Origin of the sequence: Enterobacter cloacae complex sp. ESBL7 (assembly GCF_041679625.1) — a bacterium.
GTDB classification, from domain to species: domain Bacteria; phylum Pseudomonadota; class Gammaproteobacteria; order Enterobacterales; family Enterobacteriaceae; genus Enterobacter; species Enterobacter asburiae_B.
This window is the reverse complement of sequence record NZ_JBGORN010000001.1, coordinates 806,092-1,029,635: the sequence shown is the minus strand read 5'-3', so window position 1 is coordinate 1,029,635 and position 223,544 is coordinate 806,092. Positions and strand designations below refer to the sequence as shown.

The 223,544-nt window shown below is 55.2% G+C and carries 226 protein-coding genes, 3 tRNA genes, 1 other RNA gene, 6 pseudogenes and 1 riboswitch (1 of these 237 running past the window's edge); of the genes and pseudogenes, 124 read left to right on the top strand and 112 right to left on the bottom strand.

The genetic code is table 11. The features are described 5' to 3' along the window. Positions 1 to 183 precede the first annotated feature (183 nt). From ACERY3_RS05010 to ACERY3_RS04980, 7 genes are all read left to right on the top strand, one after another. Positions 184 to 387 carry a hypothetical protein gene (locus tag ACERY3_RS05010; RefSeq protein ID WP_373225181.1) on the top strand — a complete coding sequence of 68 codons (204 nt, stop codon included), beginning with the start codon at positions 184 to 186 and terminating at the stop codon, positions 385 to 387. After that, positions 384 to 1,211 carry an SPFH domain-containing protein gene (locus tag ACERY3_RS05005; protein ID WP_373225180.1) on the top strand — a complete coding sequence of 276 codons (828 nt, stop codon included), beginning with the start codon at positions 384 to 386 and terminating at the stop codon, positions 1,209 to 1,211. The genes ACERY3_RS05010 and ACERY3_RS05005 overlap by 4 nt, the downstream gene beginning before the upstream one ends. A gap of 202 nt (positions 1,212 to 1,413) precedes the next feature. Further along, complete coding sequence (xisR, locus tag ACERY3_RS05000) at positions 1,414 to 1,629, top strand: excisionase family protein (protein ID WP_373225179.1); 216 nt, start codon at positions 1,414 to 1,416, stop codon at positions 1,627 to 1,629. After that, complete coding sequence (locus ACERY3_RS04995) at positions 1,629 to 2,915, top strand: Arm DNA-binding domain-containing protein (protein ID WP_373225548.1); 1,287 nt, start codon at positions 1,629 to 1,631, stop codon at positions 2,913 to 2,915. The genes xisR and ACERY3_RS04995 overlap by 1 nt, the downstream gene beginning before the upstream one ends. A gap of 73 nt (positions 2,916 to 2,988) precedes the next feature. After that, positions 2,989 to 3,660, top strand: coding sequence for a two-component system response regulator PhoP (gene phoP, locus ACERY3_RS04990; protein WP_028019015.1), 672 nt, complete (start codon positions 2,989 to 2,991; stop codon positions 3,658 to 3,660). After that, entirely contained in the window at positions 3,661 to 5,124 is a 1,464-nt protein-coding gene (gene phoQ, locus ACERY3_RS04985; RefSeq protein WP_033145232.1) for a two-component system sensor histidine kinase PhoQ, read from the top strand. 91 nt (positions 5,125 to 5,215) lie between these two features. Next, positions 5,216 to 6,337, top strand: coding sequence for a cupin domain-containing protein (locus ACERY3_RS04980; protein WP_045889193.1), 1,122 nt, complete (start codon positions 5,216 to 5,218; stop codon positions 6,335 to 6,337). A 41-nt stretch (positions 6,338 to 6,378) separates the two neighbouring features. Here ACERY3_RS04980 and pepT read toward each other — a convergent pair whose 3' ends face one another. After that, a complete protein-coding gene (pepT, locus tag ACERY3_RS04975; protein WP_032665021.1) occupies positions 6,379 to 7,602 on the bottom strand; it encodes a peptidase T in 1,224 nt (407 codons plus the stop codon). A gap of 237 nt (positions 7,603 to 7,839) precedes the next feature. Here pepT and potA point away from each other — a divergent pair, with 237 nt between their 5' ends. The 4 genes from potA to potD are packed head-to-tail and all read left to right on the top strand — an operon-like array spanning position 7,840 to position 11,648. Continuing rightward, on the top strand, positions 7,840 to 8,988 hold the full coding sequence (gene potA / locus ACERY3_RS04970; RefSeq protein WP_172620299.1) for a spermidine/putrescine ABC transporter ATP-binding protein PotA: 1,149 nt from the start codon (positions 7,840 to 7,842) through the stop codon (positions 8,986 to 8,988). Continuing rightward, positions 8,972 to 9,829, top strand: a complete 858-nt coding sequence (gene potB / locus ACERY3_RS04965; RefSeq protein ID WP_058840816.1) for a spermidine/putrescine ABC transporter permease PotB — start codon at positions 8,972 to 8,974, stop codon at positions 9,827 to 9,829. Before potA ends, potB begins: the two co-directional genes overlap by 17 nt. Next, on the top strand, positions 9,826 to 10,617 hold the full coding sequence (gene potC / locus ACERY3_RS04960; RefSeq protein ID WP_058840817.1) for a spermidine/putrescine ABC transporter permease PotC: 792 nt from the start codon (positions 9,826 to 9,828) through the stop codon (positions 10,615 to 10,617). Before potB ends, potC begins: the two co-directional genes overlap by 4 nt. Beyond that, positions 10,614 to 11,648, top strand: a complete 1,035-nt coding sequence (gene potD, locus ACERY3_RS04955; RefSeq protein ID WP_058840818.1) for a spermidine/putrescine ABC transporter substrate-binding protein PotD — start codon at positions 10,614 to 10,616, stop codon at positions 11,646 to 11,648. The genes potC and potD overlap by 4 nt, the downstream gene beginning before the upstream one ends. A gap of 45 nt (positions 11,649 to 11,693) precedes the next feature. Here potD and ACERY3_RS04950 read toward each other — a convergent pair whose 3' ends face one another. Further along, on the bottom strand, positions 11,694 to 12,923 hold the full coding sequence (locus ACERY3_RS04950; protein ID WP_058840819.1) for an EAL and HDOD domain-containing protein: 1,230 nt from the start codon (positions 12,921 to 12,923) through the stop codon (positions 11,694 to 11,696). Positions 12,924 to 13,159: 236 nt separating this feature from the next. Here ACERY3_RS04950 and ACERY3_RS04945 point away from each other — a divergent pair, with 236 nt between their 5' ends. Then, positions 13,160 to 15,091 (top strand): methyl-accepting chemotaxis protein, encoded by a 1,932-nt coding sequence (locus tag ACERY3_RS04945; protein WP_373225178.1) that lies wholly within the window; start codon positions 13,160 to 13,162, stop codon positions 15,089 to 15,091. 44 nt (positions 15,092 to 15,135) lie between these two features. Here the strand turns inward: ACERY3_RS04945 and cobB are convergent, their stop codons facing one another. Genes cobB through lolC form a run of 5 tightly spaced genes read right to left on the bottom strand, consistent with a single transcriptional unit; the run spans position 15,136 to position 20,074 of the window. Beyond that, positions 15,136 to 15,957, bottom strand: coding sequence for a Sir2 family NAD+-dependent deacetylase (gene cobB, locus ACERY3_RS04940; protein WP_045888802.1), 822 nt, complete (start codon positions 15,955 to 15,957; stop codon positions 15,136 to 15,138). A 14-nt stretch (positions 15,958 to 15,971) separates the two neighbouring features. After that, complete coding sequence (nagK, locus tag ACERY3_RS04935; RefSeq protein WP_058840821.1) at positions 15,972 to 16,883, bottom strand: N-acetylglucosamine kinase; 912 nt, start codon at positions 16,881 to 16,883, stop codon at positions 15,972 to 15,974. 53 nt (positions 16,884 to 16,936) lie between these two features. Then, the gene (gene lolE, locus ACERY3_RS04930) at positions 16,937 to 18,181 is read right to left on the bottom strand and encodes a lipoprotein-releasing ABC transporter permease subunit LolE (RefSeq protein WP_058840822.1); all 1,245 of its coding nucleotides are present in this window, start codon (positions 18,179 to 18,181) and stop codon (positions 16,937 to 16,939) included. Continuing rightward, entirely contained in the window at positions 18,181 to 18,882 is a 702-nt protein-coding gene (gene lolD / locus ACERY3_RS04925; RefSeq protein ID WP_058840823.1) for a lipoprotein-releasing ABC transporter ATP-binding protein LolD, read from the bottom strand. The genes lolE and lolD overlap by 1 nt, the downstream gene beginning before the upstream one ends. Further along, on the bottom strand, positions 18,875 to 20,074 hold the full coding sequence (lolC, locus tag ACERY3_RS04920) for a lipoprotein-releasing ABC transporter permease subunit LolC (protein ID WP_373225175.1): 1,200 nt from the start codon (positions 20,072 to 20,074) through the stop codon (positions 18,875 to 18,877). The genes lolD and lolC overlap by 8 nt, the downstream gene beginning before the upstream one ends. A 256-nt stretch (positions 20,075 to 20,330) precedes the next feature. Here lolC and ACERY3_RS04915 point away from each other — a divergent pair, with 256 nt between their 5' ends. From ACERY3_RS04915 to ACERY3_RS04905, 3 genes are all read left to right on the top strand, one after another. Further along, positions 20,331 to 21,404: an acyltransferase family protein gene (locus ACERY3_RS04915; RefSeq protein WP_373225174.1), complete on the top strand. Its 1,074-nt coding sequence runs from the start codon at positions 20,331 to 20,333 to the stop codon at positions 21,402 to 21,404. 149 nt (positions 21,405 to 21,553) lie between these two features. Beyond that, positions 21,554 to 25,000 carry a transcription-repair coupling factor gene (gene mfd / locus ACERY3_RS04910; protein WP_058840825.1) on the top strand — a complete coding sequence of 1,149 codons (3,447 nt, stop codon included), beginning with the start codon at positions 21,554 to 21,556 and terminating at the stop codon, positions 24,998 to 25,000. Between the two features lie 584 nt (positions 25,001 to 25,584). After that, on the top strand, positions 25,585 to 26,550 hold the full coding sequence (locus ACERY3_RS04905; RefSeq protein WP_373225173.1) for a L,D-transpeptidase family protein: 966 nt from the start codon (positions 25,585 to 25,587) through the stop codon (positions 26,548 to 26,550). Positions 26,551 to 26,625: 75 nt separating this feature from the next. Here the strand turns inward: ACERY3_RS04905 and bhsA are convergent, their stop codons facing one another. Beyond that, positions 26,626 to 26,883 carry a multiple stress resistance protein BhsA gene (gene bhsA / locus ACERY3_RS04900; RefSeq protein WP_023616599.1) on the bottom strand — a complete coding sequence of 86 codons (258 nt, stop codon included), beginning with the start codon at positions 26,881 to 26,883 and terminating at the stop codon, positions 26,626 to 26,628. Positions 26,884 to 27,127: 244 nt separating this feature from the next. On the opposite strand from bhsA, the gene ACERY3_RS04895 reads away from it, so the two are divergent. After that, positions 27,128 to 27,763, top strand: a complete 636-nt coding sequence (locus ACERY3_RS04895; RefSeq protein WP_029739866.1) for a TetR/AcrR family transcriptional regulator — start codon at positions 27,128 to 27,130, stop codon at positions 27,761 to 27,763. A 60-nt stretch (positions 27,764 to 27,823) separates the two neighbouring features. Here ACERY3_RS04895 and ACERY3_RS04890 read toward each other — a convergent pair whose 3' ends face one another. From ACERY3_RS04890 to yceD, 22 genes are all read right to left on the bottom strand, one after another. Then, positions 27,824 to 28,363 (bottom strand): glycine zipper 2TM domain-containing protein, encoded by a 540-nt coding sequence (locus ACERY3_RS04890; RefSeq protein ID WP_008500779.1) that lies wholly within the window; start codon positions 28,361 to 28,363, stop codon positions 27,824 to 27,826. 193 nt (positions 28,364 to 28,556) lie between these two features. After that, positions 28,557 to 29,861, bottom strand: a complete 1,305-nt coding sequence (locus ACERY3_RS04885; RefSeq protein WP_023335290.1) for an NAD(P)/FAD-dependent oxidoreductase — start codon at positions 29,859 to 29,861, stop codon at positions 28,557 to 28,559. Positions 29,862 to 30,099: 238 nt separating this feature from the next. Further along, a complete protein-coding gene (ycfP, locus tag ACERY3_RS04880) occupies positions 30,100 to 30,642 on the bottom strand; it encodes an alpha/beta hydrolase YcfP (RefSeq protein ID WP_008500781.1) in 543 nt (180 codons plus the stop codon). Between the two features lie 34 nt (positions 30,643 to 30,676). Next, positions 30,677 to 31,702: a beta-N-acetylhexosaminidase gene (nagZ, locus tag ACERY3_RS04875; protein WP_058840906.1), complete on the bottom strand. Its 1,026-nt coding sequence runs from the start codon at positions 31,700 to 31,702 to the stop codon at positions 30,677 to 30,679. An 11-nt stretch (positions 31,703 to 31,713) separates the two neighbouring features. Next, positions 31,714 to 32,538, bottom strand: coding sequence for a thiamine kinase (gene thiK, locus ACERY3_RS04870; protein ID WP_058840826.1), 825 nt, complete (start codon positions 32,536 to 32,538; stop codon positions 31,714 to 31,716). Then, positions 32,519 to 33,166 carry a penicillin-binding protein activator LpoB gene (gene lpoB / locus ACERY3_RS04865; protein WP_023311160.1) on the bottom strand — a complete coding sequence of 216 codons (648 nt, stop codon included), beginning with the start codon at positions 33,164 to 33,166 and terminating at the stop codon, positions 32,519 to 32,521. The genes thiK and lpoB overlap by 20 nt, the downstream gene beginning before the upstream one ends. Positions 33,167 to 33,176: 10 nt before the next feature. Continuing rightward, on the bottom strand, positions 33,177 to 33,551 hold the full coding sequence (locus tag ACERY3_RS04860; RefSeq protein WP_023311159.1) for a YcfL family protein: 375 nt from the start codon (positions 33,549 to 33,551) through the stop codon (positions 33,177 to 33,179). Position 33,552: 1 nt separating this feature from the next. Continuing rightward, positions 33,553 to 33,912 (bottom strand): purine nucleoside phosphoramidase, encoded by a 360-nt coding sequence (gene hinT, locus ACERY3_RS04855; protein WP_033145218.1) that lies wholly within the window; start codon positions 33,910 to 33,912, stop codon positions 33,553 to 33,555. A 247-nt stretch (positions 33,913 to 34,159) separates the two neighbouring features. Next, positions 34,160 to 35,593 carry a PTS glucose transporter subunit IIBC gene (gene ptsG / locus ACERY3_RS04850; RefSeq protein ID WP_029739869.1) on the bottom strand — a complete coding sequence of 478 codons (1,434 nt, stop codon included), beginning with the start codon at positions 35,591 to 35,593 and terminating at the stop codon, positions 34,160 to 34,162. A gap of 297 nt (positions 35,594 to 35,890) precedes the next feature. Further along, positions 35,891 to 36,685, bottom strand: coding sequence for a metal-dependent hydrolase (locus tag ACERY3_RS04845; protein ID WP_058840827.1), 795 nt, complete (start codon positions 36,683 to 36,685; stop codon positions 35,891 to 35,893). Positions 36,686 to 36,695: 10 nt separating this feature from the next. Continuing rightward, positions 36,696 to 37,700 (bottom strand): DNA polymerase III subunit delta', encoded by a 1,005-nt coding sequence (holB, locus tag ACERY3_RS04840; protein ID WP_058840828.1) that lies wholly within the window; start codon positions 37,698 to 37,700, stop codon positions 36,696 to 36,698. Beyond that, positions 37,697 to 38,338, bottom strand: coding sequence for a dTMP kinase (gene tmk / locus ACERY3_RS04835; protein ID WP_023311155.1), 642 nt, complete (start codon positions 38,336 to 38,338; stop codon positions 37,697 to 37,699). Before tmk ends, holB begins: the two co-directional genes overlap by 4 nt. Further along, positions 38,328 to 39,350: a cell division protein YceG gene (yceG, locus tag ACERY3_RS04830; protein ID WP_058840829.1), complete on the bottom strand. Its 1,023-nt coding sequence runs from the start codon at positions 39,348 to 39,350 to the stop codon at positions 38,328 to 38,330. The genes tmk and yceG overlap by 11 nt, the downstream gene beginning before the upstream one ends. A 2-nt stretch (positions 39,351 to 39,352) precedes the next feature. Next, positions 39,353 to 40,162 (bottom strand): aminodeoxychorismate lyase, encoded by an 810-nt coding sequence (gene pabC, locus ACERY3_RS04825; protein ID WP_058840830.1) that lies wholly within the window; start codon positions 40,160 to 40,162, stop codon positions 39,353 to 39,355. A 120-nt stretch (positions 40,163 to 40,282) separates the two neighbouring features. Then, positions 40,283 to 41,524: a beta-ketoacyl-ACP synthase II gene (gene fabF, locus ACERY3_RS04820; protein ID WP_024909028.1), complete on the bottom strand. Its 1,242-nt coding sequence runs from the start codon at positions 41,522 to 41,524 to the stop codon at positions 40,283 to 40,285. 91 nt (positions 41,525 to 41,615) lie between these two features. Then, positions 41,616 to 41,852: an acyl carrier protein gene (gene acpP / locus ACERY3_RS04815; RefSeq protein ID WP_003857954.1), complete on the bottom strand. Its 237-nt coding sequence runs from the start codon at positions 41,850 to 41,852 to the stop codon at positions 41,616 to 41,618. Positions 41,853 to 42,129: 277 nt separating this feature from the next. Further along, entirely contained in the window at positions 42,130 to 42,864 is a 735-nt protein-coding gene (gene fabG / locus ACERY3_RS04810; protein WP_008500795.1) for a 3-oxoacyl-ACP reductase FabG, read from the bottom strand. 12 nt (positions 42,865 to 42,876) lie between these two features. Further along, positions 42,877 to 43,806, bottom strand: coding sequence for an ACP S-malonyltransferase (fabD, locus tag ACERY3_RS04805; protein ID WP_033145214.1), 930 nt, complete (start codon positions 43,804 to 43,806; stop codon positions 42,877 to 42,879). A gap of 15 nt (positions 43,807 to 43,821) precedes the next feature. Beyond that, positions 43,822 to 44,775 carry a beta-ketoacyl-ACP synthase III gene (locus ACERY3_RS04800; protein ID WP_023311150.1) on the bottom strand — a complete coding sequence of 318 codons (954 nt, stop codon included), beginning with the start codon at positions 44,773 to 44,775 and terminating at the stop codon, positions 43,822 to 43,824. Between the two features lie 6 nt (positions 44,776 to 44,781). After that, complete coding sequence (gene plsX / locus ACERY3_RS04795; RefSeq protein WP_060568787.1) at positions 44,782 to 45,816, bottom strand: phosphate acyltransferase PlsX; 1,035 nt, start codon at positions 45,814 to 45,816, stop codon at positions 44,782 to 44,784. An 80-nt stretch (positions 45,817 to 45,896) separates the two neighbouring features. Beyond that, positions 45,897 to 46,070: a 50S ribosomal protein L32 gene (gene rpmF, locus ACERY3_RS04790; RefSeq protein ID WP_003857964.1), complete on the bottom strand. Its 174-nt coding sequence runs from the start codon at positions 46,068 to 46,070 to the stop codon at positions 45,897 to 45,899. A 16-nt stretch (positions 46,071 to 46,086) separates the two neighbouring features. Then, entirely contained in the window at positions 46,087 to 46,608 is a 522-nt protein-coding gene (gene yceD, locus ACERY3_RS04785) for a 23S rRNA accumulation protein YceD (protein ID WP_014883375.1), read from the bottom strand. Positions 46,609 to 46,748: 140 nt separating this feature from the next. On the opposite strand from yceD, the gene ACERY3_RS04780 reads away from it, so the two are divergent. Then, positions 46,749 to 47,333, top strand: a complete 585-nt coding sequence (locus ACERY3_RS04780; RefSeq protein ID WP_039261893.1) for a nucleoside triphosphate pyrophosphatase — start codon at positions 46,749 to 46,751, stop codon at positions 47,331 to 47,333. 132 nt (positions 47,334 to 47,465) lie between these two features. Here ACERY3_RS04780 and rluC read toward each other — a convergent pair whose 3' ends face one another. Further along, positions 47,466 to 48,413, bottom strand: a complete 948-nt coding sequence (rluC, locus tag ACERY3_RS04775) for a 23S rRNA pseudouridine(955/2504/2580) synthase RluC (protein WP_024909023.1) — start codon at positions 48,411 to 48,413, stop codon at positions 47,466 to 47,468. Positions 48,414 to 48,985: 572 nt separating this feature from the next. Between rluC and rne the strand changes: the two genes are divergently transcribed. Further along, positions 48,986 to 52,105, top strand: a complete 3,120-nt coding sequence (rne, locus tag ACERY3_RS04770) for a ribonuclease E (RefSeq protein WP_373225172.1) — start codon at positions 48,986 to 48,988, stop codon at positions 52,103 to 52,105. 41 nt (positions 52,106 to 52,146) lie between these two features. Here the strand turns inward: rne and ACERY3_RS04765 are convergent, their stop codons facing one another. After that, complete coding sequence (locus tag ACERY3_RS04765; protein ID WP_373225171.1) at positions 52,147 to 53,049, bottom strand: LysR family transcriptional regulator; 903 nt, start codon at positions 53,047 to 53,049, stop codon at positions 52,147 to 52,149. Positions 53,050 to 53,194: 145 nt separating this feature from the next. Between ACERY3_RS04765 and ACERY3_RS04760 the strand changes: the two genes are divergently transcribed. Beyond that, entirely contained in the window at positions 53,195 to 54,409 is a 1,215-nt protein-coding gene (locus ACERY3_RS04760) for an MFS transporter (protein WP_096151212.1), read from the top strand. Between the two features lie 75 nt (positions 54,410 to 54,484). On the opposite strand, the gene flgL is transcribed toward ACERY3_RS04760, so the two are convergent. The 11 genes from flgL to flgB form a co-directional block, all read right to left on the bottom strand. Further along, a complete protein-coding gene (gene flgL / locus ACERY3_RS04755; RefSeq protein ID WP_023311143.1) occupies positions 54,485 to 55,438 on the bottom strand; it encodes a flagellar hook-associated protein FlgL in 954 nt (317 codons plus the stop codon). A gap of 14 nt (positions 55,439 to 55,452) precedes the next feature. Beyond that, on the bottom strand, positions 55,453 to 57,093 hold the full coding sequence (gene flgK, locus ACERY3_RS04750; RefSeq protein WP_039261885.1) for a flagellar hook-associated protein FlgK: 1,641 nt from the start codon (positions 57,091 to 57,093) through the stop codon (positions 55,453 to 55,455). 75 nt (positions 57,094 to 57,168) lie between these two features. Next, a complete protein-coding gene (flgJ, locus tag ACERY3_RS04745) occupies positions 57,169 to 58,122 on the bottom strand; it encodes a flagellar assembly peptidoglycan hydrolase FlgJ (protein ID WP_033145206.1) in 954 nt (317 codons plus the stop codon). Next, positions 58,122 to 59,219, bottom strand: coding sequence for a flagellar basal body P-ring protein FlgI (locus tag ACERY3_RS04740; protein WP_029740346.1), 1,098 nt, complete (start codon positions 59,217 to 59,219; stop codon positions 58,122 to 58,124). Before ACERY3_RS04740 ends, flgJ begins: the two co-directional genes overlap by 1 nt. A 12-nt stretch (positions 59,220 to 59,231) precedes the next feature. After that, positions 59,232 to 59,930: a flagellar basal body L-ring protein FlgH gene (gene flgH, locus ACERY3_RS04735; protein ID WP_148243242.1), complete on the bottom strand. Its 699-nt coding sequence runs from the start codon at positions 59,928 to 59,930 to the stop codon at positions 59,232 to 59,234. Between the two features lie 57 nt (positions 59,931 to 59,987). Then, positions 59,988 to 60,770 carry a flagellar basal-body rod protein FlgG gene (gene flgG / locus ACERY3_RS04730; protein ID WP_008500810.1) on the bottom strand — a complete coding sequence of 261 codons (783 nt, stop codon included), beginning with the start codon at positions 60,768 to 60,770 and terminating at the stop codon, positions 59,988 to 59,990. An 11-nt stretch (positions 60,771 to 60,781) separates the two neighbouring features. Beyond that, on the bottom strand, positions 60,782 to 61,537 hold the full coding sequence (locus ACERY3_RS04725) for a flagellar basal body rod protein FlgF (protein ID WP_033145205.1): 756 nt from the start codon (positions 61,535 to 61,537) through the stop codon (positions 60,782 to 60,784). 20 nt (positions 61,538 to 61,557) lie between these two features. Beyond that, a complete protein-coding gene (flgE, locus tag ACERY3_RS04720) occupies positions 61,558 to 62,808 on the bottom strand; it encodes a flagellar hook protein FlgE (RefSeq protein ID WP_039261882.1) in 1,251 nt (416 codons plus the stop codon). A gap of 26 nt (positions 62,809 to 62,834) precedes the next feature. After that, positions 62,835 to 63,545: a flagellar hook assembly protein FlgD gene (gene flgD, locus ACERY3_RS04715; protein ID WP_029740349.1), complete on the bottom strand. Its 711-nt coding sequence runs from the start codon at positions 63,543 to 63,545 to the stop codon at positions 62,835 to 62,837. Positions 63,546 to 63,556: 11 nt separating this feature from the next. Beyond that, positions 63,557 to 63,961, bottom strand: a complete 405-nt coding sequence (flgC, locus tag ACERY3_RS04710) for a flagellar basal body rod protein FlgC (protein WP_008500814.1) — start codon at positions 63,959 to 63,961, stop codon at positions 63,557 to 63,559. 3 nt (positions 63,962 to 63,964) lie between these two features. Continuing rightward, entirely contained in the window at positions 63,965 to 64,381 is a 417-nt protein-coding gene (gene flgB, locus ACERY3_RS04705) for a flagellar basal body rod protein FlgB (RefSeq protein ID WP_023311135.1), read from the bottom strand. Between the two features lie 157 nt (positions 64,382 to 64,538). Between flgB and flgA the strand changes: the two genes are divergently transcribed. From flgA to flgN, 3 genes are all read left to right on the top strand, one after another. Further along, positions 64,539 to 65,198, top strand: coding sequence for a flagellar basal body P-ring formation chaperone FlgA (gene flgA / locus ACERY3_RS04700; protein ID WP_023311134.1), 660 nt, complete (start codon positions 64,539 to 64,541; stop codon positions 65,196 to 65,198). 93 nt (positions 65,199 to 65,291) lie between these two features. Beyond that, positions 65,292 to 65,585 (top strand): flagellar biosynthesis anti-sigma factor FlgM, encoded by a 294-nt coding sequence (flgM, locus tag ACERY3_RS04695; protein ID WP_023311133.1) that lies wholly within the window; start codon positions 65,292 to 65,294, stop codon positions 65,583 to 65,585. Between the two features lie 4 nt (positions 65,586 to 65,589). Beyond that, positions 65,590 to 66,015, top strand: coding sequence for a flagella biosynthesis chaperone FlgN (gene flgN, locus ACERY3_RS04690; RefSeq protein WP_008500818.1), 426 nt, complete (start codon positions 65,590 to 65,592; stop codon positions 66,013 to 66,015). Between the two features lie 59 nt (positions 66,016 to 66,074). On the opposite strand, the gene murJ is transcribed toward flgN, so the two are convergent. The 4 genes from murJ to rimJ all read right to left on the bottom strand — a co-directional run bounded on the left by murJ (position 66,075) and on the right by rimJ (position 69,910). Further along, positions 66,075 to 67,610 (bottom strand): murein biosynthesis integral membrane protein MurJ, encoded by a 1,536-nt coding sequence (gene murJ / locus ACERY3_RS04685; protein ID WP_023311131.1) that lies wholly within the window; start codon positions 67,608 to 67,610, stop codon positions 66,075 to 66,077. A 129-nt stretch (positions 67,611 to 67,739) separates the two neighbouring features. Continuing rightward, complete coding sequence (locus tag ACERY3_RS04680; protein ID WP_373225170.1) at positions 67,740 to 68,663, bottom strand: Gfo/Idh/MocA family protein; 924 nt, start codon at positions 68,661 to 68,663, stop codon at positions 67,740 to 67,742. Between the two features lie 2 nt (positions 68,664 to 68,665). After that, on the bottom strand, positions 68,666 to 69,316 hold the full coding sequence (locus ACERY3_RS04675; protein ID WP_373225169.1) for a YceH family protein: 651 nt from the start codon (positions 69,314 to 69,316) through the stop codon (positions 68,666 to 68,668). 9 nt (positions 69,317 to 69,325) lie between these two features. After that, the gene (gene rimJ, locus ACERY3_RS04670) at positions 69,326 to 69,910 is read right to left on the bottom strand and encodes a ribosomal protein S5-alanine N-acetyltransferase (RefSeq protein ID WP_306699269.1); all 585 of its coding nucleotides are present in this window, start codon (positions 69,908 to 69,910) and stop codon (positions 69,326 to 69,328) included. 236 nt (positions 69,911 to 70,146) lie between these two features. Here rimJ and mdtH point away from each other — a divergent pair, with 236 nt between their 5' ends. The 9 genes from mdtH (at position 70,147) to ACERY3_RS04625 (ending at position 76,824) form a co-directional block, all read left to right on the top strand. Next, the gene (gene mdtH / locus ACERY3_RS04665) at positions 70,147 to 71,355 is read left to right on the top strand and encodes a multidrug efflux MFS transporter MdtH (RefSeq protein WP_039261870.1); all 1,209 of its coding nucleotides are present in this window, start codon (positions 70,147 to 70,149) and stop codon (positions 71,353 to 71,355) included. Positions 71,356 to 71,478: 123 nt separating this feature from the next. Then, positions 71,479 to 72,039: a lipoprotein gene (locus ACERY3_RS04660; protein ID WP_023311126.1), complete on the top strand. Its 561-nt coding sequence runs from the start codon at positions 71,479 to 71,481 to the stop codon at positions 72,037 to 72,039. A gap of 126 nt (positions 72,040 to 72,165) precedes the next feature. Beyond that, positions 72,166 to 73,212, top strand: coding sequence for a dihydroorotase (pyrC, locus tag ACERY3_RS04655; RefSeq protein WP_033145198.1), 1,047 nt, complete (start codon positions 72,166 to 72,168; stop codon positions 73,210 to 73,212). 74 nt (positions 73,213 to 73,286) lie between these two features. Beyond that, complete coding sequence (dinI, locus tag ACERY3_RS04650; protein ID WP_008500826.1) at positions 73,287 to 73,532, top strand: DNA damage-inducible protein I; 246 nt, start codon at positions 73,287 to 73,289, stop codon at positions 73,530 to 73,532. Positions 73,533 to 73,806: 274 nt separating this feature from the next. Next, entirely contained in the window at positions 73,807 to 74,061 is a 255-nt protein-coding gene (gene bssS, locus ACERY3_RS04645; protein WP_008500827.1) for a biofilm formation regulator BssS, read from the top strand. 116 nt (positions 74,062 to 74,177) lie between these two features. Next, positions 74,178 to 75,296 carry an N-methyl-L-tryptophan oxidase gene (gene solA / locus ACERY3_RS04640; RefSeq protein WP_319875702.1) on the top strand — a complete coding sequence of 373 codons (1,119 nt, stop codon included), beginning with the start codon at positions 74,178 to 74,180 and terminating at the stop codon, positions 75,294 to 75,296. Positions 75,297 to 75,356: 60 nt separating this feature from the next. Next, positions 75,357 to 75,470, top strand: a complete 114-nt coding sequence (locus tag ACERY3_RS04635; protein ID WP_032638658.1) for a YceO family protein — start codon at positions 75,357 to 75,359, stop codon at positions 75,468 to 75,470. Positions 75,471 to 75,677: 207 nt separating this feature from the next. Then, a complete protein-coding gene (locus ACERY3_RS04630; RefSeq protein ID WP_319875701.1) occupies positions 75,678 to 76,244 on the top strand; it encodes a cytochrome b in 567 nt (188 codons plus the stop codon). Position 76,245: 1 nt separating this feature from the next. After that, complete coding sequence (locus ACERY3_RS04625) at positions 76,246 to 76,824, top strand: YceI family protein (RefSeq protein ID WP_047061563.1); 579 nt, start codon at positions 76,246 to 76,248, stop codon at positions 76,822 to 76,824. A 41-nt stretch (positions 76,825 to 76,865) separates the two neighbouring features. Here the strand turns inward: ACERY3_RS04625 and ACERY3_RS04620 are convergent, their stop codons facing one another. Next, the gene (locus tag ACERY3_RS04620) at positions 76,866 to 77,915 is read right to left on the bottom strand and encodes a rhodanese-related sulfurtransferase (RefSeq protein ID WP_319875700.1); all 1,050 of its coding nucleotides are present in this window, start codon (positions 77,913 to 77,915) and stop codon (positions 76,866 to 76,868) included. A gap of 221 nt (positions 77,916 to 78,136) precedes the next feature. On the opposite strand from ACERY3_RS04620, the gene ACERY3_RS04615 reads away from it, so the two are divergent. From ACERY3_RS04615 to ACERY3_RS04605, 3 genes are all read left to right on the top strand, one after another. Beyond that, positions 78,137 to 79,063 (top strand): Kdo(2)-lipid IV(A) acyltransferase, encoded by a 927-nt coding sequence (locus tag ACERY3_RS04615; RefSeq protein WP_032658045.1) that lies wholly within the window; start codon positions 78,137 to 78,139, stop codon positions 79,061 to 79,063. Between the two features lie 140 nt (positions 79,064 to 79,203). Next, the gene (gene mdtG, locus ACERY3_RS04610) at positions 79,204 to 80,421 is read left to right on the top strand and encodes a multidrug efflux MFS transporter MdtG (protein ID WP_373225167.1); all 1,218 of its coding nucleotides are present in this window, start codon (positions 79,204 to 79,206) and stop codon (positions 80,419 to 80,421) included. A gap of 97 nt (positions 80,422 to 80,518) precedes the next feature. After that, a complete protein-coding gene (locus ACERY3_RS04605) occupies positions 80,519 to 80,893 on the top strand; it encodes a MysB family protein (RefSeq protein WP_023311118.1) in 375 nt (124 codons plus the stop codon). A gap of 6 nt (positions 80,894 to 80,899) precedes the next feature. On the opposite strand, the gene ACERY3_RS04600 is transcribed toward ACERY3_RS04605, so the two are convergent. The 3 genes from ACERY3_RS04600 to mdoG all read right to left on the bottom strand — a co-directional run bounded on the left by ACERY3_RS04600 (position 80,900) and on the right by mdoG (position 85,286). Next, positions 80,900 to 81,127 (bottom strand): YceK/YidQ family lipoprotein, encoded by a 228-nt coding sequence (locus tag ACERY3_RS04600; protein WP_033145189.1) that lies wholly within the window; start codon positions 81,125 to 81,127, stop codon positions 80,900 to 80,902. Positions 81,128 to 81,211: 84 nt separating this feature from the next. After that, positions 81,212 to 83,740 carry a glucans biosynthesis glucosyltransferase MdoH gene (mdoH, locus tag ACERY3_RS04595; protein ID WP_373225166.1) on the bottom strand — a complete coding sequence of 843 codons (2,529 nt, stop codon included), beginning with the start codon at positions 83,738 to 83,740 and terminating at the stop codon, positions 81,212 to 81,214. Further along, a complete protein-coding gene (gene mdoG, locus ACERY3_RS04590) occupies positions 83,733 to 85,286 on the bottom strand; it encodes a glucans biosynthesis protein MdoG (protein WP_021240787.1) in 1,554 nt (517 codons plus the stop codon). The genes mdoH and mdoG overlap by 8 nt, the downstream gene beginning before the upstream one ends. 254 nt (positions 85,287 to 85,540) lie before the next feature. Here mdoG and mdoC point away from each other — a divergent pair, with 254 nt between their 5' ends. After that, positions 85,541 to 86,680, top strand: coding sequence for a glucans biosynthesis protein MdoC (gene mdoC, locus ACERY3_RS04585; RefSeq protein WP_033145187.1), 1,140 nt, complete (start codon positions 85,541 to 85,543; stop codon positions 86,678 to 86,680). A 33-nt stretch (positions 86,681 to 86,713) separates the two neighbouring features. Here the strand turns inward: mdoC and ymdB are convergent, their stop codons facing one another. The 5 genes from ymdB to csgB all read right to left on the bottom strand — a co-directional run bounded on the left by ymdB (position 86,714) and on the right by csgB (position 89,191). Next, positions 86,714 to 87,256, bottom strand: a complete 543-nt coding sequence (ymdB, locus tag ACERY3_RS04580) for an O-acetyl-ADP-ribose deacetylase (RefSeq protein ID WP_023311113.1) — start codon at positions 87,254 to 87,256, stop codon at positions 86,714 to 86,716. A 106-nt stretch (positions 87,257 to 87,362) separates the two neighbouring features. Further along, on the bottom strand, positions 87,363 to 87,683 hold the full coding sequence (locus tag ACERY3_RS04575) for a hypothetical protein (RefSeq protein WP_058840837.1): 321 nt from the start codon (positions 87,681 to 87,683) through the stop codon (positions 87,363 to 87,365). A 164-nt stretch (positions 87,684 to 87,847) separates the two neighbouring features. Further along, the gene (gene csgC, locus ACERY3_RS04570; protein ID WP_033145185.1) at positions 87,848 to 88,180 is read right to left on the bottom strand and encodes a curli assembly chaperone CsgC; all 333 of its coding nucleotides are present in this window, start codon (positions 88,178 to 88,180) and stop codon (positions 87,848 to 87,850) included. Positions 88,181 to 88,241: 61 nt separating this feature from the next. Then, positions 88,242 to 88,694, bottom strand: a complete 453-nt coding sequence (gene csgA, locus ACERY3_RS04565; protein WP_033145184.1) for a curli major subunit CsgA — start codon at positions 88,692 to 88,694, stop codon at positions 88,242 to 88,244. A 41-nt stretch (positions 88,695 to 88,735) separates the two neighbouring features. Continuing rightward, positions 88,736 to 89,191, bottom strand: a complete 456-nt coding sequence (gene csgB / locus ACERY3_RS04560; protein ID WP_033145183.1) for a curli minor subunit CsgB — start codon at positions 89,189 to 89,191, stop codon at positions 88,736 to 88,738. 764 nt (positions 89,192 to 89,955) lie between these two features. Here csgB and csgD point away from each other — a divergent pair. Genes csgD through csgG form a run of 4 tightly spaced genes read left to right on the top strand, consistent with a single transcriptional unit; the run spans position 89,956 to position 92,297 of the window. Then, positions 89,956 to 90,606: a biofilm master transcriptional regulator CsgD gene (gene csgD / locus ACERY3_RS04555; RefSeq protein ID WP_021240790.1), complete on the top strand. Its 651-nt coding sequence runs from the start codon at positions 89,956 to 89,958 to the stop codon at positions 90,604 to 90,606. Positions 90,607 to 90,610: 4 nt separating this feature from the next. Next, positions 90,611 to 91,000 (top strand): curli production assembly/transport protein CsgE, encoded by a 390-nt coding sequence (csgE, locus tag ACERY3_RS04550; protein ID WP_033145182.1) that lies wholly within the window; start codon positions 90,611 to 90,613, stop codon positions 90,998 to 91,000. A 23-nt stretch (positions 91,001 to 91,023) separates the two neighbouring features. After that, positions 91,024 to 91,437: a curli production assembly/transport protein CsgF gene (csgF, locus tag ACERY3_RS04545; RefSeq protein WP_373225165.1), complete on the top strand. Its 414-nt coding sequence runs from the start codon at positions 91,024 to 91,026 to the stop codon at positions 91,435 to 91,437. Between the two features lie 26 nt (positions 91,438 to 91,463). Beyond that, the gene (gene csgG / locus ACERY3_RS04540) at positions 91,464 to 92,297 is read left to right on the top strand and encodes a curli production assembly/transport protein CsgG (RefSeq protein WP_025755858.1); all 834 of its coding nucleotides are present in this window, start codon (positions 91,464 to 91,466) and stop codon (positions 92,295 to 92,297) included. A gap of 43 nt (positions 92,298 to 92,340) precedes the next feature. Here csgG and ACERY3_RS04535 read toward each other — a convergent pair whose 3' ends face one another. The 4 genes from ACERY3_RS04535 to ghrA form a co-directional block, all read right to left on the bottom strand. Next, positions 92,341 to 92,823: a DUF1097 domain-containing protein gene (locus ACERY3_RS04535; RefSeq protein ID WP_072196684.1), complete on the bottom strand. Its 483-nt coding sequence runs from the start codon at positions 92,821 to 92,823 to the stop codon at positions 92,341 to 92,343. 96 nt (positions 92,824 to 92,919) lie between these two features. Continuing rightward, positions 92,920 to 93,474, bottom strand: a complete 555-nt coding sequence (locus ACERY3_RS04530; protein ID WP_029740002.1) for a molecular chaperone — start codon at positions 93,472 to 93,474, stop codon at positions 92,920 to 92,922. 21 nt (positions 93,475 to 93,495) lie between these two features. Beyond that, complete coding sequence (locus ACERY3_RS04525; protein WP_039261721.1) at positions 93,496 to 94,233, bottom strand: phosphatase; 738 nt, start codon at positions 94,231 to 94,233, stop codon at positions 93,496 to 93,498. Positions 94,234 to 94,317: 84 nt separating this feature from the next. Further along, a complete protein-coding gene (ghrA, locus tag ACERY3_RS04520) occupies positions 94,318 to 95,256 on the bottom strand; it encodes a glyoxylate/hydroxypyruvate reductase GhrA (protein WP_058840838.1) in 939 nt (312 codons plus the stop codon). A 232-nt stretch (positions 95,257 to 95,488) separates the two neighbouring features. Here ghrA and ACERY3_RS04515 point away from each other — a divergent pair. Then, positions 95,489 to 95,576, top strand: a tRNA-Ser gene (locus ACERY3_RS04515). 45 nt (positions 95,577 to 95,621) lie between these two features. Continuing rightward, positions 95,622 to 95,759, top strand: a non-coding RNA gene (locus ACERY3_RS04510) — RtT sRNA. Between the two features lie 133 nt (positions 95,760 to 95,892). Here the strand turns inward: ACERY3_RS04510 and ACERY3_RS04505 are convergent. Beyond that, positions 95,893 to 96,798, bottom strand: coding sequence for a LysR family transcriptional regulator (locus ACERY3_RS04505; RefSeq protein ID WP_048975951.1), 906 nt, complete (start codon positions 96,796 to 96,798; stop codon positions 95,893 to 95,895). Positions 96,799 to 96,907: 109 nt separating this feature from the next. On the opposite strand from ACERY3_RS04505, the gene ACERY3_RS04500 reads away from it, so the two are divergent. The 3 genes from ACERY3_RS04500 (at position 96,908) to ACERY3_RS04490 (ending at position 98,691) form a co-directional block, all read left to right on the top strand. Further along, positions 96,908 to 97,768, top strand: a complete 861-nt coding sequence (locus tag ACERY3_RS04500; protein WP_058840839.1) for a pirin family protein — start codon at positions 96,908 to 96,910, stop codon at positions 97,766 to 97,768. A gap of 21 nt (positions 97,769 to 97,789) precedes the next feature. Beyond that, positions 97,790 to 98,467, top strand: a complete 678-nt coding sequence (locus tag ACERY3_RS04495; protein WP_058840840.1) for an isochorismatase family protein — start codon at positions 97,790 to 97,792, stop codon at positions 98,465 to 98,467. Positions 98,468 to 98,603: 136 nt separating this feature from the next. Continuing rightward, positions 98,604 to 98,691: transfer RNA gene (locus ACERY3_RS04490), tRNA-Ser, on the top strand. A gap of 133 nt (positions 98,692 to 98,824) precedes the next feature. On the opposite strand, the pseudogene ACERY3_RS04485 reads toward ACERY3_RS04490, so the two are convergent. The 15 genes and pseudogenes from ACERY3_RS04485 to ACERY3_RS04415 all read right to left on the bottom strand — a co-directional run bounded on the left by ACERY3_RS04485 (position 98,825) and on the right by ACERY3_RS04415 (position 106,455). Next, positions 98,825 to 99,663, bottom strand: a pseudogene (locus ACERY3_RS04485) (DUF4942 domain-containing protein). 81 nt (positions 99,664 to 99,744) lie between these two features. Next, positions 99,745 to 99,948, bottom strand: coding sequence for a hypothetical protein (locus ACERY3_RS04480; protein WP_373225164.1), 204 nt, complete (start codon positions 99,946 to 99,948; stop codon positions 99,745 to 99,747). 29 nt (positions 99,949 to 99,977) lie between these two features. Further along, positions 99,978 to 100,469, bottom strand: a complete 492-nt coding sequence (locus ACERY3_RS04475) for a DUF5983 family protein (protein ID WP_373225163.1) — start codon at positions 100,467 to 100,469, stop codon at positions 99,978 to 99,980. After that, positions 100,466 to 100,843, bottom strand: a complete 378-nt coding sequence (locus tag ACERY3_RS04470) for a TA system toxin CbtA family protein (protein WP_373225162.1) — start codon at positions 100,841 to 100,843, stop codon at positions 100,466 to 100,468. Before ACERY3_RS04470 ends, ACERY3_RS04475 begins: the two co-directional genes overlap by 4 nt. 98 nt (positions 100,844 to 100,941) lie before the next feature. Further along, positions 100,942 to 101,316 (bottom strand): TA system toxin CbtA family protein, encoded by a 375-nt coding sequence (locus ACERY3_RS04465; protein WP_373225161.1) that lies wholly within the window; start codon positions 101,314 to 101,316, stop codon positions 100,942 to 100,944. 51 nt (positions 101,317 to 101,367) lie between these two features. Beyond that, the gene (locus tag ACERY3_RS04460; protein ID WP_373225160.1) at positions 101,368 to 101,727 is read right to left on the bottom strand and encodes a type IV toxin-antitoxin system YeeU family antitoxin; all 360 of its coding nucleotides are present in this window, start codon (positions 101,725 to 101,727) and stop codon (positions 101,368 to 101,370) included. A 22-nt stretch (positions 101,728 to 101,749) separates the two neighbouring features. Then, a pseudogene (locus tag ACERY3_RS04455) lies at positions 101,750 to 101,971 on the bottom strand (DUF987 family protein). Positions 101,972 to 101,982: 11 nt separating this feature from the next. Beyond that, positions 101,983 to 102,462 carry a DNA repair protein RadC gene (gene radC / locus ACERY3_RS04450; protein WP_373225159.1) on the bottom strand — a complete coding sequence of 160 codons (480 nt, stop codon included), beginning with the start codon at positions 102,460 to 102,462 and terminating at the stop codon, positions 101,983 to 101,985. A gap of 11 nt (positions 102,463 to 102,473) precedes the next feature. Then, on the bottom strand, positions 102,474 to 102,950 hold the full coding sequence (locus ACERY3_RS04445) for an antirestriction protein (protein WP_373225158.1): 477 nt from the start codon (positions 102,948 to 102,950) through the stop codon (positions 102,474 to 102,476). Positions 102,951 to 103,017: 67 nt separating this feature from the next. After that, positions 103,018 to 103,206, bottom strand: a complete 189-nt coding sequence (locus ACERY3_RS04440; protein ID WP_373225157.1) for a hypothetical protein — start codon at positions 103,204 to 103,206, stop codon at positions 103,018 to 103,020. Next, positions 103,206 to 104,024 carry a DUF932 domain-containing protein gene (locus ACERY3_RS04435; protein WP_373225156.1) on the bottom strand — a complete coding sequence of 273 codons (819 nt, stop codon included), beginning with the start codon at positions 104,022 to 104,024 and terminating at the stop codon, positions 103,206 to 103,208. Before ACERY3_RS04435 ends, ACERY3_RS04440 begins: the two co-directional genes overlap by 1 nt. Positions 104,025 to 104,080: 56 nt before the next feature. After that, positions 104,081 to 104,314, bottom strand: coding sequence for a DUF905 domain-containing protein (locus ACERY3_RS04430; RefSeq protein ID WP_373225155.1), 234 nt, complete (start codon positions 104,312 to 104,314; stop codon positions 104,081 to 104,083). Between the two features lie 121 nt (positions 104,315 to 104,435). Then, positions 104,436 to 104,900, bottom strand: coding sequence for a hypothetical protein (locus ACERY3_RS04425; protein WP_373225154.1), 465 nt, complete (start codon positions 104,898 to 104,900; stop codon positions 104,436 to 104,438). A gap of 64 nt (positions 104,901 to 104,964) precedes the next feature. Beyond that, a complete protein-coding gene (locus ACERY3_RS04420) occupies positions 104,965 to 105,369 on the bottom strand; it encodes a hypothetical protein (protein WP_373225153.1) in 405 nt (134 codons plus the stop codon). A gap of 198 nt (positions 105,370 to 105,567) precedes the next feature. Then, complete coding sequence (locus tag ACERY3_RS04415; RefSeq protein ID WP_373225152.1) at positions 105,568 to 106,455, bottom strand: GTPase family protein; 888 nt, start codon at positions 106,453 to 106,455, stop codon at positions 105,568 to 105,570. A 329-nt stretch (positions 106,456 to 106,784) separates the two neighbouring features. On the opposite strand from ACERY3_RS04415, the gene ACERY3_RS04410 reads away from it, so the two are divergent. The 3 genes from ACERY3_RS04410 to ACERY3_RS04400 all read left to right on the top strand — a co-directional run bounded on the left by ACERY3_RS04410 (position 106,785) and on the right by ACERY3_RS04400 (position 110,161). Beyond that, positions 106,785 to 108,221 carry a YfjI family protein gene (locus tag ACERY3_RS04410; protein ID WP_373225150.1) on the top strand — a complete coding sequence of 479 codons (1,437 nt, stop codon included), beginning with the start codon at positions 106,785 to 106,787 and terminating at the stop codon, positions 108,219 to 108,221. A gap of 502 nt (positions 108,222 to 108,723) precedes the next feature. Next, on the top strand, positions 108,724 to 109,308 hold the full coding sequence (locus ACERY3_RS04405; RefSeq protein ID WP_373225149.1) for an inovirus Gp2 family protein: 585 nt from the start codon (positions 108,724 to 108,726) through the stop codon (positions 109,306 to 109,308). A 415-nt stretch (positions 109,309 to 109,723) separates the two neighbouring features. Further along, positions 109,724 to 110,161, top strand: a complete 438-nt coding sequence (locus ACERY3_RS04400; RefSeq protein WP_373225148.1) for a DUF3296 domain-containing protein — start codon at positions 109,724 to 109,726, stop codon at positions 110,159 to 110,161. A 51-nt stretch (positions 110,162 to 110,212) separates the two neighbouring features. On the opposite strand, the gene ACERY3_RS04395 is transcribed toward ACERY3_RS04400, so the two are convergent. Beyond that, positions 110,213 to 110,416, bottom strand: a complete 204-nt coding sequence (locus ACERY3_RS04395; RefSeq protein ID WP_373225147.1) for a hypothetical protein — start codon at positions 110,414 to 110,416, stop codon at positions 110,213 to 110,215. A gap of 475 nt (positions 110,417 to 110,891) precedes the next feature. Here ACERY3_RS04395 and ACERY3_RS04390 point away from each other — a divergent pair, with 475 nt between their 5' ends. The 5 genes from ACERY3_RS04390 (at position 110,892) to ACERY3_RS04370 (ending at position 114,042) form a co-directional block, all read left to right on the top strand. Next, entirely contained in the window at positions 110,892 to 111,131 is a 240-nt protein-coding gene (locus ACERY3_RS04390; protein WP_373225146.1) for an ANR family transcriptional regulator, read from the top strand. Positions 111,132 to 111,153: 22 nt separating this feature from the next. Then, positions 111,154 to 111,663, top strand: a complete 510-nt coding sequence (locus ACERY3_RS04385) for a DUF4232 domain-containing protein (RefSeq protein WP_373225145.1) — start codon at positions 111,154 to 111,156, stop codon at positions 111,661 to 111,663. Between the two features lie 145 nt (positions 111,664 to 111,808). Next, the gene (locus ACERY3_RS04380) at positions 111,809 to 112,003 is read left to right on the top strand and encodes a hypothetical protein (RefSeq protein WP_373225144.1); all 195 of its coding nucleotides are present in this window, start codon (positions 111,809 to 111,811) and stop codon (positions 112,001 to 112,003) included. A gap of 165 nt (positions 112,004 to 112,168) precedes the next feature. After that, entirely contained in the window at positions 112,169 to 112,954 is a 786-nt protein-coding gene (locus tag ACERY3_RS04375) for a 3-hydroxybutyrate dehydrogenase (RefSeq protein ID WP_373225143.1), read from the top strand. Next, complete coding sequence (locus ACERY3_RS04370) at positions 112,954 to 114,042, top strand: alpha/beta hydrolase (RefSeq protein WP_373225142.1); 1,089 nt, start codon at positions 112,954 to 112,956, stop codon at positions 114,040 to 114,042. The genes ACERY3_RS04375 and ACERY3_RS04370 overlap by 1 nt, the downstream gene beginning before the upstream one ends. Positions 114,043 to 114,142: 100 nt before the next feature. Here ACERY3_RS04370 and ACERY3_RS04365 read toward each other — a convergent pair whose 3' ends face one another. After that, complete coding sequence (locus ACERY3_RS04365; protein WP_373225141.1) at positions 114,143 to 114,934, bottom strand: SDR family oxidoreductase; 792 nt, start codon at positions 114,932 to 114,934, stop codon at positions 114,143 to 114,145. Positions 114,935 to 114,986: 52 nt separating this feature from the next. Between ACERY3_RS04365 and ACERY3_RS04360 the strand changes: the two genes are divergently transcribed. Next, positions 114,987 to 115,814: a LysR family transcriptional regulator gene (locus ACERY3_RS04360; protein WP_373225139.1), complete on the top strand. Its 828-nt coding sequence runs from the start codon at positions 114,987 to 114,989 to the stop codon at positions 115,812 to 115,814. A gap of 517 nt (positions 115,815 to 116,331) precedes the next feature. On the opposite strand, the gene ACERY3_RS04355 is transcribed toward ACERY3_RS04360, so the two are convergent. Next, complete coding sequence (locus ACERY3_RS04355; RefSeq protein WP_373225138.1) at positions 116,332 to 117,117, bottom strand: DUF3658 domain-containing protein; 786 nt, start codon at positions 117,115 to 117,117, stop codon at positions 116,332 to 116,334. A 582-nt stretch (positions 117,118 to 117,699) separates the two neighbouring features. Between ACERY3_RS04355 and ACERY3_RS04350 the strand changes: the two are divergent. Further along, a pseudogene (locus ACERY3_RS04350) lies at positions 117,700 to 118,278 on the top strand (tyrosine-type DNA invertase); the annotation flags it as partial. Positions 118,279 to 118,512: 234 nt separating this feature from the next. On the opposite strand, the gene ACERY3_RS04345 reads toward ACERY3_RS04350, so the two are convergent. Continuing rightward, the gene (locus ACERY3_RS04345) at positions 118,513 to 119,016 is read right to left on the bottom strand and encodes a DUF2165 family protein (RefSeq protein ID WP_373225137.1); all 504 of its coding nucleotides are present in this window, start codon (positions 119,014 to 119,016) and stop codon (positions 118,513 to 118,515) included. Between the two features lie 266 nt (positions 119,017 to 119,282). Between ACERY3_RS04345 and ACERY3_RS04340 the strand changes: the two genes are divergently transcribed. The 4 genes from ACERY3_RS04340 to ACERY3_RS04325 all read left to right on the top strand — a co-directional run bounded on the left by ACERY3_RS04340 (position 119,283) and on the right by ACERY3_RS04325 (position 122,337). After that, complete coding sequence (locus ACERY3_RS04340) at positions 119,283 to 119,939, top strand: DUF2913 family protein (protein ID WP_373225136.1); 657 nt, start codon at positions 119,283 to 119,285, stop codon at positions 119,937 to 119,939. Between the two features lie 10 nt (positions 119,940 to 119,949). Further along, positions 119,950 to 120,588, top strand: a complete 639-nt coding sequence (locus ACERY3_RS04335) for a helix-turn-helix domain-containing protein (RefSeq protein WP_373225135.1) — start codon at positions 119,950 to 119,952, stop codon at positions 120,586 to 120,588. 652 nt (positions 120,589 to 121,240) lie between these two features. Next, complete coding sequence (locus ACERY3_RS04330) at positions 121,241 to 121,999, top strand: SDR family NAD(P)-dependent oxidoreductase (RefSeq protein ID WP_373225134.1); 759 nt, start codon at positions 121,241 to 121,243, stop codon at positions 121,997 to 121,999. Positions 122,000 to 122,025: 26 nt separating this feature from the next. Further along, positions 122,026 to 122,337 carry a putative quinol monooxygenase gene (locus ACERY3_RS04325; protein WP_373225132.1) on the top strand — a complete coding sequence of 104 codons (312 nt, stop codon included), beginning with the start codon at positions 122,026 to 122,028 and terminating at the stop codon, positions 122,335 to 122,337. On the opposite strand, the gene ACERY3_RS04320 is transcribed toward ACERY3_RS04325, so the two are convergent. Further along, positions 122,329 to 122,526: a hypothetical protein gene (locus tag ACERY3_RS04320; protein WP_373225131.1), complete on the bottom strand. Its 198-nt coding sequence runs from the start codon at positions 122,524 to 122,526 to the stop codon at positions 122,329 to 122,331. The genes ACERY3_RS04325 and ACERY3_RS04320 overlap by 9 nt on opposite strands. On the opposite strand from ACERY3_RS04320, the gene ACERY3_RS04315 reads away from it, so the two are divergent. The 36 genes and pseudogenes from ACERY3_RS04315 (at position 122,525) to ACERY3_RS04140 (ending at position 165,854) form a co-directional block, all read left to right on the top strand. After that, on the top strand, positions 122,525 to 123,157 hold the full coding sequence (locus tag ACERY3_RS04315; RefSeq protein WP_373225130.1) for a LuxR C-terminal-related transcriptional regulator: 633 nt from the start codon (positions 122,525 to 122,527) through the stop codon (positions 123,155 to 123,157). The genes ACERY3_RS04320 and ACERY3_RS04315 overlap by 2 nt on opposite strands. Before the next feature lie 321 nt (positions 123,158 to 123,478). Then, positions 123,479 to 123,970 (top strand): type VI secretion system contractile sheath small subunit, encoded by a 492-nt coding sequence (gene tssB / locus ACERY3_RS04310; protein WP_373225129.1) that lies wholly within the window; start codon positions 123,479 to 123,481, stop codon positions 123,968 to 123,970. 27 nt (positions 123,971 to 123,997) lie between these two features. Next, positions 123,998 to 125,539 (top strand): type VI secretion system contractile sheath large subunit, encoded by a 1,542-nt coding sequence (tssC, locus tag ACERY3_RS04305; RefSeq protein ID WP_373225128.1) that lies wholly within the window; start codon positions 123,998 to 124,000, stop codon positions 125,537 to 125,539. 14 nt (positions 125,540 to 125,553) lie between these two features. After that, entirely contained in the window at positions 125,554 to 126,894 is a 1,341-nt protein-coding gene (gene tssK / locus ACERY3_RS04300) for a type VI secretion system baseplate subunit TssK (RefSeq protein WP_373225127.1), read from the top strand. Then, positions 126,891 to 127,580 carry a type VI secretion system protein TssL, short form gene (gene tssL, locus ACERY3_RS04295; protein ID WP_373225126.1) on the top strand — a complete coding sequence of 230 codons (690 nt, stop codon included), beginning with the start codon at positions 126,891 to 126,893 and terminating at the stop codon, positions 127,578 to 127,580. Before tssK ends, tssL begins: the two co-directional genes overlap by 4 nt. Beyond that, complete coding sequence (locus ACERY3_RS04290) at positions 127,577 to 129,289, top strand: OmpA family protein (RefSeq protein WP_373225125.1); 1,713 nt, start codon at positions 127,577 to 127,579, stop codon at positions 129,287 to 129,289. The genes tssL and ACERY3_RS04290 overlap by 4 nt, the downstream gene beginning before the upstream one ends. 12 nt (positions 129,290 to 129,301) lie before the next feature. After that, the gene (locus ACERY3_RS04285) at positions 129,302 to 129,793 is read left to right on the top strand and encodes an Hcp family type VI secretion system effector (protein ID WP_149330283.1); all 492 of its coding nucleotides are present in this window, start codon (positions 129,302 to 129,304) and stop codon (positions 129,791 to 129,793) included. Positions 129,794 to 129,975: 182 nt separating this feature from the next. Beyond that, positions 129,976 to 132,654, top strand: a complete 2,679-nt coding sequence (gene tssH / locus ACERY3_RS04280) for a type VI secretion system ATPase TssH (protein WP_373225124.1) — start codon at positions 129,976 to 129,978, stop codon at positions 132,652 to 132,654. Next, positions 132,651 to 135,011: a type VI secretion system Vgr family protein gene (locus tag ACERY3_RS04275; RefSeq protein WP_373225123.1), complete on the top strand. Its 2,361-nt coding sequence runs from the start codon at positions 132,651 to 132,653 to the stop codon at positions 135,009 to 135,011. Before tssH ends, ACERY3_RS04275 begins: the two co-directional genes overlap by 4 nt. Before the next feature lie 14 nt (positions 135,012 to 135,025). After that, positions 135,026 to 137,242, top strand: a complete 2,217-nt coding sequence (locus ACERY3_RS04270) for a M23 family peptidase (RefSeq protein WP_373225121.1) — start codon at positions 135,026 to 135,028, stop codon at positions 137,240 to 137,242. A gap of 8 nt (positions 137,243 to 137,250) precedes the next feature. After that, entirely contained in the window at positions 137,251 to 137,871 is a 621-nt protein-coding gene (locus ACERY3_RS04265) for a hypothetical protein (protein WP_373225120.1), read from the top strand. Positions 137,872 to 138,102: 231 nt separating this feature from the next. After that, entirely contained in the window at positions 138,103 to 139,206 is a 1,104-nt protein-coding gene (locus ACERY3_RS04260) for a hypothetical protein (RefSeq protein WP_373225118.1), read from the top strand. Beyond that, positions 139,203 to 142,637, top strand: coding sequence for an ImcF-related family protein (locus ACERY3_RS04255; RefSeq protein WP_373225117.1), 3,435 nt, complete (start codon positions 139,203 to 139,205; stop codon positions 142,635 to 142,637). Before ACERY3_RS04260 ends, ACERY3_RS04255 begins: the two co-directional genes overlap by 4 nt. After that, positions 142,634 to 144,235, top strand: a complete 1,602-nt coding sequence (gene tssA, locus ACERY3_RS04250; protein ID WP_373225115.1) for a type VI secretion system protein TssA — start codon at positions 142,634 to 142,636, stop codon at positions 144,233 to 144,235. The genes ACERY3_RS04255 and tssA overlap by 4 nt, the downstream gene beginning before the upstream one ends. A 25-nt stretch (positions 144,236 to 144,260) precedes the next feature. Then, a pseudogene (locus tag ACERY3_RS04245) lies at positions 144,261 to 144,533 on the top strand (PAAR domain-containing protein); the annotation flags it as partial. Positions 144,534 to 144,624: 91 nt separating this feature from the next. Then, positions 144,625 to 146,376: a type VI secretion system baseplate subunit TssF gene (gene tssF / locus ACERY3_RS04240; protein WP_373225114.1), complete on the top strand. Its 1,752-nt coding sequence runs from the start codon at positions 144,625 to 144,627 to the stop codon at positions 146,374 to 146,376. Next, positions 146,340 to 147,437: a type VI secretion system baseplate subunit TssG gene (gene tssG, locus ACERY3_RS04235; RefSeq protein WP_373225113.1), complete on the top strand. Its 1,098-nt coding sequence runs from the start codon at positions 146,340 to 146,342 to the stop codon at positions 147,435 to 147,437. Before tssF ends, tssG begins: the two co-directional genes overlap by 37 nt. Continuing rightward, complete coding sequence (tssJ, locus tag ACERY3_RS04230) at positions 147,415 to 147,963, top strand: type VI secretion system lipoprotein TssJ (protein WP_373225112.1); 549 nt, start codon at positions 147,415 to 147,417, stop codon at positions 147,961 to 147,963. Before tssG ends, tssJ begins: the two co-directional genes overlap by 23 nt. Then, complete coding sequence (tssE, locus tag ACERY3_RS04225; RefSeq protein ID WP_373225111.1) at positions 147,960 to 148,391, top strand: type VI secretion system baseplate subunit TssE; 432 nt, start codon at positions 147,960 to 147,962, stop codon at positions 148,389 to 148,391. Before tssJ ends, tssE begins: the two co-directional genes overlap by 4 nt. 17 nt (positions 148,392 to 148,408) lie before the next feature. Further along, positions 148,409 to 149,770: a VasL domain-containing protein gene (locus tag ACERY3_RS04220; RefSeq protein WP_373225110.1), complete on the top strand. Its 1,362-nt coding sequence runs from the start codon at positions 148,409 to 148,411 to the stop codon at positions 149,768 to 149,770. A gap of 8 nt (positions 149,771 to 149,778) precedes the next feature. Beyond that, positions 149,779 to 150,609 (top strand): hypothetical protein, encoded by an 831-nt coding sequence (locus ACERY3_RS04215; RefSeq protein ID WP_373225109.1) that lies wholly within the window; start codon positions 149,779 to 149,781, stop codon positions 150,607 to 150,609. 314 nt (positions 150,610 to 150,923) lie between these two features. After that, a complete protein-coding gene (locus tag ACERY3_RS04210) occupies positions 150,924 to 151,658 on the top strand; it encodes a hypothetical protein (RefSeq protein ID WP_373225108.1) in 735 nt (244 codons plus the stop codon). After that, complete coding sequence (locus tag ACERY3_RS04205; RefSeq protein ID WP_373225107.1) at positions 151,624 to 151,944, top strand: Dabb family protein; 321 nt, start codon at positions 151,624 to 151,626, stop codon at positions 151,942 to 151,944. Before ACERY3_RS04210 ends, ACERY3_RS04205 begins: the two co-directional genes overlap by 35 nt. 18 nt (positions 151,945 to 151,962) lie before the next feature. After that, positions 151,963 to 152,658: a Crp/Fnr family transcriptional regulator gene (locus ACERY3_RS04200; RefSeq protein WP_373225106.1), complete on the top strand. Its 696-nt coding sequence runs from the start codon at positions 151,963 to 151,965 to the stop codon at positions 152,656 to 152,658. Then, positions 152,648 to 152,941 (top strand): PerC family transcriptional regulator, encoded by a 294-nt coding sequence (locus ACERY3_RS04195; protein ID WP_373225105.1) that lies wholly within the window; start codon positions 152,648 to 152,650, stop codon positions 152,939 to 152,941. Before ACERY3_RS04200 ends, ACERY3_RS04195 begins: the two co-directional genes overlap by 11 nt. A gap of 88 nt (positions 152,942 to 153,029) precedes the next feature. After that, positions 153,030 to 153,245 carry a hypothetical protein gene (locus ACERY3_RS04190; RefSeq protein ID WP_373225104.1) on the top strand — a complete coding sequence of 72 codons (216 nt, stop codon included), beginning with the start codon at positions 153,030 to 153,032 and terminating at the stop codon, positions 153,243 to 153,245. 182 nt (positions 153,246 to 153,427) lie between these two features. Then, a complete protein-coding gene (locus ACERY3_RS04185; RefSeq protein WP_373225103.1) occupies positions 153,428 to 154,369 on the top strand; it encodes a cation diffusion facilitator family transporter in 942 nt (313 codons plus the stop codon). Positions 154,370 to 154,409: 40 nt separating this feature from the next. Then, entirely contained in the window at positions 154,410 to 154,730 is a 321-nt protein-coding gene (locus tag ACERY3_RS04180; protein WP_373225102.1) for a DUF2913 family protein, read from the top strand. Beyond that, on the top strand, positions 154,727 to 154,996 hold the full coding sequence (locus ACERY3_RS04175) for a hypothetical protein (RefSeq protein WP_373225101.1): 270 nt from the start codon (positions 154,727 to 154,729) through the stop codon (positions 154,994 to 154,996). The genes ACERY3_RS04180 and ACERY3_RS04175 overlap by 4 nt, the downstream gene beginning before the upstream one ends. Before the next feature lie 164 nt (positions 154,997 to 155,160). Then, positions 155,161 to 156,897, top strand: coding sequence for an LA2681 family HEPN domain-containing protein (locus tag ACERY3_RS04170; protein ID WP_373225100.1), 1,737 nt, complete (start codon positions 155,161 to 155,163; stop codon positions 156,895 to 156,897). A gap of 267 nt (positions 156,898 to 157,164) precedes the next feature. Continuing rightward, on the top strand, positions 157,165 to 158,325 hold the full coding sequence (avs1a, locus tag ACERY3_RS04165) for an AVAST type 1 anti-phage system MBL fold metallo-hydrolase Avs1a (protein ID WP_373225099.1): 1,161 nt from the start codon (positions 157,165 to 157,167) through the stop codon (positions 158,323 to 158,325). Next, positions 158,310 to 164,126: an AVAST type 1 anti-phage system protease Avs1b gene (avs1b, locus tag ACERY3_RS04160; RefSeq protein ID WP_373225098.1), complete on the top strand. Its 5,817-nt coding sequence runs from the start codon at positions 158,310 to 158,312 to the stop codon at positions 164,124 to 164,126. Before avs1a ends, avs1b begins: the two co-directional genes overlap by 16 nt. Next, positions 164,123 to 164,440: an AVAST type 1 anti-phage system protein Avs1c gene (gene avs1c / locus ACERY3_RS04155; RefSeq protein WP_332628317.1), complete on the top strand. Its 318-nt coding sequence runs from the start codon at positions 164,123 to 164,125 to the stop codon at positions 164,438 to 164,440. The genes avs1b and avs1c overlap by 4 nt, the downstream gene beginning before the upstream one ends. 136 nt (positions 164,441 to 164,576) lie before the next feature. Then, positions 164,577 to 164,939, top strand: a complete 363-nt coding sequence (locus ACERY3_RS04150; protein WP_373225097.1) for a YcgJ family protein — start codon at positions 164,577 to 164,579, stop codon at positions 164,937 to 164,939. An 89-nt stretch (positions 164,940 to 165,028) separates the two neighbouring features. After that, entirely contained in the window at positions 165,029 to 165,472 is a 444-nt protein-coding gene (locus ACERY3_RS04145; RefSeq protein ID WP_373225096.1) for a DUF3761 domain-containing protein, read from the top strand. Between the two features lie 13 nt (positions 165,473 to 165,485). After that, the gene (locus tag ACERY3_RS04140; protein WP_373225095.1) at positions 165,486 to 165,854 is read left to right on the top strand and encodes a YidB family protein; all 369 of its coding nucleotides are present in this window, start codon (positions 165,486 to 165,488) and stop codon (positions 165,852 to 165,854) included. Between the two features lie 137 nt (positions 165,855 to 165,991). On the opposite strand, the gene ACERY3_RS04135 is transcribed toward ACERY3_RS04140, so the two are convergent. The 3 genes from ACERY3_RS04135 to ACERY3_RS04125 all read right to left on the bottom strand — a co-directional run bounded on the left by ACERY3_RS04135 (position 165,992) and on the right by ACERY3_RS04125 (position 168,033). After that, a complete protein-coding gene (locus ACERY3_RS04135; RefSeq protein ID WP_373225093.1) occupies positions 165,992 to 166,357 on the bottom strand; it encodes a plasmid partitioning/stability family protein in 366 nt (121 codons plus the stop codon). Between the two features lie 5 nt (positions 166,358 to 166,362). After that, entirely contained in the window at positions 166,363 to 167,319 is a 957-nt protein-coding gene (parM, locus tag ACERY3_RS04130) for a plasmid segregation protein ParM domain-containing protein (RefSeq protein ID WP_373225092.1), read from the bottom strand. Between the two features lie 495 nt (positions 167,320 to 167,814). Continuing rightward, entirely contained in the window at positions 167,815 to 168,033 is a 219-nt protein-coding gene (locus ACERY3_RS04125; protein WP_373225091.1) for an AlpA family phage regulatory protein, read from the bottom strand. 161 nt (positions 168,034 to 168,194) lie between these two features. Here ACERY3_RS04125 and ACERY3_RS04120 point away from each other — a divergent pair, with 161 nt between their 5' ends. Continuing rightward, positions 168,195 to 169,442, top strand: a complete 1,248-nt coding sequence (locus ACERY3_RS04120) for a hypothetical protein (protein ID WP_373225090.1) — start codon at positions 168,195 to 168,197, stop codon at positions 169,440 to 169,442. A gap of 146 nt (positions 169,443 to 169,588) precedes the next feature. Here ACERY3_RS04120 and ACERY3_RS04115 read toward each other — a convergent pair whose 3' ends face one another. Further along, entirely contained in the window at positions 169,589 to 170,791 is a 1,203-nt protein-coding gene (locus ACERY3_RS04115; protein WP_373225089.1) for a tyrosine-type recombinase/integrase, read from the bottom strand. A 768-nt stretch (positions 170,792 to 171,559) separates the two neighbouring features. On the opposite strand from ACERY3_RS04115, the gene ACERY3_RS04110 reads away from it, so the two are divergent. Continuing rightward, positions 171,560 to 172,468, top strand: a complete 909-nt coding sequence (locus ACERY3_RS04110) for a hypothetical protein (protein ID WP_058840841.1) — start codon at positions 171,560 to 171,562, stop codon at positions 172,466 to 172,468. Positions 172,469 to 172,564: 96 nt separating this feature from the next. Here ACERY3_RS04110 and phoH read toward each other — a convergent pair whose 3' ends face one another. The 4 genes from phoH to efeU form a co-directional block, all read right to left on the bottom strand. Then, positions 172,565 to 173,353, bottom strand: coding sequence for a phosphate starvation-inducible protein PhoH (gene phoH, locus ACERY3_RS04105; RefSeq protein ID WP_024908976.1), 789 nt, complete (start codon positions 173,351 to 173,353; stop codon positions 172,565 to 172,567). 500 nt (positions 173,354 to 173,853) lie between these two features. Beyond that, on the bottom strand, positions 173,854 to 175,137 hold the full coding sequence (efeB, locus tag ACERY3_RS04100) for an iron uptake transporter deferrochelatase/peroxidase subunit (RefSeq protein WP_373225088.1): 1,284 nt from the start codon (positions 175,135 to 175,137) through the stop codon (positions 173,854 to 173,856). 5 nt (positions 175,138 to 175,142) lie between these two features. After that, the gene (gene efeO / locus ACERY3_RS04095) at positions 175,143 to 176,270 is read right to left on the bottom strand and encodes an iron uptake system protein EfeO (protein ID WP_045354579.1); all 1,128 of its coding nucleotides are present in this window, start codon (positions 176,268 to 176,270) and stop codon (positions 175,143 to 175,145) included. 40 nt (positions 176,271 to 176,310) lie between these two features. Beyond that, positions 176,311 to 177,144, bottom strand: coding sequence for an iron uptake transporter permease EfeU (gene efeU, locus ACERY3_RS04090; RefSeq protein ID WP_373225087.1), 834 nt, complete (start codon positions 177,142 to 177,144; stop codon positions 176,311 to 176,313). A gap of 251 nt (positions 177,145 to 177,395) precedes the next feature. Here efeU and ACERY3_RS04085 point away from each other — a divergent pair, with 251 nt between their 5' ends. After that, positions 177,396 to 178,580: a NupC/NupG family nucleoside CNT transporter gene (locus ACERY3_RS04085; RefSeq protein ID WP_029740188.1), complete on the top strand. Its 1,185-nt coding sequence runs from the start codon at positions 177,396 to 177,398 to the stop codon at positions 178,578 to 178,580. 70 nt (positions 178,581 to 178,650) lie between these two features. Here ACERY3_RS04085 and ACERY3_RS04080 read toward each other — a convergent pair whose 3' ends face one another. Continuing rightward, positions 178,651 to 179,070 carry a DUF3574 domain-containing protein gene (locus ACERY3_RS04080; RefSeq protein WP_028019107.1) on the bottom strand — a complete coding sequence of 140 codons (420 nt, stop codon included), beginning with the start codon at positions 179,068 to 179,070 and terminating at the stop codon, positions 178,651 to 178,653. A 116-nt stretch (positions 179,071 to 179,186) separates the two neighbouring features. Then, a complete protein-coding gene (gene putP, locus ACERY3_RS04075) occupies positions 179,187 to 180,695 on the bottom strand; it encodes a sodium/proline symporter PutP (protein WP_262768716.1) in 1,509 nt (502 codons plus the stop codon). Positions 180,696 to 181,117: 422 nt separating this feature from the next. On the opposite strand from putP, the gene putA reads away from it, so the two are divergent. Together putA and ACERY3_RS04065 are read left to right on the top strand one after the other, a co-directional pair. After that, positions 181,118 to 185,080: a trifunctional transcriptional regulator/proline dehydrogenase/L-glutamate gamma-semialdehyde dehydrogenase gene (gene putA / locus ACERY3_RS04070; protein WP_039261696.1), complete on the top strand. Its 3,963-nt coding sequence runs from the start codon at positions 181,118 to 181,120 to the stop codon at positions 185,078 to 185,080. 51 nt (positions 185,081 to 185,131) lie between these two features. After that, the gene (locus tag ACERY3_RS04065) at positions 185,132 to 185,524 is read left to right on the top strand and encodes a lysozyme inhibitor LprI family protein (protein ID WP_087822317.1); all 393 of its coding nucleotides are present in this window, start codon (positions 185,132 to 185,134) and stop codon (positions 185,522 to 185,524) included. A 73-nt stretch (positions 185,525 to 185,597) separates the two neighbouring features. Here the strand turns inward: ACERY3_RS04065 and rutR are convergent, their stop codons facing one another. Next, on the bottom strand, positions 185,598 to 186,236 hold the full coding sequence (rutR, locus tag ACERY3_RS04060) for an HTH-type transcriptional regulator RutR (RefSeq protein WP_032658081.1): 639 nt from the start codon (positions 186,234 to 186,236) through the stop codon (positions 185,598 to 185,600). Between the two features lie 245 nt (positions 186,237 to 186,481). On the opposite strand from rutR, the gene rutA reads away from it, so the two are divergent. From rutA to rutG, 7 genes are read left to right on the top strand one after another with little or no spacing between them, the layout of a single operon-like run. Then, positions 186,482 to 187,573, top strand: a complete 1,092-nt coding sequence (rutA, locus tag ACERY3_RS04055; RefSeq protein ID WP_373225086.1) for a pyrimidine utilization protein A — start codon at positions 186,482 to 186,484, stop codon at positions 187,571 to 187,573. Continuing rightward, the gene (gene rutB / locus ACERY3_RS04050; protein WP_373225085.1) at positions 187,573 to 188,262 is read left to right on the top strand and encodes a pyrimidine utilization protein B; all 690 of its coding nucleotides are present in this window, start codon (positions 187,573 to 187,575) and stop codon (positions 188,260 to 188,262) included. Before rutA ends, rutB begins: the two co-directional genes overlap by 1 nt. Positions 188,263 to 188,273: 11 nt before the next feature. Continuing rightward, a complete protein-coding gene (rutC, locus tag ACERY3_RS04045) occupies positions 188,274 to 188,660 on the top strand; it encodes a pyrimidine utilization protein C (protein ID WP_010429508.1) in 387 nt (128 codons plus the stop codon). A 7-nt stretch (positions 188,661 to 188,667) separates the two neighbouring features. Then, the gene (gene rutD / locus ACERY3_RS04040) at positions 188,668 to 189,468 is read left to right on the top strand and encodes a pyrimidine utilization protein D (protein ID WP_373225084.1); all 801 of its coding nucleotides are present in this window, start codon (positions 188,668 to 188,670) and stop codon (positions 189,466 to 189,468) included. A gap of 9 nt (positions 189,469 to 189,477) precedes the next feature. After that, positions 189,478 to 190,068 (top strand): malonic semialdehyde reductase, encoded by a 591-nt coding sequence (locus ACERY3_RS04035; protein ID WP_373225083.1) that lies wholly within the window; start codon positions 189,478 to 189,480, stop codon positions 190,066 to 190,068. 9 nt (positions 190,069 to 190,077) lie between these two features. Further along, positions 190,078 to 190,572 (top strand): NADH-dependent FMN reductase RutF, encoded by a 495-nt coding sequence (gene rutF, locus ACERY3_RS04030; RefSeq protein ID WP_143347778.1) that lies wholly within the window; start codon positions 190,078 to 190,080, stop codon positions 190,570 to 190,572. A 21-nt stretch (positions 190,573 to 190,593) separates the two neighbouring features. Then, positions 190,594 to 191,916 carry a pyrimidine utilization transport protein G gene (rutG, locus tag ACERY3_RS04025; protein WP_023311081.1) on the top strand — a complete coding sequence of 441 codons (1,323 nt, stop codon included), beginning with the start codon at positions 190,594 to 190,596 and terminating at the stop codon, positions 191,914 to 191,916. Positions 191,917 to 191,989: 73 nt separating this feature from the next. Here the strand turns inward: rutG and ACERY3_RS04020 are convergent, their stop codons facing one another. The 4 genes from ACERY3_RS04020 to ACERY3_RS04005 form a co-directional block, all read right to left on the bottom strand. Beyond that, on the bottom strand, positions 191,990 to 192,490 hold the full coding sequence (locus tag ACERY3_RS04020; protein ID WP_172421424.1) for a GNAT family N-acetyltransferase: 501 nt from the start codon (positions 192,488 to 192,490) through the stop codon (positions 191,990 to 191,992). Between the two features lie 27 nt (positions 192,491 to 192,517). Continuing rightward, complete coding sequence (locus tag ACERY3_RS04015; RefSeq protein ID WP_008499829.1) at positions 192,518 to 192,787, bottom strand: DUF1778 domain-containing protein; 270 nt, start codon at positions 192,785 to 192,787, stop codon at positions 192,518 to 192,520. Positions 192,788 to 192,848: 61 nt separating this feature from the next. Then, a complete protein-coding gene (locus ACERY3_RS04010) occupies positions 192,849 to 193,766 on the bottom strand; it encodes a DMT family transporter (RefSeq protein ID WP_033145161.1) in 918 nt (305 codons plus the stop codon). A gap of 117 nt (positions 193,767 to 193,883) precedes the next feature. Beyond that, a complete protein-coding gene (locus ACERY3_RS04005; protein ID WP_023311077.1) occupies positions 193,884 to 194,054 on the bottom strand; it encodes a general stress protein in 171 nt (56 codons plus the stop codon). 390 nt (positions 194,055 to 194,444) lie between these two features. Between ACERY3_RS04005 and wrbA the strand changes: the two genes are divergently transcribed. After that, on the top strand, positions 194,445 to 195,041 hold the full coding sequence (wrbA, locus tag ACERY3_RS04000) for an NAD(P)H:quinone oxidoreductase (protein ID WP_373225081.1): 597 nt from the start codon (positions 194,445 to 194,447) through the stop codon (positions 195,039 to 195,041). Between the two features lie 20 nt (positions 195,042 to 195,061). Then, positions 195,062 to 195,289, top strand: a complete 228-nt coding sequence (locus ACERY3_RS03995; RefSeq protein ID WP_008499832.1) for a YccJ family protein — start codon at positions 195,062 to 195,064, stop codon at positions 195,287 to 195,289. A 33-nt stretch (positions 195,290 to 195,322) separates the two neighbouring features. Here ACERY3_RS03995 and agp read toward each other — a convergent pair whose 3' ends face one another. Then, positions 195,323 to 196,564: a bifunctional glucose-1-phosphatase/inositol phosphatase gene (agp, locus tag ACERY3_RS03990; RefSeq protein ID WP_373225080.1), complete on the bottom strand. Its 1,242-nt coding sequence runs from the start codon at positions 196,562 to 196,564 to the stop codon at positions 195,323 to 195,325. Positions 196,565 to 196,716: 152 nt separating this feature from the next. Here agp and ACERY3_RS03985 point away from each other — a divergent pair, with 152 nt between their 5' ends. Together ACERY3_RS03985 and ACERY3_RS03980 are read left to right on the top strand one after the other, a co-directional pair. Next, the gene (locus ACERY3_RS03985; RefSeq protein WP_039261676.1) at positions 196,717 to 197,160 is read left to right on the top strand and encodes a helix-turn-helix domain-containing protein; all 444 of its coding nucleotides are present in this window, start codon (positions 196,717 to 196,719) and stop codon (positions 197,158 to 197,160) included. 125 nt (positions 197,161 to 197,285) lie between these two features. Beyond that, entirely contained in the window at positions 197,286 to 198,080 is a 795-nt protein-coding gene (locus ACERY3_RS03980; protein WP_058840854.1) for an SDR family oxidoreductase, read from the top strand. 1 nt (position 198,081) lies between these two features. On the opposite strand, the gene ACERY3_RS03975 is transcribed toward ACERY3_RS03980, so the two are convergent. Continuing rightward, positions 198,082 to 198,441 carry a helix-turn-helix domain-containing protein gene (locus tag ACERY3_RS03975; protein ID WP_047061537.1) on the bottom strand — a complete coding sequence of 120 codons (360 nt, stop codon included), beginning with the start codon at positions 198,439 to 198,441 and terminating at the stop codon, positions 198,082 to 198,084. A gap of 100 nt (positions 198,442 to 198,541) precedes the next feature. On the opposite strand from ACERY3_RS03975, the gene ACERY3_RS03970 reads away from it, so the two are divergent. Then, complete coding sequence (locus tag ACERY3_RS03970) at positions 198,542 to 199,291, top strand: SDR family oxidoreductase (protein WP_033145156.1); 750 nt, start codon at positions 198,542 to 198,544, stop codon at positions 199,289 to 199,291. Position 199,292: 1 nt separating this feature from the next. Here the strand turns inward: ACERY3_RS03970 and ACERY3_RS03965 are convergent, their stop codons facing one another. Beyond that, complete coding sequence (locus ACERY3_RS03965; protein ID WP_058840855.1) at positions 199,293 to 199,796, bottom strand: DedA family protein; 504 nt, start codon at positions 199,794 to 199,796, stop codon at positions 199,293 to 199,295. Between the two features lie 159 nt (positions 199,797 to 199,955). Beyond that, positions 199,956 to 200,125, top strand: a riboswitch (M-box (ykoK) riboswitch). Between the two features lie 60 nt (positions 200,126 to 200,185). On the opposite strand from ACERY3_RS03965, the gene ACERY3_RS03960 reads away from it, so the two are divergent. Next, positions 200,186 to 201,187 (top strand): magnesium transporter, encoded by a 1,002-nt coding sequence (locus ACERY3_RS03960; RefSeq protein WP_029741838.1) that lies wholly within the window; start codon positions 200,186 to 200,188, stop codon positions 201,185 to 201,187. Here ACERY3_RS03960 and hpxK read toward each other — a convergent pair. The 7 genes from hpxK to hpxU form a co-directional block, all read right to left on the bottom strand. Further along, positions 201,153 to 202,415 carry an allantoate amidohydrolase gene (gene hpxK, locus ACERY3_RS03955; RefSeq protein ID WP_373225079.1) on the bottom strand — a complete coding sequence of 421 codons (1,263 nt, stop codon included), beginning with the start codon at positions 202,413 to 202,415 and terminating at the stop codon, positions 201,153 to 201,155. The two genes, ACERY3_RS03960 and hpxK, sit on opposite strands and share 35 nt — an antisense overlap. Next, entirely contained in the window at positions 202,412 to 203,653 is a 1,242-nt protein-coding gene (locus tag ACERY3_RS03950) for an alanine--glyoxylate aminotransferase family protein (protein ID WP_232938300.1), read from the bottom strand. The genes hpxK and ACERY3_RS03950 overlap by 4 nt, the downstream gene beginning before the upstream one ends. A gap of 13 nt (positions 203,654 to 203,666) precedes the next feature. After that, entirely contained in the window at positions 203,667 to 204,404 is a 738-nt protein-coding gene (locus ACERY3_RS03945) for an amino acid ABC transporter ATP-binding protein (protein WP_032638731.1), read from the bottom strand. Further along, a complete protein-coding gene (locus tag ACERY3_RS03940; RefSeq protein ID WP_064791110.1) occupies positions 204,385 to 205,041 on the bottom strand; it encodes an amino acid ABC transporter permease in 657 nt (218 codons plus the stop codon). The genes ACERY3_RS03945 and ACERY3_RS03940 overlap by 20 nt, the downstream gene beginning before the upstream one ends. Continuing rightward, positions 205,041 to 205,706, bottom strand: a complete 666-nt coding sequence (locus tag ACERY3_RS03935) for an amino acid ABC transporter permease (protein WP_373225077.1) — start codon at positions 205,704 to 205,706, stop codon at positions 205,041 to 205,043. Before ACERY3_RS03935 ends, ACERY3_RS03940 begins: the two co-directional genes overlap by 1 nt. 4 nt (positions 205,707 to 205,710) lie before the next feature. Then, positions 205,711 to 206,493: a transporter substrate-binding domain-containing protein gene (locus tag ACERY3_RS03930; RefSeq protein WP_023311064.1), complete on the bottom strand. Its 783-nt coding sequence runs from the start codon at positions 206,491 to 206,493 to the stop codon at positions 205,711 to 205,713. Positions 206,494 to 206,684: 191 nt separating this feature from the next. Then, on the bottom strand, positions 206,685 to 207,524 hold the full coding sequence (hpxU, locus tag ACERY3_RS03925) for a MurR/RpiR family transcriptional regulator HpxU (protein ID WP_373225076.1): 840 nt from the start codon (positions 207,522 to 207,524) through the stop codon (positions 206,685 to 206,687). Positions 207,525 to 207,667: 143 nt separating this feature from the next. Here hpxU and hpxW point away from each other — a divergent pair, with 143 nt between their 5' ends. From hpxW to hpxZ, 4 genes are read left to right on the top strand one after another with little or no spacing between them, the layout of a single operon-like run. Next, entirely contained in the window at positions 207,668 to 209,251 is a 1,584-nt protein-coding gene (gene hpxW, locus ACERY3_RS03920) for an oxamate amidohydrolase (RefSeq protein WP_373225075.1), read from the top strand. 10 nt (positions 209,252 to 209,261) lie between these two features. Further along, positions 209,262 to 209,450 carry an oxalurate catabolism protein HpxX gene (gene hpxX / locus ACERY3_RS03915; RefSeq protein ID WP_301510552.1) on the top strand — a complete coding sequence of 63 codons (189 nt, stop codon included), beginning with the start codon at positions 209,262 to 209,264 and terminating at the stop codon, positions 209,448 to 209,450. Beyond that, positions 209,447 to 210,844, top strand: a complete 1,398-nt coding sequence (locus ACERY3_RS03910; protein ID WP_373225074.1) for an AtzE family amidohydrolase — start codon at positions 209,447 to 209,449, stop codon at positions 210,842 to 210,844. Before hpxX ends, ACERY3_RS03910 begins: the two co-directional genes overlap by 4 nt. Further along, a complete protein-coding gene (gene hpxZ, locus ACERY3_RS03905; RefSeq protein ID WP_023311059.1) occupies positions 210,841 to 211,227 on the top strand; it encodes an oxalurate catabolism protein HpxZ in 387 nt (128 codons plus the stop codon). The genes ACERY3_RS03910 and hpxZ overlap by 4 nt, the downstream gene beginning before the upstream one ends. A 115-nt stretch (positions 211,228 to 211,342) precedes the next feature. On the opposite strand, the gene puuE is transcribed toward hpxZ, so the two are convergent. From puuE to ACERY3_RS03890, 3 genes and pseudogenes are all read right to left on the bottom strand, one after another. Next, positions 211,343 to 212,275: an allantoinase PuuE gene (gene puuE / locus ACERY3_RS03900; protein WP_373225073.1), complete on the bottom strand. Its 933-nt coding sequence runs from the start codon at positions 212,273 to 212,275 to the stop codon at positions 211,343 to 211,345. Next, positions 212,160 to 213,034, bottom strand: a pseudogene (hpxA, locus tag ACERY3_RS03895) (allantoin racemase). Before hpxA ends, puuE begins: the two are co-directional and overlap by 116 nt. Next, entirely contained in the window at positions 213,034 to 213,750 is a 717-nt protein-coding gene (locus ACERY3_RS03890) for a GntR family transcriptional regulator (protein ID WP_373225072.1), read from the bottom strand. The pseudogene hpxA and the gene ACERY3_RS03890 overlap by 1 nt, the downstream one beginning before the upstream one ends. A gap of 144 nt (positions 213,751 to 213,894) precedes the next feature. Here ACERY3_RS03890 and ACERY3_RS03885 point away from each other — a divergent pair. Together ACERY3_RS03885 and guaD are read left to right on the top strand one after the other, a co-directional pair. Beyond that, positions 213,895 to 215,377, top strand: a pseudogene (locus ACERY3_RS03885) (NCS1 family nucleobase:cation symporter-1). Positions 215,378 to 215,479: 102 nt separating this feature from the next. Beyond that, a complete protein-coding gene (gene guaD, locus ACERY3_RS03880) occupies positions 215,480 to 216,796 on the top strand; it encodes a guanine deaminase (protein ID WP_373225547.1) in 1,317 nt (438 codons plus the stop codon). Here the strand turns inward: guaD and uraH are convergent. Both uraH and uraD read right to left on the bottom strand, forming a co-directional pair. Then, positions 216,776 to 217,099: a hydroxyisourate hydrolase gene (gene uraH / locus ACERY3_RS03875; protein WP_182071683.1), complete on the bottom strand. Its 324-nt coding sequence runs from the start codon at positions 217,097 to 217,099 to the stop codon at positions 216,776 to 216,778. The genes guaD and uraH overlap by 21 nt on opposite strands. Continuing rightward, a complete protein-coding gene (gene uraD, locus ACERY3_RS03870) occupies positions 217,096 to 217,596 on the bottom strand; it encodes a 2-oxo-4-hydroxy-4-carboxy-5-ureidoimidazoline decarboxylase (protein WP_373225071.1) in 501 nt (166 codons plus the stop codon). Before uraD ends, uraH begins: the two co-directional genes overlap by 4 nt. 239 nt (positions 217,597 to 217,835) lie before the next feature. Here uraD and hpxO point away from each other — a divergent pair, with 239 nt between their 5' ends. Genes hpxO through ACERY3_RS03855 form a run of 3 tightly spaced genes read left to right on the top strand, consistent with a single transcriptional unit; the run spans position 217,836 to position 220,989 of the window. Next, on the top strand, positions 217,836 to 218,990 hold the full coding sequence (gene hpxO / locus ACERY3_RS03865; RefSeq protein ID WP_373225070.1) for an FAD-dependent urate hydroxylase HpxO: 1,155 nt from the start codon (positions 217,836 to 217,838) through the stop codon (positions 218,988 to 218,990). A 17-nt stretch (positions 218,991 to 219,007) separates the two neighbouring features. Next, entirely contained in the window at positions 219,008 to 220,042 is a 1,035-nt protein-coding gene (gene hpxD, locus ACERY3_RS03860; protein ID WP_217072747.1) for an aromatic ring-hydroxylating dioxygenase subunit alpha, read from the top strand. 11 nt (positions 220,043 to 220,053) lie between these two features. Then, entirely contained in the window at positions 220,054 to 220,989 is a 936-nt protein-coding gene (locus tag ACERY3_RS03855) for a PDR/VanB family oxidoreductase (protein WP_087822853.1), read from the top strand. Between the two features lie 43 nt (positions 220,990 to 221,032). Here the strand turns inward: ACERY3_RS03855 and ACERY3_RS03850 are convergent. After that, positions 221,033 to 221,120, bottom strand: a tRNA-Ser gene (locus ACERY3_RS03850). A 276-nt stretch (positions 221,121 to 221,396) separates the two neighbouring features. Between ACERY3_RS03850 and ACERY3_RS03845 the strand changes: the two genes are divergently transcribed. The 3 genes in view from ACERY3_RS03845 to ACERY3_RS03835 are tightly spaced (at most 9 nt apart) and all read left to right on the top strand, a layout consistent with a single transcriptional unit that may run on beyond the window. Beyond that, positions 221,397 to 222,533 carry a D-alanyl-lipoteichoic acid biosynthesis protein DltD gene (locus ACERY3_RS03845; protein ID WP_033146519.1) on the top strand — a complete coding sequence of 379 codons (1,137 nt, stop codon included), beginning with the start codon at positions 221,397 to 221,399 and terminating at the stop codon, positions 222,531 to 222,533. Next, positions 222,530 to 222,652: a hypothetical protein gene (locus ACERY3_RS03840; RefSeq protein WP_023335174.1), complete on the top strand. Its 123-nt coding sequence runs from the start codon at positions 222,530 to 222,532 to the stop codon at positions 222,650 to 222,652. The genes ACERY3_RS03845 and ACERY3_RS03840 overlap by 4 nt, the downstream gene beginning before the upstream one ends. 9 nt (positions 222,653 to 222,661) lie before the next feature. Continuing rightward, positions 222,662 to 223,544 carry the 5' portion of an MBOAT family O-acyltransferase gene (locus ACERY3_RS03835; RefSeq protein ID WP_373225546.1) on the top strand. The gene runs 236 nt beyond the window's last position, so the window shows 883 of its 1,119 coding nt (coding positions 1-883); it begins with the start codon at positions 222,662 to 222,664; its stop codon lies beyond the right edge, outside the window.

The window sequence follows — 223,544 nt, the reverse complement described above, 5'->3', positions numbered from 1 at the left end:
AGTACAGAAAGAATCCGATATGAAACTCAGAGCCAGGGCTGGATACCTGGCTGGCGAACTCGGATATCACTGCGCCGCCTGCGCTGACAGAAAAGACAAGGTGGCCACACTGAAGGCGGCGCGTAGTAATTATCGCAGAGCATCAGTAAGAACCGGCTCCCGCACATTATTCGGAGGGTGGTGATGAAACCCTCTCCTCTTAAAACCTATTTCCTGATTGTCGGCGTTGTCATGCACATCGCCATTACGTTCGGCCTTCTGGTTCCCTGGCTTATATCGATGCAGAGCACCTTCTCGGTTATCTGCGGTATCGCGCTGGCAGTTGTGACCCTGCCATGCCCGTACATTGTGTTTAAAGGTCACTTATTTGGTAAGGACAAAAAATGAAAAAACTGATTTTTGCATTATTCGTTACTGTATTTTCGGTGCTGATGATCGGCTGTGACCGGGTTGAACCTGGCAATGTCGGCATCAAGGTCAACAAGCTGGGTGACGATAAGGGCGTGGGTGAAGTTGTCGGTGTTGGTCGCTACTGGACCGGACTGAACACCGATATCTACATATTCCCTACTTTCAAGCAGATGAAGACCTATGATGACGCCTTCAACTTCCAGATGAGCGACGGCACCACCATTGGCTACCACATCGGCGTGGCCTACAAGGTTGACCCGACCAAAATCACCTCTGTCTTCCAGACATACCGTAAAGGCGTTGACGATATCACCGATACCGACCTGCGCCAGAAGATAGCTGATGCGCTTAACCGTCTCGCCAGCAAGATGAGCACCGACAAGTTCATCGACGGCGGCAAGTCGGAACTGCTCGATGCAGCCCTGAAAGACATCCAGGACGAAATGGGGCCGATTGGCATTCAGGTTATCAGCCTGTCGTATGTGGGCAAACCCGAATACCCGCCGACCGTCGTTGCATCCATCAACGCCAAAGTGACCGCCAACCAAAAGACCCTGCAGCGCCAGCAGGAAGTCCTGCAGCGTGAGGCCGAAGCCAACATGCTCCGCGCAGAAGCCGATGGTCAGGCAGACGCCAAGCTGAAACTGGCGAACGCCGAGGCGAAGTCCATCGCGATGCGCGGCCAGGCATTACGCGAAAACCCTGAGGTTCTCCAGCTCGAAGCCATCAACAAATGGAACGGCGCACTGCCTCAGTACATGACCAGCGGTGCAGGTACACCATTTATTCAGGTTAAGTAATCCACCAGCCCGGTGCTGAGCCGGGCTACCAGAAGGGACGTAGCAATGACCATTTTCAAGATCCTCTGTGCCCTCGCCTTTGTGGTTGTCGTGGTGCTTATCGTTTTTGCTCTCTGGATGGACGTCCTTACAGACGACTGATTTTTGATAATCAACATACTCTCTGCCGCTGCGTTATCGTGGCGGCGTCATGGAGTCAGGCATGGCGCAAATCATTTTTGATGAAGAGTGGATGGTAGCAGGAAGGTTGACTGAAAAGACAGGGCTGGACGACAGGCAAATCAAAGCCTATCGGCTCGGCAGCTGGATTGAAGGGGTTCATTTTAAGCGAGTTCCTGCTGTACCCGGAGGAGAAAGCAAACGCGCTTTGGTCTGGTACAACTTTCCGCTAATAAATAAATTTATTCAGGAAGCATGATGGATTTCCCCACCGGCGTTGAACTGCATAACGGAAAAATCAGGATCACATTTACCTATCGCGGCATCCGTTGCCGCGAAGTGCTCCGTGGCTGGGTTGTAAACAGCAGTAATATCAAAAAAGCGGGTAATCTACGTGCTGTTATCATGAGTGAAATCCAGCTCGGCCAGTTCGACTATGCGTCACGCTTCCCTGAATCAAGGGCACTTAAAAAATTTTCATCAACAAAGCGGATCACGACATTTAAAGAGCTGAGCGATTTTTTCATTGAAACTAAGGCGCTGGAAGTATCCGAAGCGACCTTATTATCAATCACATCTGCCGTTAATACACTGAAGCGTGTAGTGGGTGGTAATACCCCCCTGTCTGATATTCAGCATGCTGATATTTTGAATTACCGAAGAGAGCTGCTGACCGGGGAAGTGTTAAACCCTTCAATGCCTAATCTAATCAAAAAGGGGCGTGCGCCTTCAACAGTAAATAAACAGATGGCTGTTTTATCAGAAATGCTGAAGCTTGCGAACAGAAGTCAGTTTATATTACACGCTCCTTATGAGGGCGTATCCAGGCTAAAGCTATCTAAGTCAGACCCCGATCCGCTTTTACTTCATGAGTACCAGGCATTGATTGCCGCCCTTCCCCGAAAGCTGGCTTTGATCATCATTGTAGCCGTCCACACGGGAATGAGGCCCGGCGAGATTTGTGCTCTGGCGTGGGAGGATATCGATCTGCGAAAAGGTGAGATTCATGTATCAAGAAGCCTGACGAACAAGCGGGTGTTTGTGCCACCGAAAACAGATGCTGGCATCAGAACGATCACCCTGCTGAAGCCAGCCCTTGATGCACTGAAAGAACAGTATGACATCACCGGCAATGCCCCCAGGCAGCAGATCATATTTCATCACCGGGAAATTGGAAAAACTGAGGTGCAGAATCTGCGTTTTGTTTTTTCACCAAAGGAGAGCGACTCAAAAGAGGAGCGGTATATCTCCAAAAATTCGATTTCTTATGGCTGGAATCGTGGGACTAAACTTTCAGGTATCCGCGAGAGAAACCCATATCAGTCCAGGCACACATACGCCTGCTGGACACTAATGGCTGGTGCTAACCCGTCTTTCATCGCCAGCCAGATGGGACATGAGGATGCGCGGATGGTTTATGAGGTCTATTCGAAGTGGATTGGCGATATGAACCAGGATCAGGTGAACATGCTGAACAACCAGATGCCGACGGCGATGCCCCCAGGACGCCCCCAAGGGTCTGGAAGCTTGAAAAAAGTCATTTAATTTCATGACGCTGGTGCCAACTAACATAATCAGCGTTAAACTATTCATACCAATTATTTAGGGAGAAGAGATGATGCGCGTACTGGTTGTTGAGGATAACGCATTGCTACGCCATCACCTGAAGGTTCAGCTTCAGGAGATGGGACATCAGGTGGACGATGCTGAAGATGCAAAAGAAGCCGATTATTATCTCAATGAACACCTGCCGGATATCGCCATTGTCGATTTAGGGTTGCCTGACGAAGACGGTCTGTCGTTAATTCGCCGCTGGCGCAGCCACGATGTCTCCCTGCCGGTTCTGGTTCTGACCGCCCGTGAAGGCTGGCAGGATAAGGTCGAAGTGCTCAGCGCGGGTGCAGACGATTACGTCACCAAGCCGTTTCATATTGAAGAGGTGGCGGCGCGCATGCAGGCGCTGTTACGCCGCAACAGCGGGCTGGCTTCACAGGTTATTTCCATCCCACCATTCCAGGTCGATCTCTCCCGCCGGGAATTAGCAATCAATGATGAAGTGATTAAGCTCACCGCCTTCGAATACACCATTATGGAAACGCTGATCCGTAACAATGGCAAAGTGGTGAGCAAAGATTCCTTAATGCTCCAGCTTTATCCTGATGCTGAACTGCGCGAGAGCCATACCATTGACGTGCTGATGGGACGTTTGCGTAAGAAAATTCAGGCGCAGTATCCGCAGGATGTGATTACCACCGTCCGTGGCCAGGGCTACCTGTTCGAATTACGCTAAATGAGAGGGATTTTACGCCACATTCTGCCCCTCTCGCTGCGGGTTCGTTTCTTACTGGCAACAGCCGCCGTCGTGCTGGTGCTGTCGCTCTCCTACGGCATGGTCGCCCTGGTGGGCTACAGCGTCAGCTTTGATAAAACCACCTTTCGACTGTTACGCGGCGAAAGCAATCTGTTTTATACCCTGGCGAAATGGGAAAATAACCGAATCACCGTCGAAATGCCGGAAAACCTCAACCAGCAGAGCCCAACGCTGGCCCTGATTTATAACGAAAAAGGGAAATTACTGTGGGCGCAGCGTGATATCCCCTGGCTGGTTAAAAGCATTCGTCCGGACTGGCTCAAAACCAACGGGTTTCATGAAATTGAAGCCGATCTCAACACCACCAGCTCGCTGATCCGTGAAGATCGCTCCCTGCAGCAAAAGCTGAACGAGATCCGCGCCGACAACGCCGAAACGGAGATGACGCACTCCGTCGCGATTAACCTCTATCCGGCGACGCTGAACATGCCGCAGCTGACCATTGTGGTGATCGACACCATTCCGGTCGAGCTGAAGCGTTCTTATATGGTCTGGAGCTGGTTCATCTACGTTCTGGCTGCGAATCTCCTGCTGGTGATCCCGCTGCTGTGGGTGGCAGCGTGGTGGAGCTTGCGCCCTATTGAATCACTGGCGAAAGAGGTTCGTGAGCTGGAAGAACATCATCGCGAGAAGCTGAACCCGGAAACCACCCGTGAGCTCACCAGCCTGGTGCGTAACCTCAACCGCCTGCTGAAAAGTGAACGCGAACGCTACGATAAATACCGTACCACCCTTACCGACCTGACCCACAGCCTGAAAACACCGCTGGCCGTCATGCAAAGTACCCTGCGTTCAATGCGCAGTTCGAAGCTGAGCGTCGATGATGCCGAGCCGGTGATGCTGGAACAGATCAGCCGTATTTCACAGCAAATTGGCTATTACCTGCATCGCGCCAGCATGCGTTCCGGCAGCGCGCTTCTGAGCCGAGAGCTGCACCCGGTAGCCCCGCTTCTGGATAACCTCACGTCCGCCCTCAACAAGGTGTATCAGCGTAAAGGGGTTAACATCAGCCTCGATATCTCGCCAGAGATAAGCTTTGTGGGTGAAAAAAATGACTTCATGGAAGTGATGGGTAACCTGCTGGATAACGCCTGCAAATACTGTCTGGAGTTCGTGGAAGTGTCTGCGCGTCAGACGGAAACCGAACTGCATATTATCGTTGAGGATGATGGCCCGGGGATCCCGCGAAATAAACGCGACGTGGTGTTCGATCGCGGTCAGCGCGCCGATACGCTACGTCCTGGCCAGGGCGTCGGGTTAGCCGTCGCCCGTGAGATTGTCGACCAGTACGACGGGAAAATCGAAACCAGCGAAAGTCTGCTGGGCGGCGCCAGAATGGAGGTTATTTTTGGCCGCCAGCAGCCCACATTGAACGATAGTTAACCCGTTATGTGAAAAATGCGAGGATCTCGCAGCCGGGGGGCTGAGCTTCCGTTATAATCCGAGTCAGTAAGAGCCTGCGGAATAAATAAATATGGATTATCACTTAACGCTTAACTGGCCCGAGTTTATTGAACGCTACTGGCAAAAACGCCCGGTGGTTCTGAAACGCGGATTCAGCAATTTTGTCGACCCTATCTCGCCTGACGAGCTGGCTGGTCTGGCCATGGAAAACGAAGTCGACAGCCGTCTGGTCAGCCACCAGGACGGGAAATGGCAGGTTAGCCACGGTCCTTTCGAAAGCTACGATCACCTCGGTGAAAACAACTGGTCGCTGCTTGTGCAGGCGGTCAACCACTGGCACGAGCCGACTGCCGCGCTAATGCGTCCCTTCCGCGCCCTGCCCGACTGGCGCATGGACGATCTGATGATCTCCTTCTCCGTGCCGGGCGGCGGCGTAGGTCCACATCTTGACCAGTACGACGTGTTCATCATTCAGGGTACGGGCCGCCGCCGCTGGCGCGTGGGCGAAAAAGTCCCGATGAAGCAGCACTGCCCGCATCCTGACCTGCTTCAGGTTGACCCGTTTGAAGGGATTATCGATGAAGAGCTGGAGCCGGGTGATATTCTCTACATTCCGCCGGGATTCCCTCACGAAGGCTACTCCCTGGAAAACTCACTCAACTACTCCGTGGGGTTCCGCGCGCCAAGCGGTCGCGAGATGATCAGCGGATTTGCCGACTATGTTCTGCAACGCGAGCTGGGCAGCTATCGTTACAGCGATCCTGATGTGCCTGCGCGCGAGCATCCGGCGGATATTCTGCCAGAAGAACTCGATAAGCTGCGCGGGATGATGCTGGATCTCATCAACGAGCCGGAGCACTTCAAACAGTGGTTTGGTGAGTTTATCAGCCAGTCTCGTCATGAGCTGGACGTTGCGCCGCCGGAGCCGCCGTATCAGGCTGACGAAATTTATGATGCGCTTCAGCAGGGCGACAAGCTGACGCGTCTGGGCGGGTTGCGCGTGCTGCGCATTGGTGAAGAGGTGTTCGTCAACGGCGAGAGGCTGGACTCTCCGCACCGTCCGGCGCTGGAAGCCATTGCCAGCCATCTGGTGCTGACTGCCGACACCTTTGGCGATGCGCTGGAAGATCCTTCCTTCCTCGCGATGCTCGCCGCGCTGGTCAACAGCGGGTACTGGTTCTTTGAGGACTGAGTCGCCTTAATTCCCGGTGGCGCTTCGCCACCGGGCTTTTCTTACCGCTTCGCGGTCAACTCCGCTATCCGCACTATCACCTTCACCGCTTTTTCCATTCCTTCGAGCGTCACGAACTCATGCTTGCCATGGTAGTTGTAGCCACCGGTAAACAGGTTCGGGCACGGCAGCCCCATAAACGACAGCTGAGAACCGTCGGTGCCGCCGCGAATCGGCTTCAGCTGCGGTTCAATATCGCAGTCGCGCATTGCCTGCTGGGCGATATCGAGAATATGCGGATGCGCCATCACCTTCTCGCGCATGTTGTAGTAGCTGTCTTCAATGATCAGCTCAATATAGCAATCAGGGTGTAACCCTTTACCGACCTTCTTCGCGATCTCCATCATCTTGCGCTTGCGCGCCTCAAAGGCTTTGCGGTCGAAATCGCGGATGATGTAGTGCATCTGCGCGCTGTCCACGGTGCCTTTGATGCTGGTCAGGTGATAGAAACCTTCATACCCTTCGGTCTGTTCAGGGCTCTCTTCCGCCGGGACTTCTGCATGAATTCTGGACGCCAGCGACAGCGCGTTCACCATGACGCCTTTCGCCGAGCCGGGATGAACGTTGTTGCCGACAATTTTGATCGTGACGGACGCGGCATTGAAGTTTTCATACTCCAGTTCACCGACGCCGCCGCCGTCAACGGTATAGGCCCACTGCGCGTTAAAAGCTTCCACGTCGAAGTGCTTCGCGCCCTTGCCGACCTCTTCATCCGGCGTAAAGGCCACGCGGATATCCCCGTGCGGGATGTTTTTGCCCTTCAGCACCGCCAGCGCCGTCATGATCTCCGCGATACCCGCCTTGTCATCCGCCCCCAGCAGCGTTTTACCGTCGGTGGTGATCAGCGTCTGGCCCAGCAGCTGGTGCAGCACGGGGAACATCACCGGCGAGAGCACCTCGTCGCCAATGCCCAGCGCAATATCGCCGCCGCGGTAATTTTCCACAATCTGCGGGTTCACATGTTTACCGCTAAAATCCGGAGAGGTGTCGACATGGGAGATAAAGCCAATCGCCGGAATATCACCCTGGACATTCGCCGGCAGCGTTGCCATCACAGTGCCTTTTTCGCTTAACGTGACGTTGACCAGCCCCATGGCGTCAAGCTGCTCTTTAAGCAGGTTTAATAACTTCCACTGGCCTTCAGTGCTCGGCACCTGGCGAACACCCGGCTTAGATTGGGTATCCAGCGAAACGTACTGTAAAAAACGCTCAAGTAATTTATCCATGCAGTCACCCTCACTTTTCGTGACAACATTATCAGTAAGCATCAAAACGCAAATATTGCGTCAGGTCACTTTTATCCCGCAAACGAGAATATTTTCCGTTTATATGGTTATGCGTTAGTAAATGTAGCTTATGAATCAGTGACAAGGTTTGGCGTTCGCAGGGGATTGCCGTAGAATGTCCGCCCTCATTACGAGTCACCAAGGTGGTTACACACAAACCCCGCTTCAGTCTGCTGCCTGAGGCGTCTATATGGGACAGCGCAAAAATTGAATACACAATCCCGTTCACGTTCACCGCTGGTGCAACTGGAACGAATTCGTAAAAGTTTTGATGGTAAAGACGTTATTTCCGACCTCACTCTGACCATCAATGACGGTGAGTTTCTGACGCTGCTTGGCCCCTCGGGCTGCGGCAAAACAACCGTACTGCGCCTTATCGCCGGGCTGGAAAGCGTCGATAACGGCCATATCCATCTTGAAAACCAGGACATCACCCAAGTTCCTGCCGAAGATCGCCACGTCAACACCGTCTTTCAGAGCTACGCCCTGTTCCCGCACATGACCGTGTTTGAAAACGTGGCGTTTGGCCTGCGGATGCAAAAAACGCCGGCGAATGAGATCGAACCGCGCGTCATCGACGCCCTGCGCATGGTGCAGCTTGAGACGTTTGCCCAGCGTAAACCCCATCAGCTTTCCGGCGGCCAGCAGCAGCGTGTAGCCATCGCACGCGCCGTGGTCAACAAGCCGCGCCTGCTCCTGCTGGATGAATCCCTCTCCGCGCTGGATTACAAGCTGCGCAAGCAGATGCAGAACGAGCTTAAAGCCCTGCAGCGCAAGCTCGGCATTACCTTTGTCTTCGTCACCCACGATCAGGAAGAGGCCCTGACCATGTCCGACCGCATCGTGGTAATGCGCGACGGCAAAATCGAGCAGGACGGCACGCCGCGCGAAATCTACGAAGAGCCGAAGAATCTGTTTGTCGCCAGCTTCATTGGCGAGATCAATATCTTCGACGCTACGGTGATTGAGCGTCTGGACGACCAGCGCGTGCGCGCCAGCGTCGAAGGACGCGAGTGCAATATCACGGTGAATTTCCCCGTCGAAAAGGGACAAAAGCTCAACGTTCTGCTGCGCCCGGAAGATCTGCGCGTCGATGAAATTCACGGCAATACAGAGGCTGAAGGGTTAATCGGCTATATCCGCGAGCGCAACTACAAAGGAATGACGCTGGAGTCCGTTGTCGAGCTGGAGAACGGCAAGATGGTGATGGTCAGCGAATTCTTTAACGAAGACGACCCTGACTTCGACCACTCTCTCGACCAGAAAATGGTTATCAACTGGGTAGAAAGCTGGGAGGTTGTGCTGGCTGATGAAGAACACAAGTAAATTCCAGAATGTGGTGATCGCCACGATCGTCGGTTGGCTTGTGCTGTTTGTCTTTTTGCCCAACCTGATGATCGTTGCCACCAGCTTTCTGACCCGCGACGACGCTAGCTTCGTTTCGCTGGTCTTTACGCTGGACAACTACGCGCGCCTGCTCGATCCGCTCTATTTTGACGTGCTGCTGCACTCGCTAAATATGGCGCTGATTACCACCCTTGCCTGTCTGGTGCTGGGGTATCCTTTCGCATGGTTCCTCGCGGGCCTGCCGCAAAAGGTGCGGCCCCTGCTGCTGTTTTTACTGATTGTTCCCTTCTGGACCAACTCGTTAATCCGCATCTACGGGCTGAAAATCTTCCTTAGCACTAAAGGCTATCTCAACGAGTTTCTGCTGTGGCTGGGAGTGATTGATACGCCGATCCGCATCATGTTTACCCCGAGCGCAGTGATTGTCGGCCTGGTCTATATCCTGCTGCCGTTTATGGTGATGCCGCTCTACTCCAGCATCGAGAAGCTAGATAAACCGCTGCTGGAGGCGGCAAAAGATCTGGGCGCTAACAAGCTGCAGACCTTCATCCGCATTATTATCCCGCTGACCATGCCGGGCATTATTGCGGGCTGTCTGCTGGTAATGCTCCCGGCGATGGGCTTGTTCTACGTGTCGGATCTGATGGGCGGCGCGAAAAACCTGCTGATCGGTAACGTGATCAAGAGCCAGTTCCTGAACATCCGCGACTGGCCGTTCGGCTCCGCGACCAGCATTACGCTGACGGTGGTCATGGGCCTGATGCTGCTGGTCTACTGGCGCGCCTCACGCTTGCTGAATAAGAAGGTGGAACTCGAATGATCGGTCGACTGCTTCGCGGCGGTTTTATGACCGCCATTTATGCCTGGCTCTATATCCCGATCGTTATTTTGATCGTGAACTCGTTTAACAGCTCACGCTTCGGGATCAACTGGCAGGGCTTTACCACCAGCTGGTACAGCCTGCTGATGAACAACGATAGCCTCCTTCAGGCCGCTCAGCACTCGCTGACGATGGCGATCTTCTCCGCCACCTTCGCGACGCTGATTGGCTCGCTCACCGCCGTGGCGCTGTACCGCTATCGCTTTCGCGGCAAACCGTTCGTCAGCGGCATGCTGTTTGTGGTGATGATGTCGCCGGACATCGTGATGGCCATTTCGCTGCTGGTGCTGTTTATGCTGCTGGGCGTACAGCTTGGCTTCTGGACGCTGCTGTTCTCGCATATCACCTTCTGCCTGCCGTTTGTGGTGGTGACCGTTTTCGCGCGCCTGAAAGGGTTCGACGTGCGCATGCTGGAGGCGGCGAAGGATCTGGGCGCCAGCGAGACGATCATCCTGCGCAAAATCATCCTGCCGCTGGCGATGCCCGCCGTGGCGGCCGGATGGCTACTTAGCTTCACCCTGTCGATGGATGACGTGGTCGTGTCCTCCTTCGTCACCGGTCCGAGCTATGAAATTCTGCCGTTGAAGATCTATTCCATGGTGAAAGTCGGCGTCTCACCGGAGGTGAACGCGCTGGCGACCATTCTGCTGGTGTTTTCGCTGGTTCTGGTGATCGCCAGCCAGGTTATTGCTCGTGATAAAATAAAATCTCAGGGGACAATGAAATGAAAAAAATGCTCGCCGCTGCGGCGCTGGTGCTTGGCATGGGTGCCGCGCACGCTGATGACAGCAAAACGCTCTACTTCTACAACTGGACCGAGTACGTGCCGCCGGGCCTGCTGGAACAGTTCACGAAGGAGACGGGCATCAAGGTTATCTACTCGACCTACGAGTCGAATGAAACCATGTACGCCAAGCTGAAAACCTACAAAGACGGCGCGTACGATCTGGTCGTGCCTTCCACCTACTTTGTCGACAAAATGCGCAAAGAGGGCATGATCCAGAAGATCGACAAAACGAAGCTAACCAATTTTTCAAACCTCGATCCAGAGATGCTCAACAAGCCGTTCGACCCCAATAACGACTACTCCATTCCGTATATCTGGGGGGCAACCGCGATTGGCGTGAACAGCGAGGCCGTCGATCCAAAAACGGTGACAAGCTGGGCCGATCTCTGGAAACCAGAGTACAAGGGTAGCCTGCTGTTAACCGACGACGCGCGTGAAGTGTTCCAGGTCGCGCTGCGCAAGCTGGGCTACTCGGGCAACACGACGGATCCTAAAGAGATTGAAGCGGCATATGCCGAGCTGAAAAAGCTGATGCCTAACGTGGCGGCGTTTAACTCTGATAACCCGGCAAACCCGTATATGGAAGGCGAAGTAAATCTGGGGATGGTGTGGAACGGCTCCGCGTATGTTGCCCGCCAGGCCGGTACGCCGCTTGAGGTGGTCTGGCCGAAAGAAGGCGGGATCTTCTGGATGGACAGCCTTGCGATCCCCGCCAACGCGAAAAACGTTGAAGGGGCGCACAAGCTGATTAACTTCCTGCTGCGCCCGGACGTAGCGAAACAGGTTGCCGAGACGATTGGCTACCCGACGCCAAACCTCGCCGCACGCAAGCTGCTGAAGCCTGAAGTGGCTAACGATAAATCGCTCTACCCGGATGCCGAAACCATCAGCAAAGGTGAGTGGCAGAACGATGTCGGTGACGCCAGCCGCCTCTACGAAGAGTATTACCAGAAATTAAAAGCGGGCCGGTAACGGTATCGCGTTCTCCTCACGCCGCCCGTACGGCGTGAGGAAGGATTAACTGACCGCATTCTCCCCTGCCCAGATTGTCGCCTTTCTCATCGCCTCAACCACATCCTCATCCGTCAGACCCAGCGCCTGACGAACCCGGGTCGCCTCGTCCCACTGCTGCTGTTCATAGTAACGGCACAGGCTCACCATATCGGCTAACCGTCCCTCCTGATGGCACAGCGCATTGCTCACGCTTTGCGGGACCGCAATTTGCTTCATCAACTCTGCCATCGGCAGCTCAAGGAGGGTATCGAGCAGAGAGAACAGGCCGCACATGAAGGCATTTTCCGCCAGCGCCGGTTCTTTCATCGTCTCGGCGATCAGCTCACAGAACTTGCCGCGCATCATGCTCAACGGGTAAAGCTCGCTGACGGTGTCATTGCCCGCACTGGCGAGGACCACGACGGCAACAAACCGTCTCAGCTGGTTTTCCCCGAGGTATCTCAGGACTTCGCTCAGGGTTAACTTGCTGAAATTACAGGCACCGATATGTTTAAATGCGGTGTGCTTCATGTAGCGCATAATCTTATAGGACAGCGTAAGATCGGTTTTAATCAACGACTCGACGATCCGAAAATCGGGTTTATTGCGTCCGACCTCCATTTGCAGCCGAAAAATCGCCAGCTGATTTTGCGATAGCCGTTTATATTTAATGACCTCCGGACGGCAGAAAAAATAGCCCTGAAACAGCGAGAATCCCTCTTCCCTGTATTGGCTGAATTCCTCTTTAGTCTCAATTTTTTCAGCGAGATATTTAATATGCCCGGTTAAATGTTTACGCTCTTTCAGATACTGTTTAATTTGCGCTAAGGTATAATTCCTGACGTCAAACTTCAGTATTGAAATATAGGGTAAAAAAACATCCCATTCTGGCGCAAGCGTGAAATCATCAAGCGCAAACTGATAACCATCCGCACTCATCTCCCTGACAGCCTGCAACAGCTCCGCTCCCGGCACAGCATCTTCCAGGATCTCAATGACCACGCTCTCTTTATCCAGCGCTTCTCCACTGCGGTCTATGACCATTCGCGACGGGAAATTAATAAACGACGTATGTGCCCCGGCGATGCGCTGGGACGGCACGCATAAAAACTGATCTGAGATCATCCTGGAGGTGGCATATTCCGCCGACACGTCCGGAAAACGGTTTGTCATCCCATCTCTGAAGAGCAGTTCATAGGCCACCGTCTTCATCTCAGGGTTAAAAATGGGTTGTCGCGCAATAAATCCGTACATATCCCATCCTCCTCTACAACTTTATATTTATTAGCATCCTCTTTCTACACGACGATAACGAGCTTTATCGAGCACTATTTTGATTGAATGCACAAAATAAAAGCATCCACACTAATTAACTGGATTTACAAATCAAAATTTAAATTAAATATCCCTGGCGCTCTACAGAAAGAGGAGAAAATATCCGATAAGGAATATGTGCCTGCCCGACATGCACGATATTACGGGAGATGAGAATGAAAGACGCCGTGGTCCAAAGAAAAAAAATAAGAGTCAAGACGTTGATGCTATTGTCCATTTTCCTCACCGTAACGGTGGGCTTTACGGCAACGATCGGGTTTATGATGTGGCAGTGGATGGCACAGCAGGAGGTTCTGGCCAAAAAGCATATCCGCCAGATTGCCGAGGTGCAAGCGTTGCAGGTCAGTAAACAGCTGGATTCTGCCCTGACTGCCGCCCGGGATATGGGCAACAGCGCCCTGGCGCTGCGCGAGGCGGGCGTATCCGATCGTCAGAGCCTGAACCAGCTGCTCATCCACTACCTTTCGGCTCACCCGCAGTTTCTCTCCATGTCGATGGCCTTTGAGCCTAACGCGTTCGACGATAAAGATGCCGTCTGGGCCGGTCAAAGCGGTGAAGATCCTGCCGGGCGCTACGCCCGCTACGTTGACCGGGACGCCACCGGCAAACCGGCATTACACCTGCTGACGGACATCGAAACGCCCGGCAGCGGCGATTATTATCTGCTGCCGAAACAACGCCATAAAGATGTGATCATCGAGCCCTATATCTATCCCTACAACGGCGTGGACGTGATGCTCACCTCGATTGCCGCCCCCATCATGCGTGACGGTCAGTTTCTGGGCTCGGTCACCTCTGACTTCTCTCTCGCCACGCTGCAGTCGACGATCGGCGCGATTAAACCGTGGAACGGCACGGGCTATGCCCTGCTCCTCTCAGCGGGTAATAACGTGGTGCCCAGCCCGGACAAGCGCGCGGCGGGCAAGCCTTACGCCGGTCAGATTGCCGGTCATGACGTCACCCGCATCAACGATCCGCTGCTGAAGGAGGACGTGTTCATCACCTGGCAGGACATCGCCGTCGGTAACAGCCAGACGCCGTGGAAACTCGCCATTATCACGCCGGTCAGCGAAGTGATGGCCGAAGCGCGTGCATTTTTACTGAAAGCCATCATCATGATGGTGTTAAGCATCGTGGCGGTTAGCCTGGTCATGGCACAGATCTTCACCCGCAAAGTTGACCGTCCGGTTGGGGGAGAACCTTCGGAGGCGGCCGGGATCGCCCTGGCCGTTGCCCGGGGAGACCTGAACAACACCATCCCGGTGCGTTCCGGAGATACCCACAGCATTTTTTATGCCCTGCACACCATGCAGATGCAGCTCAAGCGCATCGTCGACAACATCAGCGAAGCCAGCCACTCCGTGCACGGCGGCACCAGCGAAATTTCGGCGGGCAACCTGGACCTCGCCTCGCGAACCGAGGAACAGGCGGCTGCGATTGTTGAAACGGCAGCCAGCATGGAAGAGATTTCGGTCACGGTGAAGAATAACGCCGACAACGCCCACAAGGCGACCACGCTGACCGATCGCGCCGCGAGCCTCGCCGGGCATGGCGAAACGCTGGTGAACGACGTGGTCGTGGTGATTGGGGAGATTGATGAGAGCGCGCGTAAGATCGGCGAGATTAACAGCATCGTCGATGGCATCGCCTTCCAGACCAATATCCTGGCGCTGAATGCTGCCGTTGAAGCGGCACGGGCAGGCGAACAGGGGCGCGGTTTCGCGGTCGTCGCAGGGGAAGTGCGCAATCTTGCCCAGCGAAGCGCTAACGCGGCAAAAGAGATCTCTCAGCTGATTGCCGAGTCCTCAGGGCGCGTGAGCAAAGGCGTTGAGCTGGTCAATGAAACCGGCGTGATGATGAAACAGGTGATTGAAGCGGTGTCGCATGTGCATCTGGTCATCAACGATATCGTTCAGGCGCTGGACGAGCAAAATCGCGGGATTAGCCAGGTCAGCACCGCCGTTAACCAGATGGACAGCACGACCCAGCAGAACGCCTCTCTGGTTCAGCAGATCTCTGCGGCGGCGCTCTCGCTGGATGAGCAGGCTAAATCGCTCGAGAAGACGCTGGCGTTCTTCCATTCATAAATAAAAAGGCACCCGCTGGACGGGTGCCTTTTAGGCGATTGCCGTTACAGCCCTTTCAGCAGCTTGTCGACAAACTCCGGGACGACCGTGCTTGCCAGACCGTAGTGTTTCTCTTCAAACTCGCTGCCCACCTGGCTTGGCTCAAGGTTGAGTTCTACCGTATGCGCACCGTGCAGGCGCGCTTCGTGGACAAACCCCGCCGCCGGGTAAACATGACCGGATGTGCCGATGGCGATAAATACGTCGGCCATCGCCAGCGCGCTGTAGATATCATCCATTCCCAGCGGCATTTCACCGAACCAGACCACGTGCGGACGCAGGCGCGACGGGAACTGGCAGCAGTGGCACTTATCCTCAGGCAGCACGTCCTCTTGCCAGTCCAGCACCTGACCGCTCCAGGCGCAGCGAACCTTGAGCAGCTCGCCGTGCATGTGGATGATGTTCTTGTTACCGGCCCGCTCGTGCAGGTTATCGATATTCTGCGTCACCAGCAGAAAACGATCGCCGAGCGCCTCTTCGAGCTTCGCCAGCGCCAGATGCGCCGCATTCGGCGCGACGTCAGGCTGCTGAAGCTGACGGCGGCGGGCGTTGTAAAACGCCTGGACGAGATCCGGATCGCGGGCAAAGCCTTCCGGCGTGGCTACATCCTCCACGCGGTGCTCTTCCCACAGCCCGTCCGCCGCGCGGAAGGTTCGAATTCCTGACTCGGCGGAGATCCCCGCCCCGGTCAGCACCACCACTCTGGGTTTATCCATCGCTTCTGGCATTATTCTGTCTCTGAAAAAAATCCGCTGGCGCAAGCGCTCACGCAAGCGGCGTTTGTTTTTGCGAAAACGGCTGAGTCGACCCTGGCGACGCGACAGCATAGAAACCTCGTAAACTAATCGGTGAGATGAAGGAATGCGGCTCCGCGCATGCCTCCTGCGTCCCCGTGTCGCGCGCGTTCAATACGCGGCACGCGGGCAACCGGCAATAAATGTCGGGGCAAACGCCCGGACAACCGTTCCGTAATCGCGGTAAAGTTTGAAAGCCCTCCCCCGATCACCAGCAGATCCGGGTCGACGATGGTGAGAATATTTCCCAGACACACCGCCAGCAGATCCAGATAGCGCTCGACGTGCTCACGCGCCTGCGCATCCCCTTGCTCCCACAGGGTAATGATTTGAGGGGCTTCAAGTTTCTGATGATAGAAGTGTTCGTAAAGCCATGCAAACCCGCGACCGGAGAGGGTGTTCTCAATACAGCCGTGCTGGCCGCAGCCGCAGCGGGTCAGCGGGAAATCGCGCCCCACTACCTCCAGGGCATCCACCGGGAGACGGATATGACCAAACTCGCCGGTGATGTAGCTGCGCCCGGTGATTGGCTTCCCGTTGATCACAATTCCCCCGCCGACGCCGGTACCGAGGATCAGCCCCATCACCAGCGGATACTGACGGAACTCATCGTCCCAGGCTTCGGAGAGCGCAAAGCAGTTAGCATCATTGTCTAAACGCACGTCGCGTTCAAGGAGGGCAGAGAGATCGGCGCGGAGCGGTTTACCGCTGGCGGCAGGCACGTTGGCGGCATACAGCGTGCCGTCGTCGGTTTCGGGCATACCCGGAATGCCGATGCCGACGCTGCCTTTCACGCCAAAGCGTTCATCGGCCTGCGCCACCAGCGCGGCAATCGCGGTTAAAAATTCGTCGTAGCTTTCGCGCGGCGTGGGAACGCGGGTTTCCCACTGTAGTTTGAGGTCTTTATCAAACACGCCGAGCGCAATCTTGGTGCCGCCAATATCAAATCCGTAATACATAACGCATTCCTCTTTTAACCTGGCGGCCAGAAAGCCGCTAGATCATGACGTAATTACTGGCCACTTAATACCCTCGCCGGATCAATTCGGCTTGCGCGACGCGCCGGATACCAGCTTGCCAGCAGACTCAGTAAAAGTGCTGTAACCAGCACATAAAAAACGTCCAGCCAGTGCAGTTCAGACGGCAGGAAGTCAATAAAGTAGATATCACCCGACAGGAACTGGTGACCAATAAGCTTTTCGATCCCGTTGATAATCGGCGTTAGCTGCAGGGAAACCACCACGCCAATCACCACGCCGCAAAGGCTACCGAACAGCCCCGCCAGCAAACCGTACCAGACGAAGATGGCGCGAATAAGACCATCTTTCGCCCCCAGCGTACGCAGCACGGCGATGTCGCCGCTCTTGTCCTTGACCGCCATAACCAGCGTCGAGACGATATTAAAGCACGCGACACCAATCACCAGCACCATCGCCAGATACATAATGGCGCGGATCATCTGGATATCACGGTACATATAGCCGTAAGTGCCGATCCAGCTTTTGATGTAGACATAGTTATTGGTCACGCTGCCCGCGTCGCGAACCAGTTTGTTGGCGTTAAAGACGTCGTTCACCTTAATGGCAATGCCCGTCACGCTGTCAGCCATGTCGAGATACTGGCGCGCATCCTCCATCGGCACCATCGCAAAGCTATGGTCAAGCTGACCGCTCAGCTGAAGAATACCGGTGACGTGCAGGCGCACGCGCTTAGGCTGCTGCAGCTTGTGGTCGGCGCTGGCGTTCGGGATCATGATCGACACCCAGTCGCCCTGCTTCACCTTCAGGGCATCGGCCACGCCTTTACCCATGATGATCTGCTGCTCGCCGGCCTTAAAGTTGGCCCACGCGCCGTTCTGCACATAGTTTGGCAACGCGCTGAGACGCGCTTCCTGGGCGGGGTTGACCCCTTTCACCTGAATGGCGCGCAGGTTTACCCCGCTCTCCACCAGCCCTGTAAAGTTAATGTAGGGCGCGGCCGCGGCAATGCCCGGCACCTTTTCGACTTTGGCGAGCGCATCGCCCCAGTTCGTCCACGGCTGGTTAACCGGCTCGATCTCCCCGTGCGGCACTACCGCCAGAATGCGGTTATTCAGCTCGCGCTCAAAGCCGTTCATGGCGCTCAAGCCGACAATCAGCACCGCCACACCGAGCGCAATGCCGATGGTCGAGATGACGGAGATCAGCGACACCATGCCGCCGCGGCGGCGGCCGCGGCTAAAACGTAAACCAATGAGGAAGGATAACGGTGACGCCATTACTCTGCTCCCATCAGGGTCAGTTCCGCGTTCAGATGGCCGTCGCGCATCTCAAGCTGACGCCCCATGCGTTTTGCCAGCTGCAGATCGTGGGTTACGACCAGAAACGCGGTGCCCTGCGAGGCGTTCAGCTCGCCCAGAAGCTGGAAAATACTGTCCGCATTGCGGGCATCCAGGTTACCGGTAGGCTCATCCGCCAGCACCAGACGCGGGTTGTTGACCAGCGCACGGGCAATCGCCACGCGCTGGCGCTCGCCGCCGGAAAGCTCAGAGGGACGATGGTTACCGCGATGGCCCAGCCCTACCGCTTTGAGCATGTCGCTGGCGCGGGCGTTAATTTCTGCCGGTTTCTTTTTGCCAATCAGCAGCGGCATCGCCACGTTTTCCAGCGCCGTGAAATCCGGCAGCAGGTGGTGGAACTGGTAGATAAAGCCCAGCTCGCGGTTACGCAGCTCGGCCTTCGCCGCGGAGGACATTTTGCTCATCGGCTGGCCGGAGAAAATCACGTCGCCCTCGGTTGGCGTATCCAGCCCGCCCAGCAGATGCAGCAGCGTGCTTTTGCCCGAGCCGGAGCTGCCGACAATCGCCATCATCTCGCCTTCGCCCACGCTGAAGCTCACATTGTGCAGTACGTCAGTCTGCACAGAGCCTTCCTGATAGCGTTTGGACAGGTTGTCGCATTGCAACAGGATCTTATTCATAACGTAAAGCCTCAGCGGGTTGAGTGGCGGCAGCGCGCCAGGAAGGATAAAGCGTAGAAAGCAGCGCAATGGCCATCGCGGCCAGCGCAATACCGACCACCTGCAGCGGCTCGATAGCCACCGGCAGCGCCGCGCCGTCGAGCAGGGCGCCGATGATCGGCATTAAGTTATTAAGCTGGCTGGCAAGCAAGGCCCCCAGCACGGCGCCGAGCAGCGCGCCGATGATGCCTGCGCTGGCCCCCTGCACCATAAACACCGCCATGATCTGGCGCGGCGTGAGCCCCTGGGTTTGCAGAATGGCGACTTCGCCCTGCTTCTCCATCACCATCAGGCCCAGCGAGGTAATGACGTTAAATGCGGCCACGGCCACGATCAGGCTCAGCAGCAGCCCCATCATATTTTTTTCCATCCGCACGGCCTGGAACAGTTCGCCTTTACGCTCGCGCCAGTCCTGCCATTTGGTGCCGTCCGGCAGTTTTTGCTGGCTGAGGGTATCGACCTTCAGCGGCGCGTCGAGCCACAGGCGCCAGCCGGTGATATTCCCTGCCGGGTAGCGCATCAGGCGTGAAGCGTCCTGAATGTTAACCAGCATCTGGTAACCATCGACTTCGCTGTTGGCGGCAAAGGTACCGATCACGTTAAACAGGCGCTGGCTTGGCAGGCGCCCCATCGGCGTAAACTGGCTGGCAGAAGGCACCATTACGCGCAGCTGGTCACCGCGGTTGACGCCAAGCTGTCCGGCAAGCTGTTCACCCAGAATCACGTTGTATTTCCCGGCTTCCAGATCGGTCTGCTTCACGTTAACCAGATACGGCGTCAGCGGATCGTTTTGCGCCGGGTCAATACCCAGCATCACGCCGACCGCCACGCTGCGGGCGCTTTGCAGCACCACGTCACCGGTCGTCAACGGCGCAACGCGCGTGACGCCCTGTAACTTCGCCGCGCTTTCCGGCAGCTGTTGCGGGTTAACCGAACCGTTGGATGATGAGAGAACGGCCTGCGGCATCAGCCCCAGGATGTTGTTTTGCAGCTCGCGCTCAAAGCCATTCATGACGGAAAGTACCGTCACCAGTGCCATCACGCCAAGCGTAATGCCAATAGTCGAAAGCCAGGAGACAAAGCGACCGAAGCGGTCCGCGGCGCGCCCACGCATGTAACGTAAGCCTATGAAGAGTGCGACAGGTTGATACATGAAATCCGTCTGTTTGCTGATAGCAGACCCACGAGTATATAAGCGAATCCTTTAAGCGTAAATGACTGAAACAGTAAGCTTTGGTAATCATTCTTCCGAAAAATTCAGATAAATCAGAGTGCTATTGTCTGAATACTCACCTCGCAACCTCCACCTTTTCCGAAAAACTGCCGGATACAGACTGTTACCCATTACATCCCGGCTTCGTTTTACAACAATTGCTCGTTCGTTTATGGCAATAAGGTAGTGGCGAACAATGAAGCAAAAAGCATTATGGATTAACCAGATAAAAGGGCTGTGTATCTGCCTGGTGGTTATCTATCATTCGGTTATCACGTTTTATCCGCATCTGATCGGCCTGCAGCACCCCCTCTCCGGCCTTCTCGCCAAATGCTGGGTCTATTTTAACCTCTATCTCGCACCGTTTCGTATGCCGGTCTTCTTCTTTATCTCCGGCTATCTGATCCGTCGTTATATTGACGAAGTGGACTGGCGAACCAGTCTCGATAAACGGATCTGGAGCATTGTCTGGGTCCTGACGCTGTGGGGCGTTCTGCAATGGCAGGCGTTGACCCACCTGAACGCCTGGCTGGCGCCCGAGCGTGAGCTTGCCACCGCGTCGAACGCGGCCTACGCCGACTCGCTCTCAGGATTTGTACGGGGTATGCTGACCGCAAGCACCAGCCTGTGGTATCTGTATGCCCTGGTGGTCTACTTCACGCTGTGTAAACTGCTGAGCCGCTGGAAGCTGCCGGTACTGGGACTGCTGGCGCTGGCAAGCATCGCGATTAACTTCCTGCCGCTGCCGTGGTGGGGAATGAACAGCGTGGTACGCAACATGATCTACTACAGCCTCGGGGCGTGGTATGGCGCAGAGCTGATGGCGTGGATGAAAAGCGTCAACCTGCGCCGCATCTGGCTGGCTACCGGGGCTTTCGCCGTCGTCTCCGTGGTGTTGTGGTTTGCTAACGTTCCGCTGCTGCTCTCATTGCTGTCGATTGTGCTGATCATGAAGCTGTTCTACAGCCTCGAGCAGCGCTATGCCGTTCACCCGAACAATCTGCTGAACGTGATTGGCTCAAACACCATTGCGATTTATACCACCCACCGCATCCTGATTGAGGCCTTTAGCCTGTTCCTGATTGACGAAATGAATGCCGCCTCGTGGCCGGTCTGGGCAGAGCTCACCCTGGTGCTGGTCTACCCGTTTGCCAGCCTGCTTATCTGTACCCTTGCCGGGCTCGGAGTGCGTAAAATCTCCACCGCGCTGTTTGGGGACGTGTTCTTCTCTCCTCCGTCTACGCTAACCCTGTCACCTTCAACGCGTTAATGCCCTCTCCGCCCCCGTTTCGGGGGCGTTTAGCCCTGCCGTGCGGTTACGATTTGCTTATGTAAAACGATCGAGGATAATAAAGACATTGCGTATCAGTGATATGCCCCAATACTGTTGGTATATCCATAAGAGACTCTGACATAGCCATGCCTGAACACTATCGTTATTCCTTGCCTGTCAAAGCGGGCGACCAGCGCCAGCTGGGTGAACTCACGGGCGCGGCGTGCGCCACGCTGGTGGCGGAAATCGCCGAGCGTCACCCAGGCCCGGTGATTCTGGTTGCCCCGGATATGCAAAACGCCCTGCGCCTGCACGACGAAATTCGCCAGTTCACCGATAGCCTGGTATTCAGCCTGGCCGACTGGGAGACGCTGCCGTATGACAGCTTCTCTCCGCATCAGGAGATTATCTCCTCGCGCCTGTCGACGCTCTATCAGCTGCCGACCATGCAGCGCGGCGTGCTGATTGTGCCGGTGAACACCCTGATGCAGCGCGTCTGTCCGCACAGCTATCTGCACGGTCACGCGCTGGTGATGAAAAAGGGCCAGCGTCTGTCCCGTGATGCCCTGCGCGCGCAGCTTGACGGTGCCGGCTATCGCCACGTCGACCAGGTGATGGAGCACGGGGAATACGCGACCCGCGGCGCGCTGCTTGACCTTTACCCGATGGGCAGCGACCAGCCGTATCGTCTGGATTTCTTTGATGATGAAATCGACAGCCTGCGCGTATTCGACGCTGACACGCAGCGCACGCTGGAGGAAGTAGAGTCGATCAATTTACTGCCCGCGCATGAGTTCCCCACGGACAAAACCGCTATCGAGCTGTTCCGCAGCCAGTGGCGCGATAAGTTCGAGGTGAAGCGCGACGCGGAACATATTTATCAGCAGGTCAGTAAAGGCACGCTTCCAGCCGGGATCGAATACTGGCAGCCGCTGTTCTTCAACGAGCCGCTGCCTGCCCTGTTCAGCTACTTCCCGGCGAACACGCTGATTGTCAACACCGGGGATATCGACGCCAGCGCCAGCCGCTTTGAAAGCGAAACCCGCGCCCGCTTTGAAAACCGTGGCGTTGATCCGATGCGTCCGCTGCTGCCGCCGGAAGCGCTGTGGCTGCGCACCGACGAGCTCAACGCCGAGCTGAAGCGCTGGCCGCGCATGCAGCTGAAAACCGATTCGCTTGCCGAAAAGGCCGCCAATACCAACCTCGCCTTCCGGACGCTGCCGGACCTGGCCGTTCAGGCGCAGCAGAAATCCCCGCTGGATAATCTGCGCAAGTTCCTGGAGTCCTTCACCGGCCCGGTGGTGTTCTCCGTTGAGAGTGAAGGCCGCCGCGAAGCGTTAGGTGAGCTGCTGGGACGCATTAAGGTGGCGCCGAAGCGCATCCTGCGTTTGAGCGAAGCGACCGGAAACGGTCGTTACCTGATGATTGGCGCCGCCGAGCACGGGTTCATCGACACGCTCAACAACCTGGCGCTGATTTGCGAAAGCGACCTGCTGGGCGAGCGCGTCGCGCGCCGCCGTCAGGACAGCCGTCGGACCATCAACCCGGACACTCTGATCCGTAACCTGGCCGAGCTGCATCCGGGCCAGCCGATTGTTCACCTGGAGCACGGCGTTGGGCGCTATCAGGGGATGACCACGCTGGAAGCGGGCGGCATCAAAGGTGAATATCTGATGCTCACCTACGCCAACGACGCCAAACTGTATGTCCCGGTCTCCTCCCTGCATCTGATCAGCCGCTACGCGGGCGGCGCCGAAGAGAATGCGCCGCTGCACAAGCTGGGCGGCGATGCCTGGGCGCGCGCGCGCCAGAAGGCGGCGGAAAAAGTACGCGACGTGGCCGCCGAGCTGCTGGATATCTACGCCCAGCGCGCGGCTAAACAGGGCTTCGCCTTTAAGCATGATAAAGAACAGTACCAGCTGTTCTGCGACAGCTTCCCGTTTGAAACCACGCCGGATCAGGCCCAGGCCATCAACGCCGTGCTGGGCGACATGTGCCAGCCGCTGGCCATGGACCGCTTAGTCTGCGGCGACGTCGGCTTCGGCAAAACCGAAGTGGCGATGCGCGCCGCCTTCCTTGCGGTGGAAAACAACAAGCAGGTGGCGGTGCTGGTGCCGACCACCCTGCTCGCTCAGCAGCACTTTGACAACTTCCGCGACCGTTTCGCCAACTGGCCGGTACGTATCGAGATGCTCTCGCGTTTTCGCAGCACCAAAGAACAGACGCAGATCCTCGAACAGGCCAGCGAAGGCAAAATCGATATCCTGATCGGCACCCACAAGCTGCTGCAAAGCGACGTGAAGTGGAAAGATCTGGGGCTGCTGATCGTCGACGAAGAGCACCGCTTCGGAGTGCGTCATAAAGAGCGCATCAAAGCGATGCGCGCCGACGTCGATATCCTCACCCTGACCGCAACGCCAATCCCGCGAACCCTCAACATGGCGATGAGCGGCATGCGCGATCTGTCGATTATCGCCACGCCGCCGGCGCGCCGTCTGGCGGTGAAAACCTTTGTTCGCGAGTACGATAATCTGGTGGTGCGTGAGGCCATTCTGCGTGAGGTGCTGCGCGGAGGTCAGGTCTACTATCTCTACAACGACGTGGAAAACATCCAGAAAGCGGCGGACAGGCTGGCGGAGCTGGTGCCGGAAGCGCGCATAGCTATCGGTCACGGGCAGATGCGCGAGCGCGAGCTGGAGCGGGTAATGAACGACTTCCACCACCAGCGCTTTAACGTGCTGGTGTGCACCACCATCATTGAGACCGGGATCGACATTCCGACGGCGAACACCATCATCATTGAGCGTGCGGATCACTTTGGTCTGGCGCAGCTTCACCAGCTGCGCGGCCGCGTCGGGCGTTCGCACCATCAGGCCTACGCCTGGCTACTGACGCCGCATCCGAAAGCGATGACCACCGACGCGCAAAAGCGTCTGGAAGCCATCGCCTCGCTGGAAGACCTCGGCGCTGGCTTTGCGCTGGCGACGCACGATCTCGAGATCCGCGGTGCCGGCGAACTGCTGGGTGAAGACCAGAGCGGCTCCATGGAAACCATCGGCTTCTCGCTCTATATGGAGCTGCTGGAAAACGCGGTTGATGCCCTGAAGGCCGGACGCGAGCCGTCGCTGGAAGATCTTACCAGCCAGCAGACCGAGGTCGAGCTGCGTATGCCTTCCCTGCTGCCGGACGATTTCATTCCGGACGTGAATACCCGACTGTCGTTCTACAAGCGCATCGCCAGCGCGAAGAAGGAGAACGAGCTGGAAGAGATCAAGGTGGAGCTGATTGACCGCTTTGGTCTGCTGCCCGATCCGGCGAGAAATTTGCTGGACATCGCGAGGCTGCGCCAGCAGGCGCAAAAGCTGGGGATCCGCAAGCTTGAAGGCAATGAAAAAGGCGGCGTGATTGAATTCGCCGAGAAGAATCACGTCAACCCGATGTGGCTGATCGGCCTGCTGCAAAAACAGCCGCAGCATTTCCGTCTGGATGGTCCAACCCGTCTGAAATTTACCCAGGAGCTGACGGAGCGCAAAACCCGTATGGACTGGGTGCGTAACTTTATGCGCCAGCTGGAAGAGAACGCGATCGCATAACCTCCATTCCCCCTGTTAACTGAGAAAATCCCAGTAGTTTATTAACCGGAAGCGATGAAAGTTGCTTCCGGGAATGAACAGCTTACAGCGCCCCCCTGGTCCGGCTGTAAATCGCTGAGGCGTTTCCTTGCAGGCCGGGGCGAGGCGCAGGGATGCGCCGAGAGGGCGGGCTTTACATGGACGTTGCCTCCGCCCGTCCCCGATAAGCCGGAAGGAATAAGCCGAGGGCACCGCGAAGCGGCGATTTACCGCCGGGAGCCTGGGTCGCCAGGGTGGTGGCGACTGAGCCACCCTGGCACGTTCACCGGTTATGTCGTTAAAGAGTAGCAAGGAACATGAAGTGAACGGAATGACCACCAGAGCCGTATGTTCCCCCTCACCCCAACCCTCTCCCTCAAGGGAGAGGGGGTCGTCCGTTCAGGCATTATTTTATGGGGATCCCTTCCCCCTGTTAGCCCAGCGCTACGGGGGGACAATTTACAAACTCTTTGCACTTCACCCGATCTTCCCGACATACCCATTCGCCATAATTATGTTTAAAGTCTTATAAAACAATAACCTTATCATTTATATGGATTATGGTGATGATGACCTCTTCGCGTTTTACTCGCTGGATGACCCTGTTGGCGCTGGCAGCCACCGTCGCGGTGGCGCTTCCAGCCCGGGCAAACACCTGGCCCCTTCCCCCTCCCGGCAGCAAGGTCGTGGGTGAAAACCGCTTTCATGTGGTTGAAAATAATGGCGGTTCGCTGGAAGCCATTGCCAAAAAATATAACGTCGGTTTTCTGGCCCTGCTGCAGGCGAACCCCGGCGTCGACCCGTATGTCCCGCGCGCGGGCAGCGTACTGACCATCCCGTTACAGACCATCCTGCCGGACGCCCCGCGCGAGGGGATGGTGATAAACCTCGCCGAGCTGCGCCTGTACTATTACCCGCCGGGTAAAAACGAAGTGACGGTCTACCCTATCGGTATTGGTCAGCTGGGCGGCGACACGCTGACGCCGACGATGGTCACCACCGTCTCGGATAAACGCGCGAATCCAACCTGGACCCCGACGGCCAACATTCGTGCCCGCTATAAGGCCCAGGGGATCGCTCTTCCTGCCGTGGTGCCGGCTGGTCCGGATAACCCGATGGGGCACCACGCGATACGCCTCGCGGCATACGGCGGCGTCTACCTGCTGCACGGAACGAATGCGGACTTTGGCATCGGCATGCGCGTCAGCTCCGGCTGTATTCGTCTGCGCGATGACGATATCAAAACGCTGTTTAACGTCGTTACGCCGGGAACTAAAGTGAATATTATCAATACGCCGATTAAAGTTTCAGAGGAGCCCGGCGGCGTGCGGCTGGTTGAGATCCATCAGCCGTTATCGAAAAACATTGGTGACGATCCGCAGACGCTACCCATTAACCTGAATGCCGCGATGGTAAGCTTCAAAACGAATGCGAATACCAACAGCGTGGTGATGGAGCGTGCGATGGAAGCCCGGTCAGGCATGCCGACCGATGTCACCCGGCATCACGATGTCGTCCAGCAGTCGATGTAAATCGGAAATAAAAAAACGCCCTGCTCAGCAGGGCGTTTTTTATTGCAGTGGCATAAATGAGGGTTTATGCCCGGCTTATTTGTAGATGACCGCAGTGCCGTGCAGGGTGTTAGGACCGGTCACTGAGGTGATGCGGTAAGATTTTGCACCCATCTCTTGCGCTTTTTGCGCCAGCTGATCTTCCAGGGAACCCAGGTTAGTACCGGCAGACGCAGAGATTGTCCCGACTTTATGCTGGTCAGCAGGGGTGGATTGCACCTGTACAGCAGCAAAGCTTGCGAAAGAGAGTGAACTCAGAACAGCGGCAGCGATGAGAGTTTTTACGTTTTTCATGATGTTTACCTTTAGCAGATGAATTTGGAGGTCGTTAATCATTTAGTTAACGATCGATAGGTAAATCATAAATGTGATCCAGGTCACGCGTCAACATAATTTTATAACGAGCGTTAACTTAATTTTAAAGTTGTTATTTTTCATACATATATGATTAATTTATTTTTAAGCATTCAGCACTGGTGGCGGGTTGCGTTTATTTTTATAATGGTCATTCACCAAACCAACAGAGGACCAACGGCAAATGACAACCGATGTCACGAGTTGTGCGAAGAAAAGCCGTGGCCGACCAAAAGTGTTTGACAGGGATGCAGCGCTTGATAAGGCCATGACTCTCTTCTGGCAACATGGGTATGAAGCAACCTCGCTTTCCGATCTGGTAGAAGCTACCGGAGCCAAAGCGCCGACGCTGTATGCCGAATTTACCAATAAAGAGGGGCTGTTCAGGGCAGTGCTGGACAGATACATTTCGCGCTTTGCGGCGAAACACGAAGCCCAGCTGTTCTGCGAAGAGAAAAGCGTTGAACAGGCACTTCGGGACTATTTCACCGCCGTCGCGACCTGTTTCACCAGTAAAGAAACGCCTGCGGGCTGCTTTATGATTAACACCTCTGCCACCCTTGCGGCGTCCTCTAAAGAGATTGCCAATACGGTGAAATCACGGCATGCCATGCAGGAGGAGACCCTCAGCGCATTTCTGGCTCAGCGCCAGCAGCGCGGTGAAATCCCCGCGCAATGCAACCCTCAGCTGCTGGCGCAATACCTGAGCTGTATTTTGCAGGGGATGTCGATCAGCGCCCGTGAAGGGGCCACGCTGGAAAAACTGCAGCATATTAGCGAAACCACGCTGCGGCTGTGGCCTGAGCTACTGAAAATCTGAAACAAAAAAAAAGCTCCTCAGCCTGAGCGCATGAGGAGCTAAATTCAGAGAACATCTTTTTTACACTTTGTTATTCAGAACCAGCTGGCCGTTTCCATCCAGTGGAATTTGCGTGCCCGGGTCTTTATCCATGCGGATTTTGCCCTGCTGATCGCCAATTTTGTACGTCACGTCATAGCCCAGCATTTTTTCCGACTTGTCATAGACGGTTTTGCAGCGTTGCTGAGTCGTGGTGTAGGTATCATTATCCTGCATCGCGCCCTGCACCTGGTTACCGGCATAGCCGCCACCCAGCGCGCCGACCACGGTCGCCACGTCTTTACCCCGGCCGCCGCCAAACTGGTGACCAATAACGCCACCCGCTACTGCACCCAGAACAGAACCGGCAATGCGGTTTTCATCCTGCACCGGACGACGGTGCGTCACGGAGACGTTACGGCACTCCTGACGAGGCGTTTTTACGGTTTCTTTAATCGGTGTAGCAGAAACCACCTGCGCATACTGCGGGCCGCGATCTAATACGTTGAGACTGGCAACGGCAGCCACACCTAACGCAGCCGCGACGCCAATCCCTATACCCGCCAACATTGATTTATTCACGGGACTTCCTCCTTTGTTGCTATTGGTAACAATTTTGCAATGGAGGCACGGCTTCGCCAATAAGATAAAGGATCAAAAAAGGGGCGTTGAGAGGAGATATATTGTATTTAGGAGAACTCTTAAGCAGTCAAACTGTGATCTACAGCATGAAATGCTAAAAACTCCCTCCGGAGGGCCCGGAGGGAGTGAAAAATTAGTGCAACTTCAGACGCGGACGGATCACGCGGTTGATTCTGCCCACCAGCATCATCAGCCCGGTTTTGAAGTAGCCGTGCAGCGCAATCTGGTGCATGCGGTACAGGGAGATATACACGAAGCGGGCAATGCGCCCTTCTACCATCATTGAGCCGCGCATCAGGTTGCCCATCAGGCTGCCGACAGTAGAGAAGTTTGACAGCGACACCAGTGAACCGTGGTCTTTGTAGACATAGGCTTTCATTGGCTTGCCTTTGTACTGCGCCAGAATGTTGTGCAGCACCAGGCTTGCCATCTGGTGAGCGGCCTGCGCGCGCGGCGGCACGAATCCACCTTCAGGACGCGCGCAGGAGGCACAGTCACCGATGGCAAAGATTTCAGGATCGCGCGTGGTTTGTAGCGTTGGCTCCGTAACCAGCTGGTTAATGCGGTTGGTTTCCAGACCGCCGATCTCTTTCATAAAGTCAGGCGCTTTGATACCAGCCGCCCAGACCATCAGATCCGCTTTGATATACTCGCCGTCTTTGGTGTGCAGGCCGCCTTCGTCGGCGCTGGTCACCATGGTCTGCGTCAGCACCCGCACGCCCAGCTTGGTGAGCTCATTGTGCGCCGCACCGGAAATACGCGGAGGCAGCGCAGGCAGGATACGTTCACCGGCTTCAACCAGCGTGACGTTCAGCGCTTCGTTAGTTAACCCTTTGTAACCGTAGCTGTGCAGCTGCTTCACCGCATTGTGCAGCTCCGCTGACAGCTCAACGCCCGTCGCGCCGCCGCCGACAATGGCGATATTCACCTTACCGTTCGCACCCATATTGCTGGTGTACTTCAGGAACAGGTTCAGCATTTCCTGATGGAAACGACGCGCCTGGTGCGGGTTATCGAGGAAGATACAGTGCTCTTTCACGCCCGGCGTGTTGAAGTCGTTGGAGGTACTGCCCAGCGCCATGACCAGCGTGTCGTACGCCAGTTTACGCTCGGGAACCAGTAGCTCCCCTTTTTCATCGCGCAGCTCTGCCAGGGTGATGGTTTTGCTTTCACGGTTGATGTCCACCACCGAGCCCAGCTGGAACTGGAAATGATGGTTGCGCGCGTGCGCCAGATAGCTGAGCGCGTCCACGCCCTCATCCAGAGAACCGGTCGCCACTTCGTGCAGCAGCGGTTTCCACAGGTGGCTGTGGTTACGATCCACCAGCGTAATTTTGGCTTTTTTACCGCGACCCAGCTTCTTGCCCAGCTGTGTAGCCAGCTCCAGCCCGCCAGCACCACCGCCTACAATCACTATCTTTTTCAATGGCGTAGTCAACGTGACCCCCTCAAATTATTAACCAATTGTTAATTAAAAGTTATAAAAATAACCCTTAATTAACAACAGGTTACAGCACTGAAACCATTCAGGTGCATTGAGAATACCACGTCAGGCGCATTGGTCATACCAAAATTGATATGCATCAAGTTTTGATGGCTTAAAAGTAGACAATTCTGGTCAAAAAGAAAGCCCGGTGCGCTTTCGCGGCCGGGCTTTGATGCTTGCGGGTAATTGATTAACCCAGCGTTTTAAACGCTTTGATACGCTGCAGATGCGGGGAGATGTTTTTGAACTTGTGGGTCTGTTCTTCGTCCCAGACGATCTCATAGTAATGATGCAGGAGCTCTGCTGCCCGATGGCTGTTGAGCGCTTCATCATTACGGGAAAGGATCACCAGGCAGCGGTCGCGGTTTTTCTCACGAAAATTGCTGACGCACTTGGTCGCAATATCGACATACTCTTCCGGACGGTCAATTTTGCCTTCCATGTTCTCGTTCGGGAACAGGTTAGGATTAAACACCACCTGGCGAATGTCGCACAGGAAGCCAATCCGCTCCGCCCAGTAGCCGCCCAGCCCCACGCCGCAAATCAACGGGCGATCGTCGACGTTGAGCTGCAACATCTTGTCCACCTCTTTGAGCAGATGCTGCATATCATGCTTCGGATGGCGCGTGCTGTAGCTGATCAACCGTACATCCGGATCGATAAACTGCAGCTGCAGCACCTTCTCATGATTACCAGGACTGTTTGAGTCAAAACCGTGTAAATAGATGATCATCGTCTTCTCACCACGCTACGCCTTCCGGGAGGGTTTACAGGCTGGCTTTATGTGCCTGCCAGCGCTCATTCAGGTCTTCAAGCCGGGCGTTGACCGTCTTCCAGCGCGCCGAATCCATCAGCTCCTGACGGCTAAATGAACCTTTATGATACAATTGTGTAACACGCTCTGCATTGATCGGCGACAGGTTATCCAGCACGCTAACGGCACCTTTACGATTATTGCAGACCAGGATCATATCGCAACCTGCATCCAGCGATGCCTGACCGCGTTCAGCGTAGCTGCCCATGATCGCGGCCCCTTCCATCGACAAATCGTCAGAGAAAATCACGCCGTTGAAGCCCAGTTCCTGACGCAGGACGGTTTTCAGCCAGTGCGGAGAGCCGCTGGCAGGACGCGGGTCGACGTCGCTGTAAATCACGTGCGCGGGCATAATGGCATCCAGCTTGTTATCGGTGATAAGCGACTGGAAAACCGACATATCTTTGGCGCGAATTTCCGCTTCCGGGCGCGGATCGCGCGGGGTCTCTTTGTGAGAATCCGCCGTCACCGCCCCGTGACCCGGGAAGTGTTTCCCGGTGGTTTTCATCCCGGCATCGTGCATGCCGTCGATGAACCGGGTCGCCATTGCCAGCGCAATACGCGGATCGTCATGGTATGAGCGCTCGCCAATGGCAGCGCTGATATGCCCTACATCCAGCACCGGGGCAAAGCTGATGTCGATATCCATGGCAATCATTTCGCTGGCCATCAGCCAGCCGGCCTCCTGCGCCAGTTTTCCACCCTCTTCCGTGCCGAGCAGCGCGGCGAATGACTGGGCTGCGGGCAGGCGGGTAAAACCGTCGCGGAAACGCTGCACGCGCCCGCCTTCCTGATCGACTGCCACCACCAGATGGTTACGCGACGCGGCGCGGATCTGACGCACCAGCTCACGCAGCTGCGCCGGATCGTGATAGTTGCGGGTAAACAGGATCAGGCCACCCACCAGCGGATGCGCCAGAATTTCACGCTCCTCCGCATCCAGCTCAAACCCTTCTACATCCAACATGACTGGACCCACATCCACCTCTCTTATCCTTTAGGTTGTAACTGACGCCAGGCATCGTCTGCCAGCGCAATAAATTGTTTGTCTCTGGACTGCCGATAGCGCATTTCAAACCAGCCAGCCATTAACATGATGACCCAGGGTCGCCAGCGCCTGACCTGACGCCTCAGCGCGTCGGGGTCAATATGCGCTACCCGGGCGTATTCCCTGATGAGCATCTGCCGCGCGGCTTCACTCTCCGTCCAGACGGCCGCCAGCTCCAGCGCCACATCGCCATCTCCGGCATACTCCCAGTCGATAAGCCTGATCCCCGCTGGCGTATGAACAATATTCCCGGCATGAACATCCATATGCAGCGGCGTGAGCCGAATCGGCTGCGGCTCGCCCGTTTTACGCAACCGCCTGAGAAGTGCCAGCCACACTGGAGTACGCCTGTCAGGCAGGGCTTGCTGCCAGTAATGTTCCAGCAGTGGGAATAACGTAATTCGCCATCCCAGACGTGGCTGCCGGTGCAGATGATACAGCACCGCCGCAAGCTCCGGCGTGTCCGGCAGCGCGCTTTTAACTTCACCTTCCAGATAGTCGACGGCCATCCAGCCCTGTCTGAAAAAACGAGGGGCAGGCACGAGATCCGCCGTAAGACGTCTCAGGGCACGATACTGACGACGGAAATGGGAGGCAGGCGCGTCGGGGTCGTGATTTTGCCGCAAGACCAGACGTTGTTCGCCCTGCTCTAGAATGCAACTCGCGCCGCCAAGCCCGGAATGGGCCTGTGGCGCGATAAGGCGGTACTGAGGAAAATAGCGCGTCAGAATTTCTTCACGCGTGCCGTCATTGTTGCGTAACCGCACCTTTACCTGACCAGATAATTTCGCCTGTCTGAACCAGCATCAGCTGCATCTGCAGGGCTGGGGTATTCACGTTACCGGTGGCGTTAGAGTAAAGCACATACTGTGCGCCAACGTTACGTGCAATGCCGATCGCCTTGCTGCGGGTACCGAGGCTATCCTGCGGCGACAGGCCCAGCTGCTGTTTGGCGACGGCGAGCTGCTGAGCCGAGACCAGCGTAAACTTGCCGTTGTTAGCGAGAGCATTACGCAGGGTTTCCGTGGCTTCACCCGCGTTCAGCGAACCGTTGGTACGGTTGTTGACGCTGTCGACCAGCAATACGCTGCCCGCCGTCACGCCCTGCGCCTGCAGCATTTTGCCTACCATCGGCTGCATTGCCCCGTTCCAGTCGTAATGGCGCACGCGCGGCGTGGGCTGTGACGTCTGGTCCGGATGTTCAATCGGGCCTGGCTGCGCCGGTATAGACGGTACAGACGGCACGGTTGGCTGCTGCTGCGTTGGCGGTGTCGGCTGTTCAGTACCCGGTTTAGCCTCTTCCACAGGCGCAGGCTGTTCAGTTCGGGTCACACACCCTGCAAGAAACAGAGCGAAAGCTGTCACAAGCGCATAGCGGCTCAAATTTTTAATCAAGGTTCACCCCTCAGAGATAAAGATAAAGTCTCACCTTATGCGCACCCAGATAGTTGGCGCTGCCATAGAGCGTTACCGACGACCTGGCCGGAATGGTGACGCTGCGCGGCGCCTCCAGCGGATGCATTTCAAGACCTCTTACGTCATACCAGAAAAAACGGTAGTGGACCGTCACTGGTTCATGTCTTTCATTAAAGAGCGTAGAGGAGGCTGATGAGTTGATTTCACTGATGGTCAACGCGGGCTGTTGCGCCGTGATGCCCGCGGCAAGCACGGAGGATTCCATGACCAGCGTCTGTTCATCATTCACGGGGATCGCTGGACGCGAGCTGCACCCCACAATCATCATCGCCATTACCAGCGCTGCAATACGCCCTTTCAGCATGTCAAAGACCTTTATGTGCCAGCATCGGCCCCAGAGGACGTCCACCCAGCAGATGCATGTGAATATGATAAACTTCCTGGCCACCATGGCGGTTGCAGTTCATGATCAGACGGTAACCGTCTTCTGCAATCCCTTCCTGTTCAGCGATTCTGGCAGCCACCGTCAGCATACGACCTAACGCCACTTCATGCTCGGTTTTTACGTCGTTTACAGTCGGAATCAGAATATTGGGAATGATAAGGATGTGCGTCGGAGCCTGAGGGGAAATGTCCCGGAAAGCCGTCACCAGTTCATCCTGATAGACGATATCCGACGGGATTTCGCGGCGGATAATTTTACTGAAAATCGTTTCTTCAGCCATGACCTTTTCCTTTTTTGTTTAATCTGGCGCAATGCGTCCGCTGTAAACACACTCCCGGGATCGGTGTGTGACACAATCCAAGAGTATGAGCGAGTTTCTCCTGTCCTTTCAACCTCCTCCCTCGATTTCTTTCCTGAATGTTCATCAGCTGACTGAAGAGTGACCGCTCTCGCGTCTCAGTGGCGTTTTTTAAGACACAAATAAAAAAGGCAGCCATTCGGCTGCCTTAGTCTCCCCAGGTCACAACTTAGTTGCTGCGGATGTACTCATCCATTTCGGTTTTCAGGTTATCGGATTTGGTACCGAAGATTGCCTGTACACCAGAACCTGCAACAACTACGCCCGCTGCGCCCAGTTTTTTCAGACCCGGCTGGTCTACTTTCGCTACGTCGGCAACGCTAACACGCAGACGAGTGATGCACGCGTCCAGGTTAGTGATGTTCTCTTTACCGCCGAACGCTGCGACCAGTGCCGGAGCCATTTCGCTGGTAGCGCCAGCTTTGCTGTCTTCTGTCGCATCTTCACGACCCGGTGTTTTCAGGTCCAGTGCTTTAATCAGCACGCGGAAGATGGTGTAGTAAGCAACCGCATAGCACGCACCCACGATTGGGAACAGCCACAGTTTGCTGCTGTTACCGGACAGAACGATGAAGTCGATCAGGCCGTGAGAGAAGGACGTACCGTCACGCATACCCAGCAGGATACAGATTGGGAACGCCAGGCCCGCCAGAATCGCGTGGATAACGTACAGGATCGGCGCAACGAACATGAAGGAGAACTCGATCGGCTCGGTGATACCGGTCAGGAACGAGGTCAGCGCTGCGGAGATCATGATACCGCCCACTTTTGCACGGTTCTCTGGCTTAGCAGAGTGCCAGATAGCAATCGCAGCTGCTGGCAGACCGTACATTTTGAACAGGAAGCCACCAGACAGTTTACCTGCAGTTGGGTCGCCCGCCATGTAACGTGGGATATCGCCGTGGAATACCTGACCTGCTGCGTTGGTGAATTCACCAATCTGCATCTGGAATGGAACGTTCCAGATGTGGTGCAGACCGAATGGCACCAGGCAACGTTCGATGAAGCCGTAAATACCAAACGCCACAACCGGGTTCTGGTAAGCAGCCCACTGAGAGAAGGTCTGGATAGCAGAGCCGATTGGTGGCCAGATAAAGGACAGGATCACGCCAGTGAAAATCGCTGCCAGACCAGAGATGATCGGAACGAAACGCTTGCCCGCGAAGAAGCCCAGATACTCAGGCAGCTTGATGCGATAGAAGCGGTTAAACATATACGCTGCAATCGCACCGGAGATGATACCGCCCAGAACACCGGTGTCCGCCAGGTGTTTCGCGGCGATCTCTTCTGCCGGTAAATGCAGAACCAGCGGCGCAACCACAGCCATGGTTTTCACCATGATGCCGTAGGCAACCACTGCAGCCAGCGCAGAAACGCCGTCGTTATTGGTGAAGCCCAGAGCCACACCGATCGCGAAAATCAGTGGCATGTTAGCAAAGACAGAACCGCCTGCTTCGGCCATCACGTGGGACACTACGGCTGGCAGCCAGCTGAAGTTAGCAGAACCGACACCCAGCAGGATACCTGCGATAGGCAGTACGGATACTGGCAGCATCAGCGATTTACCGACCTTTTGCAGGTTAGCAAATGCATTCTTAAACATAATTGAGAGTGCTCCTGAGTATTTGTGCTTTTTTTACGCTTTCACGCATTGGCCCGGGGGGAGTACCGTGCCGTGGACAGGACATCTAAGCGCCCTTTATTTATTACACAGAGTAAAATAATTCCCTCTGAGTTTGTTTGACGGCTATCACGTTTCAGCCTAAGGCGGTCGAAAAACTTTCAGTTATTTACAAAAAGCATGTCCGGATGTGTCTAAATACACACTCACCGCCCCAAATGAGGCGGTGAACTTTACTCGCTTTACTTATTAATTACGAGCCTAAAAAAAACAGGTGTATCAAACAGATTGCAGGCGGGCGGGGTCGATATGGAACAGCGTGGAGAAGTTTTCCGTCGTCACGCGGGCCAGCTCATCGATGCTGACGCCCTTCAGTACGGCCATGTACTCAGCCACATCTCTCGTCATAGCGGGCTGGTTCTCTTTACCGCGATGCGGCACCGGTGCGAGATACGGAGAATCCGTCTCCACCAGAATGCGATCGAGAGGAACATAACGTGCAGCATCACGCAGCTGCTCAGCGTTACGGAACGTCACGATCCCCGAAAACGAGATATAAAACCCCAAATCAAGCAGCTTCCGCGCCGTTTCTCTGTCTTCTGTGAAACAGTGTAGTACGCCACCGCAATCCGTCACGTTTTCTTCCCGGAGGATAGCCAGGGTATCCGCACGCGCATCGCGGGTGTGGACGATAACCGGCTTGTTCAGTTCCCGGCCAATGCGAATATGGTTGCGGAAGGACTCCTGCTGGCGCGGTTTGGTTTCCGGCGTGTAAAAATAGTCCAGCCCGGTCTCGCCCATCGCTACCACGCCCTCTTCTGCTGCCAGTCGGCGCAGATCTTCAACGTCGTAGGCCTCGTCCTGATTCAGCGGGTGCACGCCGCAGGAGAACACCACGTTATCGCGAACGCCCACCAGTTCACGCATGGAGCGGTAGCCCGGCAGCGTCGTCGCCACCGCAAGACAGAATTTCACATCGCGGGCAGCGGCTTTTGCCAGCACGTCATCCACGTTTTTATGCAGGGATTGATAATCCAGGCCATCAAGATGGCAGTGTGAGTCGACTAAAAACATAATGTCTCTCTCAGAGATGGGAAACTGGCGGTGTGACGCCGGGTTGCAGGTAATGTTCGATACGCAGTAACTGGTCGGTCAGTAAAAGCTCGCGATTAAGACCCGTCACGGTTAAAAGCTGTTCACGGCTCTGGCAGATGTCATGGAGCATCGCGTGAAGAACCGTCCCTGAGAGGCGGTTCGCCAGCGTATTCACCAGCGGCCACGCGTCCGGGTTGGTCAGAAGCGTTGCCCCTTGCTGGATTTTGAGCGCATCCAGCAGCAAGGAGGCAATCCAGTGCAGACGCTCAGCGGCCCGATCGCTGTTAAGCGCAGGCAGTAAACTTAGCCAGTCGTGACTGTTCAGTGAGGCATCCAGGGCCCGGCAGAGCGTTTCTCGCTCTGACCAGACGTCAGGCTGCAGTAGTGCCAGCGCCGCCGCGGGCGCGCCGCTGCTCAGGCGCAAGGCGGACAGCGCACTCTCAGGTGACGTTGTCACCTCTCGTTCAAGCCAGCTCAGCGCCCACGATTCCTGAGGTACTGCCAGGTGATGAAGACGACAACGGCTGCGCAACGTCGCCAGCAATCGTCCCGGGTCACGGCATGAGAGGAAAAACCACGTTTTAACCGGCGGCTCTTCCAGGGTTTTAAGCAGGGCGTTAGCTGCCGCCTCGGTAAGCAAGGTGGCGTCTTTAAGCCAGACCACTTTAGCGCCGCCCAGTCGCGCGTGTTCATACAGTTTTTCACTGACTTCACGCACGGCATCGATACCGAGCGCGCTTTTACCCTTCTCAGGCTCAAGGGTGTAGTAGTCAGGATGTGTGCCCGCCTGCATCAGCTGGCAGCCACGGCATTTACCACAGCTCTTGTGCCCTTCCGGCTGCTGACACATCAGAAAACGGGTGATGGCATAAATCAACGCATCATCACCCATTCCTGGCAACGCCTGAATCAGTAACGCATGATGCCCCCGACCCGCCTGATAGCTGCCGATCAGCTGTTCAAAGTGTGGGCGCAACCATGGATACCATTTCATGCCTGCTGCTCCTGCACCCACTGCGTAATGGTGTGCTGAATGTCGCGCGTAACGTCGTCCAGAGACTGCGTCGCATCGATGGTACAAATTGAGCTGTCCTGTGCGGCCAGCTCAAGATAGCGCGCACGGGTGCGGTTAAAGAAATCAAACGACTCTTGTTCAATGCGGTCCAGCTCGCCGCGCGCGCGGGCACGTTTGAGACCCACTTCCGGGGTCACATCCAGATAGAGCGTCAGGTCGGGGCGAAAATCACCCAGTACGGCATTACGTAGCGTTGCCAGCATTGTCTGGTCGATGCCGCGTCCTCCGCCCTGATACGCCTGAGTCGACAGATCGTGACGGTCGCCGATAACCCACTTGCCCTCGGCCAGGGCGGGTTTGATCACCGTCTCAACCAGCTGAACGCGCGCCGCGTAGAACATCAGCACTTCGGCTTTGTCAGTGATAACTTCGTCGCCGACGGATTTGATATCCAGTACCAGGCTGCGCAGCTTTTCAGCCAGCTGCGTGCCGCCCGGCTCGCGGGTAAATACCATGTCCGCCACGCCAAGCGCTTTGAGCGTATCCACCACCACGTTGCGGGCAGTGGTTTTACCCGCCCCTTCGAGTCCCTCAATGACAATGTATTTACTGCGCATTTTTTTCCTTAAGTGCCTTCAGATAGTCCTGAACAGAGCGATTGTGGCTGGCAAGGTTGGTGTTAAAGGTATGCCCCCCTTTTCCATCAGCCACAAAATAGAGATACGGTGTTTTAGCCGGATGCGCGGCGGCTTTAAGCGACGCCTCGCTCGGCGTGGCAATCGGGCCTGGCGGTAAACCGCTAATCACGTAGGTATTATACGCCGTTGGCGTCTCCAGATCTTTTCTTGAGATCTTGCCGGTATAGCTCTCACCCATGCCGTAGATTACGGTAGGGTCGGTTTGCAGACGCATGCCGATGCGCAGACGGTTAATAAATACTGACGCCACCCGATCGCGCTCAGCAGCGACGGCCGTCTCTTTCTCGATGATCGAGGCCATGGTGACGAACTGGTTCGGATCGCTGTAAGGCAATCCTTCCATCCGCCCTTCCCAGGCGGCATCTACGGCGGCAACCATTTTTTTGTGCGCCCGCTTCAGGATAGCCACATCAGTCGTGCCTGCCGTGTACATCCAGGTGTCTGGCCAGAACCAGCCTTCCACCCATTCCGGATGTTCAAGCTTCAGCGCTTCTGCCACCGTCTGATAGCTATCGTCTTTTAACGTATGTTTGATATACGGCGCGTCACGCAGCTGTTTGAGGTAATCGCTCAGGCGCATCCCTTCCACAAACCGCAGGGGGAACTGGGCTTCTTTACCGCTTTCCAGCAGCTGCAGCATCTCTCTGACGGTCATTCCCGGCGTAAAGCGATAGGTACCAGCTTTGAAATGTGACAGCTCAGGTTCCACACGCAATAGCCACTGGAATACGCGTGGACGATTGATAATCTTGTCGCCATAGAGCTGTTCCCCAAGCGCCTGACGGCCGGTTCCCGCTTTCAGGGTAAAGATCGTTTCGTCTTTAACCAGGATCTTGCTGTTCGCCAGCTGGCGAACTTTCCATACGCCCGCTCCGCCGGCGACGCCCAGCGCAACGATGAGGATAAGGACAAAGCGCAACATTTTTTTCATGACTATCTGGTTTGCTCACATATCGGGGCTAAAAACTGAAACAGCTCGCGCGAAGACCAGCGTTGTTGGCCATACGCACGGACGGGTACAACAGGCATCAGCGCATTGCAGATGATGACTTCATCGGCGGTCTGTAGCGCCGCTTCTCCTGCGCTAACTTCGACAACGCGAAAGCCAGAGCGTGCCAGCTGTTGCAGACAAAACTGGCGCATTAACCCATTTACGCCAGCGTGTTCCAGCGACGGAGTGAACACCTCTTCCCCCTGCCGCCAGAGTAAATTAGCCGCACAGCATTCCGTAATGAACCCTTCGCTGTCAAGAACCAGCGCCTCATCGGCGTCCGTCTGTTCAAGATGAGTACGAATGAGCACCTGCTCGAGGCGGTTGAGATGCTTAAGCCCGGCCAGCATCGGGTTTCGTCCCAGTCGTACTGGGCTCAGCGTCAGCGTGACGCCGTCTTCTCGCCAGCTAGAATAATGCGCAGGATAAGCAGAAACGGAGAGGATACGCGTTGGGTTGAGGCACGATGCAGCACTGTAACCCCGGCCACCACTGCCGCGGCTGATGATGACTTTGAGTACGCCGCTGTCCTTCCCGGTTGCCAGCTGGCACATTTCCTGACGCAATGTGTCCCAGTGCGTAAAGGCGATCATTAGCTTTTCACAGCCATGCTGCAGGCGTCGAATGTGCGCCTCCAGCAGGCAGACATCGCCGTCCAGAATGCGCGCCGTCGTAAAGCACCCATCACCGAACTGTATCGCCCTGTCGCTGGCAGGCAGCGTGTCCTGCTCAAGGCCATTGATTAAAAACATGGTGGCTCCTTATGCGTGGGCATTTAGTCTGGCAGGATGTCATGCAGCCGACAAGAAGATTAGGCTTAATAAAAAAGGCCCGGCAAGCGGACCTTTTTAAATGCTATCGGGACGTCAGGATCAGATCTTTTTGAAGATCAGAGAACCGTTGGTGCCGCCGAAGCCGAAGGAGTTACACAGGGTGTACTCCATACCGCTAACCTGACGCGCTTCGTGAGGAACGAAGTCCAGATCGCAACCTTCATCCGGGTTATCCAGGTTGATGGTTGGCGGAACAGCCTGATCGCGCAGCGCAAGGATGGAGTAGATTGACTCTACTGCACCCGCCGCACCCAACAGGTGACCGGTCATGGACTTGGTGGAGCTCACCATTACGCGGCTGGCAGATTCGCCGAAGATAGACTTAACCGCCTGAGCTTCAGCTTTATCGCCTGCAGGTGTAGAAGTACCGTGCGCGTTCACGTAGCCAATTTGTGCTGGAGTAATACCCGCATCACGAATCGCGTTTTCCATCGCCAGCGCAGCACCCGCGCCGTTCTCAGGAGGAGACGTCATGTGGTAAGCATCGCTGCTCATGCCGAAACCAACGATTTCAGCATAAATTTTCGCGCCGCGTTTTTTCGCGTGCTCGTACTCTTCCAGTACGATCATGCCCGCCCCGTCGCCCAGCACGAAGCCGTCACGGTCTTTATCCCACGGACGGCTCGCCGCCTGCGGGTTATCGTTACGGGTAGACAGCGCACGCGCCGCACCAAAACCGCCGACACCCAGTGGGGTACTGGCTTTTTCAGCACCGCCCGCAACCATAGCATCTGCATCGCCGTACGCAATAATGCGCGCGGCCTGGCCGATGTTATGTACGCCAGACGTACAGGCAGTCGCGATTGAAATGCTTGGCCCACGCAGGCCGAACATGATGGTCAGGTGACCCGCCACCATGTTAACAATCGTGGACGGAACGAAGAACGGGCTGATCTTACGCGGGCCACCATTCATCAGAGATGTATGGTTTTCCTCGATCAGGCCAAGACCGCCAATCCCGGAGCCGATAGCGGCGCCAATACGGGTTGCGTTCTCTTCCGTAATCACAAGGCCAGAATCCTGCATGGCCTGAACGCCAGCGACAATTCCATATTGAATGAAGGCATCCATCTTGCGCTGTTCTTTGCGCGAGATGATCTCTTCACAGTTAAAATCCTTTACTAAGCCAGCAAATTTCGTTGCATAGGCGCTAGTATCGAAATGGTCGATTAGGCTGATGCCGCTCTGACCGGCAAGGAGAGCTTTCCAGGTGGACTCTACGGTATTGCCGACAGGAGACAACATGCCAAGTCCGGTCACAACTACACGACGCTTAGACACGTTTGTCCTCCAGGGAGGGATAAAAAAAGAGATTCGTGGGACTAAAAAAGATAAAACTCAGGCGGTCGAATGACCGCCTGGAGATGTTCACTTACGCCTGGTGACCGTTGATGTAATCAATGGCAGCCTGAACGGTGGTGATCTTCTCAGCTTCTTCGTCCGGAATCTCAGTATCAAACTCTTCTTCCAGAGCCATTACCAGCTCAACGGTGTCAAGAGAATCTGCGCCCAGGTCTTCAACGAAGGAAGCGGAGTTCACAACTTCTTCCTGCTTAACGCCCAGCTGTTCGCCGATAATTTTCTTAACGCGTTCTTCGATAGTGCTCATACTCTTAAATTTCCTATCAAAACTCGCTTTCGCGATGGTTTTCGTAGTGTATAAAATGTTGAAAAATTTGCAACTAAATCCCGGCAGTTCGTACCACGATTTTACGTTATTTTGAGGCCATTTGCCCTAATAACGCAAATATTTTTCTACACGTCATCATCCAGGCTGCCTCTGCGTTGGCTGCGCCCTCTAATCCCGGTCACATAGTAATCTATGCTCCCAGGCTTCTCGGTCTTGCCGCCTTGATCCAACCAGAATGATTTAGTGTATCTCGTGGTTAAACCATATACATCCCGCCGTTGACGTGGAGGGTCTCACCAGTGATGTAACCCGCTTCGTCAGAGGCTAAAAATGCAACCGCACTGGCGATTTCTTTAGGGTCGCCAAGACGACCCGCCGGAACTGCCGCCAGCGTACCCGCACGCTGCTCATCAGTCAGCGCACGCGTCATGTCCGTTTCAATAAAGCCCGGAGCAACAACGTTTACCGTAATACCGCGGGACGCAACTTCACGCGCCAGCGACTTACTGAAACCAATCAGACCTGCTTTCGCCGCAGCGTAGTTAGCCTGACCAGCATTTCCCATGGTACCAACCACAGAACCGACAGTGATAATACGTCCATGACGCTTTTTCATCATAGCGCGCATTACCGCTTTTGACAGACGGAATACAGATGACAGGTTGGTTTCGATGATATCGTTCCACTCGTCGTCTTTCATTCGCATTAACAGGTTATCGCGAGTGATCCCGGCATTGTTTACCAGAATATCCACTTCACCAAACTCTGCGCGAATATTTTCCAGAACAGATTCGATAGATGCAGGTTCGGTCACATTCAGTACCAGACCTTTACCATTTGCACCCAGATACTCGCTGATGGCCTGAGCGCCATTCTCGCTGGTTGCTGTACCAATCACCTTCGCGCCGCGCGCAACCAGTGTTTCAGCAATTGCACGCCCGATACCGCGGCTTGCGCCAGTGACCAGGGCGATTTTTCCTTCAAAACTCATGGTATTCCTCTTTTATTGCGAGAGTGCCGCTGACATCGCTTCCGGCTCGTTAATCGCCGAGGCTGTCAGGGTGTCAACAATACGTTTTGTCAGACCGGTGAGGACTTTACCTGGGCCGACTTCATACAGGTGCTCAACGCCCTGAGCGGCCATAAACTCAACGGTTTTAGTCCACTGTACCGGGCTGTAGAGCTGGCGAACCAGCGCGTCACGGATCGCTTCCGGCGTGGTTTCGCATTTCACATCGACGTTGTTCACAACGGAAATCGTCGGTGCGTTAAACGTAATTTTTTCCAGCTCAACCGCCAGTTTTTCGGCAGCAGGCTTCATCAGCGCACAGTGAGACGGCACGCTGACCGGCAGCGGCAGCGCACGCTTAGCACCCGCTGCTTTACAGGCCGCACCCGCACGTTCAACCGCTTCTTTATGACCGGCAATAACCACCTGGCCCGGCGAGTTGAAGTTTACCGGAGAGACAACCTGGCCTTCAGCAGATTCTTCACACGCTTTTGCAATTGCAGCATCATCCAGACCGATGATGGCAGACATGCCGCCCGTGCCTTCCGGCACCGCTTCCTGCATGAATTTACCGCGCAGTTCAACCAGACGTACCGCGTCAGCAAACGCGATCACGCCGGCACACACCAGCGCAGAGTATTCACCCAGGCTGTGACCCGCGAGCAGCGCTGGCGCTTTACCGCCCTGCTGCTGCCAGACGCGCCACAGCGCAACTGACGCGGTCAGCAGCGCTGGCTGGGTCTGCCAGGTTTTGTTCAGTTCTTCGGCCGGACCCTGCTGGGTCAGCGCCCATAAATCATAACCCAGTGCATCAGAAGCTTCACGGAAAGTCTCTTCAATTACCGGATAGCGTGCTGCCATTTCAGACAACATCCCAACGGTTTGAGAGCCCTGGCCCGGGAACACAAAAGCAAATTGCGTCATTTTTTATTCCTTATACTAGAAACGAACCAGCGCGGAACCCCAGGTGAACCCGCCACCGAAGGCTTCAAGCAAGACCAGCTGGCCCCGTTTGATTCGTCCATCGCGTACCGCTTCATCAAATGCGCACGGTACCGACGCCGCAGAGGTGTTGCCGTGACGATCCAGCGTCACCACAACGTTATCCATCGACATGCCCAGCTTTTTCGCGGTCGCGCTGATGATACGCAGGTTCGCCTGATGCGGCACCAGCCAGTCGAGCGCGGTACGCTCAAGGTTATTCGCTTCCAGCGTTTCATCAACGATGTGTGCAAGCTCGGTTACCGCCACCTTGAACACCTCGTTCCCTGCCATAGTCAGGTAAATCGAGTTGTCCGGATTAACGCGATCGGCGTTAGGCAGGGTCAACAGTTCGCCATAGCTGCCATCAGCATGCAGATGCGTGGAGATGATACCTGGCTCTTCGGACTGCCCCAGCAGCACCGCACCCGCACCATCACCAAAAATAATGATCGTTCCACGATCGGTTGGATCGCAGGTGCGCGCCAGCACGTCAGCACCGATCACCAGCGCGTATTTAACGGCTCCGGATTTCACGTACTGATCGGCGACGCTCAGCGCATAGGTGAAGCCTGCGCACGCGGCAGCGACGTCAAACGCCGGACAGCCTTTAATGCCGAGCATGTTTTGCACCTGGCACGCTGCGCTTGGGAAAGCATGCGTGGCAGACGTCGTGGCGACCACGATCAAACCAATCTGTTCTTTATCAATGCCCGCCATTTCGATAGCACGCTGTGCGGCTTCGTAACCCATGGTCGACACGGTTTCGTCTGGCGCGGCAATACGACGTTCACGGATACCTGTGCGCGTGACAATCCACTCGTCAGACGTATCTACCATTTTTTCCAGATCGGCGTTGGTACGCACTTGTTTTGGCAGGTAGCTGCCGGTACCTAAAATCTTCGTATACATGTACGCTCAGTCACTTTTAGCTAATACAGATTCCAGGCGAGCGGCAATCCGCTGAGGGACTTGTCGCTGCACCGCCTGCACTGCCTGTTCAATCGCGACAGCAAATGCTCGCTGATTGGCGGCGCCATGACTCTTAATCACGATGCCGCGCAATCCTAACAGACAGGCGCCATTATACTGGTCGGGGTTGAGGTGACTGAATCGCCGCGTCAGGCTCTTTTGTAACCAACGCTTCAATAAAATCAGCCACCAGGCGCTTTTTTTGCCTTCTCCCTGAGATTTCAGCAGAGAAAGAAACATGCGTACGACCCCTTCCATGGTCTTCAACGTGACGTTTCCGGTGAAGCCATCGCACACCAGAACATCCGTTTTACCCGTCAACAACTCATTGGCTTCGAGATAACCAATATAGTTGATGGAGGGAACCTGTTTGAGCAATTCAGCTGCTTCGCGAATGCTGTCCAGGCCTTTGGTCTCTTCTTCACCAATGTTCAGTAACGCAACACGGGGAGTGTTGATTCCGACAACTTCTTCTGCCAGCACCGATCCCATCACGGCAAACTGAGCCAGCATAGTACTATCACAGTCGACGTTAGCGCCCAAATCGAGCACCACCGTCTTGCCCTTTTGCTGATGCGGTAACACCGTCACCAGCGCCGGACGCTCAATACCTTCAATAGGCTTGAGCAGCAATTTCGACAGCCCCATCAGCGCGCCGGTATTTCCCGCGCTGACGCAAGCCTGAGCTCGCCCTTCTTTCACCAGCTCCAGCGCTATCCGCATAGAGCTGCCACGACTATTGCGAATCGCCTGCGAGGGTCGGGCATCACTGGCAATAACTGACTGCGCAGGAATAATCTGCAGACGCGAACGTTGTTCAAAGTCAGCTTTTGCGAGTAATGGCGTGATTGCGTCGGGATTGCCGACTAAAAGAAGTGTGAGTTGCGAATTAGAATTCAGTGCCTGCAATGCTGCAGGCACTGTCACGGAAGGGCCAAAATCTCCCCCCATGACATCTAACGCCAGGGTTAGACGTGTCAAGGTATCGTCGCAGCCTGGTTCGGTAAATTCCCCGTTTGCACGGGGAAATCCTCACTAAGCCTAATCACGCTTGCGCGTGATTACTTAGTGATAACCTTGCGGCCGCGGTAGAAACCGTCAGCGGTGATGTGGTGACGCAGGTGTTTCTCACCAGAAGTCTTGTCTACAGACAGGCTGGTAACTGCGGTCAGCGCGTCATGGGAACGACGCATGCCACGTTTGGAACGGGTTGGTTTATTCTGTTGTACGGCCATGGACCTTACTCCTCAATTACTTACGCTTTAAGCTGGCTAATACGGCAAATGGGTTTGGTTTTTGCGCTTCATCAGGCAGTTCCCCAAAGACCATGTCCGCCTCGGACACTTCACAGTGTTCAGAATCATGCACCGGAACTACTGGCAAGGTGAGGATGATTTCATCTTCAACCAGAGCCAGAAGATCGATTTCACCGAATTCGTTAACCTCAATCGGCTCATACGCTTCCGGGAGTGCTTCAGCCTGTTCGTCAGAACGAACCGGACTGAAACAATACGTTGTGTGAACATGCTGTACAAACGGTTTCCCGCAACGCTGACACTCGAGCGTTACCGTCACCTTTGCATCACCGGTTAAAACGGCGAGACGCTGGTTGTCGATAGCGAACGACATGGAGCATTCTACATCACTGTCCACACTGACTACGGATTCGGCAATACGCTCAGCCTGATCGGAAGTATAGATACCTTCGTAATCGAGGCGTTTTTGAGCCGTACGAACCGGATCAAGAGTCAGGGGTAATTTTACCTTTTGCATAGGGCGCGCATATTAACTTTGTAACGTCATAGAGTCAAAGAAAAAGGCAACCAGAGCTGCCTTTTGCCAATTATTCGCACACATTGCGGCCTGTAGTTTAAAATGGCTGGCATCGATACGCTATATCTGGTGATAAAAATATGCCAAATCTCGTCCTTGCTTCCACGTCTCCCTACCGCCGAATGCTGCTGGAAAAGCTCGGGATCCCGTTTGAATGCGCCGCGCCAGAGGTTGATGAGACGCCACAGCCGGGCGAATCACCGCGTCATCTGGTGATGCGTCTTGCTAAAGAGAAAGCGCAGTCGCTGGCCGCACGTTACCCCACACATTTGATTATAGGCTCAGACCAGGTTTGCGTGCTGGACGGCGAAATCACCGGCAAGCCCCATACGGAGGAGAACGCCTGCCAGCAGCTTCTGCGCGCGCGAGGCACTATCGTGACCTTTTATACCGGCCTGGCGCTTTATAACTCTGCCACCGGTCATCTGCAAACCGAATGCGAGCCGTTCGACGTACACTTTCGCCATCTCAGCGAGCAAGAGATCGTGGATTATGTGCGCCGGGAACGTCCGCTGAACTGTGCGGGAAGCTTTAAAAGCGAAGGACTGGGGATTGCGCTGTTCGACAAGCTGGACGGACGCGATCCCAACACGCTGGTGGGGTTACCGCTGATTGCCCTGTGTCAGATGTTAAGGCGAGAAGAGTGTAATCCGCTGACTATGTGACTTTTGCCCAGCGGCGCTTCGCTTGCATGGGCCTACTAAACTGCGGCCTGATGCCCTCACCCCGGCCCTCTCCCACAGGGAGAGGGAGCAAACATTAAAAACGACAACATTCGTTGCCGTTTTACGTTTACCTTAGCCGCGCAGAACCTTAAGACAGCGTTTCAACTGCTCGTCCAGCGGTGCTTCAATACGGATGACTTCCCCCGTATTAGGATGGGTAAACTTCAGCGCCGCCGCATGCAGGAACAGACGCGACAGTCCCGTCCCCGCCAGCTGCTTATCAAACTCGCGGTCGCCATAGCGGTCATCAAAGGCGATAGGGTGCCCTGCGAACTGCGTATGCACGCGGATCTGGTGAGTACGACCGGTCACCGGACTGCAGCGCACCAGCGTGGCAAACTCATAGCGCTCTTCAACTTTAAAGCGCGTCTCAGACGGTTTCCCTTCCTGGCTCACGCGGACAATACGTTCGCCGCTTTGCAGAATGTTCTTCAGCAGCGGCGCCTGCACCACTTTTACATGGGACTGCCACTGACCGCGCACCAGCGCCAGGTAGTCTTTCTGCATCCCTTTTTCACGTAGCTGTTCATGCAGAGAACGCAGGGCAGAACGCTTTTTCGCCACCAGCAGTACGCCAGAGGTGTCACGGTCAAGGCGGTGCACCAGCTCAAGAAAACGCGCTTCCGGGCGCAGGGCGCGCAGCCCTTCAATCACGCCGAAGCTCAGACCGCTGCCGCCATGGACAGCCGTTCCTGACGGTTTATTGAGCACCAGAATGTGGTCATCTTCGTACAGGATCACATCGCTCAGGGCCGCCACTTTCTGTAGCTTCGGTGAAACGGTCTCTTCTTCACGTTCCGCAACGCGCACCGGCGGAATACGTACTTCATCGCCCGCCTCAAGTTTGTACTCGGGCTTCACGCGTTTTTTGTTCACCCGCACCTCGCCCTTGCGCAGGATGCGGTAAATCATGCTCTTTGGTACACCTTTCAACTGGGTGCGCAAAAAGTTATCGATACGTTGCCCCGCGTCATCTTCGGCGATGGCAACCATTTTTACGGCTGGAGTCTCTGTTTTCATGGTTGGCGATTCTAAATATCGTCAGCCATTAGCGCCACTCATTTTTCTATGCTTATATTTACTTTTATCCGGCCAGCTCCCCGTTTCGCGCAACCGATTTGGTGGTTATTAAACCAATCGCCATTCTGAAGTGAAGAAACTGTGAGTAACCGGGTGATAATTGGTAAAAGTCATCTTGCTATAACCCGGCGAGCAGTGGAATAATGAGGCTGTTTTCCGTGTTAAATCCTGGTTAAGTAAGGATGTTGACGGAATGACCAATTTTGTCTGACCGATCATCCACGCAGCAATGGCGTAAGACGTATTGATCTTTCAGGCAGTTAGCGGGCTGCGGGTTGCAGTACTTCCCGGTATAAGGATTGTTCTCTGGAGAGTTCTACCCAGGCAATTCCCCTGATAATTGCGCTGTGTTTCCGTATGAAACACAGGCAACCGACACTCTGCGCCTCTTAAGCGAGCGACAACCGTGAGGTTGGCGACGTGAACAGACACGAGGCCATCGGTTCATACCCCGGAAAGCGTCACCTTGCCCGCAGCTTTGTCGTCAATGTAAGAATAACGAGTAAGTTACGATGAAAAGAATGTTAATCAACGCAACTCAGCAAGAAGAGTTGCGTGTCGCCCTTGTGGATGGGCAGCGCCTGTACGATCTGGATATCGAAAGTCCTGGACACGAACAGAAAAAAGCGAACATTTACAAAGGTAAAATCACCCGCATTGAACCAAGCCTTGAAGCTGCATTTGTCGATTACGGTGCTGAGCGTCATGGTTTCCTCCCTCTGAAAGAAATCGCCCGCGAATATTTCCCCGCAAACTACAACGCCCATGGCCGCCCAAACATCAAAGATGTTCTGCGTGAAGGTCAGGAAGTTATCGTTCAGATTGATAAAGAAGAGCGTGGCAACAAAGGTGCCGCACTGACCACCTTTATCAGCCTGGCAGGGAGTTATCTGGTTCTGATGCCTAACAACCCGCGTGCGGGTGGCATCTCTCGCCGTATCGAAGGTGATGACCGTACTGAGCTGAAAGAAGCGCTGGCAAGCCTCGAACTGCCTGATGGCATGGGGCTTATCGTGCGTACCGCAGGCGTTGGCAAATCAGCCGAAGCGCTGCAGTGGGACCTGAGCTTCCGTCTGAAGCACTGGGAAGCCATTCAGAAAGCAGCCGAAAGCCGCCCTGCTCCGTTCCTGATCCACCAGGAAAGCAACGTTATCGTGCGTGCCTTCCGTGATTATCTGCGTCAGGACATCGGTGAGATTCTGATCGATAACCCGAAAGTCCTTGAGCTGGCGCGCCAGCACATCGCCGCGCTGGGTCGTCCGGATTTCACCAGCAAAATTAAACTGTACACCGGTGAAATCCCGCTGTTCAGCCACTATCAGATCGAATCCCAGATTGAGTCCGCCTTCCAGCGTGAAGTGCGTCTGCCATCCGGCGGTTCTATCGTTATCGATACCACTGAAGCGCTGACCGCTATCGACATCAACTCCGCACGTGCAACGCGCGGTGGCGATATCGAAGAGACTGCCTACAACACTAACCTCGAAGCCGCTGATGAAATCGCCCGCCAGCTCCGCCTGCGCGACCTGGGTGGTCTGATTGTTATCGACTTCATCGACATGACCCCGGTACGCCACCAGCGTGCGGTTGAAAACCGTCTGCGCGAAGCGGTGCGTCAGGACAGGGCGCGTATCCAGATTAGCCATATCTCACGCTTTGGCCTGCTGGAGATGTCCCGTCAGCGTCTGAGCCCGTCTCTCGGCGAGTCCAGCCATCACGTTTGTCCGCGCTGCTCCGGCACCGGTACCGTGCGTGATAACGAATCTCTGTCCCTCTCCATTCTGCGTCTGATTGAAGAAGAAGCGCTGAAAGAGAACACCAAAGAGGTTCACGCTATTGTGCCAGTGCCCGTTGCCTCTTACCTGCTTAACGAAAAACGTGCAGCGGTAAGTGCGATTGAAGCGCGTCAGGGTGGCGTTCGCTGCATCATCGTGCCAAACGACCAGATGCAGACCCCACACTATCACGTGCTGCGCGTGCGTAAGGGCGAAGAGACGACCACCCTCAGCTACCTGCTGCCGAAGCTGCATGAAGAAGAGATGTCCCTGCCTTCCGATGAAGAGCCAGCCGAGCGCAAACTGCCAGAGCAGCCTGCATTAGCGACCTTCATCATGCCTGAAGCACCACCGGAAGCAGCCCTGGAAAAACCTGCGGCCAAACCTGCAGCGCAGAAACCAGAAGCCGCGGTAGCGAAAGCCCAGCCGGCACAGCCGGGTCTGCTGAGCCGCTTCTTTGGCGCGCTGAAGAAGATGTTTGCTGAAGAAGAAGTTCAGCCAGAGCAGCCGAAAGAAGAGCCAAAAGCGGCCAAGCCAGAGCGTCAGCAGGATCGCCGTAAGCGTCAGAACAACCGCCGCGATCGTAACGACCGCAGCGATCGCAATGACCGCAGCGAGCGTCGTGACAACCGTGACAATCGCTCTGAGAATAACGAAGGCCGTGAGCAACGCGAAGACAACCGTCGCAACCGTCGCGAGAAACAACAGCCGAATGTTGAAGATCGCGAAATTCGCCAGCAGGCGGGCGATGAGTCGGAGAAGAGCAAACAGCGTGACGACCAGCAGCCGCGCCGTGAACGCAGCCGTCGCCGTAACGACGAGAAGCGTCAGGCACAGCAGGAAGTCAAAAACCTGAACCGCGAAGAGCCTGTTGAACAGCAGGACGGCGAGCAGGAAGAACGCACTCAGGTAATGCCGCGTCGTAAGCAGCGCCAGCTTTCTCAGAAAGTTCGCTTCGCCTCTGAAGCAACCGAAGAGTCAGGCGCTATCGCGGTTGAAACCAGCGAGATCGCAACCGGTACACAAGTGGCAAAAGTTGACCTGCCAGCGGTCGTTGAAAACAACGTTGAGCAGGATGATAACGGCGAAAACCGTGATAACGCCGGTATGCCGCGCCGTTCACGTCGTTCTCCACGTCATCTGCGCGTCAGCGGCCAGCGCCGTCGTCGCTATCGTGACGAGCGTTACCCGGCTCAGTCGCCAATGCCGCTGACCATTGCCTGTGCTTCGCCAGAAATGGCCTCCGGCAAAGTCTGGATCCGCTACCCGGTTGCTCGCCCGGAGCAGGTTGTTGAAGAACAGCCTGTAACCGAAGAGGTGATTGCACCCGCAGCCGCGGTAGAAGCTGTCGTGACTGAAGCAGCAACCGTGGTTGAACCTCAGGTTGTTGAAGCTGAAGCACCTCACGCAGTGGAAGTTGAAACCACCCATCCAGAAGTGATTGCCGCGCCGGTTGATGCCGCGCCGCAGCTTATCGCCGAAGAAGATGCCGTGGTGGCTGAGGAAGTGGCTGAAGAGGCTGAACCTGTAGCCGCAGTGGAAGACACCGCTGAAACCCTGGTTGAAACCACCACTGAAGAAGTCGTTCAGGACGTTGAGATTCAGGTTGAACCGGTTGTCGAAGAAGCGAAAGCGCCAGAGGTGAAACCTGAGCCGGTTGTTTCTGCACCAGCCGCTGCCCACGTGGCGACAGCACCAATGACGCGCGCTCCGGCGCCGGATTACGTGCCTGAAGCCCCGCGTCACAGCGACTGGGTACGCCCGGCGTTCAGCTTCGACGGTAAAGGCGCTGCAGGCGGCCACAGTGCAACGCATCAGGCGACTGCACCGGCGACGCGTCCGCAGTCTGTCGAATAACGACGCTGAAAGTAAAAAGCCGACCTTCGGGTCGGCTTTTTTTATGGCTGCTGCACGGGCTTTCTCATTCCGGTCACCTCAGGCATGACCTGGCGCATCAACTCCAGAAAACGCCGCAAGCGTGCCGGATAATAGCGGGACCAGGGGTAAACCAGATGCACCGGTAACGCCGCTGGCTGCCACTCTGGCAGCAAATGCACCAGCTGCCCTTCCCGAATATCATCCTGTACCGTCCAGCTGGATACCACCGCCACGCCAAGGCCGGTGAGTGCAGTGTTGCGTGCGACATACAGGCTATCGGTGCTCAACCGTGGCGTAATAGCAATCCGCGCGGTGGCGGGTGATGCATCGTGAAAAAGCTCCACATGGCGCTGGTAGAATGAGCTAATCGCTATCCAGGGAAACTGCTGCAAATCCTCCGGCGTGGTAACCGTTGGGAAACGGGCCAGAAGTGCCGGTGAAGCCACCACCGAGCGCGGCACTTCGGCCAGCAGCACGGACACGGTCGCCGGATCGACTTCCACGCCCACCCGAATCGCACAGTCAAGGTTGTCGCCGAGAAAGTCCGCCGACCGATCGTTGAGCATCCACTCAATCGAAAGCTGCGGATAGCGTTGCAAAAACTCGGTTACCGGTTTCAGAAGCTGATCCTGACCAAACGCGTGAGGAGCGCGCACCCGCAGCACGCCTACCGGCTCATCTTCCGTCTGCCCCACCTCATCTTCCAGCGCCAGCCAGCTGTCAATCACCCGACGGGCGTGCTGATAGCAGCGCTCGCCGTCATCCGTCAGCCGCGTCGTGTGGGTGGTGCGCAATATCAGGCGCACGCCCAGCATGGTCTCCAGCGACTGTAACCGTCTGCTTACCGTGGCCTGGGTAGTGGCCAGCTGCCGCGCCGCCGCTGAGAGAGAGCCCGCCTCCACAATACGAACAAACGTCCGCATTAACTCCACCCTGTCTATACGCTCAGCTCTTTTCATCGCATTTTCATTTATACGTTCAACGTATAAGCGTTTTACCACCGGGCCCGCTACCGTCGCAAGGCGTACTGATAAAAAATAGCCTCACACGACGAATGAGGAACATCTTATGAACACAACAACCGCCGCCCATGCCGTGAGCCGCTGGGTAATCTTAATGCTGGCGATAGGTGCAGGTTTCAGCGTGGCATCTATCTATTATGCCCAGCCTCTGCTGCCGCTGATGGGCGCAGACCTTCACCTGAGTATCGAAGGAATGGGCCTGGTCCCGACGCTCACCCAGGCGGGATATGCCCTGGGGATCCTGTTCCTGCTGCCGCTCGGCGATCGCCACGACCGCAGGACGTTAATCCTGATAAAGAGTGCGGCGCTGGCGCTGTTTCTTCTCGGCTGTAGCCTGACCGGGCAGATCCATTCTCTCCTGCTGGCAAGCCTGCTCATCGGCATGGCCGCCACCATGGCACAGGATATCGTCCCTGCCGCAGCCATCCTTGCGCCGGAAGGTAAACAGGGGAAAACCGTGGGCACGGTAATGACCGGGCTGCTGATGGGTATCTTATTATCCAGAACCGTGAGCGGCGTGGTGGGCGAAGCGTTTGGCTGGCGCGTCATGTACCAGCTGGCGGCGGCGAGCATTGCGTTCGTCGGGGTGATGATGTGGTTTGTGCTTCCCCGTTTTGCCATTCACTCCACGCTGAGCTACCCGGCGCTGATGCGCTCAATGGAACATCTGTGGCGTCGCTATCCGGCGCTGCGCCGTGCGGCGCTGGCTCAGGGCTTTCTGTCGATTGCCTTTAGCGCCTTCTGGTCTACGCTTGCGGTCATGCTGCTGGAACGCTATCACCTGGGTAGTGCCGTAGCGGGTGGTTTTGGTATTGCAGGTGCCGCCGGTGCGTTAGCTGCCCCGCTGGCAGGGGGTCTGGCGGACAAACTGGGCGCAGGAAAAGTCACGCAGATTGGTGCCGCTCTTGTGACCGTTTCATTCGCCCTGATGTTCCTGATGCCCGCGCTGGGCGTTCATGGACAGCTGATTCTGATCGCCATCTCCGCCGTTGGGTTCGATCTGGGTCTGCAGTCCAGCCTGGTCGCTCACCAGAACCTGGTATACAGCCTTGAACCGCAGGCGCGCGGTCGTCTCAACGCCCTGCTCTTTACGGTGGTCTTTATCGGGATGGCGCTGGGTTCCGCGTTAGGCAGCAATATCTACTCGCTGGCCGGCTGGACGGGCGTGGTCGCGCTGGCGACGGTCTGTGGCGTCATTGCGCTGGCAATCCGTCTGATAGAAAGTGCACGAGTCACCTCCGCATCAGCAGAAGTTGCATAAAAAAAATGCCCAATCCAGACGGATTGGGCAGTAAAACATGCCCAGTTTCAAGACATGTTCCAAGAGGTCAAGATGTTATTTGTTCAGCTGGAACAGAGACATGCCCTGCATATCGCTAAACGCTTTATAAGACGCCTGCAAGGCCGCCTGCTGCATGGTGTAAGAGGAAATCGCTTCGTTCCAGTCAACATCAACCAGGTCACTCATCTGCTTGGTCTGACCCAGCGCGCGGTCATCACCCAGCGTGTCGAGTTTTTCCAGCTCGTTCATCTTGGTTCCCACATCCGCAACGACCGTCAGGATATTGTTCTGGGAGTTTTTGATGCCGATTTGCGCATTGGCAATCACCTGGCTTTGCGCCGTTGCGGCAGCCGGATCGTTCTCAATCGGTGTCTTCAGCGAGGCAATAGCAGAATCCAGGATTTTGAACATGTTGGTCTGGCCATATCCACCGCCCGGCAGCTGTTCCGCATTACTGGTAATGCTTTCGAAAATTTGCTGGCCGGTATGGCTAATGGTCATATTTCGCGCCGTATCAACCTGCTGCGTGATGGCCTCAGCGCCGCCGTTGTAATCCCCGGTCGCGGCATCAAACGGTGCGCTCTCGGTTTTGTATCCCGCAAAGATAAAACGACCATTACCATCCGTCGTGTTGGCCAGGTTCATCAGCTGATCGCGGATCCCCTGAATATCGGTTGCCAGAGAAAGACGGTCGTCATCGCTTAATGTGCCGTTTGACGCATAAACGAGCTTCTCGCGCACGCTTGAGATCGCAGTGTTGACCTGGGTTAACACGTTATCTTCCAGCGAGACCTTCTGCGTTGCAAAGGTACGCGCGAGCGCAAACTGGCTGTTTTGCGACTGAGACTGTGACAGAACGATGGCCTGCGACGCGGCGATAGGATCGTCCGAAGGACGATTGACGCGCTTGCCGGTGGACATCTGCTCACCGTAGCTCAGCCATCTGCTCTGGGAATCGGTGATCCCACGCATGTTCTGCTCATACATCATCTGGGTGCTAATACGCATTGTTCACCTCAACCTTAACGAATGTTGATAATTGCATCGAAGAGCGTACTGGCAGTTTGTAGCACCTGGGCATTGGCCAGGTAATACTGCTGATAACGCTGCAAATTGCCATACTCTTCGTCGAGGTTTACCCCAGAGATGGTCTGCTGCTGCTTGATTAACTGCGTTTCCACGTTGGCTTTCGTCTGGCTACTCACCTTCAGTGACGCCGTTGAGCTACCGACGGTACTGACGAGAGAGGCATACGCATCGTTGAAGGTTTTATTTCCACCCACCACTTTGCCGTTTTGCAGATCGAGCAGTTTCTGGCCGTTACGGTTGTCACTTTCGCCGCCGTTCTGCACAGATGCCATCGCCAGTTTGGACTCGTCGCTGATCGCGAGATCCATGTTCATGATGACGTTGGAAACAGGCTTCACGGTAAAGCTGTCTTTGGTATTTGCCGTGCCGCTCACGTTGACGTTAAGGCCATCAAACGACAGATTGCCGCTGGCATCCGGGCTCATCGTAAAGCTGGTTTTGTCTGACGTGCGGGTGATCGTCCAGTCAGTGCCGTTAAACTGCAGCTTATAGTCTGTCGCCTGGACCTGTTTGCTGTCCGCCACAGAAGCCGTAACAACGGCAGAGCCGCCGTTCTTGCTGTTGGACAGGACCGCCGGAGAACCGAAGTTGAACAGCTTACCGCCCGCATCACCGTTCGCATCAAAACCGGCTTCATGCTGCGTGTTCATCGCGTCGGCAAAGGCCAGCGCCATCTGGTTCAGGCTGTTACGGGCTTTATCCAGATCTTCAGCACGAAATGTCAGTAAACCGCCTAAAGAACCGGTGGTGATAAATTTCTCGGGGATCTCAATATTACCCGCCACGTCATCGACGTAGGCGATAGTCGTACGAGCCGGATCGGCGCTGGACTTCACGGCCGCCAGCTGGCTGGCTTTGCTGCCCTGCACCAGGCTGTAACCGTTGCCGAGAGAGATATTAAACGTGCCGCTATCCTGCACGGAGACTTCCACGCCCACGATTTTGTTCAGTTCAGTCACGAGCTGATCGCGCTGGTCGAGCAGATCGTTAGGCGATGCGCCCGCACCGACGCCGGTCAGACGGGAGATCTGATCGTTCAGGTTCGCAATCTGTTTGGCATAGTTGTTGATCTGAGACACGCTGGTCCCAATCGCGGTATTGACCTGCGTATCCTGGTCACGCAGATACTGATCGTTGGTTTTGAACTGATTGACCAGACCGCCCGCTTTACCCAGCACCGTCTGACGTGCTGCCGGGTCTTCCGCGTTGCTCACCAGGGTTTGCAGGCTTTTGAAGAAGTCCTGCAGGGTGGTGGAAAGCGAGTTGGTGGTATCGGAGAGCACATCGTCAATTTTTGACATCTGCTGATAGCGCGTCGTCAGACCGCTGCTCTGCGTCTGCGCGGCGCGCAGCTGGTTGGTGATGAAGGCGTCATACTCACGCTGGACACCGGAGACATAAACCCCGTTACCCACCCAGCCACCGCCGGTCAGCGTGCTGTTAGATGCGCCCAGCACCGTGGTCTGGCGGGTGTAACCTGCCACGTTATAGCTTGAAATATTATTACTGACGGTATTGAGTGCCGACTGCGCGGCACTGAGGCCACTCATGGCGCTGTTAATCAAACTGGACATGGGGGTTCCTTTTATACGTTCAGACACGAGTCCTGATGAAGGTTATCGGCAACCTCCACCGGGACTTGAGAACTTTCAGAACAGATTTTCAATATCTGTGCTATAGGCTTTGCTGACCTTCTCGCCCATGGATTTCAGCTGCTGGATCATGCTGGTGAGCTTGCGTGCATAGTTCGGGTCAGTCGCGTAGCCCGCGTTTTGTAAGGCCTGAGCGCCCTGCTCCGCCGTCGCCGCCTGCGTAACGGCGGTATAACGCGGATTTCGGCTCAGCAGGCCAACGTAGTCGGACAATGCTTCCAGATAGGAGCTGTAGACGCGGAATTTTGCTTTGACCTTCACCGCCGCACCGTTCTCGTATTCGGTGGTCGTGATCTCCGTTGTTGGTCCCTTCCAGCTGGAGGTGGCCTTGACGCCGAAGATGTTGAAGCTCGGATCGCCGTTTTCCTTGCGGATCTGACGCTGACCCCAGCCCGACTCCAGCGCGGCCTGTGCCAGAATCAGGTGATGCGGCACGCCGCTCTGTTCGCTGGCAAGGCGCGCGGGCAGAGAAAGCTGCGCCAGGAAGTCTTTGCTGTCACCGGAGAGCGGCTCATCGCCGCTGCCCGTGGCTTTTGGCATCGCTTTACGCACCATTTGTGTCAGAGCCTGGTTCTGATAACTGGTCACCGTTTCCAGGTCGAACTTCATCGGCACCTGCTGCGTCTGATCCTGAGGCTGAATGCCCTGCGCGGCTTCGGTCTGTTTCACAATCATGTCAGCCAGACCGAGGCCTTTACCGGCGGTCATCTGCTGCGCAATCTGCTGGTCATACATGCTGGTGTAGAGACGCGTTGAATCACTGCTGAACATCCCGTCTTTCGGCAGGGTTTCACGCATGCTTTTCAGCATCATCTGTACAAACATCCCTTCCACCTGGCGGGCGACCGGGCGGATGTTCGCCGCCGGGTCTTTGCCTGCTTTGGTTTTCAGTTCGTTGAGCGACTGGGCGTCCCAGGCTGCACTGGTCAACAGTTTGCTATCGGTCAGCATTAGATGATTTCCAGTTTGGCGCGCAGGCAGCCCGCGCTTTGCATGGATTGCAGGATGGACATCAGATCCATCGGCGTTGCGCCCAGGGCGTTCAGGGCGCGCACCACGCTGTTCAGGTTGGCGCTGGAGCGAACGCTCTGCAGCGACCCGCCGCTCTGACGCATATCAATCTGCGTTTGCGGCGTCACCACCGTCTGACCGCCACCAAATGGCGTATTCGGCTGGCTCACGTTCGCGGAGCGGTTTACCGTCACGGAGAGGTTCCCCTGCGCCACGGCACAGCTGTCCAGCGACACTTCACGGTTCATCACCACCGAGCCGGTACGGGAGTTGATGATCACTTTCGCATCCTGGACCGGAACGTTCACTTCCATATTCTGGATATCCGCCAGCATGCGCACCTGGTTGCTGCTGCCGGTGGAGGTGCGGATCTGCACGGTGCGCGCGTCGAGTGCCGTTGCATTACCGTAGCCGCGGCTGCGGTTGATGGTATCGGCAATTTGCTGCGCCATGGTGAAGTCTTCATTATTAAGCTGCAGGTTGATGGTGTTGCCCGCGCCAAACTGGGTCGGCAGTTCACGCTCAATGATCGCACCGTTGGTGATACGGCCACCGTTCAGCTGGTTCACCTGCACGCTGCTTCCGCCTGCGGATGCCCCCGCGCCGCCAACCAGAATGTTCCCCTGCGCCAGCGCATAGACCTGGCTGTCAACGCCTTTCAGCGGGGTCATCAGCAGCGTACCGCCGCGCAGGCTTTTGGCGTTACCCATTGAGGAGACCACCACATCAATGGTCTGCCCCTGACGCGCAAACGCCGGGTAGGACGCAGTGACCATTACCGCGGCCACGTTTTTCAGCTGCATGTTGGTTCCCGCCGGCACGGTAATGCCGAGCTGGGAAAGCATGTTGTTCAGGCTTTGGGTGGTGAACGGCGTCTGGGTCGTCTGGTCACCGGTACCATCCAGACCAACCACCAGGCCATAGCCAATCAGGGAGTTTTCACGAACGCCCTGAACGCTGGTAAGGTCGCGAATACGGTCAGCCTGGGCAAATGTTGCCACCAGCGCGAGCGCCACGGCGAAGATCGATTTAAACATGGGTCACCTCGCTTACATCGGCGATAAATTAAGGAAGAAGCGCTGCAGCCAACCCATATTTTGTGCTTCATTGATATAGCCGTTACCGACGTACTCAATGCGCGCATCCGCCACCTGGGTGGACGGAACGGTGTTGGTGCCGCTGATGGTGCGAGGGTTAACCACGCCCGAGAAGCGAATGAATTCAGTGCCCTGGTTGATGGCGATCTGTTTTTCACCCACAACGTGCAAGTTGCCGTTAACCAGTACCTGGTCAACCGTGACCGTCAGCGTACCGCTGAAGGTGTTGCTGGCGTTCGCGCCGCCTTTGCCGTTAAAGGTATTGCCGCCGGACGCGTTCACATCAGCGCGCGCGTTGCCGAACAGCCCTTCGAGATAGCGTGGCACGGTATCGAAGCCAAAATTGGTTTTGCCATCGCGGCTGGCGTTCGCCGACGAGCTCTTGCTCGCGCTGACGTTTTCCTGCAGCACAATGGTCAATGTATCGCCGACGTTACGCGGGCGGCGATCTTCAAACAGCGGCTGATAGCCGTAATTAATCGGCTGCGCGGTCTGGAAAATGGAGCCGTTTACCACTGGCGAGGGGCCAGGAACGGGTTGGGCAGTCGTCGCACCCTGGACCAATGGTTTAGACGGGATCAAAGCACACCCGCTGAGGGTGACAGCCAGAACAGTCAGTATCGGATAACGAAACGCCGCGTTTTTTTGCATTGCCTTCATCTTCGAAAACAGGGAGCCGGTGCGGCGTTTACCGCACCGGGCTACACCTTAGAGTTGCGTCAGTTTCTGCAGCATCTGGTCGGTCGTCGACACTGCTTTACTGTTAATTTCATACGCGCGCTGGACCTGGATCATATTCACCAGCTCTTCCGCCACGTTCACGTTGGACGTTTCAACATAACCCTGGTACAGCAGACCCGCGCCGTTCAGGCCCGGGGTGCTCTCATTCGGCGTACCGGAGGATTGCGTTTCGGTGTAGAGGTTCTCACCAATGCTTTCCAGACCGGTATCGTTCATGAAGGTGGTCAGGTTGAGCTGCCCGACCTGAACCGGCGCGGCCTGTCCCTGCTGGGTTACGCTGACCACACCGTCACGTCCGATGGTGATGCTCAGGGCGTTCGCCGGGATGGTAATCGCAGGCTGAACCTGGAAACCGCCCGCCGTCACCAGCTGGCCGTTCTGATCGACCTGGAATGAACCGTCGCGGGTATAGGCAGAGGTCCCGTCAGGCAGCTGCACCTGGAAGAAGCCCTGGCCTTTGATTGCCACGTCTTTACTGTTGTTGGTCTGAGACAGGTTGCCCTGGCTGTGCAGACGCTCGGTGGCCACCGGACGAACACCGGTACCGATCTGCAGACCCGACGGCAGCGTCGTCTGTTCAGAAGACTGCGCGCCCGGCTGACGGATAGTTTGATAAAGCAAATCTTCGAAAACGGCACGCTGACGCTTGAAACCATTGGTGCTCACGTTTGCCAGGTTGTTGGCAATCACGTCCATATTGGTTTGCTGGGCGTCCAGGCCAGTTTTCGCGATCCATAAAGAACTGATCATAAGGAGTCCTGTTAACTCATAGCCAGAAGTTGGTTAGCCTTGCCCGCGTTTTCATCGACGCTGCTGATGATCTTCATCTGCATTTCAAAACGACGGGCGCTGGCAATCATGTCGGTCATGGCTTCGACCGGCTTGACGTTGCTGCCTTCCAGAACGCCGGACATCACGCGGATGCTCGGATCGGCCTGTAACGTGGCGCCACGCGTCGCCTGCGCCGCCTGGGTCAGACGGAACATGCCGTCGTCGCCGCGCTGCACGTCTTTGGCTTCCGCTTTCACCAGCTTCAGACGTCCGACGGGCGCAACGGTATTGGCCGGGTCGCCCGGGTTCAGCGCCGAAATGGTACCGTCCGCGGCGATAGTCAGCTCAGAGCCTTCCGGCACGGTCAGCGGACCCGCTTCCCCCATTACCGGATGACCCTGAATCGTCAGCTGGCCCGTCGCGCTCACCTGAATATTGCCGTTACGGGTATAGCCTTCGCTGCCGTCCGCAGTTTGCACCGCCAGCCAGCCGTCCTGCTGCAGGGCAACGTCCAGCGGGCGCGAGGTGTAGTCCATCTGCCCAGGCGTCATATCTGCGCCAGGGGTTGATGCCGTCACCAGCGTACGGGTCGGCAGGGACAGCCCTTCAACCGGCACCGCGCGCAGCGCATTAAGCTGCGCGCGAAAGCCCGGCGTAGAGGCGTTTGCCAGGTTGCTGGCGGTAACGGCCTGCTGATTGAGCGTCTGACTTGCCGCGCCCATCGCGGTATATATTGCGTGATCCATTGCGCTTTCCTGTTAGCCGCTTAACGCAGGTTAACCAGCGTGTTGAGGATCTGGTCCTGGGTTTTGATGGTCTGCGCGTTCGACTGATAGTTACGCTGCGCGACGATCATGTTCACCAGTTCTTTACTCATATCCACGTTGGAAGCTTCCAGCGCGCCGTTGGTCAGCTTGCCGAAGTTACCGGTGCCTGCGGTACCCAGCAGCGCCACGCCGGAGGACTGAGTGGCAGACCAGACGTTGTCGCCTTCCGATTTCAGGCCTTCGTTGTTGGCGAAGTTTGCCAACACGATCTGGCCCAGAACCTGAGACTGTTCGTTAGAGTAGCTTCCCACCACGGTGCCATCGTCGTTGATCTGGTAGCTCACCAGGTCGCCAGGCTTGTAGCCGTTCTGATTGGTTGCCACAACGCTGTTTGCACCGGTGTTCTGCTGCATGGAGTTCTGGAAGCTCAGGGAGAAGGTCGCCGCCGTCGCACCGCTGACAGAACCCGTGGTGATGTTAATGGCCGGCGTGGCGTTTGGCGTTGCGCTCAGTACACCCGCAGCGTCGTAGTTGTAGACACCCGCCAGGTTACCGTTCGCATCAAAGTTCATCTGCGCCGCTTTCGCTGCTGTAGAACCCGCAACGCTGCCGTCCTGAGTGTAAAGATCCCATTTATTGTTGGCCGTCTTCACGTAGTAGACGTACATGTTGTGGGCGTTACCCTGGCTGTCGAATACGGTCACGGTCCCTTTTTTGTTATAGGTATCCGGGTTGGTCGCATCGAACGGGGCAGTTTGAACAGGATCGGTTGAGTTCAGGTTGATCTGCTGCGTCGCGGTGGTGGTTGATTTCGCCGCCATCAGGGTATTCGGGATAGTAATCGCCTGAGGGTTCGCACCGGTCTGAACGGTTGGAGGCGTTCCAGCTACCGGGTAGCCCGTCAGCTGCATGCCCTGCATGTTAACCAGCGTACGGTTTTCGTCCAGTTTGAACTGGCCGTTACGGCTGTAGAACACAGAACCGTTGGAATCGACCATACGGAAGAAACCGTTCTGGCTGATAGCAACGTCCAGACCACGACCGGTGTTGGTGGTGGTACCGTCGGTAAAGTCCTGAGTGATGCCCGCAACTTTCACGCCCAGGCCGACTTTGGAACCGGCAAACATGTCCGCAAATGAAGCAGAACCGGATTTAAAACCATAGGTCGCGGAGTTGGCGATGTTGTTGCCAATGACGTCCAGGTTGGTGGCCGCAGCATTCAGGCCGCTGACCGCTTGAGAAAAGGCCATGACTTACTCCTGATAAGTGTTAAGGCTTAGATAATCTGCCGAACTTCGTCGAGTGTGGTGGAACCAGAGGTTCCCAAATCCAGTTTGTTGCCGTCGCTTCCTTTAATCACGCCCTGGACCAGCGCGAACTGCAGCGGCTGCGCCACCAGCTGGGTCGTCCCGTTGCTGGCGCTGATCGCTACTTTGTAAGAACCGTTTGGTGCTTTAGTGCCGTCGGTCAGGCTGCCATCCCACGTAAAGGTGTGAACGCCCGCCTTCAGCTCACCGATATCAATGGTGCGAACTACCACGTTATTGGCATCCATGATCGTTGCAGTGACCTTCTCAGCCGCCTGCTGGAGCTCAACGCCAAACGGCGTGGTGGTCGTTGTAGTGTTGCCTTCAGTGGTGCTGGTGCCCGCCAGAATCGTGGTTCCCGGGATCATCACCCCGTGGCCAATCAGGCTTGCCGCCTGCAGAGACTGGGCACTGTTGATCTGCCCGGAGACGGAGCCGAGGGTGGTGTTGAGTTTCTCAATGCCGCTCACGGTGCTGATCTGCGCAAGCTGCGTGGTCAGTTCGTTGTTCTGCATTGGGTTGGTGGGATCCTGGTTCTTAAGCTGCGCCACCAGCAGCGTCAGAAAGCTGCCCTGAAGATCGGAGGCATTGCTCCCGGTGAGGGAGTTAGAACCCGTCGTACTCTTCGTGTTATTAACACCCGAGTTCGTAGGATCATTCACATTTACGGCGATGGACATGCATGTCTCCTTTACTGGCCGAGAGTGAGCGTTTTGAGCATCATGCTCTTCACGGTATTCAGCACTTCAACGTTGGCCTGGTAGCTGCGGGAAGCCGACATGGAGTTCACCATCTCACCCACCACATCCACGTTTGGCATTTTCACGTATCCGCTGGCATCCGCGAGCGGGTTACCCGGCTCATACACCAGTCTGTCCGGCGCCTGGCTCTCTACCACATCAGACACCTTCACGCCGCCCGTCGCCGCGCCCGGCGCAGCATCGACCTGAAAGACAACCTGTTTGGCACGATAAGGCTGGCCGTCTGGTCCGGTTACGCTGTCGGCGTTCGCCAGGTTGCTGGCAGCCACGTTCAGGCGTTTGGACTGCGCGGTTAACGCCGAACCGGCAATATCAAAAATATTCAACAAGGCCATCTATCAGTTCCCCCCCTGCAGGACGTTCATCATGCCTTTGATTTGTCCGCCGAGTACGGTCAGGCCCGTCTGGTATTTCAGACTGTTATCGGCAAACTGGGTACGCTCCCGGTCCATATCCACGGTGTTACCGTCGAGTGAGGGCTGATCGGGAATGCGGTAAAGTAAATCGGTCGCTGGCGCGGTCATCGCCTGAGCAGGAATATGGCGAGAGGATGTCATGGCAAGTGCAACACCCGTTCCTTCGGCACGTCCACGCTCCATCACCTTTTTGAGTTCACTGGAAAAATCAATATCGCGCGCCTGAAACCCTGGGGTATCGGCGTTAGCGATGTTGGCGGCTAAAATCTCCTGCCGCTGGGCGCGTAAATTGAGCGCTTCCTGCTGAAAACGTAACGCGGCGTCGAGTTTATCGAGCATGTCTCCTCCGCTGATGGCAAAATTTCAGTTCACAGCTTAAATCTCACCCGGTCTCCCCTATCGACGGAATAAGCGCAAAATGCGTCGCTATTTATTGCGTTGATGCAAAACCACTGCAGGTAGAATTCATTCAACTCTGGAAACGGTGGAACTTGCGATGCAAACGTTAAAACGTGGCCTGGTGGCAACTTTCTTGCTGTTTAGCCCTCTGGTGCAGGCTGAAGGCTTACAGGATCGGCTTACGGCTTTTTTTGCTGAAAAGCTGGCGGGCTTTAGCGATGAGGTTAACGTTACCGTGCGCACCCCACCGAATCTGTACCCGACCTGTGACCAACCGTCATTCAGCGTGACGGGAACCACCCGGCTGTGGGGAAATGTGAACGTGCTGGCACGCTGCGCGAACGAAAAACGCTATTTACAGGTTGCAGTTCAGGCGACGGGCAATTATGTTGTCGCCGCCGTGCCCATTGCGCGCGGCAGCGTGCTGCAGACGAACAGCGTGACGTTAAAACGCGGCCGTCTGGACCAGCTGCCTCCACGCACCATGCTGGAAATGAACCAGGCACAGGACGCCGTCAGCCTGCGCGATGTCGCACCCGGCCAGCCGATACAGCTCTCAATGCTGCGTCAGTCATGGCGGGTAAAAGCGGGTCAACAGGTGATGGTGGTGGCCAACGGAGATGGCTTTAGCATCAACAGTGAAGGGAAAGCGTTAAACAATGCCGCGGTGGCGCAAAACGCCCGCGTCAGAATGTCCTCAGGCCAGGTGGTGAGCGGAACCGTCGATTCTGATGGGAATATTCTGATTAACCTATAATCTTTTTAAAGATTTCGCGGCGCGTGCCGATAAATATTCCACTAATGATGATGTCAGGCGCAAACGCCGCGAACCCTCGATGAGGACAACACTATGAGCATTGATCGTACATCAGCCCTGAAGCCGGTAAGCGCTGTACAACCTCGCGAAACGAATGACGCTCCTGCGCAGAAAACGCGTCTGGAAAAACCGTCAACGTCCAACAGCACCAGCGTGACCCTGAGCGACGCACAGGCAAAACTGATGCAGCCAGGCAGCAACGATATCAATATGGAACGTGTTGAAGCGCTGAAAACGGCTATTCGTAACGGTGAGCTGAAAATGGACACCAGCAAAATCGCTGACGCCCTGATTCAGGAAGCACAGAGTTTCTTACAGAGTAACTAACCGTATGAGTCGACTGTCAGAAATACTGGATCAAATGACGGTTGTTCTTAACGACCTGAAAACGGTAATGGACGCTGAACAGCAGCATCTCTCTTCCGGTCACATCAACGGCAGCGCGCTGCAGCGTATTACTGAAGATAAGAGTTCGCTACTGGCGACGCTGGATTATCTGGAGCAGCAGCGCCGCGCTGAGCAGGATCCTAAGCGTAGCGCCAATGACGATATTATTGAGCGCTGGCAAACCATTACCGAAAAAACCCAGCACCTGCGCGACCTTAACCAGCACAACGGCTGGCTACTGGAAGGTCAGATTGAGCGTAATCAGCAGGCGCTTGAGGTATTGAAACCGCATAAAGAAACCGGACTGTACGGTGCGGATGGTCAAACAGCGACTGCGCGTATTGCGGGAGTTAAAAAGATTTCGATTTGACGCCTGTGCGACAAATCATGCAGCGGGGAGCACCATAAGGTGAACTCCCCTTTTGGCGTTTATGCCGTACGGCGGGCAAACTCTTTCACTTTGAACCCCAGCACCGCGAGCGTGGCAAAGTAAGCCACCACCCCGACGCCTACCACGGCCATCAGCCGCATCAGGCGATAAGGCATGGTGCCCAGGGACCACTCCGGCATCACGTACATCATGCCGAGCAGCGCGGCTGACATCACCAGTACCGCAACGATCAGACGTACCAGGAAACTTCCCCACCCCGGCTGCGGCGTGAAAATATCCTGCTTGCGCAGCTGCCAGTACAACAGCCCGGCATTCAGACAGGCCGCCAGACCAATAGACAGCGACAGGCCGGCATGCTTCAGCGGACCAATAAACGCCAGGTTCATCAGCTGGGTCATAATCAGCGTCACGATGGCAATTTTCACAGGCGTTTTGATGTCCTGACGCGAGTAGAACCCGGGCGCCAGCACCTTGACGACGATCAGCCCCATCAAGCCGACCGAGTAGGCAATCAGCGCGCGCTGGGTCATAGCGGCATCAAAGGCGGTGAATTTCCCGTACTGGAAGAGCGACACCGTCAGCGGTTTGGCCAGAATACCCAGCGCCACCGCGCTTGGCAGGGCCAGCAGGAAGCAGAGACGTAAACCCCAGTCCATCAGGCGGCAATATTCATCATGATTGCCGCTGGCAAAGCTTTTCGACAGCGACGGCAGCAGGATGGTCCCCAGCGCCACGCCCAGCACCCCGGACGGGAACTCCATCAGACGGTCGGCGTAGTACATCCAGGAAACCGAGCCGGACACGAGGAAAGAGGCAAAGATGGTGTTGATGATAAGCGAGATCTGGCTGACGGAGACGCCGAGAATGGCGGGCCCCATCTGCTTGATCACGCGCATCGCCCCGGCATCTTTGAGATTGATGCGCGGCAGCACCAGCATGCCGATTTTTTTCAGATGCGGCAGCTGGTACGCCAGCTGCAGCACGCCGCCGACGGTAACCGCCCAGGCCAGCGCCAGCACCGGCGGGTTGAAGTGCGGCGCGGCGAACAGGGCAAAACCGATCATGCTGACGTTGAGAAACGTTGGCGCAAACGCCGGGACAGAGAAGCGGTTCCAGGTGTTCAGGATCGCCCCCACCAGCGAGGCCAGCGAGATGAGCAGAATATAGGGGAAAGTAATGCGCAGTAGCTGAGAGGTCAGCGCAAATTTGTCAGCCGTATCGGCAAAACCGGGCGCGGTCACCATAATCACCCACGGCGCGGCCAGCATCCCGAGTACGGTCACCACCGCCAAAGCCAGCGTCAGCAGCCCGGAGACATAAGAAACAAAGACGCGCGTCGCGTCTTCACCCTGCTTGCTTTTATATTCCGCCAGAATGGGCACGAATGCCTGGGAAAACGCCCCTTCAGCAAAAATACGACGCAGCAGGTTCGGCAATTTGAACGCGACGAAAAAGGCGTCCGTGGCCATCCCTGCACCAAATACCCTTGCCACAATGGCGTCGCGCGCAAAACCCAGCACGCGGGAAAACATGGTCATCGAGCTGACGGCCGCCAGCGATTTTAATAAGTTCATTAACGTGAATTTCCAGAACCATACGGATTTGTAGACCGGGTTAGCGTAAGCGCCACCCGGCAAAACCAACAAGCGGCGCTTAGTCTAACCGGATTTCAACGAATTACTATCCGCAGATGTTACAGCGAGTTATTCGCTCATGGCATCGCGCCAGAGCCTTTCCACAATGCGCTGCGCCAGAATGGCCTGCTCGCCAGACGTTTCAGGAACCGTCTGATTTTGCACGCAGGTGATAAAGTGGCGGGCGCATCCTGCGAAACCGCGCTGCTCGAGGGTGCTCTGCCAGCCTGGCGCCGGGAGCGTCACCACGCCGTTGCCCTTCTCTTCCCGCCATTCGCGCATGTCCGTAATGTCGTACAGCGCGCCCTCGGTCACCGCCTGCACGGATTCACGCTGGCTTCCCGCCCGACGGTGCATGCTGGTAGTAATCTGAAGATGCTCAACGGCAAAGTGGTGCTCCGCGTAGACCATCTGCCCCTGGTCATTCGTTAACAGGGTACCGCTCTTCAGCTGCGCATGGCCGTTGCTCAGCCACAGCGCCGTATCCACAACGTGCAGATAATCATCCAGAAGGGTGAAGCGCAGATCGTTTGGCCCAATGCTGTCGGTGCGGTGCTTATCCATCCGCAGCGAGGCGAGCGTGTCCGACTGCGCCTTCAGCTGCTGGTAAAGCGGCGCGAAGCGGCGGTTGAAGCCCACCATCAGCGTCAGTTTTTTGCGCGCGGCCAGCTCAATCAGACGTTCGGCATCCTGAATATTTTCCGCCAGCGGCTTATCCACGCAGACGTGAACCCCCGCATTGAGCAGCTCGCTTACCACCTGATAGTGGGTTGCCGTTGAGGTATGCACAAAGACCGCATCACACTCGCAGGCCAGATCCTGCAGGGAGGCAGCATACGGAATGCGCCAGGTTTCGCAGATACGTTCTGCCTTTTCTCGGGTGGGTGACCATGCCCCTTGCAGGGTCCAGTCCGTTGCTGCACCTAAAACAGGCAGCCAGGCTTTTTGCGCGATGCCGCCGAGCCCCACCACGCCTACGCGTAATCTTTTCACCGTCAGTCTCCCAAATGTGCCAGCAACGCATCCAGACGCTGTTTCAGCCCGGCGACCTCGTCTTCCAGCGCCTCTACGCGCGCGGCAAGAGTGTCATTGCTTGCTGAGGATCCCGCGTCGCTATCCACGGTTGCGACATCGACATCGCCGCTGAACAGATGCATATAGCGGCTTTCACGTTTGCCCGGCTCGCGCGCCAGTCGCACCACGTATGGGCCGTCTTCGCGAGAAGCCAGCCCTTCCAGGGTCTGCTCGACCTCCTGCATATCGCTGAACTCATGCATACGGGAAGCGCGCGTGCGCAGCTCTCCCGGCGTCTGCGCCCCGCGCAGCAGCAGCGTGGTGATGACCGCCACTTCCGCACTGCTCAGCTTCAGGTCGCCGAATTCGGAGTTACAGAAGCGCTGTTCGTATTTGGTCACGCGGTTGCCGAAGCCGCTGACAGTGCGCAGATAGTGGCGTTTTACCAGCGCATCCAGCACGTCCTGAACCTCATGCTCGCTGAGGTTCATCACCGGCTCGCGGTTGGTCTTCTGGTTGCAGGCCATGGTCACGGCGTTGACGGAGAGCGGATACTGCTCCGGCGTGGTGACCTGTTTTTCGAGTAAGCACCCAATCACGCGCGCTTCTGTACCGTTTAGCTGATACTTCATCTTTTCTCCTTAACGACCTGCGGTCCAGTCCCGGGTGGTTAACGCCGTCAGAACGTGGTCGCGCCACTCTCCGTCTATCAGCAGATAGTCTTTGGCGTAACCCTCTTTCTCGAACCCTAAGCGGGCCAGCAAATTGCCGCTGCGCTGATTGTGCGGCATATAGTTCGCCATAATGCGATGGATATGCTGCGTGCGTTGCATATAGCGGATCGCCACCGTTAACGCCTCGTACATCAGCCCCTGCCCCTGCCATTTCTGGCCGATGGAGTAGCCAAGGTAGCAGGCGTGAAACGACCCGCGCACCACGTTTGAAAAGTTGGCGATCCCGATAATTTCTTTCTCTTCAGGATCCAGCAGCGCGAAATAAAACGCGCTGCCCTGCTTGTGAAATTCCGTAATCATGCTGAGGCGCGCCTGCCAGCCGGAAGGGTAACAATGGCTCTCATCCCGAACGGGTTCCCAGGGTTTTAAAAACTGGCGATTCTCGGCGTAATAATCCGCCAGACGCCAGGCATCACGCTCATACACCAGACGAACGACCAGCCTGTCCGTTGTCAGACGCACTTTTGGCACATTGCTGCGATAGCCAAACATCGATACCACTCCTTCCCGTCACTTCTGCTGACCCATTAGCTTTACTATACCTGCGCCTGTGCCGTCTGTGAAAACAGTGACATACCATTTTCACCTCTTTTCACATTTTTCGATGAGAACTCTCTATCAAAGCACCCTTTTGATAAAAAAATATTGTCACCCACGGGGGTGGGAAAAAACGCGGCGACACCGCAGAATGTTAGCGTGCTCACCTTCTTATTTTCCCTGGAGGGAAAATGTCCCGCGTATCACAGGCCAGGAGCCTGGGTAAATATTTCCTGCTCGTCGATAACATGCTGGTCGTGCTCGGCTTTTTTGTCGTTTTTCCGCTGATATCGATCCGCTTTGTCGATCAGATGGGCTGGGCGGCATTAATGGTTGGCATTGCCCTGGGGCTACGCCAGTTTGTCCAGCAGGGCCTGGGCGTCTTTGGCGGGGCCATTGCCGACCGCTTCGGCGCTAAGCCGATGATCGTTACCGGTATGCTGCTGCGCGCGGCAGGCTTTGCCACGATGGCGGTCGCCCAGGAGCCATGGCTGCTCTGGTTCTCCTGTTTCCTCTCCGGTATCGGCGGCACGCTGTTCGATCCGCCACGCACCGCGCTGGTGGTGAAGCTTATTCGCCCCCAGCACCGCGGCCGTTTCTTCTCGATTCTGATGATGCAGGACAGTGCCGGGGCGGTTATCGGCGCCCTGCTGGGAAGCTGGCTGCTGCAGTATGACTTCCGTCTGGTCTGCGCCGCTGGGGCGGTGCTCTTTATTCTGTGCGCGCTGTTCAATGGCCTGTTCCTGCCCGCCTGGAAACTGTCGACGGTCAAAGCGCCGGTCCGGGAAGGGCTTGGCCGCGTCCTGCGCGACAGGCGTTTTGTCACCTATGTGTTGACCCTGACGGGATACTACATGCTGGCTGTACAGGTCATGCTGATGCTGCCGATCATGGTTAACGACATCGCGGGGACCCCTGCAGCCGTTAAATGGATGTACGCCATCGAAGCCTGCCTGTCGTTAACGCTGCTCTATCCGATTGCCCGCTGGAGCGAACGGCGTTTTCGTCTGGAGCATCGCCTGATGGCCGGGCTGTTCCTGATGACGCTGAGCATGATGCCGATCGGCCTGGTGAACTCTCTCCAGCAGCTGTTTACGCTGATTTGCACGTTCTATATTGGCTCGATCATCGCCGAACCTGCCCGTGAAACGCTGAGCGCCTCTCTTGCGGATGCGCGTGCGCGCGGCAGCTATATGGGTTTCAGCCGGCTGGGGCTGGCGCTTGGCGGCGCATTAGGTTACGCCGGTGGCGGCTGGTTGTTTGATGCCGGAAAAGCGTTAAGCCAGCCTGAACTCCCGTGGATGATGCTCGGCGCGGTGGGCTTTATGACGCTCCTTGCCCTGTGGTGGCAGTTCAGCCCGAAGCGCAGCGCGAGCGGGATGCTCGAGCCTGGCGCGTAGCCTTTCCCTCGGGCGGGAGCCCCTCCCGCCCCACTTCTCAGTTTTTTCTGCTGGTTTCTGCCAATTCACACTGACATACTGGCGCAACAGGACAGAAGCGCCGATTTTTCGTTGAGGAACACTATGAAGAAAATTGTCTTTGCCGCGGCATTAGTAGTCAGCGGCCTGCTGGTTGGCTGTAACCAGCTCACGCAATATACCGTCAGTGAACAGGAAATTAATCAGGCGCTGGAAAAACATAACAATTTCTCTAAAGACATTGGCGTGCCGGGACTGGCGGACGCGCATATCGTCCTGACGAACCTGACCAGCCAGATCGGACGTGAAGAGCCAAACAAAGTTACCCTGGCCGGTGATGCGGATCTCGATATGTCATCCCTCTTTGGCAATCAGAAGGCCAACATCAAGCTCAAGCTGAAGGCCCTGCCCGTTTTCAACAAAGAGAAAGGGGCGATTTTCCTGCAGGAGATGGAAGTCGTCGATGCGCAGGTGTCGCCGGACAAGATGGCACCGGTTCTGCAAACCCTGATGCCCTATCTGAACCAGTCGCTGCGAAATTACTTTAACCAGCAGCCCGCGTACGTCTTAAGCGAAGACAAAAGCAAGGGTGAAGCTCTGGCGAAAAAATATGCAAAAGGCATTGAGGTGAAACCGGGTGAAATTATCATTCCTTTCACCGATTAACCTGAAGGGCGCTGCGGCGCCCTTTTTTTTACGGAAAAGTGTGCAAACGAAAACGTTTCCGCTTATGATTTGTGTCCGGCAAAAACAGCCATCCTTATGACTGATTCCTGACAAGCCGGAGCTTCCATGACTGCACAACCCCAGGTTCTTAAAATCCGCCGCCCTGACGACTGGCATATCCATCTGCGTGATGGCGATATGCTGAAAACCGTCGTGCCTTATACCAGCGAAATTTATGGCCGCGCGATTGTCATGCCTAACCTGGTTCCACCAGTCACCACCGTCGATGCCGCGATGGCCTATCGCCAGCGCATCCTGGATGCCGTCCCTGCGGGACACGATTTTACCCCGTTGATGACCTGCTATCTTACCGACTCGCTGGATCCGAACGAAGTGGAGCGCGGGTTTAACGAAGGCGTATTTACGGCGGCGAAACTCTACCCGGCAAATGCCACCACCAACTCCAGCCACGGCGTCACCAGCATTGATGCCATCATGCCGGTTCTGGAACGCATGCAGAAACTGGGCATGCCGCTGCTGGTCCATGGTGAAGTCACGCATGCCGAGATTGACATCTTCGACCGTGAAGCCCGCTTTATCGAAACCGTGATGGAGCCTCTGCGCCAGCGCCTGCCCGCGCTTAAAGTGGTCTTTGAGCATATCACCACCAAAGACGCGGCAGAGTATGTGCGCGACGGCAACGATCTTATCGCCGCGACCATTACGCCACAGCACCTGATGTTTAACCGTAACCACATGCTGGTGGGCGGGGTACGTCCTCACCTGTACTGTCTGCCTATTCTCAAACGCAACATCCACCAGCAGGCGCTGCGCGAGCTGGTTGCCAGCGGGTTCTCCCGCGCGTTCCTCGGCACCGATTCCGCACCTCACGCCCGCCACCGCAAAGAGGCGAGCTGCGGCTGTGCAGGCTGCTTCAACGCCCCAACGGCACTGGCCAGCTACGCGACCGTCTTTGAAGAGATGAACGCGCTCGAACATTTTGAAGCGTTCTGCTCCCTTAACGGCCCGCGCTTCTACGGCCTGCCGGTCAACGACACCTTTATCGAACTGGAGCGTAAAGCGAGCCACGTTGAGGAGTCCATTGCGCTGACGGATGACACGCTGATCCCATTCCTGGCGGGCGAAACCGTTAACTGGACGGTAAAACGTTAAAAAATCAATGCCCCTTGTTGTCAAATCGATAATATGCCTGTATAAATAAACAGTATATTACACAGGGGGCATTTATGCGTATTGAAGTCACCATAGCCAAAACAACCGTTCTGCCTGCCGGCGCGCTTGATGCACTGGCAGGCGAATTATCCCGCCGTATTAACAACACCTTTCCCGACAACGCGGGTGCCGTAACGGTGCGTTACGCCGCGGCGAACAACCTCTCCGTCATTGGTGCTGCGAAAGAAGATAAAGATCGCATCAGCGAAATCCTGCAGGAAACGTGGGAAAGCGCAGACGACTGGTTTATCACAGATTAACACTGCTCCCTCATTGTGTTTTTTTGCCGGGTCGCCCCGGCTTTTTTTTGTCTAAAAATCCTGCAAGTTCAAATTAATTCGGCATCTTCTTTAAAAATCGTGAACGAGATGGTGTTTTATTGTTCGAACAATCCTAAAAAGCAGAAAAATGTGTTGCCACCTGTTTATTTTTCCCGTTGGAACCCTTATTACTTGGTATACTGAAGATGCTTTCAGAAAAACATGCATTGAACCTCAGAGCCGTTGTCTTCTAACACGCATTAAGGGGGTTATAATGGAAAAGAATAGTGAAGTGATCCAGACCCATCCACTGGTTGGCTGGGATATCAGTACCGTAGATAGCTACGATGCGCTGATGCTGCGTTTGCACTACCAGACCCCGAATCAACTCAACCGTGAAGAAGCGGAAGTTGGACAGACGCTGTGGCTAACAACAGACGTCGCCCGTCAGTTTATTTCTATTTTAGAGGCAGGTATTGCAAAAATAGAATCTGGCGACTATCAGGAAAATGAGTATAAACGGCACTAAGCTTATGCCCACTTTTCTCTCTACAGGCACCCACGCGGTGCCTTATTTATTTCTCCCTTGTCTAACCCCGCGTTGTTAATTACTCTGCTAACAAAACATCAGTTTACGAGATGCATATGAGATACGACTTAATCATTATTGGTAGCGGCTCCGTGGGTTCCGCTGCCGGTTATTACGCAACACAGGCAGGTCTGAAGGTCCTGATGATCGATGCCCACCTTCCTCCTCATTCGGAGGGCAGCCATCATGGCGATACCCGTCTCATGCGCCATGCGTATGGAGAAGGCGAGCGCTATGTGCCGCTGGTGCTTCGCGCCCAGACGCTGTGGGATGAACTGGCGACACAGACCGAAGAGCGTATTTTCGAGCGTACCGGCGTCATCAACCTTGGCCCTGCTCATTCTGATTTTCTCGCCGGCGTCGAGCGCAGCGCAAAAGCCTTTAATCTGGATGTTGAGAAGCTGGACGCAACGGGCATTACCGCGCGCTGGCCTGAAATTACCGTCCCGGACGATTACATCGGCCTCTTTGAAGCCCACTCCGGCGTGCTGCATTGTGAAACGGCAATCAAAACCTGGATCGATCTTGCCGCTAAGGCCGGCTGTGCGCAGCTGTTTAACTGTCCGGTGGAGGCCATCACCCATGACGAGAATGGCGTCACGGTAACGACTCTTGACGGCGACTATTCAGCGTCCCGCCTGCTCGTCAGCGCAGGAACCTGGGTCACTCGCCTGCTGCCGGAACTGCCAATCCAGCCGGTGCGCAAGGTCTTCTCCTGGTTCCAGTCGGATGGGCGCTACAGCGCGCAGAATAAATTCCCGGCCTTCACCGGCGAATTGCCGAATGGCGATCAGTTCTACGGTTTCCCTTCCGAGAAAGACGCGCTGAAAATCGGTAAACACAACGGTGGCCAGGCTATCATCTCCCCTGAAGAGCGTAAGCCCTTCGGTGCCTTCCCACAGGATGGTTCAGAAGCCTTCTCGTTCCTGCGCACTATTCTTCCGGGCGTCGGTGGCTTGCTGTATGGCGCGGCCTGTACCTACGACAACACGCCGGATGAAGACTTTATCATTGATACCCTGCCAGGGCATGACAACACCCTGCTAATCACCGGGCTGAGCGGCCACGGCTTTAAATTCGCTTCCGTGCTGGGCGAGATCGCCGCGCAGTTCGCCCAGGGCATCACGCCGCAGTTTGATCTGACGCCCTTCTCACTCTCACGTTTTAACGGATAATCCGTCACGGGCTCCGGAGGTACCGGGGCCCGTTTTATTCACACTGCATTACGGGGCATTATGCGCAGGATCGTTAGCTTTCTGATGAATAATATTCGCGAGCATTTCATGCTCTATATCTTATTGTGGGCGCTGCTGGCTATTATTGATTTTGTTTACATTGTATTTTATTGAAAACCCTGACTGACAATAATTGACATTAATTTAGCTTTATTGAACCTCTCAATTCCTCTTGCACGAAGGCATTGAATTACCTTTATCCTTTCCTTTCAAAATTGCTGAAATAAATAAAATAAAAATCAATAGACAATTATTTCAGTTGCAATGTCACATCTTCCCGTTCATTTTTACCCTTCGGTTAATACGAAAATGGACATTCTGATGCAACTGCGTAACACCTCCCGGCGCTACGGAATAATATCCATAGGTTTGCACTGGATATTTGCTATTGCCGTCTACGGTATGTTTGGCCTTGGACTCTGGATGGTCACGCTCAGCTATTACGACGGCTGGTATCACCAGGCACCGGAGTTACATAAAAGCATTGGCGTTCTCCTGATGCTGGGTCTGGTTTTTCGCGTGATCTGGCGACATATTTCCCCGCCGCCCGCGACGCCGAAGACCCATGGCAAATTTACCCGCGTCAGTGCAGTCGCCGCGCATATCGCGCTCTATGCGCTGCTCTTCGCCATTCTGATCAGCGGCTACCTTATCTCAACGGCGGACGGTAAGCCGATTAGCGTCTTTGGCCTTTTTGACGTCCCGGCAACGCTCAGCGATGCCGGCGCTCAGGCTGACACCGCGGGGGTCGTTCACCTCTGGCTTGCGTGGAGCGTCGTGATCCTGTCCGTGCTGCACGGGCTTGCCGCCCTCAAACACCATTTTATTGATAAAGACGATACGCTAAAGCGCATGCTTGGCCGCTCGTCAGTTGACTCTGGAGCATAAAATGAAAAAACACCTGCTGGGTATCGCCCTGGGTTCTCTGTTATTCACCGCCGGTTCCGCCGTGGCGGCTGATTATAAAATTGATAAAGAGGGCCAGCACGCTTTCGTCAATTTCCGTATTCAGCACCTGGGATACAGCTGGCTGTACGGTACCTTTAAAGATTTTGACGGCACATTCACCTTTGACGAGAAGAATCCTGCCGCCGATAAGGTCAACGTAACCATTAATACCAACAGCGTGGATACCAATCATGCTGAACGTGATAAACATCTGCGCAGCGGAGAATTCCTCAATGTCGCGAAATACCCGCAGGCGACCTTCACCTCCACGGAAGTGAAAAAAGAGGGCGATAAGCTGAATATTACCGGCAACCTGACGCTTAACGGCGTAACAAAACCGGTCACGCTGGATGCTAAATTACTGGGTCAGGGTGACGATCCGTGGGGGGGTAAACGCGCAGGTTTTGAAGCGGCGGGTAAAATTCACCTGAAAGATTTTAATATCACAACGGATTTAGGCCCGGCGTCTCAGGACGTTGAGCTGATTATTTCCGTTGAAGGTGTACAGCAGAAATCATAATAGATTCGCCCGGCAGGCTTTCGCCGTGCCGGGCGTTATTATCATTCCGGGTCAGGGATACCCAGTTTGGTATTCAGACGGCCGCGTGATTTATTGAAAATCTTGTTGCCGTTTTCACGTCCTGCGCGACGGCGACGCTGCTCTTCTTCCGGCAGGATGCTCTCTTCGCTGCACAGTTCGCTACAGCAGCCGTTAAACTTCTCGGCACAGGCCGGGCACTGAATGAACAGCAGATGACACCCGTCGTTTTTGCAGTTGGTGTGGGTATCGCACGGTGCGCCGCACTGGTGGCACTGGGCAATAACGTCTTCCGAGATACGCTCACCCATACGCTCGTCAAAGACAAAGTTTTTCCCGATAAAGCGCACCGGTAAACCCTGCTCGCGGGCGCGGCGGGCGTACTCGATAATGCCGCCTTCAATATGCCAGACCTTATTAAAGCCGTTGTGCTTCATCCACGCGCTGGCTTTCTCACAGCGGATACCGCCGGTGCAGTACATAACGATCTTTTTATCTTTATGTTCCTGCATCATCTCAACCGCTTTGGGCAGCTGCTCGCGGAAGGTATCGGCCGGGATTTCCATCGCGTTCTCGAAATGCCCCACTTCGTATTCATAGTGGTTACGCATATCAATGAACACGGCATCCGGATCGTCCAGCATCGCATTCACTTCCGCAGCCTTGAGATATTCACCGACATCCGCCGCGTTAAACTCAGGATCGTCGATACCGTCCGCCACGATGCGTTCACGCACCTTCATGCGCAGCACCCAGAAGGATTTCCCGTCATCGTCCAGGGCAATGTTAAGGCGTAAGCCGTCGAGGGCCGGATCGAACTGATAAAGACATTCGCGGAAAGCGCTGACTTTGCTTTCCGGTACGCTAATTTGCGCGTTGATGCCTTCACGGGCAAGGTAGACGCGGCCGAAGACGTTCAGGGCCGTAAACGCCTGATACAGCGCATCGCGGGTCGCCTGCGGATCGTCGATCGTGAAGTATTTATAGAAAGAGATGGTTGTGCGCGGTTCGGTTTCAGCCAACATACGCGCTCTTAACATCTCATTCGACACGCGGTTGTGTAACACTGGCATGGTGTACAGTCCTGGAATCGTTAGAGAGAATGAATAATCGGTCGGCATCATATAGCAAACAAAACCAATTTACATCCCCACAATTTACGCTACATTTCACACACCCTGATTAATCAGGCTTAACAATTGCTGTATTCGTGTACGCTTCGAAAGCAGATATTTTGGCTATGTCTCAAAAAATGAGACACTAGCAAAACAGGACGTTTGAACACAGGAAAGACATGACCCAGTTACCAAAATTTACTGCCGCCCTTTTGCATCCCCGCTATTGGTTGACCTGGCTTGGCATCGGCTTTTTATGGCTTCTGGTACAGCTTCCCTACCCTGTTATTTTTCGGTTGGGTAAATTTCTGGGCCGTTTCGCGCAACTGTTTATGAAGCGTCGCGCCAGAATCGCGTACCGCAATCTTGAGCTGTGTTTTCCGCAGATGAGCGAGTCAGAGCGTCACGATATGGTCGCAAAGAATTTCGAATCCGTCGGGATGGGGCTTATGGAGACCGGCATGGCGTGGTTCTGGCCGGACAAACGCATGGCCCGCTGGAGCGAGGTAACGGGAACCGGCATGGAGCCTGTGCATACGCTTCAGGCCAACCAGACGGGCGTTTTGCTGATCGGCGTTCATTTCCTGACGCTGGAAATCGGGGCGCGCATGTTCGGCATGCAGGCGCCTGGCATTGGCGTTTATCGTCCTAACGATAACCCGGTCATCGATTTAATCCAGACCAACGGCCGCATGCGCTCCAACAAAAGCATGATCGACCGTAAGGATCTGAAGGGGATGATCCGCGCGCTGAAATCCGGTGAAGTGGTCTGGTATGCCCCCGACCACGACTATGGCCCACAGGCCAGCGTATTTGTCCCCTTCTTCGCCGTTGAAGAGGCCGCCACAACGACCGGTACCTGGATGCTGGCGCGGATGTCTAAAGCTGCCATCGTGCCTTTCGTCCCTCGCCGTAAGCCGGATGGTTCAGGCTACGAGCTGATGATGCTGGAGCCGGAGCTTGCGCCACCGCTTGACGATGCGGAAACCACTGCGCGCTGGATGAACAGCGTTGTGGAGAAGTGCATCATGCTGGCGCCCGAGCAGTATATGTGGCTGCACCGCCGTTTTAAAACGCGTCCACAAGGCACGCCGTCCCGCTATTAATCCCCATGCGGTCTCCAGGGCCGCATACCGTTTTAGCTTTAAAAGCTCCTCGTCATTGCGGCAATCATAACCCAGGCGCATAATTAGCAGGCTTATTACTTTATGCTTCAGATGCTCTGCACCTCATTATGCGGATAGTTATGTCACCCTCAGATGCCCCCATAAACTGGAAGCGTAACCTCGCGGTTGCGTGGCTTGGCTGTTTTCTTACCGGCGCGGCCTTTAGCCTGGTTATGCCATTCCTGCCGCTCTACGTCGAACAGCTAGGCGTTACGGGCCACAGCGCGCTCAATATGTGGTCCGGTCTGGTATTCAGCATCACATTTCTCTTTTCCGCGATGGCCTCGCCCTTCTGGGGCGGCCTTGCCGATCGCAAGGGACGTAAAATCATGCTGCTGCGTTCGGCGCTGGGGATGGCCATTATCATGGCGCTGATGGGCGTGGCGCAGAACGTCTGGCAGTTTCTGATCCTGCGCGCGCTGCTGGGCCTGCTGGGGGGATTTATTCCCAACGCGAATGCCCTGATAGCCACGCAAATCCCCCGCCATAAGAGCGGCTGGGCGCTCGGGACGCTCTCTACCGGCGGCGTGAGCGGTGCTCTGCTGGGACCGCTGGCCGGGGGATTACTGGCGGATAACTACGGCCTGCGCCCGGTTTTCTTTATCACCGCCAGCGTGTTGTTCCTGTGCTTTATCGTCACCCTGCTCTGTATCCGGGAAAACTTCACGCCTGTCGCCAAAAAAGAGATGCTCCACGCCAGAGAGGTGCTGACCTCGCTCAAAAATCCCAGACTGGTGCTGAGCCTGTTCGTGACGACAATGATTATCCAGGTGGCTACCGGGTCGATTGCCCCTATTCTGACGCTGTACGTTCGCGATCTGGCGGGTAACGTCAGCAATATTGCGTTCATCAGCGGGCTGATTGCCTCCGTGCCCGGCGTGGCGGCGCTGCTGAGCGCCCCGAGGCTGGGTAAACTGGGAGACCGCGTTGGTTCCGAGAAAATCCTGATCTGCGCGCTGGTCATTTCCGTCCTGCTGCTTATCCCGATGTCGATGGTGCAAACGCCATGGCAGCTGGGCGTCCTGCGTTTTTTGCTGGGTGCCGCCGACGGCGCGCTGCTGCCCGCCGTACAGACCCTGCTGGTCTACAACTCCACGAACCAGATTGCCGGGCGTATTTTCAGCTATAACCAGTCATTCCGCGACATCGGTAACGTCACCGGACCGCTGCTCGGGGCCGGGATTTCCGCCAGCTTCGGTTTTCGCGCCGTCTTTATCGTGACGGCGGGCGTCGTGTTGTTCAATGCCATCTATTCATGGTTCAGTTTATCCCGCGCGCTGCGGCCCGTGACGGAATAAGACGAACGCCTGATAGCTTATTTTCGCATTCATACTTGCAGAATCTTATATTCAGCTATTCTTTCCCTGAAACCTTCTGGAAAACAGGGAGACACCAATGACCATGTACGCCACGCTGGAAGAAGCTATTGATGCCGCTCGTGAAGAGTTCCTCGCCGACAACCCCGGCGTTGAAGAAGAAGATGCTGACGTGCAACAGCTAAATATCCAAAAATACGTTCTGCAGGATGGGGATATTATGTGGCAGGCCGAATTCTTTGCCGATGAAGGTGAAGAAGGGGAATGTTTGCCGATATTAAGTGGTGAAGGTGCGCAGGCCGTCTTTGATGGCGACTATGACGAAATAGAACTTCGGCAGGAATGGCTGGAAGAGAATACCCTGCACGAGTGGGATGAGGGTGAGTTTCAGCTCGAGCCGCCGCTGGATACGGAAGAAGGTCAAACCGCAGCCGACGAGTGGGACGAGCGTTAATTTACGCTATTCGTAAGGGCCGTGGCTGGCATCGATCGGCAGCAAAAGCGTGTCGAAAATCAGCGAGAACGGCAGATCGAGCACGGTCAGGTAGCGCCACGCGGAATCACGAAGATCCCATTTCACGCCCGGGTAATACTGATTTCCGTGACCTTGCCCTGGAATGGTGCGACTGATGATACTGCCGCAGCCGCTCAGCAGGCATGCCACCATAACGACGATGATTATTCTCATCTTTAACCTCTAAAAAAATACCGGCGATTAAGCCGGTATTTTATCTGGCGGGTGGCGCTTCGCTTACCCGCCTTACTTAACTGCTTACTTCGCCTTCAGGGCGAGCGGATTCAGCTTCACGTCCTTATAGTAGTTCACCCACGAAGAGTATTTCTCCGGAGCGGACCACACGCGGTAGTGAAGACGCGCCATTGTCACCGGGTCGCTCAACAGCACCAGACGACGGTCGCGGTTGAGTTTTTCCGGGGTCTCGTTAAGCGCCTGCTCAACGTGACGATCGCGGGCAATCTCCAGCACCTGGCTGGCGCGGTGACGCGCGGTAGCCATTGCCGTCGCCAGGGCGTTGAATGACGGGTTAAACACGGCGTGCATGAAGCCGTCATCCAGCGAGCGACTGCGGTTCTGTTCCAGGTAACGATCGGTATCCACCAGCACCTGCGGCGGGGAATACTCTTCCGGGATCAGGAACAGCTTCCAGCGTTTGGTCCGCAGCCCCACCGTTGAACGGCTGGAAATCACGGACACAAACGGCGACAGGATCAGCGAGAAGACAATCGGCGCCAGCCAGAACAGGAAGCGCAGATCAAGCCACGCCATCCCGGCAGCCCACACCAGACCCAGCAGCAGCTGAGAACCGTGGCGCATAAAGGCTTCACCCCACGGCGTGGAGTCGTCGTCACGCTGCGGTGAGTTCCAGACCACTTCCCAGCCCAGGAACGCACTGACCACAAACACGGTGTGGAACAGCATACGTACCGGCGCCAACAGGACGGAGAACAGCACTTCCAGCAGCAGCGAAAGGGTCACGCGGAAGAAACCGCCGTACTCTTTCGAGCCTTTGCACCAGATCAGGATGATGCTGAGCAGCTTAGGCAGGAACAGCAGCGCCATGGTGGAGGCAAACAGCGCAATCGCCAGCTCCGGACGCCACTGCGGCCACACCGGGAACAGCTGCCGCGGTTGCAGGAAGTATTGCGGCTCCGTCAGGGCATGGACAACCTGCAGCGCAGTGGAGAGCGCGAGGAACATAAACCACAGCGGTGCAGAGAGATAGGACATCACGCCCGTCAGGAACACCGCGCGGTGAACCGGGTGCATCCCTTTTACCAGGAACAGGCGGAAGTTCATCAGGTTACCGTGACACCAGCGGCGGTCACGCTTGAGCTCGTCCAGCAGGTTCGGCGGCAGCTCTTCGTACGATCCCGGCAGGTCGTAGGCAATCCAGACGCCCCAGCCAGCACGACGCATCAGCGCCGCTTCTACGAAGTCATGCGACAGAATAGAACCGGCAAACGAACCCTCACCCGGCAGCGGCGCCAGCGCACAGTGTTCAATGAACGGCTTCACGCGGATAATGGCGTTATGGCCCCAGTAGTGCGACTCACCCAGCTGCCAGAAGTGCAGACCGGCCGTAAACAGCGGCCCGTAAACACGGGTGGCGAACTGCTGGCAGCGCGCATAAAGGGTGTCCATTCCGGACGCTTTTGGCGAGGACTGAATGATACCGGCGTTAGGGTTGGCTTCCATCAGACGCACCAGACCGCTCAGGCAGTCTCCGCTCATGACGGAGTCAGCATCCAGCACTACCATGTAGCTGTACTGGTTACCCCAGCGACGGCAGAAGTCATCGATGTTGCCGCTTTTACGCTTCACGCGACGACGGCGGCGACGGTAGAAGATCTGGCCTTCGCCCTGCACTTCTGCAATCAGCTCCATCCACGCTTTTTGTTCCGCCACGCAGATATCCGGGTTGTAGCTGTCGCTCAGGATGTAAACGTCGAAATGCTCCGCGTTCCCGGTCGCCTTCACGGACTCCCAGGTCGCACGCAGGCCCGCAAATACGCGGTCAACGTCTTCGTTACAGATAGGCATAATCAGCGCGGTACGGTGCTCGGGATTGAGGGGTTCATCCCCGACCGTTGACGCCGAAATGCTGTATTTGTCACGCCCCATGAGCAGCTGCAGGAAGCCCATCAGCGCGGTCCAGAAACCGGCCGAAACCCAGCAGAAGAGGACCGCGAACAGCAGGAGAATGCCGCTCTGCAGGATATACGGCAGCAGCTGCATGAAGGAGACCCAGAGATCCTGGCCCATCATGTCCGTCGGGTTGATAAACGCCCAGCCCTGGTAAGGCAGGATAGTTTTCATGTACCAGGTCGCAACGACCGTCTGCGCCAGCGTCAGAAGCAGCAGGATATAGCGACGGATTGTCCCGACGGTACGCCATTTCTGTTCGGACGCCTGCTCTTCTTTCGTCAGACGCGACAGATAGCGCGGCGTCACATCACGCCCGCGCAGGCGATCCCAGAAGCGGCCCACCGGGTTGGTGCGCCATGGGTCGGGGAACATAGAGGAACGCGTGGCCTTCGGCATCGCCTGAAGCTGATCGCGTCCTTCGTCGTCTTTAATCAACTGCCCTTCCGCCAGCGAGTCCGGCCAGGCCTGCTCCAGACGCGCCTTGACTGACCCGAGCGGCGTATCATCATCACGGGAAAACGTATGATGTTCACCATCCAGCGCGGTGTGAACCGCGCGGATGTCGCTCTTTGGCAGTGCCGCTTTTTCGATATCCGTCAGCGGCATGGCATCAATATATTCAGATGTATTATTCATTGGCAGGTAGCTGATAGCTCCAGGTTTCACTCAGCGGCTGATCGTTACTGACCAGCGCAGCACGCATTTCAGTGGTCTGTTTCGGATCTTTCACTTTCACGCGCAGGGTCAGACGCCAGCCTTTGGTTACCGGGTTGTAACGCACGGTATTCTCAACGATTTCACCGTTATCACCGATGCTGGCCTGAGCGGCAACGGCGGTGTCCGGCGACAGTTTCTTCATATCCTGGCCTGTGAAGTCCACGACAAACGCCACGGTACCGTCAGGCTGACGGATAAGATTAGACTGCTTCACATCACCCGTTGAGCGGCGAGTCTGCATTACATACGCGTTATCCGGCGCATGCAGCTTATCTTCGTCGCGGCTGAAGGTAATGGTGTACTTGAAGTTCATCTCTTTACCGGCTTCCGGCAGTTGATCCGGCGTCCAGTAAGCGACGATGTTATCGTTTGTTTCGTCGTTGGTTGGAATCTCTACCAGCTCGACCTTGCCTTTACCCCAGTCACCGTTTGGCGTGACCCAGGCGCTTGGACGCTGGTCATAGCGATCGTCCAAATCTTCAAAGCGGGAGAACTGACGACCACGCTGCAGCAGGCCAAAACCTTGCGGGTTTTCCATTGCGAAGCTGCTAACCGCCAGATGTTTCGGGTTATTCAGCGGACGCCAGATCCACTCACCGTTGCCGGCATGAATAGACAGACCGTTGGAGTCATGCAGTTCCGGACGGAAGTTGGTAGCCGGTGACGGCTGGTTCGGCCCAAACAGGAACATACTGGTCAGTGGCGCAACGCCCAGTTTGCCCACTTTATCACGCAGGTAAACCTTGGACTGCACGTCAACTACCGTGTCACGACCCGGCATAATTACAAAGCGATAGGCACCGGTTGCACGCGGGGAATCCAGCAGCGCATAAATGGTCAGACGCTTATCCGTTGGCTTTGGACGTTCAATCCAGAACTCACGGAAACGCGGGAACTCTTCACCTGATGGCAGCGCGGTATCAATGGCCAGCCCACGCGCAGAAAGCCCGTACACCTGCCCCGCGCCGATAACGCGGAAATAGCTGGCGCCAAGCATGCTGACGATTTCGTCGTTTTTATCTTTGCTGTTGATCGGGTAAAGCACCTTAAAGCCTGCGAAGCCCAGGTCTTTCACCGTATCTTTGTCGTGTTGCACATTGCCAAAATTGAAGTAATCCGGGCTGTACTTGATCTTACGTACCGCGGTTGCCGTCACTTCATTGATGGCAACAGGCGTGTCGAAGTACATACCCTGATGATAAAATTCAAGCTTGAACGGGGTTTTAATATTGCTCCAGTACGCTTTGTCGTGATTGAACTGGATCTGCTGATAGTCCGCATACTTCATGTCGCGGAAAACGGAGGGCAAGTTACTTTTCGGCGCTTCGTAGCTCTTGCCTGCCATCGATTTTGCCTGTTTTGCGACATCGTCGATGTTAAAGGCCAGTGCCGATGAGGTATACAGTGATAACACCACTGCAGCACCCAACCAACGCATTTTCATCATCTGTGGTTTATGTTTCATAATAAGTAAGCACTTCCCCCTTTGTGTGCTTATATCGATCCGATCCATTTTAATGGAAACTCAGGCAATCCGACAACATTATCACTGCTTTGTTCAGCTGCTGGCTCATGGAATAAGCAAATGAAAGAACCCGCTATTCACTTTGCGTGCTTATCCTGGAGACAGGGTGTCGGTCTTGGTGTAGGGTTGGCTTCGAATGTAACCATTATGAGTCTTAGGGATAAGACGAAAAGTCTGAGAATGCACAACGTTATATGAGCACAACACCAACAGAACGTGAATATTTCCTCGACTCGATCAGGGCCTGGCTGATGCTATTGGGGATCCCCTTTCACATTTCACTGATTTACTCCAGCCACACCTGGCATGTGAATAGCCAGATGCCCTCCTGGTGGCTGACGCTGTTTAATGACTTTATTCACGCCTTCCGTATGCAGGTGTTCTTCGTTATATCCGGCTATTTTTCTTACATGCTGTTTCTGCGATACCCGCTCAAGCGCTGGTGGAAAGTGCGCGTAGAGCGCGTGGGGATCCCCATGCTGACCGCAATTCCACTGCTGACGCTGCCTCAGTTCATTATGTTGCAATATGTCAAAGGCAAAGCGGAGAACTGGCCGAACCTTACGCTGTATGAAAAGTACAATACGCTGGTCTGGGAGCTGGTGTCTCACCTGTGGTTCCTGCTGGTGCTGGTGGTGCTCACAACGGTGAGCCTGTTGATTTTCAGCCGCCTGCGCCACCGTCTGAGTACAAAAGCCGACACCTTCTTCGCCAACGTTACGATGGGCAAACTGTCTGTGCTCTTCTTGCTGTTGGGGATTGCCTATGCCGCCGTGCGACGGACGCTGCTTATCGTCTATCCGCCGATTTTGAGCGACGGGTTATTTAATTTTGTGGTGATGCAGTCCCTGTTCTACATTCCGTTCTTTTTAATCGGCGCGCTGGCTTTTATTCATACGAAGCTTAAATCGCTGTTTGTCACCCCATCACCGTGGTGCGCGCTGGGGGCCACCCTCGCGTTCGCGGCCTATCTGCTGAATCAGCGCTACGGCAGCGGCGACGCCTGGATGTATGAAACGGAAAGCGTGATCACTATGCTGCTGGGGCTGTGGATGGTGAACGTGGTATTCGCACTGGGCCACCGCTTGCTGAACTTTAAGTCCAGCCGCGTGACCTACTTCGTTAATGCATCACTGTTTATCTATCTGGTGCATCACCCGTTGACGCTTTTCTTCGGGGCTTACATCACACCGCACATCGCCTCCAACACGCTGGGCTTCTTTACCGGGCTGGTGTTTGTTGTAGGGGTGGCAATCGTACTCTACGAAATCCATCTGCGGATCCCGCTCCTGCGCTTCCTCTTTTCAGGAAAACCGCAGGCAAAAGCCTCATAAATCACGCGGCGCATCAGATGCGCCGCGTTTGCATCAGCTCTCCAGCTCTTGTCTGCGCTGAGTCAGAAGCCGCTGATAAAGATGCGTGGTGTCGTCGTCGAAACAGACAAAAATCACCTTCTCTGGCAGCGGTTTTAGCGACAAATAGCGGTAAACCGTTTCTACGGCGATCGTTGCGGCAGCGGCCTTAGGGTAACCATACACGCCGGTGCTGATGGCCGGAAACGCCATCGTTTTATAACCGTTGTCGGCGGCCAGTCGCAGACAGTTCCGGTAAGCCTCTTCCAGAATACTCGCTTCGTGCTGATCCCCGCCATGCCAGACCGGCCCTACGGCGTGGATTACCGCTCTCGCAGGCAGATTGCCCGCCAGCGTAATCACCGCGTGACCGGGAGGACATTCGCCCTGCTGTTGCCGCACGGTTTTACAGGCTTCCAGCAGCTGCGGTCCGGCAGCCCGGTGAATAGCCCCGTCCACGCCGCCTCCCCCCATCAGGGATGGATTGGCCGCATTGACGATAACGTCGACGTGCACTGTCGTAATATCGCCATGAATAATTTCAATTTGCGGTTTCATAAAGCCCCTCTGCAACCCGCCATTTTCTTAAGTGTATCGCAGAGGAGACCGGGAGAAAAAACTATCAGAAAAAATCCTCTTTCACCGCAGGGCGGGAGAACGCGCACTAGCGATACTGGATTTCGACAACCGCGAGCGTTTTTTCAGGATTAAGGTATTTCATATTGAGCGTTGCCACGTTTGAGTCGCTCACTTTCCCGTTAAGCGCCTCTGTATAGCTGACCATACGCGTTTGCATACGGTTATTATTTGGACATGACATTGCAATCTGTTGCTTCTGGGGGGCGACTTCACAGGGGTCGGCGACAATGGCACCGCGAAAATGAATGACACCGCCGTCCACAACCGTGGCCGAATAAGCCGGGATACTCAAAGCAGAAGCGACCAGACCCAGACCTGCCACGAGTCGAGCAAAATAGTTGTTCATTATAGGTACTCCTCAATGAAAATCGTCCATGAGGGGTAAACGCGCTTCATTTATTATTGCAAACGAAGTTTCACGTTACGGAACATAACGACCTGGTCCCTGATATCAGCATAGCTCAACGGCACAGACCCGCCACATTCTCAACCTATTGATTTCATGAACGTTTAGAGCGAGCGTTCCGCTGGCGACCACTGTTGTGATAAATGCAGCGATTTACCGTCTGAAACGGTGACAACGATTTTTACCGTGTCTCCCGCATTAATATTTAAACTCAGGCGCATTAAATCAATCGTCTGATTAGCGGGTATAAAAAGTGTGTTTTGCTGCCGGGAAGAACTTTGTCCTCCCTGCCCTTCTCGCACAGAAACAATCTGAACCTGACAATCACACGACTGCGCCAGAGTGACCTGAGGAACAATGGTGGTCATATTTTCCTGCTGTGACGTTTTGAAGGTTATCTGGCTGGAAAGCGCGGCAAGTAGAATTAAGGTATTCATGATGAACTCCCGAAAAAAAACAGGGCTGATGCCCTGTTTTTTTGTAGCACAGATTTCAGTATCAGTACTGATGAGCTGACGCGTGGTTACCAAAACCGATCTGGGTAACGTTAACAGTCGAGTTGGACGCAGTCTGGTCTACGAGTGCACCGTTAAAGCCGCCAGACTGGCTAACGTTCATAACGGATTTTTTACTGTTCCACTGATCAAGTGTCGCACTGTTGCCAAAACCTTTCTGGGTCAGGTTGATTTTACTGTCATCAGAGCCCTGACCAACGTCAGCACCGTTAAAGCCGCCGGTCTGGCTAATATTCAGGACGGAATTTCTGGCGTCTGTCTGCAGGGCAACCGCGGAGTTACCGCCACCGTTCTGATAAATATTCAGAGTAGAATTTGGGCCACTGTTTCCACCATGACCATGTCCATGACCCCATCCGCCCTGATTAATAGAACCCGCCATAGCACTACCAGAAACTACGATTGCTGCAAGTGCTGCCACTTTGATAAATTTCATGGTAAACCCCCATCGGATTGATTAAAGTCGTCGCGAACGCGCTAATGTTGAATAACGTTAATCGCCATTTGCGACTGTTTCTGCACTACAACTGCGGTTTTCTGCGTACCGTACTGCGTAATATTTGCTCTATTACCCGACCCTTTCTGGATAATTTTCGCGCTATTACCGTATCCATCTTGCGTAATACCTGCATCATTCCCGTTACCGCTCTGATCGATCCAGGCTAAATTGTAACTCCCTGATTGATCAACTCTCGCTCTGTTACCCGCCCCATCCTGAGATACAATGGATAAGAGTCTTGAACCGTCCTGGCTAACCTCAGCGTTATTGAAAACGCCCCGTTGACCAATAATGGCTGCCTGATTGAGTGATGAAAGACTTAATTCGTTAACCGCAAAGTTATATTCAGCATTTGCCAAATCTGAATTCGCTGCGGTTACAAATCCAGGCGCACCCAGTAATGTAAACATCATAATTAACGATGTGTTTTTCATGTTGTCACCCTGGACCTGGCTATTTAATCACGCCATAACCCTATAACAATGCTACTTGTTAAAACGACTCGTATTGTGTTAACGCGTCGTTACGGTGAAGAGTATGTCCGCTGAAACATTTTAAATATCTCACCCGCGCGGCTTATTTTTATTTATCGGCTCACCACAAAGTCGTAATTTACATCAAAAATCACTTTAATCAGGTCAGCTTATATTTTTTTATTAAGCAGGTCTTGCGATCGGGTTGTACAACGGGATGAAGGCTGTCCAGGCGTCATCCCGCGTTGTTTAAACGTAACGGCTGGAGATCATTTTTCTCAGTGCGTGACACGACGCCTGTTTTCTTAAGCCAGGCAGCAGCCCATTCATGGGCTTAGAAATAATCTGAAACTCATACTTAATTACTGCTGCGCAAAAATAACAAATAACCTCAAAAATCAATCACATAAAAATATTTGTATGATTTTTAAAATCTGTGCACATCTATTTATATGTACAACTTTTTCATCAATTATTACCATTAACAACAAGCAGTTTTCACAAATTAATATTGATTTTTACATTCTGTTACACGTTTAACACTTGCTTTAAACTTCGTTAAAGCTAGATTGAAATTAGATGTACGAAATTGGTTTTATATTTACCTCCCTGTGGAGGTTATGGTCTGATTCTACACACAGCAGTGCAACATCTGTCAGTACTTCTGGTGTCCTCTAATAAACAGGAGGACAGCTGCCAGGTGCCAAAAAAAGTGGGGTTTCATCATGTATAATGAAGTCCATAGTTTACATGGTCATACATTACTGTTGATCACAAAACCTTCTTTGCAAGCGACAGCGTTATTACAACATTTAAAGCAATCTTTATCACTGAACGGGAAATTGCATAATATTCAACGTTCTTTTGATGATATTGCACCTGGCAGCATCATTCTTTTCGATATGATGGAAGCTGATAAAAAGCTTATCCATTACTGGCAAGATATTTTAAGCAGGAAAAACAATAATATCCGCGTGCTATTGTTGAATACGCCTGATGAATATCCTTTCAGAGATATTGAAAGCTGGCCGCATATCAATGGCGTGTTCTACGTCACGGAAGAAGAAGACCGGGTGGTAGAGGGGCTGCAAGGTATATTACGCGGAGAGTGTTATTTTTCGCAAAAGCTTGCCAGCTATCTCATCACGCACTCCGGAAATTATCGCTATAACAGTTCAGAGTCCGCGCTGCTCACGCACCGTGAGAAAGAGATCCTGAACAAGTTACGCATTGGTGCTTCAAATATTGAAATCGCCCGTTCGTTATTTATCAGCGAAAATACGGTAAAGACGCACCTTTATAATCTTTTCAAGAAGATAGCTGTTAAAAACCGAACTCAGGCTGTTTCGTGGGCAAACGATAACCTCAGGCGTTAATCACATGAAGCGCACGTTGAGTTGGATCGCCGCAGCGAGTTTCCTGCTCGCTGCCGGGAATCTGAAGGCCGTCGAGGTCGAAGTTCCCGGATTGTTAACAGACCACACTGTCTCATCGGTCGGGCACAGTTTTTACCGCGCCTTCAGTGACAAATGGGACAGTACCTACACCGGAAATATAACAATCAACGAGCGGCCCAGTGCACGATGGGGAAGTTGGATAACAATAACGGCTAATCAGTACGTTATTTATCAAACGTTTTTATTCCCGACCAAAATAGACTTCGATAAAAACGTAGCCTTAGCACTGGCACAATCAGAAGACGCTATTAATCGCCTGCAAATAGATAAAGCCCTATTAAGCACCAGCGATTTAGCAAAAGACGAGTTCTAGCGAACCGATATGCGGAGGCTGTCATGCGTATTGCATATGCAGTTGTTTCGATAATGCTGATAACACCCATAAGCTGGGCCGGAAACATGACGTTTCAGTTCCGTAACCCTAACTTTGGCGGTAACCCTAATAACGGCGCGTTCCTGTTGAACGAAGCCCAGGCGCAAAACTCCTATAAGGATCCCAGCTTAAAGGATTTTAGCGTTGATACCCCGTCCGCACTGGACAACTTCACTCAAGCTATTCAGTCGCAGATTTTAGGGGGGTTACTGACCAACATTAATACCGGTAAACCCAGCCGCATGGTGACCAACGACTTTATCGTTGATATCGCCAATACTGACGGACAGCTTCAGTTGAACGTGACCGATCGTAAAACCGGAAGAATCTCCACTATTCAGGTTTCCGGTCTACAAAGTAATTCAACTGACTTTTAAACAATAGCTAAATAAGGACAACGATCATGCAGCGCTTCCTGATATTTGTTGCAGTGTGCTTATTGAGCGGTTGTTTAACTGCTCCACCTAAAGAAGCTGCAAAACCGACATTAATGCCTCGGGCCCAGAGTTATCGCGATTTAACGCATTTACCTTCACCTACGGGGAAAATATTTGTCTCCGTATACAACATTCAGGATGAAACCGGGCAATTTAAACCTTACCCGGCAAGTAACTTCTCCACGGCTGTGCCGCAAAGCGCCACCGCCATGCTGGTTACCGCGCTCAAGGATTCGCACTGGTTTATTCCGCTGGAACGTCAGGGGCTCCAGAACCTGTTGAATGAACGCAAAATCATTCGTGCCGCTCAGGAAAATGGCACCGTCGCGGACAATAACCGCATGCCTCTGCAATCTCTGGCGGCAGCGAACGTGATGATCGAAGGATCGATTATTGGCTACGAAAGTAACGTTAAGTCGGGTGGTGCAGGAGCTCGTTACTTCGGTATCGGTGCGGATACCCAGTACCAGCTTGACCAAATCGCCGTCAACCTGCGTGTGGTTAACGTCAGTACAGGCGAAGTGCTCTCTTCGGTGAACACCAGCAAAACCATTCTGTCTTATGAAGTGCAGGCTGGGGTATTCCGCTTCATCGATTACCAGCGTTTGCTGGAAGGTGAAATTGGCTACACCTCTAACGAGCCGGTCATGATGTGCCTGATGTCAGCCATTGAAACCGGCGTGATCTTCTTAATCAACGACGGTATTGACCGCGGGCTGTGGGATCTGCAAAACAAAGCAGACGTGCAGAACCCGATCCTGGTGAAATACCGCGATATGTCAGTCCCTCCGGAATCCTGACAGGAAGCGCATAAAAAAGGCGAGATGATTATCTCGCCTTTTTTTATTCGCTCACCGCAGTGATGTTTTGCGCTTTTCCCCGTCGCGACGCCAGCCAAAGACCGCTGTTTTTCATGGCATAGCCAAACAGCAACCCCAGCGCCAGGGAGGGAACCACCAGCTTCCAGTCACCCTGCCCTGCAAAGGTCGCGCACGCCCCCATAAAGGTCCCCGGCACAAATGAAAGCAGCAGATGCTTAGCCTGGATGCACATTAAAAAGGCAACGACACCCGTCATGACGTACCCCAGCATCTCCATATGCGGCGCCAGCGCGCTGCCCTTCATGATCACCAGCGCCCAGATAACACCGCTCATCAGCGTGCAGCCAGAGATAAAGAGCCCTTTGACGCCCCCCTGCGGACAGGCGAAATAGGCGGTGCAGCCGAGGAACCCGGCCCAGCTGAGCAATCCGAGAGACACGGCAACCCATCCCCAGAGTCCGGAGAGAATACCTGTCGTTAGTGCGATACAAAGTAATATATTCATGGCGCGCATCTTAGCAGATGCGCACCATAGAAATGAGATCAGAAGCACATTACGTGCAAGTTGAAATGTTGAGTTGCAGAATTTATGTGATCTAAATCACTCTTCGTTCTCTTCTTCCAGCTCATCCCACATTGCCGCAATAGCGTCGCGGGTCAGCGGGGCCAGCGTTCTCCAGAACGGCGAGGTGGCATGCGCTTCGACTTTACCCAGGAATGTCCCAACCCACGGCAGCAGGTATGTTTCGAACAAGGTTTCGATGGCTTCATTCTCATCATCACCGGCGTTGTCTTCGATCCAGGACGCCGCCAGCAGCAGCGTACCGATATGATCGGCCGGCGTATCGCTCAGCGGCATACCGCGCGTGGAGAGGAACGCGCGGACTTCCGCTTCCGTTGCCCCTTCCTGCCAGGCTGAACGGTATGGCGAAACGCGGCACTCATCGCCAACGAACAGCGCATTGTAGTCCGTCGCAATCTGCTGCATGTCGCAGCTTTTTTGCAGACGTTCCAGTAAATCATCCTGTTCCAGCGGCCAGTTCTGCGCCAGTTTGCCTTCACGAATTAACGTAAAGAGCGGAACCAACAGCGGGTCTTGCGGCTGGCGATAATAAAGCGTACCCAGCACGCGGCAGAGGATGGAAAACTCGTTCATTTTTATGATTCCATTACACAATTAAAGATCGGCAAATTCGGCTATCGGTTCCATTCCGCGCGACTCGAGGAAATCGAGCATGCGGCGTGGGGTCACGTTCAGGATTTGCGCTTCCGGGAAGTTAACATCATTCAGCACTTTCAGGCACTCGCTGAAATCGCCCAGCGTAAACGCGGTATGAGAATCTGAGCCCAGCGCCACCATGCCACCTGCGTCACGCACGGCGGCAGCCACTTCGCGACAGTTGGCTTCACTGCCCTTACGCGAGTGCACAAAAGAGGAGTTATTAATCTCCAGCGCCACGCGGTGCTTCGCTGCCGCCTGCGCGACAGCCTGAATATCAATCGGATACCTCGGGTTACCGGGGTGGCTGATAATGTGCACATTGCCGCTGGCAATGGTGGCAATCATCGCCGCGGTGTTGGTGTCTTTATCCTGGGGAGGGAAAACCGGCTCATGGAAACCGGCGAGGATAAGGTCAAGAGACGTCAGCATCGGGCCGGTGCAGTCGATCTCACCGTCGACATTTTTGATGTTCGCCTCAATGCCGCGCAGTATCCCAATGCCGTCCACCAGGCGTGGCCAGATCCGCATATTCACAAAATGCCAGTAGTGCGGCGCATCCGCCATGTCCGGGCCATGATCGGTGATCGCGAACAGCTTGATGCCTTTAAGCTTCGCCTGGGCGATATAATCATGGAGGTTGCTATACGCGTGGGTGCTGGCGACGGTGTGCATATGCAGGTCAACGGGATACATCTCTCTCTCCTCTGCGGTTTTTCCAAAGGATAGCAGTTATCAGCGGCGAATATTAGCAAAAACCCGGCGAACGCCGGGTTTCTCTCAGTAGCCGCGCTGTCTGTCGACCTGGCCGGTGACCGCGTTACCCTTTTCCATTTCGCTGATGGTATGGGATATATACGCCACCGCTTCTGCCGGACGCGTCACGGCAGCCACGTGCGGGGTCATCGCCACGCGCGGGTGCGCCCACAGCGGGCTTTCCGCGGGCAGCGGCTCACGGCTATAGACATCCAGCATGGCGCCTTTGAGCTTTCCACTGTCCAGCGCCTTCAGCAGATCGCCTTCCACGACATGGACCCCGCGCGCGAGGTTCATCAGGTAGCTCTGATCGACGAGCTGATTGAGCAGGGCTTCATTGATGATCCCTACCGTTTCCGCCGTGTTTGGCAGCAGGTTAATAAGCACGCGTGTCCCTTTCAGGAATGCAGGAAGCTCATCCGTTCCGGCAAAACTCTCAACGCCCGGATAATTCTTGCGGCTGCGGCTCCAGCAGCGTAGCGGGAATCCCCACGGGGCAAGCGCTTCGGCCACTTTTGAGCCCAGCACGCCCGCACCGAGTATGCCGATCGTAAAGTCTTCGCGACGGTACTCCGGCAGCGGCTCCCAGTGGGCTCGCTGTTTAAAGGCCTGATAATCATCAAAGCGGCGGAACCAGTGCAGTACCTGGCTCACGGCATATTCCTGCATTTGCTGGCCCATTCCGGTATCTTCCAGGCGGAAAAGGGGGATATCTTCCGGCAGCATTTCAGGGTGTGCCTTCAGTTTGCTCAGAATGGAATCCACGCCGGCTCCCAGGGCAAAAACGGCCTTCAGCTTGCGGCCCTGGAGCATTTCTACCGGAGGATGCCAGACCAGCGCATAGTCAGCATGTTCATTATCGCCACGCTTCCACTCGCGAACGCGTGCGCCGGGTAACGCCGCCGAAAGCGCCTTGATCCAGTATGCCGTATCAAAAGTGGGGTGATAGAAAAGTATATCCATTGTCATTCCTGCCTTTTATTGCGCTGATTTATTTTGCTTTTTCACTGGACGGTCAGCATAACAAATTTATAGCGCGACTGTGTTGCTGATAAAAAATACGCTTTCAGCACATTTAAGAATCATGTTGCCTGAAGTTTGTCTAAACGCGCTAAATTACTGAAAAAGTGAGTTGACGGCAGTTCGGCTTTTCCTTACATTAGCGCCCGTCCCGGCAACAACGGGATGACAATATGGTGAGGTGTCCGAGTGGCTGAAGGAGCACGCCTGGAAAGTGTGTATACGGCAACGTATCGGGGGTTCGAACCCCCCCCTCACCGCCATATTTGAAGAAGAGCTCGCATGAAAATGCGGGCTTTTTTTTTCGCATATTGCATGCCTGCGGGGGGATGAGAATCCCCGACCGGGGTTCGACAACTGGCGACAGCCAGTTGGACAGACTGAGAGCGTAGCGAACAGGCTGCCCGCAGGGCGAGCGAAGCGAGTCAATCCCCCCCTCACCGCCATATTTGAAGAAGAGCTCGTACGAAAGTACGGGCTTTTTTCTTTTATATTCTCCGTAAAGGGGGGATAAGAACCTTGAAACTCCCTGCGCTCTTTATGTCGGGTGGCGCTGCGCTTACCCGACCTACAAAGTCTTTACTCTTCCACCATCCGCGCATACTCTTCGGTCAGAAAATCCACCAGCGTCCTGACGGACGGCAGCAGGCCGCGCCGCGAAGGATAAACCGCGTGAATCACTTCCCGTCGGGGTTCCCATGCGTCGAGCACCCGTACCAGTTTCCCCGTCGCCAGCTGGTCCTTGACCATCAAAATCGGCAGCTGCACCACGCCGATGCCTGCCATGGCAGCTTCACGTAGCGCCAGCATGTCGGTGGTGATCAATCGAGGATGGTAATGGATCTCCGCTTTGGCACCTCCGGGACCGGACAGCTCCCATTTATGTATATGTTTCCCCTCGTTCATGCTTAACCCGGGCCAGGCACTGAGTTCAGACGGCACGACGGGTTCTCCCATGCGTTGAATCAACGCCGGACCCGCGACCAGACAATGCCCCCTGTCAGCCAGCACCCTTAATACCAGATCGCTGTCATCAAACGGACGCGGGCGTACGCGAATCGCGATATCAACCCCCTCTCCCACCAGGTCTACCCGCCGGTTGGTCGCCTCAAGCTGAAGATTGATCCCGGGGTAGCGCGCCATAAATCTGGCCAGCATCGGACCCACGTGGACATGCAACAGAGTTATGGGGCACGTAATCCTGACAACACCGCGCGGTTCAGCCTGCAGTGCAGCAACGGCTTCCTCCGCGGCCTCGGCTTCCACCATCATCGCTTTACAGTGCTGGTAGAAGGTCTGCCCGACCTCGGTCACCGTAAACTGTCGGGTTGTTCGGTGGATAAGCCGCACGCCAAGGCGTTCCTCGAGCTGCGCTATCCGGCGGCTTAGCCTGGACTTTGGCAGATCAAGCGCCCTTCCCGCCGCCGCAAAGCCGCCGTAGTCCACCACCTTCACAAACCAGACGAAGTCATTGAGATCCTGCATAAATCCTCATCGTTCCATTTTCAGAACAGTGAATGCCATTTTCACTATCTACCGGAGTATTAACTCTGAATATAAGCTAATTACATCAACAGAACATCAGGAGTTAATCATGAAAAACGTAACAGGCGTTTATACCGCTCCCCGCCAGCACTGGGTTGGCGATGGTTTCCCGGTCCGTTCGATGTTTTCTTACCAAACCCACGGCGAGCCGCTGAGCCCGTTCCTGCTGCTGGACTATGCGGGCCCGTACACCTTTCCGGCAGATGGGGTGAAACGCGGCGTAGGCCAACACCCTCACCGGGGTTTTGAAACGGTCACCATCGTCTATTCCGGTGAAGTGGAGCATCGCGACTCCACGGGCAAAGGCGGCGTCATTGGCCCCGGCGACGTGCAGTGGATGACGGCAGGTGCAGGCATTTTGCACGAGGAGTTCCACTCCAGCGCGTTCTCGCAGAAAGGCGGAGAACTGAAAATGATGCAGCTTTGGGTCAACCTGCCGGCCAAAGACAAGATGGCGGCACCGGGCTACCAGAGCATTACGAAGGATGCGATCCCGACCGTGACGCTACCGGATAACAGCGGTTCGCTGCGGGTTATTGCCGGTCGCTACGAGGCTGTAACCGGCCCGGCGCACACCTTCTCACCGCTCAACGTCTGGGACATCGCGCTGAACCAGGGAAGCCATCTGACGCTCAATCAGCCCGAAGGCTGGAGCACCGCGCTGGTCGTGCTTGAAGGCAACATCACGGTGAACGGTACAACGCAGGCGGGTGAAGCCCAGCTGGTCGTTTTGAGTCAGGAAGGCGACAAACTGCACCTGGAGGCGAACAGCGATGCCAAAGTGCTGCTGATGGCGGGCGAGCCGCTGAATGAACCCATCGTGGGCTATGGCCCGTTTGTGATGAACAGTAAAAGCGAAATCAACGAAGCCATTCATGATTTTAATTCCGGCCGCTTCGGTCAGATCTGAAATTAATAAAAGGAGAAGATAATGTCTACACCTGCGAATTTTAATGGCGCACGTCCGGTTATTGATGTGAACGATGCGGTGATGTTGCTTATCGATCACCAGAGCGGTCTGTTCCAGACCGTTGGGGATATGCCAATGCCGGAACTGCGCGCCCGTGCGGCTGCGCTGGCAAAAATCGCGACTCTGGCGAAGATCCCGGTGATCACCACCGCGTCCGTCCCGCAGGGACCGAACGGACCGCTTATCCCGGAGATCCACGCCAACGCGCCGCATGCGCAGTATGTTGCCCGTAAAGGCGAGATCAACGCCTGGGATAACCCGGAGTTTGTTGCGGCGGTGAAAGCGACCGGGCGCAAGATGCTGATTATCGCGGGCACTATCACCAGCGTCTGCATGGCCTTCCCGTCAATCAACGCGGTGGCGGACGGCTATAAGGTGTTTGCGGTGATTGATGCCTCCGGCACCTACAGCAAAATGGCGCAGGAGATCACCCTGGCGCGCGTGGTGCAGGCCGGTGTGGTTCCGATGGATACGGCGGCGGTGGCCTCTGAGATCCAGAGAACCTGGAATCGTGAGGACGCAGCCGAGTGGGCTGAGGTGTATACCCACATCTTCCCGGCTTACCAGCTGCTGATCGAAAGCTACGGCAAAGCACAGGAAGTAGTTAAAAACAGCGAAGTGCTCGATTCACAGCGTTAATTACCCGTGCTGCGACAAGAGCTGATTAAGGCTTAACCGAACGAGCACGAATACAGAAAATCTGCTTGACCGTGTTAGCGCAACTCCCTATAGTAGCGCCCCGTTGCCCCCCAAGCGGTCAGGCAGCAAAAAATATGGTGAGGTGTCCGAGTGGCTGAAGGAGCACGCCTGGAAAGTGTGTATACGGCAACGTATCGGGGGTTCGAATCCCCCCCTCACCGCCATATTATGAGCGCATGTTATTAATTAACATGCGCTTTTTGTTTTGTGCATCTTTTTGGTATGCCATCCAGTATGCCATTGCCATCTGGCTTGCGCTGGCTCACTTGCGAAGGCATCGGACAGCTCACTCCCCTTTCATCTCGCCGCCAGCGCCCCCGGATAGTGTCGGGCAATGATGTCATTCAGTTTATCGACCAGTTCGGGGCGTTTGAAGCTGATATGCGCCGTACCCTTCTGGAAATATTTAATCGTAAACATCTCGTCCTCGTACCGATTGCTGTGCCGGTTAGCGTGGATATGATCGCCGAGACGACGTGTAACGTCAGCGCGTTTATCGGCGGCTTGCTATCCAGAAGCATCAGCATACGTTCAAGGTCCGCCAGACGGTCACGTTGCCAGCCCCAGTTAAGCTCAAATCCCCACCGGTCATATTTGACCAGTCCCGTCACGATGACTTTCGCGCCAAACTTACAGGGGCAATTGGTCTTGTAGTCCCAGCTTAAGCCTTTGAAGATGTTAATGACTCCTCGCTCAAACACCTCACCTTTATTCAGATGCAGTTGCTCAAACGTGCTCAGGATATTCTATTCGCTTACCGCCGGAATATCCTCCTATTCCAGGCTGTTGTAACACTCATCTCAGGCCTGAGCGTCCATGAGCGACAGCATTCCTGACCGTTGCATTAAATCTTTCCAGATACTGCGATCAACATTGCGGGTGATGGCTTTCATCGCCGTTTCTGGTTTCTCCATCAGCCAGCAGTCGTAACGGTATTGCTGCACTCCCCATTCATTCGCTTTACCCCCGCCAATGCTGTCGGTGAGTGCAGAAATATCACTGAGCTGATGAATAAGGCGTTCTGTCAGGCTTAGTGCAGCATTACGTCCGGTGACGATACTCTCAATGCTGGTGGAACAAATCACGTCGGTGTGACCGGTTAATACTTCGGATTCGGTGAGGGTACGTTCTGACATGTTTTTCTTTCCTTATATAAAGCAAAGCGCCAGCCGGTGAGGGCTGGCGCTTATGCGTGTGTGATGAATATTGTCAGGCGGTTAATCAGTTCTGGCATGATGCAGAAACCGGAGATGACGGAGATCGCGAACGTCCTGACGCGCACGTTCAATCCAGGGCAACAGCGCCGCCGAATCCGTATTGTCTTCGTCGTTGTCGAAAATAATGTCGCTGTCGCAACTGATGTTGTCCTGAAGCCAGTTAATCAGGATGGTTAGAGCGGCTTCGGTGGTTAATTCTGGCATGTGAAAACCTTGTGGTTATTGAGGATGGGTTACCAGTCAAAGGTGGCAAAACCCGGCAGCACTTCGCCAAAGGCATCCAGATGAACAATGCTAGCGGCGTAGCGACGGATAAGCGTCACCACTAACCGACGGCAGGCTTTCGACAGGCCGAGGCGTTTGAGACGTAAGACCGGAAATGACCACGCCCCCAGGCAGAGCAGATAACCCGAGCCGGTATAGCTAATCCATTCCGACTCGCCAAAGTCTTCATGCTGGTGCGAAAGGGTAAACAGCAGAGTGTTGTCTTCCGCCGTGATGTGTGCGGTGCTGCACTGGATGCCATTAACGCGAGCGGGGTGTGGTAGCGGATCTTCAACAATGAGCTTTCCGGGGATATCAGCAATACGAAGCGAATAACCGTTATCGCAGACCACATTAATCAGATCGGCCAGCTCAATCCCGTCAATATCTACGGCGATCCGGCCCGCATTCAGGGCCAGTACGTTAATGGTATCGGCTTCTACGGTCAGGGACAGTTTCATGGCTGCACCTCGCGGTTTTTGCCGGTGGTGATGTCGGTCACCATTTTGTAATCGTTACGGGTCATCAGCCCGGTGGCTTTGCGGGCGCGGAGAATATCGATACTGCTGAGAAGCGACGACTGTGTTTCTGCGCTGAAGCCACGGCGATCGGTACGAACCAGATCGTACTTTTCCACGATAAAATTCACGGCGTCGCACAGTGAGATACCTGCGTCAATATGCTCCTGAATCACACCGTCGTTGCCAAACGGGGTGTCGTTAATCGTGAGACCGTAGTGCTGGTCCAGCAGGTGGCTCAAAAGCTGCTGCCAGACATCCTCCGGTGACAGGCGTGCCGGTACCTCCCGCGTTTGGGATAGTGGTTGGGGTTGCATTGGTTTTACTCCGGTAAATAAAGCATCGCCAGACGTTACGACAACGGATGCTGGCGCGGCGGATCGCCTGTACGAGGCGAAGGTGTGATGGTGAGGAGTTAGCTTCTGAGCGATGACGAAGCGCTGATAATGAGGCTGGCGCGACTGCCTGCCAGGCCCATCATGTTTTGGGCGCTCAGAATATCTGCTGGCGTGAGCCGCGACGAGACGGGCATGAGCGATTTTCCCCGATTATCAGTACGTTCCAGCTCGCTGTCTTCAGCCATCTCATTCAGGGCATCAACCAGCGAATCACCGGCGTCAATGCATTCCTGAATGATGGCCTCCTCGCCAAACGGCGTGTCGTTGAGCGCCAGACCGTAGTGATGGTCCAGCAGATATGTCAGGAGGCGCTGCCACACGGCAATCGGTGACACATGCGATAACCGCTCAATCTCAGCGGCCCGCCTTGCGGAAACTGGATAAATTCTCATTGTTGGATCTCTTAGTTGATGGATTAAAACGAGGATAAAGAGCAAGAAGCATTACGCGGTTGTTGCTGGTGTGGGGTAAATCGCGAGATAGAGATAACCACAACTGCCGAGAGTATCCGCCTCGCACGACAGCCCTTTCGCATACAGTGTGACGCAGTGCTGATGGCGGGGATTGAGTTCACCGCTGGTGAGCATCAGCTCCAGCTGTTTGAGCAGCACTGGAAAAGCCTGATCGAGATGGCGCAAATCTGAGTCGCTGAATGTTCCGGCGATACTGGCACGGTCGGCCAGGTAGTGCAGCCGGTTGCCCTCCTGCGCCAGGCGAGCACCAAAGCACGGTGTGACACTGCGTTTCAGTCCCCACCAGGGCTCAGCGATATCGTGGCTGTCTGGTCGTGTTTTATTCGACAATGTAGATCTCCTTTAAGTTGAGTTAATTCAGCGTGACGCTGCACAGGATTACATACGGACAATTGCGGTCCTGACGGCGTTCTGCAAAGACCGCGAGCACGCCGCTGATATCCTGCACCTCCCGCCCGGCGTAGTGGCAGACGCTGCCGGATCATTTGTATTTACCCGTGCAGAAGCGAAACAGCCGCGCCTGCGGATGCTGGCGGTACAGCGCTATCGCCTGACGTTTGGGGATGATTTTCATCCTGTTGTTCCTCAGATCCAGCCTCGTTCGGAAAAGGAAATAATATCCATCCCGCCCACCACGAGGTGATCAAGCAACCGGATATCCACCAGGTCCAGCGTCTGTTTCAGGCGTTCTGTCATCTTACGGTCTGCCTGACTGGGCTCCGCCTCACCTGAAGGGTGGTTGTGCGCAAGTACTGCGGCGGCGGCATTGTGTTTCAGACCGGCCTTTACGACCTCACGCGGATGCACGGTGATGGTGTTGATTGTTCCGAGAAAAAGCGTGTCGTGGGCTATCAGGCGATGCTGATTGTCGAGCCACAGAACGGTGAAGGCTTCGCGGTCAAGCGTGGCAAGCTGCAGGCGTAGCCAGTCGCGTACTGAGCTGCTGGATGTAAATGCTGCACCTGGCTCACGTAGCTGGCATTCCAGCAGGGTCAGTGCCGTCCGTATGGTCTGCTGTTCTGTGGGGGGCAGTTCACGGGCAAACAGCGGAAGTTGTTGCTCCATAATGGTTTACCTCAGTCAATGATGCGCATGATGGCATTGCATTCCGCGTGCCTGAGCGCATAGTCCCGCAGGCGGTAATAGTGCTCTGTCATGGCATCGCATTCCGTACGGCAGGCATGATGACTGTAAGCGATGAGGCAAACCGCAATTCCGGCAGCGTCTGCGCTCATCCCCGCACCATTGCCGTTCATCGGATTGAACAGTGCCCACTTTTCATCGGCATCGGCTTCGGGTGCCATATATGCACCGCCGTTGCTGAGTGAATGAAAATTCCAGATGCCCCCGATGTAGTCCGTGCAGAAGCGATCCATCCAGGCAAAGATTTGCGGCTCGAGAGTTATCCACTGTGGGATGCTGCCGAAGTGCTGTGGCCAGAAGGCAACACGCTGCTCATCGGGCACTGAGGTGCATATGATGCCGTCAGCATCAGTGTGTGGCGAGGCGAGGGATTCCGTCTCCGTGCTGGTCTGGGTGAGTTTGTTTTTCATGTTGTTTCCTTTTTTCAGTATGTTGTTGAGAAGGAGTGACGGGCAGGACTGCGCACAGCCGTCCTCATCACAGAGCGAGGGCCAGTGACCCTCCGGGAGGTTTAAGCGGCGGCAGGCTGAGTTCATCGGGTTGATAAAGAAGGTGTGAGCACCAGGCGCACAGGTCGTCATCGGAGATGGAGCGACAATCTGCCTGGTGGTGCAGGGGAAACGGATGTGGCGAAACCTGAATCACGCCATCGGGAATAGGCTGCATTACTTCAGGCTCTCCAGCAGGCTTTCTGCCATCACCCAGAGCGCCCGGTTGAGTTTTACGTCGCCGTCGATGCCGTTAACCGCGCGAGTGTGGGTACGTTTACCCTGTGCGGTACGTCCGCTCAGCCCGCCTTTCAGCAGGTTCTCCTGCAGCCTCTGGTACGTTGTCCACAGGTCGTCCTGGCGGTCCTCATACCGTCTCGGTGTCAGTATCTGCGTGGCGGTCACAGGCTGGTGCTCTTCCCCAAAGCGGTACGTCAGCGCGGCGTTCGCCAACGCCTGTTGTGCTGGTGGTGGGAGTAACAGGGCTTCCATGGCCTCTCGTTTCTCTTCCACCCGGTCAAAGACACCGAGTACTTCGTAAGCACCTTCAATCACCTTCCCGACGATATCGCCCCGGTGCGGAACTCTGATTTCGCCAAACAACTGGCCGCAGACGAGCGAGTTGGTACACACGCTTCTGAAAATTCCTGGTAAAAGCTGAAAACTTGACGCGCCATCGTGCGAATTCAGAATGATGATTTCAGGCACATGTTGACCGTTTATCTGACCAGCACGACGCAGGCGTAGCAGGTGCTTTGTGTGCTCACGACGGTCAGGATCGCGCACGCGTGACTGACAGGCAAAGAAGGGCTGGAACCCTTCGCGGTGCAGGTTTTCGAGCAGGGTGATGGTCGGTATATAGCTGTAGCGTTCTGAGCGGGAGGCGTGTTTGTCCTCGCCAAAAACGCTGGGTACATGTTGGTGTAATTCTTCGTGAGTCAGTGGACGGTCACGGCGGATCTGATTTATTCGCCCAAAACGGCTGGCTAGTCTCATGGTTAATTCCTTATGGTTGATGGTGTGGCGGGTCTCCGGGTGAGGCCCGTGGTACTTCAGTCCCGGGGTATACCGTGACTGACCAGATAGCGGTTAAGCCCTTCCCCTGCACTGGCTTCAAAATTCCACGCCCGCCAGATCAACTGCCCCTCGCTGTCGCGGAGCACCAGCCGAAAGTGCGTCCCCTGGTCGTCTTCAATGGTGACGTTGGTGTAAAGCACCACTACGGCTTCAGCCTGTTGGCGGGTGAACGGACAGGGTGGTAATGGCATATTGTCAGTGACTGGCATATTCAGTTCCTGTTGAAAGACAAAGAAAAACGCCCTGCTCAATGAGCAGGGCGTGGAGTGGTGTTGGCTAAAGAGCAACTAAGTATTGCGGGGTAGTGTTGTTGCTGAGTGGCAGGAGATATTACGGCACGTCGAATTTAGCCACGCAGCCTTTATCGCCGAAGGCCGGTATTAACGCGGCGGCACCCTTCAGCGTGAACACCGCCTGTTTTGCACCTGAGCCGGAAACGAGCACGCGTTTACCGGTACGCAGCTTGTTCCACGCCCACATCAGGTTGTTTTCCCCCACGTGAGAATCGCTTTCGCTGATATCGGCCTCTTCGTCGTTATCGATTTTCATCGTCAGGGTTTGACCGCTGTCCATGCTGACCTGATGGCCGTTCACGTCGGTGAAGATGATGGTGGCGGCCTGTGAGCCGGAGCTGTCGCAGGCGAGGTACAGCTGTGACTGCCCCTTGCCGAGGATGGTGTATTCCGCTGTACCCTGTGTGAAGCCACGGGTCCAGGTATCGTGGTTACCGAACGCCAGCGCCTGGCCGGAGAAGCAAAGCGCCAGGGCCAGAGGGACTATCGATTTGAATGACATAGTACTTTTCCTTTAATAAGCAATATGAAATTTGGGGAGATTAGAGGTCGATGTTAAAAGCGGTTTATTCGGTCACTGTGAAGGTGCCCTGGTCGGTGAATACTCTGGCTTCAAGGAAGCTGCAGACCACGCCCGCCGGGGGCTGAAGGTAAGTATGGCCAAAATGCCAGGTCAGGCCGTCAGCAAAATGCATCGTGGTGGGCGTGAAGCTCGCCCCCTGCGCCACCCATCCCTCAAGCCGTTTGCCCTGGTACGTGATGCTTCCCTTTGTCAGCAGCGGGCATTTGCCCCGGTTGACGTCAATATTTTTAATCACGACAGTGTCAGTTTTAGCCGTCACGGCGACATTGATACCCTGTATGTTCTTCTGAATATCGACCTTAATGATGTCATTTTCAGCCGCACCGGCAGTTGAGGACAGGGCTGCCAGCAGCATCATGGCGGCAGTAGCGGTATAATATTTAGTCATATAAGTTCCTTAAGACGTGACAATCCCTGCGAGTCATCGCATTGATTTTTAATGAGTAAATAACGTAATGACACAAATCCCCGTGGATTATGTCGCCGCGGGACTTATCAGGTACAGCGATTAATATCGATCTGTTCGATCGACGAAATTGATCGTGATGAAGCAAAAACGCTTATCGACAGTGATGACGATGTTTATCTAACTGAAGAAAAATCCCCACAGGGAGCGTGCCGCGCGGGCGACGGTGTGGGTGACGGCATGCAGCGCTGAACGGGCCACCTGCGGCAATGGGGCCAGGTCAATAACCTTATCGATGACGTCCACCACGGCATCACCGAAGCTGCCGCTGGCGGTGCTGATGATGGCTTCGGTGCGATACCCGTTCTGCAGGTGCGGCACAAGCGGGCTGCGGGCCTGCTTTGGGAGGCGGGTAATCATCGCTTCTACCAGACGTGACAGGCGATAACGTCCCCGGACTGAGACCGGCAGAATATCCTGCTCAGAAATCCCTAGCTGATGAGCTACCGCCAGTTGCTTCTGTGCAATATGCTCAGCCTGTAACGCCGAGGGCTGAGCCGATAACCAGTTCCACTGCTCGGCAGGTTCAGTTTTATCCACCTGGTTCAGCACCCATACCACTGACGGCATAGGCCCGCTGAACTGCGTAAATACGTCCTGATAAAACTGCTCTTCCACCGCATAAGCGCGGTCATCGGCCTTGAGCACCCACAGCACCATATCGAGCTGTGGCATGAGGTCACGATACAACTCACGATATTCGCCGTCACGGGCCTGGCTCTCACCCACGCCGGGTAAATCCACCAGCGTCAGATAATGGCTCCCGAAGCGCAGGCGGACACGCTGTGGCTGACGGGTACAGGCTTCCACCGCATTAACGGCGCAGACAGGGCTTCGGAACAACGCATTGCATAGCGAGGACTTCCCGACGCCAGTTTTCCCCATGATGCCAATCACGGGCTCATAGGTCACCAGCCGGTTAAGTTCCTGCAGTAGATGCTGACGCAGCGCGTGCGGATAACGCCGGAGATGGCGACGGATAAGGGCGTAGCCCGAGGGATGTTTCATATCGGCCTCTGAATGAAAAAAGGCCATCCAGAGAGAATGGCCTGCTGGAGTAAAACTGGAGGGAATTCACTGAGGTGATATATAACTGAGTTTTATTTAAAAAATAACACATGCTTTATATTAACTGGCAGGGTATAGCAAGACCGGTATTATTCGTCTGTTTTTTTCTGATAAAGAAAGTACCGATAAATATAAATTTCCGGAAGTTACTACTTAACTAATTTAGTCCAATACTGTCAGAACGGACTAAACATTAGCGTGTTATGTTGACTTGCTACATGGTTTGCTACTTATAATTCACCCGAAAGTTAATAACCAATAGGTGATTTATGAATGATTTCCCATTAAGCGCTATTCCGACATTCTTACGCGAGGCTATTAAAGATGTTAATAAGTTTACACAGGCATCTATTCCACTTATTGTATCATCAGCAATAAGCGCGATGTCACTGGCTTGTCAGAGCCTGATTGATGTCAGGGTAAATGAAAATGTGACTTCACCTGTATCACTGTTTCTGCTGGTCATTGCAAACTCAGGCGAGCGGAAAACATCAGTAGACAGAAAAATGCTTAAACCATTTTATCAACATGATGCGGACAACCTGCATCAGGCCAGACTAAAAGAAAAAGAACATGATGTTAATCAGATTATCTGGCATGAAAAACAAAAGGGAATGCGAAGTCAGATAAGAAAGGCTGCCGTAAAAGGGCAATGTACTAAAGTACTGGAACAACGACTACATGAATTAAACAATGATATGCCTGCGGAACCTAAAATCAGTCGAATTATTTACAGTAACGTTACCCCTGAGGCTTTACAGTTAGCGATGTATAACCACTCGTCAAATGTGGGGTTGATTGCAGATGAAGGCGCTAATGTCCTGGACAGACAGGTCATGAAAGATCTGAGTTTTATTAATTCACTGTGGGATGGTGTCAGTTTCCACGTGGAGCGTAAAACGACGAAGAGCTTCACAATAGAGGACGGAAATATCACACTATCCGTGATGGCACAAAAAAAGGTATTTGATTCCTATTTCAAAAGGCATGGTGAAAAAGCTCGCGGTAGTGGTTTTTTTGCTCGTTGCCTGGTGGTTCATATCGATGAAGGTCTTTCTACGCAAGGTGAGCGTTTTATTCGACCTCATTACCATGATTCATATTCTCTGGATGTTTTTCATCAGCGTATAGTCGATTTGCTAGAAGAGTCCCGGGCAAATGAAGATTCAAAGATAAAAAAGCAGTCTGTTTTTGAACCTGCCGCCCAGTATGAGTGGGACTGCATTTATAATCATATTGAAAGCCTGATTCGGCCTGATAAAGCGTATGGAAGCATGAATGACTTTGCTTCCAAACTGTCCAATAATGTTGCGCGATTATCCGCTCTGTTCGCCTATTTTATAGACGGCTCCACTACGATTAAAAAAGAATACGTTGAAAGTGCCTGGATATTATGCGAGTGGTATATGCAACAGGCTATGAACCTTTTTGCATATGAGGAGGGATATTATGAGGCATTATTATTGTCATGGCTGCATCGTAAAATGGACTCCACAGGAAAACGTTCTCTGAGGTTTAATAGCATCAGGCGTTTTGGACCTAATATCCTGCGAAAAGGAACGTTACTGGAAACCGTCATGAGTAACCTTGAAAAAGCAAAGGTGATAGATATTGATTATGGTCGATACGGGGCCAGAATGGTGTTCAAAGGCCGCGACTTTGATGATAATGCCTATACTAAAAACCCCGTTTTTTCATTCTATTGAGCTGCTACAGCTGCTACTGTAGCAGGTTATCACAGGGTAAAATGAGTGAAATAATGAAAACTAATATCAGAGTGAAATCATTATCACACTTATCATTTGCATGGGGTTTACTCAAGCGGAGGTGCTTATTGTTATATTTTTAGTGATGGATTAACTGTCGGTATAGTAATATATGTTTGTTAGTAATATATACTAGTAATACTTCTTAGCAATGACTGTTAGTCATATATATCTGTTACTGGTGTACATGTTGTTATTAATACCTGCACTATCTATCCAAAGTATTGATCATTAACATGCTAATACACTATACCCATACAGTCAGTTAATTATAACGCAATACACATTGAGTATGTAACACCATACGGTTAATGCTTACCACCCGATAATGTTCATATGGCATATCTGCATGTAACATTATCATGATGATTAATCGTATGGTTTCTTATTCCTGCTTACCTCAATCTTACCGATTGAGTGAAATATTTATTCAGGTATTAACATGCAACATAATTCCTTGAATGCTGATTACCAGAAAGCATTTTACGATGTTATTCGTAATGCAACAGAAGAGTTTCCTCGTACCGTAGCGTTACGTGTTGATTTACGTTTTCCCCGTCGCTATCAATATGGTGATTCGAACAAAGAGGTTACTCGTTTTATTGAATCACTGAAAGCTAAGTTGCTGGTCGATTGCCAACGTAAGAACCGACGATGGAAACGTAACCGATCTAATAGATTACGATATGTATGGGTACGTGAAGTCGGTGAACGTAATCGCCGTAAACATTACCATGTCTTACTGCTACTGAATAAAGACTTCTACCGTGGTGCCGGGCGTTATAATGCCGATGACAGTTTATACGCATTAATCCAGCAGGCATGGTGTAGTGCGTTAGGTCTGGATGCAGATAAATATTCGGGGTTAGCGAACATGGCTCATGGTGGGTGTTATTATTTAAACAGGAAATCCCCTAATTATATGCAACAGCTTACCGACTTATTGAAGCGTATGGATTACCTGGCGAAAAACCATACCAAGTGTTATGGCGATGGCTATAGGTCCATTGGAATGAGCCGGGGATAGGATTACCGAGAGGTATTGCCACGGGTGGAATGGTTGGCAGAACAGTTATGATTATTCCCTGATTGAGTATCGTGCTGGGGATAATAATGGATTTAACGTAGACGTGTGGGGAATGGTTACGGATATCCAGGCGATTCCCCCTGCCCTTTCTATTACCTACGTATTCCAGCCACATTGCCGTATTGCTTATTGACTTATCCCCCCCCCCTCAACTACCTGCGTTAGCAGCATCTGGCATCCGTAATATTCAATGGTTCTTTGCTGTGCGCATGGAACCATTGAGTTATTCGACACGCTGCACCATTTCTTTTCAAAATATAGAGATACTCTATGAACCATTCTTCACCTGCAAACATCGCGGATGCTGTGAATATACGAACGTTTCTGCAGCAGTATAGACCATTACCCACGGCTGGTGGCGTTCAGCTTTACGCTGGCACTACCGTACCGCGCAATCCACACCGATTACCGGTCATTGATACTGCGTTTCCATACCGAAGTCTGGCAGTGGATTGGCGAATATTCGTGGCACCGGCGGAGTTCACCGCCGACGCTGTTACGCTGGATATGGGCCTCAACCAGTGCGCCACAGTGCAAAATGGTGCTGCTGCTCAATCTCGATACTCTGGGGACAGCCCATGATGAAAGCGCTCAGCAGGCGATGAGAAAGATTATCCGCAATGCATGGCTGAGAGTTACCGGTTCTGAGCATCATGGCGTAACGAACATCACACCTATCATCAACAACCGCGCTGTACGGGGAGCCTTCACATCGCCTTTTAACCAGCTCAGAACACAGGTTCAGTCCATGGCTGCACCCATAGCGACAGCGCGGACGGGAATAGTGGATTAACGTGATTGTTCCCCTGAGACTGGCGACGATCACCACATAAAACGGTGGCGCTTATCCGATGTGTTTTCCGAGAAGATTTCTGACGAGTATCGCGGCATGTTCACGGGCCTGCTGGATGATGTCATCCTTATGGATAGAGCGACCGCAGTGAGCACAAGTGGTGCCGGTAACATCGTCCACATCGCTGATTTCCGTCCCGGTGTGTACGGCGAGATCGTGATTACAGCCTGGGCATTTAAATGGAACGTTACTCATTATTGTTGACCTTCTGCCTAAGGATATCAGGTGACTGACCGTAGCAACGACAGCGTTAATGCCGCAAGGCTCATTTGATCCCTGTCCCGAAGCAATGTCGATGTGTTGAAGTGGTCACATCGCAGACGAAAAAACAGGCTTGAACGAAGGGGGATGAACCACACCGATAGTGTCGCATTTCTGTTTGCACTGGCTTTTCCTGAATACCCGCGCTGCCAGCGTCTCTCCGGTAGCCCCTCCGGAATACCCATCGGCGATGAATATCTGCCTGTACGACGCACAGTTCCGGCTGTAAGGAACAACCTGTAACGATCTTTTTTTGCACGTTATCGTCACCCGGTTTGAGGATCGCTGTCGTTCATGTTCGCGCTTATTCGCGGCGCGTTCACCATCAGGCCCACCTGGATATTCTGAAGAACTGCCGCTCAGGCGAGAAGCCAGGTTTAACGGTTATCACCAGGACGAGAACATCATCATGACACCACATGCCACTGAACGTCTGCCGGACGGCGGAACCCCGGGCATCCTGAATGCCTCAGCCAGGGCTAAGGCCGCCGCAGAACTGGAACAAAAAGGTAATTATGGTGAAGCTGCCCGGTGGTGGCGGATGGCGGCAGAGGCCGCCCGCAATCCACGCCAGCAACACTGGCAGGAGTCCCGGGCCAGCCTGTGTGAACGCCGTCATCAGGCCCCGCTGTCACAGCCAGAGCGCTAACCCCGTTACCGGAGCGACATACATGCGATACCTTTCCTCGATACTTATCATCACCCTGACCGTGCTGTTAACGCCTCTGGTCCGGGCGGATACCCTGTCGATACTGCCCTGCGAAGCGTCAGATATTGTGGTACATACTGATGACCGGGGCGGTCTTTACGACGGAATGTCTCAAAGTGGTACGGCCCTGGTGTTACACAACACTGGCCCCGGAGCCTGCATGCTTCCGCCGCGACCGGTCTTAACCTTCAGCGACGCTGCACATCACCCGATGCCTGTTGAGCGACGCACCGTCCGGGGCATGAGTCCCGGCCCGGTGCTGCCGCCGGTGATAGTGCCTGCCGATGGTGAGCTGCGGATACTGTTGCGCTGGGTGTCCAGTGATGCGTTTGACGGCGGCAACTGTATCCGGCCAGCACTTGTTTCGCTGGATCTGACTGGAGGATCGCTGACGGTGCCTTTTGACCGCCAGATGTGTGCGGCAAAAGGGAGTACCGGCTATTACTCACAGTCGCTGACCGGTACGCCGTAAGCGAGCCGGGTATGAAAATCGGTTACCTGTTTCCATTGTCATTTTTGCAGTGACCGTGGCCCTGCTGTTGTGGTTTTTCCTGGGCGGTTATGCGCAGACAGGACAGTGATCAGATGCCGGATATTAATGTTAAGGAATATGAGTAATGGATGAAGTGGATCAGGCCAGCCAGGCCGAACAGATGAGGCTTGAACAGCTGCTTCGCAGCAGAACGCGGGCGTCGCTGCCGATGACAGGGCTGTGTCATAACTGCAGTGAACCTCTGGATAACGTGCATTTCTGTGACGCGGATTGCCGGGATGATTATGATAAACGGCAGCAGTCTCACCTGCGTCGTTAAAATCTCAGAGCAAATGGCCGCGGGATGAACAGCCATCCTCGGCATTGTTAATGCCTGTTGTGCATCAGAACTATGCCCATTTTTCATTTTCTTCATGCCCGTTGCCGTTTATACATTCGCTCCCTCCACCACAGTGGTGGTACAAGGTGATTGATGGGGACAAGAATGAAAAGTTTATCAGGTAAAACAGCACTCGTTACCGGGGCCGGTAGCGGTCTTGGCAGAGAAATCGCGTTATTGATGGCATCTGAAGGGGCATCGGTCGGAATATCGGATCTCAGTCTGGCCTCAGCCGAAAAGGTGGTCCGGGAAATCCAGCTTGCTGGCGGCGAAGCGCTTGCCATTGGCATGGATGTCTCGGACGAGCAGCAGACTCAGGAGGGAATCGACGCGCTGGTGAGTCGTTATGGCAGTCTTGACATACTTGTCTCTAATGCCGGGATCCAGATTGTCAGCCCCCTGGATGAATATACGTTTGCTGACTGGCGGAAGATGATGGCTGTACATCTTGACGGAGCATTCCTGACCACCCGGGCGGCACTGAAACATATGTACAAAAAACTGCAAGGGGGGACGGTGATTTATATTGGCTCCGTGCATTCGCATGAGGCATCCCGGCTGAAGGCGGCTTATGTGACCGCCAAACATGGGCTGATGGGGCTGGCTAAGGTGGTCGCTAAGGAAGGAGCTGTTCATAATGTTCGCTCGCATGTGGTTTGCCCGGGCTTTGTTGATACACCGCTGGTCAAAAAGCAAATTCCTGAGCAAGCCCGTGAGCTGGGTATCAGCGAAGAGGACGTTGTTAAAAATATTATGCTGGCGGAAACCGTTGACGGGCAGTTTACGTCGGCGGCAGATATCGCCGAAACCGTACGTTTTCTGGTGACATTTCCTTCCATGGCGCTGACCGGGCAGTCAATTACGGTCAGTCATGGATGGGGGATGCGCTGATGAGTAAAACCATGCAACGCAGTTTGCTCTCAGCTCTGGTGCTGGTGGCTTCCTGTTGTCATGCGGCTTGGGCAGTATCCGCTCAGGTGACCCGGGATACCCTCGGCACAATGGAGAAACACTATCAACAGATGTGGGAGAAAGAAAATGGCCCGCTGACGTTGGCCCCTCCCGCTCCCCTGGCGACGCTGTTATCATCGCTACCCAAAAACAACAATGACCCCGAGTATAGTACGCTCGACAGCCGTGATGCACTGGCTGCGCTGACACAAAAGTATGTGACGGATAAACAATCCGTAGCCCGGATTATTAATGTGGATGTCGCGGTACCGGGGCGAAAAATTCCGGTGCGGATCTACAACCCGCATCCGGATACAGCAACCGGGGTGATCTTCTTCATTCATGGTGGAGGGCATCTGAGCGGGTCGGTGGATGTATATGACCCGGTAGCCCGTCATCTGGCGGTTGCAACCGGCAATACCGTGGTGGCCGTGGACTATCGTCGGGCACCTGAATCCCCCTATCCGCAGGGACTTCACGATGCGCGTGATATCCTGATGCAGGTCTACGCTGTACTGGACCGGAACCATGTGTCCTGGAAGCCACAGCTGACCCTGGCCGGGGACAGCGGAGGTGGAGCATTCAGTGCCACACTGGCCGGAGATTTGCAGACTGAACACCCGGGCTTTATCTCCCGCCTGGTACTGATTTATCCCAGTCTGGATTACACGCTGTCCTGGCCTTCCGCTGATGAAAACGGGCAGGGTAAATTGCTTGATAAAAGCAAAGTGGCCTGGTACTTCAGTCAGTATTTTCAACACAATGAGGACAGAACGTCGCTTTCACCGCTATACAGGCCAGTTACGCGGGCGTTTCCGCCCACGCTGATTTTTAGTGGCGGTCTGGATCCGTTACGTGATGAGGATTTTGCTTTTGTTGCCCGACTGAAAGCCGCCGGTGTGCCGGTAAAACATGTGCATTTTCCGGGGATGGTACATGCGTTCCTGATGCTTGAAAATCTGGTGCCGCAGCAGGCTGAAGAGGTTTACAAGGCTACCGCTGATTTCATTGACTCACCTGTCAATTAGGTCTGAGGGGCCGTTTCCAGAACTGCCCCTGTTATTTCGTTAACAAAATATTTAATTTTCGTGGCGTGCTCTATTTTCATCAGGGCAGAAACACCGCCCTTTAAGCCTGCTGTCTGGTCGCTGCCAGTACAATTTCGCGGATACAGACGTTTTGAGGCTGCAGGTAAGCAAAGCGAATGGTATTGGCCACATCCTCAGCAGAAAGTACAACACCGCCCATATCCTGTTTCCATGCCTGATAACCAGACTTGATTTCTTCGTCAGTGGTATGACTCAACAATGCCGTTTCAACGGCCCCCGGCGCGATGGTGATAACCCTGACGCCGTGTGGAGCCAGTTCTTCACGAAGATTCTCGGAAATACCGTGCACAGCAAATTTCGTCCCTACATAAGCAACATGGTTCGGAAACGTTTTACGCCCTGCCACCGAGCTGATATTGATAATGGTGCCACATTTGCGGCTTACCATGCCTGCCGCCACGGCATGCACACCGTTCAGCACGCCTTTGATATTGATATCCAGCATCCGCTCCCATTCTTCAGGATTTTGCGTGGTCATATTGCCGAGCAGCATTACACCGGCATTATTAATCAGTGCGTCCACCGGACCGAAACGCGCCTCAGCCTCTCTCACCGCCTGAATAAATACTGTACGGTCAGTCACGTCCACCGATTTGCAAAGCGTATCTGGCAGGTTAAGCGCTTTCATTGGTTCACTACGGCGGGCAATCAGCAGAAGGGGATGCCCTTCTGCCGATAACAGTTGGGCGGTAGCAAGGCCGATACCGGAGCTGGCACCGGTGATAACAATCAGGGGTTTCTTTTCATATTGCATGCTGAACTCCACATAATTAAAAATGATAGCTAAAGCGACGGGTGGACTGTAATTCATCCACTTCAGGCTTTAAAATGGTTTTTTCTTCTCGCAGGCATCATTAAATATTATGGATTATCGCCAGCTTCATGCTTTCATCGCTGTTTTCGAGGAGCGAAATATTACTGGCGCGGCCCGTCGGCTTTGCCTCACTCAGCCCGCCTTGTCAGCCACCATAAAAATGCTTGAAGACGATCTCGGGACACCGTTATTTCTGCGTCAGCCACGCGGTGTGGAGGTGACGCAGGATGCAAGGATCCTTTACCCACATGCCCGACGTATGGTAGCTGAGTTGGATACACTAAGCCGTAGCTTCAGACGGGAGAGGCACCGACAGCCCCTTAACATCGGTATCGAGCATGATATTGCGGACAGTCAGTTAAACGCTTTTCTGCAGCACATCCGAGATCCGGAATTCTGTTTGCTGGTCACACTGGAGCCAGGCTGTACGGGGGATATTCGTTTTGGCTGTGAGGAACTGCGTTGTGAAGATGAGCTGTTCTTACCATTGCATACCGAGCCGTTTCTCCTGGCTCTCCCGGGCGACCACCCACTGACAGAGAAAACGACGGTGACCGAAGCGGATCTTCATGGTCTGTGCTGGGTAATGTGTCCTGAGCTGACATCACACCAGCGTCTGCTGCCGGTTTATGGTGCTACGGCAAATTCACCGGCAGCAAATGCCGGGACGTATTCTCTGGCACTCAGACTTGTCACGCAGGGACTGGGGGTTGCTATTGTACCGGAGTCACTGGCACGTGAACATTCGCAGGTGGTGACCAGAGCCCTGCCTGGACATCCACTCTCAAGACGAACGGGAGTCTGTTATGCAGTTCAGTCACTGTCATTTCCCGCCGTGGATCAACTCATCCAGCATTTAATGCGAATGACACGCTGATCAAGATTATGCATGTATGGTAATCGCGAATCGCGGTGGTTGGCCCTCGATTCACTGGGGGGCATCCTGCATCGCAACACGTTATTCAACCTCATCTAAATGCGCAGGATTTCCTGTCTCTGGGCCTTCAGTTCTCAACTTCAGCCAATATCTGTTACTGATGCCTTGCAGGTGCTATCAGTCCATGATGCAATCGGCGGTGCCTATTAGTAGGCTGTGGCGCGGGCTCCTGCTGTGCTTTTCCCATCGCTGCTTTTTTGTCTTCCATGTACTGCGAGTTTTCGGGGTTGATCACGGGACCTGGCCCAAATACAAGCGGTGGTTGTGTTGGAGCGGCTGCGCTAACGCTGTTCGTTGAATCTGCTGCAATAGCGGAGACGGCATATAGTGATGCTATCAGAGTGGCGAGTAATTTGGGTAATTGACGCATAGCGTTGTCTGTTTTATGGGGATCAGCCGATAGCATCCTGCCGGGAGCGGTGCGATATCAATTGCCAGGCGTGTTGCTGTTATTTCATTACCCACGAGGTTTGCCAACCATTGCAGAGCTGTATTCATCGTGGAGATTGCCCGATATCAACGCCAGTTCTCCGCGTTGTACCAGCATGATATAGCGCCATTTGCAGAACGTATCAGTCATTCCCGTTTCCGACATTGCCTGTCCGATAGCGTGAGCCAGTCTGGTTGGCTGCTCCCCGACAATTGATAACAGCCGGGTGTCGAAATACTCGATCGGACGTTCTGTCAGTCGGTTATTTTCTATAATGCGTATACCAACGCCCTGGTCGCGCAGTTTGACCCACTCATCAGCCAGCTGGCGGCGAATAGCGGGTGTCGCAGTCTGGCGTTCAGCAAAACGTAACTTAAGTTGCCCGACGGGGATCTGTGCAATTGCAGCGTGCGTCTGTCCGTCAGGATTATTCATATCGCGGGTATCGACCAGAACCTCCGTCACCCTGACGGTGTCATCCCGTAGCCACCAGTAAATACGGCGGCGAAGCAGTTGTTCGACAGGATGCGTTCCCGACCAGATGACGATTTCATCAACCCCCTCGCTTAGCGTACTCAGTTGCTGATGAACGTTCTGGAAAGTTGCAGCCCAGTTGATTCCGACATCGCCATAAGCCAGTGAAAAGAAGTCATTCCAGAAAGCGACGCGCTGAAGCGGAGATTCGGCATCGACATCTGTTAATGGACCAATACAGCAGTCGTCGGCAATATCCCTGATATCGGTGCCAAACAGCGATTTGAGACGTATTAGGGCCGAGCCAGCCTGACATACATGTCGGATATGAGTCTTCATTGGCGTTCCTCTGAAATCGTGTTGTTGTGTGCCAGACTCAAATGATCAAACGTTTCTTCACCTCGCGCTGGTAGGCTCCAGTTTCTGCAGTCAGGGGCCGCCCCAGGGCGTTATACTGGCAAATCACGACATCATCGTCAAAGCGCACCGGGTTCTGCACCGGATACTATGGAAATACCGACCTGGTGATACGACGAAATCGCAGGTGAATCTCCCCTGGGGACCGTCACAGCAACATAAAAAATGCCCGCAGGATACGGGCAAAGGGAAAAATTGAAGCAATCATCATCAGGATGCGATTGTCTTAACGTCGCTTTTTAACCGTCAGCACGGGACTGGAAATTGTCAAATTCTGCTAAAACTGCGAGAAACCCTAGGTCAATACCGTCGTCCTGAACAGCCATATGGTTCTCCGGGGTTAGTGATAACACGATTTTTGCATCCTTTGCATCGATCTTTTAGCCACTGCACAGTTAACAAAAAAACACAGGTCATACCTCTTGCTTAAGTTTAAATTCAGTTAACAATGATAAACATTAGCTAATCAGATAATAAAAATATTATTAATGGTGGAATAGCATTGTGAAAAGCAGGCTTTATCTGACGCAGCACGAAACGGAGTTAATACTGAGGGCGACGGAAGGTGAAAAGAACGGACTGCGGGATCGGTGCATGATCCTGATGTGTTTTTATCATGGTCTGCGGATCAGCGAACTGCTTGGCCTTACCGTCCGGGATATCGATTTAGCGGGCGGGACTATTTTTATCCGGCGACTGAAGAACGGTTTCAGTACCGTGCACCCACTCCAGCCGGAAGAGCGTAAGCTCATAGGGGAGTGGATGAGTCGCAGACCTTTATCGAAAGACGGCTGGCTTTTTCCCAACGCAAAGGGGAACCATCTCACCCGTCAGTATATGTACAAGCAACTGCGGCATTACGGGTTACTGGCCGGGCTGGCGGTACGGGTTCATCCTCATATGCTGCGCCACGCCTGCGGCTACGAACTCGCCGAGCAGGGGATGGATACACGATTAATCCAGGATTACCTGGGGCATCGTAATATCCGGCACACCGTGCATTACACGGCGGGGAATGCAGCCCGTTTCGCACAGACCTGGAAAAAGCAGCGCCAGGCGGTCGTGAGCGAGGAGAATGAGCGATGCGAGGTGAGGCCCATAACAGCCCGGGTGATGAGAACCATTATTGCTCAGGGCAGGTTTGCACTGAATTTATTACCTCGCAACTTGCGACGAATGCTTCAGTTTAAAGCGATGACCAGAAATGCCCCTGAGCCGATATAATACCGCTCGTGGTGGATTAAAAAATACTACAACGATCCCCTCATTCGGGGAGATCGCATTGAACATCTTGGATATCATCATTTCCTGGAGAAGTTATTCTGTTTCCGGTCGGGTGATGTAGAGTAAACTCAGCAGAATAAAGCTGATGAATGTGTAGGCCTTGGTTTGCCCGTTCCACTGATTCGCCCACATGGCAAGATACTCACCTCCGGCCACGGCAAAACCTGTGTACCAGACCAGCACAGCTGGAATACAACCAGCAATAAACAATTTTTTCCCTGTGGTAGCGGTATTCTGAGCTTTTCTCAACGCACCATACAACAGAGCCAGTCCCCCGAGAGAACACAGCAACCCAGTTATAAATTCGCCAATGATAATCGTAATGTAGCCTGCCTGTTGCCAGAATGGCGAGGTAATGGCGCGGGTACGAATAGCGCTTCCGGTAAACCAGGGCTCCATACTGTCCATAGACAGGACGTGTTGAACAAATTGCCAGTTGGTGTCGTAATCCAGAACGTTATCTACGGCAACCAGAAGCCCGAAAGCGCCCACTGAAACGGCCAGTATACCTTTCAGTAATTGTTGTAAAAAAATCATCGCCCTCCCCCTTCGAAAATGACCTTTTGTTTTGCCACCGTTGGCTTTGCAGTAAATAGCCAGTGATGCATACACTGAGTACTACTGGTATGCCAACGGGAGCCGGAGAACTCAACCAGCCGTCATCCTTTCAGGCCCGTATTTGTGGTGGAAGTCACCATTGAACCGCTTAAATGAGAATGCACACTGTAGGTCAGCGCTGGGTTATATTGTTGGCTAAGTACACTCAGCTTTTTTAGATACGCCGATCCCGTTATAATCCCCGTATGAAAAAGCATCCCACCGTATTACCACCCGAAGAGTCCATGGCCGATCTGGCGCATTTTGCCTGGTGCACACTGGTTAGTTTACGCCTGGCGCAGCAGGACGGTCATGCACTATCACCGCTGACCATTCACACCTTTTTAGTTCGCTGGCTTGGCTCCGCGCAAAAGCAGCGTCGTTTTCCTCGTTCTGTAGCCGAACATATAGACAGTCTGCTTCGTCTGGGACGCCAGAAAGGTCCCGCAGCCGGATTGTTAACGCGGCTGGAATACCTCCACCAGTCCTGTACGGAGCCGCTGGCGCAACAGTCTGACCTCTTCAGGTTAACGCACGCAATTGAGTATCTCAGAGCGGAGGGCTGGGTGAATGCGGTGGTCACTGACGATGAATGGGTACCCGAATCCCTGTACGCCGAATATGCGGATGTATCCGCGTTACTGGTAAGAAAATCCGAACTGCAGCGCCATTTTACAGAGCAGGGACAACAATCCGCTCCGGTGGAATTTATCGTCGTTGGTGATACCCGTGTTGCTGGCGATGCGTTTGACACGCGTGAGCTGCGTTACACGACGGGTGAGCTGCACGCTGGCTGGTGCTTGCTGTCGCTATTGTCATCAGCAGATGCAGGTATCCCCGAAGAGCAGGCAGCTACCTGTTAACACAAAGGAAATGACCGAGGGGCGAATTGACTACCAGATCGAGAAATATCAGTTTTCATGCGCTGATGAAACGCCCCGTCTGACCCGACAGTGGGCGGATGTGCTGGAAGAATGCCGACACCTGAGAGCCGGAGCGGCAGAACGTCTGCGTATTGCCCTGCTGAACGTTGATTATGTCACCAGCTTTGAGCTGCCATTTCGGATGCTGTTAACCCGCACGCCCCAGTTGATCGCCAACCTGCGCGACGAGCTACAGATTAATCATAAAGAGGCTGACTTCAACGGGAAGCGCTTTGGCTGCGTCAGGAGCCTGCAAACCGATCTCAGCGGAATACCGGACGGGGTTCAGTACCGCATGGTCACCCGCAACCGGCGTCTGGATCCCACTGGCGTAGTGACCTCGCCTTATCAGCAGATTGCGAAAAACATGAAAGCGCCACGCGAACACCTCAGGCTGGCGCTGGAAATCGGTCTACAGGTAACCGCACTCGACGGGCTCTTCTGGTTCGGCATTCAGAGGATCGCCGCCGATGTGCAGCGGCTTCGCAAAGCGGGTATGGTGATCGTTACCTCCGAAACCGAGGTGTCCTATAACCTCACCAGCACGCCCCGCCGGATCCCGGTTTATACACTTTCCAGTGGTCATTGATTATCCCCGATATTCCAGTACCTGAGAAACATGCAATCCGGCCACATCTCTGTCTGAGCAGGATGATGACGATAAACCAGTCGCTGATGAAGATATTTATTTGAATTAGATCACAATTAACTGCAACTTTACATTTAGTTGCAAAAACATAACGTGATACCGAAAATGATAATACGATTAATTACGGTGCGTAATTGCCTGGATTTTGCTCAAAAACCAGAGCAACCTAATAACAACGACCGATGGAAATGGTCAATAGATGATCTACACTAATATTCCTGAAACACCCTAAAATTACATTTTAATACAAAATACTATCGGTTTATGCAGGAAGCATTAAATTAGCGGCCTCTTTGATTTTTTATTTCCAAACTTCTACTATTCGCGTGTTCTATGAACAATTAGGGCAATAGCCTTCCTGTCTGCGATGAAGGGATTACCCGGAGTGACTGGAAGACCAACATTTAAAGTACGCTGACAAAGATAACCTCTGTCTCCTGTATCGGAGAGGGGTTGTCAGTATACTTTGCTGTTACGTTGTCCTGAGGCATAAATAGCCTGCCCGCTACCAGACGACTAAGTGCGTAAAATCATGGTTGAGTCAAAGAACATGAGTAAAGGCGCACAAGGAACATGAAGTGACGGAATAAGAATGATGACTAACACACCGAAGATTTGCATCGTTACAGGCGGTTCCAGTGGCATTGGGGAAGCCACAGCGCTCCTGGCACTGGAGCAGGGCTATCGTGTGTACAACCTTGATTTATTACCCCCACAATCGACTCCGTCACAGCGTAATGACACCTTTTTAAAATGTGATGTCACGAGCCGCAGTGAGGTGGATGAGGTTGTGAATTTAATTTCCCTCCGTGAAGGTGGGATTGATGCTTTAGTGGTAAGTGCAGGTGTTCATTTATCTGCAAATATCGAACAAACCTCAGAAGAGGATTTTGACAGGGTGATGGGTGTCAATACAAAAGGTACTTATTGCCTGTTAAAATCCGTCATTCCCTTGATGAAAGAAAAAAGAAAAGGGAGCATCGTGATTGTTTCCTCTGATCAGGCCTTTGTCGGGAAGAAAAATAGTTTTGTTTACAATTCATCGAAGGCGGCAATTGCCGCAATGGCAAGAACTATTGCCCTGGATTACGCCCCCTTTGGTATTCGTTGCAATGCAATTTGTCCCGGCACAATAGACACCCCACTCTATCAAAATGCTGTACAACGTTATGCTTCGAAAAATGGACTGAATATTGATGAAGTGCATGAAGAAGAAGCAAAAGAGCAACCATTAGGCCGGATAGGTACACCTGAAGACGTCGCTAATTTCATTGCTTTTCTCATTGGTGACTCATCATCGTTTATAACGGGTGCACTGCTTCCCGTTGACGGTGGTTACACGGCCAGATAAAACATGACTAAAAAGGAAGTTCTGATATGAATCATATTCATTGCGTAGCCAGATTCCTGGCTAAGAGTGGAAAAGTTGATGAGCTTGTTGAGAGCTTACGTAAACTTATCCCGGATACGCTGTCGGAAGACGGTTGCATTGGCTACGATCTGACACGGGAAATACAATACCCAGGTTCTCATGGTGAGAAATGGGATGTCTGCTTAATTGAGAAATGGAAATCAAGAGTGGATTTTGACCTGCACTGCACTAAACCATACATCACTCATTTTTTTGACAAGACAGCACAAATTTTGGTTGAAAAATCAGATGTACGCCTTTACGGGACATCAGTTTAAACATTTCAGGCCATTAAGGATTTTTACCATTAGCTCATCTTTTGTTACACCGGTAAATATTTCACAGTCTTCGGCATATTTTATCGCAACCCAATATCCCTGATTCTCTAAGTAGGTCAGTTTAAAATCCTGCCCTGCAACATTGATAACTTCGACTGATTTTGATTGATTGAATGTGTTGTCAGACATGAATATAGAAGAATTCCTTTCAAATCCATTGATTATGATTGATTGTGGCATCATCCTGGTAAAGGATGTAAAACACCGTTTTATTGCCTCAAATGCCGCTTTTTCCCGACTTGCGGGGAAAAAGACAGAATCACTTATTGGGTTAAATGATTTCGATATGCCCTGGGCTGACAGTGCAAGTATCTATGTCAATCATGAAAAAGATATCCTGAGAGGAGACAATTATTCTGTCATAGAGCCTCTGAATGGAACCACACCTGTAAATCTGATAACGGCCAAAAAAGTTATCTATGATGCTGCGGGTAAACCCGCTGGAACCATTGCCAATGCAGTGGTAATCACGCAAAACATAAACTTCTTCAATCTTGCTGGCAAATCAGAAAGTATTAAAGTTTGTAACTATGGAGAGAATTATAACTTAACCGCCATGGAATCGAAAATAATGTACCTTCTTCTTAAAGGACTAAAGCGAGCAGCTATCTCTGAAAGTGCAGGTGTTTCTTTAAAATCTGTGGATTTTCATTTGATGAATCTCAAAAAGAAGTTCAGGGCGGAGAGTACGAAAGAACTGGTGAGCCTGGCCTACCAGAAAGGTTATCAGGACATACTCCCCTTCACACTTAAATTCTGAAACCTAGAATTTTTCTAGTATGTTTAAACCTGAAAATAGCGTTCAATACTCAGATATCAGGACTGAAACTCAGCACATATTTACAATACCCAATCACAGGCAACGGGTGAGTTGATTTGTCAATATAAAATAACAATCTGAAGTCTCAGGTGTAGCTTAATTCATAACTGAAGAGTACGAAGTGAAAGGAATATGAGTGGCAGAATGTGCGATGAGTGTGAAATCACGGGTAGATTTCATTTCCACTTTCCAAATTTAACTTTTCTTTCAGGTTTTGACAGAAGTCGGGCAAATAAATAACACACAAGCGAAGGACAGATCATGAGCTATCAGTCGGAAATACCTAAAGCACGAATAAATTTAAAACTGGATGTACACGTCGGCAATGCACAAAAGCAGACTGAGCTCCCACTCAAGCTATTGCTTGCCGCTGACTTCAGCAATGGTAACGAGAGCGCACCACTTTCTGAACGCCAGAAAATAAATATCAATAAGCTGAATATGCAGCAGGTTATTGCTGAACTGGCCCCATCAGTCAGCTTTGACGTGAAACATGCCCATGGCGATGAAGAAACGGAAGAGAAGATTAATCTGACGTTCCGCCATATGAAAGATTTCTCCCCTGAGCACGTTGCCCGCCAGGTGCCCCGGCTGCAGGCGATGTTAATGATGCGTAATCTGTTGAAAGACCTACGGGCCAATCTGTTAGATGACGCGGGTTTCCGCCGTGAGCTGCTGGAAATCCTGCGCAACCCCGCTCTGAGCGACGAGCTTCGCGCTGAAATCGCCGCCCTGGCACCACAGGACATCTGATCCCCCTATTTGCACGAGAACACTATCATGTCAGCTGAACAGAATACCGCCGCCGCAACGGCTGAAGTCCTGGAGCAGGAACCGTCTGCCGGGGTCTATGCGTCATTACTCAAAAAAATCAACCTGTCTCCCGTGGACCAACTCAGTGATATCCGCGCCTGGAAAGATGAAGCCGATATGGCGGAAGCCGGTGCGAATCAGCGCGTGACCGCCGCCCTGGGCGTTTTTCTGGAGCAGTTGCGCCAGTCCGGTACCCGTAAAGTCGATAAGCTGGATAAAGCCCTGCTGGATCAGATGATCGGTGAACTGGATCGTCAGCTCAGCCAGGACCTGGACAAAATTCTGCACCATCCTGAGTTTCAGAAGGTGGAAAGTCTCTGGCGCGGCGTGGAGCACCTGGTCGGGAAGTCGGATTTCAGAAAAAATATTCGCGTAGAACTGCTTGATTTGTCCAAGGAGGATTTGCGGGCGGATTTTGAGGATGCACCGGAAATCATCCAGAGCGGATTATATCAGCACGCGTATTGCTCGGAATATGACCAACCCGGCGGTGAGCCCATTGCGGCGCTGATTTCAGCGTATGAGTTTGATGCCGATGCTCAGGATATCGCGCTGTTGCGTAATATCTCCAAAGTGGCCGCAGCAGCCCATATGCCGTTCATTGGCTCTGTGGGTCCGAAGTTCTTCATGAAAAATACGATCGATGAAGTGGCTGCGATAAAAGATGTCACCAACTATTTTGATCGTGCGGAGTATATCAAATGGAAGAGCTTCAGGGAAAGCGATGATTCGCGCTACATCGGTCTGACGATGCCGCGCGTGCTGGGGCGCCTGCCGTACGGCCCGGATACCGTCCCGGTGCGCAGCTTCAACTACGTGGAAGAGGTCAAAGGCCCGGACCACGACAAGTACCTGTGGACCAGTGCTTCCTTCGCGTTTGCCGCCAACATGACGCGCAGTTTTGCGAACAACGGCTGGTGTGTGCAGATCCGTGGCCCGCAGGCCGGGGGTGCCGTGGAAGACCTGCCTATCCACCTGTTTGACTTGGGTACCGGCAGCCAGGTCAAAATCCCGTCTGAGATCATGATCTCCGAAACCCGCGAGTTTGATTTTTCAAATCTTGGGTTAATTCCACTAAGTTACTATAAAAATAAAGATTTTGCCTGTTTCTTCTCTGCCAACTCCACCCAAAAACCGGCACTCTATGACACGCCGGACGCCACGGCCAACAGCCGTATCAACGCCCGCCTGCCCTATATCTTCCTGATGTCGCGTATCGCCCATTACCTTAAGGTCATCCAGCGCGAGAACATCGGCACCACCAAGGATCGTCGCGTACTGGAGCAGGAGCTGAACCGCTGGCTGAGTGGCCTGGTGACCGAGATGACCGATCCGGGCGATGCGCTGCAGGCCTCGCACCCGCTGCGCGAAGGCAAAGTCGTGGTGGAAGATATTGATGACAACCCGGGCTTCTTCCGCGTGAAACTCTTCGCGGTACCGCATTTCCAGGTGGAGGGGATGGATGTCAATCTGTCTCTGGTCAGCAAGATGCCGAAGGCGAAAGACTGACGCCGGAGGGGCGCGTGAAGATAACACAACCGTACTGGGGAAAAGGCGTATTCATTTCCCAGCACCACTTTCAGCAGCAAATCACGGCGTCAGCCTGGCAGAGTGAGTGTATTGCACTGATGGGGCTGAATCACCCATGGGGCGTGCTGGAAGCCACGTTTGAAACCGAATCGCTGAAGGTGGAGCGTCTGCAGGTGCAGCGACTGTCGGTGCGTTTTCAGGACGGGACGCTGATTGAGACCGGTAACGCCGACACCCCGGCACCGGTCCTGGCGCTGGAGGGACTCACCGGTGAAGTTGTTGTGGTGCTGGCCCTGCCGCTGTTGCACAGCGGTGAGAGCAACTGTCTGGAAGCGGAAGAACGGGCCGAGCGCCCGGTCCGTTACCGTCAGCAGTGGCGGGAAATCCGCGACCAGTATGGCGACGGTAGTCGTCAGATAACGGTGCTGCAGCATGAGGTCTCACTTCGGCTGGCGTCTCAGGACAACAGCGAATACCTGACCTGTCCGGTAGCGCGACTGCGCCGCGAGCCACAGGGGAACTGGGTGCTGGATGAGACCTTTCTGCCACCGTTGCTGAACATGCGGGCCAGCCCCTGGCTGATGAACGGCCTCGGGCGATTGCTGACACAGCTGCGGGCTCGTCAGCAGCGCCTCATGTCCATGCGCCGGGAGAGTAACGAACGCATGGCCGATTTTGCCGTGGCGGACGTGTCGCTGTTCTGGCTGCTCAATTCACTCAACGGCGCGGATCCGTTGCTGGAGAGTTTTCTGCGTTTTCCACAGAGCCCGCCGGAACGACTCTGGCCGGTGCTGGCCCAGCTGGCGGGGAATCTGCTGACCTTTTCGCTTGAGCATCAGGCAGGTGTTATTCCGCAATACGATCATGCGCAGCCGGAAAACGTGTTTCCGGTGCTGTTCGATCTGCTGAGCGACCTGCTGGAAGCCAGCCTGCCGTCCCGGGTTGTCAGGGTTGAACTCACCTTTGATAACCGGCTGCACCAGTGGCAGGCCGACGTGCGGGATCCCCGATTGCGCGAAGGGGCTGACTGGTATCTGTCGGTACGCTCGACCATGCCGGTGGCACAGCTGCAGGATAAATTTCCGCGCCAGTGCAAGATCGGCTGCCCGGATGATGTCACCGATCTTGTGAATGCGTCACGCCAGGGCATTCCCCTGCAGCCGCTGCATCACGTACCGGCGGCAGTACCGCTGCGCATGGAAAATCAGTATTTTTCCCTCGACCTGTCCTCCCCGGCAGCACGGGCGATGCTGGACAGCGGGCAGTGCGTGTTTTACACCCCGGGGACGCTCGGCGAGCCGGAGCTTGAACTGTTTGTGGTGCTGCGAAAATGAGTGAAAGCCGCAACCCGAAACATGACGCCCGCGATATGGACCTCCTGCTGCAGGATACCTGGCTGCAGGTTATCAGCCTGCGCCACGGCCCGACATTTAAGGAAGGAGAAGCGCAGGACGTCTGGACGCAGTGTGTGAGCGCGACAGAAAAGGTGCAGCACCTCCTGGAGCAGGCCGGAATGGACGAGACCAGCCGGAAGGATATTCTCAACGTTCAGTGTTCGCTGCTCGATGAAGTGGTGAAAAAACGTGACATACAGGATGACCTCTACTTTCAGTGTCGCGGCCTGCCGCTGCAGGGACATTTTCTTGTCGATATTGACGCCGGGGATGCGCTCTGTTCGCGAATGCGGGAGGTGCTCAGGAGCCCGTCGGCAGACCTGCGGGTACTGACCTGTTTTCACCGTGCGATGATGCTGGGGTTCCTCGGGGAATATCCGGCGGTAGATACGCCTGAGCGGGAACAACTGGTCGCTGAATTAACGGCCCGGGTACCGCCGTTCCGTTATCCGCAGACACAGCCGGTGCTGGCGGGCGTAAAAGCCGGTTACCGCCTCACGGGCTGGCTGAGTCGCTGGCCGCTGCAGATGGTCGCGGGCGTGTTACTGCTGGCCGGACTGTGGTGGGGCTTACATTACTGGCTTGACCAGTTGCTCGCCACCCTGTTGCCGGGCGGGGTGAAATGAGTCAGTCGGTACAGCGTGCGATGGCGCTGTGGGCCGCCCTGCTGTCGGCGGTGGTCTGTCTGGTCTTTCTGCCGGTTTCACGGCCTGTTGCCATCGCGCTCATGGTCGGTCTGTGGGCGGGGATGGCCGGGCTGCTCCTCATCCGTCGTCGCACCGCCACCACGGAGGTCTCGTCTTTTTCGGCAGAAACGCTGCCTCCCGCTTCGTATCGTCAGCCTGTGATGCTGGTCTGTGGCGACACTGACGCACTCTGGCAGGATGCGCCTGACGTGCAGACCTCGACAACCGGCTGCCGCATCCGCGTGGCGATGCAGCAGGACGTGGCGCAGGTGGTCCGTGAACTGCTGCAGGCCCGTCCGGGCTGGGGGCCGCAGTTGTCGGTGATGCTCATCGTCTGTCCGCAGCAGCATACCGACAGCGTGGTGCTGACCGGGCACCTGCTCGCCCTGCGGGGACAGCTCAGCCAGTGCCGCCGGGAAACGGGGGCTTCGCTGCCTCTGGTGCTCTGTTCCGTGGTGAGTTCTTCCCTGACGTCCGTCCCGCTGTGGCAGGCGCTGTTGCCGGGTGGACATGTCAGCGTCTGGTCCAGCGACGTGGCACATGGTCCTGTCTCCTCATGGATGGCCACCTGTGGTCCACACGCGGTATCGCAGCAGGTGCTGATAAACAGCCTGAGCGCATGGAGCCAGCAGCACGTCACGGATGTGCTGGGTGCGGTACAGGCGGATTTTCCGGTGATATCACCGTCCATGGTGCTGTGGGGTGGCATTCCCTTTGCAGAGGTTTCGCCATCACCTTCTCTCTGGATGCGCTGGCTACGGGAGCATACCGCGCTGCAGGAGGTTGCCGGATGGCAGCCTGTCGCTGATAACATCACTCCCCTCCCGGCGCTGCCGGATTTTATGCTGTCGTCCCTGCCCGGCGGGCACGGGCTGACGCCCCGGCAACGGGCCTGGTGCAGCGCCCTGCGGATGCTTCTGCTGGCGGCGGTGGTTGCACTGGGCTGCAGTGCCTGGAATAACCACCAGTTCATGCAGCGACTCGCTGCTGACATACAGCAATACGCCCGCGCGGAGAATCAGAGTGAACGCCGCACTGCCGCTGTACAACAACTGCAGCAGGATGCCGCACTGCTGGATGACTACGCCCGCAACGGCGAGCCGCTTCGTCTGGGGCTGGGGTTGTACGAGGGGGAACGGCTCCATCTGCCGGTCCTCGACACCCTGCGTGGCTATACCCCACAGATTGCAGAAACCGCACTGAAACCAACCGTGGAGAAAACTGCGCCACAGATTGTCCGCCTCGACAGCCTGTCGCTGTTTGCCCCGGGCAAATCCACCCTCAGACCCGACTCAACAAAAGTGCTGGTGAATGCCCTGGTGGGTATTAAGGAAAAACCCGGCTGGCTGATTGTGGTCAGCGGGCATACCGACAACACCGGCAGCCCGGCGCTGAACCAGACGCTGTCGTTGAAACGCGCCGAAGCAGTACGCGACTGGATGCGCGACACCGGCGGCGTGCCAGAAAGCTGTTTTGCGGTGCAGGGCTACGGGGCAGCTCGTCCCCTGCAGCCCAATAACACGACGGCGGGCCGGGCGGCCAACCGTCGGGTTGAAATCCGTCTGGTACCGCAGGCCGATGCCTGCCGGGTACCGGGCATAAAACCGATGCCATCACAGGATGGTGGCGCTTCTCAACGTAATCAATAAGGAATCAATAACATGGCAATTCCGGTTTATCTGTGGCTGAAGGACGACGGCGGTGCGGACATTAAAGGCTCCGTGGACGTGAAGGACCGCGAGGGCAGCATTGAAGTGGTGGCACAGGAGCATAACCTGTACATCCCGACCGACAACAACACCGGCAAGCTGACCGGTACCCGTATCCACACCCCGTTTAAATTCACCAAGGAAATCGACGCCTCCAGCCCGTACCTGTACAAGGCGGTGACCACAGGCCAGACCCTGAAATCAGCCGAGTTCAAATGGTACAAAATCAACGACGCAGGTCAGGAAGTAGAGTACTTCAACACCCTGCTGGAAAACGTGAAGGTGGTGAAGGTCAATCCGGTGATGCATGACATCAAGGACCCGACCTACGAGAAGCACAACCACCTGGAGCAGCTTGAACTGCGCTACGAAAAAATCACCTGGACCTATAAAGACGGCAACATCATTCATTCCGATGCCTGGAACGAACGCGCCACGGCGTAACACATCAGCAGACGGGGTTATCCCTGTCTGCTTTTTTTTGCTGAACGTCTGCTTTCGCGGGTGCTGAGCAAAACACACGACAACACGAAAATCTGACCTGATGCGCTTACAGGCTCCTTATTCCCAGGAAACAGCGAGGGGCGGTAGCGTGCCTGACGGTCACCCACGATGAGTAAAATGATATGGAAAATCCTGCCGTACTGTTGCGTCGCCTCAACCCGTTCTGCGCCCGGGCGCTGGAGGATGCGGCCACGCTGTGCCAGACCCGCGCCCACGCGGAAATCCATCCTGAACACTGGCTGCTCAAACTGCTGGAACAGGGCGAAGGCGACCTCACCGTGCTGGCCCGCCGCTATAAATGGGACATGGACACCCTCTGGCAGGATTTGCTGGCATACCTGGACCGGCTGCCCAGGTCAGTCAGAGGCCGTCCTCAGCTGTCTGCGCAGTTTAACGAATTGCTGCGTGAGGCCTGGCTGTGTGCGTCGATGGCGGGGGAAGCGCAGATACGCAGTATCCACCTGCTGATGGCGCTGCGCAGCCATCCGGCGCTGCTGCTCTGTGACGGCCTCTGGCCGCTGCTCTCCCTGACCGGGAGTCAGATAACGCAGTTGCGTCCGCTGCTGGATACGCAGTCGGACGAACGCCCGGAAGTGCAGGCACAGGAATCTGCTCTGATGGCGGGTGACCATGATGATACCGGCAACGGCAATGTGGCATTCGTCGGGCGTCCTGTCGGGGCTGATGTCCCCGCAATAAAGGAAGGCAAACCCACCACGGCATTACTGGCAGTTCTGGACCGTTTCACCACCGACGTCACCGCAAAAGCCCGGGACGGAAAAATCGACCCGGTATTTGGACGTGACAATGAAATCCGCCAGATGGTGGACATTCTCTCCCGTCGGCGCAAGAACAACCCGATTCTGGTGGGGGAGCCGGGCGTCGGCAAGACCGCCCTGGTGGAAGGGCTGGCGCTGCGTATCGCCGAAGGCAACGTCCCGGAGTCCCTCAAGCCGGTCATCCTGCGCACCCTCGACCTGGGTCTGCTGCAGGCGGGGGCCGGTGTCAAAGGCGAGTTCGAACAGCGCCTCAAAAACATCATCGACGCGGTACAACAGTCCCCGTTACCTGTGCTGCTGTTTATTGACGAAGCCCACACCATCATCGGGGCCGGTAATCAGGCGGGCGGCGCGGACGCGGCCAACCTGTTGAAACCGGCGCTGGCCCGGGGCGAACTCAGAACCATTGCCGCCACCACCTGGAGCGAATACAAGCAGTACTTCGAGCGCGACGCCGCGCTGGAGCGCCGGTTCCAGATGGTCAAAGTGGACGAGCCGGACGATGACACCGCCTGCCTGATGCTCAGGGGGCTTAAGTCCCGCTACGCTGAGCATCACGGCGTGCATATCAGCGATGAAGCGGTTCGCGCCGCCGTCACGCTGTCGCGCCGCTATCTTACCGGACGCCAGTTGCCGGACAAGGCGGTGGACCTGCTGGATACCGCCGCCGCCCGCGTACGCATGAGCCTCGATACCGTACCGGAGGCTCTCACCCGGCTGGCGGCGCAGGAGAACGCCCTGGTGCTGGAAGAAGAGGCCCTGCTGGAAGACCAGGCTGTGGGGCAGAGCGTGAAGACCGCGCGGCTGGCCGAAATTGCACAGCAGACCCGCCAGCTCACCACGGAGCAGCAGTTGCTCGAAACCCGTTATCAGGAAGAGAAACGGCTGGTCACGCAGTTGCTGGAAAGCCGCAACGCCCCGGAGCAGCAGGCAGAAACCGCAGACCTTCAGCAACAGCTGCAGCAGCTTCAGCAGAACAGCCCGCTGCTGTGCCCGGATGTCGATGTGCGTATGGTGGCGGAGGTGATTGCCGACTGGACCGGTGTTCCTCTCTCCTCGCTGCTGAAGGATGAACAGACGGAACTGCTGCATCTGGAGGCCCTGCTGCAACAACGCGTGGCGGGCCAGGAGGCTGCGCTCGCCGCCATTGCACAGCGCCTGCGGGCGTCAAAAACCGGGCTGACGCAGGAGGACGGGCCGCAGGGCGTGTTCCTTCTGGCAGGCCCCAGCGGCACCGGCAAGACCGAAACCGCCCACGCGCTGGCGGACGCCCTGTACGGCGGAGAGAAATCCCTTATCACCATCGACCTGTCCGAATACCAGGAGCCGCACACCGTCTCGCAGCTCAAGGGCTCCCCGCCGGGCTACGTCGGCTACGGTCAGGGCGGTATTCTGACCGAAGCGGTACGCAAGCGCCCCTACAGCGTGGTGCTGCTCGATGAGGTGGAAAAAGCCCACCGGGACGTGATGAACCTGTTCTACCAGGTGTTTGACCGGGGATTCATGCGCGACGGCGAGGGGCGGGAAATTGATTTTCGCAACACGGTCATCCTGATGACCTCGAACCTCGGCAGCGAACAGATTATGCAGCAACTGACGGAAGCCCCGGAGACCACAGACGGCGAACTGCAAGAACTTGTCCGCCCGCTGCTGCGCGACCACTTCCAGCCCGCGCTGCTGGCGCGTTTTCAGACGGTGCTGTACCGCCCGCTCGGTGAAGCCCCGCTGCGCACCATCGTGGCGATGAAGCTTGAGAAGGTCACCCAACGGCTCGCCCGTCACTACGGGATCACCACCACCATCAGTGAAAGCCTGTACGACGCACTGGCCGCTGCCTGTCTGCTGCCGGACACTGGGGCCCGCAACATCGACAGCCTGCTTAACCAGCAGATACTGCCGGTGCTGAGTCTGCAGTTGCTGCATCACCTCGCTGCCGGAGTGACGCTGAATCACCTGACGCTCGGCTGGCATGATGAGGAGGGCATCGTGATGGAATTTGATTCGCAGGAGAATAAGGCATGAGCACACAACCCGTTCGATACAGCCACAGCCACCATCTGCTGTCGGTGAAAGGCTGCAGCGCCATGCTGGACGTGCTGGCACTGGAAGGCGATGAAGGGCTCAGCACGCCGTTCCGCTACCGTATTGAATTTACCAGCGATGACCACGGTATCGCCCGTGAGACCATGCTGATGAAACCGGCCTCACTGACGCTTCAGAAGCCAGGTAACCGGAAAGTGGCGGCCCAGCCTCTGCGTATCATTCGCGGTGTGGTGACCGGCTTTGAACGCCTCGGCACCTCGAAGGACGAAACCCGCTACGCCCTGACTCTGCAGCCGCGTCTGGCGCTGCTGGACCGTTCGCACCAGAACGTGATTTATCAGGATCAGTCGGTCCCGCAGATTGTGGAGAAAATTCTGCGCGAGCGCCACGGCATGCGCGGCCAGGATTTTCTGTTTTCCTTCGATACGGAAAAATACCCGCGTCGCGAACAGGTGATGCAGTTTGGTGAAGATGACCTGACCTTTATCACCCGTCTGCTGGGGGAAGTGGGTATCTGGTTTCGCTCTACCACTGATACCCGTCTGATGATTGACGTGGTGGAGTTTTATAACAGCCAGCAGGGCTATGCGAAGGGACTGACGCTGCCGTCCATCCCGCCTTCCGGTCAGCTTGATGGTGAGACCGATGCGGTCTGGAATATGGCGAGCCGTTTTGCGGTGGTGGAGAAACAGGTCAGCCTGCGGGAATACAACTACCGCCAGGCGGCAGAGGACATGAATACGAAGGCGGATGTCACCCGGGGCGACAGCACCACGTACGGCGAGGCATACCACTGGGGCGACAATTACCTCACGCCCGGTGACAGCTACGCCCGCTCCCCTGAGCCGGAAAGCGGGATGTTTTATACCCGCCTGCGCCATGAGCGCTACCTTAACGCGCAGACACAACTGACGGGACAGACGGCCTGCTGTACGCTTTTCCCCGGCCAGGTGATGCGCGTGATCGGCGGTCATGAAGTCAGCGAACCCTTTGCAAAAGGCGTGCTGGTGACACGGATTATCAGCGAAGCCCGCCGTGACAAAGCGCTGGCGGTCAGTTTTGAAGCGATACCGGATAACGACAACTACGCTTACCGTCCACAGCCACCGGCACGCCCTGTGATGGCCGGAACGCTGCCTGCCCGGGTGACCTGTACTCCGGGAAATGAACTCTACGGCCACATTGACCAGGACGGGCGTTACCGCGTCAACATGCTGTTTGACCGCGACGAATGGGCAGCGGGTGGCGAAAGCCTTCGCGTGCGTCAGTCCCGGCCCTATGCCGGTGACACTTACGGTCTGCATCTGCCGCTGCTGGCGGGGACAGAGGTGGCGATTGGGTTTGAGAACGGCAACCCTGACCGCCCCTATATTGCCGGGGTGCTTCATGACTCGAAACACCTGGACCACGTCACCATCCGCAATGACCGGCGTAACATTCTGCGTACCCCGGCGAAAAATGAGATTCAGCTCGGGGACAGCCGGGAGCAGGAGCATATCCGCATCCGTACCGAATACGGCGGCAGGAGCAGCCTGAGCCTCGGGCATATTGTGGATGATGCGGGCGAGAGTCAGCACCAGAACCAGAAGCGCGGCGACGGCTTTGAGCTGCGTACGGACACCTGGGGCGCGATTCGTGCCGGTAAGGGGATGTTCATCAGCGCCGACGCCCAGCCAATGGCGCAGGGGCTGCAACTGGAGATGGATCCGGCCCTAAACAATCTTAACCTGGCCCGGGAGCAGATGAGCGACATCTCGGCCGATGCACAGGCTGCCACCGCCAGCCCGGCGGATTTACAGGCACAGATTGCCCTGCTGGAGCAGAAGCTGACCGACCTGAAACAATCCGTACTGCTGCTAAGTGCTCCGGACGGCGCGGCGATGACCAGTGGCGAACAGCTGCAGCTGTCGGCAGGCAGTAACCTCATTGCCACTGCCGGTAAAAATGCCGATATCAGCGTGGTAAAAAACCTTTTTATCGGCGTCGGCAATACCCTGAGTGTGTTTGTGCGCAAACTGGGGATCAAGCTCATCGCCAATCAGGGACCGGTTCAGCTCCAGGCACAGAATGACCTGATGGATCTGCTGGCACGTAAGGCCATCAGTATTGTCAGCACGGAAGATGAAATTAAAATTATTGCAAATAAAAAGCTGACCTTAAGCGGCGGCGGTAGTGCGATCACACTGGATGAAAACAGTATTGAGGCCGCAACCATTGGTGACTGCCGAATCAAAGCCGGGCACTTTATCCGGCAGGGGAAAGCCGGTCATTCAGACGTTCTCCCCATACTTTCTCCAGAACTGGAAGATCCTTCCGGCACTTTTCGTTTATCCTGACAAGGAGTTGCATTTTGATTATTAGCCCCCCGTTTCTGAAAGATCGTGAGCCTGGCGAGAGCGATAAAATCTGGCTTGAGAAAGTTATGGCTTCAGATCTTAAACGTGGTTTTCCTGTCAGTGTCCTCGGCTCCTGGCATGGCGGTATCCATATCAAACATACCGACCACAGTGCCGATGTGGAGAGAGTGAGAGCGATTGCTGATGGTACTGTGATGTCGCTGCGTAAAGCGTCAGGACCTGCCAAAAGAGATCTGGCACCGCTGAATCTCGATGCGGATAAGCCAAAGACTAAAGGCAGTGATGATGGCTATGTACTGTTGAAGCATGAGACTGAAATCGGCAGTGGTGATAACGGTAAAGTCGTTTTCTGGTCGCTGTATATGCACCTGAAGTCTGTGGAACCCACCGTCAAAGTGGGTGAGAAAATATGGCGTAAGGATCCGCTTGGCACGTCGGGAATGGTGGATGGCGTGAATGCCTTTCACTTCCAGATCTTTTGTGATGACGAGAATATTGACAAGCTTGTTGGCAGAAAAACGCAAAAATTGGATATTACTAGTGACGGGAGAACGGATGCAGTTTACGGTGATATTCACTTTTATCTGCCCACAGGAACACCGTTTTATGACAAAGCCCCCGCTCATAATTCAACCGTTACCGCAAGTCTGCATAAAGTTTACAGCAGTCAGTCACCACTGTATGTCAGTATGACGCTGGAGAAAGGCGCATGTACCATGATCACTCGCCAGGAAAATACTGGCACAGAGGGCAAATTTGATGTGATCGGCGACGCACTGGTTAATGCGGATGGAGAGGACTACGAATATAATCTGTACAAAACGGCGATGGCGAATTACTCGCAGAGCCCGAGTGCTGGCTATGAGCTACTGCGTTTTGGGCGGATCATTAATACAGAACATGAGACATTAGTGCCTGCCAGTGCTCCCCTGTGGATGACGGTGAATTATCCGGGTGGAAAAGGCGTGGTCAATCTTGCAGACACTCAGATAAAAAAGTTCAGTGATGCAGATTTTCCGCACTGGACAGGATGGCAACTGGTGGATGATGATAAGGACACCGACAGCCAGTGTAATTCCGGGATCATTAAAAAATTTAAGGATGATGGTGTATACACTGACGTGAAGGACCGACTCATCTGCCATTTTCCTTTTGAATGGGATAAATCAACGTTTGATACCCGTTTCTCCTGGCTGAAGACAGGCAATGAAGAGCATGATCCGATGAAGGAAACTGATTATGCTAAATTTCAGGCACATGCTGAAGCCTTGCTGTTTGATACCGATGGTTTACCTTCCGGTGGACTGTGGCATTTTCATCCAACTGAGTTTATAGAGCACCTCAGGAAGTGCGGGTGGTTGAGTCACGATGAACTATCATCACTTTTGCCAAGAAAGTATTATGAAGGGTATCCAGGAAGAGCAGTAATTGTAACCATACCATGGGCAACATCTTTTGGTCGATGGGATAAATATAGTATTGATTTTAATAAAATATGCAATAAATACAACATATTATCGCCATCAAGAAGAGCTTCATTTCTTGGTCAAGTCTATATTGAAACAGGAATGTTGAGGACCATGACTGAAGGTGGGAAAGGTTCTAAAAATAGTAAAGGCCATTTTGTATCTGAAGCAGCTGAATTCTACCAACCTTTTTATGGTAGAGGATTTATGCAACTGACTTGGCCGCAAAACTTTGATGATTATCGTAAGTTTAGAACTACAAACTTCCTTCCTGATGTAAGTAATGGTTATGTATATGAAGACTCAAGAATTACTAATATAAGCACGCATTATTGGGCCGATCCTCGGAAAAAAGTGACAGATGAACACACTAAGAAAAAAACAGTTAGTATTGATGATAGTTTATTAAAGGTTTGGTATCCACGCTATGATCCAAAGATAATTGCTGATGACACGTATTGTTCTACAGATAGCGCTGGTTTTTATTGGGTTTCAAAACATCACAGTCACGTATTAAATATAAATCGCGTTGCTGATCAAGGGTTAAGCACTGAAACTATAGGAAGATGCTCTGTTCTGGTAAATGGAGGTGGTTTTGGTTATTTTGAACGACAGGCATACACCAGATTCTCATATTTTTATTTGAACGACAATGTATTAAATAGCTTGATTGAAACTGTAAGTGTACGTAAGAGTGTCGAGGAAGTGGATATTAAGATTAATTACACGCGACAATGCAGGTGAGGATTAAATTGAACAAAAAAACAATTAATGCATTTATTGCATTGTCAATTTTTTTTCAGTTTTACGTTTTGTCATTTCCGGCATTATCTGATGATAGCGATGTAATCAGTGTCGTTAAAAATTATGCATATAAGGATGGAGAGCCTTATGCCCTGTCACAAGTATATGCTGTAGAACCTCCAGATGAAGGTTTTTTGCCTTACTATATTTATCATTCAACGATAGAGGGGGTATTCCCTTTTGTAATAAATCGCGAGGGTGTTAAGGGGAAAGATGAACCTTACACACGATGCAATATAGCTTTTAAAATCAATGGAAAGGTGTTAATTCCTGAGAGGAGATATAACTCAGGTTATGCGGAAGACTCTGAGCCTTGCCTTGGATTTCTTGGTTCCATAAAAAAAATACAAGGAAAAGGCAATATTGATTGGCTTGTAACAAATTCGGTCTATCAAATAGAGTCTGATAACCCTGATAAAATTAACGAGGTGTATTTTAATACCGGCAATAAAATTTGCTACGCAGGTGACATAAGCGTAAGGCTGTCATCAGGTAAGATTAAATTATCTAGTTTGGGTAGGGTATTGCCTGCAAGCAATGATTTTTCAGAATGTTCAAAAAACAATTAACAAAGGATTGTATATAGCAAAAAACACACAGGGATGTGTTTTGATATTTTTATATGTATTTGATTAGTTAAAAATCAACATAAAAACCTTAAAGTCAACACCATTAATAAAATAATGAAATATTCCTTAAAAAATCCCCCACCAGTCGCTTATCGGCCTGATCCGGTAGTCTGGTTTCGCTGGTTGCTGTTTTTTATTTTTTTGATGATTGCGGGTGTCATTCTGACTCGTTTGTTCGGAAAGTATGCGGATGCTCTGTCATTCTGGATACTGGCCGTTGGCGGGGCCTGTGCGGTCTGGCTGGGCTGTTTTCTCTTCTGTATCCTGCTGTGGCTGATGCAGCACATCATTGCGAACGGTTATGATGAGCGTCGGGAGGAATGGCTTTTGCAAAAGACCCGCCAGAGCCGTCGGGCCCTGCAGATCCTGCTGGCAAAATGCATGACGGCAGCGCCTTCTGAGGACGACGAGGAAGATACCTCACTTGATACTCTGATGAGCAATACCGGCATCATTTGCGCACAAATGGATCGCCGGGGTAATACCGGGATATATCATTCTCAGTTAATCAGCCATCCCGCAGACACGACAGAAGATATTGTGATCCGAACGGTGGCGGATTTGTTGTTGCCGATAAAAACGACACTGCAACAGCTTCCTGCTTCACAGCCTGTCAACGTCCTGCTGGAAAGCACCTCATCGCTCAGTGCTGATGAGGTGAAGTCTGTATTTGTCGCACAATGGCAGGCTGCCGGGTTGACGAATCCCTTTGTCTTCATCGCCGGAAGTGGCGTGCAGGTGGTGGAGCACTGGCTCGATCACTGCATTCGCGAAAAAGCCCTTCTGCTGGTCCTGGCGCTACAGATTGATCCTGAACAGACCGACAACACTGGCGAAGCGGCGGTGGCACTGTTGCTCGGTAACCGCCTGACGCAAACCACGATTGCCCCCACCGTGCTGCTGCACCGCCCTGACCGTTCACCAGCCGAGATACTGGACACCGGCATGAAACAGGCGGCTTATCACGTACCGTTGCATGGCGATGACGTTCAGCATCTCTGGTACTCCGGGCTGACGCCTGCGCAGTGCTCAGCTGTGATGACCCACAGTAATGCTTTCCCTGCGGGTGCTGTTGAACAGGAAAATCTTATTCAACCCGACCGGTCCATCGGACAGGCCGGGGTGGCAACCTGCTGGCTGATGTTTGCCGCCGCAGCGAACGCTGCCGATATGACCGGACATCCCCATATGGTGATAACCGGGGACAGTACGACAGATGAGATATGGAGCGCCATTATCGCGCCGGTTGATTTCCACCAGGAGAAGGACGCTTGAAACGTTACAGGTCACTGATTTTACCCTCATCGGGGGAAGCCACTTTTGTGTGCATCCTCGCCCTGCTTTTTCTTCTCGTGCTGGGACTGGGTTATATCTCCTGGCATGACCCCGCCATGCTGGGGCTGGTTCAGGAGAGTGCACGACAGCAGCGCTGGATGAACATTACCCTGACGCTCTCTGCCGTCCTGTTCTTTTTACTACTGATGTCGGTCTTTGCCCTGCGTCGTGCAGGTAAAGGGACGTTTAACTACAATGCGGGTGATAAAGGCGATGACGATGCGGGTAAAGCTCAGGACGCAGCTGTTGCGACAGTGCTGCCGTTCATCTCACAAATCCGCAGTCACCTGCGCTTTCGCTATAACACCTTCTGGCGTAATAAGGTCACTCTGTTGCTGGTGGTTGGTGATGAAGCGGTCGTCAGCCAGTTGCTCCCTGGTCTTGTCGCGGCACAGTGGCAGGAAGGCAACCGCATCGTGCTGATTTACGGCGGTGACCCGGCAGCGGAAGTGGACAGTGAACGTTTCACCGCCCTGAGCCGGTTACGCTATGGCCGCCCGCTCGACGGTATTATCCGTGTCCTGGGCGCAGAGCAAAAAATGGACCCTGTGCTCAGCGACGCGGATTTACGCTGGCTGGAACAGGCAGGGACATTATTGCGCTACCAGCAGCCGGTCTGGCTCTGGCAGTTGTGCAAAAGCGAATGGTCGCAGGCAGGACGTGCCCCACAGCCGGTGGGCATCTCCCTTTCCCGTCAGGCCTCCACTGACGAGGTGGCGGCACAGCTGACCGGGCTGCTGCCACAGCTGCGTGAACAGGGGATGGCGCAGATTGCCGTTAATCCACAGCATGACTTTCTGCTGCGTCTGGCACAGTCGCTGGCGGACGGGGAGATTGCAGGCTGGCAGCAGCGTCTGGTGCCGTGGTATTACGCCTCACAGCAGAAGGTTCCACTGGGCGGTGTGATGTTCAGTCTGCCGGAGTTTGCCGTCGCAGAGGCGCAACCGGTCACCACGCTGCATGTGCTGCCGCCTTCGCCGCTCTGGCCGGGTATCGCCACAGCCTGTCAGCAGGTACGGGGCTCCCGTCCTGTCACCGCACGGGAAAGCTGGCTGCCGCGTGCCGTATTGCTGGTAACCGGCTGCTGTGCGGCGGGCATGGTGCTCTCCTTTGTCCTCAACCGTCAGCAGATTATCCGCGTCGCGGACCAGGCGAGGGCGCTGGTGGCGCATCCGGCGGTATCGGATGCGCAACTGACCGCGCTGCACGACCTGCGCAATCAGGCCGGGCGTCTGCAGCACGATATCCGCGCGGGTGCCCCCTGGTATCAGCGCTCTGGCCTGAACCATGCACAGCCGCTGCTCGATGCCCTGATGCCGTGGTATATCGTGGCAAATAACCGTCTGCTGCGTGACCCGGCCTCGCAGGCGCTGCAGCAGACATTACGTCATTTTGCGGACCTGCCTCCGGCAAGCCCGCTGCGCTCACAGCAGGCGAAGCCCGTCTATGACCAGCTGAAAGCCCTGCTGATGATGAGCCGCCCCGATAAAGCGGAAGCGGCGTTTTATGCTGCCACGATGAAAACCGTACAACCCGCACGCCAGGGCATCTCGCCGGGGCTGTGGCAGAGTCTGGCTCCGGATTTGTGGGCGTTTTATGCCGCTGAACTGGCCGGGCACCCTGAGATGGCGATAAAACCTGATGCGGCGCTGGTCTCGCAGGTTCGCCAGAGTCTGCTCCAGCAGCTCGGCAGGCGCAACGCCGAAGGCACCCTGTATGAGAATATCCTCACGCAGGTGCGTCACAACTACACCGATTTGACGCTGGAGGACATGACGGCCGGTACCGATGCGGGGCGTCTGTTTACCACGAAAGAGAGTGTGCCGGGCATGTTCACCCGCCGGGCCTGGGAAAACGAGGTGAAGGACGCCATTGACCAGGCGGCCTCTGCCCGTCGCGAAGAGATTGACTGGGTGCTCAGCGACAGCCGTAAACCGGTGACCGGTGACGTCTCCCCGGAGGCGCTGAAGGCGCGGCTGACGCAGCGGTATTTCACCGACTTTGCCGGAAGCTGGCTCGGCTTTCTCAACAGCCTGCGCTGGGTCCCGGCCCGCAATATTGCCGATGTGACCGACCAGCTGACGCTGATGAGCGACGTGCGTCAGTCACCGCTGATTGCGCTGATGAACACCCTGAGCATTCAGGGGCAGACCGGCCAGCAGGGCACCGGGCTGTCGGACACGCTGATGAACTCAGCGAAGAAGCTGATAAAGCGTGACGACATCCCCGCCATTGACCAGCAGGCCGGCCCCACCGGTCCGCTGCAGGAGACCTTTGGCCCGTTACTGGCGCTGACCGGGAAAAAAGACACCGACGGGGCCGTCAGCACCGGTGGTACGCTGACCCTCGCGGAATACCTTACGCAGGTGACGCGGGTACGTCTGCACCTGCAGCAGGTGGCAACCTCACCGGACCCGCAGTCGATGATGCAGGCCCTGGCACAGACGGTGTTTCAGGGGAAAAGCGTGGACCTGACCGACACGCAGCAGTACGGCACGCTGATGGCGGCGGGGTTGGGTGAAGAGTGGCACAGCTTCGGGCAGACCGTGTTTGTGAGACCGCTGACCCAGGCATGGGAAAACGTGCTCCGTCCGTCGGCGGCGGGGCTGAACGACCAGTGGCGACGCTCAGTGGTCACCGGCTGGCACGCGGCCTTTGACGGTCGCTATCCGTTTGTGGCAACCGGCAGCGATGCGTCACTGCCGGAGCTGGCGGAATACATCCGCCAGGGCAGCGGACGGATTAACACTTTTCTGACGAACCAGCTTGCCGGTGTGCTGCATCAGGAGGGGAGCCGCTGGGTACAGGATAAATCTGCCAGCCAGGGGCTGACGGTGAACCCGGCGTTTCTTAGGGCCGTTAATCAGCTGAGCAGTCTCTCGGCGGTGCTGTTTGCCGACGGTGGTCAGGGACTGAGCTTTGACCTGCAGGCCCGCCCTGTCCCCCGGGTGGTGGACACAACGCTGACCGTTGACGGGCAGGTGCTGCACTACTTCAACCAGCTTCCGGAATGGCAGGCGTTTCACTGGCCGGGCGAGACTTACAGCCCCGGCACAATGCTGACCTGGAGTACCACCACCACCGGCTCCCGCCTCTACGGGGACTACAGCGGGACGTGGGGACTCATCCGCTGGCTGGACCAGAGCCAGCGACAGCAGCTTGACCCGCACCGCTGGATGCTGAGCATGAAAGCCTCCGACGGCAATACCCTGCAGTGGGTGATGCGCCCGCAGCTCGGTAGCGGCCCGCTGGCGCTGCTGTCCCTGCGCGATTTTACGCTGCCGGAGCAAATTTTCCGGACAGGGAATACCCCGCCCCCGTCGTTACAGGCGGATGACGACGATAATGAAACTGACGGGATGGTGCCATGAGTACGCTACAAAAACTGATGGCGGTCTGTCAGGCGGAGGGGGCAGAGCTGACAGACCGGGCTCAGACGAACACAGAACGCTGGAATGCCTGGCTTCTGCCGCTGAGCGAGTCCGCACCAGTCGGGGAAGACCCGGCCTATGACGATGACTTTCAGCAACTTCGCGAGGAAATCAACCGCCTCTCCGGGATGGATACCCGCCTGATTAGCGAACTGTCAGAAAAACTGCTGACCACCGTCTGCAAGGATATTCGCGTGGCGACGTTTTACACCTGGGCACGTCTGCAGGAGGACGGCGACAGCGGGCTGGCGGAAGGGCTGGAGCTGCTGGCCGGGATGCTGCAGCGTTTTGGTGCAGACCTGCATCCGCTGCGTCCTTCCAGTCGTAAAAGTGCCCTGGCATGGCTGTCTGGCCCGAAAATGCTCGACAGCCTCGCCCGCTGGCCGGAGGCGGACCTGCAGGTGACACAGCGTGTTGCCGGGGCCCTGCTGCTGGCCGAAGCTGCGCTGCTGCCCGAAGAGGCAGAGTCGTCCCCGTTTGCCGGCCTGAGCCAGGCGCTGGTCACCCGGCTGGAGCGCTGCGGCGGCTCATCGGCTCCGTCTCCCCGGTCACCTGATGAAGCGCCAGCGAATACCATGGCTTCTTCACGGGAAGCCGCATCTGTATCGACCCGGATAACCGACGGGCGCGAGCTGCTCGACCAGGCCCGGCTGATGGCGGGCTGGCTGCGTGAACAGCCGCAGGGATGGCTCGCAGGCCACCATCTGATGAAAGCCGTGCGCTGGGCGCGGATTTATCAGTTACCGATGCTGAACGCTTCCGGCAGAACCCGCCTGGCGGCCCCGAAGCCGGAACACCGGGCGCAGCTGAAACGTCTTTTTCTGCAGCAGACCTGGACAGCGCTGCTGACTCTCACCGATGACCTGTTTATGCAGGGTGTGAACCACCTGTGGCTGGACGTGCAGTGGTACGTCTGGCAGGCGCTGCTGAACACCGGCAACGACAGCGTACTGGCGGATATTGTCCGCAACGACCTGCAGGGGTTACTTCGTCGCCTGCCCGGACTGGAAACACTCGCCTTCAGTGACGGCACGCCTTTCGCCGATGAGGTGACCCTGAACTGGATCCGCCTGGAGGTACTCAGTGAGACCGGCAGCATGCAGACCCCGTCGCCTGCTGTTGCCGCCGTCGCCTCCACCGGCAATGACATTCTGGCGCTGGAAAGCGAAGCACAGGCAATGGCTGACAGTGACGGTCTGGACGCCGCGCTGGGCTGGCTGCAACAGCGTCCCGGCGTGGTGACCGCCCGTGACCGCTGGCTGATGCAGCTGCTGATGGCAAGGCTGGCCGAACAGTACGGTAAGAGCGCGCTGGCCCTGCATCTGCTGGGTGAACTGCACAGCCAGGCCCGTTCCCTCACATTGCGCCACTGGGAGCCGGAGCTGCTGTTTGAAGTGAAGGCGAGAAAACTGAAGCTGTTGCGCCAGCTTGCCGGACGCAGCGAGACAGAGAAAGCGCGGCTGCAGCCGGAGATGGACACACTGCTGGCCGGGCTGGTGGCAATCGATCCTGTGCGGGCCGCCGTGCTGTGCGCATAACCACCACTGAATAAGGAGAAACACAATGGCAACAGGCTATTACCTGGTACAGGGGGATAAAACCTCCTGTGGCGGCAAAATCACAGGCGGTACCGCCGACCATCAGTTACCCGGCAACGCAGCAGCCTGTGAGGGCGATCCGGTCACCTGCGGTAAGCATGCCGGTACTTACAAAATCACTGGAGGGATCCCAGGCGATATCGTACACGATCGTCACATGGCAGGAACCCTGCACAGCACCAGTACCTGCCCGTGTCGGGCGCACTTTATTCCGTCTGTGACCACCGATACTTACGAATGACCCTTTCCCCCTGTTGAGGGTTGTATTCCTTATTAACGGCAGTGACGATGGTACCTGCCGTTCTCCTCAGTTCTGAAGTGATGATGCTATGGATGATATCACCCTGCGTTATTTTGATGCGGAGATGCGCTATCTGCAGGAGGCCGGGGAAGAATTTGCCCGCGCCCACCCTGAAGAGGCGGCCATGCTGCTGCCTGACCGCACCGGTGCCCGCGACCCTTCCGTCGAACGTCTGTTTGAAGGGTTTGCCTTTCTGATGGGACGCCTGCGGGCAAAGCTTGATGACGATTTGCCGGAGCTGACCGAAGGGCTGGTCAGCCTGCTCTGGCCGCACTATCTGCGCACCATTCCCTCTCTGTCGATGGTGGCCTTCACTCCGGCATGGCAGGTGATGAAAGAAACCCTTCACCTCCCCCGGGGTTTTGAGGTGGTGTCGCGCCCGGTGGGCGAAAAAGGCACCCGCTGTCGCTATACCACCACCCGGGCGATGAGCCTGTTACCGCTGTCGCTTGAGCAGGCCACGCTGACAAACGACACCGATGGCCGCGCCATGATCCGCCTGCGCTTCGCCTGCAGCGGGCTGGCCGACTGGAGCAAAACGGATGTCTCCCGTCTGCCGCTGTATCTGAATGCCGATCCCGCGCTGGCCTGTGCCTTGCATGAGGCCCTGACGCTGAACGTGGCAGGTATGTGGCTGCGTCTGCCCGGTGAAACGGATCGTCGTCCGCTGAAGGGCTATTTTGCCGCACAGGGATTCGGGGATGAAGACGGCCTGTGGCCGCAGGGCGGCAGCAGTTTTGCGGGCTGGCAGCTGCTGCTGGAGTATTTCACCTTCCGGGAAAAGTTTATGTCGGTCTGTCTGCGGGGGCTGGAAACGGTCACGCTGCCCGCCGTGCTCACCGGGTTTGAGCTGGACGTCGTGCTGAATAAACACTGGCAGCATCACTTTTCCTTCTCTGAGCGGCATCTGCAGCTGAACAGTGTACCGGTGGTCAATCTTTTTCCGCTGGAATCCGACCCGCTGAGTATCAGCGCCCTGCAGACCGACTATCTGCTGCGTCCCATGCGTATTCAGGACGGTCATACCGAAATTTACTCGGTGGATGCAGTGCAGTCCGGCAGCGGGCACCGCTATGTGCCGTTTTCCAGCTTTCGCCATAAGGGCGGGATGATGCGCCATGCCGCACCGGAATTTTACTACCACACCCGTATGCGCCGGGGGGGATCGGGGCTGCATGACACCTGGCTGATACTCGGCGGCGAGGGGTTTGATAATCTGACCGTACCGGATGAGCACCTGTCGCTCAGCCTGACCGCCACCAACGGGCATCTGCCGCGACGGGCGCTGGAAAACACGGTGCTGGATACCGTGGTAAAAGGCACCGATGTGGCGATGTCCGTGCGTAACCTGTGTGCCCCTACCCAGCCCTGCTATCCCCCGGACCGGGACCGCTTTCACTGGCGCGTGCTGAGCCACCTGGGGTCCGGCTTTCTGTCGATGATGGACAACGCCGAAGTGCTGCGCGGGACGCTGGCGTTGTATGACTGGTCGGGGGAAGAGATGAACCGCCGTCGGCTGGAGGCGATTATTGACGTCAGACACAGCGAGACCGAACGCTTTCATCAGGGGTATCTGCTGCGCGGTGTGCTGATTGAGGTGACTCTGGACAGCAATGGTTTCACCGGTCGCGGGGATATCTGTCTGTTTGGCGAGATGCTGAGCCGCTTTTTTGCGCTCTACACCGATATTCATTTGTTTAATCGTCTGGTCTTTATTCTGCAGCCAACCGGAGAGCGTCTGGAATGGGAAGAGAAACACTCGCGACGGATACCCGGTTAAACCCGCGCCTGGAGGTGGACATCACCCGGATGGGGTTTTACCGTCTGTGTCAGATCCTCGAAAAACAGCATAGCGGTCATCCCCCCACCGGCAGCACCTCAAGCCCGGCTGACGATCCGGTGCGTTTTTATCCGCATCCCGGCATGGGCTTTCCGGCAGGTGAAGTGAAAGCCGTGGAGTATGACGAAAACGACCCTGCCGCCCCGCCGGTGATCCGCACCACCTTCCTCGGTCTGTATGGGGTGGACTCGCCGCTGCCGACCATCTGGATCGACGATATTGTACTTCAGCGGGAAGGGCATGAGGCGATGCAGGGGTTTCTGGACATCTTCAGCCACCGCATCATGACCCAGTTCTACCGGATCTGGCGTAAATATTCCTACCCGGCAACCTTTGAAGCCGGGGGCAGTGATGCCATCTCGCAGTCGCTGCTGGGCCTGGTGGGACTGGGGATCCCCGGCACGGCAGGACAAATTGCCACACCGGTGTCGCGCTTTCTGGCGTTGCTGGGCGTGCTGCGTCTGCCGGGGCGCACGGAGGCGGGGATCCGGGCCATCGTGCATCTGCTGGCTCCGGCCACTGGGGTGCAGGTGTCGCCGTACAGCCCGAGAACGGTCGCGGTGAATGAACAACCGGAGCTGACGGATGACGGAGAGATAGTACTGGATGGCAGCGTCCCGCTGGGGGAAACGGTGACGGATCTGAACAGCCAGCTCGTGATTGCCCTGCGAACCGATGATGAACAGGAGGCGCGAGACTGGTTTCCGGGCGGTGAGTTACATCAGGATTTTCTGGTGATGTTGCGGGTCTACCTCGGCTGGCGCTGCAAAGCCCGCATCACGCTGACGGTCGGCACGCCCCGGCTTGCCATCCAGCCACTGGGTGAGGCGGGCTTTTCGCTGGGGATGACCGGCGTACTGGGTGTGGACGCACCGGCCACCCCGGACGATATTCCGGCGGATATCCTGCCCGTTTTTACCCTTGAACTCTGTCATTACCACGGACTTACCCCGGTGGTACCTCAGAAAGGAAATACACGTGTCATATATCGGTTTGACTAAATGGCGTTATGGCTTCGTCCCGCTACTGGCGGTGCTGCTGTCAGGTTGCGGCCTGGCCCAGCGTACCTCGGAAGGGACGGCAGCAACCATGAAAGCCATTTTCTACAAAAAAATCACCACCCTGCATCTCGACATCACCGCCCGGGAGGCGCTGAACACTGACGCGTCAGAAAACAACCATATATCCGCGCCAGTGATGGTGCGAGTCTATCAGCTGAAGGACCGGAAAGCGTTTGATCTGGCGCTGTATCAACAACTGGTGAAGGATGACAATGAGGCGCTGAAAGGCGAGCTGCTGAGCCAGCATGACGTGGTGCTGAAGCCTGGTGCCGATGAAGCGCTGAATCTGCCGATGGATCCGGACGCGAAGTGTGTGGCGGTGGCGGCGTTCTTCCGCCAGCCGGATCTCACGAAGCAGAGCTGGCGTCTGGTGATTGACCGGGAAGCGCTGGATCCTGACAAAGCGCGGATCGTTGAGGCCAGTGATAACCGGCTGCGGCTTCTTCCGGTGAAGGGGAAATCATGACCCGTCCGTCACTGTACGACAAACTGTATGGCAACTTTACCGGTGGTCTGCCCCTGAACGAGGTGAGTGCTGAAAACCAGGGAATTTTGTCGGTGCTGGATAACCTACAACGTATTCTCAACTCCCGCGCAGGCTCCCTGGCGCACCTGCCGGACTATGGCCTGCCGGATATGACGCTGATCCTGCAGGGCATGCCCGGTACCGTCCATGAACTCAAAACCACGCTGGCAAACGTGCTGCTGAAATACGAGCCGCGTATTCAGGACATTAACGTGGTGATACTGGAGCAGACGCAGCCTGGAGAGCTGCGTTACGCCATCGAAGCGGAACTGCACGACGGCGGGCTGGCACGCTTCGGCACCGAGTTTATGCCCGAAGGCAAAGTGCTGCTCCGCCACCTCAAACAACAACGCACACTCCCCTCCTGAGTTAAGGACATCTGAATATGTTTTCCCGAAACCTGCCCGTGCATGCGGGCCAGGATCCCCGCGCATGGTCTGAATACACGCAGGTGCGCGACGAACTGAGCAAGCTGACCCACCCCGCACGTCCCGATGTGGACTGGCGGAAGGTGGAACAGCTGTGTGTGACCCTGTTTCGCCACAACGGCACCGACCTGCAGACAGCCGCCTGGTTCTGCTGCGCCCGCCTGCAGCGCTCCGGCCTCGCCGGGCTGTCGGAAGGGCTGGAACTCATCGACTCGCTGATTACGCACCAGTGGAGCGTAATGTGGCCGCCGCAGATGCCGTTTCGTAAGGAGATCCTGGTGTGGCTCAGCGATCATCTGATGCTGAGTCTGCGCCGCTTTACCCTCGGTCACCAGGACCTGCCGGTAGTCTACCGTCTGGAGCAGCAGTTTCGCCATCTGTGCGACCTGCTGCAGCGGCTGGAGCTGCGTCAGGTCAGTAAGATGGATGCGCTGCTGCACTGGATGCACGCGGCGGTGGTCCGGCTGGAAAATGCGAAAGATGAGTCTCTACCCGCCACTGTTGAGTCCGCATATCAGCACACTGCCAGTCCGGTGGCGGACCACACTGCGCAACCGTATGGCGACAGTGACCCTGTGGTGCTGGTGGTCCGGGATGACGGCACACAGCGGATAACACCGACCTCCATTCTCAAACGTCATCGTCGCGGCGTGTGGTCGGGATTTGCCGGGGGTATTGCGGCAACGTTGCTGGTCACGGCGATAAGTACCTGGGGCTGGCAACACTGGCACGACAACCTGCCGGAGACGCTGATTGACACATCACTTTCTCCGCTGCCGGTGGTGCTCAGCGCTTCTGAGCAGGAAGCGATGATTGAAGGAAACGCCGCCTCGCTGCAGGCGCAGGGACGGATGGCGACCGAACGTACCCGCGACCAGCTGGACGAACTGGCGCAGCTTTCTCCGACATGGGTGCAGGACTACGGATTTGCGCTGGTGGCACAGACGCAGCGCCTGTGGCCGCATCAGCCAGGTACTGCCGCGCTGGCGAAACAGTGGCAGCAGCAGGTGGAAGCCAATGCCCTGCCGGAAGCCCGTCTGCAGGGCTGGCATCAGGCGATGGTACAGTTGCAGTCGCTGACCAGTAAACTCAACAGCACCGATATGCAGCGGGGGAAATACCTGACGGTCTCGGAGCTGAAATCGTCGGTGTTTGCCATCACGCAGACCCTGAGCCAGAACGTGCCGCTGGAAGAACAGCTGCGCCAGCTGTCACAGCAAAAAAATAACGATGGCGGACAGACCGTGACGGAACAACAGGCCGCGCAGCATCTGCGCCAGCTACAGAACCGTTACGCACTGATCACCCATGCGGATTGAGTGACTGAATGATGAAGAAGAAACCGAATCCATCATCAGCATGTGCTGCAGAAAAAACAGCCACACGGCGTAATCACTATGTGCACTGGACGCTGGCAGAAATCGCCTATCTTGAGAAACACTACGGCAGGATCCCGGCACGGGAGATAGCGTCCACGCTGGGAAGAGGCATCTCCGGGGTCCGGTCGATGGCAGGAAAAGTGGGCGTGTGTCGTTCCGGGGGGACGCGATGGGAGCCGTGGGAAATCAGTGTACTGGAAAAACACTACGGGCATGGTGATGGTATCAAAATGGTGAGAAAGTTGCTGCCGCATCGTGACAGGGAGTCTGTCAGGAAACAGGCGGCAAAAGCGGGCCTCACTGACGTGCGGGAATGGCGTCCTGATGCCATTGCTTTCCTGAGAGAGCATTACGGGCATATGCCCGTTGATGAGGTTGCTGCCGCCATTAACAAAAGTGTCAGCGCGGTCAGGAACAGGGCAAATGTTCTGAAACTCGGGAAAGTGAGACAGATCAGATGGACCCGGGAGGAAAACACAATACTGACAGAGAATTATTCTCAGTCGGGCAATCTTGAGGCTATTCAGGCGTTATTACCCCATCGTTCCAGAAGAGCCATTGAGGCGCAGACGACTAAATTAGGGCTAAGGCGGGCAGTGATGTGGACGACTGAGGAAATCAGTATTCTTCGGCAGTTTTATCCGAAACTGGGGAAAAAGGTTGCCGCGATGTTACCTGACAGGAAGGCCAGTGCGATTCACCATCAGGCTGAGAGACTGGGATTACGTCGATACGCTAAAAAGCATAGCGATCAATCCGCACAGGCCGATAGTAAATAACGTTCGTATGAGAGTGAGCGGTAACCGAACGTTTTTCCCGGGGCTCCTGGTATTTCATTGTGTTGTTGATAAACATCACCAGAAGATCGTACCCCTGCAGTCATTTACGCTTTATTCAATTCAAACTGGCGGAGGTAACCATCTTTATTCGCCCGGGATTGCGTGCGATGCATTTTTATTACTGGAAGGGTTCATTCTTTATATTTGTATCATGGCTGTTTTTTTTGTGAGATGGAAATATGATGGCATATTATTTCATGCTACCGGCAGCTGATGATATTTTGTTGCTGGCAGTGATGTTATCGTTACTGATAATGGCTGCATATATTGGCAGATATCTGCATTATTCCCGTGATAACACCAGCAATGGTGGAAATATTATTATCACCGCAGGAGCACTTTCATTAACCGTGCTGCTTATCGGGTTTGCTTTTTCGGTATCGATTAATGGATTTGTCACCCTGAAACAGGCCCAGGTCAGTGAAGCGCAGACCATCGAAAAAGCGTGGCAGTACAGTCTGTTATTATCCGCCTCTGCACAGCCTAAAGCGCAGGGACTGCTGCGCCAATATCTCTACCAGCGGATCCATTTTTTCAGGGATAACTCGCTGCAGGGCGGACGAAGCTGGAACCAGCTGTCAGAAGACAGCCAGCAAAAACTCTGGCTGCTGGCTGTCTCAGAGACCACGCACAGTCCCCTGCCGGTGATGGACTCGCTCCTGACAGCATACAGCGGGTTAAGGTCATCACAGCAACAGACCACCGCTGCCAGTCAGCGCAAGCTCCCCGATGCGGCGTGGCTGGTGATCATTTTCTTCGCCATGGTTGCCTGCTGTCTGACCGGGCGTCAGCAACGGCAGGGATTTTCTCTGCTGGCCCTGCCGGTGATGATATCGCTGTCGCTGTTCCTGGTGGCTGAAATTGACATTCCCGGTGAAGGTATTATTCGCGTCACACCGGACGATCTTGAACATGTGGCCTTTACGCTGCCCTCCGTTATTACTGGAGCAAAACATGATCCGACATATTCTGTTTATCACGCTCACTGACGATGCGTCGCCTGCTCAAATCGACGCGGTCAGACTGGCCTTTTTGCGTATTCCGCAGCGGGTGGAGGGCATCACTCGCGTGGAATGGGGCGTAAACGACAGCCCGGAAGGTAAAAATGCAGGCTATACGTACTGTGTCCTGATGACATTCATTGATGAGGCTGCCCGTCAGCGCTATCTGCCGCATCCGGCTCATGATGCACTGAAATCCCTTTTTCGACCGGTACTGCAGGATATTGTTGTGCTGGATTTTACGCTGGTGCCTGAAAACGTGGCTGGCAGATAAATGGCCGGAGAAATGACTATGTTAAGAAACCTGTTGAGGGATGTGGTCAGGCAGAGACCGTCCCGGAGATATGGCAAAAAGAAGTACCTGTGGTGTGCCGGTGATAAGCGCAGTGGACTCTGGCTGATTAAATTCGGTGCCGTCAAAACATTTTATTTTAACGCCAGCGGGGAGAAGCACATCACCGGCTTTTATCTGCCTGGCGAGTATATCGGTGTGGACGAGCTTCCCGGCGAATTTCACCGGGGCTATGCGCAGGTGACTGACGACTGTGCGGTGCACCACCTGCCCCCGACAGCATTAGGCGAGTTTATGGATATCTGCGATGGACGCCGGTACATTTACCAGATGATGAGTGGGCACTTACGCCTGAACAAAGTCCGCTTCCGTCAACTGACCAGACTGAGTGCAGGTGAGCGACTGGCAGGTTTTATTTATGACCTTGCTGTCCGCTATGGCTTTCAGGGATGCGCAGTGCGGGATTTTCGTCTGCCAATGCTGCGGTGCGATATTGCGAACTATATCGGCGTCACGCCGGAAACGGTGACCAGGGAAATCATAAAGCTGGTCGATGCTGGCGCATTCCTGTTCAGTGGGCGGCAAATCACAGGGTTACGACCGACCATTATGACGCAATGGACAGGCGATATGCTGTCATGCCGGAACGATGAACCACTATCAACAACAACGCGGGGGGCCAGGTATGGTCAATGATGCTATAGCTGAAAAGCTGGAGAACGCCGGGTTATGGCGAAGAGCGGCAGCCCGATGGCTAGCCGTGATGGACCGGTGTGATACGGACGCACAGCGCGAATGGGTCAGCCAGAAGCGGCAGGCGTGTTATTCCCGTCTTGTTCTACCGGTGGACGAAAAACTGAATATCAGCGCCCTGAACCGGGCAGCTAATCAGGCGCAGGACAAAATGGGCATTCGTCAGCCCAGTGGTGCGGCATTCAGAATTAAACCACAGAAAAAAAAGATAAATAGTTACAGGTAAGCTGGCTGGTGTTGTTCTGGTTGACCCGGCGGGTCTCCCGGTCACATTTTCAGTGGTGATATTCCCTCAACTCACAGGAGATGTTGCCATGCCAAAGTTATCCGTTGTTCTTCTGGGCGCTACGTTGTCCCTCTTCGCTACAGGTACATTTGCAGCTGTATCGCCCTCTCCGCTGAATCAGCCTGTTCAGCACACACAGGCTACCACGCTTAAACAGGATGCTGCGAAAGCGTCGAAGACACATGTTAAAAAGAAAACGGTACGTAAAGCGAAACGAAAAGCCGTTCGCGCAATGGTGAAATAAAATATCAGGGCGGTTTTCATTTATTGAGAACCGTCCTCTGATAATGGACGGCGATTAAATGAAAACTCACATTGATAATTAATATCATTAATACCTTAATTCTTTTTAACTTTAAATATACAAACAATAAACCATCCGAAATATTTCAGTATTACAGTCTCTGTACTTAAATGGGAATTTTCATGCATAATTCTGAATCCATGAATGCCGATGCATTTAATGCACGCTCACGGGCTGCGAAAAAAAGCACGCTGGTCAGCGTTGCGGTGAATATCTTGCTGTCACTTTTTCAGATAACGGTGGGGCTGTTTTCCGGCTCGCAGGGGCTGATTGCTGACGGTATACATTCCCTCTCGGATTTGGTTGCCGATTTTGTTGTTCTGATCGCTAACATCAAAAGTCGTAAACCATCGGACAGCGATCACCACTACGGGCACTGGCGCTATGAGAATGGCGCATCGATGATACTGGGAGCGCTGTTATTTTTGGTGGGGGTGGGGATGCTCTGGTCGGCTATCGGGAAAATTCTACATCCCGAAACCATCCCGACGGTCCACGTTATCGCCCTCTGGGTTGCCCTGGGCGCACTTGCTGCCAAAGAGCTGCTATTCCGCTATATGCTCGCTGTCGCCACGCGTATCAAGTCTTCACTGTTAATTGCCAATGCCTGCCATGCCCGTTCAGACGCAGCGTCATCGCTGGTTGTAGCGACTGGTATCATCGGGAATCTCATGGGGCATCCGTACTGCGATCCGATTGCGGCGTTGATTGTCGGTGTGCTGGTGGCCCGGATGGGGTATTCATTCGCGTTTAACGCTCTGCATGACCTGATGGATCGTTCAGTTGATCCTGTTACAGAGCGGGCAATCAAAGAGACTCTTCTTGCCACGCCGGGTGTTGCTGGCCTCCATGACCTGAAAACCCGCAAGTCTGGTGACCTCATTCTGGTGGATGTCCATATTGAGGTTCGTGGCGAACTGTCGGTTAGCGCCGGGCACGATATTGCGGTCGATGCGCATAACCGGGTGCTGACCAGTCACAATGTTCTCAATGTGATGATTCATATCGATCCATATGAACCCAGCGTACGTCAGGTTGCGGCCTGTCACGGACCGATGCGATAATCTGTCTGAAGCTCATTAATACCCTAATCTGGAGTGTCGTTTGACAGTACCCCTACCAAAACGCCCGACCGAAGAACTTGCGCACCTGGCCTGGTGTATCCTGGTAGCCATTGGTCTTGCCAGACAGGAAGGTAAGGCACTTTCTGCCCTGCAGACGCATATGTTCATCATGCAGTGGTTGTTGACGGCGCAGAAACGTAAGCTGTTTCCCCGAGCGTTAGCTTCGGACATTATCTGGCTGCAGGAACAGGGTAAGCGTCACGGACCATCAGCGCGCCTTTACAGCAAGGTGGAGTACATCTGGCTTGCCAGCTCCGGCGAACTTACGCAGCAGAGTACGCGATTTCGTTTACGTATATGATCGACACGCTTCGGACAATGGGCTGGGTAGACTGGCTTGTGCCCGCCAAAGAATGGGAAGAAAAAGCAAAACTGGCGGGTAATATGTGTGCGATCTACACCCCGAAAGATGAGCTGCATCAGGTGTTCACCGACAAGGGCGAACTCATTAAGCCGATGGAGCTGCGGCTTACTGGCGATACCAACGGCTTCTGGTACAACGCTGAACGGTTGCCTGACGACGACGGGTTCTCGGTGTTACGTTTGATTCCAGAACCTGGTGCTTAATTCAGATTGCAGTTAGCGATTTTCGATGGGCGGCTTTGTGCCAGGAGCGGACGTTGGAGAAAGCATCAGATGTTAAGAATGAGAACCCAATAAGCATAAAAAAAATCAAATTCGTTTATAGTTTCTGATAGTGCATGAATACAACAGAATATTATGAGGAATGGATGAAAAATAATGACAAGGTTGAAGTTAGCAAAGACATTTTGGGGAAAGTATCCAATAAGGCTGATGAGCTAATTCTGAATGGTAGTTCCCTTGAACTATCAGAATTCGTAAAAGAATTAAATGATAGTTCTATGCATTTTGAAAATACACTAGATGAATCTAGATTTTTATATATAGTGGGGAATTGTTATCAGGCTCTTTATAAGCATAGAGAAATGGAATGGTATTCTGACGATCTCAGTAAGGCCGTGATAGCTTTTAGAAAATCTTTAAATATTGCGAACAAATTAAAGTACCCAAACAAAGAAATCCTTTATTTTAAAAGTTGTATTGAAACAAACCTTGCAAATTTATTAAGTGCTCAAGGTCGAGCATTCTGCTGCATTCCATTATGGGATAAAGCCATCAGCCAAAACAATCCTATTGCAATGATCTGTAAGGCACAGAACGAGCTATATTTAGCTAAGGTTTTATATGACCCAGGTCATCAAGAATACCATTACTTTGTCGCTTACAAACTTATCGTTCAGGGTTTGAAATACAAAAATTATTTATATGAAGATCAGCAAATTGCTTTTCATGAAGATGGTGACCTTATGAACTTCAAACATTGGTTTGAAAGTAATTTCACTGAATCCTCTTTTTACGAGTTCGAACAACAAAGTTACGACTTTGACTCTAGAAAGCAGAAGCATTATCTTGCATGGTGTGGAAAAAACAAACTTTTTATCAATGATTTAAATGACGTGCTTTGTTCTGAAGTTGCTTATCAAGATATAATTACGCTTCCTAGCTTCAGTTATAATTTGAATCAATCTTTGTCCATGCATGAAACGTTAATGTATCATGGTAATTTTGATGAGTTAAAAAACGATTTTTGTTATGCTCGTTATCTTTACTACACAGCGTTAAACATTCCTCAGGATACAAACCATTTTTTTAACGACACATATCCTCATGTTGAAGACATGTCACACTCATTAACCAATTTAAAAGCAAATCATTATAAAAGTGCATTTAGGACTCTGTATTCGCTATTTGATAAAGTGTCTTATTTTCTTCACAGGTTTTTAGAGCTTAATGATATCAAAGATGATAAAAAAATATCTTTTGATGCAATATTTAGAGATATTTCAAAAAAGAAAGTATGGGTACCTCACCCACGATTAAAAGAGAGTAAAAATCAGTTCATTCATGCCTTATTTTATATTTTAAAGGATATCAGAGATGTTAAAGATGTAACCCCCACAACCCGTTGGCTTGACCCCGATGCAAAATCATTTTCTGATATAAGAAACTCTATTGAGCATAGATCATTGAAAATCATCGATAATTTTGGATATACATTAATGCAATCAGAAAAAGAGAGCACTTCAACTCAATTAAAAAAGTACATAGACGAAAAGGAGCAATGTGAATCGCAATTAAAAAAATTGCATCATGAGAAAAAGAACATCAAAAATGATAGCAATTCGGATGATGTGATAACTCTTGCTAAGAGGAAATCAGCGTTAGAAATTAAGAAAAAAAAACTTGAATCATTAATAGATGAGAAACATAGAATGTCCACACATTCTTTGCTCATAACAATTAGTGAGTTTGAATCCAGGACTTTAACCCTTATGAAACTTGCAAGAAATTCAATCATATATTTATCGTTAGCACTTCACTTAGAAGAGCAAAGTAAACCACGAATAGACGGACTAGTTATGCCAACTGTTGTACCGTTAAAGTAATATTTCTTAAGATTGAAATCATTAGGTCCGCTCCGCGCTCACAGCTGACGCTCGAGAACAATAACATTGAGTGGTGCTATGTTTCGATCGTCAATGTTAACATTTTCGTTCTCATCTGTAGACTCCGATCTTGTTGAGTTTTAGCGCACTAAAAGAAAAAATAACGAAAAAGAACGCCAGGCCATGTGTTCATGGCAGACAACACCTAACGTGACCAAAATGCTGTATTCTATCTTTTAATCATCGGTACTGTGCAGGGACAATTCATTGGTTGCGATAAAAATGTATCCCGCAAGGGATGGGGATGCTTTGCTCATTATCTGTCATCAGGAAAAATGCGGATTTTTCATCGACGGCGGCTATGCAGAAACCTACAAGCAATACATCCTGCCTGATCTCAGAGCATTGAGTCTTAACGGGTACCGGTTACGCCTAGTCATGGCAACGCATATTGACGCTGATCACATCGGCGGTCTCATTGACTTTTTTATCGACAATGGCCAAGCGTCACATCCGTCTGTTATACCGGTTGATGCGGTATGGCACAATAGTCTCAGGGCGATGACAACGTCTCATGAAAATGCATCAGATGCAGAAAACTGCAAAATCACGGATTTTTTAAAACGGCAATATCACCTCGCTGCAAAGTCAGGCAGACCCACTGAAATTAGCGCTCGCCAAGGAAGTTCGCTCGCAGCCACATTGCTGGCCGGCGGCTATCACTGGAATGAAGGAACTGGATTTCAAAAGATTTGCTCCTTAAGGCCAGCTGTCCCGCCGTTAAACGAAAACAGTTTTCAGATCCTGAGCCCCTCAGAGGAACGGCTCTCTGCACTCTGTTTGTGGTGGCGCCGTAAACTGGTATCACTGGGTTTTTCTGGCCAGTATTCCGCAAACGGGGCATTTGATGATGCATTTGAGTTCCTTTGCAAAGAGGATGCTTCGCCGCCACCTCCTCCTCATATGATAAGCGCTAAAATCCCTCTGCTTCAGAGGGATTATTTACCCGACACTTCGCCAACCAATGGCAGCTCCATTGCCTTTAGCCTGACACTTAGCAACAAGCGAATGCTGATGCTGGGAGACGCATGGGCTGAAGAGGTGGTGACCTCACTCAAAGCCAACGGTGGTCCTCAGTATTTCGACATCATTAAAATCTCGCATCATGGTAGTATAAGAAACACCAGCCCTGAGCTGTTGAGCCTCATTGATGCACCAATGTATCTGATCTCAACTGACGGAAAAAAACATGCTAGGCATCCTGACCTGGCGGTGCTGAAGGCAGTTGTGGACAGACACGCGACGTTTACACGAACATTATTTTTTAACTATGCCACCCGCGCATCTGCTTTCATGAAAACGTATGTTTCAGCAAACGGCGCACCATTCAGGGTGATTGAAGGAGCAACGGATTGGATAACGCTGTGAAATATGCCGCCACCGAAAACGAAATCAGATTCGCAACGGTACAGATTGAATGCGAAGGTTCCACAGGTTCAGGAACGTTGATTGCATCGAATAAAGTGCTAACTGCTGCGCATTGTGTTGTGTCAGATAAGCCTGGTGCCCCTGTAACCGTGACATTTACCGGTACTGAACCAGTTATCAGCATCAGAGCAACAATATCTGACACAGATTATTCATGCGATGTATGCCTGCTAACACTCTCTGAGCCTGTCAATATTGCGCCGGTTGCATTAAGCATCGTGCAGGAGCGAGAAGGCAGTCTCTGGAAGAGTTTTGGCTATCCGGCATCACGCCTTGGCGCTCCACATTATCTGTACGGTGCAATCAGTCAGTATTTTCCCGGCATTATACACGGCATAGATATGGATTTATCGGTCAATGCCGACTGTCGTCTGGAACAATACGACGGCGTATCAGGGGCAGCCGTTTTATCCGGGAATAAAATGATTGCCATGGTACGTATCCGGATGGACGGCGGGCTCGGTGCAGTGAGTCTAGATACGCTAAGCGGGATCCTTCTCAGAAACGGCCTGATACCCGAAAACATTGTTGAGGGTTCCGTACTCATAAAGTCCCGGGAAACGATGCTTGATCGCACCGAATTTCTTGAAAACTTTGAAACCTTTATCCTCGGAAGCACCGGGCGCGCTGTTCTTCTGGAAGGCAGCCCGGGTGTTGGGAAAACAACGTTTTGCCGGCACTACCAGCCCCTAAATGAAAAGCTCGCCAGTGTGGGAGTGTATGAATTTACACCTGAGGATGGTGCCGGCGCGGCATTTAAAGTTTTACCCGAAGTCTTTGCGGACTGGCTCGCCGATCGGGTCGCGATAATCATTTCCGGCAGGCCTGCTCGCCGGGAAGAAACAGAAAAAGTCAACCTAACGTATAAAGTCTCTGAGCTTCTAGCTACCCTGTCAGACTACTGGAAACAGAGGGGCAAATACGGTGTCATTTTTATTGATGCTATCAATGAAGCAAGTGGGCTGGGGCAGGCAATGGTTGCGCCATTTACTGCGCTACTACCTGTTACGCTTCCTGAACACATTAAACTGGTTTTTACTGCGCCCTCATTATCAGCAGCCGGTATTGCATTTCGCCACTGGCTCACTCCTCAGGACTGTATCAGTCTGACGCTGCTAAGCCACCAGGAAGTGTTGCAACTTTCAGCCCTCGCGCTGAAAGACATGTCCCCTTCTATGTCGTTACTGCTGCGGGTGTGTGACAGGGCTCAGGGCCATCCCCTCTATCTCCGTTATATTCTTGAGTACCTTAAAGCAAATCCTGACGAGACCTCCCTGAACACTTTCCCTGTTTTCAGTGGCAGTATCGAAACTTACTACGAAAGACTCTGGCAGGAACTGATTAAAGACGACTCTGCCGTGAACCTGCTGGGGCTACTTTCTCGTCTGCGCTGGGGTGTCGAGATGGTATCCCTGCTTCCTGCTCTGTCAGAAACAGAACAAACCGCGTTTCTGCCAACCCTTGATCGTATAAGGCATCTGCTGCCTGATCCGGCATCCTCAGAGTTATGCCATCAATCCTTTGCTGAATTTATTAACATTAAAACCGGCGCAATTGACACATTGCTACACGGACGCTTGGCCGATTTTTGTCTTAACAGTGTTCAGCCCTACGGACTGATTAATCGTATCTATCACCTGCTTTTAAGTTCACAGGATAGGCACTCTGAAGCAGCAATGACCTGCACTCAGGAATGGGCGGATGCCTGCGTCAATAACGGAGCAAGGCCTGACCTTCTTGTACATGACGTCCGACATGCGCTCATCAACGCGCTCCATCGTGCAGATGCCGTTGAATCAATTCGCCTGTTGCTGTTATTGCAAAGAATCACCTTCAGACACCATTTTCTTTTTCTGCAGTCTGCTTTTTATTCGGGGCTGGCACTAGCTGCATTAGGGAAGCCCGATGAAGCTTTAGAACAGTTTATGCCCTCAGGTCACCTAGTCTTGGATCTGGCAGATGCAATCGACAGCGCGCATATCCTGACGGATCATGGCTATCATCAACATGCTCTGAAGCTACTTGAAAAAGTGAAATCATTGGTCGATCTCACATTTGAAAACCATGAACTTAACTTGTCTCAATTTACCGGCCTTAATCTGGCTTGGGTGCGTGCTGAACTTATAGCAGGAGTCATCGACGGTAGAGGGCGTACACGCTCTGTAGTAGAATACCTTTACCAAGCAGTACAGACCCTTAGTAAAAATATTGATAAAGCGGCACAACATAATCCCGTTTATGAACGTGCGTTCGTGCCGCTGCAGGCAGAAATGGAAGCGGTAAACATCGCCTTTAATGATCGGTCAGTGTCACTGAAGAGCGTTAAGGATCGATTTGGCGAAGTACCGAAAAATATTCTTGACCTGATGCTCAGCGCATTAATGCGTGCACATGACATGATTATTCGGTACAGACTGCCCATGCCCCAGCAAGCTCTGCTGCCAGTCTGGGAAGATCTCAAAGAGCTCCTTCATGCTGATGTTTCGTTTACAGACAGAATACGTTTCAGTGCGATAACGAGCCTCATTTTCTTCAATGCACCTTCCGGCCTAGTTATAAAAATTGCGGAAGTTTTCTCACTGGATGCGCTTCCGGAAATCGTGCTAATCGAAAAAAATGAAGCGCAGACTGACAGCACTTCAATAGTCGAGCAGGGGCAATTTTTGCTAACCGTTGCCTACCTCAACCCCGCACTACCATGCCCGGACATTACTCCTGCGCAGCAGGAGTGCCATAGCTGGCTGAAAAGTTTAACCGAAGCAGTATTCTGGTGCAGCGGGCAAGCACAACGCGCGGTTGTGGACAACGATCATGAAAGAACACAACAACTTTTAGCGTTTGTACAGACCACCCTCCTACCTGCGCTATCCTCTTCGCTTGAGGAGCGTACCGGCTGGAATGACGCCTGGGCTCTGCCGGAGCACACGCTTCCCGTAATTTATGAGGAGTTGATTAGCATGTTCGGCGCATGCTGGCCTGAAAGTGTAAACTTGTTTACGGATTTCATAATTAACAGAGCACCTGAGCAATGTGGGATTTATTCAGAGGGTTTCAGGCGGGTGATGAAAACGATCATTCATGCTCTTCTTAATGAAAATCGGTTTCCCGATCAGGCTGACACTGCGTTCGAACTTCTGGAAATCTTACATGCCTTTGTTTCAGCCTATACTGAAAACAGACAAGAGCTGGTTCCTGAATTATTAGAAATCATCCCGGCTTATGTTAGGCTGGATGCACCACAACTGGCCCATCAGACTTACACTGAGATGCTGAGTGTTTCAATGGGACCCGCTTGGTATAAAGAAGATCAGTTTACCCTGCTGACGAATATATTGCAGGTATTGCCGCATAGCACTGAGACAGACACAACGTTGTCTCAGGTTGCAGGCTACCTCGAAAAGGCTTCGGGTGAAATGACCTTCAGACGCTATGTGAGACACGATAAATCCCGGCTTATCGGAGAGCTTATCCGTAGGGGCCGATACGCACAGTGCTTTACCTATTACCGTCAACAGTCCTGTGGTACCCATAGCGAAATGCTACATCAACTCAGTCAGCCCGCGGCAGATAGTCCCCTTCCATTAAAAAGCATGCGATTCCCAGGCGGTGCGCTCGATGAAACCTATGCTGTTGAGCTCATTGTAAGTAAGTTGCGAAACAGGGTCGACTGGCGCCTAAGGTGGGCACTTCTTGAAATATATAGCTTTGGCTGCACAGGCAATCTTGCTGAGCCTTTCGCAGAAATGATCAATGAATTCACGCCAGATGATAAAGATCTCAGCGAGGCCGTTAGAAGACTGTTTATTGTTTTTAACGGCGACGTTTCTTTCTCTGAGCAACATGATTTTATCCGTAGTTTTTTAGGCCAGCTTTCAGAAGAACACAAGCCGTTGTTTACGGCACTTATTGAGATATTGCCAGAGGATGCCAACCCTGAAAGCTTTCACTCCCCCGCAATTGATGATGAGAATGGGCAAGGCGCTTCTTCTGAACTCCGGGAGGATGTAGCTCTTCAACCCGGACTCTTCGGCAAGCAGGCTGCTATCAGAGCAGCTGATGCCCGTATCAAAGAGGCTAATAAAGCAGCCGCACGCAAAAATACGTTGCGGGCAAGTCAGATAGCGGTGGAGAGTCTGCGCCTCATTCAGGAAGGTGACTGGTCAGTGTGGGGCAGAAATCACCATTTGTCGGACGTGACGAATGCACATATTCTTGCCAGTGCATCCAGTGCAGGAGAGGTCTTAAGGGCCTATGCTCCCCTCGTAGAGCATGAGCGCTACGCTCCATCTTGGAAAATTGCCAGCCACCTTCTTGAAGCAGCAGCCAGTTATTTTTCACCACTGGAAGCACGAGCTGTCGCTCAACGTGTACTTGAGCATAATCGCTATCTGTTGGGGTCTAATGACAATTCGGCCGGGCAATTTGCCTTTCTTGATGAGCCGGACAATTCAGATGCCGGTGAAGAAACACTGAACTTCCTGATGTGGATGCTGGAGCATCCACTAAAATGCCGGCGAGAGCGCGCGCTGGAGGCCATGCAATGGCTGGCTTCAGGTGATGGACTGATATTGCGTCAGTGTGTGGCAGAGGCACTGACATCAGGCTCAGCCGTCCGGATTGAGGCACTTATGGCGCTGACTGACCGGATGTCTGCTAAATATCCGACGCGTGTCTGGGATTGTATAGCTTCACAACGCAGCCTGTTTGAATGGTTGGCAGACACCACCACGCTCAGCCAGATTTGCCTTTTTGAGCGTATCGCCAGCAGAGCTGGCGTGGATGTTAAAAATGAAATCGCCGCCTATTCGCGAACCCGTTCTCGCTCGCTTGTTTCTCGCACTGAAGAACCACCTAGCCCTCTCTCTGCCTGGGCGCAACCGGTGGCGCATGTGCTTGCCGTTATGGAAGAACAAAAAATAGACGTCAGGGCTTTAACCGTACTCCTTGAAGAGCGCATTTTACAGCAGAGCGGACTGACAGATATCAACGTAGCATTTGAGCTGGAACGACTTCTTGCAAGGGGTTTTTCCGTGCGCAACACACCTTCTCCGCACCGTTGGGAGGCGATGGTGCGCTTTTCGTTAAATCAGATTTTGCATGAGGCAGCTAGTTGCCCTGACCTGAAAGGTGTTGAGCCTTTACTGCGCGTCTGGAACCCAGCTTCACAGGAGCGTGTTCTCACTCGTGAGATCTGTAATCAAACCGCACGGATTGTCCGGTCCATCGTAAAGCAAAATTTCAAGCAAGTTTCAGGAACCGAGGAAGGATTTTTTCTGCATTATCTGGATGAGATTGAGCTGCCCGGCGGAGGCCCGGCACATCTGGTCGAAATTTCAGCTGTACTGACAACGGCCTATGATGGACATGAGCATCGCCGAGCCGGAGAAGAAGGCAGGTTTAATGCGACCCTAGTACCCGATGCAGATCGAGTGCTGGATGCACACCTGACTTGTCAGCGTGTTTCCCTCCAGCCGCTATTGTCAGGAGGGGCAACCCCAGCCGTGGTCTCGAAGAAGTTTATGCAAATGACGCATACCGTTCCCTCAGACTTTATCAGAAGGCAGTGGCGCAGCGGGCGCTCGCTCAGCAAAAACCGATGGGGAGAGCCCATCAGCAGAGGTAGCTTGTTAATCATGAAAAGAAATGTAACTTTGCCGCCGGGACTGGGTCTGGCCTGGTCTGTGACAATAGACGGGGAACTGCAAAGTATGTTTTCGTACGCTCAAAGGAGACGTTCATGATATTCAACTCAATGGATACACCAGAAACGCGGGAAGAGTTCGAAGCTCGCTGTTTTCATCTGTTGAATGCTATCCGTTCAGGCCAATATAAGGGTATACCTGGCGATCGACACAGAGAAGAGATCGTCTTTCTTCCTAATGGCAGAATTGACCTTGCAAATATTGACACCATGACCCGACTTTCAATGAATTCACTTTATGACTTCCACTACAACAAGGAAAATTATCCACATTTTGATTTAACGGACCAGAATGAACATGAGGTTAATACTCATATATTATTTCCTGACATCAGTGATGGCCCCGACACTTAAATCAGATGTCCTTTAGCTCAGCCATCGCCCATACGATGCCATGGCTGAACGCCAACAGCCGCTGCCCGATCTTCCTTGGTGGCGTGCCGAAACAGCTCATTCGGGTGTGCAACTTTTTGTTAATAAAAGATGAATTGTGAAAAAATTACTGGTGATGGCTGTATTACTGGGTATGTCAACAACAGCACTGGCTGCGGATATTTACTCTCCGGCGAGCGGCGTTGTGTGTGATAAAAAAGCCGGGTATTGCGTTGATAACCTGGGGATTGCGATGGGTCTGACGGCGTTGTATCTAGGGAAAACCGCAGAGGATAACCTGCAGAAGGCATTCGGTGATGGTGTCAGCGTCGATTTGAGCGAATATACGTTCAGTAACGGGGGGCATTGTGATTCTAAGGATCGGCAGTGTTATAAAGATCGCTTTTATCCACGAACACCAGACAAAAAAGAAAACACACTGACGCAGCAGATATTTGGTAAAGCGCCTGAAGGAAAATAACACCTTAAAACTCAGTGTATTTTTTGCCAGAGAGCATCTCCCGTTGCTAAGGATTATCTGTCCATTTCGTATAACGGAGAAACTTAGCTATGCGCATATTACCTGTTACGCTTCTTGTCTGCAGTTTCATTCTGAGCGCCGGGACGATGGCTGCATCCCCGGCAAAGAAAGATGCACAATCTACGATTGATGTCCAACAGATTACAGATGGTCCTGCGCCAAAGAAGGTTCCACGCCCCCGTAAACCAAAGACAGACGAAACCATACCTCAGTCAACGGATACGGCTCCGGCGGCTGTGCGGGATAAAAACGGTCGGTTCGTGAAAAAAGAGAATACGCTGCCAGTCCCCGACCAAAAGTCAGCTCCAGTTTCTGAGAAAGAACCAAAGTCGGCACCAACATCCGCAGTAGTGCCAAATGCGATTGAGTCAGATGCTACAGCGAGATGTAAAGACGGTTCTTTCAGTCACAGCAAGCAGCACAGTGGCTCCTGTTCGCGCCATGGTGGCGTGGCGCAATGGCTGGCCGAATAACTGGGGAGGTAGTATGGGTATTCTGAATAACATCCTGGGCCGTTTTTTCCAGGGAACGGATGTACATCCAAATCTGATGGCCTTCCTGTCGTGGGTACAAGATGAGGGCGGATTTCCGGCGCTGCTGGCCCGCTTTAAGACGCTGGAGGAAAATGGGCTAACGGCTGAAAATCTTACCCCTGAGCATATCAGTAGCTTGTTTAGCGCTGATGAGTTGTCTTCGTTAGCGCAGCATATGGGGATTTCTCAGGGTGAAGCGACTGGCTGGATTAGTGCCCATCTGCCTGCTGTGTTGCAGCATTTGTCACCTGAAGCGCACCAACTGGGCGGTGGCAATATGCTTGATACGGCGCTGTCGATTCTTCGTGAGCGCATGAAGTGATTTTTCTCTTTCTTTATGCAGGGTGACGACAGATCGAAGTAAATAAAAAATGTAACGTGAAAAGGACGCCCGGCCATGAAGGCTGAGCGTCCAGTTTTTTATTTTTGGTGACGTAATGATATAACATCAAGAAAAAATCATTCTGGCAGAGCAACCGCCAAATTCTTCGCTGAAACACTACTGATGGGTTTCTCCGTTACCACTGGCCGTGGTTCTGTAGTCGTCACCGTTACAGATGGAGCAGAACCCAGCTGAATGTTCAGAAACGACGACAGCATGGTACGCAGTGTTTCCGGGCTGGTGTTATCAGCCAGCAGCGCGGCCAGTACAGACGGCAACCTGCTGTCAATCTCGCCCAGCGCTATACCAGCCAGTAATGCCGTTCGTGATAACTCACCGCGATCACCGCGATGGTGTGCCTCAATCCGGGCATCCGCAAAACGTTCGCTGGCATGCGTTTCAGGCCGAAGGTAAATCAGTACTTTTCTTCGGTTCATTACCACCTCTGTTAACCAATAGCTTGCAAACCATGTACCAGCGCGAACTGCGGATCTTGCGCCACATAGAAACGATCTTCACGCAGATTGACGTGAGTACGAATTTCATCAGCCAGCAGACAGGCTCCCCCGCCAACCACCGCGACGTGGGTATAGCCTTTGAAACGATCTATGGCTTCCAGTACCCGTGCACGATAACGCGAGATACCAGTGTGGATTGCCTGCTTTATGGAACCGACAGCACGTGGATCGTTGATATTGTTCGCGAGGTACGTATCGTCGAAACGTTTGATAATCAACCTGTCCACGTTGTAGCAGGACATCGCCATACCGGTTTTACGCAATGCCTGCTGCACCTCGTCGGTCACCAGGGACACGCCGAGAGCCGGATCTCCGTAAATTTGTGAGACAGAAGACATCTGGCCCGCCACCTGCGAGATATCCAGCGTCGTTCCGCCGAGATCTACAATCAGCACAGAGTTGGAAGCCGATAGCTGATCGCACAGCGCAATCCCGGCGGGAATGGACTCCGGGCGCACAGTAACGCGGGTGATGGTAAAGACGTGACCGTTATTCAGCGCTACCGGTTGCAACAGATTCTGTTTCTTGCGCTCAATGTTATCAAGCCGGTACTGAGCGTCTTCGTCGTAGAACTCCGCCAGCGGCAGCGTCACCACGATATCCACGCACTGCGGCGTAAGCCCACTGGTCAGCAGCGCATGCTGGACTGCCACCGCGTTGAGCGGGCTGTACTGCCATTCGATATTGCTGGTGGTCAGGGAATCGGGGGAAATAAGGTCAAATGAATATTTCTCTTTGCCTGCGATGTAGTTGAACGGCTTACCGCTGCCAAACGTGGCTGACCACCCGCGTTTGAAGCTGTTAGGGCTGAGGTGGGTGAAGGTCCTGCCGTGCTGCTCCCACAGCATTTTGATATGGGTAGAACCATCGTCGATATAAATGCGCATATTGCACCATAGTTGAGTCAAATGTGAGTTTATATTGCGCCGTCCGGCGTTGCCGGACGCATGAAGAGCTGTTATTGCGTTAAAATTGAGAGCAAAGTGAGATGAATCAGTGCCAGCCAGCGCTCAATGAGATAAAGTAGCGTTTCAAGTAAGACAAATATGAGAAATCGGTTTATCTGGTTTGTTAGAATAAACTTTATTAACAGTAGAAACTGGTAATAACTGAACATGTTGGTTATTAGTCAGGCACATTAGTTAATTTCCTTTTTAGAAGTAAGGTGATGGCATTCAATCAGGTAATATATTCCTGAGATGCTTTTTAAATTAAATAAGTGCTTTTAAAAATCGCGCTTCAATAGATTTATTGCTCTCCCTTGAATAAAATAACAACCTCGACTTATACGTGACTGGCTGGATTAATGTTCATCCCCGACTATATTTCAGCATTTATTTCCCGGGCAGGAGTAATATGCCAGCCAGTCAGGTACAATGTGTTCAAATGTTTGGCGTTTCACGTTCCAGCAGCCATTGATCCAGTTCTGCTTCCAGCCACCCTACAGATTGTTGCCCCAGTCGCCGCTGTTTTGGAAAACTAGCATCATAGCGTGGCGACTTCGGATTGAGCCAGTCATAAATGGTTGAACGGGCGATACCGAGTTTGGCAGTAAGTGCACGCATGCGCAGGATCTTCATGGTCGTGGTATGGGGGATCATCTTTCTACCTCATTTCACTATAAAAATTTAAGTTATCTTCTGAATAACGGAACTCTGTTATTCACCACCTGAGCCGACTGGCTGGCATGCGATGGATTGTAATGAGGTCGAATAGTGTCTAAAATTGGCATTTTCAACTTACTTTTTTTGACATTGACTTTATGCCAGCCATATCACCACTCAAGAAAGCAGCGTTTGATGCCATCGACAGTCTTCACTTCAGTCAGGTTGTCATGAGCCCGATATGCGGAAAACCTATTGCAGAGTGGTATCCCCGCATTCTGGGCAGAATCAACGGGATACTTCAGACGGCTGGGATGGACGGAAAGCAGGCTGAGATATCCCGGCATTACCTGCTGGGTATTCTTGAAATTTATTTGTCTGTTGACAGCAACTATTTTTCTAATATGGATGAGCACCATAAAGTGTCTGATTCTGGCGGTACGCCTTATAACAGGGTGAAGCATGAGCAATTTGCTGAACACGCCCGAAATTTCAGTATTGCCATGCTTTGCAATATTGCCCGCGAAAATGGTGTGGACAGAGAATTCCTTCTTGAGGCAACGGAAGAGTTGATGAATGATAAAGTGTTAGCATTATCAACCATGCCGTATCCAATCAGATACCGATTAACTGAATGCTGCTATGCGCTGGAATATCCTGACGCACCTCTCGGTTTTTATCGGGAACTGGTGAGTCGCAAGATTATTTCAGGTGGAAAATGCTCATGGGGCGAAGGTTCACGCAAGAATGAACCGCCTGTTAAGGAGTCTGATCCGGAATTATCCCTGTTGTTCATCCGCGCGGGTTTGCTGTTTGAGTTTAAAATGCTGCAAAGATCACTGGCAGTAATGATTTCTCTCAAGGAGAATAGCACAATTGCTCTCCCTGCTCTTGACTCCCGGATGCCTCGTCCAGAACGAAAGAATATTGCCGATTACTACAAAAGGATTGTTGATTTCTGGATGCTGGAGGGAAATCCTAATTCCTTTGCGATGTTTAAATGTAAAGATCATGTTTCGGCAACGAACGGCGAAAAGCTTCTTAAAAACATGAGCCGATTTTATTTTCATAAACGAATGTTTGGTGGTACGCAGGGAAGCTGGCTGGGGACGCTGGGTGCATTTGATATTGAGGTCAGACGTTGGGAAGAGCCTGGGGTAGCGATTTATTACGAGATGAATAATAAAAATACAATTTCAGATAAAGTCAAATCAAAACTTGAAGATTATAATTTTATAGTATCAGCAAGAAGTTTGTATTTGCGGCATAAAGTGATAAAAAAAGATAGTTACTCTAAAATTCGATATTATCGAGATCTTCTAATGAATCAGTCATGTATGATCCCCTGGTACCTTAATGATAACAGCTATTACGAAATGGCACTGAAGTTTGAAGCGGGAGAGTAACCTGGACTTATTAATAAACCTACCTGTTCATATAACCCTGGCTGGATTTGCATGGTGGTTATGGTGAACAGGTAGTACCCGTAGTTCTGTCCCAATCAACAGTTAAGCCCAAAAAAGAAAAGCGCCCCGAAAGGCGCAGAATAAGTTTACTTCACTGCCGAAAACACGTAATCAGCCCAAGCCTGCATCACCGGAATACGCTGTTCCAGTAAATCAGTACGATGGTACGCAGCCTCTACTTTGTTTTTCAGCGTATGTGCCAGTGCCCGTTCGGCCACATCCCGTGATATCCCCTGCTCACTGCACCAGTCTCTGAAACTGGAACGAAATCCATGAGCGGTTGCGAGTCGTCCTGGCGTATCGCTGACAGCCCCCGTTTTACGCAGGAAAGTGGTCATCACCATATCAGACAATACAATTTGTTTTCGTGGTGACGGGAAAACCAGCTCATCGTGCAAACCCTGCATTTTTTCAAGCACAGCGACAGCCTGCAAAGATAATGGAACACGATGCTGAATCCCCGCCTTCATTCTTTCCGGTGGAACAATCCATATTCGCTTGTCCAAATCAACTTCCTGCCAGCGCATACCACGGGCTTCTCCTGACCTCGCCCCGGTAAGGATCACAATCAGCAACAACGCACGGGTCACGTTATAGCGCTCGTCACTGTAGACTTTCGTCGCCACGTAAAGCGGTACATTTCGCCAGGGCATCGCCGGTTGGTGCTCAGTTCGTACATTAATACCCGCCTGTACCGGCAGTAAATGGTCAACAACATCAACAGGATTGGCAACACAGTGCCCGTGAGCCCATCCCCATTGCATTACCGCATGGATTCGCTGTTTTACACGACTGGCTGTTTCGGCCAGAGTAAGCCAAACAGGGCGCAATGTTTCTGCCACATCAGCAGGCGTGATACGGTCGAGCGGTTTAGTTCCCAGCGATGGAAACGCATACTGCTCCAGTGTTGATAGCCATTGCTTTATGTGTTTCTGGTTTTTCCATCCCGGCGAGAGTTCAGCGTGAACCTGACGCGCTGCTGCTTCAAATGTCGGAATAACAACCTTCTCAGCTTCGGCTTTTTTCAACTCAAGCGGATCATCACCAGTCGCCAGTTGTTCGCGCATGGCCTGTGCCATACGTGCTGCTTCCGCAATGCCGATTTCGGGATAAGTCCCCAGCCCGGCATTTCGCCTTTTTTGGGTAACAGGACTTACATAGCGTAAAACCCACTTTCCCCTCCCCTTTGCTGATGAAGGATGAAGTGTAAGTCCCGTAATCCCGCCATGAGGCAAAGGTCTGTCATCAGGCTTAATGTGCCTGGCTTTAGTGTCAGTCAATAGTGCCATAAAAAGGAAAATCCTGCGGTTTCTGGTATGCCATCCAGTATGCCATTAAAAATTCTTGCACATTTCTGGTATGCCATTCAGTATGCCATCTGTAGTGTGTTTCGTCAGGGTTATATTGGTTTTAATCGGACAGGTAATAAGAATAAACGATGAATTTTATTAGGTTACAGGATTAGGTTGAACCTCTTTGTATTCATATTTAGCGGTCCCCCTCACCGCCATATTTAAAGAAGAGCTCGCATGAAAATGCGGGCTTTTTTTTCGCATGTTGCACGCCTGCGGGGGGATGAGAATCCCCCGACCGGGGTTCGACAACTGGTGACAGCCAGTTGGACAGACTGAGAGCGTAGCGAACAGTCTGCCCGCAGGGCGAGCGAAGCGAGTCAATCCCCCCCTCACCGCCATATTTAAAGAAGAGCTCGCATGAAAATGCGGGCTTTTTTTTCGCATGTTGCACGCCTGCGGGGAATGAGATTCCCCGACCGGGTTCGACAACTGGCGACAGCCAGTTGAACAGACTGTGAGTGCAGCGCGTCAACGTTCTCATAATGTTATACAGAACAATTCAACTATGTATCGTATACATCTAAAATCCAATAAATGTATATTATATATAATAGACAACACATAGATAAGATGAATAATTTCAATTTACTTCGCTAGACTCTTTCACGAATAGGTAGTATGTTGACGTACTAATAGCCCCCTTAAGATATTTTGAAACGCTTAGCACTCCCTTGAGTATAATACGTCAATCCGGAGATTTAGATGAAACAGCAATTATTAAGCTTGACTCCTGTTAAACTCCAGGAGGTAGATAACATTAGCATGGGTGTTTTACCAAATGGTGAAACATTCCTATCATTACAAGGCGTAGCAAAATTCTGCGGGCTTGCCCCAAGCTCTATAATACAATTAGCTCAGGATTGGTCTTCAGGTGATGCTCAAATACGTAGTAGAGGTCAACAACTTACTGAGTTAATAAAGGAGTGGACTGAATCTTCGATTGTACCCGATAGCTTATATGTTGAGTTAGATAGTAAAAACTCCATTACAGGAGTCATTCACGCCGTCCCAGAGCAAATTGTAATGGCAATAACTGACTATTATGCTCATTATGCTCCAACGACAAAACAAGAAGCTATCACTAATTATAGAAAAGCAGCAAAGCTTGGACTAAGAAATTATATATACGAAAGATTAAATTATAGTGAAAAGGATTTAATAGCGCAGAGCTGGAGTTTATTCCAAGAAAGAGTACTTAATAATGAATGCCCCAAAGGATATTTCACCATGTTTGATGAAGCAACGACAGTAATTGCTTCATTAATTCGCAATAATATTGCCGTAGATGATTCAATTATGCCTGATGGGAGCTTAGGTATTCACTGGGCAAAATATTGGAAATCTGAGAACCTCTCAATTCGATATGGTGAAAGAATAAAAATACACCACAAATATCCAGAATCCTATAGGCAATTAGATCCAGAGGTAAATGCCTATCCCTTAAGTGCAATCTCTGATTTTAGGTTATGGTTCCAAAATGTTTACCTTCCTGAAAAATATCCTAGTTATATCAAAAACAAAGTTAAGGATGGGAAGATCACATCAGAAGCGATGCCAATATTACTAACCGCAGTGTTACCTCCAGAGGTTTCTACGAAAAGGTTAAATTAATTTACTTCAATGAAGTATTTATTCAGGGTATATTACTTTTTATAAAAGCACAAAAAACAAAGCCCGGTTTCCCGGGCCTTGAACACAACAGCAAACTCAATAATACGCTTGAAGCGTGCGCTGACAGAGCGCGGAACGCACGCAGTCCTCTTTGGTGAAGCGTACCACCCCAATCATCTCATCTTCCTCAAAACGTGACATGGCGTCGCTCAGCCCGGATTTCACGCCGGATGGCAGGTCACACTGGGTAATATCGCCGTTAACGATAACCGTCACGTTCTCCCCGAGGCGCGTTAAAAACATCTTCATTTGCGCAGCGGTCACGTTCTGAGCCTCGTCAAGAATGACGACCGCATTTTCAAATGTACGTCCGCGCATATAGGCGAACGGCGCGATTTCCACCTTGCCAATCTCTGGTCGCAGGCAGTACTGCATAAAGGATGCACCCAGTCGCTTCACCAGCACGTCATAGACGGGCCTGAAGTACGGAGCAAACTTCTCCGAAATATCTCCGGGCAGGAAGCCGAGATCTTCATCAGCCTGCAGTACAGGACGGGTAACAATAATGCGCTCCACATCCTTATGAATCAGCGCTTCCGCCGCTTTGGCTGCACTGATCCAGGTTTTCCCGCATCCGGCTTCACCGGTTGCAAAGATGAGCTGTTTACTCTCGATAGCATTCAGGTAGTGCGCCTGAGCCTCATTGCGCGCCACAATTGGAGAATTATCACGGCTGTCTCGGGCCATGCCAATTGCTTCTACGCCACTCATCTGCACAAGCGAGGTGACCGATTCTTCTTCACGCTGTTTATGGCTACGTGAATCCCGTCTCAGCACACGTTTTGCTTCGCGACGAGCTTTGATCACTGCTTTTTGTCTTCCCATGGATAGCACCTTGAGTTGTTGGTATTCATCACACGCGCCAGCTTCGGCACGATTATGCGCACGAACATCAGAGGGTTGGCTTCCTTGTAAGCCATTGCTTGCTTTATCGGATAACGATACGGAACAGCTACGCGCACCGTTCTGCACGTCGGTCGAATCAGATTCTTGAGGAAGGGGGGAGAATTTAGTGGTGAGGAAATCGCTGCCGGAGTCTGAGCCTCCGCGCCGGGTGCTGCGGTTGTTATGTTTACCTTGTCCAGTACAGGACGCAACCATTCGCGATCTCCATAGTGATTCAGCATCACTGCCGGGAACTACCGCTGTCTTATCTTAAGTACATCAGGAGTTATCATAAATGCAACATTTATTTTACCTGAATGCAACTTTTAAGACTGTCCCTACAGGTGAAATCAGTCTCATATAGAAATATTACAGAAATATAACAGCAGGATAGTCATATGAAAAAATAATGTCCCCGCGAACGGTTGCGGGGACAATTATCAGGCTTCAATAAGACCTTGAGCGAGGTACGCGTTCCGATCGCGCACGCCCGGCAGGGCAAAGAAATAGCCGCCGCCGATGGGCTTAATGTACTCTTCCAGCGCTTCGCCGTTGAGCCGCTTCTGCACGGTCAGGAAGCCTTTTTCCAGATCGTGCTGATAGCAGACGAACAGCAGGCCCATATCAAGCTGACCGGCGTTGGTCACGCCGAGCGAATAGCTGTAGCCACGACGCATCATCAGGCTGGACTGCGTCTCTTTAGTGCGCGGATTGGCCAGACGAATGTGGCTGTCCAGCGCGATGGTATCGCCGTTGGGATCGCTGGCGTAGTCGGGCACGTCATGCTCGTTCTTCATGCCGAGCGGCGCGCCGCTTTGCTTATCGCGACCAAAGATCGTCTGCTGCTCCTTGAGCGGCGTGCGGTCCCAGAACTCCACGTGGAACTGAATAATCCGCACCGCCTGATAGCTGCCGCCCACCGACCACGCCGGTTCGCCCTGATCCGCCGTCACCCATACCACGTCTTTCATCAACGCCGCATCGCTGCTGTCCGGGTTGGCCGTACCGTCCTTAAAGCCCAGCAGGTTCACCGGGGTTTCTTTCCCTTTACTGCGGGCGGCATGGTCCGAGATAAACCCTTCCCGCTTCCAGCGCACGCTCAGCAGATCCGGCGTGTGCTTGATGATATCGCGCAGGGCGTGGATCACCGTGTCCTGGGTATTGGCACAAATTTGCAGGAGCAGGTCGCCATGACACAGCGCCGCGTCCAGGGAGTCATTCGGGAAACGCGTCATTTTCTGCAGCGCTTTCGGCTTCTGTTTTGCCAGCCCATAGCGCGCGTCAAACAGCGATTCACCCAGCGAAACGGTAATGGTCAGGTTATCCGGGGCGATAAACGGCCCCAGAATGCCGGAGTCCATTGGCGGCAGACGCGGGTTCGGCGTATCGGGCGCCGGTCCGCCCGCGGTGAGAAACGCAATGCGCGTCGTCAGCAGGCGGAACAGACGCTCCAGATCGGCTTTATCGCTGGCCAGCGAATCAAAGGCCACCAGCATCATGGACGCCTGCTGGGGCGTCAGGATGCCCGACTGATGCTCGCCATAAAACGGCTGCGTCTCCATGCGGGCATTGGGTGACAGCGTGCCGGGCGCGCTCTGCAGTTTCGCCGCATGCGCTACCGGACAGCCACCAGCCAGAGCAAGAGCGCCCCCCAGCGCCCCCACCCCTTTTAACAATCGACGACGTGAAGGCTCAACCACATCGTTCTCGCTATGCTTATTCATCGTGCTTAGTCCAGACCCAGTACGCCGCGCAGCAGAGAGAGATCTTCCGCCAGGGCGGTAATCGGGCCTTTCAGCGCGTTACGGTCGGCATCGGTCAGCTTGTCGTAGGTTTCAAACCCGTCTTTAGTCCGGTACTTCGCCAGAATGGTGTCGACTTTTTTGAAGTTGGCATCCACTTTGGCCAGCAGTTCGCCGTTCTCTTTCTGCAGCTGAGGACGCAGCAGGTTAACAATTTTCTGCGCGCCGTCGACGTTGGCCTGGAAGTCCCACAGATCGGTATGGCTGTAGCGATCTTCTTCGCCGCTGATTTTGCTCGCGGCCACTTCTTCAATCAGGCCGGCCGCGCCGCCCACCACTTTTGACGGCGGGAAGGCCAGCTCGCTGATGCGCTTTTGCAGCTCCAGCACGTCGCCGTTCAGCTGCTCGGCGTATTTCTCCATCCCTTTGGTAGAGTTGTCGCCAAACAGGGCTTTCTCCAGACGGTGGAAACCGGTGAATTTCGGATCGGCGGCTTTCTGCTCGTAATCGTCTTCGCGGGCATCAATGCTGCCATCAAGGTCAGAGAACAGTTCGGCAATCGGCTCGATGCGCTCGTAGTGCTGACGGGTTGGCGCATACAGGGATTTCGCTTTTTCGATATCACCGGCCTTCACCGCATCGGTAAAGGCTTTGGTTGCCGCCGCCAGGTCCGCCGTCTCTTTCGTGACGTAGGCTTTATAGGCCGTAATCGCGTCGCCCAGGCTCAGCACCGCAGCACCTTTCGCAGCATCGGCCGTCGCTTCACCTTTGACGATCAGCTTCCCTTTAGGGTTGGTCAGCAGACCGCAGGTCATCTCATACTCGCCCGGCTGCAGGTTGGCGGTCATCTTCTGGCTGAAGCCAGGGGCGATGTTTTCACGCTCCTCCACCACCAGAACCCCTTTCAGAATCTCCCACTCCAGCGCCTTCTGGCTGTGGTTCTGAATAATGAACTGGGTTTTGCCGCTGTTCACCGTGAGGGTCATCGGCTCACACTGCTTATCATTAACGGTGACTTTAACCTGAGGAACATCCGCGCCCCAGGCGGAGAATGCAGAAGCGAACAGCGCGGCAATGCCTGCGCATAACGCACTACGACGAAACTGAATTGCCATGACTCTTCCCTTTAAAAGTATGTTGTAACTAAAATAAAAATTATGGCGTAACGCGCGACGCCTGCGTGCCGGTACGCGGCGGCATTGCGAACAGCACCAGCGCCGGAACCAGATAGATAAAGTACATCGCCACTTCGCTGACGCTCGGCGTTTCCTGATAGCCGAAGATACCTTCGAGCAGGGTGCCGGTCAGAGAGTGCGTGGAGAGCACGTTGCTGAGGTCGAACGCCACGTCCTGGAAATGGTTCCACAGCCCCGCCTCGTGGAAGGCGCGAATCGCCCCCGCCGCCAGCCCTGCCGCCACCAGCAGAATAAACAGGCTGGTCCACCTGAAGAAGGCGCCCAGGTTCAGGCGAATACCGCCCCAGTAGAGCAGAAAGCCCAGCACCACGGCGGTTGCCAGCCCGAGCATCGCGCCAACCGGCGGCCAGATACCGACATCCTGCTGAAACGCCGCCAGCAGGAAGAAAACGGACTCCAGGCCTTCACGCGCGACGGCAAAAAAGACCATCATGATCAGCGCCCAGCCGTGGTTATTGCCCTTTTGCAGCGCATTATCCACCGCCTGCTCCAGCTGCACCTTCACGTTACGGGAGACTTTACGCATCCAGAACACCATCCAGGTCAGGATCACCACCGCAATTACGGCGACGATCCCCTCAAACAGCTCCTGCTCTTTCTGCGGGAACTCCCCGGTGGTTTCGTTGATGAGGATACCAAGGCCGAGACAGAGTGCCGCGGCAAGGAAAACCCCGACCCACATGACGCCAATCCAGCGTCCGCGCTGGGTTCGCTTCAGATAACTGGCGATGAGGCTCACGATAAGGGCAGCTTCAAGCCCTTCACGTAACATAATGAGAAATGGAACAAACATGCCGACACCTTAAATGTTTATCGCGGTCAACTGATGCAAAGAAAGGTAAATTCTTGTGATAGTGATTATCATTACGTCGAAAAGAAACACAAGCGAAATGTGTGGTGTTTTGATGACGAGTTGTAAACGCAAAGCCTGTTAATAGTTGCCGGCGTTACCGTTAAGTTTATAAGTTATAATAAAATTGCCCATTTACGGTTAACCAGCGCTGTGGCTAAATATCCTTCTCAAAAACCAACTGAAAATAAACCATGTTTAAGATTGTCCATTTCCTGCTGGCGCTGGTGATTATTCTTGCGCTTGCCTGGCTGGTAAGTTTCGACCGCCGAAAAATTCGCATTCGTTATGTTTTACAGCTGATTGTTATTGAAATTGCGCTGGCGTTCTTTTTCCTGCACGCCGAAAGCGGGTTATTCCTGATTAAATATGTTTCCGGCTTCTTTGAGTCGCTGCTGAAATTTGCTTCGGAAGGGACCAATTTCGTCTTTGGCGGAATGGGGGAAAAAGGGCTGGCGTTCATTTTCCTCGGCGTGCTCTGCCCGATTATTTTTATTTCCGCGCTGATTGGTATTCTTCAGCACTGGCGGATCCTGCCGATTTTTATTCGGGTCATCGGCACGCTGCTGTCAAAACTGAACGGTATGGGCAAGCTGGAATCCTTTAACGCGGTGAGCTCGCTGATCCTCGGCCAGTCGGAAAACTTCATTGCCTACAAGGGCGTGCTGGGCGATCTCTCCTCTCGTCGTCTGTTCACCATGGCGGCCACGGCCATGTCGACGGTCTCCCTGTCGATTGTCGGCGCCTATATGACCATGCTCGACGCCAAATTTGTCGTCGCGGCGCTGATTCTGAACATGTTCAGCACCTTTATTATTCTCTCCGTCATCAACCCGGCGCGCCCGGAAGCGGAACCGGATATCAAGCTGGAAAAACTGCATGAATCGCAGAGCTTCTTCGAAATGCTCGGCGAGTATATTCTGGCCGGTTTTAAGGTGGCGATGATTATTCTGGCCATGCTGATCGGCTTTATCGCGCTTATTAGCGCCGTTAACGCCCTCTTCTCCAGCGTATTTGGCATGAGCTTCCAGCAGATCCTGGGCTATGTATTTTACCCCCTGGCGTGGCTGGTGGGTATTCCGCTGAGCGATGCCTTAAACGCGGGCAGTATTATGGCGACCAAGCTAGTGGCGAACGAATTTGTGGCGATGATTGAGCTGCAAAAAATCGCTCATCAGATGTCCCCGCGCGGGCTGGGCATTTTATCCGTCTTCCTGGTGTCCTTCGCGAACTTCGCGTCCATCGGCATTGTGGCCGGGGCGATTAAGGGCCTGAACGAGCAGCAGGGGAACGTGGTGTCGCGGTTTGGTCTGCGTCTGGTGTACGGCGCGACGCTGGTGAGCCTGCTGTCGGCGAGCTTTGCGGGGCTGGTGCTCTGATGCAATACCGGGTGGCGCTTCGCTTACCCGGCCTACAAAACAACAACGGCGGGATTTCCCGCCGTTTTTATTAGAACTGCACGCACACCGGCTGGTCGACGCGCATCACCGACTCCTGCGCGAAGCGTGATTTATAAATCCCGCGTAACGCTTCGATGTTCTTCTCGCTCTGCGCATCTTTACCGTGGATCAGCATCAACGCTTTGCTGGGTTCACGCGCCACTTTCCCGTCGTTCCCCAGCCACTGCCCGCGCGCGTCAAACACCGTTAAGCCATCGCGGAAACGCGGCGTCACGTCCTGGTCAACAAACTGCTGCCACTCGTTGCTGGTGATTTGCGCCCCGGCAGGACGATTTAAGCCGAAATAGAGCGTGGTTTGCTGCATCTGGTTATCCGCTTTGCAGGTCTCTACAGCCGCGTGTTGCGATGGCGCCGTGCAGCCAGCTAGCATCAATAATGCCGCTGCCATTACCCCTGTTTTGATTGTCATGCTTCGCTATCCTCATTGTTATAAGCACAGGGATATCACAGGAAATTACGGATTTTGGCAAGAAAAAAGCCGGGTGCGCTTGCGCTCACCCGGCCTGCATTGTGCTGCGAGAAAAATTATTCTGCCTGGAGCTTAGACGGCGGCGCAGTGTGGTAATGCGCGTCGGCTTCAGCAAAGCGTTTCTGCATGGAGGCAGACGGGGCTTTACCCAGCAGGCTGAACACCACGATGCCGATGCTGCCGAAGATGAAGCCCGGAATGATTTCGTACAGGCCCAGCCACGCGAACTGTTTCCAGACGATAACGGTCAGCGCACCGATGATCATCCCCGCCAGCGCGCCGTTACGGGTCATACGTGACCACATGACGGAGAACAACACGACCGGACCAAACGCCGCACCGAAGCCCGCCCACGCGTAGCTCACCAGGCCCAGCACGCGGTTTTCCGGGTTCGCCGCCAGCGCGATGGCAATCAGCGCCACCAGCAGCACCATAAAGCGCCCTACCCATACCAGCTCTTTCTGGCTCGCGTTTTTACGCAGGAAGGCCTTATAGAGGTCTTCGGTAATTGCGCTGGAGCAGACCAGCAGCTGGCAGCTCAGGGTGGACATCACCGCCGCCAGAATAGCGGAGAGCAGAATACCGGCAATCCACGGGTTAAACAGAATCTGCGCCAGCTCGATAAACACGCGCTCGGCGTTCTGGTTCACCGCGCCCGCCTGCGCCGGGTTGTTGCTGAAGTAGGCGATACCGAAGAAGCCGACCGCACACGCCCCCGCCAGACACAGGATCATCCACGTCATGCTGATGCGACGGGCATGAACGATGGTGTGGTGAGAATCCGCCGCCATAAAGCGCGCCAGGATATGCGGCTGACCGAAGTAGCCCAGGCCCCAGCCCATCAGCGACACGATGGCCACGAAGTTCAGCCCTTTCAGCATGTCGACGTTTTCAATGCTCTTCTGCTTGATCACTTCCAGCGAATCGCCAAAGCCGCCAACGGTGAAAATTACAATCACCGGGGTCAGGATCAGGGCGAAGATCATCAGGCTCGCCTGCACGGTATCGGTCCAGCTTACCGCCAGGAACCCGCCCACGAAGGTATAGAGGATGGTCGCCGCCGCACCGGCCCACAGGGCGGTTTCGTAGCTCATGCCGAAGGTGCTTTCGAACAGACGCGCGCCGGCCACGATGCCGGAGGCACAGTAAATGGTGAAGAACAGCAGGATAACTACCGCAGAGATAATGCGCAGGATGCGGCTGTTATCTTCAAAACGTCCGGTGAAGTAGTCCGGCAGCGTCAGGGCGTTGTTGTTGGCCTCGGTATGCACGCGCAGACGGCCTGCCACCAGCTTCCAGTTGATCCACGCGCCGACGGTCAGGCCGATGGCGATCCAGCTTTCAGAGATACCGGAGATGAAAATCGCGCCGGGCAGCCCCATCAGCAGCCAGCCGCTCATGTCGGAGGCGCCCGCAGAGAGTGCGGTCACCATCGGGCCTAAACTGCGTCCGCCCAGAATGTAGTCGTCAAAGTTCTTTGTAGAACGCCACGCCAAAAACCCTATCAGGATCATGCCAAAAATATAAACGAGAAATGTCACCAGCATCGGTGTGCTAATAGCCATTCAAATTCTCCAAAATGTCGAGCGACAACCATCCGGGCTGCCTTGTTATATGATCACCGGAACGAGGTGAATGTATCTTGTGTTTCGGTTGGGCGCGCTATCCTGCCGTATGCGCCTTCCGCTGACAAACGATTTAACACTGCATTTACATCAATTTCATCCCCGGTTTGATACGAGTTTCCTATAGGTTGCACTCGCTCACGCTTTTGCGGGTTGCACCTTTGAAAAGTGTTAACTACCGCATAAAACCAGGCCTCCTGCACAAAAGCCAGTGCGTTTTTCCAGCTAACCATTCGTTAACAATCCATTCATTTTCCGGGTTGCAAACCAGGTCACATTTAACACGGTTGCACAAAGTTGCAACATGGTGGATATTTCACGCTATCAACAGAACGCTATTACAGAACAACAGGAGCTTTGGCATGGGTATGACCACCATGGGGGTTAAGCTGGATGACGCAACCCGCGAACGGATTAAGACCGCAGCAACCCGCATTGACCGCACGCCGCACTGGTTAATTAAGCAGGCGATTTTTAACTATCTCGAAAGACTCGAGAGCGATGAGGGCCTGCCGGAGCTGCCTGCCCTGCTGGCCGGCGCGGCGAACGAAAGTGAAGAAGCCCCGGCCGCTGGCGACGAGAACCATCAGCCGTTCCTTGAATTCGCCGAGCAGATCCTGCCGCAGTCCGTCAGCCGTGCCGCCATTACCGGCGCCTACCGCCGTGCCGAAACCGACGCCGTGCCGATGCTGCTGGAGCAGGCCCGCCTGCCGGAAGCCATTGCCGCGCAGGCGCACAGCCTGGCGTATCAGTTAGCCGACAAGCTGCGCAACCAGAAAACCGCCACCGGCCGCGCCGGGATGGTTCAGGGCCTGCTGCAGGAGTTTTCCCTCTCCTCTCAGGAAGGCGTGGCGCTGATGTGCCTCGCGGAAGCGCTGCTGCGTATTCCGGATAAAGCCACCCGCGACGCGCTGATCCGCGACAAGATCAGCAACGGCAACTGGCATTCCCACATTGGCCGCAGCCCGTCGCTGTTCGTTAACGCCGCCACCTGGGGCCTGCTGTTTACCGGCAAACTGGTCTCCACTCATAACGAAGCCAACCTCTCCCGCTCCCTGAACCGCATCATCGGCAAGAGCGGCGAGCCGCTGATCCGCAAAGGCGTGGATATGGCGATGCGCCTGATGGGCGAGCAGTTTGTCACCGGGGAAACCATTGCCGAAGCGCTGGCGAACGCCCGCAAGCTGGAGGATAAAGGTTTCCGCTACTCGTACGACATGCTGGGCGAAGCGGCCCTGACCGCCGCCGACGCGCAGGCCTACATGGTCTCTTACCAGCAGGCGATCCACGCCATTGGTAAAGCGTCCAACGGTCGCGGTATTTATGAAGGCCCGGGCATCTCTATCAAGCTCTCTGCACTGCACCCGCGCTACAGCCGCGCGCAGTACGACCGGGTGATGGAAGAACTCTACCCGCGCCTGAAGTCCCTGACCCTGCTGGCGCGCCAGTATGACATCGGCATTAACATCGACGCCGAAGAGGCCGACCGTCTGGAGATCTCCCTCGATCTGCTGGAAAAACTGTGCTTCGAGCCGGAGCTGGCAGGCTGGAACGGCATCGGCTTCGTTATCCAGGCCTACCAGAAGCGCTGCCCGTTCGTCATTGATTACCTGATTGACCTGGCCAGCCGCAGCCGCCGTCGCCTGATGATCCGTCTGGTAAAAGGCGCCTACTGGGACAGCGAAATCAAACGCGCCCAGATGGAAGGGCTGGAAGGCTATCCGGTCTATACCCGCAAGGTTTACACCGACGTCTCTTACCTCGCCTGTGCGAAAAAGCTGCTCGGCGTGCCGAACCTGATCTATCCACAGTTCGCTACCCACAACGCCCACACCCTGGCGGCGATCTACAGCCTGGCCGGGCAAAACTACTATCCGGGACAGTACGAGTTCCAGTGCCTGCACGGCATGGGTGAACCGCTGTACGAGCAGGTCACCGGTAAAGTGGCGGACGGCAAGCTGAACCGCCCGTGCCGAATCTATGCTCCGGTGGGAACGCACGAAACCCTGCTGGCGTACCTGGTGCGTCGTCTGCTGGAAAACGGCGCGAACACCTCCTTCGTTAACCGCATCGCCGACACCACGCTGCCGCTGGACGAGCTGGTGGCCGACCCGGTGCAGGCCGTTGAGAAGATGGCGGCGCAGGAAGGCCAGGTTGGCCTGCCGCATCCGAAGATTGCCCTGCCGCGCGAACTGTACGGCAAAGGCCGCGTCAACTCGGCGGGTCTGGATCTCGCCAACGAACACCGTCTGGCGTCCCTCTCCTCTGCCCTGCTCAACAGCGCGCTGCAGAAGTGGCAGGCTAAACCGATGCTGGAGCAGCCCGTTGCAGACGGCGAAATGCAGCCGGTGATCAACCCGGCCGAGCCGAAGGATATCGTCGGCTACGCGCGTGAAGCGACCGAAGCGGAAGTGGATCAGGCGCTGGACAGCGCGGTGAACAACGCCCCTATCTGGTTTGCCACGCCGCCGCAGGAGCGCGCCGCGATTCTGGAGCGCGCGGCGGTGCTGATGGAAGATCAGATGCAGTCGCTCATCGGCATTCTGGTGCGCGAGGCGGGTAAAACCTTCAGCAACGCGATTGCCGAAGTGCGCGAGGCCGTCGACTTCCTGCACTACTACGCCGGTCAGGTGCGTGATGATTTCGATAACGAAACCCACCGTCCGCTGGGTCCGGTCGTCTGTATCAGTCCGTGGAACTTCCCGCTGGCGATCTTCACCGGCCAGATTGCCGCCGCATTAGCCGCAGGCAACAGCGTGCTGGCAAAACCGGCAGAGCAGACCCCGCTGATTGCCGCGCAGGGTATCAACATTCTTCTGGAAGCCGGCGTTCCTGCGGGCGTGGTTCAGCTGCTGCCGGGCCGCGGTGAAACGGTCGGTGCCAAACTGACCTCCGATAACCGCGTGCGCGGCGTGATGTTCACCGGTTCGACCGAAGTGGCGTCTCTGCTGCAGCGCAATATTGCCACCCGTCTGGATGCGCAGGGCCGCCCTACGCCGCTCATCGCGGAAACCGGCGGGATGAACGCCATGATCGTTGACTCCTCTGCCCTTACCGAGCAGGTGGTGGTCGACGTGCTGGCCTCCGCGTTCGACAGCGCCGGTCAGCGCTGCTCCGCCCTGCGCGTGCTGTGCCTGCAGGACGACGTGGCGGACCACACGCTGAAGATGCTGCGCGGCGCGATGGCCGAATGCCGCATGGGCAACCCGGGCCGTCTCACCACCGATATCGGGCCGGTGATCGACGCGGAAGCCAAAGCCAACATCGAAAACCACATTCAGACCATGCGCGCGAAAGGCCGCCCGGTGTTCCAGGCGGTGCGCGAGAACAGCGAAGATGCGCGCGAATGGCGGACCGGCACCTTTGTGCCGCCAACGCTGATTGAGCTGGCAAGCTTCGACGAGCTGAAAAAAGAGGTCTTCGGCCCGGTGCTGCACGTGGTGCGCTACAACCGTAACAACCTGAACGAGCTGGTTGAGCAGATCAACGCCTCCGGCTATGGCCTGACGCTCGGCGTGCATACCCGTATCGACGAGACTATCGCGCAGGTCACCGGCAGCGCCAAAGTGGGCAACCTGTACGTTAACCGCAACATGGTTGGCGCGGTCGTGGGCGTGCAGCCGTTCGGCGGCGAAGGCCTTTCCGGCACCGGTCCGAAAGCGGGCGGTCCGCTCTACCTGTACCGTCTGCTGGCGAACCGTCCGGAGAACGCCCTGGGCGTCACCCTGGCACGCCAGGATGCGGACTATCCGGTGGATGCGCAGCTGAAAACCGTGCTGACCCAGCCGCTGGAGGCGCTCATTACATGGGCAGAAAAACGTCCTGAACTGCGTGCCGTTGCGAAGCAGTACGGCGAGCTGGCGCAGGCGGGCACGCAGCGTCTGCTGCCGGGGCCAACCGGCGAGCGCAACACCTGGACGCTGATGCCGCGCGAGCGCGTGCTGTGCGTGGCCGATAACGAGCAGGACGCGCTGGTGCAGCTGGCCGCCGCCATGGCAACCGGCTGTGAAGTGCTGTGGCCGGAAGATGCCCTGCATCGCGATCTCGCTAAACAGCTGCCGAAAGCGGTCTCGGCCCGCATTCGCTTCGCGAAAGCCGATAGCCTGCTGACCCAGCCGTTTGATGCGGTGATCTACCACGGTGATTCCGATCAGCTGCGCGAACTGTGCGAGCAGGTTGCGGCCCGCAGCGGCGCCATCGTTTCCGTGCAGGGCTTTGCGCGCGGAGAAACTAACCTGCTGCTGGAGCGTCTGTACGTGGAGCGCTCGCTCAGCGTCAACACCGCGGCGGCAGGCGGTAATGCCAGCCTGATGACAATAGGCTAACGCTGTGTTAATAAGGCTCCGGAGACGGAGCCTTATTTTATTGGGGAGTATATGAAACGATATCTTATCGCCAGTGCGGCACTGCTGCTGAGCGCCAGCGCGCTGGCCGACGAGTGCGACAACGCGACCACCCAGCTTGAACTGAATACCTGTAGCGCGCAGCAGTACCAGGCTGCCGATAAAAAACTCAACCAGACGTATCAGGCCGCCATCAAACGCGCGGCAGCTCCTCAGCGCGACCTGCTGAAAAAAGCGCAGCAGGCGTGGATTACCCTGCGCGATGCGGACTGCGCGTTTATCGGTTCGGGGACGGAAGGCGGGAGCGTCCAGCCAATGATTGTTAACCAGTGTCTGGCGGAGAAAACCGTGGAGCGAGAAGCGTTTCTGGCCTCGCTGATGCAGTGTGAAGAGGGCGACTTAAGCTGCCCTCTCCCGCCGGGCTGAGGGATCCCCACAAAATAATACCTGCGCGGACGACCCCCTCTCCCTTGAGGGAGAGGGCTGGGGTGAGGGGGAACTAGCGTAAGCGGATCCCTTCGATAATCATCCGCTGCACGTTTTCCAGGGTGCTGTGGAAAAACGCCTCGTCCTGGAGCGTTTTACCGGTCACCGCCTCAACCTGGGCCGCAAAGTCAGCGTAATGCTGGGTGGAGGCCCAGATCATAAAGATCAGATGATGCGGGTCGACCGGGGCCAGTTTTCCGCTGGCGACCCATCCGGCAATAATGGCCGACTTATCGTCCACCAGCTGTTTTAGATCGCCGGTTAATTCCGCCTGCAGCAGCGGCGCGCCCTGCAGCATCTCAAGACAAAACAGTCGCGACGCCTGCGGGTAATCGCGCGACACCTCCAGCTTCAGGCGAATGTACTCTTTGATCGCCACCAGCGGGGCCAGCTCCGCGCGGAACGCTTTGAGGGGCGCCAGCCAGATATCGAGGATCTGCTGCATCACCGCCACATAGAGCGCCTCTTTCGACGGGTAATAGTAAAGCAGATTGGTTTTGGATACGCCGGACTGCTCCGCTACCTGCTCCAGGCGCGTGCCGTGAATACCAAACTGCGAAAAAGTCTCCAGCGCCGCGCTGAGGATCGCCTGCTTCTTGGCGCTCACCGCCTGCGAACGTTTACCTGGTGTTTTCACTGCGCCTTGTGCCATTCCCGCTCTCCTTATTCTGCGTTGCCCTCAGCATAGCAAAACCCCCGACTCGCCACGACATCCTGCACTCCGATCGCGCATGAATGCCTGTTTTCTGTGCAATGTTTTTGACCAGTTAGTCCACATTTAGCTGCATCAATCCACCAACTTCTGATTAACACATTAATAACACAGCCATTTTCAAAACTGGCACCGCCTTTGCAAAAACACCGATACACCTGCGACGTAATGAAGAGAGGTTCGTGATGAAAATTGGCGTATTTGTACCCATCGGCAACAACGGCTGGCTTATCTCGACCACTGCACCGCAATACAAGCCGACCTTTGAGCTCAATAAAGCCATCGTGCAGAAAGCAGAGCATTACCATTTCGACTTTGCGCTTTCGATGATCAAGCTGCGCGGCTTTGGCGGCAAAACCGAATTCTGGGACCACAACCTGGAGTCCTTTACCCTGATGGCCGGGCTGGCCGCGGTCACCTCGCGGATCCAAATCTACGCCACCGCCGCCACGCTCACCCTGCCCCCGGCGATCGTCGCGCGCATGGCGTCCACCATCGACTCCATCTCCGGCGGGCGCTTTGGCGTCAACCTGGTCACCGGCTGGCAAAAACCGGAGTACGAGCAGATGGGGCTCTGGCCGGGTGACGACTACTTCTCGCGTCGCTACGACTACCTGACCGAATACGTGCAGGTGCTGCGCGACCTGTGGGGGACCGGAAAAAGCGATTTCAAGGGCGATTTCTTCACCATGAACGACTGCCGCGTCAGCCCGCAGCCGTCGGTGCCGATGACGGTGATTTGCGCCGGACAAAGCGACGCGGGGATGGAATTTTCCGCGAAATACGCCGACTTCAACTTCTGCTTCGGTAAAGGCGTGAACACGCCTGCCGCCTTCGCCCCGACCGCCGCGCGCATGAAAGAGGCCGCTGACAAAACCGGGCGCGACGTGGGCTCCTACGTGCTGTTTATGGTCATTGCCGACGAAACCGACGACGCCGCGCGCGCGAAATGGGAGCTCTATAAGGACGGCGCCGACGAGGAGGCCCTGAGCTGGCTCACCGAGCAGAGCCAGAAGGATACCCGCTCCGGGGCGGATACCAACGTCCGCCAGATGGCTGACCCGACCTCCGCCGTCAATATCAACATGGGCACGTTGGTCGGCTCGTACGCCAGCGTCGCCAGAATGCTGGACGAAGTGGCGGCCGTCCCCGGGGCGGAAGGCGTCCTGCTGACCTTCGATGATTTCCTCACCGGCGTGGAGACCTTCGGCGAGCGCATCCAGCCGCTGATGCAGTGCCGCGCCCACATCCCTGCCGTCACGAAGGAGGTGGCGTAATGACGACCCTTAACGCACGCCCGGAAGCCATCACCTTCGTGCCACAGCAGAGCGCGCTGATCGTGGTGGACATGCAAAACGCCTACGCCAGCCAGGGCGGCTATCTGGATCTGGCGGGGTTCGACGTCTCCGCCACCCGGCCGGTGATCGAGAACATTAAAACTGCCGTCGCCGCCGCGCGCGCCGCGGGCATGCTCATCATCTGGTTCCAGAACGGCTGGGATGACCAGTACGTCGAGGCCGGCGGCCCCGGCTCGCCCAACTTCCACAAGTCGAACGCCCTGAAAACCATGCGTAAACGGCCCGAACTGCAGGGCAAGCTGCTGGCGAAAGGCGGCTGGGACTATCAGCTGGTCGATGAGCTGGTACCGCAGGCGGGCGATATTGTCCTGCCCAAACCGCGCTACAGCGGCTTTTTCAACACCCCGCTCGACAGCCTGCTGCGCAGCCGGGGCATTCGTCATCTGGTGTTCACCGGGATCGCCACTAACGTCTGCGTGGAGTCGACCCTGCGCGACGGCTTTTTCCTCGAGTATTTTGGCGTGGTGCTGGAAGACGCGACCCACCAGGCCGGGCCGGAATTCGCCCAGAAGGCGGCCCTGTTCAACATCGAAACCTTTTTTGGCTGGGTCAGTAACGTCACTGATTTCTGCGACGCCCTGACTCCCCCGCTTGCCCGTATCGCCTGAGGAGACACCTGATGCCGAAATCCGTAATCATCCCGCCGGGTACCAGCACGCCGATTGCCCCGTTTGTTCCCGGCACCCTCGCCGACGGCGTGGTGTATGTCTCCGGCACGCTGCCGTTTGATAAAGACAACAACGTGGTGTTTATCAACGACCCAAAGGCGCAAACCCGCCACGTGCTGGAGACGATCAAAACCGTGATCGAAACGGCGGGTGGCACGATGGAGGATGTGACCTTCAACAGCATCTTTATCACCGACTGGAAAAACTACGCCGCGATTAACGAGATCTACGCCGAGTTCTTCCCCGGCGATAAACCGGCGCGGTTCTGCATTCAGTGCGGGCTGGTGAAGCCAGAGGCGCTGGTTGAGATCGCCACCGTTGCGCACATCGCGAAGTGAGGCAGGTATGAAACTTTCCGTCTCGCCACCCCCGTACGAGGGCGCGCCCGTGGTGGTTTTTATTTCCGGTCTCGGCGGCAGCGGCAGCTACTGGCTGCCCCAGCTGGCCGCGCTGGAGCCGGAGTATCAGGTGGTGTGCTATGACCAGCGGGGAACGGGCAATAACCCCGCCACCCTGCCGGAAGGGTACAGCCTTGCGCAGATGGCGGACGAGCTGGCCCAGGCGCTGGCGGATGCCGGGATTGTCCGCTACAGCGTCGTGGGCCACGCGCTGGGGGCGCTGGTCGGCCTGCAGCTGGCCCTCGACAGGCCCGACGCCCTCACCGCGCTGGTGTGCGTCAACGGCTGGTTGACCCTCAACGCCCACACCCGCCGCTGCTTTCAGATCCGCGAGCGCCTGCTGCATTACGGCGGCGCACAGGCGTGGGTCGAGGCGCAGCCGCTGTTTCTCTACCCGGCGGACTGGATGGCCGCCCGCGCGCCCCGTCTGGAGGCCGAAGAAGCGCTGGCGCTGGCCCATTTCCAGGGCAAAACCAACCTGCTGCACAGGCTCAGCGCCCTGAAAAAGGCCGACTTCAGCCGCCATGCGGCGCGCATTCGCTGCCCGGTACAGATCGTCTGTTCTGCCGACGACATGCTGGTGCCCTCAGTCTGCTCATCCGAACTGCAGGCGGCGATCCCGCACAGCCACAGCGTGGTGATGCGCCAGGGCGGGCATGCCTGCAACGTCACCGAGCCGGATACCTTCAACACCCTGCTGCTGAACGGGCTTGCCAGCCTGCTGCACAGCCCGGAACCCGCTTTATAAGGAGCTTTAATGAGCGAAGCCATTACCCCCGCCGCACTGGAAACGCTGTTCACCGGCGCCCGCACCCATAACGGCTGGCAGAATATTGCCGTCAGCGACGAAACGCTGCGCGAAATCTACAACCTGATGAAATGGGGGCCAACGTCCGCCAACTGCTCCCCGGCGCGAATTGTGTTTGTGCGAAGCGCGGAGGGAAAAGAGAAGCTGCGCCCGGCGCTCTCCAGCGGCAACCTCGAGAAAACGCTCACCGCCCCGGTCACGGCCATTGTTGCCTGGGACAGTGAATTCTACGAGCGCCTGCCCGAGCTGTTCCCGCACGGCGATGCAAAGAGCTGGTTTACCACCAGCCCCGCGCATGCGGAAGAGACCGCCTTTCGCAACAGCTCAATGCAGGCCGCCTACCTGATTTTTGCCTGTCGCGCCCTGGGGCTGGGTACCGGCCCGATGTCGGGATTTGACCGCCAGAAGGTCGACGAGGCCTTTTTCACCGGCACGACGCTTAAAAGCAATCTGCTGATCAACATAGGCTACGGCGATACCCGCAAACTTTACGGGCGCCTGCCGCGTCTGGACTTCGACGATGCCTGCGGGCTGGCGTAAGGAGCGATTATGACGACACCGGATAAACAAACCTTTCGCGACGCCATGGCCTGCGTTGGCGCGGCGGTCAACATCATCACCACCGACGGCCCGGCGGGGATAGCAGGCTTCACCGCCAGCGCGGTGTGCAGCGTCACGGATTCACCGCCCACCCTGCTGGTGTGCCTGAACCGCGGTGCGTCCGTCTGGCCAACGTTTAGCGAAAACCGCACCCTTTGCGTGAATACCCTGAGCGCCGGACAGGAGCCTTTATCTAACCTGTTTGGCGGGAAAACGCCGATGGCGGAACGCTTTGCCGCCGCCCGCTGGCAGACGGGCGACACGGGCTGTCCGCGCCTGGAAGATGCGCTGGCCTCGTTTGACTGCCGCATCAGCCAGGTGGTGAGCGTCGGCACTCACGACATTCTGTTTTGCGACATTATTTCGATTATTCGCCACCCCGCGCCGCAAGGGCTGGTGTGGTTTGACCGCGGCTATCACGCGCTTATGCGACCCGCCTGTTAACCCGCCTTAAGGAGACAGACCATGTTCGGATTTCCCCACTGGCAGTTGAAATCGACCTCCACAGAAGCAGGCGTGGTCGCGCCGGATGAACGTCTCCCGCTCGGGCAGACGATGGTGATGGGCGTTCAGCACGCGGTCGCCATGTTTGGCGCCACGGTGTTGATGCCGATGCTGATGGGACTCGATCCCAACCTCTCTATTCTGATGTCGGGTATCGGCACGCTGCTGTTCTTTTTCGTCACCGGCGGGCGCGTGCCCAGCTATCTCGGCTCCAGCGCCGCCTTTGTCGGGGTGGTCATCGCTACCACCGGGTTTAACGGCCAGGGGATCAACCCCAACCTGAGCGTGGCCCTCGGCGGCATCATTGCCTGCGGCCTGGTGTACACCCTGATTGGTCTGGTGGTGATGAAAATCGGCACGCGCTGGATCGAGCGAATGATGCCTCCCGTCGTGACGGGCGCCGTGGTGATGGCGATTGGCCTCAACCTCGCGCCAATTGCGGTCAGGAGCGTCTCCGCCTCGCCGTTTGAAAGCTGGATGGCGGTGATCACGGTGCTGTGCATCGGCCTGGTGGCGGTGTTCACGCGCGGCATGATCCAGCGCCTGCTGATTCTGGTCGGACTCATCGTGGCTTGCCTGGTCTACGCCCTGCTGGCCAACGTTTTCGGTCTGGGCAAGCCGGTTGACTTTACGCTGCTCCACCAGGCCGCCTGGTTCGGCCTGCCGAAGGTGACCTCGCCCACCTTTAACACCCAGGCGATGATGCTTATCGCACCGGTGGCGGTGATCCTGGTGGCGGAGAACTTAGGCCACCTGAAGGCGGTTGCGGGGATGACCGGGCGCAGCATGGATCCGTACATGGGCCGCGCGTTCGTCGGTGACGGTCTGGCGACCATGCTCTCCGGTTCCGTAGGCGGCAGCGGCGTCACCACCTATGCTGAAAACATCGGCGTGATGGCGGTGACCAAGGTCTACTCGACGCTGGTCTTCGTGGCGGCGGCGGTGATGGCGATGCTGCTCGGCTTCTCACCGAAGTTCGGCGCGCTGATCCACACCATTCCGTCCCCGGTTATCGGCGGGGCATCGATTGTGGTGTTTGGGCTGATCGCCGTGGCCGGCGCGCGCATCTGGGTACAGCATCGCGTCGATCTCAGCCAGAACGGCAACCTGATTATGGTGGCTGTCACGCTGGTGCTGGGCGCAGGCGATTTTGCCCTGACGCTGGGCGGGTTTACGATTGGCGGGATTGGCACGGCGACCTTCGGTGCGATCCTGCTTAACGCCCTGCTGAGCCGCCGGATGGCCGCCGCGCCGCAGGGCGCCGTGGTGCATCAGGATTCGTGAAATCACCATGTCGGGTGACGGCCAGGCCTCACCCGACATGTACATTCCTTCAGAACAACAGGTAGTAAAGCAATCACTCTTGCTCAAACAGCCGTTCGATAGATTTTGTAGGGAAGAACAAAGAATGGCTGTTTTCAGCTGTCAGCGGGATAAAGCCCTGCTTCAGATAAAATCGTTTTGCCCGCTCGTTAAGGGCATCAACAAATATTCCGTGTACCCCCACAGCCTGTGAAGCCAGGTAGACAACGCGCATAGCATGCGCAACGAGCGTTGTTCCCCACTCGTTTCCCTGTAGTGTTTTATCTACAGCCAGACGTCCCAGCGTCACGCTGGGTACGTTGATATAAGGGATCCGGCGCTGCTGAGTCTTAGAAGGAAGCATCGCTCTTTCAAAACAGCTTCCCGATAACGTGTAATAACCCAGGACACGCGGACGATCGCGCTCTTTAAGCAGGTAGGCTCGTAAAATACGCCCATTGTGCTGACGCACCAGATGTTCTGCAAGGAAGGCATTTAGCGAGGGTTCGCCACAATCAAAATCCTCGAAGTCATAATCGGTTCCCTCTGATAACATTTCGATCGTGAGATTCTCCACGGCGCTTCACTCCATGTTTCGAAGCCGTTTTGCTGCTCGTTTCAGGCGTTCATTTGGCTCAGGCGGATTGTCGATGGCATCCATCACCGCATTCCATGATGCTTCGTTTAATACGAGACGACGGTGCTGCTCAATGACCTCTGCAGCACGCTCTGACGCACTGTTCACCATAAACTGGGTGATCGTTTGGTTCGTCATCGCCGCCGCTTCTTCAATCATTGTTTTGTCTTCGTCCGTTAAGCGAAGATCGATACGCTGTTTTTTAAGTGCTGGCATGGTTTACTTCACCGTGTACGGTATTTATCCGTACACATCCTAGATAAGCCTGTCCATTTTTTCAATCTAAACCTTCTTTTGCCGTCAAATCCCTGACCTCACTCCGACGCTTTCTGAGCTTTAACTCGCTCACCAGCACCCCGGCGACAATAAATGCCGCGCCCACCAGCGCCAGAAGCGGCAAACGCTCACCTGCGATGCGTCCGAAAATCCCCGCCCAGACCGGTTCGCCGGTATAAATCACCGTCGCGCGTGTTGGCGATACGCTGCGCTGCGCCCAGTTCATGGTGACCTGAATAATGGCGCTGAAAATACCCAGCCCCAGTGCGACCACCACCAGGCCGGTGGACATCGGCGGCACGGATTCCCCTGCCGGCACCATCGTCGCAAACGCCACCAGCGACGCCGTGGCGAGCTGCACCACCGTTACCCGTTTGACGTCGACCTTGCCCGCCCAGGCGCTAATCAGAATAATTTCTGCCGCAATGGCAATCGCCCCTATCAGGGTGATGATTTCGCCCGGCCCCAGCGCCAGCAGGTTGTTTTCCGGCCCGGCCAGTAAGATCAGGCCGATAAACGCCAGCACGATGCCAATACAGGACATCAGCCCCGGCAGCCGCCCCAGGCACAGCCACTGCAGCAGCGGCACCAGCGGCACATACATGGCGGTGATAAACGCGGATTTACTGCTTGAGATGGTCTGCAATCCCCACGTCTGCAGGCTGTAGCCCATCGCTATCGCCACCCCAATCGCCACGCCGGCCTTAAGTTCTTTCAGCGTCAGCCCCCGCAGCGTTTTAAGCGAAATTAGCCCCACGGCAAGCGCCGCCGTCGCAAAGCGCAGGCCAACAAAAAAGAACGGATCGCTGAGGGTTACCGCGTACTGAACGGCCAGAAACGTCCCGCCCCAGAACATGGTGATGAGAATCAGGATGGCTTCCTGCGGTTTAACGGAGAATTTGAAGCGTGAAACAGACATGCGGCACTCGCGGTTAAGATCAATTCCCTAGTGTGCGTTGCCTTTGGTTACAGTTCAATGTTGCAGAAATAAAAAAACCGCCGGGAGATCCCGGCGGCAGGGGTTCAACCCGGCGTGTTACTTACTGCTGCCGTGGCTGTTTTTCCCCCCTTTCTTGCCAGCTTCAGATGCGCGTTGCGGGTCATTCTTGAAGTTGCCCCCGCTATGCTGGCCACCTTTACGGCCTGCTTCTGATGCTCTTTCACGGTCTTCTGCGAAATTACCTGAACCACCACGATGGTTTGCCATCTCTAACCTCCAGAATGTGAAACATTAGACATCATATTGCATTCAGTAAAAGAGGATTCTTTCACCTCGCAACACAAGGACAGTGCCTTTATCTGTGCCGCGTGAAACTAAGCTTAGTGGAATGCCGCTATCCGACAAGCCGCAGGTAATATTCTGCAACATGAACTCAGCCTTTCGGGTGAGATGACGCGGCGGCGATTCATAAACCTTTCTTATCATTTCAAAAATCTGCTGCCAAAAAGTTGTTTCATTTTGCTACAACGCCTTTTTGTAACCATATTGTTATAAATCAAAGAAATGCCGTTCATTTTTGCAGTCTGGCTGTGATGGCATATCTTTAAAAGAACGCAGCGATCCGCTGTCAGAAAAACCAACGAGGAGTGATGCAAAATGGCAAAAGTTCTGGTGCTCTATTATTCCATGTATGGACACATTGAAACCATGGCTCACGCGGTAGCAGAAGGTGCGAACAGGGTTGATGGCGTTGAGGTTGTGGTGAAACGCGTACCGGAAACCATGCAGGCGGAAGCCTTCCTGAAAGCCGGGGGGAAAACGCAAAACACCCCGGTCGCCACCCCGCAGGAGCTGGCGGACTATGATGCCATCATCTTCGGCACCCCGACCCGCTTCGGCAATATGTCGGGCCAGATGCGCACCTTCCTCGATCAAACCGGCGGACTTTGGGCATCCGGGGCGCTTTACGGCAAACTCGCCAGCGTATTCAGCTCTACCGGCACCGGCGGCGGTCAGGAGCAGACGATTACCTCAACCTGGACTACCCTTGCTCATCACGGGATGGTGATTGTGCCGATTGGCTACGGCGCCCAGGAGCTGTTTGACATTTCCCAGGTGCGTGGCGGTACGCCGTACGGCGCAACCACCATTGCCGGTGGGGATGGCTCACGTCAGCCAAGCAATGAAGAACTGTCTATCGCCCGCTATCAGGGTGAATACGTCGCGGGTCTGGCCAAAAAACTGAACGGCTAACACCCAACAGGAGGACAAGCATGCCAACTCAAGAATCCAAAGCTCACCACGTGGGCGAATGGGCAAGTTTACGCAACACCTCTCCGGAGATTGCCGAAGCTATCTTTGAAGTCGCGAAGTACGATGAAAAGCTGGCCGAGCAGATTTGGGAGGAAGGTAACGATGAGGTGCTGGTGCGCGCCTTCGAAAAAACGGATAAAGACTCGCTCTTCTGGGGCGAGCAAACCATCGAACGTAAAAACGTCTAAGCGTCTCCCCCCGCCTCAGCGGGGGGGTCTCCTTTACTTCGCGGCGTTATTCATCACCGCATTGAATTTATCGACAGGACAGAAGCCGTTCGCATCCACCGGGCAGCCTTTCAGCTCCAGCGTCACGCGCTGCGCGGGCGACTGCAGCGACAGCACGCTGGCATTACGCAGCTGCTCTGAGCTCTGGTAGACATACTCAATTTTCATCAGCTCCTGGTTGGCGTTTTTGTCATGCCAGCGCTGGAAGACAATCTTGCCGCCAATCGGGGTGCGCTCCTGCTGGTCGTGCAGCTGATACGGTTTGAAATCCAGGGCAGTCAGCAGGGAAGCAATGTTCGAGTCATGCCCCACCAGCAGGGTGATTTTCGGCGCTTTTGCCTGTTCGGTGACCAGCGTTTTATCAATGTACTTCACCAGCGGCTTCGCCACGTTTTGCGCCACTTCGGTAGAGGTAAATAGCGAATCCTGATAGCCGTTCTTCAGCTTCGACAGCACGCGCCACTGCTGGTCGGTTTTGATTTCGCCCCAGGCCACCTGGTCGGCCGGGAAGCCTTCGTAATACTGCAGCGTGAACGCGTCCACCAGCGAGTTACCCACCTTCAGCGGCCCGGATACGCCAGGCTCTTTTTCATAGTCGGCGCTGAAGGTATCTTTCGCATCCGCCAGCGAGCAGACCTTTTTCTCTTTGCAGGACGGAGAATCGGCGTAGTTCGTCATCTGCTCAAGCAGCTTATAGCTTTCGGTAAGCTGCATTTTCTGCCGCTCGGACTCCATCGCCTTGAGCGCTTTTTCACGGAATTCCGGCGAGTTATCGGTAATCACCGGATTAAAGGTCGGATCCATGGTGCCCATTTTTTCCTGATGGTGCACGGGAACGTCGCATCCCGGGAACGCGCCGGTGATGAAGAACTGCGCGGTGGCGACGGTACGCTGCAGGCTGTTGGCGTAAGCATAAACGCTATCCGCCGCTGGGCATTCTCCCGTCTTCACCATCCCCTGCTGCGCCAGCCACTCGCGCATGTAATGGCCCATATAGACTTCCAGCACGCCGCCCTTGGTGGTGAGCTGACCGCCCGGCACCTCCCACTCCGGCCACTGCTTCGGCGTGGACTGCTCCAGCACGCTACCGTTATTGGCGAGCGGCGCGCGCAGGTTATGGCGACTCATGATTAAAACTTGCTCCAGCTGATACCCTTCCGGCGTCTCTTGCGCCTGCACGCCAAACGTTGCTGAAATGGAACCGGCGACTGCCAGCGCGAGTAGTGCTTTTTTCATCCCTAATTCCTCACTCGTTTTAAAATGTCGCGTTCAGTGTGACAGATTCGTGACAATTTTCCGGGAAGCATTTCTCAAACTGATGATTAACGTGCTTACGGTGTGTGCCAATAAGTTTTATAATAAAACCACACCCCACCGGAGAATTGACCGTGAAACGTACCCGCCTCGAAGAGAGCACCTGCCCCGTCGCCCGTTCGCTGGATATCATCGGCGACTGGTGGTCGCTGCTGATTGTTCGCGACGCGCTGCGCGGGATTAAACGCTTCGGCGAGTTCCAGAAAAGTCTCGGCATCGCGAAAAACATGCTGACCGCGCGGCTAAAACTGCTGGTCGACGAAGGCATCCTCCGGCTTCAGCCCGCGTCCGACGGCAGCGCCTGGCAGGAATACGTCCTGACCGACAAGGGGCGTGCCCTGCAAACGGTGCTGGTTGCCCTCTCCCAGTGGGGCAATGAATTTTTGTTTGCGGATAACGAATGCGGCACCGTGCTGGTCGATACCGAACAGCGCAAACCCCTGCGCAAACTGGCGCTTATCGCCGACGATGGCCGCGAACTGACGCCTGAAGAGATCGTGGCGAAACTCCCCTCCTGATCGTTCCCGACGGCAACAGCACAAAATGCTCGCAAATATAGTTGCATTATAAAACCAAATGACAGAGAGTTTATTCAGTTTCATCTTGAAACCAAATAACCCACTTTGCCCTGAGGTAACACACGATGACTACGCAAATCACCACCGCCCTGATTACGGGTGCCTCTTCCGGGATTGGTGCCGTTTATGCCGATCGCCTTGCCGCGCGCGGCGCTAACCTGGTGCTGGTCGCCCGTCGCGAAGATCGCCTGAACACCCTTGCCGCCGACCTTCGCGCGCACTACGGCGTGGCCGTCGATATTCTGGTGGCCGATCTTACCGATGAAGCCGGGATCCGCGCCGTGGAAGAGGCGCTGCGCAGCAATACCGCGATTGATACGCTCATTAACAACGCGGGCACCGCGCAGATGGCGCCGTTCCTCGCGGGCGATGTGGCGCAGCATCAGGCCATTAACACCCTGAACACCACGGCGCTGATGCGTCTGACCTACGCCATCCTGCCGCGCCTGGCGCAGAACAATCGCGGCACGCTGATCAATATCGCGTCCGTGCTGGCCCTGCACGTCCGGGCGGGCAGCACGCTCTACAGCGCTACCAAAGCGTGGGTTCTGAGCTTTACCCGTGGGTTACAGGAAGAATTTGCCGACAGCAACGTGCGCATTCAGGCCGTGCTGCCCGCCGCCACGGCGACGGAAATCTGGAGCCATTCGGGCGTCACGGTGAACGATCTGCCGGAAGGATCGGTGATGACCACCGACGATATGGTAGATGCGTCGCTGGCGGGTCTGGATCAGGGTGAACAGATCACCATCCCGCCGATGCATGACGCCGGCCTGTGGGATCGCTACGAAGCGGCGCGTCTTGAGCTATTTAACAGCGCGCGCACCGGCATTCCGGCACCGCGCTACGCAAAACGGTAGCCTAACGCTCAAGCTGGTCGCCGTACTCGCTCATCCAGGCGGCCAGCGGGGAGAGTGCGTCCTGCAGGGTTAACCCCAGCGCGGTGATCTGATACTCCACGCGCGGCGGGATCTCCGGGTAGACCGTCCGCGTCACCAGCCCGCGCTGCTCAAACAGGCGCAGCTGCTTGGTCAATTCTTTCTGCGTGATGGGCGTGGCCGCCCGCAGCAGATCGCCAAAGCGTACGGGCGTATTAAAGACAATCAGGCGGTAGAGAATGGGGATCGCCCACTTACCGGAAATCAGGTTCACAAACTGCGTCATCGGGCAGGTATACGCCTCAGATTTTTTTTCACAGCACACCTCCAGCATTTCTGCCATAGCACACCTCTTGCCTCTTTAGTATCCATTTGGTACCTGGTTTCCTTTCGATACTAACGTTTCTATAGTGCTTTCTCCAGAGACATTTCAGGAGAAGAACATGGGTCGTTTAACAGATAAATATACGCTGATTACCGGCGGCACCAGCGGCATCGGTCTTGCCACCGCGCAGGCGTTTATCGCCGAAGGCGCGCGCGTCGCCGTGACCGGACGCAACCCGGACACCCTCGCCGAAGCAGAACGTATTCTTGGCGATAAGGCCTGGGTGATCCCGACCGATGCGGGAGATATCGCCTCGCAAAAAGCGCTGGCGGAAACCCTCGCCGCCCGCTGGCCACGCCTGGACGCGGTGTTTCTCAACGCCGGTGACGTGACGCACGCGCCGCTGGAAGCCTGGCAGGAGGAGGCGTGGGACCGCCTGATGGGCATCAACCTGAAGGGGCCGTTCTTTTTAATTCAGGCGCTGCTGCCGCTGCTGAATAACCCGTCGTCGGTGATCCTCTGCGGCTCCGTGAGCGCGCGTATCGGCCTGCCGACCAGCAGCGTGTATGCCGCGAGCAAGGCCGCCCTGCTGTCGCTGGCGCGCACGCTGTCGGCGGAGCTGCTGCCGCGCGGGATCCGCGTCAACGGCCTGAGCCCCGGTCCGGTGGAGACCCCGGCGTTTACCAAAACGGGCTTAAGCGACGAGGCGCTTAACGCGATGATGGCGGAGATCATCAAGCTGGTGCCGCTCGGCAGAATGGGCTCGACGACGGAGCTGGCAAAAGCCGCGCTCTATCTGGCCTCCGACGAGTCGAGCTACACGGTGGGAACGGAGCTGCTGGTCGACGGCGGAATGGGGAGTTTGTAACTCAAAAGGCGCTGATGCCGGTGACGATGCCGACATACAGCGCCGCCCATGCGCAGGCGGAAAGCAGGCTGACGGCGTAGACCTTGACTGCATTCAGCCTGAGCATGCCCGCCGCCAGCGGCACGATGTAGCGCAACACCGCCAGAAAGCGCGACGTAAACAGCACGATGGCCCCGTTCTTTTGCAGCTGATGCTGTACCCGCAAGAACTTATCGGCATGCTTTGAGGTAAAACGCGTGACCAGCCGCGTGTGCCCCATCAGCTGACCGATATGGTAGTTCAGCACCGAACCCGCCGTTGCCCCCAACACCACGGCCAGCCACGCCAGCGCAGGATGCATGCTCGCCTGGCTGACGGTAATGCCCGCCAGCAGCATCACCGAGGCGGGCGGCAGCACGGAGGAGACTAGCACCGTCGATTTACTCAGCGCCATCACAAATAACAGCGCGAAAAGATGTGCCGGATACAGCGCAAAATGATTCAGCAGATTATCAAACCACGCCATTCTCCTCTCCTCCGTTGATTATTTAATCCTCCATTAGAAATGAATTAACCTAAATAAACCCTCAACATTTTATTAATAAAAATCATCTAAACCGTTCTTAAACATTATTTAATTTTCTGAGCGGTAAATTTAAATAAGCGTATTATTTCTCTCGTTTTACAACGATCTCGTTATGGCGAGGCTCCTGTACAAATACACGTTATCGCTCTGGTAGGTTCGAGAGAACCGACACAGGGTAAAACAGGCACTGTCGAATCAAGGCTTTGTCAGTATAACTTCCCTCGCGGGATACGGTGTACAGTGCTGAACCCAGGACGTGGGGATCTCCTCTTCGACATGCCCTGTCTTGCTCGCCCCTGAGAGATGTTATTATTCAAAGGGAATTCACTATGTCTTACGCTATTCACAACCAGAACCTGGCATTCAATGACAGCGCCATCGCGCAATATATGAATACCGATTTTATTGTCCTCGATATTTCATTATGCGTGGCGCTGGCGCGCGAGCAATTCTTCGAAAAATTAAAAGACGACGATATTCCGTCTCATATTTTTATTGAAGACAATGGCCGCCTGGCGGGCATGATTGCCGTGCGTAAATTGCTGCAAACCGCCGATACGGTACAGCCGGTGAAATCGCTGATGATTTCGCAGTTTTTGCAGGTCAAACCGGAGGATGAACGTGCCGATGTCGCCGGACTGCTGGCGCACGGCGGCGCGGATGTGGTGCCCGTGGTCACCCACGGCAAGCTCGTCGGCTGCCTGACCGAGCGCGAAATCGCCCATCTGCTGGAAGATGACGTCACCGAAGACGCCCAGCTTCAGGGGGCGACGCTGCCGCTGGAGAAGCCCTATCTGGACACCAGCCCGTATAGCCTGTGGAAGAAACGCTCCGTCTGGCTGCTGCTGCTGTTTGTCGCGGAGGCCTACACCAGCTCGGTGATCCAGCATTTTGAAGAGGCGCTGGAGTCCGCCATCGCGCTGGCGTTCTTTATTCCGCTGCTGATCGGCACGGGCGGCAACAGCGGGACGCAGATCACCTCCACGCTTGTGCGCGCCATGGCGCTGGGGGAAGTCCGCCTGCGCGACGTTGGCCGCGTGCTGCGTAAAGAGATGACCACCTCGCTGATGATTGCCGCCACGCTCGGTATCGCCGGGTGCATTCGCGCCTGGATGATGGGGATTGGGCTGGAAATTACGCTTATCGTCAGCCTGACGCTGGTGTGCATTACGCTCTGGAGTGCGATTGTGTCGTCCGTGATCCCGATGGTGCTCAAGCGCTGCGGCATTGACCCGGCGGTCGTCTCCGCGCCGTTTATCGCGACGCTTATCGACGGCACCGGGCTGATTATCTACTTCAAGATTGCGCAATATACGCTGGGGCTGGAGTAACGCGGTCCGCCAGCTGGATCACCGCTCGCGAAAACGCCTCAATCGCCAGGGCGACATCTTCAGCCATCACCGATTCCGCCGGATGGTGGCTGACGCCCCCTTTGCAGCGCACAAACAGCATGCCGACCGGCCAGCGTTCCGCGATGGCAATCGCATCGTGGCCCGCACCGCTGGGCAGCGATAGCGAGCGACCCTGTACCGATGTGACGGCCTCTCCCAGCACGTTTTGCAGGTGGATATCGCACGGCGTGGCGGCAATGCGGTAAAACTCCTCGGCGCTGAAGTCCAGAGCGCGGCGCGAGGCGATCGCCTGGGCATGTTCCAGCAGGTCGTTAAGCAACCGATCCAGCGGCGCATCCTGCGGCCCGCGAATATCCAGCGAGAGCTGAACCTCACCGGGGATCACGTTCACCGCCCCCGGCAGGCAGCGCAGCTCGCCCACCGTCGCCACCAGGTTGCCGCCCTGCTGTCGGGTAGCGTTTTCAATGATAACCATCCACTCGGCGGCGGCGGCCAGCGCGTCCCTGCGGTGGAGCATCGGCACGGTTCCCGCGTGCCCGGCCTCGCCGGTAAAGCGGCAGTTCAGACGGCGCGCGCCGTTAATGGCTTCCACCACGCCAAGGGCGAGCGCCTCCTGCTCAAGGCACGGCCCCTGCTCAATATGCAGTTCCAGATAGGCGCTGAAATCCTCCTGACGGCGCGCGGCATGGAGCACGCGGGCAGGATCGAGCCCCATCAGGGTCATCGCCTGCGCCACGCTGATTCCGCTGGCGTCGGCTTTTTCCAGCCAGCCCTGCGGCCAGGTGCCCGTCAGCCCCCGGCTGCCTAACAGCGTAATGCCAAAGCGGGTTCCCTCTTCGTCGCAAAAGCCGACAATCTCGATGGCCTGGGCCAGATGCACCCCCTGCTGGTGCAGGCTGTCCACCACCTCAATGGCGGCAAGCACGCCGAGCATGCCGTCGTAGCGCCCGGCATTGCGCACGGTATCGAGATGCGAGCCGAGCAGCACCGCCTGCGCCCCTTCCTGCGCGCCCTCATAGCGTCCACAGATGTTGCCCACGCTGTCCTGCCAGACGGTCATTCCCGCCTGGCTCATCCACTGCCCCACCAGCTGGTTGGCCTGCAGATGCTGGGTGGAGAGATAAACCCTCGTCAGCGCATCCGGGGTTTCGCTGATGGCGGCCAGCGCGTCGGCGCGCGCCATCACCCGTTCAGCCGCCGGGCTCATTGCGGCGTCTCGCGACGATAGTGGTCCCACGCGGCCTGCATGGCGGCCCCCTGCGTGGTGGTGAATTTCAGGTAGTTCAGCACCGACTCCAGCGCGCTCAGGGTGGTCATCACGCAGTCTTTGCGCGCGTTGTAGCCCATGGTGCCGATGCGCCACACTTTGCCGTGCAGCGGGCCAAACGAGGTGCCGATTTCAATCCCGAAATCCTCCAGCATCAGCTTACGCACCTGGTCGCCGTTGACGCCCTGCGGGATAACCACGCCCAGCACGTTGTTCATCTTGTGCTTCAGGTCGCCAAAGGTCTCCAGCCCCATCGCCTGAATGCCCTTCAGCAGCGCGTCGCCGTGCAGCCTGTGGCGCGCGATGCCGTTATCCAGCCCTTCCTGCAGGATCAGCCGCGCGCACTCGCGGGCGCCAAACAGCGCGGTGGTGGCTTCGGTATGGTGGTTAAGGCGCTCCGGCCCCCAGTAGTCCATCACCATGCCGAGATCGAAATAGTTGGAGTAGATCATCTCCTCGTCGCCGTCGCGGTGGGCGTCGGTGCGGATGCCCTCCTCAACGCATTTGCGGCGGCGGATCGCCTCCTCCATGCGCGCGCTCAGGGTGATCGGCGAGGTGCCCGACGGGCCGCCGAGGCACTTCTGCATCCCGGCCGAGACGGCGTCCAGCCCCCAGGCGTCGGTCTCCAGCGCGTTGCCGCCGAGCGACGCGGTGGCGTCGGTATAAAACAGCACGTCGTAGCGGCGGCAGATCGCGCCAAGCTCGGCGAGCGGCTGGAGCATGGTGGTGGAGGTATCGCCCTGCACGGTCAGCAGCAGGCGCGGACGAACACGCTTAATCGCATCCTCCACCTGGTCCGGGGTAAACACCTCGCCCCACGGTACCTCGATGGTATGCACCTCCGCGCGGCAGCGGCGGGCAATTTCGCACAGCAGATGACCAAAGCGGCCAAAGACCGGCACCAGCACCTTATCTCCCGGGCGAATGGCGGAGACCAGAATGGCTTCAATTCCCGCGCGGGAGGTGCCGTCCACCAGCATCGTCCAGCGGTTCTCGGTGCGGAACACCCCGCGATAGAGCGCCATCACCTCGTTCATGTAGTGGGTCATGGCCGGATCGTACTGGCCGATCAGCTGGCTCGACATGGCGCGCAGCACGCGCGGGTCGGCGTTGATCGGGCCCGGCCCCATCAGCAGGCGCTGGGGCGGGTTGATTTGCGGAAAGCGTGCGATATCCATTGTTAAGTCCTTATCAGTTGAGGCCGCGCACGGAGGAGATGAACTGCTTCAGTTCCGTGGTCTGCGGGTTGGCGAACAGCGTTTTGCTGTCGCCCTGCTCCCAGACTTTCCCCTGGTGCATAAACACCACGCGGTCGCCCACTTCGCGGGCAAAATTCATTTCATGGGTAACAAGTATCAGCGTCATCCCCTCGGCCGCCAGCTGCTCCAGCACCTTGAGCACTTCGCCCACCAGCTCCGGGTCGAGCGCGGAGGTGATCTCGTCGCAGAGTAAAACTTTAGGCGACATGGCCAGCGCGCGGGCAATCGCCACGCGCTGCTGCTGGCCGCCGGAGAGGCTCGACGGGTAATAATCCAGACGATCGCCTAAGCCCACTTTCTCCAGCATCTGCTGCGCCAGCTCGCGGCATTCGGCGGCGCTTTTCTTCAGCACCCGACGCGGGGCGAGCATCACGTTCTCCAGCGCCGTCATGTGCGGGAACAGGTTAAAGCTCTGGAACACCATCCCGACCGAGCGGCTGATTTCGCGCGCCTGAGAATCCCGGTCGGTAATGGTCATGCCGCCCAGCTTGATGCTACCGTCCTGGTAGCCTTCCAGTCCGTTGATGCAGCGCAGCAGCGTGCTTTTGCCCGATCCGCTGCGCCCGATAATGGAGATCACCTGGCCCATGTCGATATCCAGATCGACGCCCTTGAGCACGTGGTTATCGCCGTAGTACTTCTGCACCTGATTAATGGTGATGAGAGGCATTGAATTTCGTCTCCAGATAGCGGCTGTAGCGCGACAGCGGATAACACAGAATAAAGTAGCCGAGCGCCACCAGCGCAAAGACCTTAAACGGCTGATACGTCACGTTGGTCAGCATGGTCCCGGCCTTGGTCAGCTCGATAAAACCGATAATCGACGCCAGCGCGGTGCCCTTGATCACCTGCACGGCAAAGCCGACCGTCGGGGCGATACCGATGCGCAGCGCCTGCGGGGCGACCACGCGAAACAGGGTCTGGCCAAAGGTCAGCCCCAGACAGCGCGAGGCTTCCCACTGCCCTTTTGGCAGCGCGCGAATGCTGCCGTTCCAGATATCGAGCAGAAACGCGCTGGTGTAGAAGGTGAGCGCCAGCGAGGCGGCGGTCCACGGCGAGACGTCGATGCCGAACAGCGCCACGCCGAAGAAGGCCAGGAACAGCTGCATCAGCAGCGGCGTGCCCTGAAACAGCTCAATATAGCCGCGGATGATGCGCCTGACCGTGCGCCCGCCCGTCAGGCGCAGCAGCAGGAGCGGCAGCGTCACCGCCGCCCCGCCGACAAACGCCACCAGCGACAGCAGCACCGTCCAGCGTCCGGCCAGCAGCAGGTTGCGAATAATGTCCCAGTCGGTAAAGGTGGTCATCATGCCTGCACCCCCAGCCATTTGCGTCCCGCCGCCATCATCAGCTGGCGCAGGGTAATCGACAGCGCTAAGTAAATCCCGGTTGTCACCAGATAAACCTCAAAGCTCAGAAACGTTCTGGACTGGATCAGGTTGGCGGCGAAGGTTAGCTCTTCATACGAGACCTGCGACACCACCGACGAGCCGAGCATCACGATAATGCACTGGCTCACCAGCGCCGGGTAAATGCGCTGCAGCGCGGGCGGCAGCACCACGCGAATAAAGGTCTGCAGGCGGGTCAGCCCCAGCACGCGTCCGGCTTCCCACTGCCCTTTCGGCGTGACCTGAATGCCCGCGCGGATAATCTCGGTGCTGTAGGCGCCCAGGTTCACCACCATGGCCAGCAGCGCCGCTTCCCCCGCCGTCATCTTCAGCCCGAGATTCGGCAGGCCGAAGACGATGAAAAACAGCTGCACCACAAACGGCGTGTTGCGGATGATTTCCACGTACGCGCCCCAGAGCCGGCTGAACCAGGTGGTGCGTCCGCTGCGGATCGCCGCCCCGAAAATGCCTATCGCCAGGCCGCCGACGGTCGCCATCACCGTCAGCTGAATAGTGACCCACAGCCCCGCCAGCAGCTCCGGCCAGTGCGGCCAGAGCGCGGAGAAATCAAGTTGCTCCGTCATCGGCTCAGGCGCCAAGGTTGGCCGGCAGCGGGGCCTTCAGCCACTGCTCGGACAGGCCGTTCAGCGTGCCGTCCTTGATGCCCTGCTCAATCAGCGCGTCCACTTTTGCCTTCAGGGCCGGTTCGTTTTTCTTCAGGCCAATAAAGCACGGCGAATCTTTCAGCATAAAGCTCGGCACCGGAGCTTTATCCGCGTTCTGGCGCGAAATGGCCGCCACCACGAGGTTACCGGTTGCCACGTACTGCACCTGTCCGGAGAGATAGGCGGAGAGCGTGGTGTTGTTATCTTCGTAGCGCTTCACGTCCGCATCTTTCGGCGCCAGGCCGGTCAGCACCATGTCCTCCACCGCCCCGCGCGTCACGCCGATGGTTTTTCCGCTCAGCGCGGCGGCGTCTTTCAGCTCGGCCCCTTTCGGACCAAACACGCCGAGGAAGAACGGCGCGTAGGCGCGGCTGAAGTCGATCACCTTCTCGCGCTCCGGGTTTTTACCGAGGCTGGAAATGACCAGATCCACCTTATCGGTTTGCAGGTACGGCACGCGGTTGGCGCTGGTCACCGGCACCAGCTGCAGCTTGAGCTTCATCTGTTTGGCCAGATAGCGCGCCATGTCGATGTCATAGCCCTGCGGCTGCAGGTCGGTCCCCACCGAGCCAAACGGCGGGAAGTCCTGCGGAACGGCAATGCGAATGGTGCCGCGCTTCTCGATATCCTGAAGCTGGTCTGCCTTTGCCGGCAGCTGTGTGAAGAGACATGCGGCCCCGGCCAGTGCAATCAACAATTTTTTCATGGTGCTTCCCCGTAACGTTAACATGAAACAAAAGATTCTTTGAATGTGATTTTGCAACTAATGTGCCAAACAGGGCGAAGCGGGAAATTTTGTTGTAAAGCCTGATAAAACGCGGACGGGTCGAAAAAACGTCTGTTTTCCCGACCCGTCAGATGCACCATTTTAATGCAAAGCACCAGCCTGATGCCCCATTATCGCTGTTCGAGTTCGTCCAGCTGCTGGTAAAGGGAGGCAATCTCGTGAATGCGCGGACGGCCTTTATCGAGAATTTCATGCAGGAAGGCGTTTGCCAGCAGGTTAATCAGGCTGTTGACCGAGGAGTAGCTGTCATAGGCCGAGACGCTGTCCAGCGGGGCGCAGAGCTGCCAGCTCGCCAGCGGAAACAGGCTGTGCGCCTGCGGCTCGCACATCAGCAGCATCGGAATACCGCGGCTCTGAAGCTGCTGCATCAGCGGGCGGATGATGCGCGGGCGGCGGCGAAAGGCCATCATGACCACCAGATCGTCCGGCGTTAAATCCACCAGCTCCTCGCTCAGGCTCTGCCCCGGCTGCGGCAGGACCAGCACCTGACCGCGCGCCTGCAGCAGCTGCTGGCGCAGGTGCAGCGCCGCCGGATAGGCGTTACGCATGCCGATAATGACGATGCGCCGCGCCTTCACCATGCAGGCCATGGCGTCGGCAAACTGCTGCGCGTCGAGGGCATTGACCCACTGGGTCAGGTTCGCCATCTCCTGCTTATAGTGGCGCGCCAGCAGCGTATTGCCCTGCACCGCGTCGCGGTTATCGGTGAGCGGCATCCCGCTCTGGCGCAGGGTGCGCAGCTCGTCGCGCATGTCCTTATATTTCTCATAGCCCAGACGCTTAAACAGACGGCTAACCGTGGCTTTCGACACCCCGCTCAGCTGCGCCAGCTCGGCGCTGTTGTAGCTAATGAGATCGTCAAAATGATCGAAAATAAAGTCCGCCACCCGCTGCTCCTGCGGCGACAGCGACGGGTACTGTGCTTTCAGACGTTCATCCAGTTGTTCCATAGCGCCTCTGTAACTTTTGTTTCATCACATTGTACCTTTTATTATGCGTATTCATTATACGTGCCAGTTTACTGAAACTTTTCTTTCAGAACTGGAACAGCTTTTGCAGCGCCTTGTGACTTTCAGGGTTACGAGGACTCTCTATGCAAAGTAATGTCTCCACGCACGGCATGGCCGTTGCGCCCCACCATCTTGCCAGCCAGAGCGCGCTGGCGGTACTGCGCGAAGGCGGCAGCGCGATAGAAGCAATGGTCGCCGCGGCGGCTACCGTTGCCGTGGTTTATCCGCACATGAACGGGCTGGGCGGCGATGGCTTCTGGCTTATCGTGCCGCCGGAAGGCGAACCTGTCGCCATTGATGCCAGCGGCGCGGCGGGATCGCGCGCAACGCTCGACGCCTACGACGGTCTGGCGCATATCCCCCATCGCGGCCCCCGCGCGGCGCTGACCGTCGCCGGTACGGTGAGCGGCTGGGACGAGGCGCTGAAGGTCTCGCGCGAGATGACCGGCAAGGCGCTGCCGCTGGCTCGCCTGCTGGCCGACGCCATTGACTATGCGCAGAACGGCACGCCGGTCACGGCCTCTCAGGCCCACGCCACGGCCAGCAAATTCGACGAGCTGAAGGACGTCCCCGGTTTCGCGGAAACCTGGCTGGTGGACGGTAAGCCGCCGCAGGTCGGGAGCCGCTTTTACCAGCCCGCCATGGCCACGACGTTGACGCGCCTGGTGGAAGACGGTCTGGACAGCTTTTACCGCGGCCCGCTGGCGGACGTGCTGGCGCACGGCATGGAGACGCTGGGCCTGCCCGTGACGCTGGCCGATCTTAATGCGCACGCTGCCCGGCGCACCGCGCCGCTGAGGCTGCAGCATCAGCAGGGGGTGATCTTTAACCACGCCCCGCCGACGCAGGGGCTGGTCTCGCTGGCGATACTCGGCATCACCGACCGCCTGAGCATGGCCGAGGCCGACGACGCCGACACCATTCACCGCATCGTTGAAGCCACCAAGCTGGCCTTTGGCCTGCGCGATGCCCACATTACCGACCCGCGCGAGCTGAAAACCGATATTCAGGGTCTGCTGGATCCCGCCGCCCTGCAGGCGCTTGCCGACAGGGTTGACGACGGCCGCGCCGCGCCGTGGGGCACAGGAAAAGGCCCCGGCGATACGGTGTGGATGGGAGTGATGGATAACAGCGGGCTTGCCGTGTCGTTTATCCAGAGTATCTATCACGAGTTCGGCAGCGGCGTGGTGCTGCCCGACACCGGTATCGTCTGGCAGAACCGGGGGGCATCGTTCAGCCTCGATCCCGATAGTCTTCTGGCTCTCGCGCCGGGCAAGCAGCCTTTCCATACCCTGAACCCGGCGGCGGCGCGTCTTAAGGACGGGCGCGTGATGGTCTACGGCTCCATGGGCGGCGACGGACAGCCGCAAACCCAGGCCGCGCTCTTTACCCGCTACGCGATTCAGGGCGTGCCTTTACAGGAGAGCATTTCCCGCCCGCGCTGGCTGCTGGGGCGCACCTGGGGACAAACCTCGGACACGTTAAAGCTGGAAGGACGCTTTAGCGCTGAGACGGTCTCACGGCTTCAGGCACTCGGACACGAGGTGGAAATGTTCCCTGACTTTAGTGAAGCGATGGGCCACGCGGGCGCGATTGTCCGCCACCCCAACGGGCTGTTCGAAGGGGCATTTGACCCGCGCAGCAACGGCGCGGCCGCCGGATTCTGAGGAGAAAACAATGACGACACAACAACCCGACTGGCAGGCGTATCTGGCGCAAATGGAGTCCGTGCTCGGCGTAGAGCTGGACGATGCCCGTCGCGCCGAGCTGCAGGTGCAGTTCAGCCGCATAGCAAGCATGGCCGCCCCGCTGATGGCGCTGCCGCTCGACGACCGTCTGGAGATCGCAGGAGTGTACAAAGCATGAGGCTACACGAGATGAGTATCAGCGCGATCCAGCATGCGCTGGGCGCGGGCGAGCTGAGCGCTCGCGAGATTGCCCGCCAGACGCTGGAGGCGATTGCGCGCGTTAACCCGCAGATCGGCGCCTGGACCGCCGTGACGGAAGCACGCATGCTCGCCGAGGCCGAGAGCATCGATACCCTGCGCCGCGAAAAGCGCCCCCTGCCCCCGCTGGCGGGCGTGCCCTACGCGGTAAAAAACCTGTTCGACGTTGCCGGCCACACCACCCTTGCCGGGGCAGAGCTGTTCAGCCAGCGCCCCGCCGCGGCCGCCGACAGCTTCGCCGTGCGCCAGCTGCGCAGCGCGGGCGGGCTGCTGACCGGGATGGTGAATATGGACGCCTACGCCTACGGCTTCACGACCGAAAACAGCCACTACGGCACGACGCGTAACCCGCACGATCTGGCGCGCATTGCGGGCGGGTCGTCCGGCGGCTCGGCCGCCGCCGTGGCCGCCGGGCTGGTGCACTTTTCGCTCGGCACCGACACCAACGGCTCGATTCGCGTTCCGGCCTCCCTGTGCGGCATCTACGGCCTGAAGCCCACCTTTGGCCGCCTGTCGCGATCCGGCAGCCATCCGTTTGTCGCGAGCCTCGATCATATCGGCCCCTTTGCCCGCCGCGTGTGCGATCTGGCGTCCGTCTACGATGCGCTGCAGGGCCGGGACAGCAGCGACGCTTTTCAGGCAGAGAGCTCGCGCGAGCAGACGTGTCCCCTGCTCGACCGCGGGCTTGACGGCCTGCGCTGCGCGGTGCTCGGCGGCTACTTCACCACCTGGTGCGACGCGGATGCCAGAGACGCCGTGGCGCGGGCGGCGAAGGCGCTCGACGTGCAGGATGAGCTGCAGTTCCCGGACGCCGAGCTGGCGCGCTCCGCGGCGTTTATCATCAGCGCCTCCGAAGGGGGAAACCAGTACCTGCCCGCGCTTCGCCGCGAGCCGGAGCGTTTTGAGCCGCACTCCCGGGAACGCCTGCTTGCCGGGGCGATGATCCCCTCCGCCTGGTACATTCAGGCCCAGCGGTTTCGCGCGCACGCCCGGCAGGCGTTTAAAACCCTGTTCGCGCAGGCCGATGTGCTGATCGCCCCGGCCACCCCGCGCAGCGCCACGCTCGCGGGTGAGCAGACCATGGAGATTAACGGTCAGCCGCTCCCCATCCGCGCCAGCATGGGGATGCTGACCCAGCCGATTTCATTTCTGGGCCTGCCCGTGACCACCGTTCCGCTGCGTACCGCGCAGGGTGCACCGATTGGCCTGCAGCTGATTGCCGCGCCGTTTAACGAGCAGGCCTGCCTGCGCGTCGCGCGCGTGCTGGAAGAGAGCGGCATCGCCGATGCCCGCCCGGCGGAGGTGGCCGCATGATGAATCACGATGACATTAACCTGCCGTGGGTGGTTGCCGAGGTGACCGCCGCGTTTTATCGCTATGAAGACGCGCTGGTCAGCAACAACGTTGCGGTGCTGGACGAGCTGTTCTGGCACGACAAAAACACGGTGCGTCTGGGGGCGGGTGAAAACCTGTATGGGATTGATGAAATCCGCGCCTTTCGGGCGGCGCGCCCCGCCGCCGGGCTGCAGCGGACGTTGCGCCACACCGTCATCACCACCTTCGGCGAGGATTATGCCGTGTGCAGCACCGAGTTTACCCGCGAGGGGACGGAACGCATTGGCCGCCAGCAGCAGACGTGGGTGCGGTTTGCCTACGGATGGCGGATCGTGGCGGCACAGGTGAGTTTGATGGTGTAACGCTGAAAAACCTGCCCGGTGGCGCTGCGCTTACCGGGCCTACGATGTCCCGTATGCCCTGTGGGTCCTGTAGGCCGGGTAAGGCGCAGCCGCCACCCGGCAAAACACGGCACACTTACTTCTCAAACGGATGCACCTCCCGCCAGTGGTCGGCAATCTGCTGGCGGGTACAGACCCACACCCGCTCGTGCTGCTGCACGTAATCGAGGAACCGCTGCAGCGCGCGAAAACGCCCCGGCCGCCCCAGCAGGCGACAGTGCATGCCGATGGACATCATCTTCGGCGCGCGTTCCCCCTCTTCGTACAGCACGTCAAAACTGTCCTTCAGATACGTATAAAACTGCTCGGCGGTGTTAAACCCCTGCGCGGTGGCGAAGCGCATGTCGTTCGCATCCAGCGTATACGGCACGATCAGGTGCGGTTTACGGGTGCCGTCGCCGCAGGCCACTTCCGTCCAGAAGGGCAGGTCGTCGCCGTAGTAGTCGCTGTCATAGTCGAAGCCGCCGTGCTCCACCACCAGCTGGCGGGTGTTGGGGCTGTCGCGCCCGGTGTACCAGCCCGTCGGCGGCTTGCCGAACAGGTCGGTCAACACGTGCACCGCCTTGTGCAGGTGTTCGCGCTCCTGGCTGATATCCATGCTCTGATAGTGGATCCAGCGCCAGCCGTGGCTGACCACATCGTAGTCCGCCGCCTTGATTGCCTCGACGATCTCAGGATGACGCGCCAGCGCCATCGCTACGCCAAAGACCGTCAGCGGCAGGCCGCGCTTTTGAAATTCACTGTGGATCCGCCAGAACCCGGCGCGGCTGCCGTATTCGTAGAGGGAGTCCATCGACATGTGTTTATCCGGGTAGCTGGCCGCACCGATAATGTCCGACAGGAACTGCTCGGATCCAGCATCGCCGTGCAGAACGTGGTTTTCCGCCCCTTCCTCATAATTGAGCACAAACTGCACGGCGATACGCGCCTGATTCGGCCACCGCGCGTGCGGCGGGTTGCCCGCGTAGCCGCGCAGATCCCGCGGGTAATCCTGTACAAAAAGCCCCATTGCCACCCCCAAAAATTAAAATGGATTCAGTGCCTGAAAATGTCCGCTTAACGCTTTTTTCTCGGGGTACGCCAGATCCCCGTGCTTGCTGGTCGACAGCCCCAGCGCCACCAGCGATTCCACCATCTTCACCGCCGCGCTGACGCCGTCGATGACCGGCACGCGCAGCTCGCGCGTCAGCTCCTGCGCCAGCGTCGCCATTCCACCGCAGCCCAGCACGATGGCGCCGCAGCCGTCCTCTTTCAGCGCCTGTATACAGCGCGCGCGCACCTTCTCCTGCGCCAGACCGCTGCCGTCTTCCAGCGCCAGCACCGGGAGATCGATAGCGTGCAGCGCCGCGCACCTGTCCTGAAAGCCATACTGGTGCAGCAGATGGCGGGCAATAATCAGCGTGCGCGGCAGCGTGGTGACCACCGAAAAGCGCGTCGCCACCAGCGTCGCCATATGCATGGCGGCTTCCGCAATACCCACCACCGGCCCCTGCGCCAGCTCGCGCGCCGCCAGCAGGCCCGGATCGCCAAAGCAGGCGATGACGTGACCGTCCACGCCCTGCTCTCTGCCGAGCTTAACCTGTTCGAGAACCCCCACGGCGGCGATGGCTTCATCAAAGTGTCCCTCGATAGACGGCACGCCCGCGCTCGGGCAGACCGCGAGGATCTCCGTACCCGGCGCCGCCACCGCGCGGGCCGCCGCGCCGATGGTTTCCGTCATGGCGAGGCTGGTGTTGGGGTTGATCACTTGTATACAGACAGAGGACATTACGACTCCTTGTGGCCGGCAAACAGCCGGGCAAAATCAGGCAGGCACTCGCCCGCCCGCTCGAAGCAGAGGCTGGCGACGATATGTTCAAAATGGTGCATTAAGGCATCGCTTAGCGGCTGGAGCGCCTTCTGGCGCAGCAGCTCCACCAGCTGTTCGTGATCGTTGCAGCGGCACCCCTGACGCCACGGCGCGCCCCAGGTGGCAATCACCAGCGAGGAGCGCTGGCTCAGGCCGGTCACCATCTCCGTCAGCACCTGGTTGCCGGAGATGGCCTGCAGCTGAATGTGGAAATTGGCGGAGTGGCGAATTGCCGCCGGGCCGTCGTACGCCTCGTGCGCCTGCTGCTCCTGGCGAATAATGGCCTCCAGCGCGGCAAGGTGCGGCGGCTGACAGTGCGCCAGCACGTCCGGCAGGTTGGCGACCTCCAGCAGGGCGCGGGTGCGGAAGATGTGCTGCGCCTCTTCCACCGTCGGGCTGGCAACGTGTGCACCACGCTTGGGCGTTAAGGTGACCATTTGCACAGCCGCGAGTCGTTGAAGCACCTTGCGGATGCCCGTGCGGCTTACGCCAAAGACCTCGGCCAGCGCCTCTTCCGGCAGTTTGCTCCCCGGCAGCAGCTGATGTTCGACTATCGCGGTCATCAGCGCCTGAAAGATCGATTCGTCTTTGTCATGCAGGTCTGGCGCGGTCTGCAGGGCGTTTATGTTGTTCATTCACCACTCCGTCTTTTACTCTTCGTTATCGAATCGTATACATAAAAATAAAATATTGCATACAATATTTATTATTTTGGCCTGGATCCTGCAACACCGTCTGCACTCCCGCTTAACGGGTTTTCATTCACAGGAGCAGGTTTCATGCCAAACAGTCAAAACGCGCAGCAGGGTACGGCCGCTGATTCCGGTGCGGTTTACAGCCCACGTCTTTGCAATGAGGATCTGGCACCGACGCGTGACCAGAACTGGAGCTGGTACAACATCTTTTCGTTCTGGATGTCGGACGTTCACAGCATGGGGGGCGAGCTTCTTTACGCTCGGGCTGGCAAGCTGGCAGGTGCTGCTGTGCCTGCTGGTGGGGATTTGCATCGTGCAGCTGTGCGCCAACCTGGTAGCCAAACCGAGCCAGATGGCGGGCGTGCCCTACGCGGTAATCAGCCGTCAGGCGTTTGGCGTGTTCGGGGCCAATATTCCGGCGGTGATCCGCGGGCTGATCGCCTTCGCGTGGTACGGCATTCAGACCTATCTGGCCGCCAACGCCCTGATGCTGGTGGCGCTGAAGTTCTGGCCGTCGCTCTCTTCGCTCACCACCGGCGCATTCCTCGGCCTGTCGCATCTCGGCTGGATCTGCTTTGCCATTATGTGGGTACTGCAGGCGATGGTTTTCTGGCACGGCATGAGCGCCATCAAGCGCTTTATTGATATCGCCGGTCCGGCGGTCTACGTGGTGATGCTGGCCCTCGCAGGCTGGATTGTATACAAGACCGGTTTTGACGGCATTTCCTTCACCCTCGCCAGCAAATCCCTGAGCGCGGGCGAGCAGACCTGGCAGATGATCACCGCGACCGCGCTGGTGGTGTCTTACTTCTCCGGCCCGCTGCTCAACTTTGGCGACTTCTCCCGCTACGGCAAAAGCATGGGCGAGATCCGCCGCGGCAACCGCTGGGGGCTACCGTTTAACTTCCTGCTGTTCTCCATCGTCACCGTGGTGATTGTCTCCGGCACCCAGTCGCTGTTTGGCCGCATGATCACCGACCCGATTGAAACCGTCAGCCGCGTGGGCAACGATCTGGCCGTGGCGATTGGCCTGCTGACGATGATCACCGCCACCATCGGGATCAACATCGTCGCGAACTTCGTCTCCCCGGCGTTTGATTTCTCTAACTGCTCGCCGCAGAAAATCAGCTTCCGCACCGGGGGAATGATTGCCGCCGTCGGCTCGATCCTGCTCACCCCGTGGAACCTGTTCAACTCGCCGGAGCTTATCCACTACACCCTGGACGTGCTCGGGGCGTTCATCGGCCCGCTGTTCGGCATCCTGATTACCGACTTCTACCTGATTAAGCGCGGCAAGGTGTCGGTTGACGATCTGTTCGACGACACGCCAAAGGGCAAATACTGGTACCGCAACGGCTTCAACCCGAAAGCCATTGGCGCGCTGATCCCGTCCGTTGCCGTGGGCCTGGTGATCAGCTTTATTCCGGCCCTGCATGAGGTGGCGAACTTCAGCTGGTTTATCGGCGTCTTCCTCGGCGGCGTGACCTACCGCTGGCTGGCGCGGGAAGATCGCGAGACGGCGGGCGCGACGTCGTTCAGCTCCCGCGTGGCAACGCAAAAAGAGTAACCCCCTCCTTCCGGCCGCAGCTTAGCTGCGGCCCGTTCATTCTGGCACCGTTCTTGCTGAGCCTTATCACCCCGTTATGTACACAATAAGGCAGGAACCATGATGGATTACCAGACAGCGATCCGCGGCGCATTTTTTGATATTGCCCAGGTCTGCGACAGCGCAGACGCGATTGCCCGGCACGCGCGCTACCTTGAGGACGGGGTGCTGTTTATACAGAACGGAAAAATTCTGGCGCACATACCGTGGCAGGAGGGCGAGCAGTATCTTGACCCTCACAAAGGCTATACCGACCTGCGCGGCAGGCTACTGCTGCCCGGTTTTGTCGACACCCACGTCCATTATCCGCAAACGGAGATGATCGGCGCCTTTGGCGAACAGCTGCTGGAGTGGCTGACCACCTACACCTTCCCGGTGGAGAGCCAGTTTGCCGATGAAGCCTACGCGAAAGAGATCGCCGAATTTTTCATTCAGCAGCTGGTGAGCAACGGCACCACCACAGCGCTGGTGTTTTGCACGCTGCATCCGGAATCGGTCGAGGCGCTGTTTACCGAAGCCCTGCGCCTCAACATGCGCCTTATCGCCGGAAAGGTGATGATGGACAGACACGCTCCGGACTACCTGAGCGAAGACGCGAAGCAGAGCTACCGGCAGACGCGTGCGCTGATCCAGCGCTGGCACCACCGGGGACGGCTGGGCTACGCCATTACCCCGCGCTTTGCCCCGACCTCATCCCCCGAGCTGCTCGCCGCGGTCAGCCTGCTCAGAGAGGAGTTCCCGGATACCTGGATGCAGACCCATCTGAGCGAAAACCCCAACGAAGTGGCCTGGGTGAGCGACCTCTGGCCGGAGCACGAGCGCTATCTGGACGTGTATCATCACTACGGGCTGACCGGCGAGCGCAGCGTGTTTGCCCACGCGATTCACCTTCACCACAGCGAGTGGCAGTGCCTGCATGACACCGGTTCGGCGGTGGCGTTTTGCCCCACCTCTAACCTGTTTCTCGGCAGCGGGCTGTTTCGCCTGCCCGCCTGCTGGCAGCACAAGGTGCGGATGGGCATCGGCACCGACGTCGGCGCGGGCACCACCTTCAGCATGCTGCGCACCCTGGGGGAGGCCTACAAGGTCGGCCAGCTTCAGAGCTACCGCCTGCGCGCCAGCGAGGCGTTTTACCACGCCACGCTGGGCGGCGCGCACGCCCTCAGGCTCGACGATAAGATTGGCAACTTCGCGCCCGGCAAAGAGGCGGATTTTGTGGTGCTCGACCCTGACGTGACGCCGCTGCAGCGCCTGCGCAATCGCCGCTGTCAGGATATCTACGAGCAGCTTTTTGTGCTGATGACCCTCGGCGACGAGCGCAACATCAGCGAGACCTGGGTCAACGGCGAGCGGGTGTGGTCAACTTCCCCGGTAGGTTGACCACCCGCCGGGCGCAATCACAAACGGCAGATGGAAATGCTCGTCTGCCGCTTCTCCCGTCACAAAATCAATTTGCGCGCAGGGGTAGAGCGTGTCGCGACCGGTTTCGCTAAACCACGCGCCGATCTCCGCCACCAGCCGATAGCGGCCTGCGGGCAGAGAGGGAACGAACGCGGCGATGCGTCCCTGGACGTTGGTCACGCCCGAGGCCATGATTTCGCCCTCCCGTTCGAGATGAACCGTCACGCCCTCTGCGGGTTTGCCCGTCGAGATATCGAGAATATGGGTGCTGAGTGTGCTCATTCGCTAATGACTCCTTCCAGCCGTAGCAGCGTAATTTCCCGCAGCTGTTCCAGCGCGGCACGGATTTCCTGCGCGTCGCTGTTCTCCAGCCGCGCGCGCAGCGCCTGTAAAATCTCCTCGCCGCTGCGGCCCTTCGCGCGGATCAGAAAGACGCGTCCGAAGCGGGCCTCGTAGCGGGCATTCCCCTCACGCAGCGCCCGGGCAAGGACAGCATCGCCTTCATTCACCGCGCCCTGCTCCTGGCGCGACAGCGCCGCCTCCGCCTGTGAACCTGCGGGCTTTTCCCCGATGCGCGGATGGGCGCTCAGGGCCTGCGCCAGCGCCGCTTCGTCCCAGCTTTGCGTCAGCGCGTTTGCCGTACTGAACAATTCGTCCCGGCTGGCGTAGGGCCGCCCGCGAACCAGCGCATCGGCCCAGCCGGGGAGCGCCACGCAGGGGTGAATCAGGGCTAACGCCTTTTCGTGGGGAAGATGATTGAAGTCGTGCAGTGCGATCATAGCGTCTCCTTTATTGTCTTCCTCCGGGCTGTTGCACAAACCACGCCACTCTGAACGCGGGCGTGAAACAGTCGATTCCGTATAGCTCAACTGGAAATTTTTGATTCAAAAAAAGGCACGCTCACCGCGTTTGCGCACCTTAGCAGTGCAAACTCACCTCTCACAACGCCGTTTTCGCCACTCTGCAGCCTGGTACGCAAATTGCTGAATGTCTTTACACCCTGCAAAAGGAGAGAAGCATGAGAGCAATCGTCATTGGTGCGGGTATTGGCGGCCTGAGCGCCGCCGTCGCGCTGAAGAAAGCGGGCATCAACTGTACCGTGTTTGAAGCCGTCAAAGAGATCAGGCCCGTCGGGGCGGCCATCTCCATCTGGCCTAACGGCGTGAAATGCATGCAGCACCTCGGTATGGGCGACATCATCGAGACCTACGGCGGGCCGATGCGTTTTATGGCCTACAAGGATTACCGGCGCGGCGAGACTCTGACCCGCTTCAGCCTTGCCCCGCTGGTTGAGCGTACCGGCGGGCGCCCCTGCCCCGTCTCGCGCGCTGAGCTTCAGCGCGAAATGCTAGATTTCTGGGGGCGCGACAGGGTGCAGTTCGGCAAGCGCGTCGAACGCGTAAGCGAAGACGACGCGGGCGTGAGCGTGACCTTCACCGACGGCACCACGGCAGCCGGCGATTTTCTGATTGCCGCCGACGGCAGCCACTCCGCCGTGCGCCCGTACGTGCTGGGGTATACCCCGGAGCGCCGCTACGCCGGGTACGTGAACTGGAACGGGCTGGTGAAGATTGACGAAGAGATCGCCCCGGCGCACCAGTGGACCACCTTCGTTGGCGAAGGCAAACGCGTGTCGCTGATGCCCGTCTCCGGCGGACGCTTCTACTTCTTTTTTGACGTACCGCTGCCCGCGGGCCTGGCGGAGGATCGCACCACCCTGCGCGCCGACCTCACGGGCTACTTCCGCGGCTGGGCGTCGCCGGTGCAGAAGCTTATCGCGGCGCTGGATCCTGAAACGACCAACCGCATTGAAATCCACGACATTGAGCCGTTCGACAGCCTGGTGCGCGGCAACGTCGCGCTGCTCGGCGATGCCGCGCACAGCACCACGCCGGATATCGGCCAGGGCGGCTGTGCGGCGATGGAAGACGCCGTGGTGCTGGGTGAGTGCCTGCGTGAAAACCACAGCATTACGCTGGCGCTGCGCCAGTACGAAGCGCTGCGCTGCGACCGGGTGCGCGACCTGGTGCTGAAGGCGCGTAAACGCTGCGACGTCACCCACGGGAAAGACATGGCTCTGACGCAGGCCTGGTATCAGGAGCTCAAAGAGGAGACCGGTGAGCGCATCATCAACGGTCTGTGCGAGACCATTCAGGGCGGCCCGTTAGGCTGAACGCAAGAGGGACAACGATGAAAAGAGAACCGACTCCACCCGCCCACTGCACGTTTGAGCCAGAGGACTGGCTGCGCCTGGCGAAATGCTGGCATCCGGTCGCGCGCGCCTGCGACATCGGCCCGGCGCCGGTCAAGGCGACCCTGCTGGACGAACAGCTGGTGATTTACCGGATTAACGACCAGGTCGTGGTCGCCCGTGACGTCTGCCCGCACCGCGGCGTGCCGCTGACGCTCGGCTTTCACGATGAGTACGGGATTATCTGTCCCTACCACGGCTTACGCTTTGGAGAAGACGGGCGCTGCAACCGTATTCCGTCCAGCCCCGACCAGCCCGTTCCGGCGAAGCTGAACCTGATTAACTACGCCGTGGAAGAGCGCTTCGGCCTGATCTGGACCTGCCTGGCGTTTGACCCGGACAATCCTGTGCCGCTGCCCACCATGCCGCACTGGGATGACGACGGATTTCAGCAGATCAACTGCCCGGCGTTTGAGGTGAACGGCTTTGCCGGTCGTCAGGTAGAGGGGTTTCTGGACGTGGCGCACTTTGCCTGGATCCACACCGATACCTTTGCCGACCCCAATAATCAGCGGGTCCCCACCTATCAACCGCAGGAGACGCCGTTCGGTTTTGTTGCCGATTACTGGAGCTCCGTGAGCAACTATCCCGCCAGTTCACCCGTGCAGGCGCCGGAAGGGTTCCAGTGGCTGCGCCATTTTGAAATGCATCTGCCGTTTACCGCCACCCTGACGATTCATTTTCCGGGAGAATCGCGACTGGTCATCATGAACGCCGCGTCGCCCGTGTCATCGCGCGTCACCCGCATGTTCGCCCCTATCGCGCGTAACTTTGACCTGCATATTCCGGTGGAGGATGTGCATGCCTTCAATCTGCGCATTTTTGAAGAGGATCGCCTGATGGTGGAAACCCAGCGCCCGGAAAGTCTGCCGCTGGATCTGACGCTGGAAGCCCATATTCCCGCCGATAAGAGCTCAATTGCCTACCGTCGGGGACTGAAGAAGATGGGCTTTGGCGAATTTTTCCTCGTATGACGGAGGCCGATATGCTGAGCGTAATTGTTGACGGGCTGTGGCGCGAGGGCGACAAAAGCCTCGCCGTCAGGCTGGTGGCTGAAGACGGTAACGCGCTGCCGGCGTGGCAGCCCGGCGCGCACATTGATGTCCACTTGCCCTGCGGCGCGGTGCGCCAGTATTCCCTGACCGGTGCGTGTGGAGACGAGAGCTATCTTATCTGCGTGGGGCGGGAAACCGCCTCGCGCGGCGGATCGCGTTACGTTCACGAGACGCTGCGACCCGGGCAGAAATTAGCGATCTCTGCCCCGCGCAATCTGTTTCCGCTGCATCAGGCTGAGCGGGTGTTGCTGCTGGCGGCAGGCATTGGCATTACGCCGCTGTATGCGATGGCCCTGCAGCTGAAGGCGGCCGGAACGCCGTTTACGCTGCACTATTACGTCAAACGCCGCGAAAGCGCGGCCTTTGCGCGCGAACTCTCCCGGTTCGGTGAGTGCCAGATTCATACCGCCAGCCCGCGCACGGCGCTGGCAGAGCATCTCCCGGCACCTGAGGCGGGGCTTCACGCCTGGATCTGCGGCCCGGCAGGGTTTATGGAAAAAGTGCGAGACGTGGCGACGGCCAGGGAATGGGATGATGGCCATCTTCACAGCGAGGCGTTTCAGCCCGCGGCCCCTGCCGCACGCGGTGACGCGGGCGAGATCTTTACGGTCAAACTCGCCTCCACCGGGGAGCGCTGGCCGGTGCCTGCGGATAAGACCATCGCTCAGGTACTACAGGAAAACGGCGTGGACGTGCCGCTGTCATGCGAAATGGGGATCTGCGGGGCGTGCCTGACGCCGGTGATTGACGGCGTGGTGGATCACCGGGATAGCGTGCAGTCGGAGGCGGAAAAAAGCGCGACGGACCAGCAGGTGGCGCTGTGCTGTTCGCGGAGCCATTCCGGGGAGCTGGTGATTGCCCTGTAAAACGAAAAAACCCTGCGATATTGCTATCGCAGGGTTTCGAATTTGGCGGAAGCGTAGAGATTCGAACTCTAGAACCCTTTCGGGTCGCCGGTTTTCAAGACCGGTGCCTTCAACCGCTCGGCCACGCTTCCAAAGTGAGGCGCACTATAAACATCTATTAGCCCCTTGTAAAGCAGGAATTTTTCTATTTTCACCCACCGGCGTTTGACTGCGCAAAAATCACCCAGTCGCTTGCCGCGCACCGGTCACAGCCCCCTTGTACATACCGTTACACAGCAACGCTCATCCTTTTAAATCGCTCTGGTATAGAATGCCACAAAAATAAACGGTCATTTGTTGTGTAATTGTTATAAATCTGAGTACCCGCAGATTTAGAAATTACTGCCATGCAGTGTTACTGGTTGATGATGAAAATCAAAAATACGCTTTGCTTACATATCCTGATGGCGACCCTGGCCATTTTGTTCCTCTGTGTTCACCCGCTGGTGACGAGCTTCAATCCGCCCCTCACCTTCCAGCCGCTGATTAAATCAATGGCGGGCACGCCGAAAGAACAAGCGGAAAAAATTGCGACTATTTCCCATGCCTTAGAAGGGAATGCTATTTTCTTCATTGGCGCGTCTGAGGTGGCCACCTCAGAAGATGAACATTACGCTGTATATAATTACTTTAATAAGCAATTACACAAACCCGTCGTGGCGTATGGCGATGCGTTCGTCGATGATGAAACGCAATTTTTACTGTTCTCTCGTTTTAAAAATAGCCTTAACGCAAACAGTAAAGTTGTTTTGCTTCTGGCTCCTGACAGCTTTTATTCAAAAGGGCTGCCACCGGCTATCTATGCCGATAATTTCCCCGGCTCTATTTTTAATCCGCTGATGAAGGATCCGCAGGCGCGCCCGCTGCTGGTTAATTATTTAAAGCATATTGATAGTAAAGAAATAAGCCATTTAACCTTCGGCCAAATGCGCGTCTTTGGCTGGCACCCCGATCTGATGTGGGACGAGCTGAGCTTCCAGTTTGCCAACGTCTGCACCCTGATAAAAAACGACTGGCTGGCGCTGCTCAACATCACGCCCCAGACGGTACAGCCCTGGCCGCAGCAGCCAGCCGCCCACATTGCCCCCGACTGGGATAAAGAGCTGGCGAATGCGCGCGAGTTAAATAAAAAACGCCAGCAGAGCGCGGCCACCCTGTGGATGGACAAAACGATTTACGAGGAGGACAGTACGCGGCAGCAGTGGGATGACACGCCGGTCGTGCCTGCGCAAATCGCCGCCTTCAGTAAAACCGTCCAGCTGCTTAAAGAACACCACGTGCAGGTGATTGCTATCGTCGACCCGGTTAACCCCTGGGCGCTTTACAATACCGATACCTTCCGTCCGGTTGATAAACAAATAAAAACCATTCTGGAAAAAAACCAGATCCCTTATTTAGATATGTACGCCATGCCTTATCAGAATGGCTGGAACTGGGATCGTTTGCACCCTTCCGAACTGGCCTGGGTTCCTATGATTCGCTTTATTGCACAGAGTTTTAAATGATGAAAATCGCGATCCGTCTTTTTTTCCTTTATCTCCTGCTGGCGATCACCATCGTCGCGTGGACCTCTGTCGATGACAGCATGAGCATGCAGCTGCATTTTGAATATCAAAAGTTCTGAGGCCGAATGATGTACAGCTCAGGAATGTTTTTTGTTTATTTGTTTTCATCCGCGCTGGCGTTTGCGCTGGTTAATCGCGTATTGCGCCATCGTCTGACCTGGTTATCTGCGCTCTCGGTGTTAACGGCGCTGGGATGGGGATATATATTTCAGGGCGATTATATTGTCCCCGCCGCCGTTTTTTTCAGCTTTTATGTTTTTGCCACGCTTAAAGAGAAGGGATGGTTAAAAACGTGGCAGGCGGTCGTTCTGACATTATTGCCGCTACTGCTGGTGAAATTACATTTAAATAACCACTGGGGCATGATCGGCCTCTCTTTTATGACGTTCCGCGCGCTGGACGTGCTGCTCTATCGCAGTAAAAAAGAAGGTCAGAATTTCCTGCACTATTTCTGTTATCTGTTTATGCCCTTTATTATCCTGGCCGGCCCAATGTACCGCTGGCGGACGTGGATGAGTGACGTCAGCAAGCCCGTATTTGCCCTTAACCGCGAACAGTTTTTAGTCGCGCTGGAGCAAATCATTACCGGCATTGTCCAGAAGTTCCTGTTTGCCATGCTGATTGATTCCCTTGTCGTGCAGCCATGGAGCCATAAGCCGTTTACGCTGACCGTGGGCGTGGTGATGTCGATTGCCTACAGCACCTACCTGTACTTTGATTTTGCGGGCTACAGCAATATGGCCATTGGCGCGGGCCGCCTGTTTGGGCTCAGCATTCCGGCGAACTTTAACATGCCGCTTCTGGCAAAGAACCCGCAGGATTTCTGGCGCCGCTTCCACATCAGCCTGTCTGAATGGCTGCGCGATGTGGTGTTTATGCCCGTTTATATGAACCTGATGAAATTGAACTTTTTCCGTCAGAACAAAACGCTGGCGCAAAATATCGGTATTT

What these genes read in the sequence shown, in the direction of transcription:
- ACERY3_RS05010 (WP_373225181.1), top strand. Translation starts at nt 184, where the DNA reads ATGAAACCCTCTCCTCTTAAAACCTATTTCCTGATTGTCGGCGTTGTC.
- ACERY3_RS05005 (WP_373225180.1), top strand. Translation starts at nt 384, where the DNA reads ATGAAAAAACTGATTTTTGCATTATTCGTTACTGTATTTTCGGTGCTG.
- xisR (WP_373225179.1), top strand. Translation starts at nt 1,414, where the DNA reads ATGGCGCAAATCATTTTTGATGAAGAGTGGATGGTAGCAGGAAGGTTG.
- ACERY3_RS04995 (WP_373225548.1), top strand. Translation starts at nt 1,629, where the DNA reads ATGGATTTCCCCACCGGCGTTGAACTGCATAACGGAAAAATCAGGATC.
- phoP (WP_028019015.1), top strand. Translation starts at nt 2,989, where the DNA reads ATGCGCGTACTGGTTGTTGAGGATAACGCATTGCTACGCCATCACCTG.
- phoQ (WP_033145232.1), top strand. Translation starts at nt 3,661, where the DNA reads ATGAGAGGGATTTTACGCCACATTCTGCCCCTCTCGCTGCGGGTTCGT.
- ACERY3_RS04980 (WP_045889193.1), top strand. Translation starts at nt 5,216, where the DNA reads ATGGATTATCACTTAACGCTTAACTGGCCCGAGTTTATTGAACGCTAC.
- pepT (WP_032665021.1), bottom strand. Translation starts at nt 7,602, where the DNA reads ATGGATAAATTACTTGAGCGTTTTTTACAGTACGTTTCGCTGGATACC.
- potB (WP_058840816.1), top strand. Translation starts at nt 8,972, where the DNA reads ATGAAGAACACAAGTAAATTCCAGAATGTGGTGATCGCCACGATCGTC.
- potC (WP_058840817.1), top strand. Translation starts at nt 9,826, where the DNA reads ATGATCGGTCGACTGCTTCGCGGCGGTTTTATGACCGCCATTTATGCC.
- potD (WP_058840818.1), top strand. Translation starts at nt 10,614, where the DNA reads ATGAAAAAAATGCTCGCCGCTGCGGCGCTGGTGCTTGGCATGGGTGCC.
- ACERY3_RS04950 (WP_058840819.1), bottom strand. Translation starts at nt 12,923, where the DNA reads ATGTACGGATTTATTGCGCGACAACCCATTTTTAACCCTGAGATGAAG.
- ACERY3_RS04945 (WP_373225178.1), top strand. Translation starts at nt 13,160, where the DNA reads ATGAAAGACGCCGTGGTCCAAAGAAAAAAAATAAGAGTCAAGACGTTG.
- cobB (WP_045888802.1), bottom strand. Translation starts at nt 15,957, where the DNA reads ATGCTGTCGCGTCGCCAGGGTCGACTCAGCCGTTTTCGCAAAAACAAA.
- nagK (WP_058840821.1), bottom strand. Translation starts at nt 16,883, where the DNA reads ATGTATTACGGATTTGATATTGGCGGCACCAAGATTGCGCTCGGCGTG.
- lolE (WP_058840822.1), bottom strand. Translation starts at nt 18,181, where the DNA reads ATGGCGTCACCGTTATCCTTCCTCATTGGTTTACGTTTTAGCCGCGGC.
- lolD (WP_058840823.1), bottom strand. Translation starts at nt 18,882, where the DNA reads ATGAATAAGATCCTGTTGCAATGCGACAACCTGTCCAAACGCTATCAG.
- lolC (WP_373225175.1), bottom strand. Translation starts at nt 20,074, where the DNA reads ATGTATCAACCTGTCGCACTCTTCATAGGCTTACGTTACATGCGTGGG.
- ACERY3_RS04915 (WP_373225174.1), top strand. Translation starts at nt 20,331, where the DNA reads ATGAAGCAAAAAGCATTATGGATTAACCAGATAAAAGGGCTGTGTATC.
- mfd (WP_058840825.1), top strand. Translation starts at nt 21,554, where the DNA reads ATGCCTGAACACTATCGTTATTCCTTGCCTGTCAAAGCGGGCGACCAG.
- ACERY3_RS04905 (WP_373225173.1), top strand. Translation starts at nt 25,585, where the DNA reads ATGATGACCTCTTCGCGTTTTACTCGCTGGATGACCCTGTTGGCGCTG.
- bhsA (WP_023616599.1), bottom strand. Translation starts at nt 26,883, where the DNA reads ATGAAAAACGTAAAAACTCTCATCGCTGCCGCTGTTCTGAGTTCACTC.
- ACERY3_RS04895 (WP_029739866.1), top strand. Translation starts at nt 27,128, where the DNA reads ATGACAACCGATGTCACGAGTTGTGCGAAGAAAAGCCGTGGCCGACCA.
- ycfP (WP_008500781.1), bottom strand. Translation starts at nt 30,642, where the DNA reads ATGATCATCTATTTACACGGTTTTGACTCAAACAGTCCTGGTAATCAT.
- ACERY3_RS04860 (WP_023311159.1), bottom strand. Translation starts at nt 33,551, where the DNA reads ATGCTGAAAGGGCGTATTGCAGCGCTGGTAATGGCGATGATGATTGTG.
- hinT (WP_033145218.1), bottom strand. Translation starts at nt 33,912, where the DNA reads ATGGCTGAAGAAACGATTTTCAGTAAAATTATCCGCCGCGAAATCCCG.
- ptsG (WP_029739869.1), bottom strand. Translation starts at nt 35,593, where the DNA reads ATGTTTAAGAATGCATTTGCTAACCTGCAAAAGGTCGGTAAATCGCTG.
- ACERY3_RS04845 (WP_058840827.1), bottom strand. Translation starts at nt 36,685, where the DNA reads ATGTTTTTAGTCGACTCACACTGCCATCTTGATGGCCTGGATTATCAA.
- holB (WP_058840828.1), bottom strand. Translation starts at nt 37,700, where the DNA reads ATGAAATGGTATCCATGGTTGCGCCCACACTTTGAACAGCTGATCGGC.
- tmk (WP_023311155.1), bottom strand. Translation starts at nt 38,338, where the DNA reads ATGCGCAGTAAATACATTGTCATTGAGGGACTCGAAGGGGCGGGTAAA.
- yceG (WP_058840829.1), bottom strand. Translation starts at nt 39,350, where the DNA reads ATGAAAAAAATGTTGCGCTTTGTCCTTATCCTCATCGTTGCGCTGGGC.
- pabC (WP_058840830.1), bottom strand. Translation starts at nt 40,162, where the DNA reads ATGTTTTTAATCAATGGCCTTGAGCAGGACACGCTGCCTGCCAGCGAC.
- acpP (WP_003857954.1), bottom strand. Translation starts at nt 41,852, where the DNA reads ATGAGCACTATCGAAGAACGCGTTAAGAAAATTATCGGCGAACAGCTG.
- fabG (WP_008500795.1), bottom strand. Translation starts at nt 42,864, where the DNA reads ATGAGTTTTGAAGGAAAAATCGCCCTGGTCACTGGCGCAAGCCGCGGT.
- fabD (WP_033145214.1), bottom strand. Translation starts at nt 43,806, where the DNA reads ATGACGCAATTTGCTTTTGTGTTCCCGGGCCAGGGCTCTCAAACCGTT.
- ACERY3_RS04800 (WP_023311150.1), bottom strand. Translation starts at nt 44,775, where the DNA reads ATGTATACGAAGATTTTAGGTACCGGCAGCTACCTGCCAAAACAAGTG.
- rpmF (WP_003857964.1), bottom strand. Translation starts at nt 46,070, where the DNA reads ATGGCCGTACAACAGAATAAACCAACCCGTTCCAAACGTGGCATGCGT.
- yceD (WP_014883375.1), bottom strand. Translation starts at nt 46,608, where the DNA reads ATGCAAAAGGTAAAATTACCCCTGACTCTTGATCCGGTTCGTACGGCT.
- ACERY3_RS04780 (WP_039261893.1), top strand. Translation starts at nt 46,749, where the DNA reads ATGCCAAATCTCGTCCTTGCTTCCACGTCTCCCTACCGCCGAATGCTG.
- rluC (WP_024909023.1), bottom strand. Translation starts at nt 48,413, where the DNA reads ATGAAAACAGAGACTCCAGCCGTAAAAATGGTTGCCATCGCCGAAGAT.
- rne (WP_373225172.1), top strand. Translation starts at nt 48,986, where the DNA reads ATGAAAAGAATGTTAATCAACGCAACTCAGCAAGAAGAGTTGCGTGTC.
- ACERY3_RS04765 (WP_373225171.1), bottom strand. Translation starts at nt 53,049, where the DNA reads ATGCGGACGTTTGTTCGTATTGTGGAGGCGGGCTCTCTCTCAGCGGCG.
- ACERY3_RS04760 (WP_096151212.1), top strand. Translation starts at nt 53,195, where the DNA reads ATGAACACAACAACCGCCGCCCATGCCGTGAGCCGCTGGGTAATCTTA.
- flgL (WP_023311143.1), bottom strand. Translation starts at nt 55,438, where the DNA reads ATGCGTATTAGCACCCAGATGATGTATGAGCAGAACATGCGTGGGATC.
- flgK (WP_039261885.1), bottom strand. Translation starts at nt 57,093, where the DNA reads ATGTCCAGTTTGATTAACAGCGCCATGAGTGGCCTCAGTGCCGCGCAG.
- flgJ (WP_033145206.1), bottom strand. Translation starts at nt 58,122, where the DNA reads ATGCTGACCGATAGCAAACTGTTGACCAGTGCAGCCTGGGACGCCCAG.
- ACERY3_RS04740 (WP_029740346.1), bottom strand. Translation starts at nt 59,219, where the DNA reads ATGTTTAAATCGATCTTCGCCGTGGCGCTCGCGCTGGTGGCAACATTT.
- flgH (WP_148243242.1), bottom strand. Translation starts at nt 59,930, where the DNA reads ATGCAAAAAAACGCGGCGTTTCGTTATCCGATACTGACTGTTCTGGCT.
- flgG (WP_008500810.1), bottom strand. Translation starts at nt 60,770, where the DNA reads ATGATCAGTTCTTTATGGATCGCGAAAACTGGCCTGGACGCCCAGCAA.
- ACERY3_RS04725 (WP_033145205.1), bottom strand. Translation starts at nt 61,537, where the DNA reads ATGGATCACGCAATATATACCGCGATGGGCGCGGCAAGTCAGACGCTC.
- flgE (WP_039261882.1), bottom strand. Translation starts at nt 62,808, where the DNA reads ATGGCCTTTTCTCAAGCGGTCAGCGGCCTGAATGCTGCGGCCACCAAC.
- flgD (WP_029740349.1), bottom strand. Translation starts at nt 63,545, where the DNA reads ATGTCCATCGCCGTAAATGTGAATGATCCTACGAACTCGGGTGTTAAT.
- flgC (WP_008500814.1), bottom strand. Translation starts at nt 63,961, where the DNA reads ATGGCCTTGTTGAATATTTTTGATATTGCCGGTTCGGCGTTAACCGCG.
- flgB (WP_023311135.1), bottom strand. Translation starts at nt 64,381, where the DNA reads ATGCTCGATAAACTCGACGCCGCGTTACGTTTTCAGCAGGAAGCGCTC.
- flgA (WP_023311134.1), top strand. Translation starts at nt 64,539, where the DNA reads ATGCAAACGTTAAAACGTGGCCTGGTGGCAACTTTCTTGCTGTTTAGC.
- flgM (WP_023311133.1), top strand. Translation starts at nt 65,292, where the DNA reads ATGAGCATTGATCGTACATCAGCCCTGAAGCCGGTAAGCGCTGTACAA.
- flgN (WP_008500818.1), top strand. Translation starts at nt 65,590, where the DNA reads ATGAGTCGACTGTCAGAAATACTGGATCAAATGACGGTTGTTCTTAAC.
- murJ (WP_023311131.1), bottom strand. Translation starts at nt 67,610, where the DNA reads ATGAACTTATTAAAATCGCTGGCGGCCGTCAGCTCGATGACCATGTTT.
- ACERY3_RS04675 (WP_373225169.1), bottom strand. Translation starts at nt 69,316, where the DNA reads ATGAAGTATCAGCTAAACGGTACAGAAGCGCGCGTGATTGGGTGCTTA.
- rimJ (WP_306699269.1), bottom strand. Translation starts at nt 69,910, where the DNA reads ATGTTTGGCTATCGCAGCAATGTGCCAAAAGTGCGTCTGACAACGGAC.
- mdtH (WP_039261870.1), top strand. Translation starts at nt 70,147, where the DNA reads ATGTCCCGCGTATCACAGGCCAGGAGCCTGGGTAAATATTTCCTGCTC.
- ACERY3_RS04660 (WP_023311126.1), top strand. Translation starts at nt 71,479, where the DNA reads ATGAAGAAAATTGTCTTTGCCGCGGCATTAGTAGTCAGCGGCCTGCTG.
- pyrC (WP_033145198.1), top strand. Translation starts at nt 72,166, where the DNA reads ATGACTGCACAACCCCAGGTTCTTAAAATCCGCCGCCCTGACGACTGG.
- dinI (WP_008500826.1), top strand. Translation starts at nt 73,287, where the DNA reads ATGCGTATTGAAGTCACCATAGCCAAAACAACCGTTCTGCCTGCCGGC.
- bssS (WP_008500827.1), top strand. Translation starts at nt 73,807, where the DNA reads ATGGAAAAGAATAGTGAAGTGATCCAGACCCATCCACTGGTTGGCTGG.
- solA (WP_319875702.1), top strand. Translation starts at nt 74,178, where the DNA reads ATGAGATACGACTTAATCATTATTGGTAGCGGCTCCGTGGGTTCCGCT.
- ACERY3_RS04635 (WP_032638658.1), top strand. Translation starts at nt 75,357, where the DNA reads ATGCGCAGGATCGTTAGCTTTCTGATGAATAATATTCGCGAGCATTTC.
- ACERY3_RS04630 (WP_319875701.1), top strand. Translation starts at nt 75,678, where the DNA reads ATGCAACTGCGTAACACCTCCCGGCGCTACGGAATAATATCCATAGGT.
- ACERY3_RS04625 (WP_047061563.1), top strand. Translation starts at nt 76,246, where the DNA reads ATGAAAAAACACCTGCTGGGTATCGCCCTGGGTTCTCTGTTATTCACC.
- ACERY3_RS04620 (WP_319875700.1), bottom strand. Translation starts at nt 77,915, where the DNA reads ATGCCAGTGTTACACAACCGCGTGTCGAATGAGATGTTAAGAGCGCGT.
- ACERY3_RS04615 (WP_032658045.1), top strand. Translation starts at nt 78,137, where the DNA reads ATGACCCAGTTACCAAAATTTACTGCCGCCCTTTTGCATCCCCGCTAT.
- mdtG (WP_373225167.1), top strand. Translation starts at nt 79,204, where the DNA reads ATGTCACCCTCAGATGCCCCCATAAACTGGAAGCGTAACCTCGCGGTT.
- ACERY3_RS04605 (WP_023311118.1), top strand. Translation starts at nt 80,519, where the DNA reads ATGACCATGTACGCCACGCTGGAAGAAGCTATTGATGCCGCTCGTGAA.
- ACERY3_RS04600 (WP_033145189.1), bottom strand. Translation starts at nt 81,127, where the DNA reads ATGAGAATAATCATCGTCGTTATGGTGGCATGCCTGCTGAGCGGCTGC.
- mdoH (WP_373225166.1), bottom strand. Translation starts at nt 83,740, where the DNA reads ATGAATAATACATCTGAATATATTGATGCCATGCCGCTGACGGATATC.
- mdoG (WP_021240787.1), bottom strand. Translation starts at nt 85,286, where the DNA reads ATGAAACATAAACCACAGATGATGAAAATGCGTTGGTTGGGTGCTGCA.
- mdoC (WP_033145187.1), top strand. Translation starts at nt 85,541, where the DNA reads ATGAGCACAACACCAACAGAACGTGAATATTTCCTCGACTCGATCAGG.
- ymdB (WP_023311113.1), bottom strand. Translation starts at nt 87,256, where the DNA reads ATGAAACCGCAAATTGAAATTATTCATGGCGATATTACGACAGTGCAC.
- ACERY3_RS04575 (WP_058840837.1), bottom strand. Translation starts at nt 87,683, where the DNA reads ATGAACAACTATTTTGCTCGACTCGTGGCAGGTCTGGGTCTGGTCGCT.
- csgC (WP_033145185.1), bottom strand. Translation starts at nt 88,180, where the DNA reads ATGAATACCTTAATTCTACTTGCCGCGCTTTCCAGCCAGATAACCTTC.
- csgA (WP_033145184.1), bottom strand. Translation starts at nt 88,694, where the DNA reads ATGAAATTTATCAAAGTGGCAGCACTTGCAGCAATCGTAGTTTCTGGT.
- csgB (WP_033145183.1), bottom strand. Translation starts at nt 89,191, where the DNA reads ATGAAAAACACATCGTTAATTATGATGTTTACATTACTGGGTGCGCCT.
- csgD (WP_021240790.1), top strand. Translation starts at nt 89,956, where the DNA reads ATGTATAATGAAGTCCATAGTTTACATGGTCATACATTACTGTTGATC.
- csgE (WP_033145182.1), top strand. Translation starts at nt 90,611, where the DNA reads ATGAAGCGCACGTTGAGTTGGATCGCCGCAGCGAGTTTCCTGCTCGCT.
- csgF (WP_373225165.1), top strand. Translation starts at nt 91,024, where the DNA reads ATGCGTATTGCATATGCAGTTGTTTCGATAATGCTGATAACACCCATA.
- csgG (WP_025755858.1), top strand. Translation starts at nt 91,464, where the DNA reads ATGCAGCGCTTCCTGATATTTGTTGCAGTGTGCTTATTGAGCGGTTGT.
- ACERY3_RS04535 (WP_072196684.1), bottom strand. Translation starts at nt 92,823, where the DNA reads ATGAATATATTACTTTGTATCGCACTAACGACAGGTATTCTCTCCGGA.
- ACERY3_RS04530 (WP_029740002.1), bottom strand. Translation starts at nt 93,474, where the DNA reads ATGAACGAGTTTTCCATCCTCTGCCGCGTGCTGGGTACGCTTTATTAT.
- ACERY3_RS04525 (WP_039261721.1), bottom strand. Translation starts at nt 94,233, where the DNA reads ATGTATCCCGTTGACCTGCATATGCACACCGTCGCCAGCACCCACGCG.
- ghrA (WP_058840838.1), bottom strand. Translation starts at nt 95,256, where the DNA reads ATGGATATACTTTTCTATCACCCCACTTTTGATACGGCATACTGGATC.
- ACERY3_RS04505 (WP_048975951.1), bottom strand. Translation starts at nt 96,798, where the DNA reads ATGCAGGATCTCAATGACTTCGTCTGGTTTGTGAAGGTGGTGGACTAC.
- ACERY3_RS04500 (WP_058840839.1), top strand. Translation starts at nt 96,908, where the DNA reads ATGAAAAACGTAACAGGCGTTTATACCGCTCCCCGCCAGCACTGGGTT.
- ACERY3_RS04495 (WP_058840840.1), top strand. Translation starts at nt 97,790, where the DNA reads ATGTCTACACCTGCGAATTTTAATGGCGCACGTCCGGTTATTGATGTG.
- ACERY3_RS04480 (WP_373225164.1), bottom strand. Translation starts at nt 99,948, where the DNA reads ATGCCAGAATTAACCACCGAAGCCGCTCTAACCATCCTGATTAACTGG.
- ACERY3_RS04475 (WP_373225163.1), bottom strand. Translation starts at nt 100,469, where the DNA reads ATGAAACTGTCCCTGACCGTAGAAGCCGATACCATTAACGTACTGGCC.
- ACERY3_RS04470 (WP_373225162.1), bottom strand. Translation starts at nt 100,843, where the DNA reads ATGCAACCCCAACCACTATCCCAAACGCGGGAGGTACCGGCACGCCTG.
- ACERY3_RS04465 (WP_373225161.1), bottom strand. Translation starts at nt 101,316, where the DNA reads ATGAGAATTTATCCAGTTTCCGCAAGGCGGGCCGCTGAGATTGAGCGG.
- radC (WP_373225159.1), bottom strand. Translation starts at nt 102,462, where the DNA reads ATGGAGCAACAACTTCCGCTGTTTGCCCGTGAACTGCCCCCCACAGAA.
- ACERY3_RS04445 (WP_373225158.1), bottom strand. Translation starts at nt 102,950, where the DNA reads ATGAAAAACAAACTCACCCAGACCAGCACGGAGACGGAATCCCTCGCC.
- ACERY3_RS04440 (WP_373225157.1), bottom strand. Translation starts at nt 103,206, where the DNA reads ATGCAGCCTATTCCCGATGGCGTGATTCAGGTTTCGCCACATCCGTTT.
- ACERY3_RS04435 (WP_373225156.1), bottom strand. Translation starts at nt 104,024, where the DNA reads ATGAGACTAGCCAGCCGTTTTGGGCGAATAAATCAGATCCGCCGTGAC.
- ACERY3_RS04430 (WP_373225155.1), bottom strand. Translation starts at nt 104,314, where the DNA reads ATGCCAGTCACTGACAATATGCCATTACCACCCTGTCCGTTCACCCGC.
- ACERY3_RS04425 (WP_373225154.1), bottom strand. Translation starts at nt 104,900, where the DNA reads ATGTCATTCAAATCGATAGTCCCTCTGGCCCTGGCGCTTTGCTTCTCC.
- ACERY3_RS04420 (WP_373225153.1), bottom strand. Translation starts at nt 105,369, where the DNA reads ATGACTAAATATTATACCGCTACTGCCGCCATGATGCTGCTGGCAGCC.
- ACERY3_RS04415 (WP_373225152.1), bottom strand. Translation starts at nt 106,455, where the DNA reads ATGAAACATCCCTCGGGCTACGCCCTTATCCGTCGCCATCTCCGGCGT.
- ACERY3_RS04410 (WP_373225150.1), top strand. Translation starts at nt 106,785, where the DNA reads ATGAATGATTTCCCATTAAGCGCTATTCCGACATTCTTACGCGAGGCT.
- ACERY3_RS04405 (WP_373225149.1), top strand. Translation starts at nt 108,724, where the DNA reads ATGCAACATAATTCCTTGAATGCTGATTACCAGAAAGCATTTTACGAT.
- ACERY3_RS04395 (WP_373225147.1), bottom strand. Translation starts at nt 110,416, where the DNA reads ATGAGTAACGTTCCATTTAAATGCCCAGGCTGTAATCACGATCTCGCC.
- ACERY3_RS04390 (WP_373225146.1), top strand. Translation starts at nt 110,892, where the DNA reads ATGACACCACATGCCACTGAACGTCTGCCGGACGGCGGAACCCCGGGC.
- ACERY3_RS04385 (WP_373225145.1), top strand. Translation starts at nt 111,154, where the DNA reads ATGCGATACCTTTCCTCGATACTTATCATCACCCTGACCGTGCTGTTA.
- ACERY3_RS04380 (WP_373225144.1), top strand. Translation starts at nt 111,809, where the DNA reads ATGGATGAAGTGGATCAGGCCAGCCAGGCCGAACAGATGAGGCTTGAA.
- ACERY3_RS04375 (WP_373225143.1), top strand. Translation starts at nt 112,169, where the DNA reads ATGAAAAGTTTATCAGGTAAAACAGCACTCGTTACCGGGGCCGGTAGC.
- ACERY3_RS04370 (WP_373225142.1), top strand. Translation starts at nt 112,954, where the DNA reads ATGAGTAAAACCATGCAACGCAGTTTGCTCTCAGCTCTGGTGCTGGTG.
- ACERY3_RS04365 (WP_373225141.1), bottom strand. Translation starts at nt 114,934, where the DNA reads ATGAATTACAGTCCACCCGTCGCTTTAGCTATCATTTTTAATTATGTG.
- ACERY3_RS04360 (WP_373225139.1), top strand. Translation starts at nt 114,987, where the DNA reads ATGGATTATCGCCAGCTTCATGCTTTCATCGCTGTTTTCGAGGAGCGA.
- ACERY3_RS04355 (WP_373225138.1), bottom strand. Translation starts at nt 117,117, where the DNA reads ATGAAGACTCATATCCGACATGTATGTCAGGCTGGCTCGGCCCTAATA.
- ACERY3_RS04345 (WP_373225137.1), bottom strand. Translation starts at nt 119,016, where the DNA reads ATGATTTTTTTACAACAATTACTGAAAGGTATACTGGCCGTTTCAGTG.
- ACERY3_RS04340 (WP_373225136.1), top strand. Translation starts at nt 119,283, where the DNA reads ATGAAAAAGCATCCCACCGTATTACCACCCGAAGAGTCCATGGCCGAT.
- ACERY3_RS04335 (WP_373225135.1), top strand. Translation starts at nt 119,950, where the DNA reads ATGACCGAGGGGCGAATTGACTACCAGATCGAGAAATATCAGTTTTCA.
- ACERY3_RS04330 (WP_373225134.1), top strand. Translation starts at nt 121,241, where the DNA reads ATGATGACTAACACACCGAAGATTTGCATCGTTACAGGCGGTTCCAGT.
- ACERY3_RS04325 (WP_373225132.1), top strand. Translation starts at nt 122,026, where the DNA reads ATGAATCATATTCATTGCGTAGCCAGATTCCTGGCTAAGAGTGGAAAA.
- ACERY3_RS04315 (WP_373225130.1), top strand. Translation starts at nt 122,525, where the DNA reads ATGAATATAGAAGAATTCCTTTCAAATCCATTGATTATGATTGATTGT.
- ACERY3_RS04320 (WP_373225131.1), bottom strand. Translation starts at nt 122,526, where the DNA reads ATGTCTGACAACACATTCAATCAATCAAAATCAGTCGAAGTTATCAAT.
- tssB (WP_373225129.1), top strand. Translation starts at nt 123,479, where the DNA reads ATGAGCTATCAGTCGGAAATACCTAAAGCACGAATAAATTTAAAACTG.
- tssC (WP_373225128.1), top strand. Translation starts at nt 123,998, where the DNA reads ATGTCAGCTGAACAGAATACCGCCGCCGCAACGGCTGAAGTCCTGGAG.
- tssL (WP_373225126.1), top strand. Translation starts at nt 126,891, where the DNA reads ATGAGTGAAAGCCGCAACCCGAAACATGACGCCCGCGATATGGACCTC.
- ACERY3_RS04290 (WP_373225125.1), top strand. Translation starts at nt 127,577, where the DNA reads ATGAGTCAGTCGGTACAGCGTGCGATGGCGCTGTGGGCCGCCCTGCTG.
- ACERY3_RS04285 (WP_149330283.1), top strand. Translation starts at nt 129,302, where the DNA reads ATGGCAATTCCGGTTTATCTGTGGCTGAAGGACGACGGCGGTGCGGAC.
- tssH (WP_373225124.1), top strand. Translation starts at nt 129,976, where the DNA reads ATGGAAAATCCTGCCGTACTGTTGCGTCGCCTCAACCCGTTCTGCGCC.
- ACERY3_RS04275 (WP_373225123.1), top strand. Translation starts at nt 132,651, where the DNA reads ATGAGCACACAACCCGTTCGATACAGCCACAGCCACCATCTGCTGTCG.
- tssA (WP_373225115.1), top strand. Translation starts at nt 142,634, where the DNA reads ATGAGTACGCTACAAAAACTGATGGCGGTCTGTCAGGCGGAGGGGGCA.
- tssF (WP_373225114.1), top strand. Translation starts at nt 144,625, where the DNA reads ATGGATGATATCACCCTGCGTTATTTTGATGCGGAGATGCGCTATCTG.
- tssG (WP_373225113.1), top strand. Translation starts at nt 146,340, where the DNA reads ATGGGAAGAGAAACACTCGCGACGGATACCCGGTTAAACCCGCGCCTG.
- tssE (WP_373225111.1), top strand. Translation starts at nt 147,960, where the DNA reads ATGACCCGTCCGTCACTGTACGACAAACTGTATGGCAACTTTACCGGT.
- ACERY3_RS04220 (WP_373225110.1), top strand. Translation starts at nt 148,409, where the DNA reads ATGTTTTCCCGAAACCTGCCCGTGCATGCGGGCCAGGATCCCCGCGCA.
- ACERY3_RS04215 (WP_373225109.1), top strand. Translation starts at nt 149,779, where the DNA reads ATGATGAAGAAGAAACCGAATCCATCATCAGCATGTGCTGCAGAAAAA.
- ACERY3_RS04210 (WP_373225108.1), top strand. Translation starts at nt 150,924, where the DNA reads ATGGCTGCATATATTGGCAGATATCTGCATTATTCCCGTGATAACACC.
- ACERY3_RS04205 (WP_373225107.1), top strand. Translation starts at nt 151,624, where the DNA reads ATGATCCGACATATTCTGTTTATCACGCTCACTGACGATGCGTCGCCT.
- ACERY3_RS04200 (WP_373225106.1), top strand. Translation starts at nt 151,963, where the DNA reads ATGTTAAGAAACCTGTTGAGGGATGTGGTCAGGCAGAGACCGTCCCGG.
- ACERY3_RS04195 (WP_373225105.1), top strand. Translation starts at nt 152,648, where the DNA reads ATGGTCAATGATGCTATAGCTGAAAAGCTGGAGAACGCCGGGTTATGG.
- ACERY3_RS04190 (WP_373225104.1), top strand. Translation starts at nt 153,030, where the DNA reads ATGCCAAAGTTATCCGTTGTTCTTCTGGGCGCTACGTTGTCCCTCTTC.
- ACERY3_RS04185 (WP_373225103.1), top strand. Translation starts at nt 153,428, where the DNA reads ATGCATAATTCTGAATCCATGAATGCCGATGCATTTAATGCACGCTCA.
- ACERY3_RS04175 (WP_373225101.1), top strand. Translation starts at nt 154,727, where the DNA reads ATGATCGACACGCTTCGGACAATGGGCTGGGTAGACTGGCTTGTGCCC.
- ACERY3_RS04170 (WP_373225100.1), top strand. Translation starts at nt 155,161, where the DNA reads ATGAAAAATAATGACAAGGTTGAAGTTAGCAAAGACATTTTGGGGAAA.
- avs1c (WP_332628317.1), top strand. Translation starts at nt 164,123, where the DNA reads ATGATATTCAACTCAATGGATACACCAGAAACGCGGGAAGAGTTCGAA.
- ACERY3_RS04145 (WP_373225096.1), top strand. Translation starts at nt 165,029, where the DNA reads ATGCGCATATTACCTGTTACGCTTCTTGTCTGCAGTTTCATTCTGAGC.
- ACERY3_RS04140 (WP_373225095.1), top strand. Translation starts at nt 165,486, where the DNA reads ATGGGTATTCTGAATAACATCCTGGGCCGTTTTTTCCAGGGAACGGAT.
- parM (WP_373225092.1), bottom strand. Translation starts at nt 167,319, where the DNA reads ATGCGCATTTATATCGACGATGGTTCTACCCATATCAAAATGCTGTGG.
- ACERY3_RS04125 (WP_373225091.1), bottom strand. Translation starts at nt 168,033, where the DNA reads ATGATCCCCCATACCACGACCATGAAGATCCTGCGCATGCGTGCACTT.
- ACERY3_RS04120 (WP_373225090.1), top strand. Translation starts at nt 168,195, where the DNA reads ATGCCAGCCATATCACCACTCAAGAAAGCAGCGTTTGATGCCATCGAC.
- ACERY3_RS04115 (WP_373225089.1), bottom strand. Translation starts at nt 170,791, where the DNA reads ATGGCACTATTGACTGACACTAAAGCCAGGCACATTAAGCCTGATGAC.
- ACERY3_RS04110 (WP_058840841.1), top strand. Translation starts at nt 171,560, where the DNA reads ATGAAACAGCAATTATTAAGCTTGACTCCTGTTAAACTCCAGGAGGTA.
- phoH (WP_024908976.1), bottom strand. Translation starts at nt 173,353, where the DNA reads ATGGGAAGACAAAAAGCAGTGATCAAAGCTCGTCGCGAAGCAAAACGT.
- efeB (WP_373225088.1), bottom strand. Translation starts at nt 175,137, where the DNA reads ATGAATAAGCATAGCGAGAACGATGTGGTTGAGCCTTCACGTCGTCGA.
- efeO (WP_045354579.1), bottom strand. Translation starts at nt 176,270, where the DNA reads ATGGCAATTCAGTTTCGTCGTAGTGCGTTATGCGCAGGCATTGCCGCG.
- efeU (WP_373225087.1), bottom strand. Translation starts at nt 177,144, where the DNA reads ATGTTTGTTCCATTTCTCATTATGTTACGTGAAGGGCTTGAAGCTGCC.
- ACERY3_RS04085 (WP_029740188.1), top strand. Translation starts at nt 177,396, where the DNA reads ATGTTTAAGATTGTCCATTTCCTGCTGGCGCTGGTGATTATTCTTGCG.
- ACERY3_RS04080 (WP_028019107.1), bottom strand. Translation starts at nt 179,070, where the DNA reads ATGACAATCAAAACAGGGGTAATGGCAGCGGCATTATTGATGCTAGCT.
- putP (WP_262768716.1), bottom strand. Translation starts at nt 180,695, where the DNA reads ATGGCTATTAGCACACCGATGCTGGTGACATTTCTCGTTTATATTTTT.
- putA (WP_039261696.1), top strand. Translation starts at nt 181,118, where the DNA reads ATGGGTATGACCACCATGGGGGTTAAGCTGGATGACGCAACCCGCGAA.
- ACERY3_RS04065 (WP_087822317.1), top strand. Translation starts at nt 185,132, where the DNA reads ATGAAACGATATCTTATCGCCAGTGCGGCACTGCTGCTGAGCGCCAGC.
- rutR (WP_032658081.1), bottom strand. Translation starts at nt 186,236, where the DNA reads ATGGCACAAGGCGCAGTGAAAACACCAGGTAAACGTTCGCAGGCGGTG.
- rutA (WP_373225086.1), top strand. Translation starts at nt 186,482, where the DNA reads ATGAAAATTGGCGTATTTGTACCCATCGGCAACAACGGCTGGCTTATC.
- rutB (WP_373225085.1), top strand. Translation starts at nt 187,573, where the DNA reads ATGACGACCCTTAACGCACGCCCGGAAGCCATCACCTTCGTGCCACAG.
- rutC (WP_010429508.1), top strand. Translation starts at nt 188,274, where the DNA reads ATGCCGAAATCCGTAATCATCCCGCCGGGTACCAGCACGCCGATTGCC.
- rutD (WP_373225084.1), top strand. Translation starts at nt 188,668, where the DNA reads ATGAAACTTTCCGTCTCGCCACCCCCGTACGAGGGCGCGCCCGTGGTG.
- ACERY3_RS04035 (WP_373225083.1), top strand. Translation starts at nt 189,478, where the DNA reads ATGAGCGAAGCCATTACCCCCGCCGCACTGGAAACGCTGTTCACCGGC.
- rutF (WP_143347778.1), top strand. Translation starts at nt 190,078, where the DNA reads ATGACGACACCGGATAAACAAACCTTTCGCGACGCCATGGCCTGCGTT.
- rutG (WP_023311081.1), top strand. Translation starts at nt 190,594, where the DNA reads ATGTTCGGATTTCCCCACTGGCAGTTGAAATCGACCTCCACAGAAGCA.
- ACERY3_RS04020 (WP_172421424.1), bottom strand. Translation starts at nt 192,490, where the DNA reads ATGTTATCAGAGGGAACCGATTATGACTTCGAGGATTTTGATTGTGGC.
- ACERY3_RS04015 (WP_008499829.1), bottom strand. Translation starts at nt 192,787, where the DNA reads ATGCCAGCACTTAAAAAACAGCGTATCGATCTTCGCTTAACGGACGAA.
- ACERY3_RS04010 (WP_033145161.1), bottom strand. Translation starts at nt 193,766, where the DNA reads ATGTCTGTTTCACGCTTCAAATTCTCCGTTAAACCGCAGGAAGCCATC.
- ACERY3_RS04005 (WP_023311077.1), bottom strand. Translation starts at nt 194,054, where the DNA reads ATGGCAAACCATCGTGGTGGTTCAGGTAATTTCGCAGAAGACCGTGAA.
- wrbA (WP_373225081.1), top strand. Translation starts at nt 194,445, where the DNA reads ATGGCAAAAGTTCTGGTGCTCTATTATTCCATGTATGGACACATTGAA.
- ACERY3_RS03995 (WP_008499832.1), top strand. Translation starts at nt 195,062, where the DNA reads ATGCCAACTCAAGAATCCAAAGCTCACCACGTGGGCGAATGGGCAAGT.
- agp (WP_373225080.1), bottom strand. Translation starts at nt 196,564, where the DNA reads ATGAAAAAAGCACTACTCGCGCTGGCAGTCGCCGGTTCCATTTCAGCA.
- ACERY3_RS03980 (WP_058840854.1), top strand. Translation starts at nt 197,286, where the DNA reads ATGACTACGCAAATCACCACCGCCCTGATTACGGGTGCCTCTTCCGGG.
- ACERY3_RS03975 (WP_047061537.1), bottom strand. Translation starts at nt 198,441, where the DNA reads ATGGCAGAAATGCTGGAGGTGTGCTGTGAAAAAAAATCTGAGGCGTAT.
- ACERY3_RS03970 (WP_033145156.1), top strand. Translation starts at nt 198,542, where the DNA reads ATGGGTCGTTTAACAGATAAATATACGCTGATTACCGGCGGCACCAGC.
- ACERY3_RS03965 (WP_058840855.1), bottom strand. Translation starts at nt 199,796, where the DNA reads ATGGCGTGGTTTGATAATCTGCTGAATCATTTTGCGCTGTATCCGGCA.
- ACERY3_RS03960 (WP_029741838.1), top strand. Translation starts at nt 200,186, where the DNA reads ATGTCTTACGCTATTCACAACCAGAACCTGGCATTCAATGACAGCGCC.
- hpxK (WP_373225079.1), bottom strand. Translation starts at nt 202,415, where the DNA reads ATGAGCCCGGCGGCTGAACGGGTGATGGCGCGCGCCGACGCGCTGGCC.
- ACERY3_RS03950 (WP_232938300.1), bottom strand. Translation starts at nt 203,653, where the DNA reads ATGGATATCGCACGCTTTCCGCAAATCAACCCGCCCCAGCGCCTGCTG.
- ACERY3_RS03945 (WP_032638731.1), bottom strand. Translation starts at nt 204,404, where the DNA reads ATGCCTCTCATCACCATTAATCAGGTGCAGAAGTACTACGGCGATAAC.
- ACERY3_RS03940 (WP_064791110.1), bottom strand. Translation starts at nt 205,041, where the DNA reads ATGACCACCTTTACCGACTGGGACATTATTCGCAACCTGCTGCTGGCC.
- ACERY3_RS03935 (WP_373225077.1), bottom strand. Translation starts at nt 205,706, where the DNA reads ATGACGGAGCAACTTGATTTCTCCGCGCTCTGGCCGCACTGGCCGGAG.
- ACERY3_RS03930 (WP_023311064.1), bottom strand. Translation starts at nt 206,493, where the DNA reads ATGAAAAAATTGTTGATTGCACTGGCCGGGGCCGCATGTCTCTTCACA.
- hpxU (WP_373225076.1), bottom strand. Translation starts at nt 207,524, where the DNA reads ATGGAACAACTGGATGAACGTCTGAAAGCACAGTACCCGTCGCTGTCG.
- hpxW (WP_373225075.1), top strand. Translation starts at nt 207,668, where the DNA reads ATGCAAAGTAATGTCTCCACGCACGGCATGGCCGTTGCGCCCCACCAT.
- hpxX (WP_301510552.1), top strand. Translation starts at nt 209,262, where the DNA reads ATGACGACACAACAACCCGACTGGCAGGCGTATCTGGCGCAAATGGAG.
- ACERY3_RS03910 (WP_373225074.1), top strand. Translation starts at nt 209,447, where the DNA reads ATGAGGCTACACGAGATGAGTATCAGCGCGATCCAGCATGCGCTGGGC.
- hpxZ (WP_023311059.1), top strand. Translation starts at nt 210,841, where the DNA reads ATGATGAATCACGATGACATTAACCTGCCGTGGGTGGTTGCCGAGGTG.
- puuE (WP_373225073.1), bottom strand. Translation starts at nt 212,275, where the DNA reads ATGGGGCTTTTTGTACAGGATTACCCGCGGGATCTGCGCGGCTACGCG.
- ACERY3_RS03890 (WP_373225072.1), bottom strand. Translation starts at nt 213,750, where the DNA reads ATGAACAACATAAACGCCCTGCAGACCGCGCCAGACCTGCATGACAAA.
- guaD (WP_373225547.1), top strand. Translation starts at nt 215,480, where the DNA reads ATGGATTACCAGACAGCGATCCGCGGCGCATTTTTTGATATTGCCCAG.
- uraH (WP_182071683.1), bottom strand. Translation starts at nt 217,099, where the DNA reads ATGAGCACACTCAGCACCCATATTCTCGATATCTCGACGGGCAAACCC.
- uraD (WP_373225071.1), bottom strand. Translation starts at nt 217,596, where the DNA reads ATGATCGCACTGCACGACTTCAATCATCTTCCCCACGAAAAGGCGTTA.
- hpxO (WP_373225070.1), top strand. Translation starts at nt 217,836, where the DNA reads ATGAGAGCAATCGTCATTGGTGCGGGTATTGGCGGCCTGAGCGCCGCC.
- hpxD (WP_217072747.1), top strand. Translation starts at nt 219,008, where the DNA reads ATGAAAAGAGAACCGACTCCACCCGCCCACTGCACGTTTGAGCCAGAG.
- ACERY3_RS03855 (WP_087822853.1), top strand. Translation starts at nt 220,054, where the DNA reads ATGCTGAGCGTAATTGTTGACGGGCTGTGGCGCGAGGGCGACAAAAGC.
- ACERY3_RS03845 (WP_033146519.1), top strand. Translation starts at nt 221,397, where the DNA reads ATGAAAATCAAAAATACGCTTTGCTTACATATCCTGATGGCGACCCTG.
- ACERY3_RS03840 (WP_023335174.1), top strand. Translation starts at nt 222,530, where the DNA reads ATGATGAAAATCGCGATCCGTCTTTTTTTCCTTTATCTCCTGCTGGCG.